Here is a 230,686-nt window from a genome sequence, read left to right on the forward strand (position 1 = left end):
CCGGTCGCCGTGCGCGCGGACGGTCGCGCCATCCACAACATGTACATCCTGAAAGTGAAGGATCCGAAGGCGTCGAAGAGCAAGTGGGACCTTCTGGAGAATGTCGGCGTCCTCAGCGGTCCGGAAGCGTTCCGGCCGATCGAGCAGGGCGGATGCGCGATGGTCGAACAGGCCAAGGGCAATTGACGCGCGCTTCGGCTCCAGTCGTATCACGATCGAACGAAAAAAATGGACGCAACCATGTTGGACAAGATCGAAGCGGACTTTCCTGAGCATACGCCGCGGCCGGCTCATGCGCCCAAGGCGCTCGAGGGAATAAGAGTCGTCGATTTCTCGCACTTCATCGCGGGACCATTCGCGACGATGATCCTCGCGGATATGGGCGCCGAAATCATCAAGATCGAGGCGCCGGGCCGGGGCGACGACCTTCGCCGTTATCCGCCGGTACATCCCGAGCTCGGGCATGGCGCACCGTTCCTCTGGACCAACCGCAACAAGCAGAGCGTCGCGCTCGATCTCAAGTCGCAGGAAGGCGTCGATGTCGCCCGCGAGCTCATCGCGACGGCGGACGTTGTCGTCGAGAATTTTTCGACCGGCGTGATGGAGCGCTTCGGGCTCGATTACGAGTCCTGCCGCAAGATCAGGCCCGAGATCATCTACTGCTCGGTGTCGGCCTATGGACGCGAGGGCAATTTTGCCGACCGGCTCGGTTTCGATCCGATCGCACAGGTCGAGAGCGGCTTCGTGTCGATGAATGGCTATGCCGACCGTGAGGGCGTTCGCGCCCTGTCGCCCGTGATGGACATCAGCACGGCGATGATGGCCTGCAACGCCATCCTCGGTGCGCTCGTTGCCCGCGAGCGCAGCGGCCTCGGCCAGGCCGTCGAGGTGTCGCTGTTCGACAACGCCGTGCTGATGACGGGATACGCGACCATGCAGCATCTGTTCAGCGGCGCGACCCCTCAGCGGCACGGAAACACCAGCCCGGACACGTGCCCGTCGGGAGTGTTTCAGGCGAAGAATTGCGCCTTCTACATCAACTGCGGCAATGACAAGATCTTTCAGCGATTGATGTCGCAAGTGATCGATCGCGCCGATCTGGCGTCGGCCGAGATCTACGCGACCGGGACCGATCGCATCCGGCGACGCGACGAGCTGTTCGCGATCCTTGGTGAAGCATTTGCGCGACAGCCTTGGTCGCACTGGCAGTCCCGCATGCGGGCAGCAGGCGTTCCCTGCGGACAGGTGCGGACCGTCGGGGAGGCGATCCGGTCGCCCGAAGCGATGGAACGCGGGCTGGTCACCCGCATCCCGCACGACAAGTTGGGCTGGATTCCGAACGTCAGCCTGCCGATCCGCTATTCGCATACGCCCATCGTGGACCCCGTGGCGGCACCTGCTGTTGGACAGCACACCGGGACCGTATTGCGGGAGCTGCTCGGCTACGACCATGCCCGTCTTGCGCGGCTCGCGGAGGCGGGTGCATTCGGCGCCAACGTGGCGAGACCGGCGGAAGAGGCGGAGACATGAGCGCGGCAGCGCGGGCCGAACGCACGCTCAGAGGCCGCGTCGCTGTTGTCGGTATCGGCGAGACGGATTACTACCGGCATGGCGCATCGCCTGATCCGGAGTTCAAGCTGGCGCTGAAGGCAATTCTGGCGGCATGCAGCGATGCGGGGATCGATCCGCGCGACATCGATGGTTTCGCCTCCTATAGCGAGGAGCGGAGCGACGCATCCCGATTGGCCGCCGCACTGGGTACGCACAGGCTGCGCGCGGCTACCATGCAGTGGGGGGGAGGCGGGGGTGGGTGTTGTGCGGCGGTCGCTAATGCGGCAGCCTCTATCGTCGCGGGCCTTGCAGATTGCGTGGTCGTGTTCCGCTCGTTGGCTCAAGGCCAATATGGTCGCTTCGGGCAGGCCTCTGGCGTCGAGACGATCTCGGGGGAGAAAGCCTACCTGATGCCCTACGGCGTGCTGGCCCCGCCGCAGCGCTTTGCCATGCGGGTGCGTCGCTACATGTATGAGCACGGCGTGCGGCAAGAGGCACTCCGCGCGATTGCGCTCGCGTCCTACCATCATGCGCAGTCCAATCCTCGCGCCGTTATGCATGGCAAGACGCTCGATGCGGACAAGTACGATGCATCGCGCTGGATTGCGGAGCCGTTTCATCTCTACGATTGTTGCATGGAAAATGACGGTGCCGCCGCGCTCGTGCTCGTACCTGCCGAACGCGCCACGGAATTCCGCAACAAACCGGTCTATATTCTCGGCGCGGCCTCCGGTTCGGGATATCGCACGGGGGCCATCCCGCACAACTCGCCACACTATGCCAGCGCCAGCTTCGATACGGTTGCCCCTGACCTTTACCGGATGGCGGGCCTCGGCCCTCGCGATGTCGGCGTGGTTCAATGTTACGAGAACTTCACCGGCGGCGTCGTGATGGCTCTGGCGGAGCACGGCTTCTTCCCGCCAGAAGAGGCCAATGACTTTTTGACTGTTGAAAACCTGACCGCGCCATCCGGACGGCTTCCGCTCAACACCAGCGGCGGAAACTTGGCCGAATGCTACATGCATGGCTTTGAGCTCGTGCTAGAGGCCGTGCGCCAGGTGCGCGGTACGTCCACGAGCCAGGTGCAAAAGAACGATGCTGCTATGGTCATCGGCGGTCCAATGGTCACGCCAGCGAGCAATCTTCTACTCGGCTCGGAGGCGATCCTATGACCGGCAAGACACACTCGACCTATCTTCCGTCTGGCCTGCCAATTCCGGTAGCCGAGGCAGACGGCTTGTCAGCGCCATATTGGGAGGGATTACGCCAAAACCGCCTCTTGGTGCAGCGTTGCAGCAATTGCAACACTTGGCAGTTTGGGCCGGAATGGATCTGCCATCGTTGTCATGCCCTTGATCCCGAATGGACCGAGATCGAGCCGCGAGGTCGAATTTTCAGCTGGGAGCGCGCCTGGCACCCCTCCCACGCGGCGTTGAGGCAGCAGGGACCGTATCTCGCGGTGCTCGTGGAGATCCCGCATGCCGGCGGCGTGAGGATGGTGGGTAATCTGCTAGGCGACCCAATGCAGCCAATCATGATCGGAGCAGAAGTCGACGGTGTATTTGAACAACACTCTGATGCAGTTCCTCCGTACTCTTTGCTACATTGGCAACTTGGCTAACGGTTCGGCTATTTATGGCCGTCCGACGCACCCTGACGCGTGTTTGCTCCGAGCGGTAGGCTAAGGCGGAAACGGCCCGGAGATAGGCCGACATTGCGGGCGAAAAACCGATTGAAATAGGCCGGATCGCTATAACCGAGCGCGGCGCCAATCTCGTTCACGGTCATGTCGGAATACAACAGATTGCGTTTGGCCTCGGTGATCAGCCGTTCATTGATCAACGCTAAAGACGACTTGCCGGTGGTAACACGGCTGCTGGCATTAAGCCGCGCGGTCGTAACGCCGAGCTTGCGCGCGTAAAAATCTAGCGGTGGGTGGCTACGATAGTGTTTTTCGACCATTTCGCGAAATCGCATCACAGTGTCCGCATCGCGAGTTGTCGAGATCGGGCGTGCGCGCTCCTGGTCGAGCAGTCGCCGGACGGCTACCGCGAGGAGCTGGAGATAGGCTTTAATTGCGGTGCGGCGGCCGGGCGCTGACCACACGAATTCGTGCTCGAGGGATGCGAACAGCGCAGTCAGATCGATGTCGTCGCCAATCTGCTTCGACAGAAAGCGGGTCGGAATGCGAAAGCTGTCCACAAGGTCTGGATCGTCATCAAGCGCGGATTGGAGGAACGGCGGCGCTATGGTGATGACATAGCCATCGGTGCCAGGCCTGAAGCGAATGGCGTGAATGGTTAGTGCCGGAATGATTACCAAAGCAGGCGGCGACACTTCCCAAGTCACGCCCTCGATATCGATCGCACCTCCGCCTTTGCTGATCACCAAGATCTGGTGATGATCCGGGTGAGTGTGGGTTCGGATTGTCCAATTGTGTCGACCACTACGGATGGGTATCGGCTCGATATGAAGGAACGAAGGTTCAACTCTTTGAGCCTTCTCTTCGTATAAAAAATAGTGCGGAATCACGGCTGTCGCTCCCTGGCTTCGTCTGCAGCCATCGGCGTCTGCTGCGTTGCGGTTATGAAAAGTACAATACAAAGGGTCTTTCGTCCATTGGCGGCTGGCGCGACTGCGCCTATCGGGAGACAAGCGCCTTGACGCGCTAACAAAGCAACAGCGCGACAAGGCTGTGGAGGGAACGAGAATGCCAGGACACGAGCGTGATCTGTCGTGCGATGTGCTGGTCGTAGGCTCGGGCGCCGGCGGATTGTCCACCGCGATCACCGCCCGGAAATCCGGGCTCGACGTGATCATCATCGAAAAAGATCAGTATTTCGGGGGTACCACCGCTTTCTCTGGCGGCGTGCTTTGGGTTCCCGGCAACAGACACGCGCGCGACGCGGGTGTTGCGGACAGCCGCGAGGCGGCGCGCACGTATCTCAAGCACGAGACCGGCAATCACTTCGACGATGCGGCGATCGATGCCTTTCTCGATGTCGGCCCGCGCATGCTCGATTTCTTCGAGAAGGAGACCGAGGCGAAATTCGTTCTCTCCGCCTATCCCGACTATCATCCCGGGGTCGAGGGTGGCGCGAGGACAGGGCGCTCGGTCACTGCGGCCCCATACGACGCCCGCGCGCTGGGTGAGCAAATCCGGCGCCTTCGGCCGCCGCTTGAGACCATCACATTCATCGGCATGATGTTCAACTCGTCCAATGACGAATTGAAGCACTTCTTCCGCGTGACTAGCTCGATCACCTCGGCGATCTATGTCGCCAAGCGGCTCGCCAACCATCTCAAGGATCTCGCGCTTTACCGGCGCGGCGTCAAGATCACGAGCGGCAACGCGCTCGCAGCGCGGCTTGCAAAGACCGTCTTCGACCTCGGGATTCCCCTGCTCACGGGAACACCCGCGCAACGGCTGATCAGCGAGAACGGTGCCATCGCGGGCGCGGTTGTGCGCGACGATAATGGCGAGTACCGGATCACGGCGCGCCGCGCTGTCGTTCTGGCAAGCGGTGGATTCCCGCATGACAAGGCGCGCGTCGCCCGTGCCTATCCGCATCTTGCGCGGGGTGGCGAGCACCTATCGCCGACGCCCGTGGCGAATACGGGCGATGGCATTCGCATGGCGGAAGAACTCGGCGGAAGCTGCGATATCCGCTTTGCCAGCGCGGCGGCGTGGATGCCCGTCTCGCGCGTCCCCCTGGGCAATCGCACCGGCGTATTTCCCCATCTCGTCGACCGCTACAAGCCTGGCGTGATCGCGGTCAACCGGCAGGGGCACCGCTTCACCAACGAATCGAACTCTTATCACGATGTCGGCGCTGCGATGATCGCCGAAGGTGCTGCCAGCAAGGAGACTGCGGCCTGGCTGATCTGCGATCATGCGACGATCCGCAAATACGGTCTCGGCTATGCCAAGCCGGCGCCGGTCCCGGTCGGGATCTTCGTTCGAAACGGCTATCTGCAACGTGGCGCAACCTTGCGCGAGCTTGCGGGAGCGACGGGGATCGATGCCGATGGCCTGGAAAGAGCGGTGAATGAATACAATGAAGGCGCCGTTCGCGGCGTCGATCGGGAATTCGGACGCGGTACAACAGCCTTCAACCGCTATCTGGGCGATGCCGAGCACAAGCCCAATCCAAACGTCGCTCCGATTGGGAGCGGGCCGTACTACGCGCTCAAGATCATCATGGGCGACCTCGGCACATTCGACGGATTGAGCACCGACGTGGTCGGTCGGGTGGTGCGTCGCGACGGCAATGCCATCATCGGGCTCTATGCCGTCGGCAATGATCGGGCCTCGATCATGGGCGGCAACTATCCAGGCGCCGGTATAACGCTCGGGCCGATCATGACCTTCGGCTACATCACCGGCCGTCACCTGGCCGGCCAACAGGCCTGACCCACATCGTCCAAACGCATCAAGAACAGCCCGCACCCGGCAAGGTGGGGCAGGTGAGGGAGAACCCACATGAACATCACACGCCGCGGCTTCGTCGGTGCCGGTCTCGCAGCCACGCTGGCGCCGCGCCTGGCATGGGCGCAGCCTGACAGCACCATCCGCATCGGCGTCATCACCGATATGTCCGGCATCTATCGCGACGTGTCGGGTCCAACCACGGTGGCGTGTGCGCAGCAAGCAGCCGCCGAATTCATGGCCGCAAATCCCTCTATCAAGGTGGAGATTCTGGTCGCCGACCACCAGAACAAGGCAGACGTCGGCCTTGCGATCATCCGCAAATGGTTCGACCAGGACGGTGTCGACGTGATCGAGAACGTCGGCAACAGCTCGATCGCCCTCGGCGCCAAATACCTGATCGAGGACAAGAACAAGGTTGCGCTGATCACCACGGCCGGATCGTCCGACCTGACCGGCAAGAGCTGCAGCGCGAACCTCGTGCACTGGTCCTGGGATTCCTGGTGCCTTGCCCATTCGACGGCAACCTCGCTGGTGCGCACCGGCGGCTCGAAATGGTTCTTCCTGACGGCTGACTATGCCTTCGGCCACGCCGCCGAGGCCGACGCGGCGAAATTCGTCAAGGCGGCCGGGGGCACCGTGCTGGGCTCCGTGCGCTATCCCTTCGGCTCGACCTCGGACTTCTCGTCCTTCCTGCTCCAGGCCCAGTCCAGTGGAGCGAACGTGATCGCCTTCGCCAATTCGGGTAACGAGCTGATCAACTGCCTGAAGCAGGCCCAGGAGTTCGGTCTGGACCACGGCGGCACGCGGATGGCGGCCCTGGTCGGCTACGTGACCGACGTCGCTGGCATGGGCCTGTCGACGGCCAAGGGCTTGTCACTCACCGAGACCTTCTACTGGGATCTCAATGACCGCACGCGGGCCTTCATGAGCCGTGTGAAGCCGCGTCTTGCCGCCAATGTCTATCCCAACATGAGCCAGGCCGGGGACTATGCCAGCGTGCTGCACTACCTCAAGGCGGTGAAGGAGCTTGGGGTGGAGCGCGCCAAGCGCAGCGGCCGCGATGTGGTCGACTTGATGAAGAAGATGCCGACCGACGACGATTGCTTCGGTCAGGGGTCGATCCGTGCTGACGGCCGCAAGATCCATCCCGCCTATCTGTTCGAGGTGAAGAAACCGGAGGAGAGCAAGTCGCCCGGCGATGTCTACAAGCTGGTCTCGACGTTGAGCGCAGCCGAATCGTTCCGGCCTCTTGAGGAGGGCAATTGCGCTCTCGTGCGGAGCTAACGGTGACTGCTGAGTGAGGACCACTTGATGAGCGAGCATGCAATCGTCGACTTGCGCGTCTACACTATTCGCCTACGAAAGATGGCGGAGTTCATCGGGGTGTTCGATCGGCTGGCGATGCCGGTCCAGCTCAAATATCTCGGTCGACCGCTGGGCATGTTCACGAGCGCGGTCGGGCCGCTGAACCAGCTCGTGCACCTCTGGGGCTTCCCCGACATGGGCGAGTTCGAGCGCCGGCACGCCGCGCGGGACCGGGATCCGGACTGGCCAGCATATTTGAAGGCCTCCGAACATCTCATTGCGGCCCAGGAAAATCGCTTGATCCGCAGGGTTGAGCTGCCGTCGCTCGCGGGCCTTGCGACTTGACGCGTTCGTCATTCCTATCTCGGCCCTCGGAGGCCAACATGGCGTGGATCGATCTTTCGGCGAAGGTCGCCGTGGTCACAGGCGGCGGCGCAGGTATCGGGCGTGCCATCGCGTTCGCTCTTGCGGCGGTCGGAGCCGATGTGGTCGTGCTCGATCGCAACGAGGCCGGCTCGGCTGTCGCGGCGGAGATTCGCGAACAGGGCGGTCGGGCGAAGTTCTTCGTCTGCGACGTCACCAGCGATGAGAGCGTTGCGCGGGTCGCCGGACAAGTGACGGCGGAGGTTGGATCTCCCGCGATCCTCGTCAATAACGCTGGCACGATGCTACCGGGTGGCCTCGATGCGACGAGCCTTTCGGACTGGGACAAGATCCTGTCGCTCAATCTCACTGCCTATCTGCGGTGCGCGCGCGTGTTCGGTGCACCAATGCTCGAGCAGCGAGCCGGCGCCATCGTCCATGTCGCTTCGATCGCGGCATCGTTTCCGCAGAGCTACAGCGGCGCCTACAGCGTGAGCAAGGCGGGCATCGTCATGCTGTCCCGTCAGCTCGCCGTGGAGTGGGGGCCGCGCGGCGTGCGTAGCAACGTGGTCAGCCCGGGTATGATCCGGACGCCGTTGACGGAAGGCATCTATCAGGCACCGGGTGTTCACGAGGCGCGGCGCGCATTGGTGCCGGCGCAGCGGATCGGGCGGCCAGAGGATATCGCCGATGCGGTGGTGTTCCTTGCTAGCGAACGCACGAGCTATATCACTGGTGAGGAGATCGTCGTCGATGGCGGCTTTACCCGAACCATTATGGGCGTCATCCCGCGCCCGGGCTTCGAGAAGAGCTGAGCGCTGAGGCAACAGGCACAACACGGGGTTGGGAGCGGGTCGATGCTGCTGAAGGGAAAGGTCGCCGTCGTCACGGGGGCGGGCTCGGGGATCGGTGAGGCGATTGCGCGCCTCTTCGCCAGCGAGGGCGCGAAAATTGTGCTCGGCGATCTTGCCCAGAGTGCCGGTGTACTTGCCGAGGAACTCGCCGCGGCCGGCTCTACCGCGGTATTCCAGCGAGCGGATGTGGTCGACGAGGTCAGCGTTGCGGCGCTGATGGAGGCGGCCGTGAGGCGTTTTGGCCGGCTCGACATCCTGGTCGCCAATGCCGGCATCCCCGAGCGTAAGTCGCCGATCCATGAGCTCGATCTCGCCGAATGGCGGCGGGTGATTGACGTCGATCTTACCGGCGTTGCGATCTGTAACAAATTTGCCGCCGGCGCGATGCTGAAGACGGGCGGTGGAGCGATCGTCAACATGGCGTCGATTCTCGCCCACGTCGGTCAAGAGAACAGCAACGCCTACTCCGCCGCAAAGGCCGCGGTGGTCAATCTCACGCGCTCGGTTGCGCTGACCTACGCGCGGCAAGGCATTCGGGCGAACTGTGTTTCGCCGGGCTACGTCGACACGCCGCTGTTGGCGAAGCTTCCCGAGGCAACCCGGCAGATGATGCTGGTACGCCAGCCGATCGGACGACTGGCCCGGCCCGAAGAGATCGCAGAGGTGGTGGCCTTTCTCGCCAGCGACCGAGCGTCGATCATCACCGGCGCCTGCATCAACGCTGACGGAGGCTATACCGCAATCTAGCCTTCAATCCCGGCATAGGTGAACGCCTCTGCCAGCCTCGACGCACGACAGGTCTTAGAGTGTTGCGATCTCAACATAGCAGCCTTCCATTGAATTTTGCGCATGATCGTCATCTCGTTTTTTATGTTGCGATCTCAACATACGCTGTATATATGCGCTTACAAGCGGTGAGGGCCGAGCAGAGAAGCTAACGGAGGATTACCCGAAATGACTGTCGGAGTTGACGTGATCGTGGTGGGGGCTGGATTTGGTGGCCTGTATGCGCTGCACCGGCTGCGTCAGGACGGCTATTCGGTCAAAGTGCTCGAGGCCGCCGACTCGATCGGAGGGACCTGGTACTGGAATCGCTACCCGGGCGCGCGGTGCGATGTCGAAAGCATGCAGTACTCCTATTCCTTCTCGAATGAGATACAGCAGGAATGGAAGTGGTCCGAAGTGTACGCGCCGCAGCCGGAGATTCTCGCCTATATCAATTTCGTTGCCGACCGCCTCGACCTGAAGCGCGACGTGCAACTCAATACGCGGGTCGTATCGGCGCGTTTCGACGAGAATAGCTGCGCCTGGGAAGTCAGGACCGAAGCCGGCGAAGTCTTCGTTGCTCCTTACTGCATCATGGCTACCGGATGCCTGTCGATTCCGATGGTGCCGGATTTCGCAGGTCTCAAGGACTTCAATGGGCCGATCTACCGGACCTCGGACTGGCCACATGAGGGTGTGGACCTCAGGGGCAAGCGGGTCGGTTTGATCGGCACCGGCTCTTCAGGCATCCAGGCGACGCCGAAGTTGGCCGAGCAGGCAGCGCATCTCCATGTCTTCCAGCGCACGCCGAACTATTCGATTCCGGCGTTGAACGGGCCGATGAGTGCGGAGTATGAGCGTTCCTGGAAGGACAACTACCCCGAGCGCCGCGTTGCCGCGCGAAAGACGCGCAACAATACGCTCAACATGGCCGGCACCAAGCCGGGGCGCGACGTCAGTAGGGAAGAGCGCGAGGCCGAGTTTGAGCGGCGCTGGACCCAGCTCGGCGGGATCAGTTTCATGTATGCCTATCCGGACATGACCAGTGACCCCGAGGTCAACGCTCATGCGTCCGAATTCGTGCGAGGCAAGATCGGTGCGCTGGTGCATGACTCGGAGGTGGCCAAGAAATTGATGCCAACGGACTACGGCATCGGTGGCAAGCGGATCTGCGTCGATACTGCGTATTTCGAGACGTTCAACCGCAGCAACGTGACGCTGGTCGACGTGCGGTCCGATCCGATCGAGCGTCTGACGTCGACAGGTCTGAACACAAAGTCTCAGTCGTTCGACTTGGATGTCGTCATCATGGCCACAGGGTTCGATGCCATGACCGGCGCGCTCAAGCGAATTGACATTGCTGGGCGGGGCGGCGTGAGGCTGGCGGATCGCTGGGCAGAAGGGCCCAAGACCTACATTGGCATGACTGTTGCTGGCTTCCCGAACATGTTCCTGATCACCGGGCCGCAGAGTCCATCCGTGTTCACCAACATGGTGACTTCCGTCGAGCAGCACGTCGACTGGATCGCGGATTGTATCGCGCATCTGAAGAAGGCCGGACGAAGGGCGATCGAGGCGACCGCCGAAGCGGAAGCAAGGTGGGTCGCGCACTCCAACGATCTCGCCAGTAAAACGATGATGCCCAACGCCAACTCCTGGTATGTCGGCGCGAACATTCCGGGCAAGCCGCGGATTTTTATGCCGTATCTCGGTGGTGCGGCAGTTTATCTCGAGTATATCGCGGACGTGGCGCGGAAGAACTATGAAGGGTTCGGTCTCGCGTAGCGTCGTTGCGCGATAACGTACGCTTGGCGACTGTTCGCTGGGAGAGTTGGGTCCGGTCGAGCTGTGCGGATCGTGATTTTAAGTGAACGTAAAATGAGGTTTGAAGTCGACGCGGCGTCGTGACGCGGCGAGGGCGCCATGCACAGGCCAGTGCAATGTTGCGATCTCAACAATATCGAATAACAGGCGTAACTGAGTGGGAGGAGATTGATCGATGCGCGTGACTTGCGTCGCTTTTGCTGGCGTCGCTTCCTCATGACCGTGTGGGGGCGAGATCCGTTGGGACCGGTGACGGGTGTCTTCGACGCTCCGACGTATCGTCGCACCGCAGTACCCGCAGCGTTTGCGAGGGGGCGGTCGCATAGGGCCCCGGCAGGATGTCGCGGCAATGCTTGAAGCACTCGTTTCGCAGCTCGCCAACGGTCTCGTGCTCGGGGTCCTCTACATCCTGATTGCGATTGGACTTTCGATCATCTTCGGCTTGCTCGGCATCATCAATTTTGCCCACGGCGCGTTCTTCGCGCTCGGTGCTTACATTGCGGTGATGATCATCGGAATGGTCGGGTGGCCCGGTGTCATTCTTGCACCTTTTGGTGTCGCGATCGTTGGCGTGCTCTGCGAGAAGCTCGTCGTCAGGCGTCTCTACAGCGAGGGTCCGCTGCTGAGCCTCGTCGTGACGTTTGCGCTCGCGCTGTTCGTCGAGGCAATAATCCGCTCGGTGTGGGGAACGATAGCGCTGCCGATGAGCCCGCCGTCCTCGCTTGCGGGCATCGTCGAGATCGGGCCGATTCTGCTAACGACTTACCGCTTGGCCGTGCTCGCCGTTACGGTCGTCATTCTCTGCCTCCTTTGGGCGTTTTTCGCGTTGACGCCCTACGGCAGGATTTTGCGCGCGGGCAGCCGCGATCCCGAAATGCTCGGCTGGATAGGAATCGACTTCCCGAGAGTGCGCACCGGTGCGTTCGCATTGGGTTGCTTCCTCGCAGGTGCGGGCGGCGTGCTCGCCGGGCCGCTTTGGACCGTGACGCCGGCGATGTCGTCGGCTGCAAGCATGCCCGCTTTCGTGATCGTGACCATCGGTGGGCTCGGATCGTATCCAGGTGCGATCGTGGCTGGGCTCCTAGTCGGCATCGTGACAGCCCTTTCGGTGCAGTTCGCGCCGGAACTGTCTGGCATTGCAATGTACATCCTGATGGCCGTCGTGCTGCTGCTGCGGCCGCGCGGATTGTTTGGAACGGCGTGGGAGCGTTTCGAATGATCCGGGCCGTCCTCAAGAACCCGATTTTCGCGCTGCTGGTCGTATTGGGCGGGCTGACCGCCTACGCGTTCGTCACGAATGCCCATCTATCGATCGTCACCGAGATCGTGATCTACGTCCTCTACGCAGCCGGCCTCAACATCATGTTGGGTTACACCGGTCTCGTGCCCTTCGGTGCATCGGTCTTCTTTGGCGTCGCGACCTACGTCGCGGCGATCGCAGCGCTGCGGTATGTCGGCAATGAACTCCAGGCGCTCGCGCTTGCCGTGGTGCTCACGGCGTTTGTCGCAATTGTTCTGGGCGCCTTGGTGCTCCTGAGGCGGGGCCTGTATTTCTCGCTCCTGACGTTGGCCTGCTCCCAGATTGCGTTCGAGATCGCCTTTAAATGGACTGAGGTCACCGGTGGCGAGAACGGACTCCAGGACGTTCCGCGTGTCCTGATCAAGGACCCGAAGGCCTTTCATTTGTTGTGCCTGGGCATCGCGGTGTGCGTGCTCTGGGGAATCTGGCGGTTCGGCCATTCGCCGCTTGGTCGTACATTCCAGGCGCTCCGGGAGAACGAGAACCGTGCGAGGAGCCTCGGTTACAACGTGTATGGCCTCAAGCTCTGTTCCTTTGTCATGTCGGGCGCTGTGATCGGGCTGGCGGGGGGGGCTGCTCGCGTTCCTGGTCCAGGGGGCGTATGCCAATAATCTGAACTGGCAGCATGCCGGCGACGCGTTGCTTGCGAATGTGCTGGGCGGCGTTCATCATTTCCTGGGGCCGTTGTGGGGCGTCATCACGTTCCTGTTGCTGCAGGATGTGTTGAGCTCGTTCATCGAGAACTGGTGGCTGTTCTTCGCGCCGATCGTGATGGTGCTGGCGCTGTTCTCGCCGCATGGGTTGCACGGGCTCTATCAGCGGTTTTTCCGTCGACCGCGGTATACGCTGGTGAGCGACGGCATTCCGTCGCGGCCCACGTCGATCAGGCGCTACGATCCAGGTAGTTTCGATAAAGTGAAGATCGGGCCCATCCTCGAGGTGAGGAAGCTGTCGCGGAATTTCGGAGCGGTGGTGACCGCCAACGAGATCGATCTGCAGATAAATTCGCGTGGCCTGCACAGCCTCATCGGTCCCAATGGTGCAGGCAAGACGACGTTCTTTAACATGCTTTCCGGCGTGCTCTCGCCGAGCGCGGGCCGCGTATATTTCGAGGGACGCGACATCACGCGGACCTCGGTTCATCAACGAGCCCGAATGGGAATCGGACGATCATTCCAGATCGTTCGCATATTCCCCCGCTTGTCGGCGTTCGAAAACGTGAGGATTGCGGTACAGGTGGGTACGTCCGGCAGGTTCGTCTTCTGGAAGGATGCCTACGGGATCGAAGAGCTCAATCAGCGCACATGGACGCTGCTTGATACGGTCGGGCTGGCAGACCGGGCCGAGACGCTGTGCGAGAACCTCGCCCACGGTGAGCAGCGTCTGCTCGAAATCGCGGTGACGCTGGCGATCAAATCCAAGGTGCTGTTGCTGGATGAACCGCTTGCAGGCCTCGCCGAGCACGACCGTCAGATCATCACGGATCTGATCGTACGCCTCAGCAAGGAGCATGCAGTGTTCCTTGTCGAGCACGACATCGACCGTGTCTTGGCGATTTCCGATCGGATCACGGTTCTGCACAATGGCCGTCTCATTGCTGACGGCGCGCCGGCGGAAATAGCGCGGAATCCCGAAGTGATCGCGGCGTATCTGGGCAAGCAGCACAGTTTTGGCCGTCCGGGCGCAGCCGCAGGTCGAGTCGCCGCGGAGGAGGCCGGTGCGTCTTCAGCGCCGCTTCTCGACTTGTCCGGGCTGAGCGGCGGTTACGCGGGCAGCCGGATTCTCAACGGTATCAATCTGGAGGTAAGGGCGGGCGAGGTCGTCGCGATCCTCGGACGCAACGGTGTCGGCAAGACGACGACGCTACGCGCCATTCTCGGGTCCTGCGATGTAAGCTCCGGGGACATCCGTTTCGACGGGCAGTCGCTGGTTGGCATGCCGTCCCACGAGATAAATCGCAAGGGTGTTTCGATTGTCCCGGAGGGGCGCCGGCTGTTTCCGAATCTCACGGTCGCAGAAAATCTCCGGCTCGCTATGCGTCCGGGAGGGGAGCCGGTCGAAGAGGTCTACAAGCTATTCCCGAAGCTGCGCGAGCGGCGCGACGTGAAGGCGCAGTACCTGTCCGGCGGCGAGCGGCAGATGGTTGCGATCGGACGGGTGCTCATGGCTCCGAGCCGGCTCATCCTGCTCGACGAACCCTTCGAGGGACTGGCTCCCGCCGTGGTTGACGACATCATGGCGGCGATCATCAAACTCCGCTCGCGAGCCAGCCTCGTGCTCGTCGAGCATGATGCGTCGGCGATCCTCGACGTGGCGGATCGCGCCTACGTCCTGGTCAACGGCGGCGTCGTGTTCCAGGGCGCGGCCGCCGTGCTGGCCGCCGACCAAGCGTTGCAGGCCAAGTATCTCGGAATTGCGCATGAGGAGGTCGAACCAGCTCAAGGCCGGGTTCGCAAATTGTAACAACACAAGCAGAGGAAACGACATGGAAGATCAGGGGCGGAAATCAACACTGAATGGTGGCCGAATCTCACGCCGCACCTTGCTCGGAGCAGCGGCCGCGTCGGGCGGCGCCCTGACGTTTGGAGCACCATTCATCAGCAGGGCGCTCGCCGAGGAACCCGTGCGGATAGGCGTTGTCATCGCAAAGCAGGGCGCGTTCGTGCAGCAGGGCGCGGATCTCGCGGCCGGCCTCCAGCTGGCGTTGAGGGACTCGAACAACACCGTCATGGGCCGGAACATCGAGCTGACCTGGCTCGACGAGTCCGACCCGCAGAGCGCGACGCAGAACATCACCAAATTGATTCAGGACACCAAGGTCTCGATCGTGCTGGGTGGGACATCGAGCGCGAACACGCTCGCGATGGGTGCCGTCGCAAAACGAAGCCGCGTCCCGTTTATCGGGCTGAACGCGGCGGCGCGGGAAGTTACCGGCAAGGCATGTAACCGATTTATGTTCCGCGCTCCGGCATCAGTGCCGGTCTACGCGCGCGCGATGGCGCCGGAACTTCTTGCGGTCGGCAAGAAGTGGTATTTCCTGATCGCAAATTTCGCGTTCGGCGACGACGTGTTGTCGACCTACGGCGATATTCTGAAAGCGGCCGGCGGAACGATCGCGGGCGTCGACCGGGTGCCCGTCGAGACTACCGACATCAGCTCGTTCATCCTCAAGGTGAGGCAGGCCAAGCCCGACGTCCTCGTCAGCGGCCTTGCAAATGTCGGCCCGATCCTGAAGCAGCTGAAAGAATTCAACATGACTGGACAGGTAGCCGTTGCGGGCCCCGCCGTGAGCGACACCGATCTCTGGAGCGTGCCGCGCGAGGCGTTGACGGGTATCTATGGCAAGACCTGGTATTTCAACGATCCGTCGAATCCGCCCGAAGACAACCAGCTGGTCGAGTCCTACCGCAAGGTCAACAACAAGCCACCGACGGATCGTGTCTGGCTCGGCTGGTTCATGACCCGCTTTGCCTTGGCGGCAATGGAGCAGGCGAAGTCGACCGATGCCAACAAGCTCGTCGAGTCGCTCGAGAGCCTGAAGTTCAAGGTTGGGTCTTCGACGGTCTCGTTCAGGGAGTGGGATCACCAACTGATCCGCCGGCCCGTGATCGGTACCGCCCAGGCTAATCCCTCCGACCAGTGGGATACGCTCAAGATGAAGACACAGGCCGTCGTCAGCGCAGCCGAGCTGGATCAGCTGTTCGGTCCGAAGGACGAGATCGGCTGCGCAATGGAGACTCTCTGAGCTGGCGGACGGCCCCCGCAGGTCATCTGCGGGGCCGTTCTGACGGGAGATTGCCGAATGGGCCGCTTCGACAACAAGATAGTGCTGATCACCGGCGCTGCGCGCGGGCAGGGTGCCGAGGAGGCGCGCCTGCTCGTCGCGGAGGGAGCGCAGGTGGTGCTGGCCGACGTGCGTGAAGAGGAGGGGAGTGGCCTTGCTGCGAGTCTCGGATCACGTGCGGTGTTTCAACGTCTGGACGTGTCCGACGAGGCGAGCTGGCAGTCAGCGATCGATCGTTGCGAGAAATTGGGAGGTCTCAATGGTCTCGTCAACAATGCCGGCATTTACCGACCGGCCACGATCCAGGAGACAGGCGCCGCATTGATGCAGGCGCATTTCCGAGTGAACCAGCTCGGGGTCTTCCTTGGCATGAAGGCGGCGGCGTCGCTTTTGAAACGCTGCAACGGCGGATCGATCGTCAACATCTCATCGACGGCGGGACTGCAGGGAATCCCTAACGCCATTGCCTATGTCGGCACGAAGTGGGCCGTGCGACGGATGACAAAGGCCGCCGCGATTGAGCTCGCATCGTCCGACATCCGGGTTAACTCCGTACATCCCGGCCTGATCGATACCGAGATGCTGGGCGCACGGTCTCGCGAGGATCTGGAACGGAGGGCCGGGCTCATTCCGTTGAATAGAATGGGGACGGCAGCGGATGTCGCGCATCTCGTGCTGTTTCTGCTTTCCGATGAGAGCGCCTACATGTCTGGCGCCGAAATCTCGATGGACGGTGCGCTATCTCTCTAGGGCGGACCAACACTCAGGCGCGGGCGCACGGGGAGTCGACTTCAGTACTTGGTGGCGTCGATCGCTTCGACAGCCGGAAGATTGCGCAGCAGGACATTGAGGTATGCGACGAGGTCATCGACTTGGCTCTTGCTCAACCCTGTCAGCAGCGCGTCCTGTCGGGCGAGCGCCAGGCGAACGATCCGATCGTGCATGGCCATGCCCCTCGCCGTCAGCATGAACTCGAGATTTCGTCCGACTCCTTGCTGGCTCTTGATCAGTTTCTTGTCTTGAAGAACAGCCGCGCCCCGGCTGACACCAGCCTTGTCGGATCCCATCAACTGGCTCATCTGCGCGCCCGTTCCAGTCTCGTAAACAGCAAGGTAGGACAGTATCCGCCATTCGACGATATTGATGCCGAACTGTTTCCGATAAACTTGGGAGGCACTCCCCGCCAATTTATTCGAAAGCCAGAGCAACAAGCCAGGCACGTACTTCTCGAGATAGAGATGGTTATGCTTGCTGCTTGTCGTCCTGGTGGTCATGCACAGAGGTCTCTGGTTGCCAACGATCGGGTTGTCGATTTGAGCAACTATTGGCCGGTTAATTCGTCGACGGCAAGTGATCATTGGACGGTCGGCGAGCAAGTCGCGTCGATAGTCATCCAGGCGTGGACGAGCGAAGCAGCAGAAGCCGACAAACGGGCCACCGATGATGTGCTTCTTGAATCAGGAAGGGCGTGAAATCGGATTGTTCATCAAGATCTGCAACAGTGAATCCCAAGAGGAATAGAAGCCATGTCGTTCGACCCGGATTGTGCCGCGCTCGTCGCGCGTCTCCGCGAACTAAATCTCCCGCGTTACGAAACGATGACCCCGGTGCAGGCTCGCGAGGCAATGGCGGCAACGAGGAGGGCGGCTGCAATAGTCCCGCCAGCAATCGCGGAGGCCCGTGACATCGTTGCAGAGACGTCGGAAGGAAGCATACGCGCGCGACTGTATCGCCCGGGCAGCGACGCGGAACCGCGGCCCACACTGGTGTTTTTTCACGGCGGAGGATGGGTATTAGGCGATCTGGATTCACACGATATCTTGTGCCGTAAGCTATCGATCGCAGGCAAGGCCAACGTTATCGCATTTGATTATCGGCTTGCACCTGAGAGCCGGTTTCCAGCAGCCGTCAATGACGCAATTGCGGCGACAAAATGGGTGTTTGAAAATGCGTCAGCCCTGCGGCTTGATCTTCGCAGAATCGGAATCGGGGGCGACAGCGCGGGAGCTAACCTTGCGGCTACTACCGCTCATCAGCGTCGAGATGAAGGATTTCGGGACATTGCGTTCCAGTTGCTAATCTACCCGGCTGTCGAAATGAGCTTCAGCTTTCCATCGCATGGGCTGAATGCGCCCGGGCTTCCTGTACTGGGAAGCACAATGTTATGGTTTCGAGACTTCTATCTTAGTTCCGCGGAGGAGCAGAAGGACTGGCGCGCATCGCCTTTGCTTGCGAAGAGCTTTGTCGGTCTTCCCCCATCCTATGTAGTGACGGCAGGATTTGATCCGTTGGGAGACGAGGGGGCGGCCTATGTGACAAAGCTTTCCGATTCAGCTGTGCCCGTGTTTCATCGTCATTTTCCAGGACAGATCCATGGATTTATGACCATGGGCCCTCAGTTTCCCACGACCGAGGGCGCGCTCTTCGACATCGGAAGGTGGCTCCAGAGCTTTTAGTACCGCTCAAGTTCTTGAGGTCAACGTCGATGCCGGGTTTTACCCGTCGCGTGAGCCCGCTGGTCGGCACATTGCGGCCAAGGCGCCTGGGTCATTTCTGTTGGTCACATCACTTCACGCAGGCACGCCGCGCGATCTGCCGCATGATCCTCGCGACCGCTTTTCGACCGAAGCCCCTCGAAGTGCGGCAGGGTCAGACAACAGCCCGTCTTTGCGTATTGCCTCCGAGCACCAATGCTCGAGCCAGGCAGTCCAACGGTTCATCATCTCACGCTTCCGCGCGATTGCAGGATCGTTGCAGTAGAAATGGCCGGTCACATCATCCGGTTCTAGTCCTTCCGAATGATCAAGGATAAGTCGTGCTTCTGACCGCGCGAAACTTAGATCGCGCGGTCCGTACGTCGCGAAGGCGTAACGCCCGCCATGGGTGGAGCACGAAATGCCCGGCAACCGTTCGATCCAGCGATTTAGCAAGTTAACGCCGGCGGGAGCGTCGATCGTTCGATCTCGGTGGGGCAGGAGCCACGGCCGTCCGTCGGCCTTGGCCAACTCCGCAAGCCGATCGTGGGCTATCGCGCCGAACCCCACGAGAGGCACTAAGTGGCTTCGCGATCCCTTTTTGCGAGTTTTTCTGAAGAACGGCGGCACGAACCAGGCCCGTTCGTCCGGGGCCTCTTCAAACGTAAAGATGCGGCGGCGATCTGCCCCGATGGTCTGACGCCGACGCTGCACGGATGCGAGCAGCAGCTGAAATCCCAGGCTGACGGGCTCAGGCAAGACGCCTGACCTGGATATCGCCAAGAGCCGACCGATTTCGATTTCCGGCGGGGCCTTTCCGCGGAGCTCGCTTTGGGGGTCGAAGGCTATCCCCGGAGCACCGAATTCGGAGCGCGGGCGGGGAGGGGGTCTGAGGTCCGCGATTGACACGGTAACGCCCGTCTCTCGGACCCGGGCTGGGTCCCTCAACCATCCGTAAAATGACTTGAGCGAGCGCAGGCTGCCACAGCCCATGTCATAGGCTCGTTTGCAGGTCGTGTTGACGGCTTCCGCTATTTCCTCTCGTGTGATCGCCGCGACCGGCCGGCCACGGAAGCGGTTCAATTCGAGCGTCTGGAGTTTGGAGGCATAGTCCTTTCTGGTGGCCGGCCGATGGGTCGCCGCTTCGGGCTTTTTGGGATCGTAGAGGACGTCCAAGAAGCTCGCCACCGCGGCCTCCCACCTCATCTCGGGTCGTCGGGGCCGGGCCGACGAAGCCGAAGGCGCGGTCCGTCCTGTGAGACGGTCCAGGAAGGGCTCAGGGAATATGCCTCTCCGGGCTTGCTCCTTCGCCTCCAACGCCCAGTTTCTGGCGGTCTGAAGGACAATTCCCTCGTGGTCGCGTTCGGCCACGGCACCCAGATCCCAGCGGCGTTGCTGGTTTCCCCAACGCAGCCTCAAGGACCATCGGCAGCCCGATTTTCCTACCCGAAGTGCCAGCCCGCGCACCGCGGCATCGAGCAGATCGTATCTGCTTTTGCCAGCACGGTGATCACGCAGCGCCTTGCGGACGTGCTCGACGGTTAGAACAACGGCCATCACCAAAATCTCCGTGGGTCACTTCGGCATTCTGTGGGTCACTTTGGGTCACTTGAAGCGGAACGCGCTCACGTTCGGATTTCCAGAGTGGAATCCGCTGCTTGTAGCTCTTCGTTTCCTGGAACGCAAATCCGGGAGGGCAGTGAATCGGAATTAACTGCTCTATTTTGTTAATGAATTGGCTGCTGTGAGTGCTATTAAAGAGGTCTGGGGAGCGTCCGGATGCCCGCCAGCAGTGCCTCGCTTGCCCGCGTCATCAAGGCCTCTCCGGTACAAAGGGAGCTGACTGTAAATCAGCCGCCTCATGGCTTCGCAGGTTCGAGTCCTGCCTCCCCCACCATCTTGATTTTGCTAAAGCGGGATGGGGTTAGGTTGAATCGATTTGGGATTCCCAAATCAGGCTGTTTCTGATTCACCATGCTGGCTGGGCGGAGGCCAGCATGGATGGGCAAGCCTTATTCTCTGGATCTTCGCAAGCGTGTCGTGGCCGCGATCGAGGGCGGGATGTCCCGCAATCAGGCAGCCAAGCAGTTTGGGGTCGCGATCAGCACGGCAATTGGCTGGATGAAGCGGGTCGATGAGACCGGCAGCGTTGCTCCGGGCCAGATGGGCGGTCACAAGCCGAAGGCGGTTTCGGGAGACCACGCGGTCTGGCTGTCGCAACGGATCAAGGACGGCGATTTCACCATACGCGGGCTCGTTGCCGAGCTTGCCGGACGCGGTCTGAAGATCGACTACCACTCGGTGTGGGACTTCGTGCATGCCGAGAAGCTCAGCTTCAAAAAAAAGCGTGGCGGCTGGCGAACGCGATCGTCCCGAGGTCGCGCGGCGGCGAGCCCAGTGGGCAAAGTATCAAGGTCGCGTCGAAGCTGAGCGGCTGGTCTTTATCGACGAGACCTGGACCAGGACCGACATGGCTCCGCTGCGGGGATGGGCCCCACGCGGGCACAGACTTCCGGCCAAGGTTCCTCACGGACGCTGGAAGACCATGACCTTCCTGGCCGCCTTGCGCCATGACCGGATCGATGCGCCATGGTTCATCGAGGGACCAATCGATGGCGTAAGCTTTCGGACTTATGTCGAGAAGGTTCTTCTGCCGACCCTTCGCCCTGGCGATATCGTGGTCATGGACAATCTCGGCAGCCACAAAAGCAAGCTCGTGCGCCAGCTCATTCGTAAGCGTCGTTCTCAGGCCACGGCTTTGAGGGCTTGAGCGCGGTAGGCCCAGGGCAGTAGCTGGTCGATGTCGCGGTTTGGATGCCCGTTGACGATCCTGGTCAGGACATCGGTGAGATAGGCGAGCGGATCGACGTCGTTGATCTTGCAGGTCTCGACCAGGGACGCGACGACAGCCCAGTGCTCGGCACCACCGTCGGATCCAGCAAATAGTGCGTTTTTGCGACTGAGCTTGATGCCACGGATTGATCGTTCGACGGTATTGTTGTCGAGTTCGATGCGGCCGTCATCGATGAAGCGAGTTAAGCCTTGCCAGCGCGAGAGGGCGTAGCGGATGGCGTCGGCGAGCTTGATCTTCTGGCTGATGAGAGCCAGCTTGGCGCGCAGCCATACCTCGAAGGCATCAGCCAGTGGTCGGCTCTTCTGCTGCCGCACGAGGCGACGTTCCTCCGCGCTGCGGCCGCGGATCTCCTTCTCGATCCCATAGAATGCGGCGATGTGCTTCAGCGCGTCGCTCGCGATCGGAGCGGGGCCGGCTGTCGCGAGTTCGTAGAAGTTGCGCCGCATGTGCGCCCAGCAGAAGGCGAGCTCGACCTCGCCACGTTCGGCAAGCTTTGGGTAGGCGTTGTAGCCATCGACCTGCAGGACGCCCTTGAAGCCGGCAAGATGGCTGAACAGCCGCTCGGCTTTGCGGTCGGGTGCATAGACATAGGCGATGCCTGGCGGATCGAGACCGCCCCAGGGCCTGTCGTCGGCGGCATAGGCCCAGAGCTGGCCGGTTTTGGTGCGGCCCCGGCCTGGATCGAGCACCGGCACCGTCGTCTCGTCGGCGAACAGCTTGGACCTCGCGCGAAGCACCGTGAGAAGGCGCTCATGCAGCGGGCGCAGATGGAAGGCGGCATGCCCCACCCAGTCCGCCAGTGTCGATCGATCGAGAGCGATGCCCTGGCGGGCATAGATCTGGGCCTGCCGGTAGAGCGGCAGATGATCGGCATATTTGGACACCAGAACCTGGGCGACGGTTGCCTCCGTCGGCAGTCCGCCCTCGATCAAGCGGGCCGGAGCCTCGGCCTGCATGACGCCATCTTCGCAGGCTCGGCAGGCGTATTTGGGACGTCGGGTGACGACAACGCGGAACTGCGCCGGCACCATGTCCAGCCGCTCGCTCTTGTCTTCGCCGATCTGGTGCAGGTCGCCCTTGCAGCAGGGGCAGGTCTTGGCGTCGAGGTCGACCACGACCTCGATCCGCGGCAGATGCGCCGGTAGTGCTCCGCGATTGTTGCGGCGCTTGCGTGCGCGCTCCGCTCGCCCTTCCGGTGCTGTCTCGTCCTGGCTGGCTTCCGTATAGGCCGCAACCTGTTGGACGTCCTCGAGACCGAGCAGCATCTGCTCCTCGGGAAGCGACTCTGCCTTCCGGCCAAAGCGATGACGCTGCAGCTCTTTGATGATCTGGCGCAGCCGCTCGCTCTCGTGCCGCTCGGCCAGCAGCATCGCCTTCAGCGTCTCGGGATCATCAGGAAGGTTATCGCTCACAGGCAAATCAGAGCATATTCGCGCTCGCCTGACGACGTGCTCGATGCCCCTGATTCACTTCGCCGCAGCGCGGCCCACAACTATCCGGCTTGCGTCGGGACGACCGTCTCCCGTGCCGCGTGGACACGCCGCCAATCGAGCCCTTCGAGCAGCGCCGACAATTCCACCGCCGACAAACGCATCACGCCATCCTCGATCTTCGGCCAGCGGAAGACGCCTTCCTCGAGCCGCTTGGCGAACAGGCACAAACCCGTACCGTCCCAGAAGATCAGCTTGATCCGGTCCGCCCGCTTGGCACGGAACACATAAACAGCACCCGAGAACGGATCGGCCTTCATGTGCTCGCGTACAAGCATCGCAAGCCCCTCCATTCCCTTGCGGAAGTCGACCGGCTTGGTTGCCACCATTACCCGGACAGTTCCGGACGGGCCGATCACCGGCTTGCCTTCAGCGCATGGACGATGGCCGCAATCATCGCCACGTCCGCACCGCGGCCGACCCGGATAGTGACGCCTTCGGCTTCGATCTCGATGCCCCCGGCATCGCAAGGGCGAGCCCGGACATCCGGCTTGGCCTTGCGTCGCGCTGTCTTGCGCTCATGGCCAACAGCCACGGCCGGTACCATGGCGTCTACCACCGCCGGTACAAACGGCGGATCGTCAGCCATCGGCGTCGGCAACCGGCGTGCTTGCCGGCGCCAGGTGAACACTTGTTGTGGGGTCAGCCCGTGTCGTCGGGCAATCTCGGAAACGACCGCGCCTGGTACCAGCGTCTCCTCGACGATCCGGGCCTTGTCGTCCTTCGAGAACCAACGACGGCGTCCCGTCTCCGTGATCACTTCCAGCCGGCGCGCCGTCACGTCCGACTTAAGCGTATGGTCAAGCATAGACACAGGCCGATCCCTTTAAAGAGATCGTGAAACTCGCCTATCCCATGTGCCGCGAGAAGGTGGGAGCGGAACGACGCTTACGCTCATTCGCTCATTCGCTCCGCCGGCGCCAAACTGTTCTTCCTGCCAAAATACTCGCCCGACCTGAACCCGATCGAACAGGTCTTTGCCAAGCTCAAACATCTGCTCCGAAAGGCCGCCGCCCGAACCGTCGATACGGTCTGCGCCGCCATCGGTGAAGTTCTGACGGCATTCACCCCTGGAGAATGCGCGAACTACCTCGAAAATTCAGGCTATCGAACCTAATGCCATCACGCTTTAGTAAATTTGCGAATCAAACGAGCTTCGGCGAGCGACCACCCTCCGATCAGGTGTAACGCTGGTGGTAACAGTCCCCGTTCGTACGGTTGAAACCATCGCCGTGGTCCGCGAGGTATCGTGGCGTCATGCCGCCTCCAAACGCTGCAATGGACGCTATTTCATCGTCGCGTGCACAGTGATTACCGACGTGCCAGAAGCCGTCGGCCCCTGACCCGTTGCTTTGATGGCAAAACTATCGCTCCCCTTATATTTGGCCTTCGCCTTGTATTCGAACGTAGACGGGTTGAGCCTTTTCAGCTTGCCGTGTGACGGCTTTTGAGAGATGTCCGAGCCACTTACCGTGCCGCGCATTCTGATTGGAAATTGGCAACTTCCCCCGGACGTGAGGTCAATGTCGGCGGTCGAATTCTCGCCCCAATCCGTCAGTGTCCCGGAAACTGAACATTCAGGAGCGGCCTGCGCCGAAGACACGGACAGTATGCTTAGACAGTCAACGATAAGCGCTAAAGCGGCGACCTTAGACAACTGCATGGTAGGCTTCTCCGCAGCGTTGTCAGATTACGGGCGTCACCCCTCCGGTATCCCGGCTAGGCGCATACCCTCACAGATGCGCTCCCGCCCAGTAAGGTAAGTTGGATTGTCGCTTAGCCGGGTTGCAGTGATGCGCCGAATAGTAAAGTCTGGGTCGAGCGCAAGTCCTGCTCTCACGGCGGCTCGCGCTTCATCGAGGGCACCAAGCAAGCTTAGCGTAGCAGCGAGCAAAAAATGCCCGAAAGCAAAATTGCGATTGGCTTCAACGGTTCGTCGTAGCCAGACTGCGGCTTCGGCGTCTAGACCGAGTTGTAACTTGGCTATCGCCACAGAACTCGTCCACAAGTAGACAGTTTTGTCGCGGGGAGATAGGCGGAGGGCTTCAAGCATATGGCCTTCTGTCTCGGCGGCCCGACCCATATAGTATTTGGCCAAACCAATAAAACCATGAGCACAGGCGGCGTTGTGATCGAGCCGCAACGCCTCTTCGCATTCGGAAACCCCTTGCGTAACACGGTCCGTATAGATGTAGACGCCACCCAGCACCCAATGAGCCGTTGCATGGTTAGGATAAATCGACAAGGCGTCGTTCGCCATTTCTTCGGCGGCTAAGAACCGTGCGATCCGGTCCTCGCTCAGCAAGCCAGCCGCAGTTAGAAGATCGACCATTGCCATTCCGACCAGCGCCGAGACACTTCGGGTATCGACTGCCAAAGCACGTTTGAAAAAGTGGCGCGCTGTGCTCATGTTCTTGGCGGTAATCCCCTTGTAAATGTAGGCTTGGCCTTGAAAATTCAGGTCCATTGCATCGGGGTGTATCGAGCGCTGTGACCTCCGCGCCTCTACCGCAATTAGTTCGCCTTTCAGTGTGTTCGCAAGCCGCGATACAATCTCGTCCTGCATGTCGAATAGATCGCCAATAGGTTTGTCAAAACGATCGGCCCAAAGATGCGTGCCCGTTTCCGTGTCTACCAACTGGACATTTACGCGCAGTCGACTGTCGCCACGCTGCACAGAGCCTTCTAGAGCGTAGCGGACATTCAATTCGTGACCGATCTGTTTAAGATCAACCGATTTGCCCTTGTATGTAAAAGCGGTGTGTCGACCGATCACAAATGAGCGTGCGATGCGTGACAGGTCCGTAGTAAGGCTCTCCGTCACACCATCGACGAAGTAGTCTTGCTCGGGATCGCCACTGACGTTGGCGAAGGGCAGCACAACAATTGAAAGACGAGGTGGCGGAAGCGGGCCCGGCCTGATGCCGTCAACCTGTGTCGTCGGGCTGCGCCCATCCAGGACCGCTGCATAGGCGCGGATCGGGCGGGTTATATTTTTGAGATTCTGCTCACCCAGATCAACAAACTCAGCGCTGATCTTGCCTCGGATATGGTCGTAAGCAGAGGACGAGATGCAAATGCCTCCGGGTTCTGCGATGCTTTCAAGCCGCGCCGCAATATTTACATCGTCGCCAAAAACGTCGTGCGGCTCGATAATCACGTCGCCAACATTGATGCCGACACGGAAAGCTATCCGCCTGTCTTCCGCATCGGCGGTTGTAAGTTCTCCGATGCGGCTTTGGAATTGGACAGCGGCGCGAACGGCCTCGACCGCGCTTGGAAACTCCGCCAAGAACCCGTCACCCGTATTCTTCACGATGCGACCGCCGTGTGCGGAGATTGCGGGTATGACACCGTCCGCGAGGAGCGTTGTCAGTTTGGCATGCGTGGCTTCTTCGTCATGATGCATTAGCCGCGAATAGCCCGCCACGTCAGCGGCCAATATCGCCGCCAACCGACGTTCAACTCGGATGGGCGGCTCTTGCACCATGGCATGCAATCCAACCCAGGGCTCACTCTACGGCGGATCAGAGGGGAGTGCCAAACTTGCCACTCGCGCAGCCATCATGCCGATCCGTAGGAAGAGGTCAAAAAAATATTGGTCTCAAATCGAAATTTTTTCCCCGTCAAGATCAGAGTCCGGCGGCGGTCGTCCTGGCAATATCCTGTTCCGGGTGTCCAGCCGGGGCGCGGACGCAATTGCTTGCGGACGCGGCCGGCACAACAAAGCCGATCCCGCATGAGATCGCCAAGTTGACCTCAAGCCAGGTGGGGACGCACAGGGGCGGCTATTTCAGCTTCCAGCCGCTCTGGGACTGGATCACCGAAGCGGAGCCGGATCTGTTCAACTGACACCTGTTCCCTCCGCGCGTCGGTCCAGATGCGCGGCCAGCTCCGCGCACTGGGATGTCGGTCGCAGACCCTGTCGGGCGTCCGAGCGCGACGCCATCATACGACGCAATCATGGATGGCGCGGGCCGAGGGTCATCCTCGCGGAGTAGCGGCCGGAGCGTACGCCTCGGCGAGGAACTGACTGACGGCATCGAAGGCCTGCAGGCGGTTCTTTTCGAGGAGCACCATGTGCGTGCCTTCGCCGATTTCCACCCATCGCCGATATGGCGCCCGCTTGAGCGAGAGGAAGAAGTCCTGGGTTGAAGCCATGGTCACGTCCCGGTCCCATTCCGCGTGGACGAGGAGCACTGGGACGCGAATATCGCTCGCGTCATAGAACGCTTTGCCGGCAGCCCAGTAGTCGCGGATATCCTGGATGGGACCGTTCACCGCGCGCATCACGCGGGGGCGTTCGGCATTACCCTGCGCATCCGTTGCGAGTGAGGCCTCCGCCCAGCGCTCGAACCAGCCTTCCGGGACAAGGCTCTCACGCGCGGCCTCCGGCGCAGCCGCAAGCCAGCGCTCCCTGAAATCCAGCACAGGGACCTTGCGATAGGCGCCGAGGGCACCTCCAGAATCGATCGGAGCAGGGGTTTTCAGCAGCCACAGCGGCGCAATCAGCGCGAGCTTCAGGACCTTGCCGTTGTTGCTAGCGGTGTAGGCACCGGCCACCGAGCCGCCCCAGGACATGGCGACGAGATTGAGGCGCGGGATGCCGCGGCGCTTGAGGATGTGCTCGACCGCACTGGTGAGGTCGCGCACGGCGACATCGGTGCGAACAAGGGGCTCGGAGTCCTGCGCCGGTGCGTTCATCTCCGGCGGCCGGGTCGATCCGCCATAACCGCGTACGTCGAGTGCAAAGACGTCGTAGCCCTGCACGGCGAGATGATCCATGAAGGAGCGGCCGCCAAGCGAAAGGCCGTCCCCAGCCCTTGCTTATTCTTCAGCGCCAGGGATGCTTTCTTGTCCACAGTGTGAATTGCGACACAGCGCATCATTGGGAATCGCCGTACGCTTTGGGTGCGCCTTCATGGCGTCTTACTCTCCCTTAGCCTTGAGCCCGTCGCCAATGGCGGGCTTTCTTTAGTGCCAGTGTCCGATTGGAATGCATGGGGCTTGCAAAGCTCGCTTAGCAGGGGGATAGAAAATGTCGGGCCTAAGCACGGATGTGCAATGACCCATTACCGTCTCCACATTCTGGATGAACGCGGCAACCTGGTCGGTGCGGTAGAGTTTGAATGCGCCAACGACGCTACGGCAAAACGGAAGGCCCAAACGGTGTCGGCTGGCACCCCGTGGGAGCTTTGGCGGCGCATTAACGGCGGTCTAGAGACTAAAACTGGAGCGGGCACACATAGCGCTAACGACTAACGAAGAGGCGATCGGATCTATTTGACACGATGATGGCTTGCGGCCCAAGGCCGGCGGCTAGCGACCGCTGGACGCGCTCGGCCTGGTCTTTCGTCAGATTGACCGCTGGAGCTAGATTAGCCCCGACTAATGCGGGCCCTTTACGTTGTCGATCGTAGACCATCCAGCCCTGAGAGGCCTGCCGCACCATAAATCTCGGCGCAGACGGTAGGTTATCGCTCATGTTCTTGCCCTTTTGTTCTTACCTTGCGCATGTGTGCGTGCGCCATGGAGCAACAAGAAATCAGGCTGCCGGGCTCGAAATGCCACGGGTCCCCGCAGCGATCTAATCTCCAACTGGGCACTGAAATCCCAGTTGGGTTTAATATGCAACGGTCATGCCACGGTCTTGTGACAGTGTCGGGAGTTGCGAAGGCCCGCCGGTTCACGCTGGCGGGCCTGATTTCCGTTCTTTCAGCTGAGGCTTACAGGTCAGAACCCACAGGCTGCATATTGGGTTCTGACCAGCCGAAAGTGTGAGCCAACTTGTACGAAGTCCACATCGAGACACTGATTGCCTCGTCGGAAGCCATCACGGAGACCGTCGCACCGAAGGTATTCAAGATTGATGCGCCAGCGGTGTTCGCTCGGTAGGTAGGTCGCGAAGTCGTGCTGGGCTTGAGGCGGCCCGTTGCAGATCTCTGCGATGTATTGGCGAACGTCGGCAGGCAAGACGTCTATGTGCTCGTGATTCCAAGGAGGGTCTGAATTAGAGCCACTTCCTTTGGCAAGCGCCGGGCAGGCGCTCAACGGCAAAATGCAAAGAGCCATTAACAGGGGTCTGACTGCCATCCGACCCTCCGGCTAAGGAAGCGGGTGATCTTATGGTGACAAACTGACGTGGGCCTTACGGAGCCGGGGGCTTCGGGGGTATCCGGATCCGAAAAAGGCCCGCCTTTTCTTTCGCATCCTCCGGCCAAAGCCTTCCATCATTGATATGCAGGTGCGCTTCAGCGACGATGAGGTCGAGCTACTTCGCGCCGTTCAGACGGTCATTCTCCGCTCTTCGGTTCGGACTTGTCGAGAAAATGCAAGGCAGTATTGATCTGCTCAAGCTGACCTTCGATTTTTTCTCGCTCGTCAACGGCGCTAGTCTTTCCAAGCTGATCAACAAGCGCCTGCTTCCGTGAAAGCAAATTCTTTATGACTGTTGTCACCATTCCCCGCTTTCATGAATGTAGTTGAAAAGGCCGCAGGCCTACCCCTTCCTGCGGCCATCCGGGAAAATTGACCGTCGATAAATTGCGACTTCCAGCCCCGGCTAACGAGGATGATTCCAGAAGTCGGCGGTGTCGTTGAGTCTGGAAAGTCTGTTCCCGGGCGGAACATCGTGAGTGTGGCGTCGACGCGACAGCGCAAAGCGGGAAGTCATTGGAACCGGGAAAGCTAGGGCGGCCAATATCCGCCTCGAGTCCAAAATAAAAGGACCCTTTAGCTCCGAGTGGGTCTCAAGATCGACTTAAGGATTTTCAGAGATACCAGCCAGCCGGGCAAGATTTGTTTGCGGGGGACTCGGGGTGGTCATCGAATTGAGACAACTGCTGTTGCGCGGAGCAATTAGCCTCACGGTATGCGTGTTGGTCGCGGCCTTCGTTGCTGGCTTGTTGTCAGTGCTGGCCGACTATCTCGGGCCGAGTGCACAAGCCACCGAGGCATGCAAGCCGAGCCATTGCGTACCGAAGGCTAAGGGTGGTGCTCCGAACCTAACCCCATCGAGATCGCGGACGACCCATTAGACCAGCTGACAGATCATAGCGGCCATGGAGCGCACTCAAATACCTGCACTGACTGCAATCGCGCAATCAAGTACGCATCGCGTCAATCACGTGGGCAACGAGAACCGCCACGCTTAAGGCAACGACAAGAGCGAAGATCCAGGCGAGCAAAACATCCACCTCCTCACGGGAGTGAACGCGCTCATTCCTGCACAGTCAAAAACATCCTCAAGGAACCGTCGTTTCCGCGTTCGGTTGAGGACTAGTGGCAACAAATGTGTCCGCTGTCGGCCTTATCGGCAGAATGCCAAAAAGAGAAGCATAGCGACCAGGCAGGCGGCGAGGGATAACAAATAAACGCCCACAGCTAACCCCCGACTCATCATGCAGAGATTAGATGGCATTTTTGGCTTTCAAATGCCTTTTGCCAGTTTTTCCCAGGGAATGCGGCAATGGCTGGGAACACCGCGTCCGCGTCAGCCAATCGCTTGTCCCTTCGGGCATTCAATGGAGTGGCAGTAGAGAGGGAACGGCCCCAGCGCGCGAGGCGAAGCTTTTTCGCAGGGCGAAGGCGGGCGCAGGCCAAGCCATCTCGCGCTCACTCATCCCTCCATCTCCTCCAGCGCGCGCCGCAGGACCTCGACCAGATCGAGCGCCACCGGCGAGGGGCTGCGCTGGGCAGGAAAGACGGCGGAGAATTCGAAGTCGATGCGTGGCAGGAAGCGGCGCACGATGACGCCGCGGGTCGAGAACTCCTGCGCCGTGAAGGGATCGCAGATCGCAACTCCAAGTCCCGACGACACCATTCCGCACATGATCTCCGAAAGCGTGGTCTCGACGCGCAGCACGCGGCGGACGTCGTTGCGGTGGAAGACCTGGTCGACGAGATGCCGGCTCGCAGATCCCGCCGAGAGCGATATGAACGTCTCGCCCTCGAAATCGCGCGGCTCCAGCACTTCCTTTTCTGCGAGACGATGCCCGGCCGGCAGCACCGCGACGCGCGCCAGCGGCGGCAGCCGCAGACTTGGCAGGCCGGAATGGGCAATCGGCACCTCGGCAAAACCGATGTCGCACTGATTGTTCAGCACCCAGTCGACCACGATCGGCGAGATCACGCCGAAGAAGGCGAGGTTGAGGTTGGGCCGCTCTTTCAGGAAATGCCCGGCGAGCCGCGGCAGGTAACCGTTCGCGAGCGCCGGCAACGCGGCAATCCGCAATGAGCCGGTGCGGCGGCCGCGGATTTCCTCGGCGGAGGCAGTGATACGTTCGAGGCCGACGAAGGACCGCTCCACTTCGGTATAGAGCGCCGTTGCGGCTGCGGTCGGCACGAGCCCCGTGCCGCGCCGCTCGAACAGCTCCATCTTCAAGAGCGCCTGGAAGTCGCGGAGTAGCCGGCTGACCGCCGGCTGCGTCACGACCATCAACTTCGCGGCCTCGGTCACGCTGCCGGTCAGCATCATCGCGCGGAAGGCTTCCACCTGCCGCGAATTGATCCGCGCCATTCCGTATGCTCTTCATAACATTTCGGCATGCAGAGGGTGCCATTATTCATTGGACGATGGAAGTATAGCTCTGCGATCTTTTTCATCAGCGCTGGAGACAGCCCGCTTTTTCGGCAGATCGGGGCCTAAAAGCCTGCCGATCGCATCAAAACCCGTGAGCAGGGGCCGGAGCCCTGGTCGGAGCGGGATTTGCGCCGAGGGGAACGCGGGTGCGCTTCGGCCGTCTGATCGTCGACACGTCACCTCATCCCGGTATTGGAGATTGGTCCTTATGAAGACTCTCAGCCTTCTGACAGCGGTCAGCATCGCGGCGCTCGCCGCGGCTCCGTCGGTCGTCTCGGCACAGCAGAAGACGCTTTATGTCGCCGGCTATGGCGGCTCGTTCGAGAAGACGATCCGCGACGAGGTGATCCCGAATTTCGAGAAGGAGAACGGCGTCAAGGTCGAATACGTCGCCGGCAACTCGACCGATACACTGGCAAAACTCCAGGCGCAGAAGGGCAATCAGCAGATCGACGTCGCGATCGTCGACGACGGCCCGATGTATCAGGCGATCCAGCTCGGCTTCTGCGGCAAGCTCGACGGCTTGCCCGCCGACCTCTACGACGCAGCGCGCTTCAAGGACGATCGTGCTGTCGCGATCGGTCTGGTCGCGACGGGGTTGATGTACAACACCAAGGTGTTCGCCGAGAAAGGCTGGGCGCCGCCGACCTCGTGGAACGATCTGAAGGATCCGAAATACGCAAAGCAGCTCGTGATCCCGCCGATCAACAACACCTACGGCCTGGAGGCGCTGGTGATGCTCGCCAAGATGAACGGCGGCGGCGAGGCCAATGTCGATGTGGGTTTCAAGATCTTCAAGAACGACATCAATCCGAACGTGCTCGCCTATGAGCCGTCGCCGGGCAAGATGACCGAGCTGTTCCAGTCCGGCCAGGCCGTCATCGCGGTGTGGGGCACGGGGCGCGTGCAGAGCTTTGCCAACACCGGCTTCCCCGTCGACTTCGTCTATCCGAAGGAAGGCGCGGCGACCCTTCTGACCACCGCCTGTCCGATCGCCAAGTCCACTGCTTCGCCGCTCGCGGCGAGCTTCATCAAGATGCTGCTCGATCCAAAAATCCAGCTCGTGATGCTGAAGGATTATGGCTACGGTCCGGTGCTGAAATCGCTCGTCGTGCCGCCGGAGCTCGGCAAGATGGCGCCGATCGGCGAGCGTGCGGCAAAACTCTATAACCCCGACTGGACCGTCATCAACGAGAAGCGCGAGGAGTGGACCAAGCGGTGGAACCGCGAAGTCGAGCGCTAGAGCGATGGCCTTCCTCGAGCTCGATCGCGTCGGCAAGCAGTTCGGCTCGCAAACCGTCGTCGAGGATTTCAGCCTCGCGGTGGAGAGGGGCGAGTTCATCTCGTTCCTCGGTCCCTCCGGCTGCGGCAAGACCACGACGCTCCAGATGATCGCGGGATTCCTCGAGCCGTCGCGCGGCGCGATCCGGCTCGATGGGCGCGACCTGACCAAGGTGCATCCGGCAAAGCGCGGCCTCGGCATCGTGTTCCAGAGCTACGCGCTGTTTCCGCACATGACCGCTGCCGAAAACGTCGCCTTCGGTCTGGAGATGCGCGGCGTGAAGCGGGAAGACCGTGCCAAGCGCGTGAGCGCGGCACTCGTGATGGTCGGGCTTGCGGGTTTTGAGGAGCGTTATCCGCGGCGCATGTCGGGCGGCCAGCAGCAGCGCGTGGCGCTGGCGCGGGCGCTGGTAATCCAGCCGAGCGTCCTGCTGCTCGACGAGCCCTTGTCGAATCTCGATGCCAAGCTGCGCGAGGACATGCAGATCGAGCTGCGCCAGATCCAGCGCACCATCGGGACCACCACGATCCTCGTCACCCACGACCAGAACGAGGCGATGTCGCTGTCCGACCGCATCGTGGTGATGAGCCAGGGCAAGATCGAGCAGATCGGCACGCCGCAGCAGACCTATGAGCGGCCGGCTTCCGCCTTCGTCTCGCAGTTCCTCGGCAAAACCAACGATTTCGCCGCGACCATCGATCGGACGGCTCAGCCGGCCCGGCTGGTCGCGGGCTCCTGGCACGCGCCCGCGCCGGCGGGCGTGAGCGGTGCGGTGACGATCAGCCTCCGCCCGGAGCGGATCAGCTTCGCCGACGCTGGGCTTGCCGCGAAAATCATTACGCGAATTTTCCAGGGCAATCACTGGTTGTTCCAGTGCGAGACCGAATGCGGGCCGGCGATCGTGATCCGGCAGAATGACGGCACGCCGCAGCCGGCTGAAGGCGAGGCGGTCCGTCTCGCCTGGCGCGTGGAGGACATGAGCCTGCGCACGAGCGGAGGCGCCGCATGACCGCCGCCACCGACGCCTCGACGCAAGCCGCGTCCTCCGAGACGCGTGCGCCCTGGGCGCTGACGCTGCCCGCGCTGATGCTGTTCGTCGGCGTGCTGGTGATCCCGCTTCTCATGACTGTGATGCTCTCGTTCCACGACTGGGGCCAGTACAAGGGCATCGAGCCGGTCTTCATCCTCAAGAACTGGCAGGAGATCGCGAGCGATCCCTACTACGCCGAGATGTTCTGGCGGACCTTCCGAATAGCGCTCCTTGCGACCTTGATTACCGCTGTGCTCGGTGCGCCCGAGGCCTACATCCTCAACCGCATGAGCGGACGCTGGAAGGGCATCTTCCTGCTCCTGATTTTAGGTCCGCTCCTGATCTCGGTGGTGGCGCGCACGCTCGGCTGGGCGCTGCTGTTCGGCGGCAACAACGGTCTCGTCAACAAGCTGTTCATGTCGCTCGGCCTGATCCGCGCGCCCTTGCCCTTCATGTTCACCGAGACCGGCATGGTCGTTGCGCTCGCGCATGTGATGATGCCGTTCATGGTGTTGTCGGTCTGGGCCGCGCTGCAGCGCGTCGATCCCCAGATCGAGAATGCCGCGATGTCGCTTGGCGCCGGCGCCTTCACCATCATTCGCCGCATCATCCTGCCGCAGATTATACCCGGAGTGCTCTCGGGCGCGATCATCGTGTTCTCGCTGTCGGCGAGCGCATTTGCGACGCCGGCGATCATCGGCGGCCGCAGGCTCAAGGTCGCGGCGACGCTCGCCTATGACGAGTTTCTCAACACGCTGAACTGGCCGCTGGGTGCAGCCGTCGCGGTGCTGCTGCTGCTCGCGCTGGTGCTGATCGTCGTCGGCAGCAACGCGCTGATCGAGCGCCGCTATGCCGAGGTGTTCCGATGAGGACGAACGGCCCGCTCGCGCTCATTTTCCACGCGCTCTTCGTCGTCTTCATGCTGGCGCCGATCGTGGTGGTTTGCCTCGTCGCCTTTACGCCCGAGGGCTTTCTTTCGCTGCCGGTCAACGGCTTCTCGCTGCGCTGGTTCAGGACGATCGCGAGCTATCCGGAGTTCGTGCACGCGTTCTGGGTCAGCCTCGGGCTCGGCATGGTGTCCTCCTTCGTCGCATTGCTGTTTGCCGTGCCGGCGGCGCTTGCGATTGCGCGCTACAGATTTCCAGGCCGCGATGCGCTGGCAGCGCTGTTCCTGTCGCCGCTGATGATCCCGCATGTCGTGCTCGGCATCGCCTTCCTGCGCTTTTTCACCTCACTCGGGCTCGGCGGCACGTTTGCGGCGCTGCTGATCGCCCATGTCATCGTCGTGTTTCCCTTTGCGCTGCGCCTGACGCTGGCGGCCGCGACCGGCATGGACCGCTCGGTCGAGATGGCCGCGGTCTCGCTCGGCGCCGGCGGCTTCACGCTGTTTCGCCGCGTGACCCTGCCGCTGATCCTGCCCGGCGTGATCAGCGGCTGGGCGCTCGCCTTCATCCAGTCCTTCGACGATTTGACGATGACCGTCTTCCTGGCCGCACCCGGCACCGAAACGTTGCCGGTCAGGATGTTCCTCTATATCCAGGACAACATCGACCCGCTCGTGACATCCGTCTCGGCGAGCGTCATCGCAATCACCATGACTGCCCTCATCCTGCTCGACCGCTTCTACGGGCTCGACCGCGTGCTCGCGGGCAAGAGCGATCCCGGGCGATAGGAGAACGCATGCACAGGGACTATGACGTCGCCGTCGTCGGCGGCGGACTGCTCGGCTCCGCCATTGCCTGGGGGCTCGGACGGCTCGGCAAGAGCGTTGCCGTGCTCGACGAGGGCGACATCGCCAAGCGCGCCTCGCGCGCGAACTTTGCGCTGGTGTGGGTGCAGAGCAAGGGGCTCGGCATGCCGGCCTACACGGGCTGGACGGTGCGGGCATCGCAGGCCTGGCCAAGCCTCGCCGCCGAACTGAAGGACCAGACCGGCCTCGACGTCTGCCTCCAGCAGAACGGCGGCTTTCACCTCACGCTCGGCGAGGACGAGTACGAGCAGCGCACCCAGCTCGTCACGCGCATGCATAACCAGGTTGGCGCGGCCGACTACAGGATGGAGATGCTGAGTGCATCCGAGGTGAAGAAGATGCTGCCGCTGATCGGCCCGGAGGTGTCCGGCGGCAGCTTCTGTCCGTTCGACGGCCACGTCAATTCGCTGCGCACTTTTCGCGCGTTTCATACCGGCTTCAAGGCATTCGGCGTCGACTATTTCCCGGAGCGGCCGGTCTCGGCGATCACGAAGAGCAGCGGCGAATTCAGCCTGACGACGCCGCAGGGCGAAATCCGTGCCCACAAGATCGTGCTTGCCGCAGGCAATGCCAACCAGACGCTCGCGCCGATGGTCGGCCTCTTTGCGCCCATGGGGCCGACCCGTGGCCAGATCGTGGTGACTGAACGCACCATGCCATTCCTGCCGCATCCGCTGACCACGATCCGCCAGACCGACGAGGGCACGGTGATGATCGGCGACAGCAAGGAGGACGAGCTCGACGATCGCGCGCTGAAGCATTCGATCAGCGCCGTGATGGCGGATCGCGCGCAGCGCATGTTTCCGCATCTGTCGCGGCTCAACGTGGTCAGGAGCTGGGCCGGCATCCGCGTCATGCCGCAGGACGGCTTTCCGATCTATGACCAGTCGGAGACGCATCCCGGCGCCTTCGTCGCCTGCTGCCATTCCGGCGTGACGCTCGCCTCCAATCACGCCTTCGAGATTGCGCGCATGGTCACTGCCGGCGCGCTCGAGCCGGAGCTGGTCGGCGCGTTCTCGGCGCGCCGCTTCGGCGGCGAGGGCGCAGCGAACAACAGCGGCTACTAGCGACACCAGAGAAGGGGCCAAGAGGCATCCAATGTTCAGACGATCCGACCAGGACAGGCGTCCATCGTTGCAGATCTTCGTCGATGGCGTTGCCGTCGAGGCGCGCGAAGGCGACACCGTATCCGCCGCGCTGCTTGCCTCGGGGCGCGACGTGCGACGCGAGACCGCAGTGAGCGGCGCGCCGCGGCTGCCCTATTGCATGATGGGTGTGTGCTTCGACTGCCTCGTCACCATCGATGGTGTCGGCAATCGCCAGGGCTGCCTGGTGCCGGTTGCTGCGGGCATGCAGATCGAAATCCAGAAAGGCAAGAGGGAGATCGGCCGATGAACGCGGCTCCTCAGCGTGACGCCTACGACGTCGTCGTGATCGGGGCCGGGCCCGCGGGTCTTGCCGCAACGGCCACCGCGTCAGCAGCCGGCCTGTCGACCCTGCTGCTCGACGAGAACCCGGGCCCCGGCGGCCAGGTCTGGCGCGCGATCGCATCGACGCCCGTGACGGCGCGCGACCAGCTCGGCGCCGACTATTGGGCGGGCGCCGAGCTCGTCGGCGAGGTGCGCTCGAGCAAGGCCGAGATCATCCATCGCGCGACCGTCTGGAGTCTCGATCGTCATCTCGAGATCGGGATTTCCGTCGGCGGGGCATCCGCGTTCGTCAAGGCGCGGCGCGTGATCCTTGCGACCGGCGCGCTGGAGCGGCCGTTCCCGATTCCCGGCTGGACGCTGCCGGGCGTGATGACCGCGGGCGCCGCGCAGACCATGCTGAAATCATCGGCGCTGGTGCCTGACAGCCGCACGGTGATTGCCGGCCAGGGACCTCTGCTGTGGCTGCTCGCGGCGCAGATCCTGCGCCTCGGCGGCCGGATCGATCGCATTCTCGATACGACCGAACGCAAAAACTATCTTGCCGCACTGCCTCATGCCTTCGCCTTCGTGACGTCGGCTTACTTTACGAAGGGCCTTGCGATGATGCGCGAGGTAAAGGCCAAGGTGGAGGTGACGACCGGCGTCACCGAGCTTGCTGCGGCCGGCGAGGGGCGGCTCGCCAGCGTGAGCTATGTCGCGGGCAACCATCGCGAGACGATCCCTGCCGACCTTCTTCTCTTGCACCAGGGCGTCGTGCCCAACGTCAATCTCGCGATGGCGGCGGGCGTCGAGCATCGCTGGGATAACCTGCAACTCTGCTGGTCGCCGGTACTCGATGGCAATGGCGGCACGTCGGTTGAAGGAATTGCTATCGCAGGTGACGGCGCCGGCATCAGTGGCGCGAACGCCGCGGTGGTTCGCGGCCGCATTGCGGCGCGAGGCGCGGTCGAGGCGCTTGCGCCCGCGGCTGCCGCGAAGCTCTCGCCGATGGCGGCGCTGCATGCCGATCTCGCCAAGGCGGAGCGCGGCCGAGCCTTCCTCGATACGCTGTTCCGCCCTGCGCGCCAGTTTCGCATTCCCGCAGGCGACACCATCGTCTGCCGCTGCGAGGAGGTGACGGCCAGGGACATCGTCGATGCCGTCGCGATCGGCGCGACGGGGCCGAACCAGCTCAAGGCCTATCGCCGCACCGGCATGGGCCCGTGCCAGGGGCGTCTGTGCGGCCTCACCGTCACCGAGCTGATGGCCGAGGCGCGCGGCAAGACGGCGCAGGAGATCGGCTACTACCGGCTGCGCGCACCGGTGAAGCCGATCACGCTTGCCGAGCTCGCGGCGATGCCGAAGACGGAAGATGACATCAAGGCGGTGGTGAGGGGATGACCAAGCTTGCGGATGCCATCATCGTGGGTGGTGGCATCCACGGATGCTCGACGGCGCTGCACCTGACGCTCGCTGGCATGAAGCCGGTGCTGATCGAGAAGGACTACGCTGGCCGCCACGCCTCCGGCGTCAATGCCGGCGGCGTGCGCCAGCTCGCGCGGCACGTCGCCGAAATCCCGCTCTCGATCCGCTCGATGGGAATCTGGGAGCGGATAAACGAGCTGCTCGACGATGATTGCAGCTTTGAGAGTCACGGCCAGGTTCTGGTCGCGGAGAACGAGTCCGAGCTTGCGGCATGCCGCGCGCGCGTCGCCGAGCTGAACGCGCTCGGCTTCACCCATGAGGAGCTGATCGACGGAGCCGAGCTGCGGCGGCTGGTGCCTGCGGTCGCCGACACCTGTCCCGGCGGCGTGGTTTCGCGGCGTGATGGCGCGGCCAATCCTGCGCAGACGACGACGGCATTTCGCCGCAAGGCGGAGCAGCTCGGCGCCACCGTGCGCGAGGGCGTGGCCGCAAGCAATGTCCGCCGCGAGGAAGGGCTCTGGCGCGTCGATGTCGGCAGTGAGACCTATGCCGCACCCGTGCTGGTCAACGCCGCCGGCGCCTGGGCAGGGCGCATCGCCGCCGCGCTCGGCGAGCCGGTGCCGGTCGAGACCGTGGCGCCGATGCTGATGATCACCTCGCGCGTGCCGCATTTCATCGACCCCGTGGTGATCCTGCGTGGCCGCAAGCTGTCCTTCAAGCAGTTCAAGAACGGCACCGTGTTGATCGGCGGCGGCCATCTGGCGACGCCGGACCAGGACCGCAACGAGACGGTGCTGGACTGGCCGAGCCTCGCCATCAGCGCCCGCACCGTGTTCGAGCTGTTTCCGGTGATGCACGATGCCACCATCTTGCGCGCCTGGGCCGGCATCGAGGCGAAGACAAAGGACGATCTGCCCGTGCTGGGCCCGAGCGCGCACCACGCCGGGCTCTACCATCAGTTCGGCTTCTCGCTGCACGGCTTCCAGCTCGGCCCCGGCGCCGGCGCCGTCATGGCGGAGTTGATCGTGAACGGCGGCACCCAGACCCGGATCGGCGATCTCAGCATCGACCGCTTTCGTCCATCCAACTCCTGAGCAACACAAGAAGAGGATTTCATGACCATCATCCGCAGCATCCGCACGCCGATCATGCACCGCACCGTCGAGGCCAATGGCTTCGTCTTCGTCGGCGGCACGATCGCAGACGACACCAGCGTGTCGATGGGCGAGCAAACCCGCAACATCCTCGGCAAGATCGCCGGCTATCTGAAGGAAGCGGGCAGCGATGCCTCGCGCATCGTCAGCGCCTCGATCTTCGTGACCGACCTGTCGAAGAAGAAGGAGATGGACGCTGTCTGGACCGAGTTCTTCGGCGACAATCTGCCGGCGCGCGCGACCGTCGGCGTCGCCGATCTCGGCGGCAGCGCCCTCATCGAGGTCGTTGTCACCGCGCTCAAGGGCTGAGACTAAACCTCAGCCCATCATCTCCTTGACCATCGGGATCACCTTGCCGCCATAGAGTTCGATGCTGCGCATCAGCTTCTCATGGGGCAGGGGCCCGGCGGAGTATTTGAGCTGGAAGCGCGAGATGTCGAGCGCCTTCGCGGTCGCGGCGATCTTGCGCGCGACCGTCTCGGGCGAGCCGACATAGAGCGAGCCGTGATCGGCCTCCTGCACGAACTCGTCGCGGCCCATCGGCGGCCAGCCGCGCTCCTTGCCGATGCGGTCGCGCATGGTCTTGTAGTCGGCCCAGAGCTCCTCGCGCGCCTGCGCGTCGGTCTCGGCGACATAGCCGGGCGAGTGCACGCCGATCGGCTTCACCGCGCGGCCGAATTCCTTGTAGGCGCGGTGATAGAGCTCGACATAGGGTGCAAAGCGCTTGGGATCGCCGCCGATGATAGCGAGCATCAAGGGCAGATCGTAATGCGCGGCGCGCACCACCGATTCCGGGCTGCCGCCGACGCCGATCCAGGTCTTGAGCTGGCCGTGCTCGACCGACGGATAGACGAGCTGGTTCTTCAGCGGCGGACGCAGCTTGCCGTCCCAGGTCACCGGCTTCTGGGACAGAAGTGCGGCGAACAGGTCGAGTTTTTCCTCGAACAGTTCCTCGTAACGGCGCAGGTCGAAGCCGAACAGCGGGAAAGATTCCGTGAACGAGCCGCGCCCCAGGATCACCTCGGCGCGTCCGTTCGAGAGCGCATCCAGCGTCGCAAACCGCTGAAACACACGGATGGGGTCGTCCGAGGAGAGCACCGTCACGGCAGAGCCGAGATGGATGCGTTTGGTGCGGGCCGCGATCGCGGCGAGCACGATTTCCGGCGAGGAGATCGCAAAATCAGCCCGATGATGCTCGCCAAGGCCGATGAAGTCGATGCCGAGCTCATCCGCCAGCACCGCTTCCTCGACGACGTTCCGGATCACCTGCGCATGCGGCAGCGGCGTGCCGGAGGCGTCCTTGGTGACGTCGCCAAAGGTATCCAGTCCGAATTCGAGCGGTGCGGTCATTGATCAGGTCTCTGGGGAAGGCATCGCTGATTTAGACGGTGGTCCACGCTTCACAAGCTGCCTTTGGGAAAAGCTCGGTTTCCATTCTTGCATCCGAACGGCCGCCGAGGCTTTGCCTCACTCCGACTTCGCGAACATCCCGACCAGGGTCTCGCGCAGCCAGCGCTGCGCGGGCACGGTGTCGTTGCGCTGGTGCCAGAACAGGCTGACGATGCGCGGCGGCGCCTGGAGCGGAAGCGGTACGGCGTGCAGGAACGGCGCGTGCCGCGACTGTGAGCGCAGATCGCTCGGCAGCACGGCGATCAGGTTGGATTGGCGCACGATCTCGTAGGCGGCGCTGTAGTGATTGACGGTCGCAACCAGGTTGCGCGACAGGCCACGCGAGGCGAGGAAGAAATCGTAGGACGGCAGGGTCTTGCCGGCCAAACTCACATCGACATGCCCCGCGTTCAGGAAAGTGCGGGTGCTCAGCCGCTTCATGGCCGCAAGCGGATGACCGCGCCGCATGAAGCAGGCGTAGTCGACGGTCCACAGCGAGCGCGAGCGAATGGCGGCCGGCTGCTGCGCTTCGTTGACGTAGACGCTCAGCACGCAATCGACCCGGTTGTCCTCGAGTTGATCGGCGATCTCCAGGACGGTGTTGGGGACGGTGTGGACGCGCGCCTTGGGCGCGACCTCGCCGAGATGGTTCAAGAGGTTCGGCATGACGAGGGACGCGACGTAGTCCGACATCGACAGGGTGAACTCGGTCTGCGCGCGGCGCGGATCGAACACCTGCTCGTCGAGCGCGCCGCGCACGCTTTCCAGGGCTTCGCCGATCGGCTCCCACAGCACCACCGCGCGCTGGGTGGGACGGATGCCAGTGCCTGACCTCACGAACAGGGGATCGCCAAGTGCATCGCGCAGGCGCGCAAGCGCATTGCTCACCGCCGGCTGCGTCATCGTCAGCGCGTTCGCGGCGCGCGTGACGCTGCCCTCGGTCATCAAGGCCTCGAAGACTTTCAGGAGGTTGAGGTCGAGCGCGCGAAACGACACGGGAATACATTCACGATGGTGATATATCAGATCATGATTATAAATTATGACGATAATATCTCTTTGTCTATGATTTCTCCCAAGGGATAGGCGGAGCGCCGGGCCGCCCGACAGAGGGGGACTTTCATGTCAATGATATCGGCACGCATCGAGCGCCTTCCGTTCGCGCGCTTCCACACGCATCTCCTGCTGATGGGCGGGCTCGGCTACATGTTCGACGCGATGGACGCAGCCGTGCTGGCCTTCATCCTGCCGGTGCTGCGCACGGCCTGGAATCTGTCGAGCGTCGAGATCGGCGTGCTCGGCAGCAGCACCTATATCGGCTTCCTGTTCGGTGCCCTCTGTGCCGGCACGCTGGGCGACCTGATCGGCCGCCGCGCCGTGATGATGTCGGCGTTGGCGCTCTACTGTGCCGCATCGCTCGTCAGTGCGGCGGTGGATAGCTGGCCGTCCTTCTTCGCCGCCCGCATCGTTGCGGGCATGGGCACCGGTGCGGAGAGCGCGATCATCGCGCCTTACCTCGCCGAGTTCGTGGCGCGGCGCTTTCGCGGCAGCTTTACCGGCTCGCTGGCCGGCTTCTTCTCCTTCGGCTTCGTGGCGGCAGCCTTGCTCGGCTACTTCATCGTTCCGTCCTACGACAATGGCTGGCGCATCGTGCTTGTCATTACGGCCCTGCCGGTCGTCATGCTCTTGTGGTGGCGCCGGGCGCTGCCGGAATCGCCGCGCTGGCTCGAAAGCCAGGGCTGGGAGAAGGAAGCCGAAGCTGTCCTCGACAGGATCGAGGCTAGTTTCGTGCGCGAGGGCTACGTCCTGCCGCAGCCGGTGGTCGAAGCCGCCGCACCCGCGATAACGACGGGGACGCTGCTCGCCAATTTCGCAGCTCTGCTCGCAGGCCGCCAGGCGCGCATCACCATCATGACCTGGATCATGTGGCTCGCGATCACCTTCAGCTATTACTCATTCTTCGTCTGGATTCCGGGCCTCCTGGTCCAGAACGGCATGAGCATCACCAAGAGCTTCTCCTACTCGCTGGCGATCTATTGCGCGCAGGTGCCCGGCTATTTCAGCGCCGCCTGGTTCAACGAGCGGATCGGCCGGCAGGCGACGATCGCGTCTTACATGCTGCTTGGCGGCGCCAGCGCGCTCGGGCTCGCCTTCGCGCAGAGCGAGCAGCAGATCATGCTCGCCGGCATCTTCCTGTCCTTCTTCATGAACGGAACCTATGCCGGCGTCTATGCCTATACGGCCGAGGTGTTCCCGACGCCGGTCAGGACCACGGGCGCCGGGCTTGCCTCCGCGATCGGCCGCATCGGCGCGATCATCTCGCCGATTCTGGTCGGCTATCTCTATCCCAATTTCGGTTTCGCCGGCGTGTTCGGCATCACCACCATCGTGCTGCTGATCGGTGCCGTCACGGTCGTGCTGATGGGCGTGCCGACGCGCGGCCGTTCGCTGGAAGACATTGCGACGGGTGAAGTCGCATGACGCGGACCAAACGCCGTGCCGATCCGCTGCTCTGCACTGTCGCGGCTGCGCAGGGCAGGGCGGATCAGCCGGATGCACTGTTCGTGGCGTTGGACGGAGCCCTGAAGTCGGCGATCGGGCACAAGCTGTTCACGATCCTGACCTATGACGACGACACCGGGGAAGCGGCGCGGGTTTATTCCAATCTGCCGGGCCCATACCCCACGGGCGGACGCAAGCGCCTCGCGCCGGGGCCGTGGACTGAGGCGGTGCTCGACCGCGGCGAGGCCTATATCGGCCGCACCCAGGACGATCTGCGCACCGTGTTCTCCGACCATGAGCTGATTGCTTCGCTCGGCTGCGCGAGCGTGCTCAACATGCCCGTGCGCTGGCGCGGGCGCACGCTCGGCTCGCTCAACCTGCTGCACAAGGCGTGCTGGTACGGCGAGGACGACGTGGACGCCTGTCTCCCGTTTGCCCAGCTCGCATTGCCCGCGTTGCTCACACCGTCCTGACCAGACAGGAAATCGACATGTTCAGCATCCTCCTCAAGAACGCCGCTCTGCTCGATCCGCTCAAGCCGGACTTGCTGGAGGGGTATCACGTGCTGGTCGAGGACAGCCTGATCAAGGAGGTCTCGGACCGGCCGCTATCGGCCTCCGCGGACCGGACCATCGATCTGAAGGGCAAGACGCTGATGCCCGGCCTCATCGACCTGCACGTGCACGCGATCGCCGTCGAGCTCAACCTGGCGCAGCAGGTCCACATGCCGAACGTGCTGGTGACGCTGCGCTCGACGCTGCTGCTGCGCGGCATGCTGCGGCGGGGCTTTACGACGGTGCGCGATGCCGGCGGCGCCGGCCACGCGCTGAAGCAGGCGATCGAGACTGGGCTAACCGACGGACCGCGTCTGTTCGTCTCCGGCCGCGCCCTCAGCCAGACCGGCGGGCACGGGGACATGCGGGCGCGCTCGGATTATCTCGCCAGTGACGCACCCTGTCCCTGCTGCGTGCGCGTCGGCGCGCTGGCACGTGTCGCCGATGGTGTCGACGGCGTGCGCAAGGCGGCGCGCGAGGAGCTCCAGATGGGTGCCGACCAGATCAAGATCATGGCGTCCGGCGGCGTGGCCTCGCCGACCGATCCGGTCGGCGCCTTCGGCTATTCCGAGGACGAGATCCGCGCCATCGTCGAGGAGGCGCGGGGGAGGCAGACCTATGTGCTCGCGCACGCCTATACTGCCGCGGCAATCGAGCGGGCCGTTCGTTGCGGTGTGCGCACCATCGAGCACGGCAATCTCGTGGATGAGCCGACCGCGCGACTGATGGCCGAGAAGGGCGCCTATGTCGTTCCGACGCTCGTCACCTACGAGGCGCTGGCGAATGAGGGGGCGCAGTATGGCCTCCCGGCCGAGAGCGTCGCCAAGATCGCCGACGTGCGCGATGCCGGTCTGCGTTCGCTCGAGATCTATCGCAAGGCCGGTGTGAAGATGGGCTTTGGCAGCGATCTGCTTGGACCGTCGCAGCGCCTCCAGAGCGACGAATTCCGCATCCGAGCCGAAATTCTCGGCCCGCGCGAGGTGATCGCCAGCGCGACCGTGATCGGCGCCGAGGTGCTCGGCATGGAGGGCAAGCTCGGCCGGGTCACGCCTGAGGCTTTCGCGGACCTGCTGGTGGTCGAGGGCAATCCCTTGCGCGATGTTGCCTGCCTGCTCGGCCAGGGCGAGCACATTCCGCTGGTGATGAAGGCGGGCAAGATCCAGATCGACAGGCTGGGCGCGTAGCTGCGGCTAGCGCCGCTGTCGCTCGCATCAAGGCACGAATTTTTCTGCCATCGCCTCGGGGGCGCGCGCCTGGAGAACGCGGCGCTTCAACTGCTTGAGCTCCTTGATTTCGGCGACGATGGCCTCGACCGCGCGTTTCTGTTGCTGGCGCAGGGTGCGCTGGTCCTTGACGGGGAGGGGCCTCTTGCCCTTCGACGTCTGGATCACCTCGCGTGCGAGCTTCCGCAGCGTGTCGAGCTCCGCCTTGATCGCGTTCTTTCCTGCTATCGTCATCTCCATGCTCCCTTGGAATTCGTGAGGCGTCGTGCGCGCGGCCGGCGCTAGCGCCACATGCCCCGCATCCTGGCTCCGATATCGATCTTCGGCCCCTGCGCCGCGGTCCGCGCCGTGCCGGCTTGCGCCTTCGGCCAGGTCGTCCGCTCGAACAGCGGCACCAGTGCTTCCGGAATGAAGCGGGTGCGCGAGGCGTAGACGTGGCGATCGCCCGAGGCGGCCTGACCGTGGGTGAAGAAACGCTGCGGCACGATCAAATGCAAGTCGTCCTTGGCACGGGTCATCGCGACGTAGAGCAGGCGGCGCTCCTCCTCCAGCTCGGCACTGGTGCCGGCGCCGAGATCGGACGGCATGCAGCCGTCGACGACGTTGAGCAGGAACACCGACTTCCACTCCTGGCCCTTGGCGGAGTGGATGGTGGAAAGGATCAGATAGTCCTCGTCGAGCAGGGGAACGCCAGCCTGATCGGACGTCGCGTCGGGGGGATCGAGCGTGATCTCGGTGAGGAATTTTTCGCGCGAGATATAGCCGCTCGCGATCTGCTCGAGCTGCATCAGATCGGCGCGGCGCGTCTCGGCGTCTTGATGGATGCGGTCGAGATGCGGCTCGTACCAGAGGCGCGCGCGCTCGAGATCGGCCGGCCATTCGGAATAGCTGAGATTCTCGACCGTGCGGATGAAGGCGGCCCAGTCGTCGCCGGTGCGCGGCGGTGCCGGAAGTTTGCAGAGCGCGGCAAGCGGCGAGGGGCTCTCTGCCATGTGGTCGAGCACCCGCTGCGCGGTTGCAGGTCCGACACCCGGCAGCAGATGCAGGATGCGAAAGCCAGCGACGCGGTCGCGCGGGTTCTCGATGAAGCGCAGCAGCGCCAGCATGTCCTTGACATGCGCGGCGTCGAGGAATTTCAGACCACCGAACTTGACAAAGGGGATGTTGCGGCGGGTCAACTCGATTTCCAGCGGGCCCGCGTGTGAGGAGGTGCGGAACAGCACCGCCTGGTGCTTGAGCAGCGAGCCCTGCTCGCGATTGGCCAGGACCTGCTCGACGATGTAGCGCGCCTGTTCGGCCTCGTCGCGCACGGCTACCAGCTGCGGCTTGTGCGAGGAGGTGCGGTCGGTCCAGAGATTCTTTGTGAAGCGCTCGCGTGCGAGGCCGATCACGCCATTGGCGGCCGCCAGCACTGCTTGCGTCGAGCGGTAGTTGCGGTCGAGCGTAATGATCTCGGCCCGCGGCGAAAAGCTTTGCGGGAACTCGAGGATGTTGCGCACGGTGGCGGCGCGGAACGAATAGATCGACTGCGCATCGTCGCCGACCACGGTGAGGCCGCGGCCCTCCGGCTTCAGCGCCAGCAGGATGGTGGATTGCAACCGGTTGGTGTCCTGATATTCGTCGACCAGCACGTGATCGAAGCGGCCGCCGATCTCCCCGGCGATGCCCGCGTCGCTCATCATCTGCGCCCAGTAGAGCAGGAGGTCGTCATAGTCGAGCACGTGCTGCGCCTGTTTGGCCTCGACGTAGGCCGCAAACAGCCGCTTCAGCTCCGAAGCCCAGCCCGCGCACCACGGATAATGCTGGCCGAGCACCTTCTCGATCTCCATCTCCGCGTTCACACAGCGGGAGTAGATCGACAGGCAGGTACCCTTGGCTGGAAAGCGGCTTTCGGTCCGCGACAATCCGCAGTCGTGCCGCACGAGGTTCATCAGGTCGGCGGAATCCTCGCGGTCGTGGATGGTGAAGGCGGGATCGACGCCGATCCGCTCGGCATATTCGCGCAGGAGCCGCGCGCCGATGCCGTGGAAGGTGCCGGCCCAGGTGAGAGCGTCGCGCATGATCGCGGCGTTGTTCTCGCCCAGCACTTTTCTGGCGATCCGCTCCACGCGGGCCCCCATCTCGGCGGCCGCGCGGCGCGAAAAGGTCATCAGCAGGATCCGGCGCGGGTCGGCGCCGGCGACGATCAAATGCGCGACCCGGTGGGCAAGCGTGTTGGTCTTGCCGGAACCGGCTCCGGCAATGACGAGGAGGGGACCGCCGACAGTGCTGCCGTTAGCCACGCCATGCTCGACGGCGCGGCGCTGCTCGGCATTCAGCGTGTCCAGATATGTCGCAGCCGCCACGAATCGCCCCGATGAAAGCTGCAGATTCCGCGATCCCGCCGCGATCCGCAATGCGGCTGGACGGGACACGCTTTAGGATTTAGGGGACAGGACGGGGCTTAAGGTTCCAGCCCCGAGAGGGTGCGCAGATGACCGACGTCACGACCGACCTCGAGAACGACCTGTTCGAGATGCGCCGGCTGGAATCGCTCAGCAACACCATTTTCGGTGTGGCCATGACCTTGCTCGCCTATAGCCTGCCCAAGGCCGACGAGCTTAAGACGGCGCCGACCTGGAGCGATCTCGACCATCTCTATTCCGGACGCGTGGCGGGCCTGATCCTGACCTTCGTCGTCGCCGGCGTGTTCTGGATCAGTCATCATCGGCGGCTTGCGCGCCAGCCCGAGGCTGGCCGAGGCGTGGTGCTGCTCAATCTGTTTTTCCTGCTCTCGATCATCCTGCTGCCAGTCACCAACGGACTCTATGGCAGTTACCGGCTAAGCAGTGCCGTCGCGGTGCTCTATGGCCTGCATCTGACCGCGATTGCGGGCCTCAATGCCTGGCTCTGGTGGCTCGCGGCCCGTGCCAGCCGTCTTCACGAGATCCTTCCTGCGATCTTTCCAGTGCTGGTGTTCTTGCCGGGCACGCTGGTGGCCGCGGTTGCGCCGGAATATGCGCAATTCGTCTGGTTTCTCGCCTTCGGCGCGTTGTTGATGCACCGGTTCGTCAAGGGGAATCCGGCCAGAGACACCTGAGGGTCATCTCACGTCTGCTGTCGCGCCAAACCCATCGGCCGGCAGGAAGAGCTTGATCGGGCGGATTTCGTAGACCGCGCCCGGATTGGCCTTGCGTAGCTCCCGCGCGGCGGCGACCGCGCCGGCCTCGTCCGAAAACTCCATGATGTAGAAGCCGAGAAGCTGCTCCTTGGTTTCGGCAAAGGGCCCATCGAGCACCATGCCGGCGCCGGGACCGCGCAGCGTGCGCGCCCTCCTGGTCTCGTCGAGCCGCGCTGCCGGCCCGAAATGTCCCTTGGCTTTCAAGGGTTCTTGGACCTTGCGAAGGCCTGTCATGACGGCGGCGTCCTCCTCCTTCGTCCAGGACATGACCTCGCTTTCCACGTGATAGGCCAGGATGGCGTAGAGCATCGTCACCTCGCTACTTTTGCACCTTTGCAAGGACGTATGACGGCCGACGAGTCCGACAATCACCGGTCAGGAAATATTGCGTGATCGCGCGGGCAACGAAACCGTCCTGAAACCCGATTGTCCGGCTTCGTCTTGAACGCGGGTTCCCGCGATCGCGACTGATGGCGGCGAAGAACACGACAGGCAGCGGCGGAGGCTTCAATGTCAGCTCGGACCATCAAGATCATCAGCGATGCGCGGCGCGCGACGCCATCAGAACCGGCCGATCTTCACGACGGTGCCGGCCACCATCGCTACTACGGCAGCTCGATCCTGAACGGCGGTGAGCCGATCGTCGAAAGCCGCCGGGGAAAACGGCCGCGCAATGTCTGCGGATTCTAGGGAGTGCGGCCCGTGAGCATGTCCGTGCACGAACGGCATCGCGTGCTCTGATCGGCCAGACGGTCAGGACTCGTTCAGCACCTGCCTGACGAGCTGCTCGCGCAATCTGGCGAGCTCGCCGCTTGCGGTCATCTCCTCGATCACTTTTCCGACCTTCGGCACGAGGTCGCGGTGGCGCTCGTGCAGATAGTGGTAGATGTCGATACGCTCGAGCGGCGGCGAGAGCGGATAGATCCGTGCCTGGAGGTTGAGCTTGCGAACCGCGACGAGGCCGCTGAAGAGGTCGGTGACCATCAGGTCGAAACGGTCGGCGTCCAGCATCTGGATCAGGCTCTCAAGGTTCGTGGTCGCCGTGACGCGGCTCATTCCGCGCGTTCCGTTTTCCGAGGAGCCGACGCCGCGCACGATCCCGATGCTGTAGTCCTTGATCGAGTCCCAGCCGGCGACGTCAAAACGAAGCTTCGTCGCGAAGGCAGAAGGCTGGATATAGTTGATCGCGGGCGTGACCCGGACCAGCGTCGGGTAGTCCTTGGACAGCGTGCCGATCCGCTGGATCTCGCCGTCGAGCTCGCCTGCACTCGAAAGCGCGAGCGCACGCTTGCCAGGCACATCCTCGAATTCGAGCTTGATGTTCAGCTGCGCATAGACCACGCGCAGCATCTCGCCGCCGACATACTGGTCGGGGATGTTGGCGATCCGCGCCAGCCGGATGACCGACTGTGCCTGTGAGGGGTGGGCGAACAGCAGCAACGCGCCGAAAAGACATATCCGCCACATCACCCGTCTCCCACTCGTCCTTGCTACCACTGGATTGATGATTCGGTGGGATCTACCGCGGATGGTGATTGGCCCCGCGAATCACAGCGACCATCCGCCACCCGCGATGCGGGGTCTACTCCGCACTTTCACCGATGACATTTTAGCACGCATGGTGCTAGTTTGCGCAGGCTTCCTGCGGCTGGGCGCAAAGATTGCCCCCCAACAGACGAATATTCGTCCAGGATCTAGCAGGGAGGCTGCCCGAACGGGTCGGGTCTTCCAGGGGAGCCGAACTGTCGAACCGCGGCAGGCCGTAACGGGCCGACGCAGGATCGTCGCCATCTCGGGGGAGTGGTGCATGGGCAACGCAGGTGAGCACGATCCCAATCGCGGCCGCGCCATCGCGCCGGCGGCCGCGAATGAGGATCTGGCCCGAATCGGGGGCCCGATCGGTTCCCTGCTGCCGCGCGTGTTCGCCTGGTTTCGCAGCGGCATCGGCCTGCGCCTGCTCGCCGCCGTGCTTCTCTTCTCCTCGATCGTGACGCTGACGCTGACCGCGCTTCAGCTCTATCTGGAATATCAGCGCGAGGTCGGCATCATCGAGACGCGGCTCGACGAGATCGGCCGGAGCTATCTCGGCAGCCTCGGCGAAAGCCTGTGGAGTCTCGACAGGAACCAGCTCGAGCTCCAGCTCAACGGCATCCTTCGGCTGCCGGACATTCAGGCGGTCGAGATTCGCGAATTCGCCGATCGTCCCAACCCGATTCGGGTGGCGGTCGGCGACAGGGGTGGCCGCTCGGTGGTGGTCCGCGACTATCCGATCGACTACGTCACACAAGGCGAGAAGCACAGGATCGGCACGCTGCATGTCGAGGCGACGCTGACCGACGTCTACAGGCAATTGCTGAATCGAGCCCTGATCATCCTGGCGAGCCAGGCGGCCAAGACGTTCCTCGTCTCGCTCTTCATCATCTACATGTTCCATCTGCTGGTGACCCGGCACCTCGTCGCCATCGCCGAGTTCGTCAGCAAATACACGCTGACGCGACCGCAGCCGCCGCTGCACCTGGAGCGCGGGCCGTCGCACGAGACCGACGAGCTAGACAAGGTGATCGACGCATTCAACGCCATGTGCGCGAGCCTGCAGCGCGCCTACGGCGATCTGCGGCTCGCCAACACCAATCTGGAGCGCGATCTCCAGGTCCGGCGGCGTGCCGAGGGTGATGCGCGCCGCAGCGAGCAGCGCTTCCGCGACTACGCGGAAACCGCGTCCGACTGGTTCTGGGAGACCGGCCCGGATCACGTGTTCACTTACATCTCGGATCGCGCGGGTTCCTTCGGGATGATGCGCAATCGCGTGGTCGGCAGGCGGCGTCCCGACGGCGCAATCGATCTGGAAACCGAGCCGCAGAAATGGCGCGACCACATGGCGGCGCTGGAGCGCCACGAGCCGTTCCGCAAGTTCGAGTATCGCGGCCGCGATGCGGCCGGACGCATCAGGCATTTCAGCGTCAACGGCCGGCCGGTGTTCGATGCCGACGGCCGCTTCCTGGGCTATCGCGGCTCGACCACCGACCTCACCGACCAGCACGAGACCGAGGAGCGGCTGCGGCAATCGCAGAAGATGGATGCGATCGGCCAGCTCACCGGCGGCGTCGCCCATGATTTCAACAACGTGCTGACGGTGATCACCGGGACCATCGAGATCCTTCAGGAGGGTCTTGCGGACAAGCCGCAGCTTGCAGCGATCGCGCAGTTGATCGACGACGCGGCGACGCGCGGCGCCGAGATCACCTCTCAACTTCTTACCTTCGCGCGGCGGCAGCCGCTCGATTCGCGGGAGATCGACGTCAACTGCCTCGTGGTCGAGACCGCGCGGCTGCTCAAGCCGATCCTCGGCGAGCACATCGAGATCGACGCCCAGCTCGCCGAAGATGCGTGGTTCGCGATGGCCGATCCGTCACAGCTTTCCTCGGCGATCGTCAATCTCGCCGTCAACGCGCGCGACGCCATGCCGGGCGGCGGCAAGCTCACACTTCAGACGGCCAATCGCGTGCTCGACGGCGCGGGCGAGCCCGGCGATCGCGAGATGGAGCCGGGTGAGTTCGTGATGATCGCGGTCTCTGATACCGGCCATGGCATCCCTGCCGACATCCGCGACCGCGTGTTCGAGCCGTTCTTCACCACCAAGGGCATCGGCCGCGGCACCGGGCTCGGGCTCAGCATGGTCTACGGCTTCGCCAAGCAGACCGGCGGCACGGTCGCGATCGACAGCGAGGAAGGCCGCGGCACGGTGGTGAAGCTGTTTCTGCCGCGCTCTATCGGCCGGATGGCGAGCCAGGCCGGGCCCGTGGCCGCGCCCAGCGTGCCACGCGGGCACGAGACGATCCTGGTGGTCGAGGACGATCCGCTGGTGCAGGGCTATGTGATCGCCCAGCTCGGCAGTCTCGGCTACCGGACGCTGGTTGCCGGCGATGGCGCGGCCGCGCTCGCGCTGGTGGGGCAGGGCATCAAGTTCGATCTCCTGTTCACCGACATCATCATGCCCGGCGGCATGAACGGACGGGAATTGGCCGAAGCGATCCGAGAGCGCCGTCCCGATGTGAGGGTGCTCTACACGTCAGGCTATACCGACGACGCCATCGTGCATGAGGGCCACCTCGATCCCGGTATCGCGCTGCTGAGAAAACCGTACCGGAAGTCGGAGCTGTCGCAGAAGATCCGCGAAGTGCTGACTGGCAGCTTGCCGTATTGATCCTGCGGGTAGCGCGAAAAAAGACCAGCATGTGCGCGAAAAAGAAAAGGCGCGGCGGGGAAGACCCCGTCGCGCCCGATTTGTTGTCTCGCTGGTCCAGGGCTGAGAGCGCCCCGCTGCCAGGCTTCACGTCGAGCCTAGCGGGCGATCCCAGCGAGGTGACAGCGCTTGAGATAAGACACTGGATCACCTCCTTTCGTTGGTTTCGGGACACTCAATATAGGTCGAGATCGCGCGGAAGTTAAGGGGCGGAATTGTTGCCGCCGGGCTGGAATAAATCTCCGCCTCTTGTGATTTCGTCGAGCGCGTTCAGTTGTCGCCGTCATCCACGGCAGCGAGAGCCGCGCCGTCCGTCTCGGCAAATCCGGCCTGCAAAACCTCCTCGCGCTTGTGGCGCAGATGAGCGCGCAGGATGTGGGAAAGGCCTGTGCCGTCGCGTCGTTGCAAGGCATTGAGGATCGCTTCGTGTTCCCTGACGGCGAGCGCCCAGCGCTGCTGCGTCATCGGCGTGACGTAGCGTGCGCGGCGAATGCGCGCCGTCACCGAATTGTAGAGGCTTGCGAGCACGGGATTGCCGGCGGCGGTAACGATCGCTTCGTGGATGGCGCGATTGCAGCGGTAATACTGGATCAGATCGCCATCGCGGTAATGCTGCGCCATCGCCGTTTGCGCGGCGGCAATCTCGTCGATCTCGTCCTCCGTGATGCGCTCGCAGGCGAGCTCGCCGGCGAGCGCCTCGAGGCCCTGGCAGACCTCGAAGAGATCGCGCATGTCCTTGTCGGTCAGCTTTGCCGCGCGCGAGCCGCGATGGGGCAACAATTGCACGAGGCCCTCGGCGGCGAGCACCTTGAGCGCCTCGCGCAGCGGCGTGCGCGAGATCTGGAGCCGCTCGCACAGCTCGCGCTCGGGAATCCGCGCGCCCGGCGGGATTTCGCCGTCGAGCAGGATGTCGCGGATGCGGCTGACGACGTCCTCATGAAGCATCGGACAAATTTCTATTTTGCATGCAAAAATGAGTTTATCGACGAAAGTTTAGAAGTTCCAGCTTGAAAATTCAGAATTTTGCATTCAAAACTGCAAAAAACAAGACGGATACGGGGAAATGGACCTGGCAGTCGCGGAGGCGGAAAACCTCGTTTTCGAGCGTGAGGACGGCATCGGGCGGATTACTTTCAACCGCCCGCAGGCCCGCAACGCCTTGACCTTCGGCATGTATGAGCGGCTCGCCGCGATTTGCGAAGAGGCGAGCAGCGATCATTCCATCAAGGTGCTGGTGCTGCGCGGTGCAGGCGAAAAGGCCTTTGCCTCGGGCACGGACATCAATCAATTCCGTGAATTCAGGACGCCACAGGACGCGCTCGACTACGAGAACCGGATCGACCGCGTGCTCACCACGCTCGAGCAATGCCGGGTGCCGACGATTGCCGCGATCAACGGCTTCTGCACCGGCGGAGGGGCGGGGATCGCAGCGGCCTGCGATCTGCGCATCGGCACGAAGAGTGCGCGTATCGGATTCCCCATCGCGCGAACGCTCGGCAATTGCCTGTCGATGTCCAATGTCAGCCGTCTCACCGCGCTCATAGGGGCTGCACGCGTCAAGGATCTGATCTTCACTGCGCGTCTTGTTGATGCCACGGAAGCCGCAAGCGTCGGCCTGCTCAGCGAAATCGTCGAGGATGGCGCGGCACTCGACAAGCGTGCCGACGAGGTCGCTCGCCTCGTCGCGAGCCACGCGCCGCTGACGCTGAATGCGACCAAGCAGGCGGTGGCCCGCTTGCAAAAGCGGCTGACGCGGGAGGAGGGCGAAGACCTCATCCTGATGTGCTACACGAGCCAGGATTTTCGCGAAGGGCTCGATGCGTTCCTCAACAAGCGCGCCCCGCAATGGCGCGGCCAATAGGACGAGCCGATGAAAAAGGATCAATCGCACGCCACCGCTCGCCCCACGGGACCGCTGGCCGGCCTCAAGGTCATCGATCTCACCCATGTCATGGCCGGGCCGACCTGCACCTTGATGCTCGCCGACATGGGCGCCGACGTCATCAAGATCGAGAAATGGCCGAACGGCGATGACACCCGCCATTCGGTGCCGCCGAAGATTGGCGACGAGGCCGCCTCCTTCCTGATGATGAACCGTAACAAGCGCGGCATCGTGCTGGATCTGAAGACCTCCGGCGGCAAGGAGGTGCTGCGGAGGCTGATAGCGAGTGCCGACGTGCTGGTCGAGAATTTTGCCCCGGGCGCCATGGAGCGCCTCGGCTTCGGCTACGAGGACCTGCACAGGGAGTTTCCGTCGCTGATCTATTGCTCGCTGTCGGGCTTTGGCCGCACCGGTCCCTACAAGCACCGTCGTGGCTTCGATCTCGTCGCGCAGGCGATGAGCGGCATCATGAGTTTTACCGGCGAGCGCCCCGATGGTCCGCCGGTGAAATGCGGCCCGCCGCTGTCCGATATCACCGCCGGCCTGCTCGCGAGCATGGGCATCCTCGCGGCCTACACGCATCGCCTGAAGACCGGCGAAGGGCAGTGGGTCGAGACTTCGCTCTATGAAGCAGCCCTGGTGCAGACCTATTGGCAATCGACGATTGCGCTGGCCGCGGGCACCGCGCCGCGCGCAATGGGGTCGGCGCATCCGCTCAATGCGCCGTATCAGGCCTTTGAAGCCTCCGACGGCTGGCTGGTGGTGGGCGGCGCCAACAAGAAGCATTGGCTGTTGATGCTGGAAGCGCTCGGCGCGAGCGAGCTCGCCGCCGATCCGCGCTTCGCCACCGGTGCCGACCGCATGGCGCATCTGAAGGAGCTCGAGAAGGTTTTGAGCGAGCGCTTCCGCACCAGGACGCGGGCGCATTGGCTCGCGGCGCTGGATGAGAAGGGCGTGCCGTGCGGACCCGTGCACGACATGCTGGAAGCCTTGAGTGATCCGCAGACGCTGGCGCGCGAGATGGTCGTCGAGGTCGAGCATTCGAGGCTCGGTCCGGTGAAGACCATCGGGCTTCCCGTCAAATTCTCGGAGACGCCTGGCAAGGTCCGTTCCGGTGCCCCCGTCTATGGCGAGCATACGCACGAGGTGCTGGCGGAATACGGGTTCGATGAGGAGCAGATCGAAGCGCTCGAAAAACAGGGCGCAATCGTTTCGGCGTCCACACAGCGCGAGGAACGAGTCGCCTGACCGGACGTCGATACGACGGACCAGAACAACCGATAAAAACAAAAGATCAGCCGGAGGAAACCATGCGTAGCACGTCAGCACTTCTGCTTTCCGCAGCCGCGGTCGTCCTCGCCGGCACGATGCCGGCGTCTGCGGCCTGGCAACCGCAGAAGCCGATCGAGTTCGTTGCCACGGCTGGGCCGGGTGGCGGCACCGACAACCTTGCGCGCGCGGTGCAGAACATCATCACCAAGTACAAGCTGACCGAGCAGCCGATCATCGTCGTCAACAAGGGCGGTGGCAGCGGTGCCGAAGGCTATGTCTACGGCAAGGTCTCTGCGGGCGATCCCTACAAGGTGATCTTCGGCACGTCGAATGCATGGCAGCAGGCGCTCGTCTCCAAGGTCGCCTTCAACTACACCGACCTCACCCCGATCGCAGCGATGGCGCAGGACGAGTTCTTGCTCTGGGTCAAGCAGGACGCGCCCTACAAGACCGCGGGCGACTATCTGAAGGCGGCGGCATCGAGCGAATTCAAGATGGGCGGCGCGCAGTCAAAGGACACCGACGAGGTGCTGACCCGCATGATCGAGAAGACCGGTCATGTCAAACTGACCTACATCCCCTTCAAAAGCGGCGCCGAGGCCGCCGTGCAACTCGCCGGCGGGCACATCGATTCCCACGTCAACAATCCGAGCGAAAGCCTGGGACAATGGCGCGGCGGAACGCAGCGTCCGCTCTGCGCCTTCAGCCCGAAGCGGCTGCCGCCGGGGCCGAAGATCACCGCGACGGAAGGCTGGAGCGACGTTCCGACCTGCGTCGAGCAGGGCCTCGACATCAAGCAGTACGAGCAGCCGCGCACGGTGTGGCTGCCTGGCAAGGTCACGCCGGACCAGGCCGCGTTCTATGTCGACCTCATGAAGAAGGTGCAGGCGACGCCGGAATGGAAGGACTACATCGAGAAGACCTCCCAGGTCGACACGTTCCTGACCGGCGGCGACTTCGACAAGTTCATCAAGGAGGATCTCGAGCACCTCAAGCAGGTGGCGAGCGAGCAGGGCTGGCTCATCAAGTGAAATGGCGAGGCACCGCGCCATGATGTCCTGTTGTCAGTCGCCCTCCAGGAGCCCTCGATGATATCGCGCCGCGCTCTTGAACTGTCGACCGCCATCCTCACCGGCAGCTTCGGCGCCGCGGTGGTCGTCTCCAGCCTCGACAACGGGATCGGGTGGTCGAGCGCGGGCGTGGACGCCGGCACATTCCCGTTCCTGACCGGCGTCATCATCGTTCTCGGCAGCCTGTACAATCTCGGGCGCGGCGCATTGCCGGCCGCGACGCTCGCGAGCGTTCCCGTGGCGATCACGCCGACCGAGCTGCGCCGGCTCGCAAGCCTGTTCGTGCCGGCCGCAATTTTCGTTGCGGCGATTCCGCTGCTCGGGATGTATCTCGCCTCGGCCATCTATATCTTCGCGGTGCTCGCGATCCCCAGACATCAGTCCATGCCGCGCGCGCTCGCCATGGCGGCGGCGACAGCGCTCGCGCTCTACGTCGTGTTCGAGCGCATGTTCCAGGTGACGCTGCCACACGGCGCGCTTGCCGCCGCGTTCGGGTTCTGACGGAGACGTCGATGGATAATCTCCAGGAACTCCTGCACGGCTTCACGATCGCGGTCACGGTGCCGCATCTGGTGCTGATGGTGATCGGAGTGCTGCTCGGCATTCTCGTCGGCGTGCTGCCGGGGCTCGGCGCGCCGAACGGCGTGTCGCTGCTGCTGCCGCTGACCTTCGGCATGCAGCCGGTATCGGCGATCATCCTGCTCTCCAGCATGTATTGGGGTGCGCTGTTCGGCGGCTCCGTCACTTCGATCCTGTTCAACATTCCCGGCGAGCCATCGTCGGTGGCGACCACCTTCGACGGCTATCCGATGGCGCGCGACGGCCGGCCCACGACCGCGCTCGCTACCGCCTTCGGCTCGGCTGCGTTCGGCGCGCTGGTCGGCGTCATCCTGATCACCTTCCTGGCGTCATGGGTGGCGCAGGTCGCGCTCGCTTTCGGGCCGCCGGAATATTTTGCGGTCTATTTCCTTGCCTTTGCGAGCTTCGTCGGTATGGGCGGCGCGGCGCCGATCAAGACCGTCGTGGCGCTCGCGATCGGTTTTGCGATCGCTGCGATCGGCATCGACACGGTCTCCGGGAGCGTCCGCCTCACGATGGGCGTCGACGAGCTCGTGAAGGGCGTGAGCTTCGTCGTCGCGGTGATGGGCCTGTTCGGTATCGGCGAGCTCCTGGTCGCTGTCGAGGAGGAGGTTCACGCCCGCGCGGTCTCCTCGAAGATCGACTGGGGCGAGGTGTTTCGCGCGGTGGCGCGCCTGCCGCGGCATGGCGTTGCGCTGCTGCGCAGTGCGGCGATCGGATGCTGGATGGGAATCACGCCGGGCGGTCCGACCGCGGCGTCCTTCATGAGCTACGGCATCGCCCGGCGCTTCTCGCGCCGTGGCCGCCACTTCGGCACCGGCGAGGTCGAAGGCATCATCTCGCCGGAGACGGCCGATCATGCCGCCGGCACCAGCGCGCTGTTGCCGATGCTCTCGCTCGGCATTCCCGGCTCGGCCACCGCGGCCGTGATGATGGGCGGGCTGATGATCTGGGGGCTCAATCCCGGGCCGATGCTATTCGTCGACCAGAAGGACTTTGTGTGGGGTCTGATCGCCTCGATGTATGTTGGCAACATCGTCGCCGTCGCGCTGGTGCTGCTCACGGTACCGGTGTTTGCCGCCCTGATGCGGATTCCCTTCGTGATTATCGCGCCGCTGATCGTGATTATCTGCGTCGTCGGCGCCTATTCGGTGTCGAATTCCTATCTCGACGTGGTCATGATGCTCGGCTTCGGGATCGTCGGCTATCTCTTCAAGAAGCTGTTCTATCCGCTGGCGCCGCTGGTGCTCGCGATCGTCATCGGCGACAAGGCGGAGGACGCGTTCCGGCAGTCGATGCTGATGTCCAAGGGCTCGCTCGGAATCTTCTTTGCCAACCGGCTGGTGACCTGCCTGGTGGTCGCCGGCATCGCGCTGTTGTTGCTTCCGCTGGTGTTGCAGCTCACGCGCATCTGGCGCAAGCCAACGTCGCCCGCACACGAGACGACAAGCCAGGAGAAGGTGATCATATGACCGCAAAGCCGCTCGTTGCTCTCGCAATGGGAGACCCCGCCGGCATCAGCCCGGAGCTGACGGCGAAGCTCGTGGCGCTCGACGACATCCGCGCCCGTGCCCGACTGGTCGTGATCGGTGACCGCCGTATCTTCGATGAAGGCGCGCGCGTTGCCGGCGTTACGCCGGAGCTGAAGACGGTGGAGCAGGGCGCCGATCTCCGCGCGGCGGAGGGCGACGCGTTGTTCGTCGATCTTGGCCATCTCGATCCGGCGGAGGTCGAACGCGGCGTTGCGAGCCTTGCCGGCGGCGGGTTCGCGCTGGCCAATTACCGGCACGCGCTCGAGCTTGGCCGCGACGGCCGCGTCGATGCGGTCTGCTTCACCCCCTTCAACAAGCAAGCGATGCGGCTTACCCGCGCCGACTATGACGACGAGATCGCGTTCTCGGCGGAAATCGCCGGGCTCAAGACCGCGGCGAGCGAGTTCAACCTGCTGGGCGAACTCTGGAACGCGCGGGTCACCTCGCACATCCCGCTGAAGGACGTCGCTGCGCGATTGTCCGCTGAGCGCATCCATCGCGCGCTGAAGCTGACCGACAGCTGCATGCGCAAGGCCGGCTTTGCGCGGCCGCGCATTGCAGTCGCCGGGCTCAATCCGCACGCCGGCGACGGCGGCAATTTCGGCCGCGAGGAGATCGACATCATCGCCCCCGCGGTCGAAGCCGGCCAGCGCGATGGCATTGTCGCTGAGGGACCGTTCCCGGCCGACACGGTGTTTCTGCGCGCGAAGAACGGCGCCTTCGATGCGGTGCTGACGATGTATCACGACCAGGGACAGATCGCGATGAAGCTGATGGGCTTCGATCGCGGCGTGACTCTGCTCGGCGGCTTTCCGTTTCCGATCTGCACGCCCGCGCACGGCACCGCCTACGACATCGCAGGCAAGGGGATAGCATCCACCGGCGCTAGCCGTGCCGCGCTCCTGCTCGCTGCCGAGATGGCCGACCGTCGCGAAGGAGGTGCGGGCCGCGGCGTCCTGAGCCTGTTCGCAACGCCCAAAAGGCGGGGTCTGGACGGTTGAGGCGCCCGGCGCGCCGTGTTAGGGGATGCCCAGATGCGGGTGTAGCTCAATGGTAGAGCAGCAGCCTTCCAAGCTGAATACGAGGGTTCGATTCCCTTCACCCGCTCCATCCCCCTAAGATTATCCCCAGCAAACGCAGCTATTTATTGAAATTTCGGGCGAAATCCGTATTTTCGCCTGAAAGAACGTCCAACATTTCGTCCAACAAAACGTCCAACACGCCCGCGCTCCTATGCCCGACTTTTTGACGAGACGAAACGGCACCTGGCATTTCGCGCGTCGCGTCCCGACCGAGTTTGCGCATCTCGACCGTCGCGGCGTTGTGAGGCATTCAACCAAGATTCGAATTGCTTCAGACCGCGCCGCGGTTCGTGCATCACGGGTGGCTGAAAAGTTCAACAGCAGCCTCGAGCAACACTGGCGGGCGCTCGCGGACAGCGACTCAAAAGAGAGCGTGGATAGTTACAACGCAGCGAGAGGGCGAGCGCGCCAACTCGGCTTCGATTACATCGAGAACGCGCAACTCGTCGCCGCACCAGCAGCCGAACGGTTAGAGCGTCTTGATACGCTCGTCGCCAAGGATCTCGTGAATGACGGGGGCGCCAGAGAGGCAGTTCTCGGCTTGAAAAAGAAGCCAGTGTTTAAAGTCTCGAAGATCTTCGAAGAGTATGAGGCGGAGACCAGAGACCAGGTTCTAGATCTCTCGCCCGATCAACTCAGGATTTGGGGCAACGCCCGAAAACGAGTGGTCAAGAGCTTCGAGAGTGTCGTTGGGGACAAGCTCATAACGGAGCTTACAGTTGATGACGCTATCGACTTCCGCAACTTTTGGCGGGATCGCGTCGTGCAGGAAGGAGTAGCTGCAAAAAGCGCCAATCGAGAGATTGGGCAACTGAGTGGCATGATCAAGGAATTGAATATTCTGCGCCGCTTAGGCCTACCTGATCTGTTCAAAGGCCTGCGCCTGAAGGGTGAGGTCAACAAGGAGCCGACTCCTTACGAGACCAAATTCATCCAAAATCGTCTTTTGGCCGACGGCGCGCTGGATGGGCTGAACGAGGACGCGCGCTACATCATTTATGTTATCGCGGATACGGGGCTCCGGCCGTCCGAGGTTGTGAACCTCAACAGCAAGACGATCAACCTAAAGGCTACGATCCCATACGTGAGCGTGCTCCCTGATGGTCGACGACTTAAGACAGACGACAGCTTGCGCGAAGTTCCGCTCGTTGGTGCGGCGCTGGCGGCCCTGAAAGCGAAGCCAGAGGGCTTCCCCCGATATCGTGATAATTCCTCTACGTTCTCTGCGACTGCCAACAAATTTCTGCTCGAAAACGGATTGCGTCCAACGGAGGACCATACCGTCTACTCGCTCAGGCACAGCTTCAAGGACCGGCTTATTGCAGCCGAAGCCCAGGACAGTTTAATCGATAGTCTGATGGGGCACGACACTCACAAGCCGAAATACGGCAAGGGACCTTCTCTCGAGTTGAAGCGTAAGTACCTTCAGCGAATTGCTTTCAAGCCACCACCTTCGTTGAGGTAGCACTCCAAACGCTTCCGCGCCCGACATTTGATAGCTTCTTTTGTTTTCAATTCGGCGAGTTCGGCCTCGAATTTCACGTACATCGGCACGTGCACGTCGCCATCCAGCTCGATGAAATAAGCAAGTAGCACAAGCGCTCTTTCCAGCCGCTCGATTGTGACCGGGAGCCGGTCCGCCGGGTTCGCCATCGCCGCTGCAGTTTTGTGGTCAAATCTAAGACCGCCAAACAATCCGTTCGGGCGATGAAGTTCATTTTCGTTGCGAGTTGAAGGTCTCAAAAGATGACGTCGAAGAATTGGATAGAATGTCGCAAGCTGGACATATTATTGCCGTGTCCAGCCAGCAGAGCGGCCAGCTCCAACTGTAATGATCGACTGCCAGCAGACAGTTCGGGCCCCGCAAAACTCGAACCTGCAACCAAACCGTTATGAGCGGCAGACTCGCGCTCGTTGCGGTTCGTTCACGCTGTTACTGGTGCGGTTATAGGCTGCTATCTCCGAAATATTTTCAGGATGATCATCGAGCGGATCGACTTGGCCCTCTCAAGGCTGAAACAGGGGTTCGATTCCCCTAGGGAGCGCCAGCGATTTCAACAGGTTAGATCATTTTCAGACTTATTCTCTCAGCCCTTCTCCAACTTTTCTCCAACGGCGTTTTCACCAATCGAGATCCGACCTCGCAAAGCGCGAGTTAGTGGCTTGGTCCAATTCTTCCAACGCACGCAGTGCAGCCCTCGTCGAAGAGCAACAAGGCGTTGCGCCGTGTGCGCCGCGCCTTGCATGCACGCAGCGCAGTTCTGGAGCGAGCGTGTCGAGATGATGCAGGCTTGGGCCGACTACCTCGATCAGCTTCGGTACGGTTCGCCAGTCGAAGGGCGCATCAAGCCGTTCGTGGTCTCTCAAGGCTAGCCTCGCTCGCCTCGAGGCCAGCACTTCGCGCGCCTGGGCACAGGGGGCTTTTTTGTCGGAGGCCCAGCGGACCGGCCCACCTCGCTGAACGCCCCAGGTAGATGGGGGGACCCCTTTTCTAATCTGAAAGCATGCTTTTGCACGGGTGGCGCTGTCGCGGGAATTGTAGAAATCGAAAGACAGGGGCTGGTTATAGAAAAAATCGAGCCATGCTCCGCCTTGGCCTGCTTGTGCTTCGAAAGCCAATTACAGCGGCATTCGCGTCCGAAGGACTTGCGTCATCGTGCCCGCAAAGGAGGCGAGGGCGGCAACTATCAGAATTTCGTATCCGCATTTTTGTTTCTAGCGCGCGGAAGCGATCCGAATTCGAGCGCCGCGCGGCTGTTTTTTTCGACCCCGCGGGAGGCGGTGGTTCGGCGTACGCTTACACGAAACTTACAAGCTTGTAAGTTTGGTCATTGCGTGTAGCGGGATTGGCGCAGGGGCAGCACAGCCTTTGACGTAGATCAACAAATGGCAATTCTCTTTATCTACTTGGACTCCGTCGAGGACATAACGACGTAATGCAGATGCATTCGTTCCCGGGAACCGGGAGAGTCCCTTTGGGTGAGCCCACATCCATTTTGCGGGCTTTGGAATCCGCTCGATCCGTGCAGAGCATTAAGGCTCGACATGTCCACGGTCGATCCGTCCATTCACCCGATGCTGCACGGAGGAAAAATCATGAGAATATTGGCACTGATGCTCTCCGCTGTCATGTCGGCCATGCTCACGATTGCGCCGACGTTGGCGCAACAAACCACCGGCACGCCGGGCTCGCCCGATGCAACGACGACGATTGATGGCAAGTACCTTCCACCGCCGCCGCAGAAGTTTGGCGGGCAAATCGGCCTGCAGGCCAGCCAGTCAAAGCCATATTGGCCCGCGCGCGTTGTTCCACCGCAAGGCGCACCCAACATTCTGCTGATCATGACCGACGATCAGGGCTATGGGGTCTCGGGCACATTCAAGCTCGCGCCGGTGCAGCTCAACATCGGGTCATCCGGCACGCCCGGGCCGACGCGAATAACTAACTCTCAAAAGAGCCCCGCAGACCCACGGCTTCGGGGCTCTCGCAACCGCGATGAGGACCAGAATGATGGTTCAATGACGCGCGGACGGTGGAGCAACGCACAGTAAGCACAGGAGGACGTAATGCCCAGCCGTCAGCCTTTGCTGCGAAAGACCCATATCACGACTGAGCGCCCGCCGTTCGAGCGGATCGCATTGGTGCTGCAAGGCGGCGGTGCCCTTGGGGCCTATCAGGGCGGCGTTTATCAGGCCCTGGCGGAGGCCAATCTGCATCCGGACTGGGTAGCGGGCATTTCGATCGGAGCTATTAACTCGGCGCTTATTGCCGGCAATCCGCCGGAGAAGCGTGTCGAGAGGTTACGGGAATTCTGGGAGACCGTCAGCAACTCTCCTGTGGGAATACCTTATTTGCATGAGCTTAAGCTCGAAGACGAGTTCGCCCACAGAATCGTCAACCAGCTCCGCTCATTCTCCATCCTGCTCTTCGGCGCGCCCGGTTTCTTCAAACTCCGTCAGCCGCCGCCCTACGTTTATCCGTCCATGAGCCCCGCGGCTATGAGCTATTACGATATTGCTCCACTCAAAGCTACGCTCGAGCGCCTGGTGGATTTCGACCTGATAAATGCCGGAGCAACTCGCTTCAGTGTAGGCACTGTGAACGTCCGCAACGGCAACTTCGTCTACTTCGATAACGCCACCGACCAGATTGGCCCACAACATGTGATGGCCAGCGGCTCTTTGCCTGCCGGCTTTCCGGCCACGGAAATCGAGGGAGAATTCTACTGGGACGGCGGCCTCGTCTCAAACACGCCGTTGCAATGGTTGCTCGACAGCAACCCCAGGCAAGACACCCTCGTTTTTCAGCTCGATCTGTGGAGCGCGCGCGGCGAACTACCGCGCAACTTGACCGAGGTTGAATTGCGTCAGAAGGACATCCGCTTCTCCAGCCGCACACGCAGCGCGACCGATCAATTCAAGAAAATGCAGATGGCTCGCCGGACAGCCGCAAAACTGCTCAAGAAGCTACCCAAGGACCTGCTGCAGTCGCCGGAGGCCGAAAGGCTGGCGGAGCTTGCAGATGAGAAAGTCTACAATCTTATACAGCTGATCTACCGCGCCAAGAATTATGAAGGTAGCTCCAAGGATTATGAGTTCTCCCGCCGCACGATGGAGGAACACTGGAAGACCGGCTACAACGATGCGGTTCGGACGCTACGTCATCCTGAGGTGTTGCAACGCCCAGACGACGCGGATGGCGTGTTTACCTTCGATCTCGCCAAACAAGGTCGCGGAGCGGTTGGATGATTGGATCCAACACATTTCGGCAACAGTCAGGAGTCCGATTTATGAAGCTCGCCGATGTTCGTGCCAAGGCTTTCGCCATGCCACTCAACGACCCCGCCTATCCCAAGGGGCCGTACAAATTCTACAATCGCGAATTTGTTGTCATCAGCTACCGTACCGATGTGGATGCGCTGCGGGAAGTCGTGCCGGAACCACTGGAAGTGACCAGTGACACGGTCTCATACGAGTTCATCCGCATGCCGGACTCCACCGGTTTTGGCGACTACACTGAAACCGGTCAAGTCATTCCTGTGCGGTTTCGTGCCGCTGACGGGGTGGTGCAGGAGGGCGGCTATGTGCACGCCATGTATCTCGACGATCATGCGCCGATCGCCGGCGGACGCGAGATCTGGGGTTTCCCAAAAAAGCTTGCTGCTCCGAAAATCACGCATGAGAGCGAAACTCTGGTGTGCACCCTGCACTATGGCTCAGTGCTCTGCGTCTCCGCCACCATGGGCTACAAGCATCATGAGCTCGATCCAGAGCCTTTGCTGAGAAACCTCGCTCGGCCCAATTTCATGATCAAGATCATCCCGCACGTGGATTGCACGCCGCGGATCTGCGAGCTTGTGCGCTATTACTGCGAGGACGTCACGCTGAAGGGCGCCTGGTCTGGCCCTGCCGCTATTGAGCTTTTCGAGCATGTATCGTGCGACGTTTCCCGTTTGCCGGTGCGCGGCGTCGTTTCCGGCAGCCATTACATCACTGATCTGACGCTGGGGTTGGGACAGGTCGTGTTCGACTATTTGGCCTGATTATAAACGAGGGAAGAAAGGAGCCAACATGGGCTTGACGGACAAAGTTGCCGTACCGGCTGCACTAGGCACCGCTCGCTTCGCCATCGGAAGTGTCGCAACGGCCAGACGAAGTGAATGGCGTGTTTACCTTCGATCTCGCCAAACAAGATCGCGGAGCGGTTGGATGATTGGATCCAACACATTTCGGCTGGAGCGGTCAGGAGTCCGAAAGGAAGCGAAACCAAGGATCTCATCGGCTCGAACGCGCGTACCAAGGTTTTCTGCGCGAAAGGAGTTTCCACATGAACAAGGCGATGAAGATTGGTCTCGGAACCATAGCCGTCGTCGGTGTTGCGGTCGCAGGCACGATCTATATGTATTGGAACGCGTTCGTTCCAATCGCCGCCATGGGGATCAATTATGTGCGCTATCTCAACGCGCCCAAAGGCGAACTGACGGTCGAGACCGCGCCAGGTTTCGATGGCGCGCCGGCGGCAAGCGCCTCACGATCAGCGACCAAGGATGCAGGCGACTGGCCGAGCTACAACAAAACGCTCACTTCCGACCGCTTCTCGGCTTTAGACGAAATCAACCGGGAGAACGCGGATCGGCTCAAGGTGCTCTGCAGCTACGATACAGGCATTTATACCGGCTTTAACACGGGGATCCTCGCCGTAAACGGTGCGCTGCTGTTCTCGACACAATACGACACTTTCTCCATCGACCCGGCCACTTGCCGCGAGAACTGGCGCAAGCATGAGAGCTACACGCCAGCGACGCCGCAGGCCGTCAACCGCGGCGTCGCTTATCTCGACGGCCGGATCTTCCGCGGGACACAGGATGGCCGCGTGCTCGCGTATGACTTCAAGACCGGTGATCGCCTGTGGGAGACCGCAATCGCTGATCCGAAGAAAAGTGAGAGCGCGCCTGCGGCCCCGATTGCCTGGAACGGATTGGTTTTCATCGGCAATGCTGGCGGCGATTTCAAGGGCGTGAAGGGGCGCATGTATGCGCTCGACGCCCAGACCGGACGGATCGTTTGGGAATTCTATCTCGTGCCGAAGCAGCCGGGCGATCCTACCCGAGGCCCAGAAGGTGCTTCGCCACTCAACACGTCAAGTTGGGACATGGCGCGCGGCCAGCCGATCTCGGGGGGCGCTACTTGGACCTCCTATTCGCTCGATCCCGATACGGGACTGCTCTATGTCCCGGGTGGCAATCCATCGCCCGACTTCGCCGCCCCGGTACGGGCCGGCGGCAATCTCTACACCGACTCAGTCATTGTCCTCGATGCGCGCACCGGCGCTTACAAGGAGCATTTCAAGATCGTTCCCAAGGATTGGCACGATTGGGACGTATCCGGTGCGCCCGCAATTGTGACGACCGCCGCCGGCAAGCGGGTTATGCTTGTTGCACCCAAGGACGGCCATCTCTACGGCTTCGACCTTGACACGAAGGAGATGCTCTATCGGCTTCCGGTCACGGCGATCGAGAACGTCGACGTACCTTTCTCGCCACAAAAGAGCGTGCATTTCTGCCCCGGCTCTATCGGCGGTGCCGAATGGAACGGGCCGGCATACAACCCGCAGAACAATCTCGTCATGATCGGTGAGGTTCAATGGTGCACAACCGTCAGGGTCGATCCCGTCAAGGTAGCCGAACAAACGCCGAAATACACGCCTTGGTCGGCGGAGGATTCAATCAATCCGTATAACATGTGGGGTAAGGCGGATCCCGCGTTCGATTGGGCGGGATGGCTCTACGCCGTCAACGCGGACAGCGGAAAATGGCGTTGGCGCGCGAAGACCAATTATCCCGTTCAGAGCGGCGTTGTACCTACAGCCGGCGGCGTTGTCTTCTTTGGCGATATGGGCGGCAATTTCTATGCGCTCGACGCAGATACGGGCCGCAAGCTCTGGGGCAATAAGATCGGTGGCGCGGTCGGCGGCGGAGTTATCACCTTTCAGACCCCGCAGGGCCAGCGCGTCGCTACCGCGACCGGGCTGACGGAGGTGCTTTGGCCAACGGAGATCACAACCGCCAAGGTATCAATACTTGGATTGAAGTAGGCGGTCGCCAATCGCCTCACCGCCCGATCCGTGATGCCATCTTCGACCAGGGCATAGAGGCGCCGGAGCTTTTCCTCAGCGGCCGTTGCCTGCCGTGACAGTTGGTCGATGCGGTAAGCTATCTTTTGTTGCTTTCGTTTGTCGGCCGTTCCCAATTTCCTTCCAGCTTCTGCTCAAAAACTTAAGCAGCGACCCCGTGTCGAGCGCTTGCAAAGTTATCGAGCGACAACGAAGCAATGAAGGTAACGACATTGGAATTGACCATTTCAAGAGAAAGCATTTTGCCGGTGTCGAGCTCGCGTAGGAATGTCGGTTCGGGAACGGTTGCCGCCACACATCCGTTCGCCAAGCAAATCGTGTAAGGAACGAGCATCGAGGCGCCCTTGTCTACAGTGAGCTGCCGGTCACGTCGGGATCACTTCTGACAGCCGACATCGAGCAAGTTTCGTGGGCGGTCGAGAAGGGCCAAACGCGCAAATAGCCAACTGAAGCGTGCCTTGACCAAATTAGTGGCTATGAGTGAGATTATCGAAGACGCGGGTACCGGATTGGAGCGATGTCATGGTGCGGGCAACTCGATTGGCTGTGGGTAGCAGCTTAATCTTGCTGACAACGATGGTGAGGCCCAGCGGTGCAGCAGAGCAACAGTTCTCTTGCAAAGGGCAGGTCGTTCAAGAAATGACTAATCCGGCCGTTCGACCAAAACCAATCGATCTGAATGTGACGTTGGGCGACAAGAACAAGCTGTCCATAACGAGCGGCAACGGGAAAATGCTTACTCCCCGCGTTACCAGCAACAACAAGGTCCAACTCAAGTTTGTGACGAAGGAGTTTGTTGGAGAATATTTCCACTATACCGGCGATCTATTTCTTATCTACAACTCCGGGCCACTCGCGCGGCTCAATTGCTCGCGCTCCTGACCCAATCGATGGGCCATATGAACGAATGTCCGCGATTGCGCATTGACGGCTTCCGGGATGGTCCGGTCGTGCTCCGGCCCTGCCAGCACGAGAAACTGGCAAGGGGTGCTCAAGACAAGGAGCGCGCCATGTCTCCGCCGTCGAGTTTTGATCTGTCTCAAGTCCGGAAGGTCCAATGATGTACGCTTTGACCACGACCACGAAATTCACTTCCGTGGCGATCTTCGCGACGATGCTGCCGTTGTCGGCCGCGTTGGCTCAGTAGGCGACGGAAATCCAAATCAGCTACTCAAACGGACAGTTTCAGCCGAACGCCGGGGGGACAAGCCGATTGTCTTCCGGATCAGGAATCTCGATGGCAAAGCTATGGAGTTCGAAAGTACCACGCTCAGAGTGGAAAAGGTCGTCGCTGCCAAGGGTGAATTAAAGTTGGACGGCCTCCCTTAAGGCCGCTGAAAGCGGTTCTTGACGGCGGCAACAAATCCGCGCCCTTCCGCGACCCAATCGCAAAGGCGAAAGTCGTTAAGGCGCATCGTGTAGATGTCGTAAGTGTCGAAGACGCCAGCGGTCCTGTCATTATAGACGAAGCACCAATAGCCGCCGGCATCGATGAGCTGCAGATGCGGCTCGCCGATGGCTTTGAGGACTTGTTTGGTTGTGAAGCGCTTCAACGAATGGAACTACCGCCGACGTCGCATCTTCGGTCAGCTAATGTCGCTGCCGAGCGTCCGCACTTGTTACGCACACGGAACATTTTCGGCTTGTTTGAATAGGCCATTTTTTTGTGCTTTGCCGCCTCGCTGCCCCAACTCAGCCAGGCGTCTGTACGCGATGCGGATTGGAGGGACTGCGGGTTCAACATCGATCATCGGATGCAATGGTAGGAGCATATCAACATACAAGGCAGGGTTGCCGTTTCTACAGCAAGCCACGCTGGTGCAAGGTGATGATGATGACGCGGATGATGCAGTCCGAGATTGACTCGCCGTGCAGCCGCACCTTCTGCAGCCGCCTCCACGTTTCCGCATCTACCGGCATCTGCCAGTTGCCGTTTGGCAAGCGCCGCCCGATCTGCTCGAAAGGGAATTCGGCTGCAATTAAGGCGCGGCACTCCTCGGTGATTTCTATATCCGTCATCACTTTCTGTGGAAGTCGTCGCGGCTGGTGTTTGCCGCGCGCAGCCATCGCGCGCCGCGTGCAGCTATCGCCTGATCCGGCACAATCAGCCAGTTAAATCGCCGTAATCTCATTCGAGGTGGTGACAACGAAACCCGCCCCGCAGCGCGGCGGCAGTTTCCGTAAATGCATGGGCGACGATCGGGTAGGACGCCACATTGCGCAACAAGGCCAACAGTGGGCATCGATCTTCGCGAGGTGGATCACGCTTCTGTTCTTTGCTGATGCGCAGATCGGCGCGGTCTCCCCGTCAGCGCCAGCACGGCTCCGCCGCTGGTGCAGGCAAAGGCGACCACGTGCGGCCGCAGCGTCGCAAGGTCGGTGACCGCGATCGGTACATGATCGTAGATCATGCGCCGTTCAGCTTCGGGCTGTGGTCTCGGCGAGGTAAATACGGGCTGCATGAACGGTTACGCCGGCCGGCAGCGCGCGCACGAAGTCAGTCTCGACAGCGCTGTTTGATGACGGAACGATTGGCCAGACGCAACGCCAATTCGTCCGATCGTCGCCCATCTGCCCTCCACAGAAAAGAACGGTGATGCCAGAAAATCACTAGGCCCAGAAGGCCACATTGGCGGTGCCGGCGACAACAAAGCAACCAAACGAAGGCACTTCAGACGGCGAAAGCGTCATAACCCATTTTAGAAAGCCTTAAGGGCTCTCGTTCATATCGCGGGCTCGATGGTGCCGTCGGCACGACGATGCCCGGTACCGTCTGGATGCTATCCAACGCTCTCGAATGGAGCACCTCTAACAAAGCCAGCGCGACTAACTGAAGACCTTTCGGGGGCTTGCCTCATGGGGCGAAGACGCGCGTCGACTTACCAAATCCAACGCCAACTGCTGATTACTCGCGAATGGCGTCGCTGGCTTCAATCTCATTCGATCGATCGCGGGGCAGCCTCCGCCCGCGATTACGTTGAGGTTCCTTTGCGAATTAGAAGATAAGCGCTCGCCGCTCCCGAAATTCCACGCAAGGGGGCGAGACAAGTGGGAAATCGTCAACGGTTGGTTGCTGGCTTGCGACCAGCACGGGGACGGAAAATGCCCGCGGAGACATTGATCACAAGCGTTACGGCGATCCAAAGCTCCAGGCTGACAATCGCGCGCAAACGAGGGAGCGCGACATCTCGACGCGGGCACTGTGGGATGAAGCGAAGCGGAGGCTGCCAGATGACGCTGATGATCGTGATGCGCGGGGCAGACAAAGAAGATCAGTCAGTGACTTAGCCTCTTGCCCTGATCGTCGCGATGCGACGGAGCCTCGACTCCGCCGAGGCTCAGACATTACCGATACTTCACAACGTTGACGCGATTTAACAAGGCTTCAGCCGTCAGCGCGGATAAATCGCGTGCGTCATCCAAGTCGAGATGACGCCATGAAGTTTGACGAGCGGGAACGTACTGCGCTGACGGATGCAGGCTTCGCCGTGGCCGACGATAACAAGGCAGCCTACGTCGAAGCTCTCGTCGCGATCGCCGCACACGATGACGAAACCCGTTGGCTGACGTTCCCCTTGCCGAATGATACGCGGATCGTGTGCGTCACTTCGCGCGACCAGATCGCCTCCGCAATTATGGATGGCTACGCGGCGAAAAGGAGCCAACTTCAGTGAAGCTGATGTTTCCTTACACGAGACTGAAGGCACTGTGGAACGAAGCCGTGCAGCAATGGCCGGTTTCGGTGCGCACCATGAACGGTCAGAGCTTGCCCGGTTTCTGGCTTGTCGGTGGCCAGGGCATCTATCTCAAGCATAACGGCGCGAGGCCCAAGGGCAGTGCTACCGTGGCCTATGCGAACGAGTGCGACCCGCTTAAGGATCCATTCGAGAATTGGTTGGTCGTCAAACGGGCTATATTCGGCGACAGCGACGGCATGGAATTCGTCGAGGCGGTAATGATCGGCACTGCCGTCGATGGTGGCTGCGACATCGAGGTTATGTTCGACCACGACACGATGACGGTGACGGTCGTAGAAAAAGGGAAGGCTAGCCTGCGATGGCAATCGTTGCGAACTCGGCACGCACAAGAGCGATACGATTGAAGAAACGAGATACGAATGGCTGAGTGCAGCAAGAGCCGGCATCTGCGCGCCAAGTGAGTACGCCCTGAAAGCAACGACCCCGACGCCTATCAGACGCCGAGGCGCCCGTTAGGCTGCCTACGTCCTTGATCGTGCTCGGCTGTCGCCAGCGCATCACGAGAGCGCATCCATAATTCGGTAAATGGCTGGATGCTTCCGGTTCTTCACCTTGATCCAATGCTTTGATCGCCCCGCCTGGTAAGGTCGGTCGCGATGCTTCGAGACAAGGCCCTCCAGCCCCATGCCGGAGGCGGCGCGGAACAACTTGCCAGCAACGGCAGCGATAATGCGTGCGAGCGTAGAAATTCAAGGATCGTCATTGGCGTGCCACCGTATGAGCCGAAAAATGAACCCTTTCGGCAGATCTGACACAAAGCCAAATCGACAACCCGGTGAAACCGCCTTGCTCGAACTCGCCAAGCTCAAATGCCAAGGGAGATGAACCCGGCGCGTTACTGTCCAACCAGCGGCTACTTTCCTGCTGCACGTGTCAGGATGGCCGTCATCAATTGGGCCGTCGTCTGCCTGGAGCCAACAGCCTGTCTCTTGAGCTCCCGATAGACGTCGGGAGGGAGAGGAACATTGGCAATGATCAGCGTTCCTGCCGGCATCATGTTCGCGGCGATCTGCCGTTCGAGAACATCGTCGAACTGGCGCATGCGGCTCCATTTCTCGGCGTCGGCGAGTCCGGGCTTGCGGGAGACGACACGACAATAGGCAGCGACCAGGACGTTCTGCGCATCGCTCCATGAGATATTGGGGTCAGCGATTTGGAGTTTATTGATTGACTCATTGATCTCGTTGGCGAGGTCAACCCGGTTCTCGGTTGTGAACAAGCCGCCACCTGAAGCGTCGCCGCTGAGATCGGGAACCGACCCCGAGGCGATTTCGGGACATTCGAGAGTATCGGCGCCGTAGCTTTGCCCAGTCGCGCAACAGAGGAGCATGAAAAGCACGAGTAAACATCCGATGCGCCGGAACTTCGATAAAGCTGCAGTAAGCAAATGGGGCTTTGCGATTGCTTCCACGGTCGACTCCTATTTGCTGGACGGTGTCAGGCCGCGCGGCCGGCCATTGCCCGCGGACCGGGTGTGTGGTCGACGCAGCCACAGGCAATCGCGGTCATCACCAGCGCCGGGCCGGCCAGGAACAGATTGATGCCAACGAGCAGGCCGAGCGCCGAGGCCACACTACCCGGCCAGCCGCCTATGATGATCACGGCGAACATCCCATCGGCGACGCCGCTCGCCAGCGTCCACGGCCACGCCTGCGGGAACAACGCCCGATGCACGATCGCTTGCGCCGGCACGCCTGCGCTCGCCCGGTCCCTGTTCGCCTCGGTAATCCAACCATGAGCCATTTCAGTGCTGCCCGCGACCGGCCTGCTCGGTTACACTTTCCCGAATGCAGCGGAGCGCTCCAGCCGATTGGGTTCAGCGTCTTTCAGTTTATCGTCGGTGGCCCACATGACTATACGAATTCGGCCGATAGCAACTTCCTGAGTGATGCGCCGGCTAAATCGGCCGAGCCTTGGTCGCCGCCAGAAATCGCATCTGCTGAACCCGACGTCCGGTTCTGTGCTCCGGCTGTGTGACCCTTCGATAATCTCGGCTTCAGAGACAGAGCCGACTAGATTTGCTCACCGCAAGTATTGCGGCTCGTGACCCCATTTGAGACATGGAAGCTCTTAGATTTCTGCCGTGAAACTTAACCTCTGAGACCCATTCCGCCGGCCACAAATTCCTGCTGTAATCTTGTAGGGCGACGTTCGCCGCTGCCAATAGCCTTTGGGGGAGGGCCCCGCGACGGAGGTGATAAGACCGCGTCGCGTTTCACGAAGGGGAGTGAGCTATGTCTAAGTCAACAACGGCAATTGTCGCGCTGGCTGCAATTACAGTTTCGTCTTTCGCACCAATCCAATCGGCAGAGGCGCGTCGTCATAGCGCGTATTGCGGGTATTATGGATACCTACCGCCGTACCCTTTGGGTGGCAACCATAGTCCTCGTGTCAATTTTGTTCCCGTCGTAGCTTACTGTACTGCTCACCCTTACGTCGTCTGGAAACACTGCAACGTTGATCGCTGCTGGTAAATCCTACAACGATGGAGCTCTACCGCTCGGTGATCTAGGCGCGCGACAAGAATGTTTTTGGTCCTTTCATAAATTGTACCAGATCAGTGCAGATGAGGACCTGACGCCTCCGCGACCTGCAATTCAAGATACGCATCCGCAACAAACGGCAGCGCGAGAAATACGCTACCGACAAGAGGAAGAAGCGCGCCACGATTGATGGAGGTCGAGCTTCATGCTGACAAACTAATGCCGCATCTCGTTGGTTGCCTGGCTGTGCCAGGAAGTAGCGCTGCAGCTTGCCTACCGCTGGTTCTGCAAGCTGAATCTCGACGACAGGTTCCGCACCATTGGACGTTCTCGGCGAACAGGGAAGGGCGCCAGAGCGAGATCCTGCGCCACATTTTCCAACGCGTGGTTGCAGCCTGCATGGCAGCAGGCCTTGTCAAGGGCGAGGGGGGCGCGGTGGTACAGGCGGCAAGAGCGCCCCACATTGTTCTGAACAAGCTCATGGTTTCCTGCCGAGGTTCGGGCCGCAGCCTTCGCCCAACTCCACCCACCAAGCGATTTTGCCTATCCAGGCAGGATCATGTTTCTCGGCAGAAGTTGGTCGAAACGCTCTAGACGCGCTATGCAGTTCCGGCGGATCGTACTTTTACCGATCGCTTTCCAGCGTAACGGAAGGTGACTCACCAAAGGTGGTGCGATACGTCACCGCAAAGCGACCGAGCTCCAGAAATTGGTGATTTCGGGCGACCTCCGCGACGGTAACGATCGAGGGATCGGCACGCTGGAGCGCAGCACGAACTTTGTTCAATCGTCGCAACGTGACGTAACGTGTGGGGCTTACGCCGAGAAATTCGGCGCAGCACAGCCGCAGCGTTCGCTCGGGTACACCGATCTCTGTACAGAGCCTAGGCATGTTGAGCTTTTGATCAATACGTTTGCTTAGTGCTTCTTCGAAACGCACCATGACAGCGGCATGATGGTGTCTCGCCCTGGCATGGTCGTCTGCCTCGTTGACGGCCAGGCAATGGATGATGGCGTGAAGCAATTCCTGCTCCAGTGCTCTAGCAATCTCGGGGCGATGGATCAATTTTCTCTTTGCTTCCGTAACGTGGCAGGCCTGCCTCAAAAGGCCGCGCAATCTCGATGATTCCTCGCGCGCAGGGCGGAGCATTCTGCTTGAGTGCGGCAAGGGGATTTCACGTCCGGTCAATGCCTTGGCGCAACTCGCAAGTTCCCCGACCGATAACGATATCAACCCCCATTGGCAGGCACCGTTGGATTGTTGATGCATGCGTTGCTCACGACCGTGCAAAACGAAGTCGCGGTGCTGCAAAGCAATTCCCTCGCAATTGAGAGATGCCGTACCAACTGCAAAAGACAGAAACACCCGTTCGGGGGGCAGGACGATGTAGGCGATACGCGGCAGGTCCTCCCAGCACCAATAAAGTTCAAGTGTTTTCAAGCTCAGACGTATCAGTCGTGCCTTGAAATCTCCGGCACCTGTTATCGTGAGGTTGACACGTATGTCGCCAAATGCGGCTGCGTAAGCATCCGGATCACTGAAAGTGAGTGTGCCGCCTTCTGTCATTTTGCGATGCCCCGTCGAACCGGCGGAACAGCTCCTGCCAGCACTTGAAGCTTCTGGACCTCACCGAAGATGGCAGGATCAAGTGATTAGTCGCTGTCGACTATGCGATTTCGGAACATTGCAGGTAAATTATCAGGTCCGATGCCTATGCGTGTCCGGCAGACGGGGAGGACGATCTCGTCGTGCTGCGATCAATTGAAAAACCGCGGGAGGCGATCTTTCAACACAGCAGACGACCGGCATTTAGGGCCGAATACCCATTTTGTAACAGCAGGAACGATAGGCGCCCATGCCAGCAGCATTCCTCATGGCAGTAGCACCGGAACTCATATCACCGGCGGCGGTTGCCGCTTGGTTCGACTTGGCCGCTTGTACCGATAGCGAAGTTGAAGGAGCGCAACGACTAACGCGCCAGCAGCAACAGGACGATTGTGGTCGCAACCGCGAAAGTCGCAATCCAGAAAATGATCGGCCGGGTGGTACTCATGCGAATGACGCGGACGTTGGAGATCATGATAGCAAGTCAATTCTCGAGCAATCCCGCGGGGGAAAGACCATGCTCACCCCGAGTGGGCTGCCGCAATGTCTCCGATGGAGACTCTCCAAACAGCGCGCGGTACGCAACTGAGAAGCGCCCGAGCTCCCAAAAGCCATGGTCGGTGACTATCTGGGTGACGGTTGCCTTGGACCGATCCGAATGCAGGAGCGCCCGCCGCACCAGGTGCATTCGACGCAATGTGAGATAGCGGATCGGCCCCATGCCGAGATGCTCTTCGCAGCAGGAGCGAATTGTTCGCTCTGCGACGCCGATGGCGGCGCAAATTTCGCATAGATAGATTGGCCGGTCGGGATTTGCCTCCAGGAATTCTACGAACCGGCTTACCAGGGTGTCGTGACGGCGGCCGACTACGGTTTGCTCTAGGGAGTGGCCTTCGGCGAGGCATCTTACTAGGGCGTGAGTAAGCCCAGTCTCTAGCGCTCGGGTCACTTCTGGATGCTCCAGAATGTCCGGCACGTCATGAGCTAGTTGCCCGATGATCTTGTGCAAGTTCAGCAGTCGGCACATCAATGTAGAAGGTGGGCGGGTAATGCAGTTGTAAGATGTTGCCGGCAACTCACGACCGACGATCGCCTCGGCGGCAGCGGCTAGAACATCAGATGGGAGCGACACCGCGCCATAGTGAAAGTCCGCGTCAGATCGTTGATGTACGACGTCAGATCTGTTCATTACGATGTCGCCGGGCTGAACTTCCAGGCCGCAGTTGGTAAACGATGATGAATTGCATTCGGTGAGAAAGCCAATTGAGGTGCGGCCAGGCTTGACTGCAACGGTATTGATCTCAGGCAGCGAAATGTGGATCCGATGGATCCAAATAGCATTCATGGCGACTTGCGCGATGCCAGCATGGAATTTCCCCTTCGCTGAGGGAAACAGCTCGACATCGGCGGTAGGAAAAGCCGCCCGACAAGCTGACGGATCGTGAAGACTGAAAACTCTACTGGATGCCATTCTGTTCTCCTCCCGAAAACAGAAAGCAATGACTGGGGCTCGTTCCAAAAAGAAACGACGACCGTCAGGAGGACCTTGCTTCGCAAAAGCCCAATGCGATTTTGGCGACCTTCATTTCGCGGCATATCCTAGCTGCGCCGTAACGTCTGATCAACGTCGGCTTGTTTGACTTAAATCAATGTACGGATTGTGACACGGCAAATGGCTGCGGAGCCCACGTGTTGCGCGTCCGTCTGCGTAACGCGCAACAAGCTCGGCATGCGCGTGATGAACTCAGGAGCGCAGTTGGTTTCAGCGTCGCAGATGGAATCGAAAATAGGCTGAAACAGGCAGGGGCGATCAGCGATGCCGAATTTGCAAGACTGCGCGCTCGGCTTGTGCAGTAGTTCCGCTCGCTGAAACCCTTGCTGTGTTACGCATTCAGGCTATGCGGCATGCGAAGCCGAAGCTGATAAGGGAGATGGGGATGACGGCACATCAATGTGCCGTCGGTAGACATGCGCGTGCGCTGAAAAGACATTCCGGTGCGACGCCAAAAGCTCAGTGTTGACAGCGAGTCTAGGGATCCGAACTCACCACCATCGTCAGCTCTGAGGGCTAGCTCGCTCAGTCGGACGGCGGCTGTTCAATCCAATGGCGCGCGACCCTCTTGATGGGGCCCCTTAGAACAACGTACGGAACGAAAGCGAGAAAAATTGCGATCACCGCGGCCTCGGCTGGATGGAACGTATCGAAAAAAAACCACTGATATGCGACGTCCATCACAACGCCGAGGATCAGGATCCTGGCGGTCGATACGATGCCTTCCCAAAGCAGACTGCCTCGCTCCCGGGAGTCGCGAATGATCGTGGCGGCATAGGGCAATCGCCCGAGGCGCGCGTCGCCGATGCCGTCGCGCAGGGCCACGATGGCGGCCATTGTTGGCTGCAGCATGAACCGGAAGGTCATCGGGCCGCCCGGCCGCGCGATGATGTTTCGCCAGAGGCGAGCCAGCTCTTCAGCAGAGATCCCGTACCAGGCGATGCCTGCGACGACGAGCCCGAACAGCAACGTGACGGCTACTCGCGCCAACTGCGATGGCCAGTCGGTCATTTCCCACTCGGAGCGGCTCGGCGCAACTAAATCAGTTCCAGCAAAGCCATTAGTCCTAAGGCGCTCCGCCTTTCGCACTTGGACCAAGCTGGCGGACAGCATCTTCAACGGATTTGAATATGCATCCAGGTTCGAGGATTGCGAGCAAGCCCGTCTGCTCTGCTTCGACCGTGGCTCGTTCGTCAGCCAAGCGGGCGATCGCGACGTCGATAGAGTCGGATTTGAGCCGAGCAATAGTCTGCTGCAGAATTTGCGAGCCGGTATAGTCGATGGCGATCATGCCGCTGGCCTCGATCACCAAGAGCCTTGGCGGTGCCGGCGACCGTGCAAGCGCGGCCATGATCTGGTCGCTGATGTATTGCGCGTTGGTGAAAGTGAGCGGTGCCCCAGCCGCGAAAACGACGACGCCAGGTTCGTGCTCGCTCTGCTCGCCCCGCCCGGGCGGCCACCAAACCGTGCTCCCTGGAACCCGCGATAGTTCCGCGCAATAGGGTCGGGCAACCGCGTAAAGGCTGCTGACGAAGGACAGCGCAATAGCGAGCAGCATGCCGGTTTCGATCGGCAGCGCTACGACCAGCGCGGCGCTCGCGGCGACCACCAGAATTTCCCACCCGCCCTGGCGGTAGATCCGGATCATCTCGCCGAGGCGGAAAATCTTGAGCGCGATATAGACAAGAATACCGGAGAGCGCGGCATGAGGTAGAAAGGCCGTCAGCCTTGCCGCTAAGACGACGAGCGCGATCATAAGCGCGACAGCCGTCATCGAGGCGATTTGCGAACGTCCGCCGGATTCGACGACAATGGCCGTGCTCGGCGGACTCGCATCGACGGCGAACGATCCGATCAGCCCGGTCATGATGCTACCGGCGCCGACGCCGGCAAAATCTCGGCTGACATCGTCCGGCCTGCCTTTTTCGGATGGAAAGGTGCTTGCCACTGCCGAGGTCTGCATAATGCAAACCATGGCGACCACGAGTGCGAGCGGTACAAGATGGCCGATTTCGTTGCTGTCAGGCATAGGTGGAAGTGCTAGGTGCGGAAGCGCGACCGACAATGGCCCCAAGACGCTGACACCTCGGCTCTGGAGGTTGAACAGCGCCACTGCGACCCCGGCGCCGAGCAAGCCGAAAAACGCGCCTGGAATTTTAGAACTGATGCTCGCGGCGCCGAGAGTCACAATCAGGACACCAGCCCCCAGCGCGAGCGCATAGAGATTGGCGTCGCCCAGATGGCCCAGGATGTGAATCAAGCGCGAGAGAATATGGCCCCCTGGCGCGGGGATACCGAGTAACGTCGGCAACTCTCCTATGATTATGTGGATGGAAATGCCCGCCAGGAAACCTGTCGTCACCGGGGTGGACAATAGCGTCGCGAGCCAGCCAGCCCGGAACAGGCCGATCGCGAGCAATATGGCGCCGACCATCAGGGCGAGTAGCGGCGCCAATTCGAAATAGCGTTCAGTGCCGGAGGCAGTCAGGGATGCCAACCCACCGGCGAAAATTGGAGCAATGGTAGAATCGGCGGCGACCGACATGAAGCGGTTCGCCCCAAAGGCGGCAAAAGCAAGCGATCCGGCGGCAAAAGCGTAAAGACCAGTCTCGGGCGGCATTCCCGCCAGCCGCGCGGTCGCTAACTGTCCCGGAATGGCGATGGCAGCCAACATAAGGCCCGCGATCAGGTCGCGCGGCAGCCACGCGATCCGATAGCCTTGCAGAGACACGAAGAACCATGCGGGCATGGACCTGGTCCTGCTGGTAATCGACTTCTTTTTCGACCGGTGTTGGGCCTATAGTTTGCCTGCTGGCGGATCCCGTTGCTATGTGATTCCGGCAGGCGAGGGCCCCGACCAGGTGTCGCGATCAACAAGGTTGCCTCCTCGTACCGATTGTGACCCCAGGAGATTGCGCTGCTCCAACATGTCAGAGCCAAACGGACTCGCGGCGCGTCGCCTTGGAGTTCCGCTGTTGGACCCGCAGCCGATATGGGTCGGAGCGACACGGATAGAATCCTGCGCCGTGAATTTATTAATGCAGCACCACCCGTGAAACGCGTTTAGGTCCGCCGAAAGTGCATAGCGCATCCGGGACCGTCCGCCTAAACCTCCCTCCACGAATGGCGTTCTGCCTGACCCCGGGTCACCGGCCTTTTCGCTCTACATCCGCGCCAACTAGGCGGACGAGACGGTGCTCGATAGGCAGTGGAAGCCGCCCGTCGTTGCGCGTCTGCAGTGACGCAGCTTTAGCGCGCGTGATGATCGGGCGGAAACCGTCGGAGGGTCGTCATGGAAGCGTTGCTGGGGTTTCACATCGGCTTCTGGGACTACATTACTTTTCTAGCGATCTTGGTCATTCTCATCGCTCTTCGTGCCGCTATCATCATCATTCTGGGCCTTCCGGGCCGCATCGCCGTCGCACACAATCACCCGCAAGCAGATGCAGTCACTGCATTGGGTTGGCTCGGCTTCTTGGGAGTCGTGCCCTGGGTCTATGCGCTGATCTGGGCACTTAAGCCCACCGATGTGATCGACATCCGCTACATGCCCGAGGAAGAACGACGTGCGACGGATGCAATGATCGCACGCTTGGCCGGCAAGGAGCCATCCCCACCAGCGCCACCCAGGGAGCCCCCTGATAGGGGCGCAGCGCCATGACCGCGGCAATTCTAGTCCTCGTTGCCGAAGCTACGGTGTTTTGGCTGGTCTTCTTCAGGCTCAAGCTACTACGGCTCACCCCCACCTGGGTTGTCATCTTCATCTTCATCATGGCTCCCGTCTTTGTGGTGTTCCTCATCGGCCTGCGATTCGTTACGCCCGTTTCTGCGAATGCCACGATCGTTCAGCACACCATCCAGCTCATTCCGAGGTTGCCTGATCCGACTCCCGTCACAGCTGTGCTGGTCGAAGAAAATACCTGGTGAAAAAGGATCAGCCGCTATTCCAGTTCGACCGCCGTCCATACGAATACCAGGTCCGGCAGACCGAAGCGCAGCTCGCCGCGGCCAAGCAAAACGTCAAGGTGTTGCGGAACAACGTAGAAATCTCGACCAAAAATGCGCTCAAAGCGAAACTCGAGCACGATTTCATCGCTTATCAGAAGGGCCTATTCGACAAACTTGCACAGGAGGGTGCGCACGCGAGGAGGACGTCATACAGTGGCAGACGCGCGCGGCCACCGCGGAAGCAACCATGGACGAGATGGCGGGAGAGCTCGAGCGCGCCCGGCTCCAGTATCAATCCGAAATTGATGGCGTCAACACGTCAGTCGCCAATTTGGAGGCGCAACTCCAGCAAGCGCTGTACTACTTGGACAACACGACGCTTACCGCTCCGGAGGATGGCCGCATCGTAAACCTGCAGGTTCGCTCTGGCATGGTATCCGGCACCCGGCGCGCCGGAGGAATCGCGGCCCTGATTGCAGAAGCCGACCGTTATTTGCTGGCGACCTTCTACCAGGAGAATCTGAAATACGTGCAGCCAGGTCAATCCGTCGAGGTCGCGCTTGACCTCTATCCTGGTCAGATATTCGCCGGAAAAGTCCACAGCATCTGGCGCGCCAACGGCGTGGGACAATATTTGCCGAGCGACGAGATTCCTAAATTCGGGCCATCGCCTGCAAATGCCCCGCAAGGGCAGTACGCTGTAAAGATCCTGTTGGACGATTCCGACCAGTCCAAGTTTCCCATCGGGGCGCAAGGCAGCGCAGCGATCTACACAAGCGGTGAACATGGCGCGTGGGCCGCGCTGCGTAAGATCTCGATCCGCGCGCACTCCTGGTTCAACTGGCTCTATCCGATCAACTTCTGATCAGTTCCGGAGGCTCCAGCCGCGCATTCTTTTTGCTGCGATTGCTCACAGCCGGTTATGGCCCGTCACGACAACCTAGCAGGTCTCGCTGACGTCTCCTTTCGGAGGCAGAGGAGCTGGCCTAAATGCTCACCGCAATTATCACGCCTCGTGACCCAAGTCGGAAGTTAAACCCATTCCAACCGCTGCCCGATATGCTTTGATGCAGGCGGTTTGCACTATCAATGTGGCGCATTCTTTGAGCGGCGAGTCGCCAGTGCCGACGAGGTGGACGGAATGAAGCCAGCTCCGAGCGACCCATCACTCTCCGATCTTCTGGGTCGGCATCGCGTTGTGTTTAGCGGCGATCGCGATCTACATTTGGTCCGACGACCTTTCGTGGCGGCCGACCTCAAGCTCCAGACAAAGCGGAATCAACTGAGACTACGACGGGCTGCTCCCACTTGCTTTCTAGCTTCTGCTCGAAAAATTGAGCAGGGCGCCCTAGTTGGCTTTGGCGCGTTGTCGAGGGGTAGCGAAGCCGCGTTCAGTGCCCACGCCTTTGAGTGGTGAAGCAGGCGGCAGGTTACCGCCTGCCGCCCGAAGCATTACCACTCAGCTGTCGCCGGCTGCTCCTGATAGGGATGACCAGAGCAATGTCTACGACGGCGAGCAGTTCATCGTTGATGCCGTCGAGTGATACGGCAGTGAAATCTTCTCAGTCCCTAGCTGGTACGAGCCTCTTTTGCGTTTTGAGTTTCCTCGCTTGTACGATTGAGCATCGCTATGAGTTCTTCTTCGAGCGACCGCGGCGAAATTCCGAGTTGGCCAAATCCAGGCCGGCTCTCCGAGGCCGTCGTGTCGATCTGCATAAGCTCAACCTGATTGCGCGTGAGCGGCGGGTGCGGCAGGAACTCGGCGAAGCCGGCGACGGCGTCCCAGAGAGCAAAGGGTATTCGCACTAGTACCGGCCGCAATCCTGCGGTTCGCGCAATGGTCCGCAACAATTCCTCGTATGAGTAAACGCGCGGACCGGCCAGTTCGTAGATGGGATACGGCCTTTGTGTTTGCCGCAGGACTTGTGCGATCGCCGCGGCGACATCGCCCACGTACACCGGCTGAAGCCTTGTCCTGCCGTCGCCGAATAGCGGATAAGCCGGCAGGGTCCGAAGCAGTCGAAGAAGTGTCGTGAGAAAGGCGTCGTCGGCACCGAACATTACCGCCGGGCGGATAACAACTGCGCCAGGGAATGCGGCTTGCACGGCCGCCTCGCCTTCACCGCGATTGCGAATATAGGGTGAAGGCGAGGCGGCGGCAGCGCCTATTCCTGATAGGTGCACGAACCGTTTGGTCCCGGCCCGTCGCGCCACTCTAGCGATCCTTGCGGCCGCTTCGACGTGCACCGAATGAAATGTGTCGCCTCCATGCTCGACGTATAGGCTAATTGCGTTGACGACACCGTCGGCACCCACAACGGCGGCTTCCACGGCGCGCTCGTCATGTGCATCGGCGACGATCTGTTCCACGTTGTCGCCAACGGCCCGCGCAGGGTGCCGTGAAGCTATGCGTACCGTAGCGCCGGAGTCGCTCAAATAGCGCACGACGCGACGACCAATAAAACCAGTCCCCCCAAACACGGTGACGTGGTTCATTCCCTGGTTCATCCCGCGATCCTGTACGACGTTGTTTATTGACCCGCCGAGCGTCGCGCGCACTGCCTCGGCGGCCTCCGCCGGCGAACGGCCTTGGTTGAGATGATGTGACATCACATCAATCAAGATTTGCACTACTGGTCCGACGGTTTGCCACTCTTTCCTGGCTTGATCGATCAGTGGCTCCGCTTCAGCATTGAGCGTTTGCGCCTGTTCGATGATCGGATGAGCCTTAACGAGAAGATCGATCAGCGCCTTGGTCGCCGGCAATGACTGCTCAATTTGTTCCAGTTGCGTATTGCTGAGACCGGAAACGTGACCGATGACTTCATTGAGCAAGTGTTTCAGCATAGCGCAACCTTGCTGGCAGCGACGCACTAACTCGGGCAACCAACCCAAAGTGAGGCATGGGCGCCGTCAAGTCGATGCCATCTCCCTGGCCGCGATGTCATCGCGAGCCGCCTGTATCGAACACGATCTGATCGTAATCCCATAGCCGCTCGATGAACCTGCGAGCTCGCTCGGTTCCATCCGATCCCGCAGCGCTCCATAGTATCTCCTCTATGGTGCGCTTGCCGTCGATGGCGGCGAAGATGCGCGCTTCGGCCGAATTGATCGGGAGTGCGAGGTCGGGATAGGCATGCGCCCGATTGATCAGAACGGCGGCGGCGCCGGCGGGTAGCCGCTCACGGATGCATAGCGTCCACGGTAGGCACAAGGGAACGTAGGCTCGCCAAGCCTCGCCATCGAACGCAACCGGGTGGCTCTCGCCGGCTCGATCGTCGCGATAGGCGATGAAGTTGTGCCAGATCATGGTCCCGCGCAAAAGTTCCACCGCGGCGTGCTGGGACGGCGGCGGCAGCGAGAGGAGACGCGCGGCGTGCGGCATGCCCGCGATCGCCCCGCATTGCGGCAAATAGGGCGCCTGCTCGTACCACCGCCCGAACTTGAGCCCGCATCTCTCGAGCCAGGCGTAGAGCTGCGGTACCGTATAGGCGCGATCAAGTGGGTGCAACAGCGCGTCGGCGAGCGCGTTCGCCCGTCGGAAATCCTTCGCCCGCCTCGCTACTTCAGCGATCGGGTGATCGTCGGAGAGTGCGCCGATCAGGTCGCCGAGGCTTCGCAGCTCCTCGTCCGTAGCGAGGACCCCGAGCAGGCGACAATAGTCCTGCATCATATAGATTCCCGCGCGCCCGTAGGTCGCGTAGACCATCACATGCAGAGCGCCGCCGAGTGCAAGGACGCCGCGCAGCGCGCGAAGGCCGACATCGGGGTCGGACAGGTGGTGAAGCACGCCCGTGCAGACGACCTCGTCGAACGCCTGGCCCAGTTCACCAACGTCTTCGACGGCGAGTCGATGGAGATCGAGGTTTCGGAGGTCGTATTTTCGCTGAAGGTCGCGCGTGTGGCGGAGGCTCGCCTCGCTGATGTCGATGCCTGTTACGTGCGCATCGGGTTCGCGCATCGCGTAGGCTGCGGCCTGCGAGGTCCCACAACCGGCGACCAGAATTTCCCGCCTTGTTCGCTGAGCTTGCGTCGGCCACAGCAGAAAAGAGAGCGCGCGCCGTCGGTCCGGGTTCCGATAGAGCTCGCGATGCTTGTCGAGGCTGCGGAGCGGCGCCGGATACGGATGGCTCTCGTAGAACGCGCGCACTTCCTCGGCGCGATCGGGGGCCGCCGAATTTGTCACATCTTCGAGATCCATAAGAGGCGCTCTTTTGTTGCGATGGCTCGGCCCTGCGCGTCAGGCGGGGCGCAGCATACGGCTAAAAAGACGGACAGGCCGAATATGGGAAGTGCCTCCGATCGCAAGAACCGGCGAAATTCATCGGCTTCTCTGATCGTGGTTGTCGCATGCGTTAGCGCAGCATGCCTACCGCTCCACCCCGTTTCTGTGCCCACGCCTTCGGCTGATCTTGGTGAGGTGGGCGGCGAGCCCGAGCTCGCCGCCTGTCGCAAAGATATCGGCGCTAGTGCATACCGGATGCTGCTTCGTGCATCTTCTTCAGCGCCTCATCGAGCGTGAAGGTGTTGGGCGCCTGGATGGGCGGGAAGTCCTTGAAGGTCGCCGCCCACTGCGCCGCGAGCGCCTGTGCGCCGTACAGAATGTAGATGTGGTCGATGAACCATTCGTAGTAGCTGTTGGATGTCTGGTCGGCGCGCTCATATGGGTCGGTGCGAAGATTGAAGAATTTTGGCACCCTGAGCCGGGTGAACGGCTCCGCCCAAACCTGCAGCGTGCCATGGCAGCGCTGCTCCATGAACACGACCTTCCAATTGTCGTAGCGCATGCCCAACACGTCCCCGTCGTCGCTCAGATACATAAAGAACTTGCGCGGACTCTCTTTGGCTTGACCGGTCAGGTAGGGCACGAGATTGTAGCCGTCGATGTGGTTCTTGTAAGTGCGGCCGATCGCCTTATAGCCGGTCTTGAGCTTGTCGACGACGTCGGGATCGCCAGCCATCGCGAGGAAGGTCGGGAACCAGTCGTGGTGCTGCACGATCTCGTTCGAGATCTGGCCCGGGGCGATCTTGCCAGGCCAGCGCGCAACTAGCGGCACGCGGAACGCGCCTTCCCAGTTGGTGTTCTTCTCGCTGCGGAACGGTGTCATGGCGCCGTCCGGCCACGAGTTCATATGCGGGCCGTTGTCGGTCGAATACATGACGAAGGTATTGTCGGCGATCCCGAGCTCATCGAGATAGTCGAGCGCCTGGCCAACATTCTTGTCGTGATCGATCATGGTGTCGTGGTAGGGCGACTGCCAGCGTCCCGCCTGTCCAACGCTCTCGGGCTTGGGGTGGGTCTTGAGATGCATATGAGTGAAGTTGAGCCAGACGAAAAACGGCTTGCCTGCGTCGTTGGCCTTCTTCATGAACTCCTTGGCCGCCGCCACGAATTCATCGTCGCACGTCTCCATCCGCTTCTTGGTAAGCGGACCAGTGTCGGTCACCTTCTGCTTGCCGACCTTGCCCCAACGCGTCTCCTCGGTCGGGTCGTCCCGGTCGGTCGCCCAGGAGTGCATTACCCCGCGCGGCCCGAATCGTTTGCGGAAGTTCGGGAAGTCCGTTTCGCTCGGGTAGTCGGGCAGCTCCGGCTCTTCCTCGGCGTTGAGGTGATAGAGATTGCCGAAGAACTCATCGAAGCCGTGGTTGGTCGGCAGCATGCGGTTCAAGTCGCCGAGATGGTTCTTGCCGAACTGTCCGGTCGCATAGCCCTGGTTCTTGAGGGCCGCGGCGACGGTGACGATGTGCTCCTCCATTCCGATCGGCGCGCCGGGGATGCCAACCTTGGACAGGCCGGTGCGATAGACGCTCTGTCCTGTGATAAAGGACGAGCGCCCCGCCGTGCAGGACTGTTCGCCGTAAGAGTCGGTGAACATCATGCCTTCCTTGGCGATGCGGTCGATGTTGGGCGTCTTGTAGCCCATAACTCCATGCGAATAGCAGCTTAGGTTCGAGATGCCGATATCGTCGCCCCAGATGACAAGGATGTTCGGCTTGCCTGGTTTAGCCATATTCGTCTCCTTTCACTAATCTGGTGTTTTTCAGTCACCCGCGAACTTGAGCTTCTCTGACTACGTGAGACGCAGGAGTACGGCGAAGAAGGCGAATACGCCTACGCAGATGAGAACGATTGCGATCGCCAGGACGGGTGAGTGTTTCCCCTCCTTCCCCTCCCTTGTCATTCCGGCAATCGGCTCGAACATGCCGCTCCACAGATAACGAACCGTGAACTCGTACTGCCAAATAGCGACGACAAGGGCGCCGACGCCGCATGAAATCAGGCCAAGCCCCAGGTACTCCGGCGCGGTCGGCAGGTACGCGGGACGGGCCCCAGGTAGCTGTTGCAAATGATTGAAGTACTGAACGATTGCGAAGCCGAAGCCGATCAAAGCAGTCGCCGTGCGTAGCCACGACATCATAGTTCGTTCAACGCTCAATCGGGTGCGGAGCCAGCCGAAATGGCTGTCAGATGTCACCTTGACGGTGAACCGATCTGCATCGGCAGTGGGGACTGTATCGGCCATGCTCCGACATCCTTCTATCAATGGTTTGTGCGACGCCACTTACCTGGACGGTTGACCACGCAAGATGCGTGCAGTCACACCGCGGATGATCAAATAAGGTACAAACGCCAGCACCAACGCCACGACGAGGGCCTGATCCGGATAGAACGTCTTGAACACGATGGCCTGATAGATCACGTCCATTACGAGCCCAAGAGCGATGATCCTGGCGGTCGCGTTCATTCCCTCCCGCAACCGTCCAATGCGCTGCTGCGGATCACCCAGCACGGTTGCGAAATATGGCGAGCGACCGGATCGAGCGTCCTCAAGACCGTCGCGGATCGCGACGATCGTGGCCATCAGTGGCTGCAGGACAAAACGAAATCGCATCGGTCCGTCCGGCCGCTCGACCAGGTCGTGCCAAAACTGTTCAAGGGCTTTGAATGTGAGGCCATGCCACAACACGCCCGAGACGAATAGCACGACGGCAACCACGATCACCGCTTTGGCCAGCAGCCCCAGTTCCTCGTGATCGGCAGCGGTCATCGCCTGCACTCACACTGCCCTTCCAATCCGTTGGCGACTGCGTGCGGACACCGTCCTACACGAACCAGTTCCGATGGACTTTGCGAGCTCGCCCAGGACCCTGTCAGAGTCGCATTTGTTGGTCGGGCGGACTATGCGAATTCGGCGCGTCGGCAAACCGCGTCGCGGCTTCCCGTGATCGATTGGGATCCCGCTCTGAAAATTTTGGGAGCTCTGAGTTCAAAGTGGTGTCTCGGTAGCGCCCGACGACAAGTTTGTAGTGAAAGCGACAATTGGTTGAAGGAGTTTTGCGGGTTCCGCCGTCCGGACCGCGGTTTCGAGCCCTGTATAAGCGTCGGAGGCCACTCCACAGAGGCCACCGATTTTGGAAATTAGCCGAACTTGCATAGCGCCGATTGGATGCTTCTTCGATGCTGGGGTGCATCGTGAGGCGAGGGGTGAATCAGGCCTTCGGCTTGGTGAAAAGAGCCGAACTGAGATTGGAGGATAGACGCGACGAAGCTGCGCACGAACGGCAAAAAATTGTGCAGTGGAGTGATGCACCCGGCCTAGCGGTCGAGGATTGTGATTCAAGATCGTACCAGGCCGCCTCGATAGCGTCTCCGTGAGACGAGGAGCCTAGTCATGGAGCTTGATCCGGTTCTGCTGTCGCGGCTGCAGTTCGCGTTTGTCATCAGCTTCCATATCATTTTTCCGGCCTTCACCATTGGGCTCGCCGCTTGGCTCACAACCCTCGAAGGCGTGCGGCTGCTGACTGGCAATCACCTCTACCGGCGCATCTTCGACTTCTGGCTCAAGATATTTGCCTTATCGTTCGGCATGGGCGTGGTCAGCGGCATTGTCATGGCTTTCCAGTTCGGCACGAACTGGAGCGTATTGGCGGAGCGCACCGGATCGATCCAGGGGCCGTTGCTCGGCTACGAGGCCTTCACCGCTTTTCTGCTCGAAGCAACATTTTTTGGCGTCGTGCTCCTCGGCCGAGACAGTGTGCCGGCCTGGTTCTATTTTCTCTCCTGTTGCATGGTCTCCCTCGGGACGATGCTGTCTTCGTTCTGGATACTGGCCAACAACAGTTGGATGCAGGTTCCTCTGGGCCATATCATTGTCGACGGCAGAATTGTGCCGGGCGACTGGTGGGCGATCATTACAGGGCCCATCATGCGGATTCGATGGCCGCACATGCTGCTGGCTGCGTTTCTGACGACCGGCATGTGCGTGGCGGCCACAGGCGCCTGGTACCTTCTACGCGGAAAGGATGTGCAGGAAGCGGGCGCCATGCTGCGCTGGGGGCTCGGGTTCGTTGCAGTCGTAATCCCCGTCCAAATGGTGTTCGGTCATCTGACAGGCATCTACGTTCTCAACTATCAACCGGCCAAGTTCGCCGCGATTGAAGCGCGTTGGAAAACTCAGCAGCCGGCAAGCGAGGTGCTGATCGCTATTCCCGATCCACGCCAGGAGCGCAATCTCTTTGCGCTCGAGATACCTAAACTTGGCAGCTTCATCGCCTCCGGCAACTGGGATGCCCGCGAGGGGGGGCTCGATGCGTTCCCACCGGAAGACCGTCCGCCGGTAATCATTCCTTTCTTCGCGTTTCGCGTCATGGTCGGCATGGGCCTGATCATGGTGGCAGTGTCCTGGTTCGGAGCCTTTCTCCGCTGGCGCGGCACATTGGAGAGCTCGCGTTGGTTCTTGTGGGCGACGTTCCTGTCCTTCCCTAGCGGCTTCATCGCGGTGCTGGCCGGGTGGTTTACTGCCGAAGTCGGTCGTCAACCCTGGGTGGTTTACGGCCTTCTGCGTACGAAGGATGCTGTGACGCCGTCTCTAAAGACGGGCGATGTGCTTCTGTCGCTCGCATGCTACGTCGTAGTCTACTCCATCATTTATGCTTTTGGGTTGTACTACATCTATCGCCTCTTGCGCGACGGTCCTGCGCAAGATGTGTCCGATCGGACGAAAATGAGTCCGGCTCGGCCGCTGGCCGTTGCGGTGCAAGCCACGAAAGAAGCGCCTCAATGAGTGCTGTGGAGCCCTCAGAATTGGCCCTGTTCTGGGTAGCTGTGATCGGCGTGGCGATTCTTGCCTACGTTATCCTGGATGGCTTCGATCTGGGCGTCGGCATCCTTTTTGGCGCCACAAACGACGCAAGATTGCGAAGCGAAATGATCGCTTCAATTTCTCCATTTTGGGATGGCAACGAGACTTGGCTGATCGTGGTAGGCGCGTCGCTGTTCGCCGCATTCCCGGTGGTCTACGCAGTGTTTTTGGCAGCCTTCTACATCCCTGTGCTGCTGCTTCTGCTGGCATTGATATTCCGGGGCGTCGCGTTCGAGTTCCGCGCTCGTGCCGCTCGCGGGCTGTGGGATCGAGGCTTCGTTCTCGGTTCTGTCGTGGCCGCCTTTGTCCAGGGCGCTGCCGTCGGGGCTATGATCCGCGGGATACCTGTCGTGAACGGCCAATATGCCGGAGGCACCTTCGACTGGGTTGCAGCGCTTTCGATCGTTTGTGGAATCGGTCTCGTGCTCGGCTATGCGCTGCTGGGCGCCGGCTGGCTGGTCCTCAAATCCGAGGACGTGCAGCTGCGCGACTGGGCACGCAACCGCATACCGCTGCTGGCCACTTCGGTCGTCGGGATCTTGGTCTTTGCAGCTGTCACTGCGTTCGTTGATCGGGCCCGCATGACCGGAAGCCTTTTCATGCACCGCCCCTGGGGCTTTGTCTTTCCGCTGATCGGCCTCGTCGCGATCGTTGGAATTTTTGTTGGAGCGCGTCGGCGCCTCGACTCATGGCCGTTCACGATGACGGTCGTGCTCTTTGTGGCCGCGTTTCTCTCGCTAGCGACGATGTTCTGGCCTTACATGATACCTTACAGCGTGACTGTGGCCTCGGCGGCGGCGCCCCAGGCTTCGCTTTCGTTTCTGTTTTGGGGCGCCGGCCTATTCGTGTTGCCGGTGATAGGTCTCTACACGTTTGTCGTTTACTGGATGTTTCGGGGCAGACAGCGTGCAGGCTACGCCGCGACAAGCGGACCGTCATCTGCAGCGAAGGGAGAACCCAAAGTTTAGCAATGCTGGCCGCTGAATATTCCCTGCCCGGGGCAGCGCGGATGTGAGGTAAATCGACACGAAGACAAGGAGACGAAGATGAATCGCAGACTCGGACTCGTCAGCATCGTGTTCTTTGCAGTAGTCGTGGACGGAGGGATCACCTCCTCGCTTGCGGACGTGGCCGGACTCGAGGTGGGCGTCGGCGAGTTGCGCGGAGAAATTCTGTCGCTCTTAGCGCCTAGGGGCGCCGTCGCGACGGAAACGAACGCAAATTACAAGAGCGCTCCGGCGCCCGCGCCTGCGGCTCCTCCGTCGCCTGCCGCCGCGGACTGGCCGAGCTACAACAAAACGCTGACTTCCGAGCGCTTCTCCGACCTCAGCCAGATCAACACGAAGAACGTCGCCAAGCTCAAGGTCTTATGTACCTACGACACCTGGCGATTGACGAGCTTCGAGACGGGCCTGATCATGGTGGAGGGCGCGCTCATCGGTACCACCGAATTCGATATTTTCTCGATCGACCCCTCGACCTGCGCCGAGAACTGGCGCACGCATGAGGAATATCCCGCCTACATTCTGCCGACGAATCGAGGTGCGGCCTACCTCGACGGCAGGTTGTTCCGTGGCACCCAGGATGGGCGCGTGCTGGCCTATGAATTCAAAACCGGCAAGCGGCTCTGGGAGGCGACGATCGGGGACTCGAAAAAGGGCGAAGACGTGCCGGCGGCACCGATCGCCTGGGAAGGCCTCGTCTTCGTCGGCAACGCCGGCGGAGACTTCAAGGGCGGCAAAGGTCACATGTACGCGCTCGACGCCAAGACCGGCAAGATTGTGTGGCAATTCTTCCTCGTGCCCAAGACCGAGGGCGATACTGTTCGCGGGCCCGAGGGCACCTCGCCGCTCGACACTTCGACCTGGAAGAACATCCCGGGTGCTCCGATCAGCGGTGGCGGAGCCTGGACTTCTACGACCTTGGACCCGGCTTCTGGGCGCTTGTATGTGCCCGTTGGCAATCCTGCGCCCGACTACGCTAATGGCGTCCGCCAGGGGGACAATCTCTTCACCGGCTCCGTCGTTGTCCTCGACGCCAAGACCGGCGCTTACAAGAACCATTTCCAGCTTGTGCCCAGGGATTGGCACGACTGGGACGTCTCCAACCCGCCGGCTGTGATCAAGACGATGGGCGGCAAGAGGCTCATGGCAGTGGCGCCGAAGGACGGACACCTTTACGGCTTTGATCTTGCCGACAACAAGCTCTTGTACCGGACGCCGGTGACGAGGATCGAGAATGTGGAAGAGCCCTTCGCTGTCGACAAAGACGTCCATTTTTGTCCGGGCGCCGCGGGCGGGGAGGAATGGAACAGCCCGGCCTACGACTCTCTGACCAATCTCATCCTCACCGGCGAGGTCGAGTGGTGTACGACGGTGAGGATGCAGACCGGGGAAGAAATTGCGGCTGCCCCGCTCGGGCAGCCGTGGACGGGAGAGAAGTCCCTCAATCCGTTCAACGAGTTCGGAAGGTTCTCGCGCTCCGACGGCGTCTGGGCGGGATGGCTTCACGCCACCGACGCCGACACAGGGGTGTGGAAGTGGAGGCTGAAGTCCAATTATCCGATCATGGGCGCCGTGACGCCGACCGCCGGGGGCCTTGTGTTCTTCGGCGACATGGGCGGCAATTTCTATGCGCTTGACGCGGCGACCGGGCAGAAGCTGTGGGGCCAGAAGATCGGCGGCGCGATCGGCGGCGGGGTGATCACATACGCGGTGAACGGCAGCCAAAAAGTCGCGGTGGCGACCGGTTACGTATCTCCCGCCTTTCCTGGCGAAATCAGGAGAGCGAAGATCTCGATCCTGGGCGTCGAAGGCGACGGCAATCGCCAATGACCGACAGTTGTTCGAAGCAGGCCGACAGGCTTCCAACCGCCACATGGCGCGCCGGGGTCGACTGCAGTCTCGCGATGGCGACGTTCCGTGCTTGTGCCTTGAGATGTGACCCGTCGCAAATTCCCAACTCTGGCTTCTCCCAATTTGGAATCCAATTTGGCCTCTGACGAGAAACCTGTAAGCGATCAAGACGGCGAGCATGGCAGCCTCCTCATGCTCGCCATGTTGGCACTCATCGTCGGCGCGGCTTCAGGGTTCGTCGGCGCGCTCTTCCTGCTCTCGCTTGAGTGGGCGGACAGATTTCGCGATGTCATCATAGGCTGGTCGCATTCGAAATCTTTCGCGGGATTATTGGTTGTCGGCATCGTTTGTGCCGCCGCAGCGGCGATAGCGGTCTGGCTGGTAGGCCGCTTTGCGCCCCACGCATCAGGGAGTGGCATCCCCCACGTCGAGGCGGTCCTGAACGGGCAACTGCCGCAAGCACCGTTTCGAATCATACCAGTGAAGTTTGTTGGTGGCCTTCTGGCGATCGGCGCAGGACTGGCGCTAGGCCGCGAGGGCCCAACCGTTCAGATGGCGGCGACGATCGGGCATCTGGTCGGCAAGGTATTTCGATGCAACTGGCCCGACTGTCGGGTGCTGCTTGCCGCCGGTGCAGGGGCAGGCCTCGCTACTGCGTTCAACGCGCCGATCGCAGGTGCCATTTTCGTCCTGGAGGAATTGGTGCGCCGATTCGAGCTACGCGTTGCAATTGCGGCGCTAGGTGCGTCGGCGACCGCCATCTCGATCTCCCGTTTGCTTCTTGGTGATGCGGCAGACTTTCATGTTGAGGAGTTGACCTATGCGGGCGCGGCGACACGCCCGCTCTACTTTATCCTGGGAGCGGCCGCTGGCTTTGCAGCGATTGTCTACAATCGCTTGCTGCTCGGAACGATTGCCGCGATTGGTCGACTCAACCGGTGGCTGGGCGGGCTGCGCGCGGCGCTTATTGGAGCAGCGGTCGGAGTGCTGGCTTGGTTCGTGCCCGACCTTGTAAGCGGAGGCGATGCGATTACGCAACGCGTTCTAGCGGGGAGAGAAATCTTTGCCCTACTTCCAATTGTTTTCCTATTCCGACTTGGCCTCGGCGCCATATCATATGCGGCCGGAACGCCCGGGGGGCTGTTTGCACCGATGCTTGTACTGGGGGCACAACTCGGACTGTTCCTTGGACGGCTCTGCCAACTGGTGTTTCCCGATCTGAACATTCAACCCGAAGGATTCGCTGTTGTCGGGATGGCGGCCTTTTTTGTCGGCGTTGTACGCGCGCCGCTAACAGGCATCGTCCTGGTCGTCGAGATGACGGCAAACGTCACAATGCTGTTGCCGATGCTCGGGGCCTGCTTTACGGCCATGTTGATACCAACGCTGATGCGCGATCCGCCAATCTACGATTCATTGCGGGAGCAAACTCTGGAGCGTGAACGGATGCGCCCCGGGCAGCGGGAACACGCTTGACCCACGGGCAAGCTGATATAGGTCAATCGACTTCGAGCGACCTTGCTTAGCTACGCTGCGGTTGCGCGATAAAGTGCGTCTCTTCGGGAAGCGTTTTCGCGACTGTTCGTGGCAGGCCTAAATTGGTAGCCAACACATCGGGCGGATTCGAGGCTAGCCATGCGTTGAGGTCGTGGGCATGATAGTGCCCGTTGTTGAATCCGAGCAGCAAGCGCAGGATTCCGCTACCGGTGTTGCGGATGTAGTGCCCGGCCCCCATCGGCACGTAACCGACGTCACCCGTCTCGAATTGTTCGGTTACCGTGTGAGCCCTCCCCAAATAAACAGCCATCTCAGCCGCACCCTCAAGATAGTATTGCCACTCGTCGGCGTGGGGGTGCCAGTGAAGCTCACGCATGGCTCCCGGCTCGAGCTCCAGCACGGCGGCGGACAATGTGGTCGAGATCGGAAACTCATTCGCGGTAACCGTCCACTGCGCGCCGCCGCCCGGCGCGCGCCGCGGCTGCTGGGCGCCCAATGGATAGCGATGCGTTGTCAAAGGTGCCGGCTTCGCCTGCGGCGCAGCACGTGCGATGGTGTCATCAGGAACGGGCCCCGCTGCGAAGTAAGCCTCTCCCTTCGGAAGCTTTGCCACCCACTCCAAACCGAGGCCAAGGCTCTGTGAGATGACTGCAGGCGACGTATGCGCCAACCAGTCGGTGATACTCAGTGTATGCTCCTCGGCAAAGGCGCCGTTGTCGAATATCAGAATGAAATGACACTCGCCTGGCCCGATCCCCAGTATCGAATGACCCCAGCCGCGGGGGAAATACCAAACGTCGCCCGGTCCGAATGTATCGGTCGCCGCTCCGTCGGGGCTCAATACTGTGGTGCGGCAATTGCCAGACACAACGTAACCCAATTCGGCAGCATTCGTGTGCCAATGGAGTTCGCGCAGACAACCGGGTTGTAGGCGCATAGAAGCACCAGCAATGCCCTGGCTAACTGGGAACTGCCGAACAGATGCACACCGTACAAGTCCGCCACAGTCAGTACGCGGCGGTTGCTGTCCCAAGCGGTAGCGGAACGACGGCAGAGTTGGGTCGCTCATTTCTGACCTCCTGGCCGTTACATTGGTAGTCGCTGGAGTTCGCGCAGTTGAAGCGCCTGATTGGCGAGAATGTCATTTCAATGGTCGGAGCGCGAGCCGCCGATATTCTTCTACGTTCCCTTCTGGTCATCGGAGTCGCTGGCAAGCACCGTCGGTGCTTGGTCTCTTTCCGGCCATCGATGTGTACCCGACTGCTCGATTCCCGTAGTTTGGGATACTTAATTTATCTTGCCAATCCTTGCTGCTCGAGACTTTCTCCGTGGCGAACGATGCACCGAAACCCGACATGGCTCATTGACGTGTCGATCGGTTGCGCATGGCGAGCTGCCGGACGATAGCGACGGCAATAGTTCGGTGCGCACAGATGAGAGCCGCCCTTCACAACCTTGCGCGGAATGTTGATTTGTGGCTGACACGGATCGTAGCTTGCAGTCTCGCTTCCCCCGCGGGGATTTTCCGGAATACAGCAGGATTTTAGCGCATCGGCCTGATGCTTCGGCGAGTACCAGTCGGCGGTCCATTCCCAGACGTTGCCGATCATGTCATGGACCCCGTAGCCGTTGGGTGGAAAGGCGGTTACTGGCGATGTGCGTTCAAAGCCGTCCTCAGCGGAATTCTGCCGGGGAAATTGCCCCTGCCAGGTGTTGGCCATATGCCGCCCACGGGGGGTAAATTCATCGCCCCAGGCGAACTCAGCCCCGTCGAGACCGCCGCGAGCAGCAAACTCCCACTCCGCTTCCGTCGGCAGTTCTTTGCCCGCCCAGGCGGCATACGCTTCCGCATCACGATAAGCGACGTGAACGACAGGGTGATCATCGAGACCGCTGATCGAGCTGCGCGGACCGTACGGTCGGCGCCAGTTGGCGCCGAACTTGAACCTCCACCACTGGCTCCAGTCCCGGAGATCGACTTGATGTTTCGGCGGCGTGAACACGAGCGAAGCGGCCTTCAGCATGTGCGGCAGCGCACCAGGATAGTCGCTCGGGTCAGGTCTGATCTCGGCGCAGGTGATGTAGCCGGTCGCTTGCACGAACTTACGGAAGGCGCGGTTGGTGACGGGAGTTGCATCGATCCAAAAGCCAGCCACGGTCACACGATGGACCGGTGACTCCTCCGGATAGTGGTTATCGGAACCCATACGAAAGATCCCGCCCGGTATACGAACCATGCCGCGAAGCACATCAGATACTGAGGCTTGTGGTCGTCGACCAGTTTGGTCCAACATCGCGGGTACTCCTCGTGATGGGCACCGCCATGACATCCGCTGAACGTCCTGCCAGAAGGTTGAGCTTTGGATGGTTGGCGCGCTATGCACTTTCGGCACAGGCGTTGCGGTGCGATGGTCCTGGCAGGCCAGAAACTCGGTATGGTCGATCCGCGTCTTGTGGCGCGGAGTAAGGTGCTTGGTGTTGGCCGTTACATATACATGGCACATTAGGCTCACCGCTCGGCCCGCACTTGCGAAGGCGCGCGGCTGCTGATTGGCAACTACCTCTTCGCAGGGTTCGTTACCCAAAATCGCCTCTGTCGAGTTGGCGAGTCAATCAGGCGGCGCTCAAGCTGGGCTCAAAGCGCGACCTCACGGGGAGGGCGGCTGTTGGCGCGAAGCGGACATTCGTTCCCTTCGTTGGGTGCAGGAGGCGCCACGTGAATGGCTGAAGGCCCAAGCGTAACGCGATCGGAAAAATGAACCAGGATGATTGTGGTTTTAGCTTTCGGCAATGCGCCATAGACCCCGCGGATCGAGCAGAACGGCTGATCCGTAAGTGCGCCTGATCAAACCCTCGCGTTCGAATTCGGCCAAGTAGCCGTTCACGGTCTTCCGAGTTAGGCCCACCATTTCGGCGAGCGCCTCCTGGCTGAGCGATAGCACGTATTTTCCGGCTTGCTCCTCTGCCTGCGCGAGGCGCGTGATCCGGGCGGCGAGCCGCTGGCGCGGGGGCAACGCAATCACCTCTGCAGCGAGCTGGAGCAGATCGCGCACCTGCAAATAAAGCAGCGCCGCGACAGCTTGCCAAATTTGCGGCCGTTTCATCGCGATCTGAGTCAGGGCACGGTCGGACGCGAGCAGGATCAGACTGTCATTCATGCATTGGACCGTAACCAATCGCGGGCCTCCGCCAAACCGCGTCGTCTGACCAATCGCGCCTGTCCCTGTCGGAAACCCTAATCGAGCTGGTACGTGAGGTCGAATCGCGCAATGCTTTTGTCTCATGAGAGAAGCATACAGCCTGGTCTGGTCGGTGCTGGTCCTATTGTTCCGGTCGCGGGTCTCGTTGGAAGCTGAGATCCTGATCCTTCGTCATCAACTTAACATCCAGCGACGGCATGTGCCGAAGAGGGTGCCCTTCAGTGCCATGGATCGCCTGATCTTTGTTGGTCTGTATCGTTTGGTGCCAAATACCATCAAGGCGTTCACGATTGTGACGCCGGATACCGTCATCCGTTGGCACCGTGCCGGTTTCAGATCGTATTGGCGCTGGAAATCGCGGCACCGCTGCGGCCGACCAACTGTACCGTTGGAAATTCGCCGGCTGATCCGCGAGATGAGCATCGCCAACCCATTGTGGGGAGCGCCGAGAATCCATGGAGAGCTTCTCAAGCTCGGCATCGAGATCGGACAGACCAGCGTCGCCAAGTATATGGCACGGAGGAGGGGCCCTCCCTCGCAGGGATGGAAGACGCTCCTTCGCAACCATGCGGATGGCATTGTCGCAATGGACCTCTTCGTCGTGCCGAAGATCTCGTTCCGACTGCTCTATGGTTTGCTGATCATAGGCCATGGCCGGCGGCAGATCCTGTGGTTTGGGGTGACCGCGCACCCGACGGCCGAATGGCTCGCCAATCAGCTCACTGAAGCCTGTGGCTGGGAGCAAATCCCTCGTTACTTAATCAGGGACCGCGATCGAGTTTATGGCGAGATCTTTGTCCGCAGGGTTCGTCGATCGGCATTCGAGACCGCCCGACGTCTTTCCGCTCACCCTGGCAAAACGCCTACGCAGAACGGTTGATCGGTTCAATCCGGAGGGAATGCATTGATCATGTCGTAGTCTTCGGCGAACGACATCTGCGCCACGTTCTGCTATCGTACAAAGATTACTACAACGCCACGCGCACTCATTTGTCATTGAACAAGGATGCCCCGGTTCCTCGCGGTGTTGAGCGAGTCGGGAATATCGTATGCCGACCGATCCTAGGCGGACTGCACCATCAATATGGCCGGATGTGATTTACGGTAGGCACAGGCGATGAATTAGATCGACGGTCATAGCTCACGCTCCATCGCTGGATGGCCGCGGTTCTTCACCTTGTATGGGGCTTTCCTTGTCAAGGGTAAACTTCCTCACACGCTGCTCTCTATCCACTTGTCGAGTCCCTCCGGTTGCTTGGGTGTCAGCAAGGCGCTTCCTTCCATTCTCGGCATGAAGGGCCCCCCTTTGCTTGGCCGCGCTGAGCGGTCAATCCCCGCAGCCCGCAAGGGGCACGCCTTTTGGCGCGCGGGATTGACGGCGAAAGCGCGTGCCGAGCGATAATGCGCCATTCCAAGAATGGCCTGGCGGCGAAGTTCACGATCTTCATCTTCACACGCCGTTGGCGTCGTCTTACCCGTAAGCATGACGTCACGTGTACAGCGGCATTGGCACCGGCGACAAAATCCGAGGCGAGCTCGTTATCAGGCGCTGATCGCGCCGCAGCCTTGTATTCGGTCGACCCTTCGAGGATCGCACCATGATGCAATCATGCGCATCGGCGGCGAGCTCCGGGGCGGCGGGTCCATCCTTGATCGCGGCTTGAAAGCCATTGTGAAAAGCGAATCACCACCGCCTCGGATCGTCATCGGCAGACCACACCTCCACGGCCCGCCAAAACTGTCGTGCTGTTATCTGATCTCCTTTCCCCTTCGAAGTTATCGGTTATGACGCAGGACGCAGGACAATGCCGTCCGACATTTCGCCTGTTGTAACGAGACGCCAGAGTGCAATGAGCAGCTTGCGCGCCAACGCAACGATCATGGTCTTGCGCGTGTTACCGCGCCCGTCGGCCGTTCGGGTTTGAAACCATTGAGCCAGGGCGCTGCCCTCTTGGAACCTCAGACAACGCCACGCCAATCGAATCATACCGGTGCGGACGCGAGCGTTACCGGCGCGGGCAAGACCCTTCTCACGCCGGCGTTTGCCGCTCTCGTCCGGGGAGCCGGTAAGACCGGCGTAGCGAGCGACCGCCTTACGGTCGCGGAACTGGCGCGAGAAGACCTCGTTAACCAGCATGTCTGCGGTCTCAACGCCGATGCCGACGACCCGTGCGATAAGATGGACCATTGCGTGTGGGCTTTTCTTTTTATCGCGGTCAGCTTCGAGCTTCTGCAGGCGTGCTTTCTCGATCGCTCGGATTTGCTCACGCACCATGTGCAGACGTGCGAGGTGACGAAACAGCTCTGCACGGGTGTTTTCCGGCAAAAGTGATCCTTCCGCCGAGTGCAGCTCTTTGAGTTGTTGCTCGGCTTTGCGCAATTTCAGCCGAAACCTACGAATGCCAAAGCGGGTGAGGATCGCCTTGATTTGGTTTCCGATCCGCGTCTGCTCAGTGACGAGGCTGTCTCGCTCACGGTTCGGCCGTTTGGCATCCTCCTCTTCGATCGTTGGGATCGCGACCATGCTGCAGTGACGCTTCTCTCCGCGCAGCCATCCAAGTAAGGCGCGCAGCAGCAGTTCCGTATCGAGGCGATCTGTCTTTGCGCGTCGATGTTCGCGTGGCACCGCAATGTGATCTTCCCCCGAAAAAATGGACAGGGTTAAGCTGCTTTTAGCTCCATCTCGATCGGGCTGAGATATCCGATGGCCGAGTGGCGACGTGTTCGATTGTAGAAGCCCTCGATGTAAGCAAAGATATCACGTGTGGCTTCCTCACGTGTTGCATAATGCTGGTGATGGACGAGTTCGGTTTTGAGCGTGTGGAAGAAACTCTCCATCGGAGCGTTGTCATAGCAATCGGCCCTGCGGCTCATCGAGGCTCGGAAGCCGGCGGACTGCATCATCTTGCGATACTCCGCGGAGGCGTATTGAACGCCGCGATCTGAATGGTGGATCAGGCCGGCGCCAGGCCGCTGTGTCGCAATGGCCATCGCTAAGGCCGCCAATGGCAGTTCGGCGCGCAAATGATCCGCCATCGCCCAGCCGACGATCTTGCGGCTGTAGAGGTCCATGACCGTGGCCAGATAAAGCCAGCCCTGATCAGTCTCGACGTACGTGATGTCGGCGAGCCAGATCCGGTTCGGCGCTGCGGCGATGAAGTTGCGCTCGAGCAGATTCGCGGCGATCGGGAAGTCGTGACGGCTGTCGGTGGTGCGCACCCGTCGTGGCCGCGCCATGATGGCCCTGATACCGTGGCGGCGCATCAATCGCTCGATGCGACCGCGGCTCGCCCCGCGGCCCTGAGCCCTCAACTCGGCATGGATGCGCGGGCTGCCATAGCGGCCATTGGTGTCGCGGTGAACCCGCTTGATATCGCCGACGAGCTCACGATTGGCGGCGGCTCGCGCGCTCTCCGGGCGCGCCCGCCAGGCATAATAGCCAGCAGGCGAGACGCCGAGCACGTCGCACATGATCATCACCGGATAGTCGGCACGGCGATCTTCAATGAAGCGGAATCTCATTTCTGAACTCCAGCAAAGATCGCGATCGATTTTTTTAAAATGTCGCGCTCCATGCGCAGCCGCTCGTTCTCTCGCTGCAAACGGGCGATCTCCGCCGCGTGGTCCGCCGACGGCAGCGCCGCCTGCGTCGTGGGGCGCCGCGACGCCGCCGTCGGCTCCCGCCTGGCCCCACGTTGCTCTACCCACCGCCGCAACACGGAATCGCGCAGGCCAAGTTCCTTGGCCACCGATCCGATCGAGCGGCCACTCGATGCGACCAGATCAATCGCTTGCCGCTTGTAGTCGTCCGTAAACGACCGACGTTGACGTCCTTCCATCCGACACCTCCTGGCTCTTCGAGCCTACTACAGGTGTCCATCAGTTCGGAGGAGGTTCAATGCTATTAGGGTGGATCACATGAGCCTCAACACTGCGGATGCGCAGCCAGCGGGCCAGCCAAAAGCCATCGCGTCCGGCCTCATAGGCGACAACGACGCGCCTTATCGGATGCCCGGCCTGGTCAGCCTCCTTGCGCCAACGATGCAAGAGCTTCAACAGCGACTCCGCATCCGCATCGAGCCTTTTGAGCGGCTGGCGTTTGATGCCAGGAACAACCGCGGCTGCCAACCACTTCGATTGAGCCATCTCGATTACGGCGATGATCGTGCTATCCTGCTCGAGGGCGGTGAGGGATCTGCTCGCCTCAAAAGGTTGCGACATGTGGCGCTCCTTTGGTGTCTTTGGACAGAGCGCCGAGCGTGCCACAAACCCTCGCCGTCCGCCCCGCCCCATAGCATCTTGATCCAAAACTTTTGGCGTCCTCCGCGGTACGGCCGATCGCGGTGCTTCGAGACGAGACCCTCAAGGCCCATGCGGCAGGCTGCCCGGAAGAGATCCGGCCCGATCTCCCCGCGCTCGAAAGGCGCCACGGTGATGCCGTCGGGCCGGCGCGCCAATAGTCGCTCCAGGTTCGTCTTGCGCAAACGAAGCGGCAGATCCCGCAAATCGTCTCCAAACGGTCAGAGCCAGCGCGCCTGCGAGGCGGATGTGAAGACTTTGAGGAGGATCCAAGGCGTGAGCAGAAAAAAAAGGAGCATCGCGCTACCTCGCTTTACCGGCCATGTTCATCACCCATACCTGAGTCGCGAGGTTAGAAGGGACGAGGCCAAAAAAGAGAGGCAAGTGGTGCCCGAAAGGCACAATTTTTCCGCAAGGCAGGGTCGCCCAGCTCGATCAATTCAAGGCCAAGGGATCATAGAAGCAATCGCTGGCGGCGCATGCAATGATCACCCCCAAGGATACATTTGCAGAGACGCATCGCCCTTCTCCCTTGAGACAAGGCTAGGCACCCCTTCAGGTTTCGACCCGGCAAGTTTGCAAGCCAAGGGAGTTTCTCACAAACAGGCAGGCGTGCGGCAATAGAGCCGAATTGCGGGTCTCAGAACTCCCGCAGCGGCAGCAACAATTGCACGCCAATCGGCCGGCCGGTGAAGCGCTCGATGAACTCCCGCACCGGATCGGTGACCTCGTGCCCTTCGGCGACCCACCGCTCCAGCTCCCGGGCTACATCCTCGGTGGCATCGCGCGACCAGCCCTCCAGCGGATTGAAGGCGACGACACGTAAGGGGTGGTCATACTGGCCATTAAGGAGGTCATTGATCAGGATCAGGTAGTCGGTCCGGTCTTCGTCCGTCTCCCGCCACGCTGGGCCGCCGCTGAAATCCTCCAGCACCAGGTACATGTCCCGGTCGAGCCGATCGGTTGGGATGATCGAGGGAGCCTTACGCATACGCCACTCCACTGCCGTTGAGAGCTCATCGTGGGTTTACTTCCGCCTCTAAGAATGACCCCCGGCATTGCCGACGGCTGAAGCGGTAACAACAAAGGCCCTCCGGTCACGCTGGCGGGCCTTCATTACGGCAGTTGCGGTTGCCGTCCGCGCCGAAGCGTCGAGTCGAGCACGCATTCCGCCATTTTGATCCTTTCACTGTGGGCCTGTCGGCATTCTTCCCGAATTTGTTTGATCTGGTTGTGGTCGTGGCGCAAATCAACGGCCGCGTAGACAACCACGAGACAAAGAACCACGAATGCCGCGATAGCAATCTTCCTCATGGCAGGCCCTCACTCCAGAACCTCATACTCGAACGCTACACCTTCAGGGTCGTTCTCCTCGAACCATTTTTCTGCGGCGTCGATGTTGGCGAAGACCTTGATGTGGTCGGCATCGCCTACCGCTTGGCCGTGTTGACATAGATGAAGACGGTCATTGATCCCTCTTCAGTTTGCGCCGGCCCCAATGCGGTTCTTTTCTCTTCGGATTGAACGCGTAATGCCGGTTCAAGGCGCGCATGATGCCGATCCGGGCGAGCATCGTCGGGCCGCCTTGCTCTGCCACCAGGATCAGCGCTTCCATGGCAGCCTGCCACGCCGGCGCGTCGTGCACGGCCTTGGGCAGCGCGGCGAAGTACTTGCCGGCATCGCGCAGCGTGACCAGCTTGCGCCTGCCAACTTCTATCGGATCATCGAAAGGCCGCCCCCAGCCTCGATCGGTCATTGGCTATGCTTCATTGGCCGCCTTCCTTCAGCAGCCGCACATAGGTGCCGTTCTCGTGCAGCTTGTTTCCAACCTCAGTGTCAGAATCTGTCGCCTTTGTCATGCGAACGCCCCGGATGATCTAGGCCCCCCGAGTGTTGGTGTTTCTTGCAAGGCAAGCCGAGCAAGAACGAAGAACCAGGAGATCACAAATGATCAGGCCCGTGATCAATTTCGTGGTGCTAGGCGTGTTTCTAACGGCGCTGCTGCTCATTCTGCTCGTACTCGCTCAGGTCTTTGCCCAGGGCATGGGTGGTGGAGGCATGGGTGGTGGTGCGGGAACTGGTGCCGGCAGTGCTGGTGGTGGCATCGGTGGCGGTGCAGGTTCGGGTGGCGGCTTTGGCGGGGGATATTATGATTCGCCTGGTCCAGGCGGTACAGGAGCTATCGCTGGTCATCGTTCGGGCTGGGGTTTTTCAAACCAACAGCCAGGCTCGTCTTACGCGAGGAGCTTGGGTGCGAAAGCGACCAAAAAGCACAGGAAGGCTATGTAACTCTACTCGGCCGTCCGGCAATTCTATCGGATCGTCAAACTTGCCGCGCCAGCCGGTTTCGCGCTTTGCCATTTCCGCCGCCCCAGAGCATCGAATGCGGCGGACCACCCCATCAGCGCGACAGCAGGGCTTCGCCGCCCTTGAGGAGCCTCACATATGTCCCGGATTCATGCAGCTCGAGCCAGCCACGCTCGACCGCTAGCTTGATGCCGGCGCCGAACTCCTCGCCGCTGGCCTTCAGGCTGTAGAGAAATGGCGCGTTGATCTTCTCGATATGGATACGGCCGTCCTGGACGGCTTCGATGCTGGAGGCGAGCTCGACCAGCTTGCGCGCTGCGATATCGGGATTGGAGAAGGGTCGGGCCGGGACGAATTTCATTTTGAAGTTGTCCCCTTTTCCGGAAGCCAAAGATGCAAAGCCAGCGATGCTAGACCGCCGACCAGTCCTCCAAGGATCGGCCACGGAAAGGAGTCCACTGGATAAGTGATCCAGTAGTAAAAACCCAGGCTCACGCCAACAAGGCCCGAGTGCAGAAAACCGAACACTAGACCTATTACCGCCCCCAACAAGGTTGTCACGACGATCGCCATTAGTCGTTTCAGGCTCATCGCTGTTCCTCAACCTCCATGTGCGCCGCCAGCACGTGCCGCTCCGGCGCGGACAGAGCCTCATCGGTAACCCATCGCAGAGATCGTTGGCTTGTTCCAATTGAAAGTCCGGGCGGATGTCCGCACCGCGGCGCCCGCAGACGCTGCAGGTAAAGCGCGGTTCGACATCGGACAGGCGCACCTCGTCGGGCCAGCGATCGGCGCTCAAGGCCACGTTGTGGCTGCAACGATAGTCGGCGCAATAAACCAGGACGCCGCGCACGCCCATGTCGCGCATGTCGCCGAAGGTAATCTTGATCGGGCGGTGACCGGGCGGTGTGCAGTTCTCACGTCGGACAGGCTTGCGCATTCCGCCATCAAAACGCCGACGTAAGCACCTCGCAAATTATCGATTCCTCTTGGCTCAGATCGGCCGCGAGCTACTGCACATCGTGGCCCTTGCCGGCTCTGTCTGGGTCGCCTTGGCGAGAGGTACCAGACCTAGCACAGCGAAACGGACTTGTCGGCGATCCCGGCAGGAAAGTAGGACTCCTACCCATCAACGGCTCGCAGTCCCAAAAAGGAAACCTTCCCGCCCGCCCGGAAGCATTCCCGGCCCGCCCCCTGAAGGCTCAAAAAAAGCAAATCATTGGCAGACAACAACAAGACTTTCTGCCTAGTGCCTCCTTAAGTTGCAATGTTGGCCCGCAACCGGGTGATGGTGTTGGGATCTTGCATCTCGCGCGCAAATCAAACGAATAGCTTTTGTCACCGACCCGCGCTGCAGTTCACGTGCTTGGACACAGCCAACGAAGCGGCGCAACTGGTCCGGGGTCGCGTTGCCCACTACGTCGATTGGTTTCCCGCGCGCGCGAAGTTTCAGGACTCGTAACTCAAACATAAACAGGAAAATGGCTAACTCTGTAAAGTTCATTCGCCGCCTGGCGAAGAATATCGACAGGACTCCCAAGGACAAAGGGCTAGAACTGACGATCAAGGTTGTGATGTATGACAACGGCATGGTTTCGGTGAATGGCGCGGGCTTCCGCGATGGAAGGCTCTACGTCAACCCCATGCTTGGAGCGAGTCGCCAGATTTTGCAGTTGCTCGAAGAGCTCGCGCTGCAGGCTGCAAAGCGCACCGGCAAACGCGCCGCTATCACACGCCGACGCAATCGAAACTATCCGGCTAACAGCCGACGCGCTAGCAAAGCGGCACGGACTCGTGCCACCGCGTGAAGTGGCAGGACTCATAACATGAAGAGTGGACATATCGGTGGACTGTGTGTGCTTGGCCTGTTGGCCTACGGCGGATTTAAAGACGGCGGGCACACCATACCAACACCAAAGCAAATCAGCACTGCGGCCACGCCTGATTGGCGAGCTGATCATTGGCGAGTCGATGCCGAGAAGGCAGAACGCGAAGCCAAGGAGGGCGAAGCTATTGGCATCAAGAGGCCCGATGAAGCCGGTCGAGAAGCCCGCCACTCCAGAGCCGACGTGCAAGCGCGGCAATTGGCGCGCATGCGAAGACAACGCCGCCGTGATTGCGTCATGGAAGGGCGACGATCTCGGCAACGGTTGTCGCGCTGCCTATGAGGCGCAACCCGCGACGTTCTCAATCCTTGGCCGATGGCAGCGCGTGCCGTTCCCCATCTTCGGGCACGAAACGACCACGGCTTTGCACTCGGCACCGACCGGCGTCATCGTCACAGACTACTTTGCCGACTACTCGTCGAAGATGGCACCCATTGGCGTCGATTTCGAAGTCGACACCACCATGCACATCATCTGCACTTACGATCTCGAAAAGGATCGAGTTGCGGATTTAAAAGTCACCGTTAGCAAGCGGTGACATCGGTTGAAGCTGTCAACCGTGTGGCGCATGTGGCCACACAATGAAGTCTCAAGGGGCACAACAGGGAACTAAATTGAAAAAGCTACTTACAATCGCTGGCCTCGTGCTCGCAATGACGGCGTCGGCTCATGCCGATCCACTTGACTTCCACGATAACCGACTCGCTCCGGGCAAGTGGCTCACGATTCATACCCGAACCAATCCGGACAACCGTGATCTTTATGGCTGCTACGAATGTAAGAACGCGGTCGAGGCCGAGAGCCTTCGCGGGTACAACTATTGGGATGGCAGAGACGAAGTTGCCGAGTACGTTCGGCAGCACGATCTCGACCATACCATCCATGATGATCGGGATTACTGGAAGGATACCTGCATGAGTCTTGCTTCATACCCTGTTGGCGGTGACATAAAATACAAAATCGCCGACGTTAAATTCTATCGCAACATCCAGTTCATCTGCCTTGAGCCTGAGATCCACAACATTGACGTTGGAAGTCCCAACGACAAAAGACGAGAGCCCGAGAAGAACGCCAGCCCTGATCGGCCAATCTGCTTCTGGACGACTTAATGAGCATTCAAATGAAAAATTGTGTGACGGTGAACGCATACGGAAGGCAACTAGATCAGCTACGCGGAGAGGCATCCCGCATTTCAAGAGGTAACAAGGCGGACTGGTGGATCGAGCGTGGTGACAAAGGAACGCATTTTTGCTTCGAGGACGCCGAGACAACAAAGGTGTTCGCCTCGATCTGCGAAAACCTCGCTATTCCGTATAGGGAAGCCTGATGGTCCGCTGTCACAGTTCGGGGCTCTTTGATCCAACCGCGCGAGGACACTGCCACCGCGGCCGAGTATGGTCCTGGGTGTGAAAAGCGTTGCGAGGTTGCGCTGCGTCGGCTGCGGTCAGCGGCTCTAGTAAGCGCGCGGAATGAAAGAGGCCGCCAACTGAGGCGACCTTTCTTATTCAGCGAGCGTCACAAAAAGCAGCCAGCCGATCACCACCATCATCCACGCTAGCGCAAAGATAAAATAGAAGCTATCGCGCCTCACGGTCGTGCCCGCCAGCCAGCTACACACCAAGTTCTTCTGGAGGGTAGGGCGTCACGCTGACGCTGTCCTGACAACCGCTGATCAATCTCAAGTGAACCGGACGGACAATGAACAAGCGAATTAGGACACTGCCGGATTCAACTTAGGCCACTAGGGGTTAAAACAGGCCAGTGTCCTGTGAGGGTGCCGCCGGAATCCCCCGGCGGCTCATTGCTCGTTGTCATCCTCCCGACCGCGGCGCCAACCATGGTCCCAACGTGGACCGCAATAGCCATAGCTATGGCGGTACCGATAACGCTCTCGCCACTCGTCGCCATCATCATAGCGTCAGGGCGGTGAAAGGGGGGGGAACGCAAAATCCCTGCCTTGATGGCCAGATTGGCCAAAAAAGGTTAGATATCATGGGATTAGACCTGCGCGCAAACGAGCCGATTCGCTTCAAAAGCCGCGATTGAGAGCGGTGCGCTGAGCGTGTCGCCAAAACGACAAAGGCCCGCCGGTGCGGGCCTTTCGGGGCACCGAAGAGCACCAAGCTTACTCAACTGGAAACGGGCGCCCACGACGACTTTGTCGGTCTTCTGAGCAATCATTTCATTAATCCGAATTACTGAAAATCGTTGGTTCCAAAAGCCAGCGGATAATACCTTCAATCGTAATCATCCGCAACTTACGGTGCATATGACCGAAAATGCGCGCGTTCCGAGAATGGAACTCGCCGAACGTCTGCGCTTCCAAAGCGTTTTAGGGTGGAGCGAATTTCATGACGGGAGGAGATCGTGAAACGCCTTCGGTTCAAACCGGACAAAGCGCTGGGAGAACGTCTGATCAAGGAAGCCCGGCTAGCAAGAGAAAAGGCAAAGCAACTACCACCGGGCAAGGAACGTGAAGGCCTATTGAGGAAAGCCCACGAGGCCGACATCGTCGCCCGTATTGATGAATGGTTAAATTCGCCAGGTCTTAAACCACCCATCTAGAGATCGAGGCCCGCCGGTTCACACTGGCGGGCCTTCATTCTTGCCGGAGTGCCGCGGCGCGGCTCTTGAAGTATTCGAGGACGAAGATGCGTATCGCGGACGATAGATTATCTTGCCGGCGGTTGCGGTCGATCTCAGCAACCAGATCCGACAGCGTCATGTCGCGCCGGCTGGCGATCTCCTTTAGGCTCGTCCAGAATGCCTCTTCCAGGCTGACACTGGTCTTGTGGCCGCCGATGACAATGGATCGCTTCACGACGGGGGATTTCACGCTTCCTCGCGACCTATGGGTACTCCCGCCCGGGTCAGTCCGATCCTGCAAACGAGAACGGCTCCGGCGCGCGAGGCTGGAGACACACCAGAGCCGTCCCTCCCTATGCGCACCGCCGCGCGCAAATCCATCGTACCGTCAAAGAGCGGCAAAGGGATGCGCGCACTCGGAGTAGCCCAGAAGCTCCGTCGGTACTTGACGCCGAGACTCGCTGGCGGCCCTATCTCACGAGCCTGTACCTCCTCGCCGGCTTCCGTCGCGGTCCCGTGCCGGACTGGGCCGGCCTCGGTTCAAGGCTCGCATAATGCCAATGCGAGCGAGCATCGACGGTCCACCTTTCTCCGCTACCAGGATCAGCGCTTCCGTCGCGGCTTGCCACTCCGGCGCGTCGTGCACGGCCTTGGGGAGCTTCGCGATGTACTGACCGGCATCGCGCGGGGTGACCAGCTTGCGGCCGTCCACCTTGATTGGGTCGTCGAAAGGCCGTCCCCAGCTTCGATCGGTCATTTCAGCCCAGCCCCCAGAGTTGTCACCTGAGCGTAGAATTCACCTAGTTGAATGCGCCCCCGGCTCGCTTAGGACATTATTCCCCCATGCAAGCCGTAGAGATGCGAGCGAGAGCCATAAAGTGCGCGGAACTGGCCAAGAAGGCCAACCCGATCACTCGGTACTTCTACATCCAAGCCGCTCAGCAATGGCACCACATGGCCGCGCAACTGGAACTGTTGGAGCGCGAGCGGGTGTATCGGATCATTCGGGACCGTCCGGAATAATTTAGCAGTCTCCATTCGAGGAACCAGAATTTTGAACGTGCATTAATTGCTCGTCGGACGCGGGATAAGCCCATGACTGACAGGCAAAAAGAACGGATTGAACACCAGGTCGGCTCGATGCTTGAACGGCTGTCTCGGGGGAACGATTACACGCGTGAACTGGTGGAGCACTCAAAGGAACAAATCAGGCGCTCCCTGAAACTTCTCAAGCGCTCCGAGGACCCCAAAGACGAGTAGGGCCGCCTTCCGCGCTCCATTGGTCGAAAGCGGTCCGCGCCGTGCCAGACACTGCGCAACTTCACGAGACGGTCTATGATCGGCTCGCGATGAAATCGGTGCGCAACTACACGAGTTTCGGTCCGTACAGGCCCGCCGCTTTGCCAAATCATCGAAAGGCGAAAGCGTTCTTCGAACCGTTCTCGACGGAGAAGGGTCCCCGCACCGGCGAAAGCTCTCAAGATCAAACGCAAACGTCTGGGCCAACTGCGACTTGAGCAAACAACAGCTAGGCCCAGGTGCCCGAGTCGGTGAATCACGAGTTAATTTTCCGGCAAATTTCGGCGCTTGCCGATCCCCCGACTCAGTCTATGACGCCTTCGTCGCACGAAAAAAGCGGGTGCACAGATGCAAAATTCGAACGACGTCGCGAGCAACGGGATACTTCGGGAGCCAGGCGGACGACCGCCGCCGCTCGATTTCGCCGGATCAGGCGGGTCAACTCGGCTCAGTTCGATTTTCACTCGGCGGGTAGAAGCAAAGTCGGCTCTTGCTTTGGCCACCATGCGGAAACCAGCCCCTCCAGCTCGAGGCGAACGCGAGCCACGACGCTGGCCCAGTCGCCTCTCTTTGGCTGCCTGAAGAGCCTCATTGACTGATACCACGGGCTGTCGTCGCGGTTGAGCATCCAGCGCCAATCCGGGCTGAATGGCACCATCGTCCAGACGGGAATGCCCAGCGCGCCGGTGAGGTGAATGACGCTGGTGTCGACCGAGATCACCAGATCGAGACAGGAAACCAGCGCCGCTGTGTCGGTGAAATCCTTGATCTGGTCCGTCAGGTCGATGATGTCAGGACGTTCGCTTAGGAAGGCCCGGTCCTGATCCCGGATGCCTTTTTGCAGGCTGACGAACTGGACGTCGCAATCCAGCAGAGGAGCAAGCGTGCGCAGTGCCATCGATCGGTTGTGATCGTTCTTGTGATCCGGATTCCCTGACCAGACAAGACCGACGCGGAAGCGATTGCGGGGGCCAAGTCGGTCTTCAAGTCGGTCTTCCCACGTCTTGACGCGCGCCGCTGGGGACGCAGGAAGGTACCGCTCCGCGAACGGGATCGTATCGAGCCGCGTCCTGAACGCCAGCGGCAGGCTTCCAAGAGCACAGTGCAGGTCGAACTCAAGCCACGTTCCGGACAGGTCGGCGACACAGGTTGCGATTCCGGGGATACCACTCAAGAGCTTCTGGATTGGAGGCTGGACCGCCAGGATGACTCGAGCCCCGAGCGCGGCCACCATGGGCACATAGCGCGCGAACTGGATTGAGTCGCCCAATCCCTCGTCGCAATAAAGTAGTATACTCTTGCCTTCGATCGGCTGGTCACCAAGCCAGGCGGGGCTGGAAAAACCGCGCGTGATGGCGCCAAGAGACGCACGGGCCTCGCGTCCCGGCCAGCCCCGCTCCAAATCTCCGGTCAGCAGCTGAAGCAGCGCGAAATTGAAAATCGTCAGCGCACGGTCTGGTTCGATCGCCAGGGATCTGTCGAGGGTCGCGAAGGCTTCATCCAGCAATTGCAGTTCCAACAATATCCATGCCTTGTTGGAAAGCGCTTCGGTAAAATCCGGCCGAAGTTCGAGCGCGCGATCGATGCTCGCTAGTGCCTGCTCCGTCCGGCCCAATTTCGACTGGAGTGTGCCAAGGTTGCTGTGCGTTTCCGCCAGGCCGGGGTCGAGCGCAATGGACTTCTTGTAGTCGGCCTCCGCTTCCTCGAGCCGGTTCGCCTCCTGGAGGCACATGCCGCGTGTTTGATACAGAGCCGCGGAATTTGGATTCAGTTTCTCGGCCGCGTTGAAGCATTCCAGGGCTTCCACATACCGGCCGAGTTCGAGCAGCAGCCTGCCGCAGTTAATCGCTGCCTCCAGATATTGCGGATAGAGCTTCAGCGCCCGCTGGAAATGCAGCACAGCCTCGTCCATGCGCCCGAGTTGCCAGTGCTGATAGCCGAGGGAATTCGAGAGGAGCGCGTCCTGTGGTATGGAGGACAACGCCTTGCTCTGGTGCTGCCGTGCGTCCGGCCGCCATGCGGAAACCAGTTCCTCCAGTTCGCGGCGAACGCAGTCCACGACGCTGGCCCAGTCGCCTCGCTTTGGCTGCCTGAAGAGCCTCATTGATCGATACCACGGACTGTCGTCGCGGTTGAGCAGCCAGCGCCAATCCGGGTTGAAAGGCAACATCGTCCAGACAGGAGCGCCCATCGCGCCGGCAAGGTGAACGACGCTGGTGTCGACCGAGATCACCAGATCGAGGCAGCAAACCAGCGCCGCCGTATCGCTGAAATCCGCGAGCTGTTCCGTCAGGTCGACGATATCAGGACGTTCGCCGAGGAAGGCCCGGTCCTGATCCCGAACGCCTTTTTGCAGGCTGACGAACTGGACGTCGCAATCCAGCAGAGGAGCAAGCGCGTGCAGTGCCATCGATCGATTGTGATCGTTCTTGTGATCCGGATTCCCCGACCAGACGAGACCGACGCGGAAGCGATTGCGGGGGCCAAGCCGGTCTTCAAGCCGGTCTTCCCACGTCTTGACGCACCCCGCCGGAGGCGCAGGAAGGTACGGCTCAGCGAATGGGATCGTATCGAGCCGCGTCCCGAACGCCAGCGGCAGGCTTCCAAGAGGACAGTGCAGGTCGAACGCCAGCGACGTTGTAGACGATCGGACGGTACACGTTGCGACGCCGGGCACCCCAGCCAGGAGCCGCTGGATCGGAGGCTGGACCTCCAGGATGACTTGAGCCCCGAGCGCGGCCACCATGGGCACGTAGCGCGCAAACTGAACCGAGTCGCCCAATCCCTCGTCAGCATGAAGCAATATGGTCTTGCCTTCGATCGGCTGGTCACCAAGCCAAAGGGGGCGGGAAAAACTGTGACCGGCGAGGCCCAGAGACGACGCTTTCCAACGAGCTTCGCGTCCCAACCAGCCCCGCTCAAAGTCTCCGGTCAGCAGCTGAAGCAGCGCGAAATTGAAAATCGTCGGCGCACGGTCTGGTTCGATCGTCAGGGATCTGTGAAACGTCGCGAAGGCTTCATCCAGCAATTGCAGATCCAGCAATATCCATGCCTTGTTGGAAAGCGCTGCGGCAAAATCCGGACGAAGTTCGAGCGCGCGATCGATGCTCGCCAGTGCCTGCTCCGTCCGGCCAAGTCTCGAGTGAAGCAAGCCGAGGTTGTTGTGCGTTTCCGCCAGGCTGGAGTCCAGTGCGATGGACTTCTCGTAGTCGGCCTGCGCTTCCTCGATCCGGTTCGCGTCCTGGAGGCAAACGCCGCGCATTTGATACAGAACTGCGGAATTTGGATTCAGTTTCTCGGCTGCGTTGAAGCATTCCAGGGCTTCCGCATGCCGGCCGAGATCAAGCAGCAGCTTGCCGCAATTGTTCGCTGCCTCCAGAGATTGCGGATAGAGTTTCAGCGCCCGCTGGAAATGCAGCACAGCCTCGTCCATGCGCCCGAGTTGCCGGTGTTGATAGCCGAGGGCATTCGAGAGGACCGCATCCTCTGGTTTGGGCGACAACGCCTTGCTCTGGTGTTGCCGTGCTTCCGACCGCCGTGCGGAAACCAGGCCCTCCAGCTCAAGGCGACCGCGATCCACGACGCTGGCCCAGTCACCTCTCTTTGGTTGCCTGAACAGCTTCATGGACGAATACCACGGACTGTCGTCGCGGTTGAGCAGCCAGCGCCAATCCGGGTTGAAAGGCAACATCGTCCAGACGGGGACGCCCAGCGCGCCGGCAAGGTGAACGACGCTGGTGTCGACCGAGATCACCAGATCGAGACAGGAAACCAGCGCCGCTGTGTCGGTGAAATCCTTGATCTGGTCCGTCAGGTCGACGATGTCAGGACGTTCGCCGAGGACGGCCTGATCCTGATCCCGGACGCCTTTTTGCAGGCTGACGAACTGGACGTCGCAATCCAGGAGAGGCGCAAGCGTGCGCAGTGCCATCGATCGATTGTGATCGTTCTTGTGATCCGGATTCCCCGACCAGACGAGACCGACGCGGAAGCGATTGCGGGGGCCAAGCCGGTCTTCCCAGGCCTTCACGCGCGCCGCCGGAGGCGCAGGAAGGTACGGATCCGCGAACGGGATTGTATCGAGCCGCGTCCCGAACGCCAGCGGCAGGCTTCCAAGAGGACAGTGCAGGTCGAACGACAGCGACGTCGAAGACGTTCGGTCGATACATGTTGCGACTCCAGTGATGCCACCCAAGAGCTTCTGGATCGGAGGCTGGACCTCCAGGATGACTTGAGCCCCGAGCGCGGCCACGATGGGCACATAGCGCGCAAACTGGATTGCATCGCCCAATCCCTCGTCGGCATGAAGCAATATGGTCTTGCCTTCGAGCGGCTGATCACGAAGCCAAAGGGGTTGGGGAAAGCCGCGACCGGCGAGGCCGAGAGACGATGCTTTCCAACGGGCCTCGCGTCCCAACCAGCCCCGCTCAAAGTCTCCGGTCAGCAGCTGAAGCAGCGCGAGATTCCAGATCGTGTCCGCATTGTGCGGGTCGACCGCCAGCGATTTGCGAAAGGCTGCAAAAGCTTCATCCAGCAATTGCAGGCTCCACAACGCCCGTGCCTTTTCGTTCAGCGCTGCGGAAAAATTCGGACGAAGTTCGAGCGCGCGATCGATGCTCGCTAATGCCTGCTCCATCCGGCCAAATCTCGAATGAAGCGTGCTGAGGTTCTTGTGGGTCTCAGCCTCGCAAGGGTTCAGCGCAATGGACCTCTCGAAGTCGGCCTGCGCTTCCTCGAACCGGCCCAACCGTTGGAGGCAAAGGCCGCGCGTTTGATACAGAGGTGCGATATTTGGATTGAGCCTATCGAATTCGTTGAAGCATTCCAGGGCTTCGGCATACCGGCCGAGATCAAACAGCAATTTGCCCTGTTTCGCGGCCTCCAAACTTCGTTTCGCGGCCTCCAAATTTTGCGGAGCGACCTTTTGGGATTGTTTGGCCGTGGCCCGGCGCTCTTGACGATTCATAAGCTTACCTGAAAAAGGTGGACAACGTCAGATTGCTCGCCGACTCTCTGTCATGCGGGAAGGGGGCGTCCGTCGCACTTGCCTTCTCGTTTCGTCAGTTCGCGTTCAGCTAATGCTGGTGGAGTCCACCGAGCGCGACCGTAGCATCCCATCGAGATCGTTTATGGTGCGAAGCTGGCGCGAAGCTGGCGCGGCCCGCCGCGCTTCTGGCGGGAGATGAAGACGGGCCGCGGGTCGTCCTATCAATGGGCTCCAGCTGATCGAGCTATGCGTTGCTGCTCCTCGAACAATGCCCGTGGCCGCATGCGATGGTCCTCTATGGATTGCGATGATGCGCGATTTGAACTGTTACCGTGTTCGGAAGTTCAATCCTTCGAATGAGCACCACTGGAAGCGGAGGAAGCTCAAGAGGGGAACCTGAGCCCAGTTGAGAAGGACGGGTTTCATGACCCATATTCAAACAGGCAATCAGATCGTTACCCAGATCACCGTAGTCGAAGCCGATCCGGGAAAGCAGGATGAGGCACTCTCGCTGATGACCGATCGAGCACGATTCATGGCGCGCCAGCCGGGCTTTGTCTCAATCAGCTTACATCGAAGCCTCGACGGCCGGCGCATCGTCAACTACATCCAATGGCAAAACCGCCAACTCCTGCAGTCCGCACACCAATCACCGGACTTTCGCAAGGCGTGGGGTAAGTTTGATGACCTGACCGACGAAATCGATCCCCATCTGTATGAAGTCGTTCAAGTTCTGGATGCCCGCTGAGTTTTTTGCATTGGCATCGAGATCCTGCATGGAAGCTTGACGATTGCTTTCGAGCGTAGGGACGGTTCACAGGCCCAAGTTTGCACCCTAGGCAAATCGGCATTTGTTGAAGTAGTGCGGGCAGCGGTTTGACCCGACGCTGAGACGAAGCCTCGTCATCGGCGTGCTCTTTCACGTTCTGCCTTGGAAGCGTATCGTTGCGATCGAGCGAGGTCGCCTTGAGCGGCCCCGTGGTTCAGAAGTTTCTCTTCGATCTCAGAAACTCTCGAAAAGAACCGGGAGGACCCCTCATGGATGACGCAAGGCTGAAATATTACGGGTGGGGCCGCGAAGGAGAAGGCATGAGCGCAGAGGAGCGAAAGTTTGTTCTCGGCCGCTATCATGCGAAGTTTGGAACTGGCGAGTTCGATACGATCGCAGTCCCGCGCCTTGAAGACCTCTCCCTGCGGGAGCCGCGCGTGCTGCCGCCTGCTTCGCTGTCCCCCTTCTGCACGGCGGAACGCTACGATCGCGCCGCGCACACCTATGGCAAGTCATATCCGGATTATGTCAGAGCGATGCTCGGCAACTACGATTGTGCGCCCGACGTCGTGGCCTATCCACGTAATGAGGCGGAGATTGCGGCCGTGATGGACTGGGCAGGTTCTGTCGGCGCTTCGCTGACGCCTTTCGGGGGCGGATCCAGTGTCTGCGGCGGAGTCGAGCCGCGCGTTGACGGCATCAAGCATAAAGCTGCCGTTACCCTCGACCTGCGCAATCTCGCTAAAGTCGTCGAAGTGGATCCGGTATCTCGCGCGGCATTGATTGAAGCCGGCACCTATGGCCCATCTTTGGAAAAGCAGCTCAAGCCCAACGGCTTCACGTTGCGGCACTTCCCGCAAAGCTTTGAATATTCGACTCTCGGCGGCTGGATTGCGACACGATCGGGCGGCCATTTCGCCAGCCTTCACACTCACATCGACGATTTCGTCGAAAGCCTGCGCGTCGTGACGCCAGCTGGTGTGGTCGAAACGCGCCGGCTTCCCGGGTCGGGTGCGGGTCCCAGTCCCGACCGCATGTTCATTGGCTCGGAAGGAATTTTGGGTGTGATTTCGCGCGCCTGGATGCGATTGCAGCCCCGTCCCAAATTCCGCGCCGGCGCATCCGTTCGTTTTCCGTCGTTCTTCGATGCCGCGCGCGCCGTGCGTGCAGTCGCGCAAGCGGGCCTCTATCCATCAAATTGCCGGATCCTGGACCCGCAGGAGGCCTTCAACACCGGTGCAGCCGATGGGAGCGTTGCCATCATGGTGCTCGCGTTCGAATCGGGCGATCATCCGATGGACGCCTGGATGGCGCGCGCACTGGAATGCTGCACCGACCATCGGGGAACGCCGGAGCCGGCAAAGGCGAGCGGCGCGCATCTGGAAGGTGCGGCGGGCATCTGGCGCAACGCGTTCATTCGGATGCCCTATGCGCGCGAATTTCTAGCGCCCGCAGGCCTTATCAACGATACGTTCGAGACTGCCATCACCTGGGATCAGTTCGAAGGCTTTCACGACAACGTCAAAGGGGCGACCGAGCGCGCCATTCTTGAAGCAACTGGCGTCAAGGGTGAAGTCACTTGCCGTTTCACCCACCTCTACCCGGACGGGCCTGCACCCTATTTCACTTTCCATGCTCTTGGTCGCCACGGCGGACTTCTCGAGCAGTGGCAGGCCATCAAGAACGCGGCAAGCGACGCGCTGATCGCGGCAGGTGGCACAATCACCCATCATCATGCCGTCGGCCGCGATCACAGGCCGTGGTACGACCGGCAACGGCCGGAACTTTTCGCAGCCGCATTGCGGGCAGCCAAGCGGGAACTGGATCCGCAGTGCATACTCAACCCGGGCGTCCTGATTGATCCGTAGTCGCTATTGGCGGAAGCACAAAGTCGGCGGCCCATCGAACCACCGCGAGAGCTCATGACGTTCCCTTTGATTGGCACGTCTTGTGCTGCGGCACGGCGTCGCAATGAGAGCGACAGGAGCGAAATGGTGACGCGCAACGGTCAGTCCATGACGAGATCCAGAGCGTTGCTGCGTCTAGGAAAGCATGGCCGCTGACGCGAGTCGACCTTCCAAAGTTTCAACAACGCTGATTTGGAATCTTCCAAAGCAGCTTTGGAAGTTTTCCAAACATGGTGACGACTCGAGTCGTCGATGATCGAGACATTCTAAGTCGCTGCGCGCGCATTTGCGTTGCGGTCACGATAACGTCTCTCTAAAGAGGCGATGCAGACGCAGCAATCGGACGTTGCAGATCGATGGAAGGCAACCAAGTCCGGAGTTCGAGTCTGCGGATGAGTTGATTCACGAGCTACATGTATCGGCCGGGCACGGACGCGGAGAGCGGATCTTCGGTCCATGGTCGGTGCTGGCCGAGCGCGGCGTCAGCTCGCGTGGCGACGTGCTGCTAATGAGGGACTTTCTGGAAATGCGACGTGCAGGTGAAGTTCGGGTGGCAGTTCGCTTCGGTGCGAAACTGCTAAGTGGGGTGGCGTTGCTAGGCTGGTTGGAATCGCCCGCTCGATCTCAAACAGCGCAGGACGCCAACTCCCTTCCACCCGTTACGGTCGACGCTCCGACGCAGCAGTCGGTCCGTCGCGCACCAGCCAAGCGAAGTGCTGTCCGGGTCCAGTCAACGTCACGCCGCGCTGCGGTGGCTGGTGCTCCGCACCCCGAGGGGCAACCGAAGCCATCGCAATCCGGTGTGGTGCCCGCCTTTGCAGGCGGCCAGGTCGCTCAAGGCGGGCGGCTCGGACTGCTCGGCAACACCGACACGATGAAGGCGCCGTTCAACGTGACGAGCTACACGGACAAGTTCATCCGTGATCAACAGGCAACGACGGCTGCGGGTGCCTTGATCCTGGATCCTTCCGTGCGAAGTACCCATCCAACAGGTGGCCTGCTCGATTCCTTCTACATTCGTGGCTTCCCGGTCAACGAAGGCAACAACGGTGAGTTCGCCTTCGAGGGGCTCTACGGGATCGCGCCGAGCTACCGCATCTTCACGGACTACGTCGAGCGCATTGAGGTGCTCAAGGGTCCCTCAGCCGCGCTGTCGGGCATTGCGCCCAATGGCGGCGTCGGCGGCGTCATCAACGTTGTGCCAAAGCGCGCAGGAGAGGATTTGACTCGCTTCGCCGTGGACTATGGCTCGGCCTCACGGTTCGGTGGTCACTGGGATGTTGCCAGGCGATACGGCGACAGCAAGGAATGGGGCGTGCGGGCCAGCGGCAGCCTGCGCGACGGCGATACGCCCATTGATCGGCAATCTGAAGCGACGGGCGTCGGATCGCTGGCCCTCGACTATAAGGGCGAACGGTTCAGATCTTGGCTCTACCTCATCGCCCAGACCGATCGCTTCGACGCTCCGTCACGTCCCTTTCTCATGGCTTCCGGCCTGCAAGTGCCAAAGGCGCCGGATGGTCGACTGAACGTGACGCAGCCCTGGGAATGGTCGCGCATCAACGATCAATCTGCCCTGCTGCGAAACGAATACGATCTAAGCGATCAAGTGACGCTGTTCGCCGACGTCGGCGGATCGCGAACCAACGTCGAGCGATTCTTTGGTCTCCCGACGATCGTCAACACGAGCGGTGACACGACCTCGATGCCCCAATTCTTCGGTCTCAGCATTGATCGAACCACATATGACGGCGGCGTCCGCGCCCGCTTCGATACCGGCTTCATCCATCATGCCGTCGCCTTCCAGGCCTCGGTCTATCATGATGCACTGTACCGGCGGTTGACCAATGGCACTCTGGTCGCCTCGAATATCTATAATCCGACAGTGGCGCCTACTCAGTTCGCAAACGAGGTCAGCGGGCGCCCTCGGCTTTCGGACAGTGAACTCACGGGGCTCTCGATTGCTGACACCCTGTCCGTGCTCGATGAACGCGTCCTGTTGACTTTGGGTGTGCGGCGCCAGGGCATCGAGGCGAACAACTATCTCTCCAATGTCGGAACTCTCACGTCGTCGTACGACAAGAGCGCGACCACGCCTGTGGTCGGTCTCGTCATCCGGCCGCGGGACAACGTCTCTCTGTACGCGAACTACATTGAAGGTCTAAGTCGGGGTGACGTTGCGCCCCAGACCGCTTCCAATTTCGGCGAAGTGCTTGCACCGTACATCGCCAAGCAGTACGAGGCCGGCATCAAGGTGGACTTCGGCCGGTTCGCAACCACCTTCAGCGCATTCGAGATATCGAAGGCGAGCGGTGAGTTGTCCGCCGGGCGTTTCGCGGCGACCGCCGAACAGCAAGTCCGAGGGCTCGAGTTCAACGTATATGGCGAACTCATGCCTGATGTTCGGCTCCTCGGGGGCGTTTCGTTGCTGGATGGCACCCTTACGAAGACAGCCGTTGCGGCAAATGTTGGCAACACGCCAATCGGGGTTCCCAACGTACAGGCCAATGTTGGAGCCGAATGGGATCTCCCGTGGATGAGGGGGCTCACTTTGAATGGCGCAGTCATTTACACGGGCAAGCAGTTCATCGATAGCGCGAACAAGCAGTCGATCCCGGATTGGACGCGGCTCGATCTCGGCGCCCGCTACACGACGGCGATCAACGGCAGGAAGACGGTTTTCCGCGCGAACGTTCAGAATGTGACCGGCGCGACCTATTGGTCCGGCGTGGCTTCATTCGGAACATTTTTCCTGGGAGCACCGCGCACGTATCTCCTCTCAATGACCGTCGACATGTAATCGCCGCTCCTGCCGCTGGGTAGGGCGCTTTATGAACCGATCCTGCTGACAAGGATCAGGCTGGTCGATATGCAAGTTTGCCTCCTTTCGCCAACATGCTTAATCCCGACCGAAGAGGTCGATCTCGACAGAGTAGCGGAGCTGCAGGCGCAGATCCTCAGCGCAGGTTGCTGGACTGTTCCGATCACGGCGGAAAGGGATGTCCTCTGCGTGATGGACGGTCATCACCGGCTAACGGTCGCGCACCGTCTGCAGCTGCCGTTCGTGCCGGTGGTTCTCTTGGGTTACGGCGCAGTACGAGTCGAGAGCTGGCGGCCGGGGCTGACGATCACGCCAGCGAGCATCCTCGCAATGGCGCGCAGTGGTCGAAAATTTCCCTGCAAGACGACGCGACATATTTTTGATCAGAGCCTTCCGAGCTGCAACCTGTCGTTGGAGAGCTTGCGCCACCTGGCTCCGACAGAACGCGTTGTCGCCCATGCCGAAAGGGCGAGGTCGTGACCTTGCATGGCCATAAGCCCGGTGGGGGCCTCTTGCCGATTCTACGGCCAGGCACGGCGGAGCTCTTGGTGGGCAACGGCCCGCTGCTGATCGATTGGGTTACCCGACATGGGTCTCCGGTCAATCTGATTTGGCCCGATGAGCTGCGGACGAATCTCGCAGCACTCAAAAATGTCTTGCGCGAGAGCGGTGTCGCACACGCGATCTATTACGGAGCGAAAGTCAACAAATCTCCCAGGCTGTTGTCTGCAGCGTTGCGCGCAGGGGCGGGCATCGACGTCTCAAGCCTTTATGAGTTTCGAGATGCCAGGCAGCTTGGTGCCGACGGCACACAACTTGTGGCGACTGGCCCGGCGAAGACGGCTCTGTTCCACAAAGAGCTTATTGACTGCAATGCTCTCATATCGGTGGATTCACCGGAAGAGCTCGAGGATCTGATCCGCTGCCTTCCGTTAGCGGGCCCGGTTCAGGCGGTGCTGCTGCGATTGCGTCCCACCAACCATGCGCAGAACCGGTTTGGCATGCCGGCGGCGGCCATCCAGCAGTGTCTGGCGCGCATTGCTGGTGAAAACCGGTTGCGCTTTGACGGGCTGCACTTCCATCTGAGTGGCTATGGCTGGGAATCTCGTGCGCAAGCGATTGGAGAAGCAGCCGGCCTGATCGACGAATCCCGCGCACAAGGTTTTGCGCCGCGCATGATCGACATTGGCGGCGGACTGCCGATCCAATATGTCGATCGATGTGCCTATCAAGCGCATCTTGAGTCGCAGATGCCTGAGGACTACCGCACGGGGAAGGTGCCGGGCTCCTTCTATCCTTACGGTGGAGCGCTTTCTGCAGCCGACTGGCTACGGAGCCTACTGCGCGCACCGATGGCCGATGGCCGCAGCATCGCGAATTATCTCGTTCAAGAGGGGCTGGTACTGGGGATGGAGCCCGGTCGAGCACTGGCCGACCAGGCCGCGATCTCCGTCTTCCGGGTGTTGCGCGTGAAAGCGATTGGCTGTGATGCTCACGTCATCTTCGTCGAAGGCAGCAGCTTCAGCGCTTGCGAAACCTGGTTCGGCTCCGAATTCCTCGTCGACCCAATCCTGGTGCCAGCCATAACGCCGCCGGTCGCCACAAAACCGATCCGAGGTTATCTGGCGGGCCATAGCTGCCTGGACGAGGACGTCCTTAGCAATCGATGGCTCACCTTTCCGATCGCTCCGCGAGCGGGAGATCTTCTGGTTTATGCCAACACCGGCGGTTACCAGATGGACCTGCTTGAGAACGAATTCCACCGCCACCCGATGCCGAGCCGTCTTTGCGTGGTTCAGGACACAGAAGGGCAGCTAACGCTCGTTCCCGACACGATAGGAGAGGCACAATGCTTTGCACGACCGTAAGCCAGTTTATCGGCCAGACGCCGGTGATGCCGATTGCCGTACCCAACAGCGGCGCCACGCTTGTGCTGAAGCTTGAAAAGAACAATCCGGGCGGCTCCATGAAAGACCGCATGGCGCGCAGCATGGTGCTTGCGGCACTCGAGGACGGACGGCTCGTACCGGGTGGTACGATCGTCGAATCGTCGTCTGGCAACACCGGGATCGGACTGGCGATAGCCGCCTTGGAATTGGGCCTGCGCTTCATTGCCGTTGTCGATCATCACGCCGCGCCGGACAAGATCCGCACGATGCGTGCGCTGGGTGCGGAAATTCGTTACGTCGAAGGCGACTATCGAGAGGACGAGGTTGCGGTGGTGGAGCGGCAACGGCTGGCCGCCCAACTCGGTGCTCAGCTTCCCGATGCGTTGTTCATGAACCAGTCCGACAATCCGGCAAACCCGGACGGCTACGCCGGTTTCGTCGACGAACTCCTGACACAGCTTCCAGACGGCATCGACGCCTTTGTCGGCTGTGTCGGCACTGGCGGTTCAATGACCGGTATCGCCCAGCGTCTGAAGCGGGCTAACCCTGCTGTCCGGACCATCGCTGTGGAGCCAGCCGGCTCGATCGTGTTCGGCAAACCCGGCCATCCCTACTATCAGTCGGGCACAGGAACGCCCGCCGGCGATGAAGTCGGCAAGGTGCTCGACTATGGATGCATCGATGAAGGGGTGCAGGTCACCGACACCCAAGCCTTCGAAACGGCACGTTTTATCGCGCGGCGCCACGGGCTTCTGGTCGGGGGCTCGACCGGGGGCACCATCTACAAGGCGCTGGAATTCATTGCGGCCGGCAAACTGTCCGGCACGGTCGTCACGCCCGTTGCCGATGGCGGCGAGAAATATCTCGGTTCGGTTTTCGACGATGAATGGATGGCCAAGCGCGGCTTGTTGGATCCGACAATCGGCACACAACTCGATGCCTGGCTGACGGGAAGGGCGCGCGCAGCATGAAGGTGACGATCTGCGGTGCAGGGCGCACGGGGCATTTGAATGCCGTGCTCTTCAAGCAGCGTCCAGGCATCACCGTCTCTGTGCTGACGGGAGCGGCTGCCGTTGCCGAACGGTGGACGAGCGGAGACGGCGTTTGGCAGGCCCAGGCGCCGGACGGCCACGTCTTGAGCGGGCGGCCCGACTTTGTCGGCACCGATCCGAGCGAGGCACTCATCAACACGGACATGGTGATCATAACGCAGCCGGCTCAAGCGCGGCCTGCGCTTCTACACTCCTTCGCGGGGCATCTCCCCCGGGACAAGCGTGTCTATGTCGGCGCAATTCCCGGCTTTTGCGGCTTCAACTGGCTCGCAGCCAAAATCCTTTCCGGTGCGGACAATGTGGTGATCTGGGGCATGAAGGACGTGCCCCATACCGCCTTTGACCTGGTCCCGGGCGAGCGGGTGCGCACGGGAGGCGCCAAGGCCCAGCTCTTCGCGGCGCTTCATCGCCGCGAGACTTCAGCGAGCCGTACCAAGCTGCAGGCGATGCTGAATCGCCTTTATGAAGCCCCCGTCACCCTGCTGCAGGACTTTCTGGAAATCACGCTGACGCCGGGCAATGCATTGATGCATCCCGCGGTGCTCTATGCCTTGATCGGCCCCGGCGCTCCCTGGGAAAACAAGCCCTTTGATCGTCCCCTTTGCTGGTGGAGCGATTGCCCGCGCGCCGGTGCCGAACTGCTGGAGGCCTGCGATGCGGAAAACCAGGCAATCCGGCATGCGGTCGAGTCACGCCTGGACATTGATCTCAGTTCGGTGAAGCCGCTCCGACAGGAATTGATCGAGGCGTACGGTAGCCAGATCGGGGACAACCGGACTATGCACACGCTGTTGCGAACCAACCGTGCTTATGCGGGCATTCACGCTCCACTCGTTACAAACCCGGAGGGGCCCGGCCTTGTCATCGATCGCGCAAGCCGCGCTTTCCACGAAGACATTGCCTTCGGGCAGGCTCTGCTCGTGGAACTGGCCGCGCGGCTTGAAGTGCCAACTCCCGCTATCACGAAAACCTACAACTGGGCGCTCAACTACCACGGCGGGTTCACCGAAGGCGCACCGGCCTGTTTGCCTGCCAATTGGCCGGAGGAAGCGTAATGGCCCAGAGGATGTCTTCTTCCGCAGATGCGGAAGCTCAGGCGCGTGCTGCGCAGCTTTGGCTGGCGGCATCGCGCAATGCGCTCAACCGGTTGGTCCGCTGCCTGTTCGCCGAGCGTCTTCTTGTACCGGACGCATTATTGTGGTCGCGCGACGGCAACCAGGCATGGCTCCCGCTTTGGCAGTCACGGCGGGTCCTGCATTTCGCCGATCTGCGTCGTGCGCCTGCCGGAACATTGCAAAATCGTGGTTCTGTCGAAGTACTGGACGAGACCGGCGCTCGATTCCGGATCGATGATCCCGCCGATCTCATCCGGGAGGTCGCGCCCGCCTTGGCGATCCCGCCTGCGTCGGACGGCGTCCAGCACCTGATACGCGACGTCGAGGACAGCATGCGCAACGACGTTCTGGCGCGTCGTCACCGGGAGCAATGGAGCGAGGAACTGCGAGGGAAGGTCGTCGCGGCAGGCGCGCGAGGATTCCTCGCATATCTGGCAAAGAGCCTGCCGCCGCATCTGGCGGCCATGACTCTCGATCAATGGGGCGCGTTGGAAGGTCACCCCTTCTATCCGACGTGGAAGGCCAAACCCGACCTGTCGCCTGAGGACGTCACGGCCTTGTCGCCTGAGTTCGGTGCTCGCGTGCGCGTTCGAATCGCAGCGCTACGCAGAGAATGGTCCTATGTGGAGAAGATGCCGCATGTTGGCAGCTATTCGGAATGGTTCGCTCAAAATTTCCCCGAGTTCTGGCGCGACTGGGCCGAAGGATTGAACAAACGTGGAAAGTCTCCCGAGGACTGGCTGCCCCTGCCTGTCCATATCTGGCACCTCGACAATTTCCTGCGCCGTGAATTCGCGGCTGAAATTTCTTCCGGAGTTTTCGACCCTGATGGCCCAGAGGTCGTGACGCTGCCGTCAATGTCGTTCCGCACAATGCTGCCGGATACACAGGAACCGAGACCCTTTATCAAACTGCCGGTGGCGATCTGGATGACCAGTGAACAGCGCACGCTGCAGGCCAAATCGATTCACATGGGGCCGCGTCTCAGCACCCTGATCTCCGATATTCTGTCGAAAGAGAGAGATATTTCTGACAGGTTGGAGATCTTTACCGAAGAGCTGGGTGCAATCCTGCACCATCCCGTAACGGGCGACGAGCATCCGGGCCGCTTTCTTTCGGTCGTCTACCGCAACTCGGACGCTCTCGCGCGAAATGATGGGCTGTTGCCGGTCACCGTCGCGTCACTCTTGACGGCAAGCCCCATCGACGGCCGCCCGCTCATTTGCGAATTGATCGCGCGAGGCGGCGATGAAAGCGAAGCAGCGGTATCTGCGTTCTTCCGTGCCTATGTGGCGACTGTCCTCCGGCCGACGCTCGCCATGTATCTGCTTTATGGAATTGCCTTTGAGGCGCATCAGCAAAACAGCACGATCCTGTTCGATGAAACCGGCTGCCCGCGAAAGCTGCTGATCCGCGATTTCGGCGATGGCCGCAGTTTTACGCCGCTGCTCAGGGAGCGAGGGCATCACCTCAAGCCCTTCACTCGCACGGGGATCTTACCGACCACATTTGATGACGATATCAGTCTCGTGCGTTCGTTCGTCATCGACGCCTGCTTCGTTTGCCATCTTCATGAAGTCGCACTGTGCCTCGACGAACATTATGCACTGCCGGGCACAAACCTTTGGCGCATCTTGCGGGAGGAGACCGAGGTGGTTTTCGATGCACTCAGGTCGCGCACGTTGTCGGACGCGTTCTGGCAGGCGGAACGCAAGGCCTTTCTCGAGAGACCCTGGCCGAGCCGCTCGGTGCTACGGATGCATCTGGAGCGCTATCGCGACTATCGCGTCGAGCACGAGCTGCCCAATCCAATGGCGGGAGCGGAATGACCAATGTTTCCGTCGCGGTTCGCGGTTTCGGACCCGTTTTTGTTTTGCTGTTCGGCCTGCAATTCATATCCATGGGGGCAATGGAAATGAGTGGCCCGTTCTGGCCGATCCAAATCAAAGTGTTGAGCTCCTCCGATAACGTCTTCGGATTGGCAAGCGTTGGTGTCTATGTTGGCCCGATGATCGGCATGTCACTGACCAGCGCCCTTTGGGGGAAAATCGGCGATCGTTACGGCAATCGGCTCATGATGGTTCGCGCTCTTGGCGGTCTGGCGGTCACGCAACTGCTTGTTGCTGCTGCGCAGGATGTCTGGACGATCGTGGCGCTACGTTTTTTGCAGGGCGCCTGCGCCGGCTATATCGCCCCGGCACAGGCCTATGGCGTGCAGATCACCGGCGGGAAGGATCGCGCGAGCCTCTTCGCCTGGCTTCAGATTGCCACCAATGTGGGCTCGCTGGGCGGAGCTTTCCTGGGCGGGCTCATTCTCGACCGTTTTCCCTTTGCCGCGGTAAATCTGACGGCCGGCGCAGTTTGTGCGCTGTGCGCTGTCGTTGCCTGGTCGAGCTTGCCTGTACCGGCGCTGGGAACTGTTGCCAGCAATCCCGGCGGCGCAGCTATCGCAAAACCTGCAGCGTCGACCCGTGTTCCGATCGCAGCTCTTCTTGGCTTAATGGGGATGCTCCTCGCGAGCCGCATGGTTCTGCAGGTTCCTTTCTCACTGTACATGACCGAGGCATTTGGCGCCCGGCATTGGGTCGCCGGCCTCACTTATGGGCTGCTGGCATGCGGCTTTGTCGTGGCCGCGCCCTTATGGGCGCGACTCTTCGAGAATCGCGCGCCATCCTATGTGCTGGGTGGGAACGTGCTCATTTCGGCCGCGTGTGCTTTGGTTACGCAACTGGCAGGCAGCACGGGCTCCGCTGCCGTATTCGCACTCCTGTATTTTATCTGGGGCGCGCTTCTTGGGGGAACGACGCCGGTCCTTCTCGCGCTCATTTCGGTAGCCGTGTCGAATGATCGGCAAGGTTCGGTTCTGGGCCTGGCGCAAGCTTCCCAGCAGATTGCTTCTGTGAGCGGCATCATCGCCGGCGTCGGCGTCACGCAGCTCTTTGGTCTTGAAGCCGCGTTCCCGCTCGTCGCCACGCTTTACGCCTTGTCGTTCTTGTCGGCTCTCGGCATCTGGCTCAACACTGCGAACGCCGAAGGAAGCCGACCATGACGGAACATCGATCGCTGCTTCAAGCCGCGGCAAGGGTTCTTGTCCTGCTTGCTTTGCTTCCAACGGTGGCATTTGCCGGCGAGCCTGGTCAGACGCAGACACAGGCGCCGCTTACCCTGACTGATATCGCGGGCCGAGAGGTAACGATCAACGCGCCGGTCAAGCGCATGCTTCTGGGCGAAGGCCGGCAGCTTTATCTCATCGCCTCGCTGGAGCCGAACAATCCCTTGGCTCACGTGATTGCCTGGCGCAGCGATCTGATTGCGGCCGATCCGGCCACTTACGCGCAGTATCTCGAAGTGTTTCCCGAGTTGGCGAAGCTACCTTCCTTCAAGGGGCAGGAGGACAGCCTGATCGACATCGAAGCGGCGATCATTCAGAAGCCTGATGTCGTGCTGCTTAACCTTGAAGCCATGGAGGCCAACAAGGACGCCAACTACATCGAGAAGCTCGCGGCCTTGAACATACCGGTCCTTTATATCGATTTTCGCCATCGTCCCCTGGAAAATACCGAGCCGACCATTCGGCTCCTGGGCAGAATCATGGGGCGCGAGGCGCGTGCGGAGGAGATCATCGCGTTCCGCCACCAGGCCATGGCCGCGGTTGCCAACGTCCTCGCCATCAAACAACCGAAACGCCCCAATGTGTTCGTCGAACGGATCGGTGGCTACTCGCAGGATTGCTGCCTGTCTTTCGGCGCGGAGAATTTCGGCAAATATGTCGAACTCGCCGGCGCCCACAATATCGGCAGCGATATCATTCCGTCGACCTTCGGGCAGATCAGTCCCGAACAGGTCATCGTCGCAGATCCCGAACATGTGGTGGTTACCAGTGCCGACTGGAAAGCCTATGTGCCCGGCGGCCACTGGATTCCGTTGGGACCAGGGGCAGATCCTCGCGTAATCCGCAAGAAGCTCGAATGGTTCGTTGCTCGCGACGCCTATACCGGTATCGCGGCGAAGAAGACGCGAAATTTTCACGGCATTTGGCACCAGTTCTACAATAGCCCATATGAATTTGTCGCCGTCCAACAATTGGCGAAGTGGTTCCACCCCGACCTGTTTGCCGATCTGGACCCCAATACGACATTTGCTGAATACCATCGCCGCTTCCTGCCCATAGGCTTCCGCCCCGGCTATAGCGTCAGCCTTTCGGACAGCCAGTGATGACAGATGTCCACACCGAAGCCCCGTCTTTAGCCGGACGCGACGCCTATCAAGCGCTCGGCGCCAGACGGTGGATCGTTCTCCTCATGCTGGTGGCCGGGGTTTGCATCGCATTGGTCGGCGACCTCTCGACGGGACCTGCAAGCTATGGGCTTGGAGAGGTTGTGCGTGCCCTCGTTCTGCCAGCAGAGGCGGATGCGCAGACGCGCGTCATTGTTTGGTCGATCCGCATGCCGGCGGCCCTCATGGGCGTCGTGGTCGGCGTGGCGCTTGCCATCGGCGGCGCTCAGATGCAGACCATCCTGAACAATCCGCTGGCGAGCCCATTCACGCTGGGCATTTCCGCCGGTGCAAGCTTCGGCGCTGCCCTGGCGCTTGCCTTCGGCGTCGCGCTGGTTCCTATGGCGGGCGACTACATCGTTGCGGCCAATGCTTTCGTCGTGGCCATGGCAACCGCCTTCCTGATCCATCTGGCCAGCCTGCGGCGTGGAGCCTCGATCCAGATGATCGTGCTTTTGGGCATAGCGCTGGTTTTCAGTTTCAATACGGCGCTCGCTATCACCCAGTATTTCGCGGCCGAGCAGGCAGTCGGGGCCATCGTCTTCTGGACCATGGGCAGCCTCACCAAGGCGACATGGCCCAAGCTTGTCATCACCGCGCTCGTCGTGGGTCTGACCTTGCCGGTCTTTCTTCGCCGCAGGTGGCAATTGACCGCCTTGCGTCTTGGCGAGGCGCGCGCGGCGAGCTTCGGCATTCCGGTGCGGCGACTTCGGCTCGAAACTCTGATCCTTGTTTCCCTCTTGTCGGCAATCCCCGTCGCGTTTGTCGGCACGATCGGTTTTATCGGTCTCGTAGGTCCGCACATCGCCCGCATGATGGTCGGTGAAGACCAGCGCTTCCTGCTGCCCGCGAGCGCACTGACTGGCGCGCTGATCATGTCGGTCAGCTCCATCCTGGCCAAGATCGCGGTGCCCGGCGCCGTCCTGCCGATCGGCATCGTCACCTCAGCGATCGGGTTGCCAATCTTCCTCTATCTGATCCTGAAAAGCGGAAAAGACATATGGTAGTGCTGAGCACGCACCGCCTCGGCGCACGCTTCGGATCACGCCAGGTCCTGCGTGATGTGACGCTTCCACCCTGCTACGGCGGCGAGGTGGTAGCCGTCATCGGACCGAATGCTGCGGGCAAGTCGACGCTGTTCCGGCGCCTGGCAACCATTCTTCCGGGGCCCGGCGAGTGCCGGTTGGAAGGCGTGCGCGATGCAGATCGCGCCATCGCCTACATGCCTCAGGATCAATCGGCGAGCGCAGTGCTGACTGTATTCGAATCCGTCCTTCTTGCGCGCAAGCAGGTTAGCGGCTGGCGTCTGGAGAGGTCTGATCTGGCGGCGGTGGACCAGGCGCTGGCAGCACTCGATATCGGCGATCTTGCCAATGAGATCCTTTCCGAGCTGAGCGGTGGACAGCGCCAGCTCGTCGGGCTTGCCCAATGTCTCGTGCGCGAACCGCAGGTGCTGCTCTTGGACGAGCCGACCAGCGCACTGGACATGCACCGCCAGCTGGAAGCGATGCGGCAGGTGCGCAGCCTTGCGCATGACGGCGGTATGCTCGTGCTGATCGCGCTGCACCATCTCGACCTGGCACTGAAATTCGCCGACAAGGTCGCTATCCTCTCTGATGGAACGTTGCACGATTTCGGCACGGCGGCCGGCGTCCTGACGCCGGAAAACCTTGCCGCAACCTTTCGCATTAGGGCCCGTGTCGAATCCTGCTCGCAGGGCAAGCCACATTTGATCGTCGACGACGCGATCTGACGCTCCGCGTGTCAGGGGCCGGCCAGGAGTCCATCTTTGCCAAGCTAGCGAAAGGCGCTTGGGCGGGCGGCACTGGCTTCGAAGTTTACTCGGACGACCTCTGCTTGGCTCCAGCTAGCTCAAACTGGCCCATGATGGATTGAACCGGGATATCTCGAAAAGGCAGCCGTAGCACTAGTGATGCGACGCTGAATGTCCCTTCCCAACACATAGGTTGTCCCGTGTCGGCCTCAGGCCGCAAACACAACGACCATGACCGAGCCCCACGTCGTGAGCAGGATGTTCGCGATAGGATAGGCCGGCGTATAGCCGAGTACGGGCACCGGGCTTCCCGATCGCTCCTGGAGGGCGGCCATTGCCGCCGTTACCGTTTGCGCCCCGGTCAACCCGCCGAGCAGAAGGATTGGGTTCATGCGCAAGACGAAATGACCGAAGCAGAATCCGACGATCTGCGGCAGCAGGGTCACGACCATGCCGCCGAGCAGCAGGCCGATGCCCGATTCCCGCAAGGCGGAGAGGAAGATCGGCCCCGCATGGATCCCCGTGAGCCCGACAAACGCGGCCAGTCCGAGTGACGTCATCAGACTGATGGCGCCGTCCGGAATCCGGCCGAAGCGCGGATTGAGCGTGCGGAGGTAGCCGACCAGAAGCCCGGCAAGCAGCGTTCCGACGCTCGTGCTCAGCGCGATCTTGATGCTGCCGACAGGAAAACTCACGAGAACGCCAAAGATGCCGCCGAAGAAGATAGCGAGCCCTAGCACCACGAAATCGATGCTTGTGCTGGGGGCTACGATGACGCCGATATTCTTCGCCGCGTTCTCCACGACTGGCTCGGGGCCGACGATGCGCAGCAGGTCGCCACGCTGCAGGATGATGCCGGAAGCAATCGGAAGCTCCTGGCCGCCCCGGCTCAACGAGCGCAAATAGAGGCCGCGAGTCCAGTCCTGCTGCGAGGCCTCCTGCAGGTTCATGCCCGCGAGCTTGGCATCGATCAGGAAGGCGTCAGCGGAGATCAAGGGAATGTCGAGCAGCCCTCTGTCCTCGACCTCCTCGGCGCGGGAGCCGATCAGTTCCACGATGATCTGGCGCGGCGCCGATATCGTGATGACGTCGCCTGGCGCGAGGATGGTGCCGGGCTCCGCCTGGAGAATGCGTTCTCCACGGCGGATCCGATGGATGAACGCGCGGTACTCGGGCAGGCGGGCTTCGGCGGCCGCGACGGTCAATCCGGCGAGGGGAGAGTGCTCGTCCAGCCGATAGGCACGCAGCTCGAATTTTCGCCACGCGGATGCCAGACCCGGCTTGGTGCGGGTCATTCCCAGCGACTGCTCGAGCTTGAGCGCCTCTTTCCGCAGGTCGATCTTCAGGAGCGCCGGCGCGATCACCGTGCAGAACGTGATCACGCCCGCATAGCCGAAGATGTAGCAGACCGCGTCAGCGACCGCGATGTGCGAGACATACAGGGCCCGCTGCGCCTCCGGCGCCGAAAGTCCGTTGACCGCGTCGGTCGCCGTTCCCATCGCAGCGCTTTGACTGAGCGCCCCCGACATCAGCCCTGCCGCAAGGCCGGGATCGAGCCCGAGTATCCTCCCCACGACAATTGCGGCCGCAAGGCCGGTGAGACACACGACGACGGCGAGCAGCATCGGCTTCAGCCCGTCGCGCTTCATCGCCTGCACGAATTGCGGACCGACGGAATAGCCGACCCCGAACAGAAACAGCAGAAACAGGAAGGATTTGGTCATGCTGGAAACGGGCACATGCGCGAAGTCGCCGACCACCAGGCCGGCGAACAACGAACCCGTGACCGGGCCGAGACTGAAGGCGCCGATCTTGAAGCTTCCGATCCAGTAGCCTGCGGCGATCACCAGGAACAGCGCGAGCTCCGGATAACGGACGAGAAACTGCTCCAGCCAGGTCAGCATCTCCAGCAGCCGATTTCTAGGTCATCAGCATGACGAGCACCATGCCCCAGATCGTCAGCAGCGTGTTTCCAACCGCGTACGTGACGGTATAGCCAAGACCCGGAATCTGGCTTTTGGCGCGATCATTGACCATGCCGAGCGAGGCAGTCGTGGTCCGCGCGCCGGAACAGCATCCGAGCACGATGGCGTCATGGAATTTGAACAGGTATTTGCCGACATACATTGCGAGGATCAGCGGCACGGTCGTTACCACGACGCCCCAGAGGAACAGGCCGATGCCAAGCGCCTTCAGGCCGGCTACGAAGCCCGGTCCCGACGAGATACCGACTATGGCAATGAAAACGTTCAGGCCGACGGAGTTCATGAACCAGACGGTAGGTGAGGGGATTCGGCCAAAGGTCGGCCGCACGGAACGCAGCCAGCCGAAGAACAGGCCTGAGATCAGCGCTCCGCCGGAGGTGGACAGCGTGAGGGGCACGCTGCCAATCTTGTAGACGATCGCGCCAACCAGCGCGCCGATGGCAATGGCGGCGCCGATGAAGGCAACGTCGGCAACGTCGGTTGCCCGATCCGGCCGGCCAAGCATCTTTGTCGCGGCCGCGACATCGGGCGTGCGTCCAACGATGGTGACGATGTCGCCCCGGTTCAGCTTGGTGTTGGGAAGAATGGGGATCTCGACCGCGATCGCGCCCCTCGTGATCTTGCGCAGGAATACGCCGCGCGATGCCGGGCGCTTCGCCAGTTCCTCCAGGGTCTTGCCGTCGACGTCCTTGCTGGTCACGTAGACATCGACACCTTCGATCGGCATCGCCAGCAGCTCGCGATCGTCGACTTCCTCCGCCTGTTCGCCGATCAGCTGGACGAGCACGTCGCGCCGGCCTGCCACGGCCACGACATCTCCCGCATGAATCACGGCATCGGCCATGGCATCGATGATCTTCCCGTCCTGCCGCAGCCGCAGAATGAACACCCGCTGATCGGGGACCAGCGCTTCGGCCTCCTGCACCGTCTTTCCGACCGCCGGGCCGCGCTCGCGAACGCGGAATGCACGGACCTCGAACTGGTGCCACGCGGTGCCGGGGCCGCCCAACTGCTTCTTGCCGCCGTGCTCCTCCTCATACTTCTTGCACGCCGCTTCGAGATCGATTCCGAGCAGGGCCGGGCCAAGCAGAGCGAGGACGATCGCGGATCCGACAGTGCCGAAGATGTAGGTGACTGCATAGGCGACAGGCATGCCGTCGAGGATCTTCTTGGTTTCTTCCGGCGACAGCCCGAGCCGGTTGATGGCATCGGTCGCCAGGCCCATGGACGCCGAGATCGTCTGCGAACCGGCGTAAAGTCCGGCGGACGAACCGACATCGTAGCCGGCAATCTTCGCCCCAACATACGCGGCGAGAAGGCAGAACACGCACACGACGGCGGCGAAAATCGCTTGGGGAACACCATCCTGCGCGATGCCGCGCACGAATTGCGGCCCGACGCCGTAGCCGATGGCAAACAGGAACATCAGGAAGAAAAACGGCTTGAGCGGGCCTGTAATCGTGATCCCGATCTGGCCGATGATAACAGCGGCAATCAGTGTCGCGGTGACAGCCCCCAGTCCCAGGCCCTTGTAGGTGAAGGAGCCAAAATAGTAGCCCAGGGCCAGGGACAGGAAGATCGCGATTTCCGGATAGGTCTTGAGCGTCTGAAAGAACCAGTCGATCATGATGTCACCCCGTTCATGCCGTCGGCGTGCGCCCCCTTTGCTCCCGCTCCACTTCGTGAATCGAAGATCCGACGACGAGAGCTGAAGCCGTATCGATCAACAAGAAGAGACGGTTCGAAGAGGGAACGTTGATTTATGTCAATGGCAATTGCCGAGCCTCGCGGCATCTGCGAACCCGCCGACGAAATCGTTTCCTGCATTGCAGCAATTGCGTCGATCCGGAGCGTTATCGCCGCCTGGGCCTTGAGGTAGATCAAGGGACGTCACTGACCGCTCATCATCCTGAGCGCGATTGCGCAGGCGAAGTTGCACAGCTCGACAGCTCGGGAGTGTCACATGGCCGATATCTTGACCCTGAAAAAATTCGAGGCGCTGAGCCCGTTCGAGATCAAGGACGAGCTGATCAATCTCGCCAAGGCGACGTCAAAGCGGACGCAATCCGCGTTTCTGAATGCCGGCCGCGGCAATCCGAACTGGGTGGCCACCACGCCGCGCGAAGGTTTCTTCCTGCTGGGGCAGTTCGCGATCACCGAAAGCAAGCGAACTATGGAGCACCCGGCGGGGATTGGCGGCATGCCTCAGGCGAAAGGCATTGCCCCACGGTTTGAAGCTTGGCTCGCCAAGCATTCCGACATGCCGGGCGCGAGCTTCCTTTCGGAGATGCTGCCTTTTGCGGTCAAGAAATTCGGCTTCGACCCCGACGCCTTCGTCCATGAGCTCGTCGATTCCATCATCGGCGACAATTATCCGGTGCCGGACCGCATGCTGGTGCACAACGAAAAGATCGTGCACGAATATCTGATGTGGTCCGTTTGCGGTGAGCCGCGGCCGGCCGGCAAGTTCGACATCTATGCGGTCGAGGGCGGCACGGCGGCGATGTGCTACCTCTTCAAGTCGCTGAAGGCCAATCGCCTTTTGCTTCCCGGCGACACCATCGCGCTGGGAACGCCGATCTTCACACCCTACATCGAGATGACGCATCTGGAGGATTATGACCTCAAGGTCGTCCAGATCAGGGCGCCGCAGGAAAACAAATTCCAGTTCACCGACGATGAAATCAAGAAGCTGGAGGATCCGAAGATCAAGGCCTTCTTCATCGTCAATCCCGCCAATCCCTCTGGCATGGGGGTGAGCCCGGAGACGATCGCCAAGCTGGGCAACCTGGTCAAGACCAAGCGCCCCGACCTCATGCTGCTCACCGACGACGTCTATGGCACCTTCGTCCACAGTTTCCGCTCGCTGCTGGGTGAGCTCCCGCACAACACCATCGGCGTCTATTCCTATTCGAAATACTTCGGCTGCACGGGATGGCGGCTCGGCGCCATCGCCATTCACGAAGACAACATCTTCGACAAGATGATCGCGAAGCTGCCCGACGACGCCGTGAAGGCGCTCGACAAGCGCTACGGGCCGCTGACGCTGGAGCCGCGCAAGCTGAAATTCATCGATCGCATCGTTGCCGACAGTCGCGACGTCGCGCTCAATCACACTGCCGGCCTGTCGCTGCCGCAGCAGGTAATGATGAGCCTTTTCTCGCTCGCGGAAATGATGGACGCGAAGAAGGCCTACCAGGCTGCCTGCATGGAAATCGTCAACAAGCGGCTGTGGGCGATGCTCGATGGCCTTGGACTCGCCGACAAGCTGTCGCCCAATCCAAACTACGACGCCTATTATGCCCTGATCGATTTCGAGTTCTGGGCCCGGAAGAACATCGGGGATGAAGCCGTTGACTATCTGAAGAAGCACATTCATCCGCTCGACCTTGCATTCCGCTTGGCGGAAGCCCACGGGATCGTGCTGCTGAACGGTGGCGGCTTCGATGCTCCCGAATGGTCGCTCCGTGTCTCCCTGGCGAACCTGCCGGACGACGTCTACGACGATATCGGACGGGGCGTTCGAACGATTGCCAGGGGATACCGGGACACATACGAAGCGGCTAAGCGAGGCTAACGGAAACGCGGCTACGGCGACGCCCTGATAGGGCGTCGCCCGTGGATCAAGATCCTCGACCAATAGCAATCATAGGAGTGCGATTATGCCAATCCAGCTCGTGATGGACCGCAACGGGGATAGCCGTTATTCCTTCAACTCCGGCGACGCAGAGGAACTGGCCGAGGCGGAACAGCGCTTTTACGAATTGACCAGGATTGGCTTTACCGCGGCGGTCCGGACCAGTCCAGATCAGGTATCGAAAGTCTGGTCGTTCGACCCCTCGGCGGAAGAAACACTCTTCTTTCCGAGATTAGTTGGTGGGTAGTCACCTAGTCATGTTCGGGGTTCGATCAATTCTCTTGAGTCGTCGCATGAGAGCGACGAGAGCCCTCTTCATAAGGCACGGCGCCGAGGCCACGCCCGAGGGACGGTCGCTGCGGATGCTGCGAGAATGGCTATCGCAGGCGCAGCGAGAGCAGTTCGCAAGCAAGGGCTACTTCGACGTCGTTGGAGGAAACACCGGAAATCAGTACAGGATCTATACTGGCACCTCGGTCAATGTATGCGAGATTGACAAAACAGGTCGCCTCCGCGAGGGGCTATGTTTCGTGCCGGTTGGTGATCTGCCAATCGGTGATGTGATGCTTGCCCAGAAGATCGCACTGGAAACATGCGAAGACGAGGTGCGCGCCCTAGCCAGGTGGTTCACTCCCCAAACTCACTATTTTCGGCAAATCCAACTTCGTAGCTAACCGCGCAAATCGTTGTTGTCTCCCGCCGGTCCGACGTCCATTGATGTCGTCTCCGAGGGCCGTCGACAAATCGCAAGCCGCGCAGTCTCATTCTGACAAATTTTCGTTTGGCTTTGGCTTGCGACGTGCGACCCTGTCCGAAGACAAAGGACCAGGCCGTCGCGATTCGGATTCATTCGCTAGTGATGCGAGGCAAGCGCCATGGCTGAGCACATCATCGTCACCGACGACGGCGCCACGCGCACGATCACGATGCGCCGTCCCGAGAAGAAGAACACGCTCACGCAGGACATGTACCTGGCGATGAGCGATGCCATCAACGCCGCGCAATCCAATCCAGCGATCCGCTGCCTGATCCTGACGGGGCGTTCGGGTGTCTTCACTGCCGGCAACGACATCGGCGATTTCCTCAAGGCCGCGACCGCGGCCGACGATGGCGCGCGGCCGCGCAATTCCGTGATTTTCCTGCAGGCGCTGGTCAACAACACCAAGCCGATCATCGCTGCGGTCGACGGCATCGCGATTGGCATCGGCATGACGATGGTCGTGCACTGCGACTACGTGATCGCGAGCACGACCACGACGTTCTCTTCGCCCTATATCCACTACGGCCTCGTGCCCGATGGCGCCACCAGCCTGCTCGTGCCGCAGATGGTCGGGCATCAGCGCGCGTTTGCGACGCTGGTCATGGGCCGCGAGATGAGCGCGGAGGATGCGAGGGAGGCCGGCCTCGTCAACCAGATCGTGGCGCCCGGGCACGCCGTGGTCGAGGCCCAGAAGGTGGCGCGCGAGATCTGTGCGCTGCCGGCCGACGCCGTCGCGATCGCGCGCAAGCTCCTGAAGCTCCCGACGGAAGAGATCGAGCGGCGGATCGGACAGGAGAACCATTTCTTCGCAGAGCGCATGCGCTCGCCCGAGGCGCTCGCTGCGTTCCAGAACTTCTTTGCGCGCAAGGCCAGGTAGGCCGGCGCAAGTGATCCATCCAGATGCTGCGATGATGGCATCATGCCGGTGATTTGCCCGAAGTGTCAAGCAAGTTCGCAAAATCCGTATTTCGCCTAAGTTCGGGATTGCTTGCTACTTTGCATGGGGTTGTTTTCGATATTTTTGCGGAGGCCTCTTCACCGCCGTGCTCGGCCGGCGATCTGCAAAGAGAGCAACTCGGGCCGCGCGGAATTCCCGGCGGGTCGGATCCCGCGCGGATGACGCCCCAGCGTGACAGGCTGAGTTCGACGGCCATACCGCTTGACCAGGAAGCAGCCTCCGGTGACGGCTGTGGAACTGGCGGGATTCTGGCGGGAACAGCTAAAATCGCAGCGCCGCAACTCCTTGCGGCTCGGCCTTGGTGCACCTCTGCGGACATAAGTAGCAGCGGTCGATTCACATATCCTAATGCGCAACACCTCCCAGCCCATCAGACTGATCGGGCTGGAAAGGGGCTGCCATGGCGATGGATCGCGTGGAACAGGCCTTTGTCGCAACCGCCATTACGGGTTTTCTCGTGATGACGGGCGCAATTGTCTGGATGATGCTGAGCTGACGGGGCGGGAGGTCATCTTGCGCGTTGCGCTGCCTTATTTCGCCGCTGCGTTGTGCTTGGCGGTGACCGCCTGGCTGGCCCTCGCGCATCTGTTCTAGCCGTCAACTTGCCGTGAGCGGGACGCTAGTTACGCCCGGCCGCTGACGTTCACTGCGCGGCAGTTCTTGACGTCCCAGCTCCTCACGCAGGCGCAGCGCACTGACGAGATGATCGCTGCCGCGCAGCAGCGCGAGCGCCTCGCGAACCAGCTCGCGCGAATTCGCCAGGACTTTTGTATCCAGCGCGGGATTGGGTGTGTAGATCATCGCGTGTCCCTCTATCTTTGCGATGAGCGGCGCGAGCACCACGCGCCGTTGTGTGTCAGATCCCTGGAGCGTCGATGAGCCTCGTCAGCTTCCGGGCCATCGCTGCGAGATCGAGCGGCTTTTCAAGGAGCACGATGTCCTGGAACTCGGGAATGATGGTGATTTTGTCGTAACCAGTCGTGAACACGAAGGGCACGTGGCGCGCCCTGAGCTCGCGGGCTACGGGGAAGATCATGTCGCTGCGAATGTTCACGTCGAGCACTGCGGCGTTCAGGACGCCGCCATCGTGCAGAATCTCGACCGCGTCCTCGATGTGACCGGCCGGTCCGGCGATCTCGGCGCCGAGCGCGCGAAGTGTCCTGCCGATGTCATCAGCGAGGAAATATTCGTCCTCGACCACCAGAATGCGCCGGCCCGCCAGCGGCATGCGTTGACGGGACAATGTGGGCGATGCCGACATGGTGCCTCCAAGGATCAAGCAAGTCTCCTCCAAGTCTTTAGGAACATAAGACCGGAAGCCGCCTTGGTCCAAACGATGCAATCGAAGGCCGGTTCCATGAGCAACCGCGACATCATCGTCATCGGGGGCTCGGCGGGGGCGACGGCACCCTTGAAGCAGATTTTGGGCCGCCTCCCGGCAGACCTGCCGGCGGCCGTATTCATCGTGTTGCACATACCGGCGCAAGGCATTGGCATTCTCTCCACGGTCGCAAGCAGCGCCGGCAAGCTGCCGGTCCGGCAGGCCGAAAACGGCATGAAAATCGAACCCGGCCGCGTCTATCTGGCCGCACCCGATCACCATTTGCTGCTGTCCGAGGACCGTGTGCTGCTCGGCCGCGGTCCGCGCGAGAACATGGTGCGGCCGGCGATCGATGCGCTGTTTCGCTCGGCCGCGCTGCATCACGGTTCGCGCGTGATCGGCGTTCTCCTGAGCGGGCTGTTGTCCGATGGCGCGGCCGGTCTCAACGCCATCAAGCGTTGCGGCGGGACGACGGTGGTGCAGGATCCGTCCGATGCCATCGCCGACGAAATGCCAAGGCGCGCTATCGAGGCGACCACCATCGATCTCTGTGTGCCCGGCGCCAGTATGGGCGACGTCCTGTCCGAGCTCGTCAGAGAGCCTCCAGGGGCGGTGTTGCCGATTCCGCCGGAGATCAGGCTCGAAGTCGAGATTGCGGCTGGTGACCGCATCGGCAGTGACATCCTCACTTCGCTTGCCGATCCCGTCGCGCTGACCTGTCCGGCCTGTGGCGGCGTGCTCTCCGAGGTCAAAGAATCGCGCCCGATGCGTTTCCGCTGTCAGGTCGGTCACGCCTACACGGCCGATGCGCTGGCCAAGGAGCAGGAGGGACGCGTCGATGAAGCCTTGCGCGTCGCACTGCGCATCATCGAGGAGCGGGCGGAACTGGTGCAACGTATGGCTTCCGACGGCCGGCGCAGCGGCCGGCCCGCGGTCGCCGAAATGTACGCCTCGCGGGCTGCCGAATACCGCGAATATGCCGACATGATCCGGCGGGTCGTGCTACACTCGCTTGATCCCCGGGTTCGCAAGCAGGAAGCTTGAGGCACTGCCATGGCCCATTCCCTCGCCGAGCGTACCGAGGAGCTCCATTCCGAGCAGCGGCTTCTCGTCAAGGCCGATCAGGATATCGAGCAAGGCTGGCAGCGGATCCGCGACCAGGAAGATCGGGTGCGCGACCTCATGGCCGGCGGCCATGATACGCGCCAGGCCGAACGGCTCGTCGATCTCCTCAAGCAGACCCTGATCGAGTGGGAGCGCCATCGCACGTTGATCGAGCAGCGGGTGATCTATCTTCAGAGGCAGGTTGATCCAGGAGCGTAGGGGCCGACCGACGGACGGCCTTCTGAATTCCGTGCCGAGCTCGAATATTTAGTCGAACGCTGCGGCGCCCCCGGCACGCCGGATCAGGGCCACTCTTCGGATATTTGCATCGTGGGTTCCAGCGCCACCGGGCGGGTATGACCCGCCTCATGGCGCCTGACAACGCTTGCGCTGCGGGATCGAACGGCGCAGACGGCGTTTCTGCCTTTGAGCTGTTGGGGTAAGATCGATTTCTGCTAATTGCAGGGGCCGGACGCCCGTTGCTCCCGGCCAGCCAAAGAGAGCTACCAGAGCCATGAAAGAAGTCGGCGACCAGCCGGTCGAGGGAGAGCGTCAGGTCAAGGCCCCGCTGATCATCGGCGTGGGCGCATCGCCCGGCGCCCTGGAGAGCATCCAGCGTTTCTTTGCCAAGCTGACCGTGGCGGACGACCAGGCCATCGTGCTGGCGCTTCAGCATCACGAGGCCTTCGACGAGGACCGGCTGCGCGAGGCCATGCGCGGCTCCAACGGCGCCAAGGTCGCCGACATCGGTGACGCCGGGACGATCGAGGGAGGTACGATCTACCTGTGCCCGCCGGCGATGATCACCACCATCCAGGGCGACCGTTTCGCGATCCGCAAGGCCGAGCAGGCACCGGGCGAGCGCGCCACGATCGACAGTTTCCTGGTGTCGCTCGCCGAAGAGCGCGCCGAGCAGTCGATCGGCGTGATTCTTGCCGGCACCGGCGGTGACGGCACGCTCGGCACCGCCACGCTCAAGGACCACGGCGGTCTGGCCATTGCGGAAAAGATAGCGAGCCCCGAATCCGAGCATCTGCTCGACGGCAACACGCCCGCGGCCATCGCCGACTACGTGCTGCCGCCGGAGGATATCCCCGAGCACATCCAGGTCTATGCCCGGCACCTGCGGCGCCTCGAGGAGAAGCAGGGCTTCGACGAAGTGCTGGCGGCAGCCGCGACCTCGCTCTCGCGCATCGCCGACATCCTGCGCAACAAGACCGGCAATGATTTCCACGGCTACAAGCAGAACACCTTCCTTCGTCGCGTGCAGCGGCGCATGCAGGTGGTCCAGATCGACGAGATTCCGGGCTACGTCGATTTCCTGCGAAACGACAAGGACGAGGCGCAGCACCTCTTCAACGATCTTCTGATCGGCGTCACCGAGTTCTTCCGCGACAAGCGCGAATTCGAGGTGCTGGAGACGCAGATCGTGCCAAAGATCTTCGAAGGCAAGGGCGCGGGCCAGCAGGTTCGGATCTGGGTGCTCGGCTGCGCCACCGGCGAGGAGGCCTATTCGATCGGCATCCTCCTGCGCGAGCACATGGCGCGGCTCGATTCCGCACCGCAGGTCCAGATCTTCGCAACCGACATCGACGGGCGGGCGCTCGCCACCGCGCGGGTCGGCCGCTACCGCACCAGTATCGAGGCGGATATGACCAACGAACGCCTCGCGCGCTGGTTCGTGCGCGAAGGCGATACCTATTGTGTGGTGAAGGAATTGCGCGAGATGTGCATCTTCTCGCAGCACAACGTCATCAAGGACGCCCCGTTCTCCAAGCTTGATCTCGTCTCCTGCCGCAACCTCCTCATCTATCTCAATGCCGAACTGCAGAACCGGGTGATCCCGCTGTTCCATTTCGCGCTGTTGCCGGACCGCTACCTCTTTCTCGGTAATTCCGAGAACGTGACGCGGCATCCCAAGCTGTTCGCGCCGGTCGACCGCCGCGCCCGCATCTTCAAGAAGCTCGAGACCGGAACGCGGCTGCCGCCGGAATTTCCGATCACGACGACGGCGGGCAGGGCGCCGGTCGAGGTGCCGCCGGTGCGTTCGTTCGGCCCGGATGTGGGTCTGGAGCGCCGCGCACAGCGGATCGCCGAGCGCTACGCGCCGGCCTATGTCATCACCGACGACAATTTCCAGATCCTGCACTTCTCGGGGCGCACCGGCCGCTACATCGAGCCGACCGCGGGCGCCGCCACGCTCGACCTGCTGCAACTCGTGCATCGCGATCTCAGGCTCGAACTGCGCACAGCGCTCGGCCGCGCGGCGGAGACCAACGAGCCCGCCCATGCCGAGCAGGTGCTACTCGGGCTGAACGGCCACCGCGTTCTGGTCGACATCACGGTCGAGCCGATCCAGGAGGGCACCGGCGGTCACCGCAATTTCGTGGTGCTGTTCAAAGACGGTCCTGTCCGCGCGATCGAGGCCGACCAGGGCAATCCCAATGCGCTGGTGCGCACGGAGCACGTCGAGCGGCTGGAAAGCGAGCTGCGGGCGACGCGGGAGCGACTGCAGGCGACCATCGAGGAGCTCGAGAGCACCAACGAGGAGCTGAAATCCTCCAACGAGGAATACCAGTCTCTGAACGAAGAGCTGCAATCGGCCAATGAAGAGCTCGAGACCTCGCGCGAGGAATTGCAGTCGGTCAACGAGGAGCTGACCACGGTCAATGGCGAGCTGGCGCACCGCGTGCAGGAACTGACGCGCGCCACCAGCGATCTGAAGAATTTCCTCGAGAGCACGCAGATCGCAACCGTGTTCCTCGACAATGATTTGCGGGTGATGAATTTCACGCCCGCGATTACGCAGGTCCTGCACCTGGTGGAAACCGACGTCGGCCGCCCGATCGCCCACATCAAGGCGCGCATCCCCATCGAGGAGCTCTATGATGACGTCCGCCGCGTGCTGCGGACGCTGGCGAGCGCCGAGCGCGAGCTGACCGCGCCGGACAGCGGTACCCGCTATATCGTGCGCATCCTGCCTTATCGCAGCATCGACAATTTCATCGCCGGCGTCGTCATCACCTTCATCGATGTCACCGCGATCACTCGCGCCGAGGAGCGGCAGCGCCTGCTGCTCGCCGAGCTCCAGCATCGTGTCCGCAACACGCTCGGCGTCGTGCGCTCGATCGCCCGCCGCTCCGCGGAATCGAGCTCTACGGTAGAGGAATACGCCTCCCATCTCGACGGCCGCTTGAACGCCTTCGCGCGCACCCAGGCGCTGGTGACCCGCGATCCCGAGGGCGGCGTCGATCTCGAATATCTCGTCGTCGAGGAGCTCCTGGCCTATAATGCTCGCGAGGGTGAGCAGGTGCGGGTTTCCGGCCCCAAGGTACGTCTCCAGCCTAAGGCCGCGGAGACTTTCGCGCTCGCCATCCACGAGCTCGCGACCAACGCGCTGAAATATGGCGCCTTGAGCCGGCCCACGGGGCGGATCGAAATCTCCTGGCGCTTCGATGAGGCCACCGATCCGCCGGAACTGGTCTTCGAATGGCGCGAGCGGGGCGGACCACAGGTTACACCGCCGCCGCGAAAGGGTTTTGGCACCGAACTTCTGGAGCGCACGCTGGCGTTCGAGTTCAAGGGCCAGACGACAGTAGCGTTCAGCACTTCAGGGCTGCAATGTACGATCACGATTCCCTTGAGCAAGCGCACGTTCCATACGCCGGGGGGGGTAACTAATGCCCGTGTCGACCCTCGATCGAAGCGTTACTGATCCGGTCATTCGCCGGCTGAATGCGCTGCGGCCGTTGTCGGCGGGCGCCTCTGCTTCGCTCGAGCACGCCGTCCTCGAAGGGATGCAACGCGCGGGTTCTGGCGAGGACCTGATCTCCGAGGGCGATCCCGTCGACAGCGTCCGCATCGTGCTGTCGGGATGGCTCTGCCGTTACAAGACACTGGAGGACGGGCGCCGCCAGATCGTCAATTTCATCTTCCCCGGCGAGACCTGCGACGCGCATGCGTTCCTGCTGGCGGTGATGGATCACTCCATCGCGACGCTGACGCCGGTCGTTTATACCGAAATCAAGCGCGCGCGTTTCGAGAGTCTGATCGCGAGCGACCGTTCGCTGGCGGAGGCGTTCTGGTGCGAGACGCTCGTGAGCTGCGCCATCCAGCGCGAATGGGCCATCAATCTCGGCCGCCGTGTCGCTCTGGAACGGGTGGCGCATCTGTTCTGCGAGATTTTCGAGCGGCTGCGCCCGGTCGGAATGATCGACGGCAATTCCTGTATCATGCCGGTAACCCAGATGGATCTGGCCGACGCCACCGGCCTGTCGGTGGTCCATCTCAATCGCACCGTGCAGGAATTGCGCGCCGCCGGCCTGATCGTACTGCGCGAGCGCACCTTGACCGTCAACGATGTCGAAGCACTCAAGGACGCCGCGCTGTACTCGCCGAGCTATCTGCAACTCTACCGCAGCAAGTAGCCGGTCTTTCATATCGTTGGGCAGCAAGCTCCATTCGCCTGACCGCATCGCAGTGCAGCGCCAGACCTGGCGGCGAGCAACAATCGCTCCGCTTAACCTATGGAAATGCCGGAACCCGGTTCCGCCCCGAAGCTACGAAGGCTGTCCGCCCGGGCCGCCTCCTGGTGCGGCAGGCGATCGGCCCCGGCGCTCTGAGCCTCCGGCTGGGGCCGATTCCCTTCCATCCAGATCGTTCGTGAATGCAGAAGATGACCACCAAACGCAACCGTACCAAACAGACGCATTCGCTTCAGGAGCGTTTGCAGATCTCAGCCGAACTGGCGCGCCAACATGCCCGCCGTCTTCCGGCCGGCAAGGAGCGAGAGATGTTGCTGCGCCGTGCGAAGCAGGACGAAGTGGCTTCCAATCTGACCGATTGGTTGACCGCCCCGGCTGTCCGCAAGCGCTGGCAAGGAGAAGGCAGATCATGAAGCACTACCGGGCATTCCAGATCGATCCTGACGGCCATGTCTTCGGCTGCATCAATCTCGTCTGCGACGGCGAGGAGGAAGCCAAGCGCCAGGCCCAGGCGCTGGTGAGCTTCTATCCCATCGAACTGTGGCGTCTGGACCAGCGCATCGCCAAGTTCGAACCCGTCTCGCAAATGCCTGATCGTGTGACGCAGCTTCGCGATCAGGCCCCGAGCGCCAGTCAGAATCCGAACGGATAGGTGTCCGCAGCGCCACGCGACGAGCCGACGGCTAGCGGCGTGACTGCGCTCGTCTCTTCAAACCAGACCAAGGCGTCGTACTGCTCAGGCAGCACGGCCTCGAAAATAGTGGCTCAAGAATTCCGTCTCGGGCCGATACACCACGCCGATCGCGCGCTCCAGCCGCGGATCGGTGCGACTCGCGCGCAAGTCTTTTCGTGCCGGATTGTCAGCCTTAGGCCGATCGAGACAGCAGCCGTTTCAACTGCAGCGCATCGTGCGACGAACGGATCAGGAGATGAGACCTTGTTACGCCTCGCCGTGCGGCATGATCCGCTCCGCGTGGCCCCTGCCGTGCCAGACGTGGTCGAGTAGCTCGACGATCGGTTGGCCAAAATCCTCGTATTTCACCTCGATCGATCGCAGCCACGGCGCAATCCAGCGGTTGAGTGGGTTGCCATCGATGCCGACGAGCCTGCAGCGCTCCGGAACCAGGATGCCGCTCTCGCGAGCAAGGCGATAGGCGCCGTAGGCGATCTGGTCGCTGACGCACATCAGTCCCTCGAGCCAGCCATCTCGCGCGGCGAGCTGCCGGGCGGCCTCATAGCCGATCTCGAGGTGAGAACGGCCGGCCGCCTCGGCCTTCGGGATTTCTGTGACGCCGAGCGCGCGCATGCGGTTGCAGAACCCCTTGAGGCGATCCCGCGTAACGGATGATCCCTGGGCGGGCGCCAGCACGCCGCAGCGCCGCAGTCCCGCGGACCACAGCATGTCGGCGGCCTCAGCGCCCGCCTTGATGTTGTCGATGCCAACGAAGGCACCGCGCCCGAACGGCGGGCGGCGGTTGACGAAGACCATTGGCGCGCCATCAGCAACGAAATCCTTCAGCACTGCGCTCGGCACACTGGCGACCATGATGTAGCCGCGCACCACCTGCGAACGCATGGCGTTGAGATATTCGTCCTGCAGATCGGGCCGATCGTGCGTGTCGCAGAGGATCATCACATAACCGGCGGCGCGCAAGGCGGCTTCGGTCGAAGCAGCGATGGCGGCCATCACGGGATTGTCCAGGTTGGGGGCGAGCATCGCGACGAGGCGGCTTTCGCGCCGCCGCAACGTTCGGCCAGCGTGGTTGGGGTGGTAGCCCACGACGGCGATGGCCTTGCGGACGCGCTCGATGGTCTCGGCCGAGGCCCGGCGCGTTTCGCCGTTGACGATGCGCGAGACGGTGGCGATCGAAACCCCGGCAGCCGCGGCGACTGTCGCGAGTGAGGCGGGGGCGGAGCGTTGCTTGCTCGTCATTGTTCGGCTCGGGTGTGATCCGCTGAACAGAGAGAATACAGCGATTGACAGCTTAGGCAAACGTTTGCCAAACTGCCTCTAACAATCAAAGTATCGCCGGAGGACGCAAATGAGGACAATGACCCGACGCGCTATCAGCACCTCCGTGCTGGCGGCCTGCCTCCTGGCGGGCGGTTCGGGCGTTCGCCCCGCCGAGGCCCAGACAGTCCTTCGGATGACCTGGTACTCGGACGGCAACGAAGGCGAGGTAATGGCCGATCTCCTCCGCCGCTTCGAGGACAAGAACCGGGACATTCACGTCGTTCTGGACCAGGTGCCGTTCAAGGCCATCAACGAGAATCTGCCGGTGCAACTGGCTTCGGGGCAGGGACCTGACATCGCCCGCGTGGGCGACATGGGCGGTCTTGCCCGCTATATGCTCGACCTGCGCCCCTACTTGAAGAACGCCGATTACTGGGAGGCGAACTACGGTCCCTTCCTGCAGTGGATGCGGGTGCCGGGCGACACGTCTTCAATCCCGGGCTTCATGACCCAACTGACCGTGACCGGTCCTTTCGTCAACAAGACGCTGTTCGAGCAGGCGGGCGTCGCAATGCCGGGTCCGAAAGCGTCCTGGGAGGACTGGGGCAAGGCGACAAAGGAGGTGGCGGACAAGGTCCAGGCGCCGTTTCCGATCGCGTTCGACCGTTCCGGCCACCGCTTTTTCGGATTGGCGATTTCGGAAGGCGCCGCCGTGTTCGATGGCAATGGTCAGCCGGCGGTCGTTGACGACGGGTTCAAGCGCGCGGCCAAGCTGATCTACGACTGGCACAACACTGGCGTGATGTCGAAGGAGCTATGGGGCTCGGTTGCGGGGGCGACCTACCGTGGCGCCAACGAGGAATTCAAGAACGCCCAGGTCGTCATGTACGAATCGGGCTCCTGGCAGATCAGCCAGTTCGACAAGACGATCGGAACAGCGTTTGACTGGGTTGCGGTGCCGACGCCATGTGGGCCGGCGAACTGCTCCGGTATGCCGGGCGGCGCGGCGCTGGTCGGCATCAAGTCGACCAAGCACCCCGAAGAAGTGGCGCGCGTGCTCGATTACCTCGCGAGCGAGGAGGTCGTCGCCGAGTTCTATGCCCGCTCCCTGTTCGTGCCGGGCCATCTCGGTCTCGCCCGCAAAGGCCTCGACTACAAGGATGCGTCGCCGGTTGCGAATGCGGCGCTCAAGGTCTTCAGCGACAGCGTCAACCAGCTCGCGCCAGCGGCCAACCGGCTGCAGGGTTATCCGGCGAGCCGCGTCATCCTCAATGCGGTGATCAGCCGGCTTGGCCAGGCCGTCGCCGGCGAGGTTACTCTCGATGAGGCCTACAAGCGCATCTCGGGCGACATCGAGCAGCAGCTCGCCGAGCGCAACAAGAAATAGGCGCCGGACGCATCACGGCATGACTGATTTGCCAACCGGCATTGAACCGCAGGCCGCGCCGACCGTCCCGCTGCTGGCGCGTTTGCGGCGCGCGGGCGAGACAGCGCTCGGTGCAGTGCTTGGGACCCTGCTGCGCCTCGTTGACCGTCCGATGCGCCTGTTGCAGCGGCTCATCGGCGAGCGGCGGATGGCCTATGTCTTTCTGCTGCCGAACCTCGTTTTCTTCTCGCTGTTCGTGTTCGTCCCGCTTGCGATCGATCTGGTGTTTTCGTTCACCGGTGGGGAGTCGCTGTTTCCTTCGCAGCGACCCTATGTCGGAACCGATCAGTACGCCTATCTGTTCGATTGCGGCTCCTTCCTCGATCCAGCTTCGTGCCGGGTCGATCATTTCTGGCGCGGCGTTGCCAATACGCTGCGTTTCACCATGTTCCAGCTCGTATCCATGGTGGCGTTTTCGCTCGTCACCGCGCTGGTCCTGAACATGCGGATCCGCGGCCGCGGCTTCTTTCGCGCGGTATATTTCTTTCCGGTGCTGCTGTCGCCGGTCGTGGTTGCGCTGGTCTGGAAATGGATCCTGCAGCGCGACGGCCTGCTGAACGCCGGGCTCACCACGATCGGCGGGCAGAAGATCCTGTTCTTCGTCGACCCGGGCTGGGCGATGTTCTGGTCAGTGTTCGTCTCGGTCTGGGCGCATATGGGCTTTTACACCCTCATCCTGCTTGCGGGGTTGCAGGCCATTCCAGCCGATCTCTACGAAGCGGCCCAGATGGACGCGACGCCGCGTTGGCGCGTGTTCTGGCGGATCACGCTGCCGCTGCTCTGGCCGAACCTCATCGTGGTGATCGTGCTGGCGCTGATCCGCGGCGTGCAGACGTTCGATGAGGTGTTCGTGCTGACCGGCGGCGGACCGGGTACCGCAACCCTGATGATCGTGCAGTACATCTACGAGACGGCATTTGCGAGCCAGGTGCAGAATTTCGGCCTCGCCGCGGCGGCGTCGATCGTGCTCGGCGTGGTGCTGTTTCTGCTCACGCTGGCGCAGCTGTCTCGCACCCGGAGCGCCTCATGAAGCCAATTCAGCTCCTGCGCGCCCGCCGTCGGAGCGGGCGCTGGCATTGGACCGACATCGCCGCTTACGCCTATCTCGGGCTTGGCGTCGTGCTAATGTTCGGACCTGTCGTATGGCTGGTCCTGTCCTCGTTCAAGACCCAGGCAAGCCTCCTGGAATTTCCGCCCTCGCTGCTGCCGCTGTCCCAGCAGGAGGTCAGGGTGCAGGGCTTTCCGCAGCCGCTGCCGCTTTTTGCAGCCACCCTCGACAATGGCGAGCGTCGCGAGCTAGCGCAAGTTCGGCGCATCGGGCTGATCGCCCAGATGATCGATCCGGCCGATCCTAAACAGCAATATCGCGTGCCAACCGCCAAGCTCGCGCCGGTTCGGCACTTGAGTTTCGTGACCGCGAATTACACCGAGCCGCTCCAGAAATTCGCCTTCACGCGCTATCTGTGGAACTCGGTGTTCGTCACGACGATCGCAACTCTGATCACACTGCTTATCAATTCGATGGCAGCCTATGCTCTCTCCATCTACGAATTCAGAGGCAAGACCGTTGCCATGCTGATGGTGATCGGCACGCTCATGATCCCGATCACCATCATTCTCGTGCCGGTCTATCTCGTCGTCACGAAACTCGGTCTCGTCAATTCGCTCTGGGCGGTCATTCTTCCGGGCGCCGCGACGCCCACAGGCGTCTTTCTGTTACGGCAATACATGCTGACGCTGCCGCGCGACCTCATCGAGGCGGCCCGCATGGACAAGGCAAGCGAGTGGCAAATCTACTGGCGGATCGTCATGCCGCTGGCGGCGCCGGCTCTGGCAGTGCTCGCCATCTTCTCCATCATGTGGCGATGGAATGAGTTTCTGTGGCCGCTCGCGGTGCTCACCAAGTCCGAATCCTTCACGCTGCAGATCGGTCTCAACGCCTTCCAGGGCGAGCTGCAGACCCAGTGGAATTATCTCCTGGCGATGACTGTGGTGTCGCTGATCCCGGTGGCTCTTGTCTTCGTGTTTCTGCAACGCTTCATCGCCACCGGAATAGCCAATACGGGGATGAAATGATGGCGGGGATGTCTTCATGGCTGGCCTGACTCTCAAGGGCGTCCGCAAGGCCTACGGGACGATCGCCGTGATCCACGGCGTCGATCTTGCGATCGCGGACGGCGAATTCATCGTCTTCGTCGGCCCGTCCGGCTGCGGAAAGTCGACCTTGCTGCGCATCATCGCCGGGCTCGAGGAGGTGACCGACGGCGAGATTGCGATCGATGGCCTCGACGTCACGCGCGTGCCAGCGTCCGACCGGGGGCTCGCTATGGTATTCCAGTCCTATGCGCTCTATCCGCACATGAGCGTCTACAAGAACATGGCCTTCGCGCTCGAGAACATGGGTCTTGCGCGTAGCGAGATCGACGCCCGGGTTCGGCGCGCGGCCGCGATGCTGCGCCTCACCGAGTATGTCGAGCGCAAGCCGAAGGCGCTGTCGGGCGGCCAGCGGCAGCGCGTGGCGATCGGTCGCGCGATCGTCCGCGATCCCAAGATATTCCTGCTCGACGAGCCGTTGTCCAACCTTGATGCCGAACTGCGCGTTGCCACCCGCAAGGAGCTCGCGGCGCTGCATGCGGAGATCGGCGGCACCATGATCTACGTCACCCATGATCAGGTCGAGGCGATGACCATGGCAGACCGCATCGTCGTGCTGCGCGGCGGCCGCATCGAGCAGGTTGGTACGCCGCTCGACCTGTACAATCGGCCGGACAATCTCTTTGTCGCGGGCTTCATCGGCTCGCCGCGCATGAATCTGTTGCCGGTGCAGGTGGTGTCGCCGGGGCTGGTACGCCTCAGTGAGGCCAGTGAACCGATCAAGGTAACGACGGGCTCACTCGCCGCGGGCGCATCGGCGACGCTCGGCGTACGTCCCGAGCATATCGCGCTTGCCGCGGAGGGCGCCGATCTCGCACTCACCATCGACCTCGTCGAACAGCTCGGCGGCGACACGTATTTCTATGGCAGCGCGCCCGGCTTGCCGCAGATCACGGTGCGCCAGAACGGTCAGGCGCTGCGGGGGCGCGGCGAGGCTCTCCCGGTTCGTTTCGAGCCGGCCCACCTTCACCTGTTCGACGCCGAAGGGGCTGCCGTGCGGCCCGGCCGCTGAATCCTGAGGGCAGGCGACGATAGAGCAATGTCAATGATGGAGTGCTGAGATATGAAAGCCCTGGTTGAGGGCCGCTATCGCGGTTGCGAGGGCGGAGCCGCAATGTTCGACGTCGGGCAGGGGGCCACCGTCGCGGTGCGCATCCTTGAGCGCGATCTCGGCCGGGTGACGCTTCGGCGTGCTGGCGGCTTTCGGTTTGATCGTGGCTGGTCGCTGGCACCTGGCGGCATCGAGCCGCCGTATGGCGGGCGCGACCGCGACGATCTGTCGGGCTTCATCAATCCCGCGGTGACGGTCTCAATGGGCGAGGGCACCGTCACCATTGCCGCTGAGGGGCTGACGGCCGAGGTCACGCTTCGCCCGTTCGGCGTTGCCTGGCGGCGAGACGGCGAGGTCGAGCCATTTCTGCGCGACCGGCCGACGCAGGCCTATTTCGTCTCCAACAAAACGCCGGCCATCGCGCACATGATGGCGCGTCATCCGGACGAGCGCCATTACGGCCTCGGCGACAAAGCCGGACCGCTCGATCGCACAGGACGGCGCTTTGCCATCGACGCCGTAGACCCTTGCGGGTTCGATGCCGAGCTGAGCGATCCCCTCTACAAGATGCTGCCGTTCGTCATCGTCGACGGGCCGCAAGGCGCTCACGGCATTTTCTACGACAATCTCGCCACCGGATCTGTCGATCTCGGCTGCACGATCGATAACTATCACGGCACGTTCCGGTCTTATCGCGCCGATGATGGCGACCTCGACTTCTACGTGCTCTCGGGGCCCGGTGTGCGCGAGGTCGTGCGTCGTTTCTCCTGGCTCACGGGGGGCCAGGCCTTTGCGCCGCGCTGGTCGCTCGGGTTCGGTGTCACGTCGATGGCGATCGCGGATGCGCCCGACGCCGACCGGCGGGTCATGGACTTCATCGCCGACTGCAGCCGCCACGCCATCCGTTGCGACAGCTTCCATTTCGGCTCCGGCTATACCTCGATCGGCGGGCGGCGCTACGTATTCAATTGGAATCACGACAAGTTTCCCGATCCATCGGCGACCATGGCGCGGCTGGTCGAAGCCGGCATGCAGCCGGTGACCAACATCAAGCCGTGTCTGCTCGACGATCATCCGCGGCTCACCGAGGCCATCGACGCCGGCATTCTGGTGAAGGACGGGGCGACGAAAGCCCCGGCCGTCGCGCAGTTTTGGGACGGCGTCGGCTTTCACGTCGACTTCACCAATCCCGACGGACGCCGGTGGTGGCGCGCGGGCATCGAGCATGCGCTGCTCGATCATGGCGTCGTTTCCATGTGGAACGACAACAATGAGTTCGAGATCTGGGATGAGGACGCGGTCTGTGCCGGCGATGGTCGCCCCTTCGCCCAGGTGCTGGCGCGTCCGGCACAGGCGTTGCTGATGACGAAGCTATCCTTCGAGGCACAGGCGGATCGATCCTCCTCGCGGCGGCCCTATGTCATCACCCGCGGCGGGCCGGCGGGACTTGCGCGCTATGGCCAGACCTGGTCGGGAGACAACGAGACCGCCTGGAAGACGCTGCGCTTCAATCTCACCCAGGGCCTCAACATGAGTCTGTCCGGGCTTTTCAACATCGGCCACGATGTCGGCGGCTTTCATGGCCCGAGGCCAAGCCCGGAGTTGCTGTGCCGCTTCGTCGAGTTCTGCGCATTCTGGCCGCGCATGATCATGAACTCGTGGAACGACGACGGTTCGGTCACTCTGCCCTGGATGCACGCATCCGTGCTGCCGCAGGTGCGAGCGGTGATCGGGATGCGGCACCGGCTGCTGCCCTACCTTTACACGCAGATGTGGCGCGCCAGCCGCGACCATGAGCCCGTGGTGCGCCCGCTGTTCTGGGATTTCCCTGATGATGCGGCGGTGAGGGAAGTCGAGGACGCCTTCATGGTCGGCCCCGATCTGCTCGTCGCGCCCGTGCTCGAGGAGGGCGCTTCCGATCGCCGCGTCCAGCTACCTGCCCATGAAGGTGGCTGGTACGACTGGCACGATGGCCGGCATTTCTCAGATGGTGAGACTGTGCAGGTCGCCGCGCCCCTTGGACGCCTGCCTGTGTTCGTCCGTGCTGGAGCCATGATTCCGGTCGTTGATATCGATTTGGCCGGCAATCCGGGCGAGCGGTCGCTCATGGTCTTCGGCTCACCGGCGTCGCATGCCACTGCCGATCTCTATGAGGACGACGGCGACATGGCGGCCTGGCGCACAGATGCTCTGCTTCTGTCCTTCCAATTGTGCCGGAAGGCTGCCGGCCTGGAATTGACGGCAAGGGCGCAAGGCGGCTTCCGCCCGGCATTCAACCGTTTGCATGTGAGGCCGGTCGGAGTGGCGGGGCCCCTGACCTTCGGCACGATCGAAGGACCTGTCACACTTGAGCTCGGGGCGACTGGATAGCGCGCAGCAGACGCGAAAGCTTACATGACGCGTCACGCATGGTCGCGTGACGGCATGCACCAATGCGGTTGCCGCCACCTGAGAGGGGGCTGCGCCAGGCCGCGTCGGCTTGCCCGCCGATGCCGGCCACAAAGGGAATGCGGAGTTCAGCAAGCTTTTCCCGTAAGAATACCGCCTGCTCTTGCAAGAAAAGCCCGAGATGGGCATGCAGTTCCTTGGGGCCACGTTGGAGAATGCCGAAGGGTTGATGCAGTCCTGGATGAAGCTTGTGTCGCCACGATTCATGGCGGGGCTTTGGTCCAGGCTTCGGAAACCAAATGAAACGATCACACAATCTTGGTCATCGTTGCCTGCATTTATGTTCGCCGACAAGGGTTGACCGAGCTGATCAAAAATCTAATCTTCGTTAAGTCGTATTCCCGACAATCGTGATTGCGCGTCTTGCCGGCGTCTCGTGCAGGCAAGTTCGCCTGCTCGCGATATGGACAAGGGACGCGTTGAGGGGACGGTCGGGCGAAAACCAAGGAGGGGTGCCTATGGGAGTTGGAGAGCAGGCCTTCGGAGGGGGACATGGACGGCGATTGGTGGCCGCAGGCATCTATGACGAACGCCAGCGCCAACCTTGCAGATGTGCGGCACGCTGCAGCGGCATTTCTTGACAATTTGTTGGTTGCGGCTCCTGGAGATCGCGACCGCTGGATTCACAACTGGATGACGGTTGGTGATCGCTATCGGGATTCGGCTGAGTTCGCCATCAGGAAAAAGTTGCAAACGTCATCCAGTGAATCCTGGTTTTGCGCCCTGACAGCTTTTGAGGTGGCAAGAGAGCTCGCTGATCCAGGGAGTTCATCGAGCATCGCGCTTGAGGACCGGATGGAGGCTAGTCTCAGGAGTTTCGAGGCCTGTGAGCCTCGTCGCGTGGAGCGGGTAGAGATTGAGCCTTTTGATCAAGTGCGGCTTGCCGGGTGCTTTCTGCCCCCCGCGTGTCGCGCACGGCCTGCGCCCGTGGTCATTTGCATTAGCGACGAAGAATCGTCCGTCGATACGAGCTTGAGCCGGCTTCTGCCTGCGGCTGAGGGGCGCAATTTGTCGATCTTGGTTGTTCGAGGAGACGATGCATCAAGGCATCGTCTGTTCGGGCCTGAAGCCTTCTTGGCGAGTTGGGTGAACTATTTGGAAAGTCGATCGGATGTCGATGCCGACCGAATTGCTGTCAGCGGTGAGAGAATGGCCGCCAGTCATGCGTCGCGCATCGCTGCAACCGACCGCAGGATAGTTGCGGCTGTTTGTGACGGCGGACTTTGGACAGCGGTCCGACATCGAGCGAACGTGGGCTGGATGACTGGAATCTGGGACCCGGCCACCGACCGCGCGCGGACGTCTAGTCTACAACTGGTGCAGCGAATGCGCTGTCCGGTCCTGATTGTAGCCGGTGGTCGGGCGATGGTCGACCAGCAGGATGCTCTTGAACTGCAAGCCGACTGCAAGCTTGCCGGAGTGGATTGCTCCATTGCAATATCTCGGGGCTCGGGGGAGCTTGAAAATTTCGTCACGAAGGACGATTTCGTTCTCGATTGGCTTGAGCGAAAACTCGGACCGCATCGGCAATTTGAACCGATAAATTACTTGTAGCAGGCTGCCAGCGGCAAGCAGATCAAGTCCAAAGATGTCCGCTCTGTGGCTCGTTCGAGTTTGGGGCCCTTACCTATGCGCCAGTCAACAAGCTGCTGAAGGTTCAGGAGATATCTATCGCCAGCAGGCGGGATGCCAGCCGCGCATTCTTCGCAATCGTCGCCAGCGCGGCGTTGATGTCTGCCAAGGTTTTCTCGTCGAACTCGTTGAACATTGTCGAGTTTAGAGCAAGTTTCCTCTTGGCGAGCTTCGCAATTTCCGCTTGTGCCTTGGCTGTAAGAGACATCAAGACATAACGCGCGTCGTCCGCACGAGTCACTCGCGACAACAATCCGCTCTTCTCGAGACTCTTCGTCTGATTGGTGACGAATGCCGGGTGAATCCGCAACTTGCCCGCAACATCGATTCCAGCCACGCCTTGCCCCTCATCCAACTCTTCAATGGCCATCAGAATCAGCCATTGCGGTTCTGTGATGCCGAGGAGCTCGGCCCAGCTCTTATGGATCTCCTCCAATTGGGAGTGGATCTCGACCACATTCCAAATGAAATCCTTGATTGCTCGGTCGAGGTTTTTCTCGATCATTTTTGAGTTCCGGCGAGGTTGAAGGCACCAGGGGCCTTTTAGCTACTTTACGGTTATCTCAAATGATTTTGCTCTCAGATATTCGTTATCCACCGAGGCAATATACTCAACTTTTGCAACCAAACGGCGGCAAGCATCGGCTCAAATATGGGCTTGCAAATATCAATTAATTAAAATAATCATCTCTAGTGTTTAGGAGCAGCTCAAACTCTTTCAACAAAGGGTTCTGAAACGCCACTCGCTAAACCTCCAAGGAAACCCTCGGGATGCCCCCCGAGGGTTTTTTGCTGTTATTCGACGCGAAATGTGACCAAAACCCCTCGAATTTGGTGGTGTTGCGCTCATGCAACAGGTCGTCGCGAACCATCGATTGATTAAAACAATCAATTGAGATGATTGTTTTGTTAAATTATATCGAACCTAGCGACGGAGGGGGGCACCTTGAAGTCGTTTCCGCAGCCGGAACCCGGGTGCGGACGAATGGGGAATTGAGGGCCGGAGGCCGCGATCGTCGATCGCGTCCAAGTCGCCCAACACCAACTTGGAGGTTAATCAAATGAAATTGACGAAGAGCCTTATGCTTGGCTCGGCGGCGGCTCTGATCGCCGTTGGCGGAGCACAGGCAGCCGATCTCCCCGTGAAGGCCAAGGCGGTCGAATACGTGAAGATCTGCTCGCTGTACGGCGCAGGCTTCTACTACATGCCGGGCACTGATACCTGCATCAAGTTCGGCGGCTACGTCCGTGCGGATACCTCGGTTGGCGCAGGCGACTATTCCTTCCAGCAAGGCGCGAACCAGGGTTCGAACAACCGTCTGACCAACTACTGGTACAGCCGCGCTCGTATGGACCTGACCGTCGATACCCGCACGGCGACCGAGTATGGCGTGGTTCGCACCTACGCCGATATGGTCTTCACCTGGACCAGCAACACCGTGAGCGGCAGCAACGGCTCGGCGCAGGGCGCCGCGGACGGTTCGGCCTCGCTCGGCCTCTACCACGCGTTCATCCAGTTCGCTGGCTTCACCTTCGGCCGCACGGTCTCGGTGTTCGACGCTCCGTGGCAGAGCTATCCGGCTGGCGGTCCCGACACCATTCCGGGCGGTTCCAACCACGTCACCGGCGTGAACCAGGTCGCTTACACGGCTGACTTCGGCCAGGGCATCACCGGCTCGATCGCGTTGCAGGACATCACCACGTCGGCAGGCGGCAATTCGAACCTCTGGAATCTGTCGGGTGCGACGGCTGCCAACATGGTTCAGGGCATCTATGGCACCAACGATTGGGGTGGAACGCGTTCTCCCGACATCGTTGGTGCGATCCGTGTCGACCAGGCCTGGGGTCTGGCCCAGATCTCGGTTGCCGCTCATGACATGCATCCCGCCTACTACGGCGCCACGGAACTCACCGGTCACCCGGCTGACAAGTGGGGCTGGGCGATCCAGGGTGCGTTGTCGATCAAGAACATCCCGACCGGACCTGGCGACAGCATCAACCTGCAGGCCGTCTACACGGATGGCGCGTCTCGCTACAACTTCCAGAGCCTGTTCCCGCAGACCTTCTTCATGTACAGCGGCAGCGGCATCGGCGCGTACCAGAGCGTCGGAATCGCCGGCATTGCTGATGGTGTCTTCACCACCGGCTCGTCGATCGAGTCTGTGAAGACCTGGGGCTTCCGCGGTGGTTATACCCACAACTGGACCCCGAACGTGGCGAGCGGCATCTACGGTGGCTACGGCTCCGTGCGGTACGGTGACGGTGGCAAGACCGCGATCTGCGCCAACGCTGTTACGTTGCTCGGCCTCGTCGGTACCTGCAACCCCGACTTCAACTTCGCTGTGATCGGTGTCAACACCGTGTGGACCCCGGTCAAGAACCTGGCCTTCACGGCGGACGTCAACTGGTCGCATCTGGACCAGAAGTACTCGGGCACCATCGCGAGCCCGGGCGTTGCTGCCGCTGCCAAGCCGGCAGGCGTGTATGAGCTGAAGGACCAAAGCTCGGTCAGCATGCTCCTCCGCGCTCAGCGCAACTTCTAAGATCGATCTTTCGACCGATCAGAGAACCCCGGCGGGCAACCGCCGGGGTTTTTCTTTGCGGACGTTGCGGCGTAGCGATGGCGTTTGCACACACAGGTCAAAGCCGTCCCGCTTCGTTGGCCGCGAGAGGACATCGACGAGCTCACTACGGGTGTTCAATGCTCTGATCGTGTCCTGCTCCCTGCCGGGCCAGGCATTGCGTGCCACGAGTGCATCCGAAAATCAGTCGCTACAGGTGTACGACTTCGCCGCTTCGAACGCTGGCGTCGGCGGCAAAGACGATGCTCAGCGAGTTGATCGCGGCCTCGTGATGCTCGGACAGATCGATCTCGCCGCGGATCGCCTTCAGAAACAGCTGCTGCTCGCGCTCGCAGAGCTCCTGATGACCGGGTTCGTCTTCGGTGGAGAGGAGTTCATCGGGCTTCGCGAAGTCGCGTTCCGAGTTCAGGGCCGCGTGATGGATGCGAATCGCGTTGGTGCGCGTATGGGTGTCATGGTCCGCCGAACGCGCAGTCGCGTCCGTGCTTTCCTTTGCAACGATCGACACGCTGCCGTTCGGCCCGATGATGTCCTTCACGAAATGAGCGGTCTCGCTCATCATCGGTCCCCAGCCAACCTCGTACCAGCCAACCGATCCGTCTTCGAACATGATATGAAGATGGCCGTAGTTGTACATGCCAGGCGCGATCTCGTCCGTGAGTCGCGCCCCGACTGCGTGCACCGCGACCGGCCGCGAGCGCGCCACCTGGCACATGATGTCGACATAATGCACGCCGCAATCGACGATCGGCGAGGTCGACAGCATGAGCTTCTTGTGAACCTCCCAGAACGAGCCGGCCGATTGCTGGTTGAGATTCATGCGCATCACGAGTGGCTTTCCGAGCGTCCGGCCGATCTCGACGAAGCGCGACCACGACGGATGGACGCGCAGGATATAGCCGATCAGGAGGGCCTTTGCGCTCGCGCGCGCCGCGTCGACGACGCGCTTTGCGTCTTCCAGCGTGTCGGCCAGCGGCTTTTCGCAGAACACGTGCGCGCCTGCCGCGAATGCCCTTAGCGCCATGGCGGCGTGATGCTCGGTGTAGGTGCAAATCGCGACGGCGTCAGGACGCAGCGTCGCGAGTGCCTCGTCGTATCGTTCGAAACGCGGCAGGCCGGGAAACTCGGCCTCGAGGTCTTGGCGATCGGCCGCGCGAGACGTGCAGAGGCCAGCGAGTTCGAAGCCTTCGATCGCCCGGTAGGCGCGGGCGTGGCTGGTTCCCATGGTGCCGAGGCCAACCACGAGAACGCGGAGGGGCTGCGCTGTCGACGAAGATGAAGAAGACATGGCTCAATCGCGTCCTTCAATCGAAACAACGCCCGCCAGATCTGCACTAGGCGCCGTTGGCAGTCGGTCGGCCCTCGATCCAGGTTTCGTGCACGCGCAAATCGTCGTCGAGATGCACGAGGCTCGCCAGATATCCGGGCGCGATGCGCCCGAGCTCGGTCTCGCGCCGCAGAAACGTCGCCGGGACGCGCGAGGCCATCGTGAGTGCATCGGCGAGATCGAGCCTCAGGACGTTGACGGCATAACGCACTGCCTCGTCCATGGTCAGCACCGAGCCGGCGAGCGTGTCATCGTCGAGCCGCAGGCAACCATCAACGTTTGTCACGCGGCGGCCCAGCAGATCGAATTGATCGGGACCACCGGCCGCCGGCGGCATCGCGTCGGTAATGAGCATGAAACGATCGCGACGCTTGGCGGCAAGCGCGATGCGCAGGTTCGCCTCATGCACGTGATGGCCGTCGGCGATGATGCCGACGAACGGCTCGTCAAGATCGAGCGCGGCACCGACCATGCCCGCCTCGCGAACGGCCGGCGCACTCATCGCATTGAACAGATGGGTGAACGCGCGCGCGCCGGCTTCGACCGCGGCGCGCGCCTCTTTGTAGGTCGCATCGGAGTGGCCGAGCGAGACGAGCACGCCATGACGGGCAAGTTCGGCGATGCTATCCACCCCGACCCGATTGGGCGCGAGCGTCAGCATGACCGAGCCGCAATTCGCTCCGACGATCGTCGCGACGTCGTCGGGCCCGAGGTTGCGGATGTACCTCAGCTCATGCGCGCCCTTGCGGCGCGGATCCAGGAACGGCCCTTCCAGATGGATGCCGAGCGACGCCGGCGTCAGACGCCACGCCTCGCACGCGGCGGCAATGGCGGTGGTCGTCACTTGCGGCGCGTCGGTTATCAGCGTCGGCAGCAGCCCGACGGTCCCGTGGTTGCGATGCGCGTCGGCGATACGGGCGATGCCCTCGGGCGTTGGATCCTCGTTGAAAAGAACGCCCCCACCGCCATTGACCTGCACATCGATATAGCCGGGCGCGAGCAGGCCGCCGCCGAGATCGTGCGCGGCGCCGTGAGGTCTCTCGGAGTGAGGGACGATTGCCGCGATGCGCCCGCCTTCGACGACGACAGCGTGGTCGTCGAGAAAACGCTCGCCATCAAAAATTCGCGCGCCGGATAGTATGGTCATCAAACAGTCTCCGTCACCTTGCGCAGGTTGCGCGGGCGGTCGGGATCACGCCCGAGCCGGAGCGCAAGCGCCTCGGCAAGGCGGTAGAAGCGGTGGATCATGACGATGGGCTCCAGCAGCGTCGCCTCGACTTTTGCCGTCGCGAGACGATCGGCCTCGTCAGCGCCGCCCGCCTCGATCGTGATCACCGTCGCGCCGGCATTGGTCAGGGCCGTGAGTGTCGGCAGCATGCCTTCGCGCGCCGCGTCGGACGGCAGGAAGGCAATGACGGGAAAGCCCGAGGCCACAAGTTCGGCCGGGCCGTGCAGTACCTCCGCCGCGGAGTAGGCCTCGGCGTGAATCGCGCAGGTCTCCTTGAGCTTCAGCGCCGCCTCCGCGGCGATCGCAAGCGTCGCGCCACGGCCGAGCACGAAGCCGCTGCGGGCATTTGCGAGTCTCTCCAGCATCGTCGCGGGCGGCGGCGCCGCTTGCCCGCGCAGGACGTCCGGCAGGCCGGTGAGGGCGTCTGCGAGCTGCCGATCCTCGCGCCAGGCCGCGACGAGGCTCGCGCCCGCGACGAGACCTGCAACCATCGATTTGGTCGCAGCGACGGAACGTTCCGTGCCGGCACACAGCGGCAGAAGCACTTCGGCCTCTCGCGCGAGCGGTGAGGTCACGTCGTTGACCAGTGCGACCGCCAGTGCACCGCCACGCCGAGTGGCGCGCTGCATTTCGACGATGTCCGGGCTGCGTCCCGATTGCGAGATCGCGACGGAAACGCCGCCTTCGAGCCGCATCGGCGTACGATAAAGCGTCGCGATGGAGGGGCCGATAGAGGCACAAGGCACCCCCGAAACAATCTCGACGAGGTATTTCAGATAGAGCGCGCAGCAATCCGATGAGCCGCGGGCGATGGTTGCGACGAGTGGCGGATCGAGGGCGCGCAGGCGCGCCCCAAGTTCAGCGAGCCGCTCCGCATTCTGGCCAAGCTGGCGCGCGACCGCTTCGCCTGCCTCGCCGATCTCCTGAAGCATGTGGGTCGTCATCGGTGCGCCTTTCGGGTCGGTGGCGACAGCGTGAGTTCGGAGACGAAATCATAGGCGTCGGCGCGGTACCAGGATTTCGTGAACTCGACGCAGGATCCGTCGGCAAGGTAGGCGATGCGCTGGATATAGAGCGCCGGGCTGTCCGCTGCGACGCCAAGCAGTTCCGCATCCACATGATCGACGAGGGTCGCACGCAAGCGCTGCAGGCCCCGGGTGGGCCTGAAGCCTCGCGCGGAGAGCGCCTCGTAGAGCGAGCCGCCGACCGAATCCTGTTCAGGCAGATAGCGTATCGGCACGGCGGCGCGTTCGATCGCCATGGGCGAACCGTCGGCCAGGCGCAGGCGGCCGAGCCGGAACACGCGTTCGTTCGGCCGTACGCCAAGCATCATGGCCTCTTCCGGCGTCGGCAGGAACACGCCGCGCTCAAGCTCGCGCGAACTCGCCTCCAATCCGCGCAGCCGCATGTCTTCCGTGAAACTCGTCAGGCGCGACGAGGGCTGTTCGACGCGCGGTGTTGCGCGATGGATGAAGGTCCCGGCGCCATGGCGATGAAACAGCACGCCTTCGGCGATCAGATCGGCAATCGCCTTGCGCAGCGTGGTGCGCGATACGTCGAGCAGTTCGCACAATACGCGCTCGGCCGGAAGCAATTGCGTCTCCGCGAAGCGTCCGGTCTCAATCTCGCGCCGAAGCGCGTCGACCACGGCACGATAGAGCTTCTGACCCGGTGCGGTTTCGACCGTCATGGACATGCTGCGTCCTCCGCGAGCGTTCCGCCGGCGAGCAGGATTGCGCCGTCGACCGCATCGCGCCGCGGCGGGGCGAGGCGCTTGGCCACGTCAGGCGGCAGGAAGGGACGCAAGGGCTCACCGAAGCCGCCAGCGAGCGCTATGCGCTCGGCGCCAAGCGCATTCAGCGCGTTCGCAAGCGCGGCGATCGCGCTGGCTGCTTCGCCGACAATTTCGCGCGCGCGCATATCTCCGGACCTGGCGACGTCCAGGATCTGGGGTGCGAAGGCGCCGTAGTCTCTGGGCCTCGCGTCCGCTGCCCAGCGGCTCATCCGCAATGGATCGTAATCGAAATGGCGCCCGAGCGCCTGCGAGAGTCCGCTCATCGGCTCGAGGCCATCGATCGCACGCAGCGTCGCGCGCAACGCCGACTCGCCGAGGCGTGCGGCAGATCCGTCGTCGCCGAGCCAGAAACCGCGCCCGCCGATGATGGTCGTTCGAGCTCCCACGCGAGCGATGCCTGCCGAGCCCGTGCCCGCGATGATCAGGCCGCCGTCGCCGAGGCCATTGGCACCGACGCAGGCGGCGACAGCATCATTGACTGCGACGATGCGCGCAAAGCCGGGCAGGGCAGCGGAGACACGCTCCGCTTCCTTGTCGTCCGAAAGCCCCGCAAGGCTAAGGCCGACTGCGATTTCCTGCCTTGGCGCGCCGTCGGCGATCGCGGACTCGATCGTTTCACGAACGACCCGCATGGCCTCGTCGAAATCGAGATAGATGTTCGAAGCCGGCCCGAGGCCGCGCCCGAGCTCGCGGCCAGACGAATCCCGCAGTCTCGCGCGGCAACGCGTCGCGCCGCCGTCCACACCGAGGAAGAACTGGGCCGTCGCCAAGGAGCCTCCTAAAAAATTTCTTAACGCCTCTAGACAAGTGGTATGTCATATGGCTAAAACAAATACAAGAGGTATCTACCATTGGTATTCACGATGTCGGTACTGCCGAACTTGGAGACGGACGGGGAGAGGTGGCGCGGCACGGACGGTGTCGTGATTGTCAATGAGGCGATGTTTGCGGAGGCGATGCTCGCATCGTATCGCCGAGCGATTGCTTCAGTCGCAGCTGCCTCCGCCGACATCCGCGCCGCCGCGCTTCGCCTTGCTGCGATCTGGCGAGCAGGCGGGCGCCTGGTCTACGCGGGCGCAGGCTCCTCCGGTCTTGCAGCGGCCGAAGATGCAGCCGAGCTTCCTGGCACGTTCGGCCTCGATGAAAGCCGCATCGCAATTGTCCTGCCCGGCGGGACAACCGAGCCGTTCCGCATCGATGGGGCCGCGGAGGACGATGCCGCAGCCGGCGAGCGGGCTATGACCGGGCTCGGTGACCTCTCTCGTGATGCCGTGATCGTCGTATCGGCGAGCGGCTCGACGCCGTTCACGGTCGCGGCCGCCGCAGAGGCGCGCCGTCGCGGCGCTTTCGTGATTGGCATTGCGCATCGTCAAGGTTCGCCCTTGCTCGTCGGTGCCGACGCGTCGATCCTGCTCGAGAGCGGGGAGGAGGCGCTGCGCGGCTCGACCCGGCTCGCGGCCGGAGCTGCGCAAAAGGCCGCGCTCGGCATGCTCTCATCATTGATGGGATTCGAGCTTGGTCACATCCATCAGGGCCTGATGGTCAATCTGAAGGCCGATAATGCGAAATTGCGCGAGCGGGCGCGCGGGATCGTCGCAACAATCGCCGGCGTCAGCGATGCCAAAGCGGAAGCGGCGCTGCGCGAGGCCGGCGGTGAGGTCAAGCCGGCAATCCTGGTTGCCTGCGGTATCGTCAGCATGAGCGAAGCGGTCACGTGGCTGGCTGCTGCGGAAGGCCGGATAGACGACGCGTTGCGCCGCGCAAGCGTCAACGGGATCACGGGCGAAGGCCCGAACAAGGGAGCGTAGCATGAGACGGACATTCAAGGCTGCAATGGGAGCTGAGGTTGCCGCGTTGGCGTTGCTTGCGGGGCTTGCGTCGGCCCAGGCAGGCTCGTTGAAGATCGAGAGCTGGCGCAATGACGACGCCGACATCTGGAATTCGAAGATCATTCCCGCCTTCAACAAGCATTATCCCGACATCAAGGTCGAATTCGCGCCCTCGGCGCCCAAGGAATACAACGCCGCCCTCAACGCGCGGCTCGATGGTGGTACTGCCGGCGACCTCATTACGTGCCGTCCGTTCGATGCCTCGCTCGCGCTTTATCAGAAGCATCAGCTCGACGCGGTGGACGGCCTCAAGGGCATGGACAATTTCTCTGATGTCGCAAAGGCCGCATGGCAAACCGACGACGGCAAAACCACCTTCTGCGTCCCAATCGCTTCCGTCATCGCCGGGTTCATCTACAACAAGGAAGCTTTCGCCAAGGTCGGCGTGTCCGAGCCGAAGACGCTCGAGGAATTCCACGCCGTACTTGAGAAATTCAAGAAGGACGGGACCTACGTCCCGTTGGTGATGGGCACGGCTGACCAGTGGGAGGCCGCGACCATGGGCTTCCAGAACATCGGCCCCGACTATTGGAAAGGCGAGACCGGTCGCGCCAATCTGATTGCCGGCAAAGAGAAGCTCACCGACCCGCAATACGTCGCAGCGTTCAAGGAAATCGCCAGCTGGGCGCCGTATCTCGGATCGGGTTTCCAGGCGCAGACCTACGCAGACAGTCAGAACCTGTTCTCGCTCGGCAAGGGCGCGATCTATGCGGCTGGCTCGTGGGATATCTCGACGTTCCGCGGCCAGGCGAAATTTGCCATGGGTGCGTTCCCGCCGCCGCAGCCGGCTGGCACGGCGGATTGCTATATCTCCGATCACACCGACATCGCGATGGGCGTCAACGCTGCGTCGAAGAACAAGGAAGATGCCAAGAAGTTTCTGGAATGGCTGACGACGCCGGAATTCGCGACGATCTACGCCAACTCCCTTCCCGGCTTCTTCTCCCTCGCCAAGACGCCAGTGAAGGTCGAGGACGACGTCGCGGCGACGATGGTCGGATGGCGCCAGAACTGCAAGTCGACGATCCGCAACTCGTACCAGATCCTGTCGCGCGGTACGCCGAATCTCGAAAACGAGCTTTGGAACGTGTCGGCGCAGGTCGTCAACGGCAAGCTGACGCCTGATGCCGCCGGCAAGCAACTGCAGGACGGCCTCGACAAGTGGTACAAGCCCGCTAAATGACGCCAGTCCCTCTCCCCGCTCTCGCGGGGAGAGGGACTTCCTTGTTTTATTCGATAGTTGCTGCACACTCCGCTAACCCATGGCGCGAGCCTCAAGCGCGGAGAGGGACGATAACTCACTTTAGGTTTGATCTCTTTCCGTCATGCCCGAATCGGTCTCGAACATCACCGCCCAGATGCCTCGCGCAAAACTCGCGGGCCTTCTGCTGTTCTTTCTCGGACCGGCGGTCGCGATCTACACCCTGTTCTCGATCTATCCGCTCGTCGCGACGATGGCGCTCTCGACCTACACGAGCGATCCATCGGGAGCGCGGTATTTCGTCGGGCTCGCCAACTTCGAAACGCTGCTCGGCGACGCGCTGTGGTCGAAGCCGTTCTGGAATGCCTTCGGCAACAATCTGATCTTCTTTGCCGTGCACATGTGCGTGCAGAATCCGATCGGTATTGCGCTCGCAGGATTGCTGAGCCTGCCGGGCTTGAGGCTCAAGGGCTTTTACCGCACCGTCATGTTTCTGCCGACGATGCTTTCGGTTGTCATCGTCGGATTCTCCTGGAATCTGATCCTTTCCCCGCTCTGGGGCGTTGCTTCCGGCGCCTTGAAGGCCGTCGGGTTGGGCTCACTGTTCGCTCCCTGGCTGGGTCTCGAATCGAGCGCGCTCGTAACCCTGTCCCTCATTTCCGTTTGGCAATTCGTCGGCATCCCGATGATGCTGATCTATGCCGCGCTGCTCAACATCCCCGAAGAACTCATCGACGCGGCGCGCGTCGACGGGCTCGGGCATTTCCGCATCTTCTTCCACATCAAGCTTCCGCTCGTCCTGCCGACGATTAGCCTGGTCTCGGTCCTGACCTTCGTCGCCAACTTCAACGCTTTCGATCTGATCTATTCGGTCAAGGGCGCGCTTGCGGGGCCGAATTTCGCGACCGACATTCTCGGCACGTTTTTCTACCGCACCTTCTTCGGCAATCAGCTCCAACTCGGAAATCCGACGATGGGCTCTGCGGTCGCGACCGTGATGTTCTTCATCATCCTCCTCGGCCTCTGTCTCTATCTCTTCCTCGTGCAGCGGCGCGTCCGCCGTTACGCTTTCTGAGGGGCGGGCATGACGGCGGAGCAGCGCGCGAAAAGCCTCAGTGTCCATCTCGTCCTGATCGCCTACAGCGTGCTGGCGGTAGGTCCGATCCTGCTCGTCGTGATGAATTCGTTCAAGGTGCGCAGCGCCATCTTCGGCAGCCCGCTCGCGCTGCCGGATGCCACAACCTTCAGCCTCGTCGGCTATGAGAAGGTTTTTCGCTCCTCCCATATCCTGACCTACTATTCGAATTCGCTGATCGTGACCCTCGTCAGCATGGCGCTCGTGCTGCTGTTTGGCGCGATGGCGGCCTGGGCGCTGACCGAATACCGCTTTCGTGGTTCGACGGCGCTCGCACTGTTTCTGTCGATCGGCATCATGGTGCCGATCCGGCTTGGCTCCGTCGCGATCCTCAACATGATGCGCTCGGCTGGCCTCAACGACACGCTGACGGCCCTGGTTCTCGTCTACGTCGCGCAAGGCCTGCCGATGTCGATCTTCATATTGAGCGAGTTCATCCAGCAGATCCCCAAAGACCTGCGCGATGCCGCGCGCTGCGACGGTGTGCCGGAAACCCGCATCTTCTTCGAGGTGGTCGCGCCGCTGCTGCGCCCGGCGATCGCGACCGTCGCTGTCTTCACCATCGTGCCGATCTGGAACGATCTCTGGTTTCCATTGATCCTGACGTCGAGCGATTCGACGCATACGGTCACGCTCGGCGTGCAGCAGTTTCTTGGCCAGTACATCACCGACTGGAATTCCGTGCTCGCCGCGCTGTCGATGGCGATCCTGCCGGTCGTCTTGATCTACGTGATCCTCTCGCGCCAACTCATCGCAGGCCTCACCTCCGGCGCAGTCAAATAGGTTGTCAGAATGGCCAATCTGCGCATCGAGCACCTCAACAAGCGTTATGGCGCGACGACCGTGCTCAACGACGTCAACCTGGACATCGAGGACGGCGAATTCGTCGTTCTCGTCGGGCCGTCAGGGTGCGGCAAGTCGACGCTTCTGCGGATGATTGCCGGGCTCGACGGTGCGTCGGGTGGCGACATTCAAATCGCCGGCAAGCTTGTCAACACGCTCGCGCCCGCCGAGCGCGGCATCGCGATGGTGTTCCAGTCCTACGCGCTCTATCCGCATATGAACGTGCGCAAGAACATGACGTTCGGGTTGAAATTCACGGGGGTGCCGCCGGCCGAGCGCGACCGGCGCGTCGCGGAGGCTGCCCGCATGCTGCGGCTCGACGAATTGCTCGAGCGCTATCCGCGCGATCTCTCCGGCGGTCAGCGTCAGCGCGTTGCGATTGGTCGTGCGATCGTGCGCGAGCCTGCCGTTTTCCTGTTTGACGAGCCGCTCTCCAATCTCGATGCGGCCTTGCGCGTCTCGACACGCGTCGAGATCGCGAATCTGCATCGAATGCTGAAGTCGACGATCGTCTATGTCACGCACGACCAGGTCGAGGCGATGACACTGGCCGACCGGATCGTCGTGATGAACAAGGGCTGCATTGAGCAGGTCGGCAGGCCGCTCGATCTCTACTACGCGCCGGCCAATCTGTTCGTTGCCGGCTTCATCGGCTCGCCTGCGATGAATTTTTTCGAAGCGAAGGTTGGCAGCGTCGAGGGCGGATGCGCACGCATCTCGGGACCCGGCTTTCGCAGCTTCGATCTACCGGCGACATCATTGAAGGTCGGCGACTCGCTGACGGTCGGTGTCCGTCCGGAGCATCTCGGCCGAGGGGAAGACGGTCCCTTCGCCGTGGAAGGCGTCGTCGAACTGGTCGAACGGCTCGGCGAAGCTTCCTTTGCCTATGTGCGCCGTGCCGACGACAGGCTGTTCGTTGCCGAGGTGCGCGGCAGGCAGACCCCGATACCCGGCGAGCGGGCTACGCTCATCGCCGCAGCTCGGGACGTGCACGTTTTCGATGCCGTGGGCCTGCGGGTCACGACGCAGAATGATGCCTAGCTCATGACGAGCCTCGTACGCTATCTCACCCATCCCCAGGTGGACATTGATCCGGCGATCCCGGTCCCGTCCTGGCGCCTGAGTGAGATCGGGAGGGCTCGCACCCACGCAGTCGCGGGCACGCGGCAGCTCTCGCGCACCACGCAGATCATCTCCAGTGGCGAGCGGAAGGCGATCGAGACGGCCGAGATCATCGCCGCGAAGCTGAGCCTCGAGGTAGAGGTGCGGGAAGCGATGCATGAGAATGATCGATCCGCAACCGGATTCCTGATGCCTGACGAATTTCAGGGGGTGGCCGATCAGTTTTTTGCGCAGCCCCAAATCAGCGTTCGGGGCTGGGAGCGCGCGGTTGATGCCCAGTTGCGCATCGTACGCGAGGTCGAACACGTCTTGGCTCGGGAAAAACCGGGCGATGTGCTCTTTGTCGGGCACGGTGGTGTCGGCACTCTGCTGTATTGCCATTATTCGGGCTTTGCGATTGATCGAACGCATGACCAGCCCGGCGGCGGCGGCGGTTACTATTTTGCGTTCAGCAGAGAGGCTCGCCGTGTGCGACATTCCTGGCGTCGCCTCGAAGACCTCTGATCTCGCCGTGGGGCGGATCTCGATCGCAAGTGGCCGTTTTTGGACGCCCCGAAGCGCCCCTTGTACGACAATATCAAGCGTCTCCCGGTGAACTTGGACGGGATCACGGAAGGTTCGATTATCCACGCGGGATCGTGACGATTGGACAGCGGTGTGGCATCCTTTGACGTCACGCGGTGACCGGGAAGGCTGCCAGACAGAAGCGGCCCGGAGCAGGAAACGAACAACGCACTATATTTCGTTCGAGTGAGGGTGATATGAACCGGCCGTTCAACATGCCTGACGAGTTCGTTGATGCCTTCGTGAAGGCGGGCGCGAGCTTCTGGCGGTCTCTTGCGTCCACGTCGGCCACCGGCGGCCATACGGAGGCCGGTTCGGTGATGGATTCGACGGGACGTCTTGTCGAACTCCAGGCGGACCATCTGAGGCGCCTCTATGCGCTCGCGGAACATGCGCTCAAGACGAGCGCGGGCGCGCAGGCTGAACCAGCGGTCGAGCCTGCGCGCGGGGACCGGAGGTTCAATGGTACGGAATGGCGCGACAATTCACACTATAGCCTGCTGAAGCAATGCTATCTGCTGAACGCGCGCTATTGCGTCGACTTCGTGGAAGCTCTCGATCTGGAGGAGAAGGAGAAGCATCGCCTGCGCTTCTTCACGCGCCAGCTCGTCGAGGCAATGAGCCCGACCAATTTTGTCGCCACCAATCCCGACGCCATCAAGATCGCGACAGAAACGGAAGGTCAGAGCCTGAAGGCCGGCCTGGACAATCTGGTGGCCGATCTCGGCAAGGGAAACCTCACGATCACGGACGAAGGCGCATTCGAAGTCGGAAAGGACGTCGCGACATCCAGGGGCGCGGTCGTGTTCGAGAATGAGCTCTTTCAGCTGATCCAGTATGAACCGACAACCCAGCAGGTGGCTGCCCGGCCGTTGCTGATCGTCCCGCCCTGCATCAACAAGTTCTATATCCTCGATCTTCAGCCGGCGAACTCGTTCGTTCGCTTTGCGATCGAGCGCGGCCAGACCGTCTTCATGGTCTCCTGGCGCAATCCCGATGCGTCATGCGGGCATCTTGGGTGGGACGACTATATCGAGCACGGCGCAATACGCGCGATCGAAGTCGCCCGATCGATTTCGGGCGTCGACAAGATCAACGTTGTCGGCTGGTGCGTCGGGGGCACTATCCTGTCCTCAGCGCTCGCGCTCCTGCGCAGCCGAGGCGACGAATCGGTCGCGAGCGTGACGTTGCTGACGACGATGCTCGACTTTCGTGAGCCCGGCGACCTTGGCGTATTCGTGGACGAGCAGAGTGTGTGTCTGCGCGAGCAGACGATCGGGAGGGGCGGTATCTATCGGGGCGCCGAGCTCGGGTTCGTGTTCCAGACGCTGCGTTCGAAGGAGCTCATCTGGCCGAATGTGGTCAATCACTATCTCAAGGGAAAGCCGCCCGAACGCTTCGATCTCCTGTTCTGGAATGCGGACGTCACCAATCTGCCCGGCCCGATGTACTGCTGGTACATCAGGAACATGTACCTGGAGAACAACCTCCGGGAGCCGAACAGGCTGACGATGTGCGACACGCCCATCGATCTGGGCCGGGTCGATCTGCCTGCCTACGTCCTCGCGACGATGGAAGATCACATCGTGCCATGGCGATCCGCATATCGAACCACAGGCCTGTTCAGCGGCGACATTCGTTTTGTCCTTGGCGCGAGCGGGCATATTGCCGGGGTGATCAATCCCGCATCGAAGAACAAGCGAAGCTATTGGGTGTCAGCCAGTCGGGATGAAGATCCAGCAGCGTGGCTCGCCGGTGCGGAGGAGAAGCCCGGCAGCTGGTGGAATGACTGGATCGCCTGGCTGGAGCCATGGACGGAAGACAAGCTGGCAGCGCGCACGCAACTCGGCAGCAACCTCTATCCTCCGGGTGAAGCTGCGCCGGGACGGTACGTGAAAGAGAAAGCACGCTGACGGAACAATCACTTGGAAGGCAGCTTCCGGCGCAAAGCGGACGTGAAACGTGCCGCGCGTCCACGCGCTTGGCTTCGTATCAATCCAAGCTGTAGTGACTCATTCAGCCTGGGCAGCACGGCCGACGCAGACACGCCAGACATCCGGGCCTTTCTCGACATAATCCCACGTGAAGGCGCCTGGGTACCTGACATCGAACAGGTAGTGCAACGGCCGCGGGTCGTGGTCACTCACGACACAGAAGTACTCTCCTAAGTCCAATTGATCAAACGTATCGAAGATCAACGGATGGCGCGTCGGCCGGGGGATCGCGCGGACATCAATCGTCATTTCTTCAGACCGGTGATCGACGATGTTCTGTTGTTCCATAATCCCAGCATCGGACGGGATTGCGATCATGTCTTTGTCGGAGCGCAAACGTCGAAGACGTTGGCGATCCATCATCCAGTGTGAGATGCGATGGTCCGAAGGTCTGCCAGCCGAGCGATGGACCGGGCCGCGAGCTGCTGAGCCAGTTCCAGCCGGGACTGGTCGACGGCTTTGTCGGCCTCATCCAGATAGATCGAAGACAATTGCTCCGCGCGTCGAAGCGCGCGACGCTTGACCTCGTCGAGTGCTTCAGGGTGCGGCAGCGTGTCGTTTGTCTCGGGGACCGGACCTTGTGAACCGTCTCCGATGAGGGACAGGAGGTGCCGTCGTTGCGCCGCGGGCGCTTCCTGCGACCATCGGAAGATGTCTTTGAAAAGAAGGCTTTCAAGTAGCGCTGCCGAGGACAGCTCGGTGGCTGCGGGCGCGTCTCCCGCATGGGCCTCACTTCGCTCGGCCCGCCAGGCCAATCGGCGTTCACGGCGTAGAAGATTACCATCGTGCAGCGCCTCGCAGGCCATTCTCTCAGCGGCCGCACGTACGATTGCGAGTTCAGCGCGTGCGGCAACATAAGTCCAAAATATGAAAGCGCGTTCGCGGTGCCGGACGGCGAGAGCCCATGCGCCATAGGCGGTCGAGAGAAGGGAATTTTTGAGATCGGACAGCTCTTCCGTGGGAACCAGGTCCATCGGCATCCAGCGGAGATCGGCCTGAGCCGGCGCGCGTCCGATAGCCGCGATGCAGGCTGCTTCGATTGCTTCAGCGCGCTGCCGCTCCCGCTCGCTCAATGCTTCAAACACGCAGCGGACGGGCTCGAAGGTCTCGTCGCCGGCTGCCGCAAGCTTGCCATATCGCAGCGCGGCCCGTTGGGCCTGCGTGGATGCAATCGCATAGAGTTCGCCGACGTTGCGGACGGGAGCGGTCGGCTCTGCTGCCAACAGGGGTTCGCTGCGCATCTTGGGTTCCAATCAGTTTGCGGAGCTTGGCCTGATCCGCATCGCATTAGTTTGAGATAGCGCAAAGGCAAGCCTGGTCGCGCTGTTACAAGGAGCGGGATTCAGAACAACGGCGTTCTGCTAACTGAAAGCGGCGCCCTTGCGAAAACTCTTCGGCATCCGTCTGTACCTGGGGTTGGTTCTGGCCATTCTCGGCTGGGTGGGCTCCGGCTGTCCGATCTATGCGGCTGGCAGATTGAGCGAGTATCTGCCGAAGGCGGAGCCGGGCGAACTGGTTCCGGGTGCAAACAGGTTCGGATCGCTGCAAGGCGATCCGGCGATTGCACCTGCATATAAGGATGACCAGCTTCTCGGGTTCGTCTATCTGAATTCGGACTTCGCCAACGCAACCGGCTACTCCGGCAAGCCGATTCAGCTTTTGATCGGAATCAGTACGAAGGGCGTACTCACCGGCCTCAGGCTGGTCGAACATAAGGAGCCCATCGTTCTGGTGGGTATTCCGGAAAAACGCATCCTTGAAGCCGTCAATAGGCTGATTGGTACTGACATGGACCCCGTTGTGCGCGGAGTGGCACCCGCGCCGCAGGTCGATATTGTCAGTGGCGCGACGGTCACCGTTCTGGTGATGGGAGACAGCGTCGTCAGGTCCGCGACCAAGCTCATCAAGAGCGGTCGTCTCGGTGCCCAGGGCAATGCGCCGACCGGAGCCGCGCCTCAAGCTACCAAAGAGATTGATCCCGGCAAGAGCGCGATCCGCGATTGGCAAAGCCTGGTTGGTGACGGCTCCGTTCGCCGCCTGACCATCTCCCTTGCCGAAGTCAATCAGGCATTCGAGAAATCAGGCAACGCGGCTGCAGCGGCCCGCCCGGAAGAGGGGGAGCCCGGCGACACCTTCATCGATCTGTATGTGGCCGACGTCGCGGTGCCGACCATCGGCCGCAGCTTGCTCGGCAACGACGGATACGATCGCCTGACTGCGCGGCTCAAGCCTGGCCAGCAGGCTATCGTCGTTGCAGGTTCGGGCCGCTATTCCTTCAAGGGAGCAGCTTACGTTCGCGGCGGGATCTTCGATCGGATCGAGTTGATCCAGGAGACCAACAGCATCCGCTTTCGCGATCGCGACCACACCCGGTTGGGGAGCCTCGAAGCCGAAGGCGCACCCGACTTTCCTGAGATTGCCCTGTTCGTCGTACCGGCCGAGTTCAATTTCGAGCCGACCGAACCGTGGACGCTGCAACTGCTCGTGCAGCGCGTCGTGGGCGCGCGCGAAAAGGCATGGGTGACCTTCGAGCTGGAATATAGGCTGCCTGATGTCTACGTGAAGCGCGAGCCGGTGGCGCAACTGCCGGCCGCTGCGCCGGCAAAAACGCCCGACAAAACGGCTGCATCGATGGCAGAACGGCGCGATGCTGCGCCACCGCTCGCAGGCGAAGACGAGCCACTGTGGCTGAAGATCTGGCGGGGCAACATCGTCAAGATCGGCACCACGGTCCTCGCGCTTGGCGCGCTCACCTTGATCTTCTTTTTTCAGAACCAACTGGTGCGCCGCCCGCAGGTCTACACCTGGGTGCGACGCGCCTACCTCGCGTTCATCCTGGTGTGGCTCGGCTGGTACGCGAATGCCCAGTTGTCGGTCGTCAACGTGCTGACGTTCGCCAATTCACTATTGACCGGGTTCAGCTGGGAATACTTCCTCTCCGCGCCGCTGATCTTCCTGCTGTGGTGCTCGATCGCCGCCGGGCTTCTGTTCTGGGGACGCGGTCCGTTCTGTGGCTGGCTCTGCCCGTTCGGCGCGTTGCAGGAACTGCTCAACAACGTGGCGCAGGCGGTGAAGATTCCGCAATATCGATTGCCATGGGGGCTTCATGAGCGGCTGTGGCCGCTCAAATATATCATCTTCCTCGGTCTGTTCGGGATGTCGTTGTACTCGACGGCATTTGCCGAGCAGCTTGCGGAAGTCGAGCCCTTCAAGACGGCGATCATTCTGAAGTTCGCGCGCGAATGGCCGTTCGTCATCTACGCGCTAACACTTCTATCGGCGGGATTGTTCGTCGAGCGTTTTTTCTGCCGCTACATGTGCCCACTTGGCGCGGCACTAGCGATTCCAGGCCGCATCCGCATGTTCGAATGGCTGCGCCGCTGGCCTGAATGCGGCTCGCCCTGCCAGCGCTGCGCCATCGAATGCCCCGTGCAGGCAATTCATCCCGAAGGGCACATCAATGTCAATGAATGCATCTATTGCATGCATTGCCAGGAGCTCTACTTCGACGACCACCGCTGCCCGCACATGATCCAGGTGCGGCTGAAGCGCGAGAAACGTGAAGCGATGTCGTCTCCGTCAATGCGCAGCGGCGGCAAAGGCCCGAGCACGATCATTACCGCGGGCGGCAAACCGGTTGCGCTGCCGCGCGCGGAAGCCGTCACCCCGCCACCAACTTGAAAACCAGGAGGCTAGCATGAGTGAGAACGAAACTGGAAAATCCGTCAGTCGACGCACTTTGTTGGGGACCTCGGCTGCGGCCGCCGGCGTAGGTATCGCGGGCGGCGTCGGCCTGTCGAGTGACGGCCGCGGCCTCGTTGCACCTGCCGACGCGCAGACCACTGCGGCACCAAAGGCGCCGGCGGCGCGCCCGGCCGTGCAGAAGACCGAGGTGGCGCCGGGCGAGCTCGACGAATACTACGTGTTCTTCTCCAGCGGCCAGTCCGGCGAAATGCGCATCATCGGTCTGCCCTCGATGCGCGAGCTGATGCGCGTTCCCGTCTTCAACCGCTGCAGCGCCACGGGATGGGGACAGACCAATGAAAGCCTGAAGGTGTTGACCGAAGGGATGCAGCCGGCCACGCGCGAACTGCTCAAAAACCGCGGCGGCACGTTCATGAACGGCGACCTGCATCACCCGCACATCACGTTCACCGACGGCACCTATGACGGCCGATATGCGTTCATGAACGACAAGGCCAATAGCCGGGTCGCGCGCGTCCGCCTCGACGTCATGAAGTGCGACAAGATCATCGAGTTGCCCAACCAGCATACGGTCCACGGTCTGCGACTGCAAAAATATCCCCGCACCGGATACGTGTTCTGCAACGGCGAGGATGGCGTGCCGCTGCCGAACGACGGCAAGGTGCTCGATAAGCCGAAGGAATATCACTCGATCTTCACAGCGCTGGACAGCGATACTATGAAGGTGGCGTGGCAGGTGATCGTCGACGGCAATCTCGACAACGTCGATGCCGACTACCAGGGCAAATACGCGGTCTCGACCTGCTACAATTCGGAAGAGGGCGTCACCCTCGCCGAGATGACGGCCAACGAGCAGGATTGGGTCGTGATCTTCAACCTCAAGCGGATCGAAGAGGGCGTCAAGAAGGGCGACTTCAAGGAGATGAACGGCGTGCCGGTACTCGACGGCCGCAAGGGCTCGCCCTACACGCGCTATGTCCCGGTCTCGAACAATCCGCATGGCTTGAACACCGCGCCGGACGGCATCCATATCGTCGCAGCCGGAAAGCTGGCGCCGACCGTCACGGTGATGGATGTCCGGCTGTTCGACCAGTTGTTCGACGACAAGATCAAGCCGCGCGACGTGGTCGTGGCCGAACCCGAACTCGGCCTCGGGCCGCTGCATACGGCCTATGACGGCAGGGGCAACGCCTACACGACGCTGTTCCTCGACAGCCAGGTCTGCAAGTGGAACATCGAGCTCGCAAAGCGCGCCTTCAAGGGCGAGAAGGTCGATCCCATCATCCAGAAGCTCGACGTTCACTATCAACCCGGTCACAACCACTCTTCCATGGGCCAGACCAAGGAGGCCGACGGAAAGTGGCTGATTTCACTGAACAAGTTCTCCAAGGACCGCTTCCTCAATGTCGGTCCGCTGAAGCCGGAGAACGATCAGCTGATCGACATATCGGGCGACAAGATGGTTCTCGTCCACGACGGTCCGAGCTTCGCCGAGCCGCACGATGCAACGATCGTCCATCGTTCCAAGATCAATCCCATCTCGATCTGGGACAGGGCCGACCCGATGTTCGCCGACGCGGTGAAGCAGGCGAAGGCCGACGGGATCAATCTCGAAGCCGACTCCAAGGTCATCCGCGACGGCAACAAGGTTCGCGTCTACATGACGTCGACCGCGCCGGCGTTCGGCCTGGAGACATTCCAGGTCAAACAGGGCGACGAGGTGACCGTGTACGTCACCAACATCGACGCGGTGGAGGATCTGACCCACGGCTTCTGCATCGTGAACTACGGTATCCAGATGGAGGTTGCGCCGATGGCGACGGCCTCGGTGACGTTCGCGGCGGATAAGCCCGGCGTCTACTGGTACTATTGCTCATGGTTCTGTCATGCCATGCACATGGAGATGAAGGGCCGCATGTTCGTCGAGCCGAAGATGGTCTGAAGCGAGGACATCACGTGAGTCTCCTTCGACGAATTATTCCGGCGGCGATTCTCGCCGCCGGGGTCTTTGGTTCCGCTGCTGCGGCGGAGCTGAGAGCTGTCGCGGATGAGCCGCTTCAGGTGGTGCTGGACCGTGCGCAGGAAGGCGACGTCGTCAAGTTGGCGCCCGGCGTCTACAAAGGCGGGATCAGGATTGACCGTCGCCTCGTTTTGACCGGGGGACCCGGTGCCGTGCTCAGTGGCGGCGGGTCCGGCAATGTCGTTACCGTGGTAGCGCCAGAGGTCACGATCCGCGGCATCACGATCAGGGAATCCGGCCGCGATCTCCAGGCCATGAATTCAGGGATCTTTCTCGAGAAGACCGCCGAGCGTGCAGTGATCGAGGGCAACCGCCTGGAAGGAAATCTGTTCGGCATCTACGTTCATGGTGCAGCGGGCTCCCGCGTCGAACGCAACGTTATCGAAGGATTGCGCGAGGGACGCCGCAGCGAGAGCGGAAACGGCGTGTCGCTCTGGAACGCGCCCGACGTCACCATTGCGGAAAATACCTTCCGATATGGCCGAGACGGCATCTTCACGATCAGCAGCCGCAAGGACCGCTTCATCAACAACCGTTTCGAACAGGTGCGCTTCGCAGTCCACTACATGTACACCAACGACAGCGAGGTCAGCGGCAACCGTTCCGTGCGCAATACTGTCGGCTATGCCATCATGTATTCGAACCGGCTGCTGATCCGCAACAACATCTCCGATCGCGACCGGGACTACGGGATACTGTTCAATTACGCCAATTACGCCGAGATCGACGGCAACCGGGTCGTTGGCGGATCGCTCGACGAGGTCGCGGTCAGCCGCCAAGGGGCGGACGACGAGAAGGAGATGGTGCCCGACATACGGCCAACGCGGGACGTCCGCAGCGGGCCGGAAAAATGCGTTTTCATCTACAACACCAACCACAACAAGTTTCGCAACAACTGGTTCGAACGTTGCGGTATCGGCGTTCACTTCACCGCCGGCTCGGAAGGCAACGAAATTTCCGGCAACGCATTCGTCGGCAACCGCAACCAGGTAAAATATGTCGGCACCCGCGATCTCGACTGGTCGAAAGGTGGCCGCGGCAATTACTGGAGCGACAACCCGGCGTTCGACCTGAACGGTGACGGCATTGCCGACACCGCTTATCGGCCCAACGATCTGGTCGACCGCGTGCTGTGGACGGCGCCGTCCGCCAAGGTCTTGATCAACAGTCCGGCGGTACAGGTCTTGCGCTGGGCGCAGGCGCAGTTTCCGGCGCTCTATCCTGGCGGTGTCGTCGACAGCCATCCGCTGGTCGCGCCGCCGCCGAAGCCCTCGCCCGACTGGAGTCCCAGATGACCGCGACCGTGTCCGTCACCGGTGTCGACAAGAACTATCGCGCCGTGCGCGCGCTGCGCGACGTCTCGTTCTCTCTTGTGCCCGGCCGGCTGAGCGCACTGGTCGGCCACAACGGCGCCGGCAAGACCACGCTTATCAAATTGATGCTGGGGTTGATCCACGCAAACCGCGGCGAAATTCGCGTGATGGGGCAGGACCCGGCGGCGGGCGAATTCTCGGCACGCCGACTGCTCGGCTATCTGCCCGAGAATGTCGCATTCAACGCGGCGCTTACGGGGCGCGAGACGCTGACGTTCTATGCGCGCCTGAAGCGGATCAAGCCGGTCTCGGCATGGGCGCTGCTCGACCGCGTCGGATTGAGCGATGCTGCCGATCGCCGCGTCGGGACCTATTCCAAGGGCATGCGGCAGCGATTGGGTCTGGCCCAGGCGTTGCTCGGGCAACCACGCGTGCTGTTGCTGGACGAGCCGACCACGGGGCTCGATCCGGCGCTGCGGCAGACATTTTACGAGATTCTGAACGAATTGCGTGACGGGGGCGCCACCGTCCTGATCTCGTCCCACGCGCTAAACGAACTCGAAGATCGCGCGGAGCACGTCCTGATCATGAATCGGGGCCGGCTGGTCGCACAAGGCACGTTGGCGGAGTTGCGCTCGCTCTCGCAGTTGCCGATCCGGGTCTCGCTCGATCTGGTGGCCGGCGCCGATGACGCGATTGCCGCCCCGATCGCGGACGAAACCTTTTCGGCCGCAGGCCGCAGGACCATTCTGGTGGCTGACGAGAAAGGGAAAATGGATCTGTTGCGCGCGGCTGCGAGCGATCCCCGTGTCAAGAATATCGAAATTGCGGCGCCGACCCTCGACGATCTCTACGCACACTTCCTCAACACGCAGGAGAAGGCCGCGTGAGGACAGTCGCAATCATCGCCTTCAAGGAGATCCAGGAAGGCCTGCGGAACCGTTGGGTGTTGGCGACGACGCTACTGCTGGCCGCTCTTGCCTTGTCACTGACATTCCTCGGCAGCGCTCCCACGGGCAATGTGGGTGCCGGCGCCCTCGATGTGGTGGTTGTCAGCCTGTCCAGTCTGACGATCTTTCTGTTGCCGCTGATCGCACTTCTGATCTCGCACGATGCAGTGGTCGGTGAAATGGAGCGGGGCACGATGATCCTGCTGCTAAGCTACCCGGTAGGTCGCAGCCAGGTCATCTTCGGCAAATTCTGCGGTCATGTCCTGATCCTCGCCTTCGCGACGATTCTCGGTTATGGCGCGGCCGCCGCTGCGCTCGCGATCACCGGCGCCTCTGTACTGGCGGCGAGCTGGTACGCTTTCGCTTCCATGCTTGGGACGTCGATCATGCTTGGGGCTGTATTCGTGGCGGTCGGATTCCTGATCAGCAGTCTGGTCCGCGATCGCGGCACCGCGGCAGGCCTGTCGGTTGGAATCTGGCTTTTGATGGTGTTGGTGTTCGATATGGCGTTGCTTGGGATCTTGGTGATCGACCAGGGACAGATCATCTCGGCAACGGTCCTCGAATGGCTCCTGTTTCTCAATCCCACTGATCTTTACCGTCTGGCGAATCTCACCGGCTTCAACGTGAGCCAGTTTTCCGGCATGGCCGGGCTGTCGGGAACGGCGACCACAGGCATTGCTGCGCTATTGCTCGGGCTGTTGGTCTGGATCGTGGCGCCGCTCGGGCTTGCGACGACCTTCTTCGCACGGAGGGAACTATGACCCCAAGATCCGTCGGTGCGATCATCATCGCGGCGTTGCTTCTCGTTGGCTGTAATCCGGACACGGGCAACACCAACATGCCGCCGCCGTTGCCGCTGACCCGCGATGCGATGGGCGTCTTTTGCGGCATGAACTTGACGGAGCATCCCGGACCCAAAGGGCAGATCATCACGGCGAGCCGGATCGATCCATTTTGGTTCACCTCTGTCCGGGATACCGTGGCATTCACATTGATGCCGGATCAGCCGCGGGACATCCGGGCGATCTACGTCTCGGACATGGCCCGCGCCACGAGTTGGGAGGATCCCGGCGCCACCAACTGGATCGACGCACGGAAGGCATTTTTCGTGATCGAAAGCCGGAAGCAGGGCGGCATGGGTGCCGCGGAAGCGGTCCCGTTCAGCAATCGGGCTGCGGCCGATGGGTTTGCGGCCGATAATGGCGGGCGAGTGGTGACACTTGCGGAAATTCCAGGCGCCTATGTGCTAGGTGGTGATACGGCAAGCGGGGCTGCCGAACACGATCGTGGCGATGTCAGGCTCAACTGAGGAGCTCGATGATGCGCAATCCAACTCTCTCGCGGCGACGGATGATTGCAATCACCGCGACGGCGCTCGGTTCAGCTCTCGCGGGCGGCTCACATATCGCTCGGGCGCAGGAGGCTGTGCGCTGGCATGGTTCGGCGCTCGGCGCGCAGGTCTCGATGGAGATATATCATCCCGACCGCGCCGAGGCCGAGCGATTGATCGGCAGTTGTCTTCTCGACGTGCGCAGGCTGGAGCAGCAATTCAGCTTGTACCGCCTGGACTCCGCGATCTGCACGCTCAACCGCACGGGAATTCTCGTTGCTCCGGACCCGGACATGGTGGCTCTGCTGGAGGCCTCGCTCGCCTTTGCCGACCTGACCGGCGGGGCATTCGATCCGACCGTTCAGCCATTGTGGCGACTCTATGCCGACCATTTCTCAGCGGAGCGTCCCGATCCGAATGGCCCGCCGCAGGAGAAGCTCGCCGAAGTTCTGACCAGGGTCGGTTGCCGCGGACTGCTGGTGAGGCCGGATCGCATTGCCCTGACACATCGTGGCGCAGCGGTTACTCTGAACGGCATTGCGCAGGGGTTCGCGACCGACAAGGTCGTCGACAAGCTGCGAAAGGCGGGCTTCTCGACGACGCTGGTCAACATGGGAGAGATACGCGCAATCGGGGCGCGACCCGAGGGCGCGCCGTGGCGTGTCGGTCTTGCGGATCCGGACAGGCCAGGCGCGCTCACTGAGACGATCGATCTCGTCGACCGCGCCGTCGCGACAACGGCCGGCGCTGGATTCCGTTTCGACGCCGCCGGTCGCTTTACGCACCTCTTCGATCCAAAAACGGGCTGCAGTCCATCCCTCTATCAAACGGTCAGCGTGGTCGCGCCGAGCGCAACCGAAGCAGACGCTCTCTCGACCGCGTTTAGCCTGATGGCCATTCCTCGAATTCTGGATATCGTCGCCAGCCGTCCGAACGTCCAGGCGCGTCTGATCGATGCGGACGGTCGTCTGACCGTATGTGGCGCGTGAGATATCGTTTCAGGTAGCGGTCGGAGCCCTTTTGACGCATCCGCGCTGTACTGGCACATCGGTGAAATGACGATACGGGCTATCGAGATGGAGTCGGAGCCCTCCGATCCGTCAACGGCCAAATAGCGCGCTCATCCTGGCGTTCCCTGCTTCCCACGATGTAGCCCGCGCCATGATGGCGCAGGGATCACTCTGAGCGAAGACGATGCGATCGTCGCCCCGCGCATTTTCAAGGATGTGAAATTCGCCTTTGCGCGGATCGTTTCGTTTGACAGTGCGCACCTCCACCAAGAAATGTCCGGGAGAGGACGGCAAGATCAAACAAAGGCCGCCCGCAGCTGGGGTTACGGAGGAAGCTCGGTGCTCGGATTGATGCAGGACCGGTCGTTACTGATCTCGAGTCTGATCGAGCATGCGGCGCGTTTCCATCCCAGGGCGGAGATCGTCAGCAAGACCTGCGAGGGGACGATCCATCGCAGCAATTATGCTGCCTTGCGGTCGCGCGCGGCAAAGCTCGCAAAGGCGCTGATCAAACTGGGCGTCGGGCCGGGCGATCGCGTCGCGACGCTCGCCTGGAACACCCATCGTCACATGGAGCTCTACTTCGCTGTATCCGGCATCGGCGCGGTGCTGCACACCGTCAATCCGCGCCTGTTTCCCGAGCAGATCGACTACATCATCAACCACGCCGAAAATCGGGTGCTGCTGTTCGACATCACCTTCGCCGATCTCGTTCAGAAGCTGCGGCCGAATCTTGCCACCGTCGAGCATCTGGTGGCGATGACGGACAGCGCACACCTCCCGGCCCAGCTTCCCGGCTGTCTCTGCTATGAGACGCTCGTCGAGGCGGAAGACGACATCCTGATCTGGCCGGTGTTTGACGAGCGAACGGCGTCGTCGCTCTGCTATACATCCGGCACGACCGGCAACCCCAAGGGGGTGCTTTACAGTCACCGCTCGACCATCCTGCATTCGTTTGTCGCCTGCGCGAATGATGGTCTCAAGTTGTCCAGCGGTGACAGCGTTCTTCTCGTTGTCCCGCTGTTTCACGTGAATGCTTGGGGGATTCCCTACGCGGCAGCGATGTGTGGGGCCAAGGTCGTGCTGCCCGGTCCTGCCCTGGACGGCAAGAGCATCTTCGAACTGGCGGCACAGGAAAGCTGTAACTTCTCGCTCGGCGTACCGACCGTTTGGCTCGGCCTCTTCAAGTACATCGAGGAAAATCCCGCGCTCAATCTCTCGGCGATCAAGCTCGACCGCGTGGTCGTCGGCGGATCCGCTGCGCCACGCAGCATTATCGAGAAATTCCGCAGTATCTTCGGCGCCTTCGTCATCCATGCCTGGGGCATGAGCGAAACGAGCCCGCTCGGCTCCATCGGGAATCTTCTGCCGGTCCATCGTGATCTGCCGGTTGCCGACCAGGTGTCTGTTCAATGCAAGCAGGGGCGCGCGATCTATGGCGTCGAGCCTAGGATTGTGGGCGAAGATGGAACACCGCTGCCGCATGACGGCACAAGCGCCGGAAACCTGATGGTGCGGGGGCCCTGGGTCGCCTCAGGCTATTTCAAGGGAGAGGGCGGGGCGGTGCTGGATGCGGAGGGCTGGTTTGCGACGGGAGACGTCGCCGCCATCGACACCGACGGTTACATCCAGATCACGGATCGCTCTAAAGATGTGATCAAATCCGGCGGCGAGTGGATATCTTCGATCGACCTCGAGAATGTCGCGGTCGCCCATCCGGCCGTGCAGGAGGCGGCGGTCATCGGATTGCCGCATCCGAAGTGGCAGGAGCGGCCGCTTCTGGTCGTGGTCCGCAAACCTGACACCGATCCTGCACGCGAGGATATCCTGGACTACATGTCCGGCCGGGTCGCGAAATGGTGGTTGCCCGACGATGTCGTCTTCGTGAACGAGTTGCCGCACACCGCGACCGGAAAGCTGCAGAAGACCAGGCTGCGCGAACTATTCAAAGATCATGCATTGCCGACCTGACGTCGGCGCTGGCGTCACCGAAAAGCAGAGACCATGCCCGAACTGATGCTGGACGATCCCGACGGTACTCTCGTGATGCTTCGTGATAGCGTCACCGGCTTTGCTGCGCGTTTTCCAGGTGCAAAGGCCATGCGCGAGAGACGCGGGCGCGGCGGGACCATGGATCCGCTGATCTGGTCCGCAATGGCGGAAGCCGGCTGGATCGGGCTGTTGCTGCCGGAAGAATGCGGCGGCGTGGGTCTCGGATTGCGCGAGCAGGCTGTCCTCAGTGAGGCGCTGGGCCGCGCGTTGATCGCCGAGCCGACCGGCACGGCCTCGGTCTTTGCCGCGACGCTGCTTGGCGGTGCTTCGCCGGGCGCCGAGCGGAGCCGCCTGGCAGCCGGAGTGGCCAGCGGCGAGATGGTCGCAGTGCCGGCCTGGACGTCTGGTGCGAAGCCGGTTGTCGCACGCAGCGTCAATGGCAGCAGCGCGCTTTCAGGCGAAACACGCTTCGTCGATGCGGCACGTGCAGCAACGGATTTCCTTGTGGTTGCCCAGGATGCCGACGGTGTCGTGCTCCTGAGCGTCGCCGCCGATGCGGATGGGGTGACGATATCGGAACGGGTCGGGGTTGACGGAAGTGCGCTTGCGACCATCTCATTTTCCGATTGCGCAGTGCCGGCGGATCGCGTGCTGTCGCGCGCGAACCGCTCCGAGGAGCTGCTCCGCCAGGCGATCCTGCATACGCGACTGGCGCTCGCGGCCGAGCTGACCGGCCTCGCCTCGAAAGCGCTCGAGCTCACGATCGCCTATACAAGCGACCGGGTGCAGTTCGGCAAGCCGATCGGCAGCTTCCAGGCCATCCAGCACCGCCTGGTCGACATGTGGATCGAAGCGGAGTTTGCCGCGGCCGCCGTGGTCAACGCGGTCGATTCGCTGCAAGCGGACGATGTCGATACGGCGGAGCTAGCCGTGTTGGCGGCCAAAGCGCGGGCGGGCGAAGCAGCATTCTCGATCTGCCGTCGCGCGGTGCATCTTCATGGCGCCATGGGTTACACCGACGAATGCGACATCGGCCTCTACCTGAAGCGCGCCATCAATCTCAATGCCATGCTGGGACAGCCTGAACAACTGCGCCTGGAGTTTGTCGAACGCGAAAGCGGCTATCGCCGCGGGAGGACCTAATGGATAACAATCTGATCAAGACCGAGATCAAGGATCACATTGCGGTCGTGACGATGGATGCGCCGCCGGTTAACGCGCAATCCAAGGAGTTCGTCGAGGAGTTCATCGCGGTCTTCGACGAATTGAACGAGACCCCGACGATACGGGTGATAGTATTGACCGGCGCCGGAAAGATCTTTTCGGCCGGCGCCGACATCAAGTCGCGCGGCAAGGTCGGGGCTGTTCCGGGCGACACCTATCGCCATCTGCGGCGGGCACGCGAGGTTGGGTTCTGCATCATCGAATCCAACAAGCCGGTGATCGCCGCGGTAAACGGTCCCGCGCTGGGCGCTGGCCTCGGCCTCGCGCTCTGTTCGGACATCATCCTGGCGTCCGAGAACGCGGTGTTCGGCCTGCCGGAAATCGACGTCGGCTTGATGGGCGGGGTGCGGCATACGATGCGCATCATTCCGCATACGCTGGCGCGCCGCATGGTACTGACCGGCTACCGGGTGCCAGCGGCCGAGCTCTATCGTCGCGGCATCATCGAGGACTGCCTGCCTCGGGAAGAGCTGATGCCCGCCGCCCTCAAGATGGCCGCCGAGATCGCAAAGAAGAGCCCGATGGCGCTGAAGCTCGCCAAGCGCGCGATCAATACGGTCGAAACGATGGGCCTGAAGGACGGCTATCGTTTCGAGCAGAACCTCACGGTGGAGATGACGCAGCACGAGGATTCCAAGGAGGCGATGCGGGCCTTCATGGAGAAGCGCACGCCCGTCTTCAAGGACGTGCTTTGATGGCGTCGGACTGGAACGACATTCCCGACGAGGAGTTCAGGTCGATCTTTCGCACGTGGGTCGACCAGAACTGCCCGAGCCATCTGCGCTACATGCGCAAGCAGCGTCCGCTCTTCAACGAAGTCGCCGTGTGGTATCATGCGCTGGCCGCCAAGGGCTGGCTGGCGCCTACCTGGCCGCGGCAGTACGGCGGCATGGGTCTCTCTGCGGCCAAGCACATGATCTATGTCGAGGAATGGGGTCGCCTCGGCTGTCCGCGCATTCCGGACCATGGCATCGGGCTAGTCGGTCCACTCCTCATCGAGTACGGCTCCGAAGAGCAGAAGGCTCATTATCTGCCGCGGATCCTGTCCGGCGAGCACGTCTGGTGTCAGGGCTATTCGGAACCCAATGCGGGATCCGATCTCGCAAGCCTGCAGACATCAGCAGTGCTGGATGGCGACGAGTTCGTGGTCAACGGACAAAAGATATGGACGACGCTGGCCCATTGCGCCAACTGGATCTTCGTCCTCGTTCGTACCGAACGTGACGCCAAGGTGCGCCAGAAGGGTATCACCGTCCTGTTGCTCGACCTGACCTCGCCCGGCGTTCGGGTCCGGCCGATTGCAAACTTGCGTGGCGAGGCCGACTTTTGCGAGGTCTTCTTCGACAATGTGCGTGTGCCGCTGAAGAACCTGGTCGGCAAGATCAATGAAGGCTGGACCGTCGCAAAGTCGGTACTTGGCCACGAACGCATCTTTCTGGGGGCGCCGACGCGCCCGGAATATGCACTCGAGCGCCTGCGACGGCTTGCGGATGCACGTGGTGCGTTCGAAGATCCCGCGTTCATGTCGCGCTTCGCCCGCCTGCGGCTCGATCTCTACGATCTCGGATCCGCCTTCGAGCGCTATGCGAAGGTCCTGCGCGCCGGCGGCGAACTCGGTGCCGGTGTCTCTGCTCTCAAGATCTTCACGACCGAGCTCTACCAGCGGATCACCGAGGAAATGCTCGCGGTCGCCGGCGAAGAGGCGCGGCTTGCTGACGATCTCGCCGCGGGGGATGTCGAGATCGATGCGATGAATCTCTTTCTCGACTCGCGTTCGCCCGCGATTTTCGGCGGCTCCAACGAGATTCAACGCAACATCCTCGCCAAGGCCGTGCTGCGGCTTCCCGGTTGAGTGCTGCGTCAGAACTCGATGTCGATCTGCTTGTCGAGATGATCGTCCATCTTGACCGACTTCGCCGCCCGCTGCAGGACCGCGAGGTAGCGATTGAAATTCTGACGGATCCGTTCGGCGGCGCCGCCGAGGCCGATGACCATGGGCTGATTCTGGATCGTCACGGGCAGCAGGACGCAGATCGTGGCGCCGCCCTGAATGGGAATGTTCTCGGCAGAGCAATACCCCTTGCCGCGGATCTGTCGAATGCGAGTCATCATGTCGGGCAGCTTCACGCGATCCGACGCGTTCGGCGTGGCGATGTTCGCGCGGCGAATGATGTTGTCGACCTTCTCGTCCGACATCGTTGACATCAGGAGCCAGCCCAGGGCCGATTGAGTCAGTGGGCGCAGCGTCCCCTCGTCGACGTGGAAGCGAAGCGGGTGGATCGATTGCACGATCTTGACGTATTGCAGGTAGACATCGTTCGTCGTGCCGATCGAAACGGTTTCGCCGGTGGCCGCGTGGACGTCATGCATGGCTTCGAGCGTCCGGCTGTTGCCGAACAAAGCTCGTGGAATCCAATCGCCGAGCGATGTCACCTTGGGCGTCGGGAAGTAGACGCGCATGCGCCGGTCGTAATTCAGGTAGCCCATGCTGACGAGTGTCTTGAGCAAAACGGTCGTGCTCGACGGCGGATAGCCGAGCGCAAGCCCGATCTCGGACATCGCGCGCGGTTGTCGAACGTTCATGAAGAACTGAAGGATCTCCAGCGCGCGTAGCGCCGACTTCACGGTGGATGGTCCACCCGGTATCGCCGCGGATTTCGTTACCGCCGCCTGCATGTTTCGCGTCCCCGTCGCCGCTAAAAATTCACGGATGTGAAAGTCGGCTTCACAAATGAATTATATTTTGTTTGACCCAACTGCGCATGACAAGGTGCCTCCAGTCAAGGCCAAGGGTGCGAAAGACTGGCCGAGGTGGAGAGGACGTCGTGGGAAGCGGCAGGTTGCAGGGGCGCGTGGCGCTCGTCACTGGCGGAGGGCGGGGCATCGGCCGCGCTATCGCGGAAGCGTTCGCGCGCGAGGGCGCGGCGGTCGGGGTGCTCGACCTGAAGGTGGACGTGGCCGAAGCCGCGGCGCGCGCAATCGTCGCAGACGGCGGCAAGGCCATTGCGATCGTCGGCAATGCAGGCCTGCGGGCCCATGTCTTTGCGGCGGTTGATCGTCTTGTCGAGGCGTTTGGTCCGCCGACCATCCTGGTCAACAACGCGATGTGGAATCGCTACGGCCCGCTGGAGCAGCAGAGCGAGGAGATGGTCGGCCGGATGATTGATGTCGGCCTGAAGGGCGTGATCTGGGGCTATCAGGCGGTGCTGGCGCCAATGACCGCAGCCGGCGGCGGCGCCATCGTGAATATCGGATCCCCGTCTGCTGTGCTCGCGATGGCGAATGGCGTGATGTACAGCGCGGTGAAGGCTGCGGTGGCGGGCGCAACGCGCTCTGCCGCGGCCGAATTTGGGCCGCGCGGAATCCGAGTCAACGCGATAGCGCCGGGGCCGACGCCGACCGATGGTGCCAATCTCGTCGTTAGCGAGGAGGCGTGGGAGCGGCGCCGCGCGCGTGTGCCGATCGGGCGTCTCGGTGAGCCTCGCGACGTTGCGAATGCGGCAGTGTTTCTTGCAAGCGACGAGGCAAGCTTCATCACCGGCGACATGTTGTTCGTCGATGGAGGGATTACCTACGCGTTCTCTTGAGCGTACATCAAATGATCTTTGGCCGCCCGCAACAACAAGAAGATCCGGGGCGGATCCGCGAGTTATAGGGAGGAAGAAATGAGACTGTCGGCTGCTTACCTCGCCGCCATGGCGATCCTATCGGGTGCAATAGCGTTTGCCGCGTCACCGGTCTTGGCGCAGGGAATTTCCGGGGACGTCATCAAGATTGGCGTCATGAACGACCAGACGGGTCCTTACTCCGACAATTGCGGGCCGGGTTCGGTTGTCGCAGCACGAATGGCGATCAGCGACTTTGGCGGCGCCGTCAACGGCAAGAAGATCGAGCTCGTCGTGGCCGACGATCAGAACAAGCCGGACATCGGCGTTTCCATTGCGTTGCGCTGGCTGGACAATGAGGGGGTGGATGCGATCGTCGGCTGCTCGGCGTCCTCGATTGCGCTTGGCGTGCAAGACGTCATGAAGAGCCGGAAGAAGCCCTATCTCCTGGCAGGAACGGCGGCCTCGGTGTTCACCAACGAAAAATGCTCGCCGATGACGACGCAATGGGCGATGGACACCTATGCGCTGCCGAAGGCGACGGTGAAATCGCTGGTGGCGAGGGGGCTGGACACCTGGTTCTTTGTCACCGTCGACTACTCCTTCGGCAAGGCCTGGCAGGCTGACACCACGAACTTCATCAAGGCCGGTGGCGGCGAGGTCGTGGGTTCCGTCTTGCATCCACTCAATTCTTCGGACTTCTCCTCGTTCCTGCTGACGGCACAATCGAGCGGTGCAAAGGTCATCGCGCTGGCGAATTCGGGCTCGGACTTTGCCAATGCGATGAAGCAGGCGCAGGAATTCGGGCTGACGCAGAAGCAGCAGCTTGCTCCACTGGGGCTGATGATCAATCAGACGCACAGCATTGGACTCCAGCCGCTGCAAAATGTGCGCCTGACGACTCCCTTTTACTGGGACATGACGGATGAGACGCGCGCCTTCGCAAAGCGCTATCAGGCGGCGTTCAACGGCCGGGTCCCCAACGAGGCGCAGGCGAGCACCTACAGCGCCGTCACGCACTACCTTAAGGCGATTGCTGCGACACAGACCGACGACGGCGAGGCGGTGATGCGTCAGATGAAGACGACGCCTATCGATGATTTCGAGATGAAGAGCGTCAGCATCCGCGCCGACGGACAAGTGATGCGGCCGCTGTATGGTGCCCGCATCAAGACGTCAGCCGAGTCGAAATATCCTTATGACTACTACGAGATTACTGACACGATTCCAGCCGAGGATGCCTGGCGCCCGGCATCGGAAAGCACCTGCGATCTCCTGAAGACGCAGTAGGCGCAGCGGCGGGCCGGAGTGACCGGCCCGCCATCCTCTCGCACACCCCAACTTCGCGAGACGAAAGTTAGCCGGAATTCCTCTGATGGCGCTGCAAGTGAGCAGGATATCGACGACGGCCGCACAGCTTGGCGAAAGTCCGGTCTGGGATGTCACGCGACAGCGGCTCTACTGGGTCGATGGTGTCTCGCGCCGGATCCATGCCTATGAACCCGAGCGCGGTATCGCGCGGCACTGGGACGTGCCGTCCACGGTTGGCTCGGTCGGGCTCGGCCAGGGCGACACCCTCGTCGCAGGGCTCGCGGATGGCATCTACCGGCTCGATCTCGGTTCAGGCGAACTGACACCGCTGTTCCGGCCAGATCCATGCGATCCGCGCGTGCGCTTCAATGACGGCAAGGTCGATCGCTGGGGGCGGTTTCTCTGCGGCACCATGGGCGTCCACGCCGAGCCGCTGGGGCAGCTCTCTCGCATCGATGCCGGTGGTGCACACGCGGTGCTCGCCCACGGCATTCGCATTTCGAATGCGCTCTGCTTCAGCCCTGACGGCCGTACCATGTATTTCGCCGATAGCCTCGATCGCGCGATCCGCGCCTATAGCTACGGGTCCGGCGACGCGTTCGATCCGGAACCGCGGGTTGTCATCGACACCGGGCCATATCAGTCGGGGCCTGACGGGGCGACGGTCGATTGCGACGGCTGCCTCTGGGTTGCGCTCGTGCAGGTGGGCAAGATTGCGCGCTTCACCCCGCAAGGGCGGCTCGATCGTCTCATCGACGCGCCGACCGACTTGCCCTCGTCGGTCGCCTTCGGCGGTCCCGATCTGTCGACGCTCTATGTGACCTCGATCAAGGATTCAGGATCGGGGCGCGCCGTCTCGCGGCATCCGGACGGCGGCTTTCTGTTCGCGATCGACGGCCTCGGCGTGACCGGTTTGCCGGAAGCGCAATTCGGACTCCATCCAGTCCCTCCCAGTTGAGAGCATGCCTTGATACGCCACCATCGAGCCTCGCTCGATCCTCTCTTCAAGCCGCGATCCATCGCGCTGATCGGTGCATCTGATGATGTTACGCGCATTGGCGGGCGTCCCTTGCGCTATCTGTGCGAGGGCGGTTTCAAGGGCGCGGTCTATCCGGTCAATCCGAAGCGGGACACCGTCCAGGGCATCAGGTCCTACGACTCGGTCGCAGCGCTTCCGGAGGTGCCGGACGTGGCCATCCTGGCAGTGCCGGCTCAGGGCACGGTCCAGGCGCTGAGAGACTGCGCGGATCGCAAGGTCAAGGCGGCTGTGGTGTTCTCGGCCGGCTTTGCTGAGGCAGGCGAGCAGGGACGTCTCGCCCAGGACCAGATCGCCGGCATTGCCCGCGAGAGCGGTATGCGCGTGCTCGGCCCGAATTGTCTTGGACTGTTCAACGCCGGCATCGGCTACTACGGAACATTCTCGGCGATCCTCGATGCCGCGTTCGTTGAGCCCGGTCCGATCGCCGTCGTCTCGCAAAGCGGAGCTTATGGCTCCCACATTGCCCACTTGGCGCGCCAGCGTGGCCTTGGCATCGGACAATGGATCACCACCGGAAACGAGTGCGATATCGACGTCGCAGAAGCGCTGCGTTGGGTCATTGACCAGCCCGACGTCAAGGTCGTGATGGCCTACGCGGAGGGCATTCGCGATCGCGATACGTTCATCGAGGCACTGGAGGTTGCGCGGGCGAAGGAAAAGGCCATCGTCTTCCTGAAGGTCGGTCGCTCCGATGTCGGCGCCCAGGCGGTGAGCTCGCACACCGCGGCGTTGGCGGGGTCGGATGCCGTGTTCGATGCGGTGTTGCGGCAATATGGTGCCTATCGCGCGCGGACCACCGCCGAGCACCTGGACGTAACCTATGCCTGCGCGCGGGGGCTTTATCCCGCCGGCAACAGGTTCGGTATCTTCACGCTGTCGGGCGGCTTCGGCATTCAGATGGCCGACGACGCATCGGCGTGCGGGCTCGACGTCGCGCCAATGCCCGAGGCGGCGCAGGACGAGTTGAAGGCGATGCTGCCCTACGCATCGCCGCGCAATCCGGTCGACGCGACGGCGCAGGCGCTCACGGACCTCCCGCTGATGACGAGCTACATTGCCGCGATGCTGGAGAAGGGCGGCTATCACCTCTTCGCCGGCATTTTTGGCAGTGGACCGGCGAGCCCCACGTTTTCGGCCTCGTTGCGCCGGGTGCTGCGGACTGCGACGGCCGGACATCAAGGGCGGATCCTGGCGCTGTCGATGTCCGCGCCGCCGGAGATCGTCCGCGCCTATGAGGACGACGGCTTCCTGATCTTCGAGGATGGCTCGGCGCTGGTGAACGCGCTGGCTGCGCTGGTCTGGTTTCGCCGCAGCTTCGACGCCGCGAAGCAGGCGAGCACGGCTCCGACCGCCGGCTCGCGCATCGCGCCGCCGGATGGCGCGCTCAGCGAGTACCAAGCGAAATCACTGTTGCAGGCGGCCGGTATTGCCTTTCCGAAGGAGGTGCTGGTGCGACCGGATGAGGATGCCGGCGCGGCCGCCGCGGCGATCGGCTTTCCGGTGGTGGTGAAGATCTCTTCGCCGGACATCGCGCACAAGACCGAGATCGGTGGAGTGATCGTCGGTCCGCGCGACGAGGCGCAGGCCCGCGAAGCCGCCCGCACCGTCCTGTCCCGTGCCAGTGCCAAGCGGCCTGACGCGCGGATCGAGGGCGTCATCGTCTCACCGATGATCAGGGGAGGTGTGGAGACCATTGTCGGCGTGGTGCGGGATCCGTCCTTCGGTCCCGTGGTGATGTTCGGGCTCGGCGGCGTCCTCGTCGAGGTGCTCAAGGACGTGACCTTCCGCGTCGCGCCGTTCGATGTCGCCGAGGCGCAGCGGATGATCCGCGAGATTCGAGGCTTTGCCGTGCTGGAAGGCGTGCGCGGTGCCCCGCCGGCTGACGTCGATGCACTGGCGGCGATGCTGTCGCGGCTTTCGCAATTCGCAGCCGACAATGCCGACGTGATCGAAAGCATCGATCTCAACCCGGTTCTGGTGATGCCGCGCGGCGAGGGTGTCGTGCCGCTCGACGCGTTGCTGGTGCCATGCGGCGCCGCGTCTCGCGATTGATGGCAGGTTGTTAAGAAGAGGGAAATATGGCCGACCAAGCAAAGCTGACCGAGTTCCTGGACCGGGAGGCGATCCGCGATTGCATCTACCGGTACTGTCGGGGCATCGACCGGGCCGACGAAGCCACGCTGCGTAGCTCCTATTGGCCCGACGCGACCGATCGGCACGGCGTCTATTCGGGGCCGGTCGAGGGCTTCTTTCTCTGGGCTCGCGAGGTGTTCAAGAGCGGCGCACGCAACGTCCATCAGGTCGGCAACATCTTGATTGAACTCGTCGGGCCGACGCGTGCCGCGGTCGAGACCTATTTTCTTGCCTTGCAGCGTGGTCCAGGCAAGGACGGAGTCGTGCGGCAGTTTCTCATAGCCGGGCGCTATTGCGATCTCTTCGAAAAGCGCGGCAGTGAGTGGCGCGTCGCGCGCCGCATCGTGGCGTTCGATTGGCTCGAGGAGCAGGCAGTGCCCACCGAGAGCGAGGAGGTCCGTTTTGGCCCGCGTATGCCGATTGGCGCGCCGCACCCGAACGATCCCATTCATGAAATTCTGGCCGAGGCGCGCGGTACGTAAGACTACGCCGTCGCGGCGAGGGGAAGGGCAACGATGAAAAAGCGGAGGCGCGTCGTCGTCATCACGGGAGCGGCCGGGGGCGTCGGCCGTGCGCTGCTCGAAGCCTTCCACCGGGACGGCGATATCATCGCGGCCGTCGATTTGCCGTGCACCGATGTCGTCGACGTCACGGCGTCGCTTGGCGACGGGCATGCGGCGTTCCACTGCGATGTGGCTTCCGAAGATGAAGTCGTGGGCCTCGTCGCCGCGATCGAGCGGCGATTCGGACGGATCGACGTTCTCGTCAACAACGCAGCACTCGGACCAACCATGGCGGCGACCGTCGACACGGACGTCGCCTCGTTTCGCAAGGCGTTGAGCGTGAACCTGCGCGGCCCCTTCGTTATCGCGCGCGAGGTGGCGAGGCGCATGATGGGGCTCGGCGGCGTCATCGTGAACGTTGCGTCGCTGGCGGGCGTGCTCGGCAACCCGAAGCGTAACGCCTATGCGGCGTCCAAGGCAGGATTGATCTCGGCAACGCGGTCGCTTGCCTGCGAATGGGCGAAGCATGGCATTCGCGTCGTGGCGATTGCGCCGGGCTATGTCCGCACCCCCATGGTCGCGGAGCTTGAACGCTCGGGCAAGGCGAATCTCGATCTGGTTCGGCGGCGCATTCCGCTCGGGCGCATGGGGCGGCCGGATGAGATCGCTGCTGTGGCGCGCTTCCTCGCCTCGCCGGCGGCGGACTATGTAACCGGGGCGGTTCTCGTCGTCGACGGCGGCTGGCAATCCTTCAATCAGCCAGGCGATGCGCACCCACCGGTCGCCGGGACGCCGGACGCCGAACTGGCGAGGCCCGAACGGTATTCGCGGGAGCGTATCGTTGTGGTGACGGGTGGCGCCAACGGCATCGGCGAGGCGATCGCTCGGCAATTTGCCTCCGGAGGCGACACCGTGGTCGTCGCGGATAAGGATGGCGATCGCGCCGCCGACCTGGTGCGCGCGCTCGGCACGAAACACATGGCCGTCGCACTGGACGTTTCGTCAGAGCAGGACGTGCTGGCGCTGTTTGCCGCGATCAGGCAGCGCTTTGGTCGCATAGACGTGTTGGTCAACGATGCGGCGGTGGCCGATAGTTTCGTGCCGGCGCTCGATCAGTCTGCGGCGGATCTCGACAAGGTGTTGGAGGTGAATGTCGTCGGTGCATTTCTCTGCGCCCGCGAGGCGATCAGGCTGATGAGTGGCGGCGGCGTCATTCTTAATCTCGGCTCGATCAACACGTTCCTGCCGTTCGCGCCGCGCCACGCCTATGGCGCCTCGAAGGCGGCCATCGACATTCTGACGCGATGTATGGCGGCTGAGCTTGGTCCTACAGGGTTGCGCACCGCCACTATTGCGCCGGGCTATATCAACACTCCGGGCGTGGCCGCATTGCAGGCGGCGGGCCGCATTGACAGCGGGCGGATCCGGCGCCGCGTTCCGCTCGGCCGCTTCGGCGAGCCGGCGGAGATCGCCAAGGCTGCCTATTTCCTGGCCTCGCCGGAGGCATCCTACATCAACGGGTCGATCCTCTATGTCGACGGCGGCTGGACAGCGTTCGGCGACGCCGGCGATGCGAGCACCACGAGCGATTGATGACCAGCCAGTGTGCAGTGATTGCTGATGCATTTCGGCAGGGCGTGACCTTTGACGCCCGTACAGGTCTCGCGACGCGCTCGTTCTCTTTCATAGATGTGAAACTCAACCCACACGCCGTCAAAGCGGTAGTGGCGCTGCAGAACTCATGAGATGGTTTTCAAGACGATGCTGTGGCCAAGCGTATGCGGTTTCGCAAGCGGCACATCGTCAATCGCCGCTCCAACTAAAGCCAACGATGCAAGCGAGGAAATGCCCGAGATGAGCAACTCTGAGATGGGTGCACAACGCCTGGACATCGTCGTCGTGGGCGCCGGTTTCGGCGGCTTGTACGCCGTCTACAAATTCCGGGAAATGGGCCTCAAGCTCGCGGCATTCGAGGCGGGCGGCAATGTCGGAGGCGTGTGGTATTGGAATCGCTATCCGGGCGCGCGGGTCGACCTCCCGAGCGTTGACTACAGCTATTCGTTCTCTCCCGAGATCGAGCAGGAATGGACGTGGTCGGAGGAATTCGCGTCCCAGCCCGAGCTTCTCGCCTATTTCAACTTCGTGGCCGACCGGCTCGATCTGCGCAAGCACTATCAATTCAACACCCGCGTCACCAGCGCCGCCTGGGACGAGACGCGCAAGCTCTGGAAGGTCACGACTGATCGCGGCGAGACGGTCGAGGCAACCTACTGCGTGATGGCGACCGGACCGCTGTCGGTCCCCATGGATCCACAGATCCCGGGCATCGGGCGCTACAAGGGCGAGTTACTGCGTGCAGGCAAGTGGCCGCATCATCCAGTGAGCTTCGCCGGCAAGCGCGTCGGCGTGATCGGCACGGGATCGAGCGGTATCCAGATCGTCCAGGAAGTCGGCCGGAAGGCCGGCGAGCTCTTCGTCTTCCAGCGCACGCCAAGTTTCACCATGCCGATGCGCAACCAGAAGCTTGAGCCGGACTACGTCGCCGAGGTCAAGCGCAATTACGCCGGGCTTCGCGAGGCTGCCCGCAACAGCCCGAACGGCGGCGTGCGGCCGTGGACCACCCGAGCCTTCTTCAGCGTGACGCCGGTGCGACGTCGCGAGCTCATGGAAGACGCCTGGAAGGCCGGCGGCCTTGCTATGCTCGGGACTTTTACGGATCTGCTGAGCAACGAAGAGGCCAACGACCATGTCGCCGAATTCGTGCGGGGCAAGGTCGGCGACGTCGTCACGGATCCCCTCACAGCGGAAAAGCTCAAGCCGCGCGGCTATCCCATCTTCGCCCGCCGGCCATGCCTCGACACCGAATACTACGAGACGTTCAATCTGCCCCATGTCCACTTGATGGACTGCATCGCCGATCCCATTCTCGAAATCACCGAGAAGGGCGTGCGGACCGAGACAGGCGAAACCGAGCTCGACATGCTGATCCTCGCGACCGGGTATGACGGGCTCACCGGCGCGCTGACGGCCTTCGATGTCGTCGGTCGCGGCGGCGGCAAGGTCAACGACAAATGGAAGCACGGTGCGAGGTCCTATCTCGGCCTGATGATGGAAGGTTTCCCGAACCTGTTCATGACCACGGGGCCGAACGGCCCGGCTGCGCTGGCCAACATCGTCAGGATCAGCGAGAACGACGTCGACTGGATTGCGAACCTGATCACGCACATGGCCGATCACGGTCTTGCCACCGTCGAGCCGACGAAAGCGGCGGAAGATGGATGGATGGAGCTCGTGGTCAGGATCGCGCAGCGCTCGCTGCTCAACAAGGCGAAGACCTGGTATCTCGGCGCCAACGTCAAGGACAAGCCGCTCGGGCTCACGCTCTTCACGGGCGGATTTCCGAAGTATCGGGAGTATTGCGCCGCCGTTGCACAGGCGGGGTATCGTGACTTCGTCTTCGAGCGCGGACGAACCCCGGCGGCGGCCTGACGGTCGCTCCGCGATCTCATTGCAATACGATTGTCAAACGAGGAATGCTCAAGGAACGTCCTTCCACGCTTCAGCACGACTTGAAGCGTGAATGGTCTCGACGAGCGTTTGGATACGCAGGCCAGCGCGGAAGTTGAATGGCTCCGGCCGGCGTCCAGCGATAGCGTCAAGGTACCCCGCGGCTTCGATCGCCTTCAGGTCGTTGAAACCAAGCTGGTGGCCTGGCGCGACGCAGAAGAGGCCGTACGGCCGGTGATCCGGGCCAGCCTCGATCCGGCGGAATCCCTGGCGGCCAGGGCGGTCATCGGTCGAGAAGAAGTGCAACTCGTTGAATCGTTCCTGGCTGAAGGCGAGGGCGCCTCTGCTTCCATAGACCTCGAAGTCGTGTTGCATCTTCCGCCCCGTCGCAATCCAATTCGCCTCGATCGATCCGGAGGCGCCGCTCGCGAAACGAAGGAAAGCTCTGCCGACATCGTCGACTTCGACGCGCCTCCGACCGCCTTTGCCATCTGGACGCTCCTTGATCATCGTGACGCAATCGCCCATGACGCGGATGATCGGTCCGGCGACTGGACCCAACAGGAATTCGGCGGTGGCTAGTGCGTGGCTGCCAATGTCGGCCAGCGCGCCGCCGCCCGCCGGGTCATGCCGGAAGGTGAACGGCCCGGCGTTATCGGCCATGTAGTCTTCGGCGTGCACCCCGCGGTAGCCGCGTATCTCGCCGAGTTCTCCCGCCGCGATCATGTCGCGTGCGAGGCCCAGCATGGGGTTGCAAAGATAGTTGAAACCGACTTGCGTCTTTACTCCGGCCGCTTCGGCGGCGTCGGCCATTTCGCGGGAGTCGGTCGCGAGCGGCGCCAGCGGCTTTTCGCAATATACATGTTTGCCCCCGGCAATCGCAGCCAAGGCCATTTCCTTGTGGAGCGCGTTGGGCGTGGTGATGTTGACGACGTCGATAGCTGGGTCCGCCACGAGCGAGTGCCAGTCCGAGGTCGAGCGCGCGAAGCCCAGGGCGGAGGCTGCTTTCGCGGCCGTCTCGTCGCTAATGTCCGCGATCGTATGTAGTTCCAGCTCGAAGGGGAGGTCGAAGACACGCGCGGCGATGGAGTAACCGAAAGCGTGGGTCTTACCCATGAATCCGCTACCGATGAGGCCGATGCGAAGCTTCGGTTTGGTCATGTCCGAAATCCCTGTTCACGATAGGTCGGAGTTGAAGCGACCTACGAAAAAATCGAGCAAGTTCTGATCGGAAGACATTGATAGCAATAATTGTTGCGAAAAAACAATATTGTCAATATTCAATGCAAGGAGTTATGTTCCTCACAAACCGTCACGGGAGGAGACCGCATGACCGGCGCCACGATCCGCCTCACCATGGCCCAGGCCCTGGTGCGATGGCTGACCCAACAGTTCACTGAAATCGACGGTGTTCGCGTGCCCCTGTTCGCCGGCGTCTTCGGCATTTTTGGTCATGGGAACGTGACCTGCCTGTCCGAGGCCCTGGAGGCGGTGCAGGATCGTCTGCCCACCTGGCGCGGACAGAACGAGCAGTCGATGGCGTTGGCGGCTATCGGTTTCGCCAAGGCCAAGCTTCGGCGGCAAATCATGGTAGCGACGTCGTCCATTGGACCCGGAGCTCTGAACATGGTGACGGCGGCGGGAACAGCTCACGCAAATCGTTTGCCTCTCCTGCTCATTGCTGGCGATACGTTCACCAACCGGCTGCCGGATCCGGTTCTCCAGCAGGTCGAGCATTTTGGCGACCCGACCGTCACTGTGAACGACGCTTTCAAGGCGGTCACGCGCTACTGGGACAGGATCACTCATCCCGCGCAGATCATCTCTTCGCTGCCGCAGGCCGTGGCCGCCATGCTCGATCCGGCTGACTGCGGCCCGGCCTTTCTCGCGCTGCCCCAGGACACCCAGGAGGTAGCCTTTGACTACCCCGGGCTCTTCTTCGAGTCTCGGACCTGGACCATCCCGCGTCCGCGTCCCGATCGTCGGAAACTCGCGGAAGCGGCCGCACTGCTCAAGACCGCGAATAAACCGATCCTTATCTCCGGCGGCGGCGTGCGCTACTCGCTGGCGGGGAGCGTCGTCGCAGATTTTGCGGTGAAGCGCGGAATTCCTATTGTGGAGACGATCGCCGGCAAGGGCGCGGTGACCCACTATCACCCGGCCCATGCGGGGCCGATCGGAATTATCGGCTCAACCTCAGCAAATACGCTTGCAGCCGAAGCCGACGTTATCCTTGCGGTGGGGACGCGCCTTCAGGATTTTACGACGGGATCATGGACCGCCTTCAGCGCGGACGCGCGTTTCATCTCGATCAACGCGGCCAGGTTCGATGCGGTGAAGCATCGTGCGCTGGCGGTGGTGGGCGACGCGCGGGAGACGATTGAAGAACTCGATGCGGCGCTCGGCGCGTGGCGCGTCGACCCCGCCCACATGGCGCGTGCTCAGTTGCTCTTCAGGGAATGGGACGCGCTGCTCGAGTCACTGCAGGCCCCCAGTAACGCTCCGGTGCCGACTTACGCGCAGATAGTCCAGGCAGTGAATGCGTCCGCCGGGGAGAGAGATATCTTGATTTCAGCCGCCGGCGGCTTGCCTGGCGAAGTGGCAAAGGGCTGGCGCGTCAAGGCGCCGAACACCTTCGACCTCGAGTTCGGCTTCTCTTGCATGGGCTACGAGGTCGCGGCGGGTTGGGGCCATGCGATGGCCAGTTCCGGACCCGGAGGACTCGGCGGCACGCCGATCGTGATGGTGGGCGACGGCACCTATTTGATGATGAACTCGGACATCTATTCGACAGTTCTGAGCGGTCACAAGATGATCGTTGTGGTCTGTGACAATGGCGGGTTCGCGGTGATCAACCGGTTGCAACAATTCAAAGGCGTGCCAGGCTTCAACAACTTGTTGACCGATTGTCGAGTTCAGAATCGCGACAATCCTCCTCACGTTGATTTTGCCAAGCACGCCGAGTCCATGGGGGCAGCTGCGCGGCGTTGCGAGAGCCTTGCCGATCTTGTTGCCGCGCTCGAATGGGCCAAAGGCAACGATCGCACGACTGTGCTTTCGATCGCCTCGGATGCGTATTCGTGGGTTCCCGGCGACGCGGATTGGGACGTGGGCGTGCCCCAAGTATCTTCGCGCGAGACGGTTCGAAGCGCGCGCAAGCAGCAAGACGAGATCCGCGCGAAGCAGCGCATCGGAGTGTGATGAGCCATGAAAGCGAAACTCGGAATTGCTCCCATCGCGTGGTGGAACGACGATCTTGCGGAGCTGTCCGATGACGTCAGTCTGGAGGAGTGCTTGCGCCAGGCGAGTGTTGCCGGTTTTACGGGAATGGAGACCGGACGGCGCTTCCCCATGAATATGGAGGAACTCGGGCCGATCCTCGCCCGGTTTGGCATCTCCATCTGCGGCGGCTGGTTCTCTGGTCTCCTGCTCGACGGTGACATCGAGCGGGAAAAGGACCGCGTTCGCGCCCAGATGGATTTCTTCATTGCAGCGAAGGCGCCTTGCATTGTCTACGGGGAGACCGCGCGTTCAATCCAGGGCATTCGCTCCGCGCCGCTCGATACCAAACCAAGGCTTTCGGACGAGGAGATGAAGGCCTATGGACGCAAGATGACGGTTTTCGCCGAGTGGTGTGCCGGGCAGGGAATGCCGATCGCTTACCATCACCACATGGCTGCGGCGATCGAGACCGAAGCTGAACTCGATCTGCTCATGGCGAATTCTGGTGAGGCGTTACCGCTGTTGTTCGACGCTGGCCACATGGCTTTTGCCGGCGGCAATGTTTTGCGTGTCATCGACAAACATCATTCCCGCATCAGCCATGTTCATACCAAGGACGTCCGCAGCAGCGTCATCGACAAGCTCGACCGGAAACGGGAGAGTTTCCTCGACGCGGTGGCGAAAGGGGCGTTCACCGTGCCGGGCGACGGCTCGCTCGACTTCGCTGCGATCATCGCCCGCCTCGCGTCCTACGGCTACGAGGGCTGGTTCGTCGTCGAGGCGGAGCAAGATCCGAAGATCAGTCCCCCGCTCGAAATGGCCAAGAAGGGCCACGCGGAACTGATGAGCTTGATGGCCTCTGCTGGATACGAGGTCGTACAATGAACCGTACCGATCGGATGTCGCCGTACTCGAAGAAGCGCGCGGGTCTCGCCCTGTCCCGGTGGGTCATCCCGGCGCGAAGTCGGGAGGGAAGATGAAATGAGCATCGGGATAGGAGTCATCGGGACAGGTGTAATGGGCGCCGAGCATGCTCGGATACTCCGACACGAGACCCCCGGTGCACATCTTGCCGGGATTTGTGATGCCGACGCGGCTCGGGCGCAGGCAGTGGCCGCTGGAGCAACCGTCTTTTCGGATCCTCAATCGTTGATCGCGTCGGATCAGATCGACGCCATAGTGATTGCATCTCCCGACGCCACACATGCGGCGCTGACGCTAGCCTGCATTAGGGCGGGGAAGCCTGTTCTCTGTGAAAAGCCCTTGGCGTCCTCAGCAGCGGATGCCCTAGAAGTGGTGCGGGCCGAAGTCGCTTTGGGTCACAGACTCATCCAGGTCGGATACATGCGCCGGTTCGACCCCGGCTATCGGGAGATCAAGCGCGTCAAAGACACCGGTGAATTGGGCGGACCCGCGTTGTTGCACAACGTGCACCGAAACGTTCGCGCGCCTGAGTGGTTCGATGGTTCGATGGCGATCACGAATTCGTTCGTCCACGAGATCGACATCAGCCGTTGGCTTTTGGGGTCGGAGATGGTTTCTGCGCGCGTGGAGGCGGGGCCCGGCGGCGAACCCCTCATGATCACGATGAAGACCGACAAAGACGAGATTGTTTCGACCGAAGTTTTCGTGAACGCCAGCTACGGCTATCACGTCCATGTCGAGTTAGTGGCTCGGCAAGGCACGATATCGCTGGCTCCGGCATCGCTCACGCTGTTGAACAGAGACAGAGCCGGAGGTCTTGCGTATCCGGACAATTGGGTGCCGCGGTTCGAGGAGGCGTACTGCAGGCAGATGGCCGAATGGGTCAGCGCCGTGAAAGCCGGCACTTCGGTCGGAGCGAGCGCGTGGGATGGCTATGTCGCCTCAGCCATCGCTGAGCAAGTCGCTGAGGCACTTGCTGGAAATGGTGTGGCAACCCTGAAATATGGACCACGTCCCCCGCTGTATGACTGACAGATGGCAAGCGAGCGAGACTGCAGGGAGTTCGACCAGCCTATCACGCAATCCAACACGATCCCGGGAGAGGAAATGATGATCAGGTATGCAGTCGTCGGCGCGGGCTGGATTTCGCAGCAAGCGTTCTTGCCGGGGGTCGGACAGTCCGCAAACTCAAAGGTTACCGCGATCGTGACCGGCGATCGGGACAAGGCCGCCCGGTTGGCGGATTTCCATGGTGTTGGCCAGATCGTCGACTACGACGGATACGATGCCCTTTTGAAAGGCTCTGACGTCGATGCGGTGTATATTGCTCTGCCCAACCATTTGCATGCGGACTACGCTATTCGCGCGGCTCGTTCCGGCAAACACGTCCTGGTCGAGAAGCCATTGGCGACAAGCGAACAAGATGCTCTCGCCATGATCGCTGCTGCACGGGAAGCCGGCGTGTTTCTGATGACCGCGTATAGGCTCCACAACGAACCCGGAACTGTCGCGGTTCTCGAACACATCCGTAACGACGCGATCGGCAGGCCGCTTTTCTTTCAATCGGTTTTCAGTTTCCAGGCGGCGGCAGGGAACCACAGACTGAAAGCTACGAGTTGGGGTGGACCGCTCCAGGACATCGGTGTCTATTGCGTGAATGCGGCTCGTCATATCTTTGCTGAGGAGCCGATCGAGGCGATGGCCATGGCGCACCGACCGAACGATGACCCGCGTTTTGGCGAGGTGGAGGCGTCGGTCGCAGCCTTGCTGCGTTTCCCTTCGGGCGGTTTGGCGCAATTCGTCGCCAGCTTCGGGGCGGCTGCCGTCGACGCTTATCGGGTCGTCGGAACGGCGGGCGATCTCGAACTCGATCCCGGTTTCAGGTTCGAGACTGCAACAAAATTGCGCCTGCGCCGCGACGGCGACGTCAGCGAAACCCAGTTTCCGCAAATCGACCATTTTGGCGCGCAGGTGGAATATTTTTCAGATTGCATCAAGGCTGGAACGCCGCCCGAGTCTGATGGCGAGGAGGGGTTGGCGGACTTGCGCACGCTGTTCGCAATTGAGACGGCTACCCTGACCGGACAACCGCAAATCATAACGTCCCGTCCACGAGCCCGCCATCCAACGCCCGACATGGTGCGAGTCACCCCCGTAACCGATCGACGACTGGTTTTCTGAGGCGCTACTTGCCTCGGCGCGTCATTGACCTCGATTCATTCTACTTACCGGTAACCGTTGGTATCCGCGGATTGACGTCGTTTTTCTGCAGTCTCGCGGCCAGCGCTACCGTCAAAGCCTGTGCAAGGCACATCGGAGCGGCGAGGGAACGCGAGAACGTGTACTCATGCTCTGGAACCGCGAACAGAACGCGAGCGCTCTTGGCCAGCGGCGACAGCGTGCTATCCGACATCGCAATGATGGGAACGCCATTGCGCCCGGCTTCCTCCACAACGTTGACAACCTCGTTTGCGTAGAAGCGGAACGACACCGCAACGAGTACGTCCTTCTTGCGGATCGTACGCGCGATGTGCGTAGCAAGTCCGCCGCCTGCGTCGAGCAACACGCAACGTTTGCCCAGCATGGTCAATATGTAGCGAAGGAATTCAACTACGGGCGCTGAACGTAGTTGCCCGATCAGAAAAACCGAGTCGGCTCTCTCAAGGAGGCTCACCGCTTCCGAGAGAGCTTTTGGAGAAATGTCCGCGAGCATGTCCTGAAGGGAGGCAATGTCACGGACGACCAGGTCGCGCAGGAAACCGACTTCGCTACGATCGGCGCGGGCGCCCAACTCGATTTCCAGAGCTTTAATGCGCGCCTCGAAACCCGGGGCTGCGGTTGACAAGCGCCGTTGAAACAACGCCTGAAGCTCTTTGAAACCTTCATAGCCAAGTGACTGGGCGAAGCGCACGAAGCTCGAAGCATGGATGCCGCAGCGATCGGCGATGGCATTCACCGACAGGACCGCGACATCATTCGGGTTCTGGGTCAGATAGACGGCTATCTTTTGGTAGGACTTGCTCATGCCATCGTAGCGATCGTGGATGACACGGATCAATTCCTCATAGTCTTCCGGTGTCTTCACGTCCTGCATTTAAGGTGCTCTCAACATTGGTTTCATCGTGTGCTGGTGGCACAGCAGAATCATTGACGGCGTCAGCGAACAATTATTGACACTTTCGCATATTCGCAATAACCCTTGCAAGCAATTCGAGCACTCGTCGGTGGGAGGAAATGGTGGCGATCAAATTCGCATTGCTCGGCTGCGGGCGCATTGGCGTCTTGCATGCCCGGAATCTTGCCAAGGCGGACGGAGCGAGCCTGGAGACGGTATTCGATCCGAACACAACTGCCGCCGAAGCGGTCGCCAGAGCGCATGGTTGCGGGATATCGACAAGTGCGGAAGACTCGATTGGTAAGGCCGACGCAGTCCTGATTGCGACGTCGACGGCCATGCATGCCGATCTGATCGAGCTCGCGGCAAAGGCCGGCAAGGCGATTTTGTGCGAGAAGCCGATTGACCTCAGTCTCGATCGGGTGCGAGCATGCCGCAAGGCCATTGATGGCTGCAACGTACCAATCCAGATTGGCTTCAATCGCCGCTTCGACCCCGGGCACAGAGCTGCGCGCGACGCCTGTATCGCCGGCAAGATCGGAAAACTTGAGCAGGTCGTTATCACGTCGCGTGATCCCGGGATGCCACCCCGAGGTTACACCGCGGTCTCGGGTGGAATCTTCCGTGACATGACGATCCACGATTTTGACGTGGCGCGTTTCATGTTGAACGACGAGCCGACCGAGGTCTTCGCGACCGGCAGCGCGCTTGTTGATCCCACCATTGGATCGGAGTTCGGTGACTTCGATTCCATAATGGTGATCATGCGTACCGCTGACGGAAAGCTGTGCCATATTAATAACTCTCGACGTGCAAGCTTCGGCTACGATCAGCGGATCGAGCTGTTTGGCAGCGAGGGGATGGTCATCTCGGACAACAAGAAGGCACACGAGCTGAAGTGTTACGGCGCGACCACGACTGAAGCGGCCGAACCCTACCTCAACTTCTTTATCGAGCGCTACGCCGAGGCCTACGAAGCCGAGATCGCCGCATTCATTGCCGCTATTCGTGATGGTCGGCCAACCCAGGCGACTTTCGACGACGGTTACCGCGCGCTCATGCTCGCGGAGGCTGCCGTCGAGTCGGCCAGAACCGGCAAGAAGGTCGAGGTCCGCGATATCGCATGACGTCGACTGGGACGTGCTTGCGGACGTCGAGCAGCAGTAGGGCAAGCCAGACAGCACTCCACCAACTCTTGGAGGACTTGCATGACATCGATGCGTGGAAAGATCGCGATCGTCACGGGCGGTACGCAGGGGCTCGGTGCCGCCATCGCCAAACTCTTCGCCGAGCGTGGTGCCAAAGGCATCGTAACGTGCGGTCGTGACGAGACGAAGGGGCGGGCAAGGGCCGATGCAATCGCCACAGCCACAGGCGCAGCAGTCGTGTTTGTGCGCGCTGACCTCACGAAGATCGAGGATTGCGCCAGAGTCGTGGCTGAGGCGGACAAGGCCTTCGGGCGCGTCGACGCGCTTGTGAACGCCGCCGGTGACACAAGCCGCGGCACTATCATCGATACAAGCCCCGAACTGTTTGACAAGATCTTCGCCGTCAATACGCGTGCGCCCTTTTTCTTGATGCAAAATACGATCAAGCTCATGCGCCGTGACAGAGTGCAGGGCACAATCGTCAATATCTCTTCAATGTCGGCGATGGGCGGCCAATCCTTCATTGCTGCTTATTGCGCATCGAAGGGCGCGCTCGACACGCTGACGCGCAATACGGCCCATGCGCTGCTGCGCAACCGCATCCGCGTGAATGGTCTCAATATTGGCTGGATGGCCTCGGAAGGCGAATTCAACACGCAGCAGGTCTACCATGGCCGGTCGGCGAACTGGCTCGAAGAAGTCGCCGCGCGGCAGCCCTTCGGCCGATTGCTCGATCCCATCGAGGTTGCGCGCGCTGTTGCATTCCTGTCCTGCGATGAGTCCGGAATGATGACGGGAGCCACGATCAACTTCGATCAAAGTATCTGGGGCGCCTACGATACGTCGCCGCACCCGGAAGCACCGCTCTGAGACGTTCGAGGCGAAGGGCTCCGTAAGGTTGCGGGCGCGGGTACGGCATCGCGCCGAGCAAGCCACACTCCCGATTTCCGCGCTTTCTGGTCGAGCCGCAATAATGTCCACTGCAAGGGCACCGCCCGCCACATGAAATAGACGTTGCGAGACTGCGTTTTGTGCAATATTAATTGCGCAGATCGGGGAGGTGAAGTGGCCGGATAGAGCTGCCACCGCACGATGGAGGGAACGTGTGGCTTTACTTGATGTGCGAAGCATCTCGAAGAGCTTTGGTGCCATTCGTGCACTGCACGACGTCAGCTTTTCGGTCGATCCAGGGGAGGTGGTCGGGCTGATGGGCGACAACGGCGCCGGCAAATCGACCATGGTGAAACTGATTGCCGGAAACTTCCCGCCGACCGAGGGCGCCATTGTCGTTGATGGCAAGGCATGCCATTTCCACAGGCCGATCGAAGCCCGGGCTGAGGGCATCGAAGTTGTCTATCAGGAACTCGCGCTGGCCGACAACCTTACGGCCACGGAGAACGTCTTCCTCGGCCGCGAAATCAAGAAAGGATTTGGGCCGTTCCGCATCCTCGACAAGCAGTCGATGATCAGGCGTGCCGGCGAGCTCTTCGCCGAGCTCAAATCGGAAACGCGGCCCCGGGATCTCGTGAAGAAGATGTCAGGGGGACAGCGGCAGGCTGTTGCGATTGCCCGAGCCCGATTGTCCAATGCCAAGCTAGTCCTGATGGACGAGCCGACCGCGGCCATTTCTGTGCGACAGGTCGCCGAGGTGCTCGAGCTCATCCGCCGGCTGAAATCTCGCGGAGTATCGGTGATGCTGATCAGCCACCGCATGCCCGACGTTTTTACCGTCTGCGATCGCATCATTGTGCTCCGGCGCGGCTCAAAAGTGGCCGACAAGGAAACTGCAGCGACCTCGCCGGAGCAGATCACCGGCCTGATTACGGGGGCGATCCGTGAAGCCTAGTTCCGCCAAAGCGATAGAAGAAACGCACGCCGCAATCAGTGACGTCGTCAGCATTCGCGAGCAGACGACCTTCCAGCGAATGATGACCAGTCAGGCATTCTGGGTCGCGGCCGCACTCCTGGCTCTGGTGATCTTCATGACCTGGCTGGAGCCGAGCTTCGGAACAGCCGACAACGTAACGAACATTACGCGCAACTTCGCTCCGCTTGCGATCATGAGCCTCGGCATGACCGTGGTCATCATCACGGGCGGCATCGATCTGTCCGTCGGCTCGGTGATGGGGCTCGTTGCCATTGTCACAGGGTTGCTGCTGACCGGGCATCATTCCTGGTACGTCGCCTTTGCAGCCGGGCTCTTGGCGGGATTGGCGTGCGGAGCCTTCAACGGCTTCTTCGTTGCCTATATTGGCATGCCGTCCTTCGTCGTGACGCTCGGCATGTTGTCGATCGCCCGCTCGCTTGCCGTCGTGCTCTCCGGCAACCAGATGCTGTATCAGTTTGGTCCGGACGCGCCCATCGTCAGGGCGATCGGCCAGGCGAAATGGCCGCTCCATGCGCCAGCCGGCTGGGCGCCACGCTGGTTTCCGGAGCTCTCCTCCCATTTCTGGGTGATGGTGATCCTTGCCCTCATCCTCGGCGCCATCTTCATCTTTACGGCGTGGGCGCGTCACCTCTATGCGATTGGCTCCAACGAGAACGCCGCGCGCCTGACCGGCGTGTCGGTCGACTGGATAAAATTCCAGGCGTACGTGTTTTCGTCATTCACGGCCTCGATCGCCTCGCTGCTGCTCCTCGGCTACAGCGGCTCGGCCATCAACGCGATGGGGACGGGCTACGAGCTTCGAGTCATCGCCGGCACCGTCATCGGCGGTGCCAACCTGATGGGCGGCTACGGAACCGCATTCGGTGCAGTGATAGGCTCGGCCTTCCTCGAGGTGATCCGCAACGCGCTTCTGATGGCCGGCATCGACTCGAACTGGCAGGGCGCCTTCGTTGGCATGTTCATCGTCATTGCCGTGCTTCTCGGCATGCAGACGAGCGGAACGTCGCTTGTTGCGACGATCCGCGAGTGGGTCGCGTGGAAGCGTAGTTAGGAATCCGATGGTAGTTCGGAGACTTGGAATCAACAAAGAGGGAGGAGAAACGTGCATAAACATCTATTGATGGCCGCCGTGGCGTTTTCAGCGCTCATGGGAGGACAGGCCTGCGCGCAGCAGAAGTTCACCTTTGCGCTCGTTCCCAAGAATATGAACAACCCGTTCTTCGATCAGGCGCGGGACGGCTGCAAGAAGGCGGAAGCCGAGTCCAAGGGCGCCTTCCAGTGCATGTATATCGGCCCCGGAGAGCATGGCGGCGGCGAGGAGCAGGTGCAGATCGTGCAGGACCTCGTGGCCAAGAAGGTGGACGGAATTGCCGTGGCACCGGCCAACGCGGCAGCGATGGCCGTTGCGCTGCAGGCCGCCAAGGGCGCCGGCATTCCCGTGTTGACCTGGGACTCCGACGTTCTCCCTGAGAATAAGGAGCTCCGTCTTGCCTATATTGGCACCCACAACTACGAGATTGGCGTCAACATCGCCAAGATCGTTCAGACCATCAAGCCGAAGGGCGGCACGATCTGTATCCAGTCCGGCGGCGCAGCTGCAGCAAACCACAACGAGCGCATGAAGGGTATCCGTGACACGCTTGCCGGCAAGGAGTCTGCCCAATCGCCCGGGGAACGGCTGACTGGACAGAATGGCTGGAAGGAGATCGACGGCTGCCCGCTCTACACCAACGACGATTTCCCTCTGTCGGTGCAACAATTCCAGGACATCATGGCAAAGAACCCGACTTTGGACGCATTCACGCCGACGGGCGGCTTCCCGCAATTCGTGCCGGACGCCAACCGCGCTGCGGTCGCGCCCTTCAAGGACAAGATCGCCAAGAAGGACCTGGCGTTGGTGGTTGCCGACACGCTGCCGGTTCAGATCGACCAGATGAAGGAGGGGCTGTCGCTCGGCCAGGTTGGGCAGCGTCCGTTCGAAATGGGCTACAAAACCATGTTCGCCTTGAAGGACGTCAAGGAAGGCAAGGCTCCGCCTAAAGATCCGACATTTACCGGCCTCGACGTCTGCACAATCAAGACCGTCGATACCTGTATCGCCAAGTAGTTCGTGTGTGACGGCAGCGGGCTAGAAAGCCTAGCCCGCTGACCTTCCACAACGATGCGGCCGCGAGCCGTTTGGGGGGCAGTCGTACCTGATCTTCTGCCCGCTTTTTGGCGAGCGCCGCAGGCAACGTCAGCATGTCACCTGCAGTCAAAGCCGTTCAGCAAATGGTTGGCAGTAGCCGCCGAACCTCTTCCAGCAATTCGGGAATCGCGCCGTCGTCCTTCGATAAAAACTTGAGCAGAGCATTCTGAAACAGCCCGTCGAACAGCGCGTAGAGCACACCGGCCGAGACCGCTGGGCGCTTGCCGCCTAGTTCCGCATAGCGCGAGGCGATCCGCCAGACCATGTTTTCGAGGCTCTTGTCGATTTCGACGACGTCCTTGCGGAAGGCGTCCTCGAACAGCGCCTGGGCGCGCAGATCGTACCAGAGGCGGTGCATGCGCGCCTCTTTGCGGAGGGTTTCGGCGAGTTTGGCGAGAAAGCCCTCCATCAGCTCCTCGCGGCTTTGCGCACCGGCGGTGACCTGATCGTAGCGGGTCACGCACTTGGCCTTGTAGTGGCTGACGCAGCAGCAGATCAGATCCGTCTTGTCACGGAAGTAGTAGTGAAAGACCCCATGCGTAAACGCTGAATTCTGTGCGATTTCACGCAAGGAGGTGCGGGCGTAGCCTAGCTCGCCAAGCGTCTCGAGCGCGGCTTCGGCGAGTTCGAGCCGGCGCGCATTGAATTTCTCTTCCTTGAGCGCCTCGGTCGCGTCCAAAACGCGCTTCCTTGCACTCGCCACCTGCTGCGCCATCGACGTCAATTCCTCGTCTTGCTCTGTCGCCCCGGGAAGCGAAGACGATTCGCGCCTCCTTCAGACGGGCCGACTCTAGCTGCACCAAGAATTTTGACAACCGTCAAGGAATTTCTTGACAATCGTCAAAGCAAGACTAAACAATTGTCAAAATCGGTTTTGACAGCTGTAAAAGAATGCCCAAGAGGGAAAAAGGGGGAGAAGAAGCGCAAGCAGGCCGCCTCATTGATCATCTGCTGCACCGGAACCGGCGCGGCAGAGAGAGCGTCGTCCAGAGCCTCGCGGCGATCCGCCGCCTTCAATCAAAACAAGCAACGGAGGAGACGTCATGAGTGGGAAGACACTTGCGGGCAAAAAAGCCCTGGTAACCGGAGGCGCGCGGGGTATCGGCGCCGCGATTGCACAAGCCCTGGCGAATGCGGGTGCGGCAATCATGATCGCCGATATCCTTGAGGACGTCGGCAAGGACACTGCCGGGACGATCGCGAAATCGGACGTGAGGACCGGATTTGTGAAGCTGGACGTCACCGATGATCAGCAATGGGAAAGGGCGGTGGCGGCCACAGTTTCCACACTCGGCGGCTACGACATCCTCATCAACAATGCCGGGATCGAGATCACCTCGCTTATCATCGATGTGCGGGCCGAGGACCTGCGTCGCATGTGCGACGTGAACATCGTCGGGGTCGGGCTCGGCATGAAACACGCGTTCCGCGCGATGCGTCCCGGCGGCGCGGCCGGGGCAGGCGGGGCGATCGTCAACATTGCGTCCGTCGCAGCCACCATCGCGTTTCCGGCCATCGCAGGGTACTCGGGCACGAAGTCTGCAGTCGACCGCATGACGCGGGTTGCGGCCATGGAGGCCGGCAAGCTTGGCTACGGCGTGAGGGTCAACTGTCTCTATCCAGGGCTGGTGCCGACCGACATGGGCATGCAGCTTGCCGGCGACATCGTGAAGGTGGGGCTCGCTCCGGATCCCAATGCCGCCGTCGCCTCGGTCGTTGAGCAGACGCCGCTCGGCCGGCTCGGCGAGGTCGGCGACATTGCCGACGCGGCCGTGTTCCTCTGCTCCAATGAGGCCCGCTTCATCACGGGAGCCGGGCTGCCGGTCGACGGCGGCATGGGCATGTAGTGCCGCTCGTTTCGACCTGACCTACGTCGCCGGGGAGCAATCGCCTTTCGGAACGGAGACGCATGGCCAGGTCGCGGCCGGCTCAACTGCGATCCAAATCAAAACGCAAAATCATCTGGAGGATTCAACATGAGTGAAAAGCGCCCCGTCGTCGTCTATGGCGTGTCCGGTTATACCGGGCGGCTGGTCTGCGAATATCTGCGGGAGTACAACATTCCCTTCATCGCCGCGGGCCGCGATGCCGCGAAGGTAAAGGCCGTCGTCGAGAAGATCCCCGGCATCGAGACCGCCGACTACGAGGTCGTCGGGGTCGAGCACAGCGTCGAAGCGCTGACCAAGCTGTTCAGAGGCGCGAAAGTGGTGAGCAATATGGTCGGCCCATTCATCAAATACGGCAATGAAGTCGTCGAGGCCTGCCTCAACGCCGGCTGCCACTACAGCGATACGACCGGCGAACAGGACTGGGTGCTGAAGTGTCAGGAGACATGGGGCGATAAATACGCGGCAAGAAACCTGTTGCTCGCACCGAACATCGCGCAGATGTATACGACCGGCGAAATCGCCGCCAACATCTGTCTCGAACACCCCGGCCTCGACACGCTTGACATCCTGGTGTTCTGGAAGGGCCTTCCGACCTACGCCTCGACCCAGACAATCTTCACGATCCTGAAGGCGAACTGGTACTATCTCGAACAAAACAAGTTCGTCGAATGGGACGTCACCGCTCGCGCCGACGTCGTGGTCCCGGGCCAGCACGAAACCGCCATTGCTGTGCCATGGGGCGGCACCGCGCATCCGGTCTGGTTCAAGAACGATCCGCGTGTCTCCAATTGCCGTGTGCTTGGCGGCGTTCTCGCGCGTCCCGTCATGGAGGGGGTGGTTCAGACCACTCAGATGGTGAAGGAGAAAATCAAACCGCTGCCGCCTGATCAGCAGGAGAAGGCTCTCGCCGACATCGCCGCGACCATTCAGGCGGCAATGCCGCCACGGGAGAATCCGCGCATCAACACCTCGATCGACTCGGTCTACGCCTCCGGGCCGCTTGGTCGCGCGCACTGTGTGATCCACGGCAACTGCAACTACAAGCAGACTGGAATGCTGCAGGCTTATGCCGCGTTCTCGCTGCTGCAGACCGCGCCGAAGAAGGTCGGCTTCGCGTCGGGTTGCCAGGCGTTCGGACATCGCGAATTGCTCGGCCAGCTGCGTAGCTTCGGCCTGGTGATGAACCCGATCCTGACCATCCACAATTGATGGTTTGGCCGGCGCGGCATGGTCCGCGCCGACCTCTCTTCGCGCGGAGGCGGCCATGCGGCTGATCGACTATCTCGACAAGGGTGCCTCGCTGGGTGCGGACGCGCCATGCCTGACCATGGACGGCCGCGACCTAAGCTACGCCGACGTGCAGCGGCTGAGCTACCGGATCGCTCGCAGCTTTGAGCGGTCCGGTATCGTCGCCGGCGACAAGGTCGCCGTCCTATCGGGCAACGATCCGCTCGCGTTTGCTTGCGTGTTCGGCATTTCCCGCGCGGGTACGGTCTGGTGTCCGGTCAATCCGCGCAACGAGGCGGCGGAGAACCAGTTCATCCTCGATGACTTCGACTGCAGCCTGCTGCTGTTTCATTCCAGTTTCGCCGGGATGGTGGAGAAGATCCGCCCGAAGCTGCCGAAGCTGCGGGCGTTGGTGTGTCTTGACGCTGCATTGCCGTTCGCCGAATCGTTCGACGCCTGGCTGTCCGATGACATCGGCTATTTTCAGCGCGAACCGGTCGGCGACCTCGTCATGTTGCCCGGCACCGGCGGCACCACCGGGAAACCCAAGGGGGTGATGCTGTCGGATCGAAACATCGAGACGATGACCGCGCTGACGTTGATGAGCTACCCGTTCAAGGGGCGTCCGACCTACCTCGCGCTGGCGCCGCTGACGCATGCCGCGGGCGTGTTGTGCTTTCCCGTGATGGCGCTCGGCGGACGGATTGTCATCATGCATCACCCCGATATCGGCGAATTCCTCGCCCTGATCGAGAGTTATCGCGTCACTCACACGTTTTTGCCGCCGACCGTGATCTACATGCTGCTCGATCATCCCCGGCTCGACAGCGCCGACCTCGGCTCGCTGCAGTGCTTCTGGTACGGCGCGGCGCCGATCTCGGCCTCACGGTTGGCGGAAGCGTTGCAGCGCATCGGGCCGATGGCGCAATTGTTCGGGCAGACGGAAGCACCGATGATGATCTCGACCATGGCGCCGGACGAGCATTTCAATGCAGATGGTTCGATCGCCGTCGAGCGGCTGTCGTCAGCAGGCCGGGTAACCCCGCTCGTCCAGGTCGGCATCATGGATGGCGACGGCAATCTCCTGCCGAGCGGGCAGCGCGGCGAAATCGTGGTGCGGGGTTCGCTGGTGATGGCTGGATACTACAAGAATCCCGAGGCCACCGCAGAGGCCTCGGCCCATGGCTGGCATCATACCGGCGATGTCGGCTATCTCGATGCCGACAACTTCCTCTATATCGTCGATCGCGCCAAGGACATGATCATTACCGGCGGCTTCAATGTCTATTCCGTCGAGGTCGAAAACGCGCTGCGGGCGATCGGGACTATCCAGGACTGTGCCGTCGTGGGTCTACCCGACTCCAAGTGGGGCGAGCGCGTGGTTGCGGTGGTTCAGCCGCGACCAGGCCAAAGTGTCGATGCGGCTGCCGTTACCGCCTTCGTCAAGGCCCGCATTGGCAGCGTCAAGACGCCAAAGCAGATCGAGGTCTGGAACGACCTGCCACGCTCGAAGGTTGGCAAGGTGCTGAAGGCCGATGTCCGCGCCAAGCTGCTGCAAGGCTCGGGATGAGCTGCGCTCGCTCAAACCGTACCAATACCTGCGTGTAGACCTTCTCGTTTGGTACCACGAATCTCGTGGCGCGCAATTTTGCGCTTCCATTTGACTGTTTCTCCGGGATATATCGTCGCCGGAGAGCATCACAATGTTTCGAAGGCGGAAGAAAAGCTCGCGCGCGCATGATGCGCGGTTGGTGCAGCAACGAAACGACCGAGACGATAGTTCCGGCAAGGATATCCAGGCGCGCATTGCTCAATTGAGAAACGTGCCGCGGGAGAAGCTCGCCGATGCGGTCTTTATGCTCTCGATGGCGGCAAAACAGCAAAGTGGGCTGATACGACAATCGATCAATGAACGCGCGAAGTGCGACTTCGATTTCGATCCGCCACCCAGTGGAGATCTGGCCGCCTACCTCGCAGAGGACACGGTTTCCACCTTGCGACATCACGTAGCGGACGTGCCGAATCTCTTGGCTCTCCTTTCTGGGCGATCGCCTGCCGTTCACTTCACCGTCCATCAGGGAGACGCCGTTTCAATGCTTGCCGCGTTGATCCGGGAGCAGCGGCTGGAAGGCATTTTGGAAGGCCTCCGGCTTGCTGGCCTTCTGAACGAGTCCTCTAAAGATCGTCATGCAGGATTCAGTTCGTAACGTCGAACAAATCCGAGGGGCCTCTGCGCCCGACGAATGCTCGCTTTGCGCCTGTCGTGGGAGCATCCTCAGAGCCTGCCGTCGACATCAGTGCGCGACGGGCCGATCGGGGAAATGTGGGCAAGTGACGGAACTTGTGTATCGAGGCGGGCGTAAAGCAATCTGCGAGCACACGGGCTGGATCGATCGAAAAAATCATGGCCATGAGCTTAAGCTGATGGCGAGTCAACGACGGGATCAACGTGGGTCGTTCCAGTAAGGCGCGTGTCGCCAACCGTGCAAAGAAGCGAAAAAGTCCTGCGCCGCGGACTGCGATTTCTTCTTCGTCTCCGCTCGGCATGTTGGCTCTCCATCTGCTGGCGCAATGGAGGAAGTCTGGGCGCAAGGGTCTCGTCTTTCTCGCTGAGAACGAGAACAGGGCCGAGCGGCTGGGGGCTACTATTCATGCACTCGATCCCTCGTGCGACGTGCTTGTCTTTCCGCGTCTGAATACGCTGCCGTTCGATCAGTTGGAGCCATCGCACGAGATCGCAGGTCGACGCAGTTCGGTCTTGAGGCGCCTTGCGAAGCCCGAGAAGCCGATCCTGCTGGTGTCCACGGCAGAGGCCGTGATGGAGCGCCTGCCGACGCCGACGAGTTGGTCCCGCCTAATTGAGCGTCTAAAGGTGGGCACCACCTTCTCCGAACAGCACCTCAAGTCGCGATTTGAGGCACTCGGCTACGACCTCGATGACGAGGCGGACTACCCCGGCGGCGCGTTGTTTCACGGGAAGACATTCGAGATATTTCCCGCCGGGGCACTTAGTCCATTCCGGGTGGAGCATTCCGGCCACGTGATACGCCGGATTTCGGCGTTCAATCCGGTAGAGCAGGAGGTTCTATTCGAAGCGAAGGAGCTCATCATCGATCCCATGTCGGAGCGCCTTGCGTATGGGAACAAGCGCAGCAAACGCTGCAATCTGTTCGACTATTGCGGGCAAGCCAAGTGGATTGCGGATACTATGGTTCCAGGGCACGCCGACGGCTGGTTGAGCACGATCGAGGAGGCGGCCGGTCGCACGGACCGAGAGCGCGAATACCTTGGGCGGCGCGATTGGAAGGCAGCGACCAAGCGGATGCATGTGCTGCCCCAAAAGGCACCCTTCACTCCCACGCCGGAGTTTTCGAAGGTCGCTTCGCCAAGGAAAGCTCTGCGTACATTCGTCGACGAGACGCGACGCGCCGGTTCGCAGCTGATGTTTGTTGCTGCGCTGGATGAAGATCTGCGCACCCTGGAACGGATGAGCGGGGTCAAAGCCGAGCGCTTTTCCGACTGGAGCAAGGCGACGGCCGGATGCAATCGCGCTGCGGCGCTATTGGCCGACTTCGATACTGGATTTGTCGAATCTGGCCGGAAACCTCTTGTCGTCGTGACGGCGTCGGACGTGCTCGGCAGCCGGGCCCATCATCCACAACCCATGGCCAGAGTCTGGAATGCTGCCTTCGACCACGCTGATGTGCCGGAGGTGGGCTCAGTGGTGGTCCATCTGCAGCGAGGACTGGCTTTGCTCGAGGGCTTGCAGACGGTAGCAACCGGGGGTGTATCGTCGCGCGAGATGATCAGGCTCGCATTCGCAGGAGATGATGCCGCTCTCGTTCCGCCGGCCGACCTGACCCTGATCTGGCCGTATGCGTCGGAACTCGGGGGGGTGACTCTGGACAGGGCCGACGGAAGTACATGGTGGGCGCGGCGCACCGAGGCGGAGCGCGAGCTTCAGCTTGCCGGCAAGCAGCTTGCGAAACACATCAGCCAGCGACGCCGCCGGCGAGCCGCGAAACTCGTACCGCCGGGTTCAATCTACGAGAGGTTCGTAGCGCGTTTTCCCTATTTCACGACGGTCGACCAGTCGAAAGCTATTCGGAACGTCCTGGATGATCTTGCCTCAGGTCACCCTATGGACCGAGTGATTTGCGGTGACGTCGGATTCGGCAAGACCGAGGTGGCTTTGCGAGCGGCGGCTGCCGTCGTGCTGTCCGGCAAGCAGGTGGCGATGGCTGTACCGACGACCGTCTTGGCAAGACAGCATGTCGCGACCTTCCGCAAGCGTTTTGCCCCGTTCGGTATCGAGGTCGGAAACCTGTCTCGAGGCGCGTCGACGTCCGAGGCAAGGGCGGCGAAGGAAGATCTCAAGAGCGGAAGACTGAAAATCGTGGTCGGAACGCAGGCTCTCGCCTCGAAGGATGTGAAGTTTGCCGACCTTGGCCTGGTTATTATCGACGAGGAACAGCATTTTGGCGCAGCAGAGAAGGCGAAGCTTTCAGCGCTGACCAAGGGCATCCATGCCCTTTGGATGAGCGCCACGCCGATACCGCGGACGCTCGCGGCGGGTTTGGCTGGCTTCAGAGATCTCAGCGTTATTGCCTCTCCGCCTGTTCATCGGCTTCCGGTCGTCACGAAGATCGCTCCGCTTTCCGACGCTGCAATTGTCGCGGCGCTATTGCGCGAACAGAGGCGCCATGGGCAAAGCTTCCTGATCTGTCCGCGTATCCAGGATCTTGATCCGATGCTGGCGCGAGTACATTCGATGGCTCCCGATCTCCGCATAGTCTGCCTTCATGGCAAGTTGTCCGCCGACCAGATGGACGACCGTATGATGAGCTTCGTCGAGGGCGCCGCTGACGTTTTGCTGGCGACCAACATTGTCGAAAGCGGTCTCGATATCCCGCGGGCCAACACGATTGTGGTCTGCTGGCCTGAGAGGTTCGGTCTCGCGCAACTCCATCAGCTCAGAGGAAGGGTTGGGCGCAGCGGGATACGTGCGTTTGCGCATTTGCTGACAGATTCAGACGCGGAGCGATCCGAGAAGCGGCTGGCCGTTCTCGAGGAATTCAGCAGACCTGGGGCGGGCTTTGCAATCAGCGCCCGCGATCTCGACCTGAGAGGGGCGGGAGACCTGCTTTCGGAGCGGCAGTCGGGCCATTTGCAGGTGTTCGGACCGGTGCTCTACAGCCACCTTCTCAAATTAGCCTCGGAGAAAGCCGACGATAGGGCTGCCGATCTGTGGGTACCTGACCTAAATCTTCCAGTCGTCGACATGTTGCCGCCAGGCTACATACAATCGGAGGCGGTTCGTCTGGAAATCTACGCTCGTGCGGCCAGGTGCCGAAGTGCCGACGAACTAGATGATCTGGAGGAGGAAACCCTGCTTCGTTTCGGCAAACTGCCGCCGGCAGCCCGCGATTTCTTTGCCGCTGCAAAGCTCAGGATCGACTGCAGGCGACGGGGTATCGTAAGGCTGGACGTCGGAGTGGAGGCGGTAGCTGCGACGTTCCTGCCGGGACGACTGCGGAAGTCCAGGGCGAGATCGCTGCAGCGCGACGGCGATCGGGTTGTCTATACCAGCAAGGATCGCGAGGGGGCGTTGAGAAAGGTCGAAGAGTTTCTCGACGCTCTGGATGACTGATCGCGGCGTCGGGCCGGCCGCCGCAACGCATGTACGAACTGCGAGCCTCTTGCCAAGATCATTCCTACGCGTTGCCCTGGGGAGTTTTGTGAGGGCGCACAAGATTGTCCGACCACGTCTCGGCAATGTGGGGAAGGTCTAGGTCGCGCTTCCGATCGAGCAGAAGTTCGAGGACGCGCGGCGGCGTCAATGGCAGCTCTTGGACGCGCTTTCCTGTGGCGTTTGCAACAGCGCATGCGACGGCCGCTCCGACATTGAGAATTGGTACCTCGCCGGCACCTTTGGTCCCGAGCGGTCCCATCGAGGGCGCGCCCTCGTAAAGACTGATCTCGACGGGCACGACATCGAGCGCCAGTGGCACGCGGTAGGTTTCGAAGCCGGTTTGGCAGACCCGACCATTGCTGCCGATGGTTGCTTCTTCATGCAAGGCATAGCCCAGCCCTTGCACGACGCCGCCCTGAATCTGTCCGTGGATCGCACGCGGGTTCAGTGCGCGGCCGACGTCCTGAACCACACGATAGTTCAGTACTTCGACATGCCCGGTCTCCGGATCGACCGCGACCTCGCAGTCGTGGACGGCGAAGACGGGGATGTCGATCGCGTCGATGAAATGGCCGGCGACGCATCCGGGCATCGCCGGCACGCCGGCGCCCGTGAAAGCACCCGTGCCGGAGATCGGGCCGCCGAGCGCCTGGGCCCGCGTCGCAACCTCGGTCACGGTGCGGCCCGAGCCGGGCGCGCCGGCGATCTCGATCCGACCCTCGCGCATCACAAGGTCTTCGGGAGCGGCCTCGATCATGTCGGAGGCGACCTTCAATAGCTTCGTGCGCACCTCCTGTGCCGCCGACAGGCTCGCCGCGCCGAGCGAGACGGTCGTGCGGCCGCCGCCGACGCCGACATCATAGCCGGCAGCATCCGTATCGGCGGCGCGCACGATGACGCTCTCTGGCGCAATGCCGAGCGTGCTCGCGACGATCTGGGGCAAAGCCTGCATCATCGAGCCGGATCCGATCTCGACACCGGATGTCACCAACGTCGCCGTGCCATCGGCATTCATGTTCACGGTCGCAGCCGACGGACCCACAAAGACGAACCAGGTGCCAACCGTGGTCGCACGACCATAGAGCCGCCCGTCGGAACGACCGGGTGGCATCGTGGCCGCGTCGCGCAGCGTGTCCATCCGGTCGAGCATCGGACCGAGCACGTCCGCTTGGAACACTTGGCCTGTAGCGCCAAGATCCTTGTCGCCGAGCACGTTGCGGCGGCGGAAGAGAAGCGGATCCATGCCGATCCTGGCCGCGATCTCGTCGGTATGCCGCTCGAGCGCAAAGGTGTTGTAGACGCCGTTGCAGCAGCGGAAGGCGCCGTTCGGCGTGGTGTTGGTGTAGACCGCGCGTGAGACCAGCCGCACACTGCCCAGCCTGTAATTTCCGCCGAGCGTGTGCGCGGTCATGGTAGTCAGGAAGATCTGCTCGCCGCCATAGGCGCCGCAATCCATCAGCACGACCGCTTCGCGGCCGACGATCTCGCCCTCGCGCGTAACTGCCGAGCGAATCCGGATATCGGCATTCTCGCGGAACAGGCAGGTCAGCATTTCCTCCTCGCGCGAATTGACAAGCCGGACCGGTCGGCCACTGGCGCGGGCGAGGAGGGCGGCGAAGGGTTCGACCCCCAGATCAAACTTCAGGCCGAAGCCACCGCCGACCGGCGGCACCGTGACGCGAACTTGCGATGCCGGCACGCCCAGAAGGCGCGCGGTGGCGTTGCGGATGCCCCAAGGGGCCTGCGTCGATGTCTCAATATGGAAGCGCCCGTCCTCGTAGCTCGCGACTACCGCGCGCGGTTCGAGCGCGACGTGGTTCTGGCGGCCGACCCGGAACGAGCTTTCGACGATTTCGACGTCCGGCCGGGCAAAGGCGGCATCGACATCGCCGCGGACGACGGTTGCCTCCCAGGCGACGTTGCCTTCGCGCGCACCGCCTTCAAACAGGACCTCATAGTCGCGCCAGTTGGGATGGACCAGCGGCGCATCAGGCGCCAGCGCGTCAGCCATCGTGAGCGCAGCGGGCAGGGGCTCGATCTCCACCTCGATCGCCGCGAGCGCCGCTTGCGCCTGCGCCAATGTGGTGGCCGCAATCGCAGCCAGCGGTTCGCCATCATAGTGAATGAGATCGCGCGCGAAGAGCGGATGATCGGCGATGCCGATCCCCATCATACCGGGTGCGTCTGCGTCCGTCACGATCGCACGCACGCCTGGCATGCGGGCGGCTCTGGAGGTATCGAGGCGGACGATCCGGCCCGACGGCACGCTGGCGCGCAGCACCGCGGCGTGCAGCATGCCCGGTAGATAACGATCGGCGGTGTAGCGGGTGCGCCCGCGGAGCTTGTCGGCAGCGTCGCGCCGGCGGAGATCCATGGTCGCGGAAACATCGGACATGTCAGCGTCTCCCGATTATTTCGTGGCCAATGCGAGCAGCGTCGCATCGATGATGCGCTCGTAGCCGGTGCAGCGACAGATGTTCCCGGTCAGCGCCGCACGAATGTCCTCGCGCGTGGCGTCGGGTCTGGTCGTCAGGAGATGCGTCAGACTGACCACCATGCCGGGAAAGCACATGCCGCACTGAACGGCATCGCTGGCGTCGAGCGCGGCCTGGATGCGATTCAACTGGCCGTGTGTCGCAAGGCCCTCGACCGTCTGGATCTCGCAGCCATCGGCGAGCGCGGCCGGCGTCAGGCAGGAGGGCGTCGGCTTGCCGTCGATGAGCACCATGCAGGCGCCGCAAAAGCCCTCGCGGCAGACCGGTTTTGCGCCGGTCAGATGAAGTTCTTCACGTAGGATATCGACGAGCGGGGTGGCAGGATCGGCGGTGGAGGCGAGCCGGTCGCCGTTGACGGTCAGGCTGAGAGCCATATGCATCCCCGATGGTTTAGGCGCCAAGCGCGGTAGCCGCCGCGCGGCGAACTAGGCCCGGCAACACGCTGACGCGATACCAGGCTGGCGCGTCAATGCCGTCGCGGCCGACGAACTCGTCCGCCAGTTCAGCGGCGGTCCGCGCCGCTTCCTCGGCGTCGAGCGAACGTCCAATCAGGGCGGTCTCGAGCCGCTCCCATCGCCGCGCGACCGGTTCGACAGAACCGACCGCAATCCGTGCAGCCTGCACCTGACCTGCCGCATCGACGCTGACCGAGAGGCTGACGATGGCGACCGGATAATCCCCGGCTTTGCGCAATGGAAGGCGGGCGTGAGCAGTCTTGCGCTCGCTGCGCGGCACGACGACCTGCGTGACGAGTCGGTCGGGCGCCAAGGTCGATCGGATCTTGAGGAAGTGCTCCAGCTTCATCCGTTCGCGACCGTCCCGGCCTGCGACCTCGATCTCGGCTTCGAGGCAGAGCAAGGCCGGTACGCAATCGGCCGCGGCGAAGCCTGGCGTTGCAAGATTGCCGCCGATCGTCGCCATCGCGCGGATCGCCGGGTTCGCGGAGCGGCCGGCGGCGGCCGCAAGGACATCGAATTCGGGGAGATCGGCCAAAGCGGCAGCGAGTGCCGCGTGCGTCACCGCGGCGCCGATCTCGACCACATCGGTCCCGATCCGGACGGCTCCGAGTTCGGCGATCCTGCCTATCGCGACATAGCGTGCTCGCAACGGTTCGTGCCGGATCGGTGATCGCATGATCCACGTGCCACCGGCGAAGACGGCGCCGGCTGCGCCGCATTCGCTGAGCGCATCGAGAGCACTCGCGAGCGAAGGCGCGACATAGATTGACGACGCCGCATTATGCGCCTCGGCAGGGGTGCTTTGCACGGAAGAGCCGGTGATCATTGGCCACGCTCCAGTCGCAGGCGATCGAGCAGCACGCCGACAATGACGATCGCGCCCAGCACGACCATCTGGACGTATCCGTCGATGCGGGTGAGGTTCATGCCGTTGGACAGGATCGTGATGAACAGCGCGCCGAGCACGGCAGTGCCGACCCCGCCGCGGCCGCCTGCCAGGCTCGTTCCGCCGACCACGGCACCGGCGATCGCTTGCAGCGATAACGCACCGCCGAGGTTCGGCTCGCCCGATCCGGTCCGCGCCGTCAACATGATCGCGCCGAGCGCGGCAAGGCCCGAGCACAGCACGTAGGTCGCAACGAGGATGCGTTTCACCGGCAGGCCGGCGACCGCGGCCGCGCGTGGATTGGTGCCGATGATATAGAGCGATCGCCCGAACACGGTGCACGACAGGATCAGGTGGAGCGCGATTCCGATGACGACGGTGATGACGATGGCCGCTGGTACGCCGAAGACGCTGCCGCCATAGAAAATTTGCGAGAATAGCTTCGGCACACCTTGCACGGGCCGGCCGGAGGAGAGCGTGGTCGCAATTCCGATCGCGATGTTGTAGCTGCCGAGCGTTGCGACGAAGGGATTGACGCCGAGCAGCGCGATGACCACGCCGTTGAAAAGACCGCAGGCGATGCCGAGGCCGAAGCCGGCGCCGAGCCCGGCGAACAGCACCACGCTGGTGTCGTGACCCGTCGCCGTGGCACCGGCCATGGCGAGCGCGGTGCCCACGCTGACCATCGACACCGTTGGGCCCAGCGCAAGGTCGAAGCCGCGCGTCAGGATGACCACGGTCTGGGCCATCGCGAACAGAGCCAGGTAGCTGGTCTGCTGGGCAATATTGAGCAGGTTGGCCGGCGAGAGCACGCCATGGTCGAACGCGGCGAAGCCGAGCAGCAGCGCCACCAGCGCAGCCGGCAGCACCGCATTCCAGACCCAGCGGCCCGACAGCGGCTTGGCACGATCCGTGTCCTTGGCCATGACGGACAATTCGAGGTCAGACACGGGCTTTCCTCCGTCGGCTGAGTTCGTCGAGCGCCACCGCCGCCACCATGATCACGCCGAGGAAGACCGGCTGAAGCCGGGAGTCGACGTGCAGCAGGTTGAGCGCATTGCCGAGAATGGTCAGGAACAGCGCGCTGATGGCGACGATCTCGACCCGCCCGACGCCACCACGCAAGCTGACCCCGCCGATGACGGCAGCCGCAATCGATTGCAGCATCATCCGGTCGCCGCCGAAGCTTGCCTGGCCGGAGCCGACCTGCGCGGTGAGCAGGATACCGGCCAGCGCTGCAAGCACACTCGATACGACATAAGTGCCCACGATGTGGCGCTGGATCGACACGCCCGACACCACGGCCGCATCGACGTTTCCGCCGATCGCGTAGACGTAGCGGCCGAACAGCGTGCGTCGCTGCGCGAATACCATTACTAGGATCACGATCAGCGCGACATGAACGGCGGTCGGCAGGCCGAACGCTTGCGCGCGCCCAAAGCCCTTCACGAAGATGTCGGGCATGCCATAAACGGGGATGCCATTCGTGATCATGAGGCCGACGCCTGCGGTCGCCGACATCGTGCCCAAGGTCACCACGAAGCCGGAGACCTTGAGTTTTGCCACGCAGAATCCGTTGACGAGCCCGACCACGATCCCGCAGCCGAGCCCGGCCGCGACGCCGCTTGCAATGATGAGGGCGGTGTTGCCGGGAAACGCGGTAGCGGTGGTGGCCATCGTCTTGGCGGTCACGACGCTCGCGAGTGCGACGACTGCGCCGACCGAAAGATCGAAGCCGCCAGCGACGATGACCAGCGCCTGGCCGCAGGCAACGATCGCCAGCAGGGAGGCGTTACGCAGGATGTTGAGGATGTTGATGATGCCGTAGAACTGGGGATCGGTCGCGGACATGGCGGCGACGAGCAGCAGCAGAAGTGCCGGCAGAAACCCGATTCGGCCGGCGATCGATCGGAGGCCGATCGAGCTCTGCGGCCCTGCGGTGACCAGCGCCGTGCTCATGCAACCTCCGCCGTGAGATGATCCCGGAAGAAGCTCGAAAGCACGTTCTGCTCGGTCTTCTCGTCACCGGTCAATTCCGCGGCGATGCGGCCGTGATGCATGACATAGAGCCGGTTCGACAGCGCCAGCACCTCCGGCAATTCCGAGGACACCACGATCACCGCGGCGCCTGCCTCGACCAGGCGCTTCATGAACTCGTAGACTTCGAGCTTGGCGCCGACGTCGATGCCGACGCTCGGCTCGTCGAACAGGAACACGGTGAGCTCGCGCGTTAGCGCGCGGCCGAGCATCACCTTCTGGCGGTTGCCGCCGGACAACGCGCCGGCGGTGCGCTCGATATTGGGTGGCCTGAGCTGCAACTGCGCCATGATTCCGCCGATCCTGGCGCGCTCCGCGGCCTGCCTCAGTAGGCCGAAGCGGGCGAAGGCGGGCAGGTCGAGCACCGTCATCGAGGCGTTCTCACGGATCGGCCGGGACAGTGCGAGCCCTTCAGCGATGCGGTTGGCGGGGAAATAGGCGATGCCGCGCTTCAGGCTGCGTCGCGCGGCAGGGAATTCATAAGGCGCACCGTCGATCCGGATCACGCCGGACGTCGCCGGCTCGATGCCATAGATGGCCCGGATCAGCTCCGACTTGCCGCAGCCGACAAGGCCGGCGATGCCCGTGATCTCGCCGGCCCGGGCATAGAGGTTCACATCGCGAACGCTGCCGTCGGCGAGCGTCAGGTTTTCGACGTCGACCATCACCTTGTCCGGCTTGTGCGCGATGGTCGGAAACAGCAGATCGATCTTGCGGCCGGTCATCAGCTCCACCAGCTCTCCGTCGGTCGATGTCGCAGCATCGAGGGTGCGGATGTGGCGGCCGTCGCGGAGCACCGTCACGCGGTCGGCCAGCGCGCGGATCTCGCGCATGCGGTGCGACACGTAGATCAGCCCGACATTCTGGCTCTTGAGCCGGGCGATCAGCTCGAACAGCCGCCCGGTCTCGCGCTCCGTGAGCGAAGCGGTCGGCTCGTCGAGGATCAAAAGGCGCACGCGGCCGAGCAGGGCCTTGGCAATCTCCGCCATCTGCTGGTGCGCGCGCGACAGATCGTCAACCCGCAGCGCAGGATTGAGATCGAAACCGAGCTCGTCGATCAGCGCGGTTGCGCGCTTGCGCATCTCTCGGGCCCGCAACACGCCGCCTTGCGAGACTTCGCGGCCGAGGAACAGGTTCTCTTCGACGGTGAGACTCGGAACGAGGGAGAATTCCTGGAACACCGGGCTGATGCCGATCGCGCGCGCCCGTTGTGGCGTGAGATGACGGATCTCTTCACTCTCGAAATGGAAAGTGCCTTCGTCGGGCGGAAATGTGCCCGACACCACGTTGATCAGGGTCGATTTGCCGGCGCCGTTCTCGCCGAACAGGACGTGCAGCTCGCCGGCACGGACGTCGAGATCGACCCGATCGAGCGCACGGACGCCCGTGAAATGCTTCGAGATGCCTCGCAGTCGAAGCAGAGGTTCGGCCGGCTTCGGGTCGTCGTCGACATCCATCTGCTGCTCCGCAGGCCGTTGGGACGAGAGGCGGGAGACGCATCTCCCGCCTCAAGAATTAATCGCAGGCTTACTTGGCCTTGACCGAGTAGACCGGGGTCCACTTTGCCGGCGCCAGCACGAGATCCATCTGCAGTTTCGGCACGGTGGTCTTGTCGACCGCGGAGGCCAGCGGCTGGGCGAGGCTCATCACTGGCTTCTTCTCGATCAGGCGCACCGCCTGGTCGACCGAGATGGCGCCTTCGCCGACCGGGTACTGCGTTGCAAAGGCCAGGATGTCGCCTCGGTTCAGCGCATCCAGCATGGCCTGGTTCTCGTAGGACGACATGATCTTCAGGTCGCTACGGCCGGCTTCTGCCACCGCGCCGATCGCAGCCTCGGCGGTGGGCGCGGTGCCCCAGATCACGTTCATGTTGGGATAGGCCTGCAGCGCGTCCTGGATCAACTGCAGCTGGACCGCGACACCGGAGTCGCCGAACTTCTCGGCGAGCACCTTGGCGTTCGGATTCTTCGCCACCGCCTTCTTGAAGCCTTCGTTGAAGGATTCCGCCCAGCCGGAGCCGGCCGGTCCCGGGAAGGTCACGATGTTGAGCTTGTCGCCGGGCTTGGACTGCGCCAGCAGGCCCTCGCCGGTGACCTCACCCATGGCGACGAAGTCGACATAATTGGCGGCGGGCAGGGCATTGGGCGGCAGCGGATTGGCGACGCCGACGACCGGAACGCCCTTGGTCTTCGCTTCTTCGAATTTCTTGCTGAGGCCTGCGCCGGAGATCGCGCCGACGATGATTGCATCCGCGCCGCTCGCCATGCAATCGTCGAACTGCGAGAGCTGCTTGGGCAGGTTCTCGTAGCCGCCGGCTTCATAGAGCGTCATGTTGACGTTCAAGGCCTCGGCCTGCTTCACGACGCCGTAGGCGACCGCCACCCAGAAACTGTCCTTCATGTGCGGAAACAGCACACAGAGCTTGTAGGGCTTCTCGGCCTTCTCCAGCGCCGTATATTCCGCCGGTTTTGGCGTGCCGGACGAGGCGTCGTAAACCTTCATCGGAAACCATGGCGTTTCGGCCGAGGCCGCGGTCATTGCGCAAACAGCGAGGCTCGCGGCGACGCCGAGCGTCGTGCAGATCGGCTGAAGCCGGTTGATGGGAAGGCGCGTCGTGCAGGTCATGGCTCAATCCTCTTGGTTCGAATGATGGGGTGAGGACCGCCGGCGTCGGGTCCTCCTTGCATGCGCGTGCCGCGCCGCCCGTGGGCGACGCGATTGCCAACGGGGATCAGCCCGCGGCCCATTTTGCGACCGAGCGCCGCTCGAAGACCTCGCGGAACTGACGCGTGGATTCGGGGAGGAGCCTGCCGTTCCCCCAGTCGAGGATCACGGCATGCTGGCGGATGACGTCGAGCGCATCGATCTCGCCGCTGCGATAGCGCGCGGCTACGATTTCCGGATCGAGCCTTGCATTGGCGACGCGCTCGGCCCTGAGCTTGGTGCGAAGCAAATCGGTCGCGGTCTTGTCGATCTCGTACTCGCACAGTTCGGCATCGATGATCTGCACCACCACGCCGTAGTCCTTGGCGGCGCGTGCGACCGACACATAGTCGTCCTTGATATCCTCGATCACAAGGCGCGGGTCCCGCTCCAGCGGATCGCCGAATCCGCCGCCGCCGGCTGTCGGACGCGAGAACACGTCGCCTTCGCCGATCGGAACGTCCGAGAAGATCGAGCCGAGGCGCTCCTCGGAATCTGCACCCGCGCGCTTCAACGACAGGCCGTGCGGCATTGACGGTAGGCCGCCCTCGATGCCCCATACCACGGCACGCTCGCGGTCGCAGATGTAGGAGATCACGGTCTTCTCCGCCTGCAGCATGCGCGAGGTCTTCATCACGCCGGCGCCGCCGCGCCATTTCCCGGGACCGGGCGAGTCGGTCAGGATCTCGCACTTTGTGGTCAGGATCGGATTGGCGCGCTCCTGGCCTTCGACCGGCTGCGACATCAGGCCGGTGCCGAAGCAGGCGGTGGTGACGTTGCTGCCGTCCTTGCCATTGCGGCCGCCCCAGCCGCCCGGCAGCCAGTCGTAGAACATGAAGATCGGCTTGTCGGCGCTGCGGCCATCGAAGCCGCCGGTGAGCAGATATTCGAGATTGAAGGCGCAGGCGAGCGCGCGCTCGGGCATCAGCTTCGACCACATCTCGTAGATCGAGTTCATGATCTTCTCGAAGGGCATCAGGAAGCCGGTGACCGCAATCGGCCACTTCGCGTCGACGATCGAGCCTTCGGGCGCGATGATGTCGAAGCAGCGATAGAATCCGGAATTGAGCGGCAGGTCGGGGAAAAACGTCTTCATCCCGGCCGCCACCGCCGAGAAGGTCGCGCCGAAGGCCGAATTGTAGATCGAGCCGATGGTCGGATGGCTGCCGGTGAAATCGTAGATCGCGCGATCGCCCTTGATCGTCATCTTGATCTTGATCGGAATCATGCCTTCGCCGCCGGCCGGGTCACGATCGATGAAATCGACCGTCTCCCATTCGCCGTCGGGCAAGGCTGCGATGCGCTGGCGCGCGGAACGCTCGACATAGTCCTGGACCGCAGCGAGCCCGGTCTCGACGGTGTCGCGGCCGTATTTGCTGACGAGGCGCAGGATCTCGCGCTCGCACACCTGCGTCGCCTGCGCCTGCGCCTGGATGTCGCCGATGATCGAGGCGGGGTCACGGGTGTTGGAGGCGAGAAGATGCGCGACGTCCTTACGCAAGCCACGTTTGTCGAACAGGCGCACGGGAGTGATGCGCAGGCCTTCGCGGAACATCTCGCGGGCGGCGACGTCGAACGATCCCGGCACGCTGCCGCCGACGTCGGACCAGTGGCCATTCGACTGGCTGAAGGCGATGATCTTGCCGTCGGCGAAGATCGGCCGGATCAGCCGCACGTCGGAGAAATGCGTGCCGCCGGCATAGGGATCGTTGATTGCATAGACGTCCCCTTCATGCATGTCGCCCTCGAAGTGCCGCATGACGTCCTGGCAGGTGAAGTGCAACGTGCCGACATGGACCGCGATGTCCTGATTGCCCTGTGCAGCGCATTCGCCCTTGGCGTCGTGCAGCGCACTTGAGAAGTCGCGGTTGTAGATCACGAAGGAATAGCAGGTCCGAAGCACCTGCTCGCCCATCTGGTCGACGCTGGTGATGAAGGAGTTCTTGAGAACCTCGAAGGTCACGGGGTCGAGCGGGAGATCTGCGGCCATCGGCTCACTCCTTCACGCGGATGATGATGTTGAGATATTTGTCGACCTCGGCGCTAGCGCCGGGGGGCACGACGGTGGTCGCATCGACCTGCTCGATGATCGCAGGGCCCTGAAAGGAGAAGCCGCAAGGCAGGTCGTCGCGCGCGTAGACGGGCGTGTCGAGCCCGTTGCCGTCGAACCAGACCCTGCGGCTGCTGACCGGCTCAGGGATCACGCCGGTCGGCTTGTGGATGGCGAACTCGGCCTTGGGCACGACACCAATCGCCTTCAGATTGAGGCGGAAGAGGCTGACGGGCGAGTCGTCGCGGCGGAAATTGTATTCGCGCTGGTGCTCGGCATGGAAACTCTGCACGAGGTCGGCGACCTTGCCGATCGGGCGCGGCGCTGTGACGGCCAGCGAGCGCCATTGACCGCGATACATCATGTCGATCGAGCGCTGCAGCACGATGTCCTGCCGCGCTACGCCTTCATGGGTCAGTCGCGCCAGCGCCTCCTTCTCCAGCGCGGCGAACTGAGTCTCGATATCGGCGGCATCGGCCTCGTCGGCGCCGACCATGCAGCTTTGCGAGAAATCGTGCTGCATGTCGACCAGGAGGCAGCCGAGCGCAGACGTCACGCCTGGATTGGGCGGCACGATCACAACGGGGATCGCCAGCTCCCGTGCGACGTCGACGCCGTGCAGCGCGCCGGCGCCGCCGAAGGCGACGAGGGCGAAATCGCGTGGATCGTAGCCGCGGCTGATCGAGATCAGCCGCACGGCGTCCGACATGTTGGCGTTGGCGACCTTCAGGATGGCGTCGGCCGCCTCGTGCAGGCCGAGGCCGAACGGTTTTGCGACGCCATCCTCGACAGCCTTGCGGGCGAGCTCGGGGTCGAGCATGACCTTGCCGCCGGCCAGGCTCGTGCCGAGCCGGCCCATCGTGACGTTGGCGTCTGTGTTGGTCGGCTGGGTGTTGCCGTTGCCGTAGCAGGCCGGGCCCGGATAGGCGCCCGCCGACTGCGGGCCGTTGCGCAAGGAGCCGGCCGGATCGGTCCAGGCGAGCGAGCCGCCGCCCGCGCCGATGGTGAGCACCTCGATGGAAGCGAAGCGGATCGGATAACCGAACTCGATGTGCCAGTCCTTGGTGATGCGCGACTGGCCCTCATAAGCCAGCGACACGTCGGTGGAGGTGCCACCCATGTCGAGACCGATCGAGTGCGGGAAGCCGCAGAGGCCAGCGATGTAGCGGCTGGCGATGGCGCCCGCGGCGATGCCGGAGCCGGCGAGGCGGGCGGCGAAATCCTTTACGCTCGCCGGCGTCATGACGCCGCCCCCGGTGTGCAGCAGCAACAGGTCGCGCGTATAGCCTTCGTCGGCGAGACGATCGCCGAGGCGGCTCGTGTAACTCACGACGACGGGACTGACGACGGCGTTGGCGACCGTGGTCGAGAACCGCTCGTGCTCGAAGATTTCGGGGAGCACCTGCGAGGAGATCGAGACCGGGATGTCCGGCATCTCCTGCAGCAAGATCTCGCGCATGGCGCGCTCGTTTTCGCCGTTGAGATAGGCGTTCATGAAGCAGACCGCGATCGCGGCGACACCCCTTCGCTTCAGGATGCGCGCGACGTTGCGTGCGGCGTCGAGGTCAAGGGGCTGGATCACCTTGCCGGCGGCATCGACTCGCTCCGTCACCGTCAGCCGGTCGCGCCGCGGCACGTAGGGCCGGACGACGTCCTTGTAGGTGTCCCAGAGGTCTTCCTTGTTGGCGCGCCGGATCTCAATGACGTCGCGAAAGCCCTCCGTGCTGACGACGGCGGTGCGGGGCAGGCGGCGCGTGATCAGCGCGTTG

The 230,686-nt window shown here is 61.7% G+C and carries 205 protein-coding genes, 2 tRNA genes and 7 pseudogenes (2 of these 214 only partly in view); 137 read left to right on the top strand and 77 right to left on the bottom strand.

Annotation, left to right across the window (positions count from 1 at the left end):
- The 4 genes in view from NLN62_RS35630 to NLN62_RS35645 are tightly spaced (at most 54 nt apart) and all read left to right on the top strand, a layout consistent with a single transcriptional unit that may run on beyond the window.
- On the top strand, positions 1-186 hold the end of the coding sequence (locus NLN62_RS35630; RefSeq protein ID WP_254111900.1) for an ABC transporter substrate-binding protein. It extends 1,038 nt beyond the left edge of the window; only the last 186 of its 1,224 coding nucleotides appear in the window; the start codon falls outside the window, past its left edge; it ends in the stop codon at positions 184-186.
- 54 nt (positions 187-240) lie between these two features.
- Positions 241-1,530, top strand: coding sequence for a CaiB/BaiF CoA-transferase family protein (locus NLN62_RS35635; RefSeq protein ID WP_254111901.1), 1,290 nt, complete (start codon positions 241-243; stop codon positions 1,528-1,530).
- Positions 1,527-2,723: an acetyl-CoA acetyltransferase gene (locus NLN62_RS35640; RefSeq protein ID WP_254111902.1), complete on the top strand. Its 1,197-nt coding sequence runs from the start codon at positions 1,527-1,529 to the stop codon at positions 2,721-2,723. Before NLN62_RS35635 ends, NLN62_RS35640 begins: the two co-directional genes overlap by 4 nt.
- Positions 2,720-3,172, top strand: coding sequence for a Zn-ribbon domain-containing OB-fold protein (locus NLN62_RS35645; RefSeq protein WP_254111903.1), 453 nt, complete (start codon positions 2,720-2,722; stop codon positions 3,170-3,172). The genes NLN62_RS35640 and NLN62_RS35645 overlap by 4 nt, the downstream gene beginning before the upstream one ends.
- Before the next feature lie 8 nt (positions 3,173-3,180).
- Here the strand turns inward: NLN62_RS35645 and NLN62_RS35650 are convergent, their stop codons facing one another.
- On the bottom strand, positions 3,181-4,083 hold the full coding sequence (locus NLN62_RS35650) for a helix-turn-helix domain-containing protein (protein WP_254111904.1): 903 nt from the start codon (positions 4,081-4,083) through the stop codon (positions 3,181-3,183).
- 178 nt (positions 4,084-4,261) lie between these two features.
- On the opposite strand from NLN62_RS35650, the gene NLN62_RS35655 reads away from it, so the two are divergent.
- The 11 genes from NLN62_RS35655 to NLN62_RS35705 all read left to right on the top strand — a co-directional run bounded on the left by NLN62_RS35655 (position 4,262) and on the right by NLN62_RS35705 (position 16,928).
- Complete coding sequence (locus NLN62_RS35655) at positions 4,262-5,965, top strand: FAD-dependent oxidoreductase (protein ID WP_254111905.1); 1,704 nt, start codon at positions 4,262-4,264, stop codon at positions 5,963-5,965.
- Positions 5,966-6,034: 69 nt separating this feature from the next.
- Positions 6,035-7,267 carry an ABC transporter substrate-binding protein gene (locus tag NLN62_RS35660; RefSeq protein ID WP_254111906.1) on the top strand — a complete coding sequence of 411 codons (1,233 nt, stop codon included), beginning with the start codon at positions 6,035-6,037 and terminating at the stop codon, positions 7,265-7,267.
- Positions 7,268-7,294: 27 nt separating this feature from the next.
- Positions 7,295-7,633 (top strand): NIPSNAP family protein, encoded by a 339-nt coding sequence (locus tag NLN62_RS35665; RefSeq protein ID WP_254111907.1) that lies wholly within the window; start codon positions 7,295-7,297, stop codon positions 7,631-7,633.
- Positions 7,634-7,671: 38 nt separating this feature from the next.
- Positions 7,672-8,466, top strand: coding sequence for an SDR family NAD(P)-dependent oxidoreductase (locus tag NLN62_RS35670; protein ID WP_254111908.1), 795 nt, complete (start codon positions 7,672-7,674; stop codon positions 8,464-8,466).
- A 42-nt stretch (positions 8,467-8,508) separates the two neighbouring features.
- On the top strand, positions 8,509-9,252 hold the full coding sequence (locus NLN62_RS35675; RefSeq protein WP_254111909.1) for an SDR family NAD(P)-dependent oxidoreductase: 744 nt from the start codon (positions 8,509-8,511) through the stop codon (positions 9,250-9,252).
- Positions 9,253-9,459: 207 nt separating this feature from the next.
- Entirely contained in the window at positions 9,460-11,055 is a 1,596-nt protein-coding gene (locus NLN62_RS35680; protein ID WP_254111910.1) for an NAD(P)/FAD-dependent oxidoreductase, read from the top strand.
- Between the two features lie 388 nt (positions 11,056-11,443).
- Positions 11,444-12,313, top strand: a complete 870-nt coding sequence (locus NLN62_RS35685) for a branched-chain amino acid ABC transporter permease (protein WP_254111911.1) — start codon at positions 11,444-11,446, stop codon at positions 12,311-12,313.
- Complete coding sequence (locus NLN62_RS35690; protein WP_254111912.1) at positions 12,310-13,005, top strand: branched-chain amino acid ABC transporter permease; 696 nt, start codon at positions 12,310-12,312, stop codon at positions 13,003-13,005. The genes NLN62_RS35685 and NLN62_RS35690 overlap by 4 nt, the downstream gene beginning before the upstream one ends.
- A gap of 28 nt (positions 13,006-13,033) precedes the next feature.
- On the top strand, positions 13,034-14,857 hold the full coding sequence (locus NLN62_RS35695; RefSeq protein WP_254111913.1) for an ATP-binding cassette domain-containing protein: 1,824 nt from the start codon (positions 13,034-13,036) through the stop codon (positions 14,855-14,857).
- 160 nt (positions 14,858-15,017) lie between these two features.
- On the top strand, positions 15,018-16,139 hold the full coding sequence (locus NLN62_RS35700; protein WP_254111914.1) for an ABC transporter substrate-binding protein: 1,122 nt from the start codon (positions 15,018-15,020) through the stop codon (positions 16,137-16,139).
- Positions 16,140-16,196: 57 nt separating this feature from the next.
- The gene (locus tag NLN62_RS35705; RefSeq protein ID WP_254111915.1) at positions 16,197-16,928 is read left to right on the top strand and encodes an SDR family NAD(P)-dependent oxidoreductase; all 732 of its coding nucleotides are present in this window, start codon (positions 16,197-16,199) and stop codon (positions 16,926-16,928) included.
- 41 nt (positions 16,929-16,969) lie between these two features.
- On the opposite strand, the gene NLN62_RS35710 is transcribed toward NLN62_RS35705, so the two are convergent.
- Positions 16,970-17,452 carry a MarR family winged helix-turn-helix transcriptional regulator gene (locus tag NLN62_RS35710; protein WP_254111916.1) on the bottom strand — a complete coding sequence of 161 codons (483 nt, stop codon included), beginning with the start codon at positions 17,450-17,452 and terminating at the stop codon, positions 16,970-16,972.
- Between the two features lie 252 nt (positions 17,453-17,704).
- Here NLN62_RS35710 and NLN62_RS35715 point away from each other — a divergent pair, with 252 nt between their 5' ends.
- Complete coding sequence (locus tag NLN62_RS35715; RefSeq protein ID WP_254111917.1) at positions 17,705-18,634, top strand: alpha/beta hydrolase; 930 nt, start codon at positions 17,705-17,707, stop codon at positions 18,632-18,634.
- Between the two features lie 114 nt (positions 18,635-18,748).
- Here the strand turns inward: NLN62_RS35715 and NLN62_RS35725 are convergent, their stop codons facing one another.
- A complete protein-coding gene (locus tag NLN62_RS35725; protein WP_254111918.1) occupies positions 18,749-20,209 on the bottom strand; it encodes an integrase family protein in 1,461 nt (486 codons plus the stop codon).
- Between the two features lie 444 nt (positions 20,210-20,653).
- On the opposite strand from NLN62_RS35725, the pseudogene NLN62_RS35730 reads away from it, so the two are divergent.
- Positions 20,654-21,389: pseudogene (locus tag NLN62_RS35730) on the top strand (IS630 family transposase); the annotation flags it as partial.
- Between the two features lie 8 nt (positions 21,390-21,397).
- Here NLN62_RS35730 and NLN62_RS35735 read toward each other — a convergent pair.
- The 3 genes from NLN62_RS35735 to NLN62_RS35745 form a co-directional block, all read right to left on the bottom strand.
- Complete coding sequence (locus NLN62_RS35735) at positions 21,398-22,876, bottom strand: IS66 family transposase (protein WP_254113322.1); 1,479 nt, start codon at positions 22,874-22,876, stop codon at positions 21,398-21,400.
- Positions 22,877-22,998: 122 nt separating this feature from the next.
- A complete protein-coding gene (gene tnpB, locus NLN62_RS35740) occupies positions 22,999-23,355 on the bottom strand; it encodes an IS66 family insertion sequence element accessory protein TnpB (protein WP_254107233.1) in 357 nt (118 codons plus the stop codon).
- Entirely contained in the window at positions 23,352-23,804 is a 453-nt protein-coding gene (locus NLN62_RS35745) for a transposase (protein ID WP_254113323.1), read from the bottom strand. The genes tnpB and NLN62_RS35745 overlap by 4 nt, the downstream gene beginning before the upstream one ends.
- Positions 23,805-23,900: 96 nt before the next feature.
- Between NLN62_RS35745 and NLN62_RS35750 the strand changes: the two are divergent.
- Positions 23,901-24,113 (top strand): annotated as a pseudogene (locus NLN62_RS35750) (transposase); the annotation flags it as partial.
- A 168-nt stretch (positions 24,114-24,281) separates the two neighbouring features.
- On the opposite strand, the gene NLN62_RS35755 reads toward NLN62_RS35750, so the two are convergent.
- Positions 24,282-24,659, bottom strand: coding sequence for a hypothetical protein (locus NLN62_RS35755; protein WP_254111919.1), 378 nt, complete (start codon positions 24,657-24,659; stop codon positions 24,282-24,284).
- Between the two features lie 36 nt (positions 24,660-24,695).
- The gene (locus NLN62_RS35760; RefSeq protein ID WP_254111920.1) at positions 24,696-26,486 is read right to left on the bottom strand and encodes an adenylate/guanylate cyclase domain-containing protein; all 1,791 of its coding nucleotides are present in this window, start codon (positions 26,484-26,486) and stop codon (positions 24,696-24,698) included.
- A 209-nt stretch (positions 26,487-26,695) separates the two neighbouring features.
- Here NLN62_RS35760 and NLN62_RS35765 point away from each other — a divergent pair, with 209 nt between their 5' ends.
- Complete coding sequence (locus tag NLN62_RS35765) at positions 26,696-26,848, top strand: hypothetical protein (RefSeq protein ID WP_254111921.1); 153 nt, start codon at positions 26,696-26,698, stop codon at positions 26,846-26,848.
- A 132-nt stretch (positions 26,849-26,980) separates the two neighbouring features.
- Here the strand turns inward: NLN62_RS35765 and NLN62_RS35770 are convergent, their stop codons facing one another.
- The 3 genes from NLN62_RS35770 to NLN62_RS35780 all read right to left on the bottom strand — a co-directional run bounded on the left by NLN62_RS35770 (position 26,981) and on the right by NLN62_RS35780 (position 31,514).
- A complete protein-coding gene (locus NLN62_RS35770; RefSeq protein WP_254111922.1) occupies positions 26,981-27,781 on the bottom strand; it encodes an alpha/beta hydrolase in 801 nt (266 codons plus the stop codon).
- 1,508 nt (positions 27,782-29,289) lie between these two features.
- Positions 29,290-29,457, bottom strand: a complete 168-nt coding sequence (locus tag NLN62_RS35775; RefSeq protein ID WP_254111923.1) for a hypothetical protein — start codon at positions 29,455-29,457, stop codon at positions 29,290-29,292.
- 1,157 nt (positions 29,458-30,614) lie between these two features.
- Positions 30,615-31,514 carry a LysR substrate-binding domain-containing protein gene (locus NLN62_RS35780; protein ID WP_254111924.1) on the bottom strand — a complete coding sequence of 300 codons (900 nt, stop codon included), beginning with the start codon at positions 31,512-31,514 and terminating at the stop codon, positions 30,615-30,617.
- Positions 31,515-31,785: 271 nt separating this feature from the next.
- Between NLN62_RS35780 and NLN62_RS35785 the strand changes: the two genes are divergently transcribed.
- Genes NLN62_RS35785 through NLN62_RS35825 form a run of 9 tightly spaced genes read left to right on the top strand, consistent with a single transcriptional unit; the run spans position 31,786 to position 39,936 of the window.
- Positions 31,786-32,820 carry an ABC transporter substrate-binding protein gene (locus tag NLN62_RS35785; protein WP_254111925.1) on the top strand — a complete coding sequence of 345 codons (1,035 nt, stop codon included), beginning with the start codon at positions 31,786-31,788 and terminating at the stop codon, positions 32,818-32,820.
- 4 nt (positions 32,821-32,824) lie between these two features.
- Positions 32,825-33,868, top strand: coding sequence for an ABC transporter ATP-binding protein (locus NLN62_RS35790; RefSeq protein WP_254111926.1), 1,044 nt, complete (start codon positions 32,825-32,827; stop codon positions 33,866-33,868).
- Entirely contained in the window at positions 33,865-34,758 is an 894-nt protein-coding gene (locus NLN62_RS35795) for an ABC transporter permease (RefSeq protein ID WP_254111927.1), read from the top strand. The genes NLN62_RS35790 and NLN62_RS35795 overlap by 4 nt, the downstream gene beginning before the upstream one ends.
- Positions 34,755-35,561, top strand: coding sequence for an ABC transporter permease (locus NLN62_RS35800; protein WP_254111928.1), 807 nt, complete (start codon positions 34,755-34,757; stop codon positions 35,559-35,561). Before NLN62_RS35795 ends, NLN62_RS35800 begins: the two co-directional genes overlap by 4 nt.
- An 8-nt stretch (positions 35,562-35,569) precedes the next feature.
- Positions 35,570-36,706 (top strand): FAD-binding oxidoreductase, encoded by a 1,137-nt coding sequence (locus tag NLN62_RS35805; protein ID WP_254111929.1) that lies wholly within the window; start codon positions 35,570-35,572, stop codon positions 36,704-36,706.
- A gap of 31 nt (positions 36,707-36,737) precedes the next feature.
- A complete protein-coding gene (locus tag NLN62_RS35810; RefSeq protein ID WP_254111930.1) occupies positions 36,738-37,034 on the top strand; it encodes a (2Fe-2S)-binding protein in 297 nt (98 codons plus the stop codon).
- The gene (locus NLN62_RS35815; protein ID WP_254111931.1) at positions 37,031-38,449 is read left to right on the top strand and encodes an NAD(P)/FAD-dependent oxidoreductase; all 1,419 of its coding nucleotides are present in this window, start codon (positions 37,031-37,033) and stop codon (positions 38,447-38,449) included. The genes NLN62_RS35810 and NLN62_RS35815 overlap by 4 nt, the downstream gene beginning before the upstream one ends.
- Positions 38,446-39,567 (top strand): FAD-binding oxidoreductase, encoded by a 1,122-nt coding sequence (locus NLN62_RS35820; RefSeq protein ID WP_254111932.1) that lies wholly within the window; start codon positions 38,446-38,448, stop codon positions 39,565-39,567. The genes NLN62_RS35815 and NLN62_RS35820 overlap by 4 nt, the downstream gene beginning before the upstream one ends.
- A gap of 21 nt (positions 39,568-39,588) precedes the next feature.
- Positions 39,589-39,936, top strand: coding sequence for a RidA family protein (locus tag NLN62_RS35825; RefSeq protein WP_027525595.1), 348 nt, complete (start codon positions 39,589-39,591; stop codon positions 39,934-39,936).
- A 9-nt stretch (positions 39,937-39,945) separates the two neighbouring features.
- Here the strand turns inward: NLN62_RS35825 and NLN62_RS35830 are convergent, their stop codons facing one another.
- Together NLN62_RS35830 and NLN62_RS35835 are read right to left on the bottom strand one after the other, a co-directional pair.
- A complete protein-coding gene (locus NLN62_RS35830) occupies positions 39,946-40,977 on the bottom strand; it encodes an LLM class flavin-dependent oxidoreductase (RefSeq protein ID WP_254111933.1) in 1,032 nt (343 codons plus the stop codon).
- Between the two features lie 117 nt (positions 40,978-41,094).
- Entirely contained in the window at positions 41,095-42,018 is a 924-nt protein-coding gene (locus NLN62_RS35835) for a LysR family transcriptional regulator (RefSeq protein ID WP_027525593.1), read from the bottom strand.
- 120 nt (positions 42,019-42,138) lie between these two features.
- Between NLN62_RS35835 and NLN62_RS35840 the strand changes: the two genes are divergently transcribed.
- The 3 genes from NLN62_RS35840 to NLN62_RS35850 are packed head-to-tail and all read left to right on the top strand — an operon-like array spanning position 42,139 to position 45,256.
- Positions 42,139-43,497: an MFS transporter gene (locus NLN62_RS35840; RefSeq protein WP_254111934.1), complete on the top strand. Its 1,359-nt coding sequence runs from the start codon at positions 42,139-42,141 to the stop codon at positions 43,495-43,497.
- Complete coding sequence (locus NLN62_RS35845; RefSeq protein ID WP_254111935.1) at positions 43,494-43,991, top strand: GAF domain-containing protein; 498 nt, start codon at positions 43,494-43,496, stop codon at positions 43,989-43,991. The genes NLN62_RS35840 and NLN62_RS35845 overlap by 4 nt, the downstream gene beginning before the upstream one ends.
- 17 nt (positions 43,992-44,008) lie before the next feature.
- Positions 44,009-45,256 (top strand): amidohydrolase family protein, encoded by a 1,248-nt coding sequence (locus NLN62_RS35850; protein ID WP_254111936.1) that lies wholly within the window; start codon positions 44,009-44,011, stop codon positions 45,254-45,256.
- A 27-nt stretch (positions 45,257-45,283) separates the two neighbouring features.
- Here NLN62_RS35850 and NLN62_RS35855 read toward each other — a convergent pair whose 3' ends face one another.
- Positions 45,284-45,529 carry a hypothetical protein gene (locus NLN62_RS35855; RefSeq protein WP_156944567.1) on the bottom strand — a complete coding sequence of 82 codons (246 nt, stop codon included), beginning with the start codon at positions 45,527-45,529 and terminating at the stop codon, positions 45,284-45,286.
- Between the two features lie 47 nt (positions 45,530-45,576).
- Positions 45,577-47,640 (bottom strand): ATP-dependent helicase, encoded by a 2,064-nt coding sequence (locus NLN62_RS35860; protein WP_254111937.1) that lies wholly within the window; start codon positions 47,638-47,640, stop codon positions 45,577-45,579.
- A gap of 128 nt (positions 47,641-47,768) precedes the next feature.
- On the opposite strand from NLN62_RS35860, the gene NLN62_RS35865 reads away from it, so the two are divergent.
- Positions 47,769-48,374, top strand: a complete 606-nt coding sequence (locus tag NLN62_RS35865; protein WP_027525587.1) for a TMEM175 family protein — start codon at positions 47,769-47,771, stop codon at positions 48,372-48,374.
- A 3-nt stretch (positions 48,375-48,377) separates the two neighbouring features.
- Here NLN62_RS35865 and NLN62_RS35870 read toward each other — a convergent pair whose 3' ends face one another.
- Positions 48,378-48,764 (bottom strand): YciI family protein, encoded by a 387-nt coding sequence (locus NLN62_RS35870; RefSeq protein ID WP_254111938.1) that lies wholly within the window; start codon positions 48,762-48,764, stop codon positions 48,378-48,380.
- A 201-nt stretch (positions 48,765-48,965) separates the two neighbouring features.
- Between NLN62_RS35870 and NLN62_RS35875 the strand changes: the two genes are divergently transcribed.
- Positions 48,966-49,145, top strand: coding sequence for a hypothetical protein (locus NLN62_RS35875; protein WP_027525585.1), 180 nt, complete (start codon positions 48,966-48,968; stop codon positions 49,143-49,145).
- 63 nt (positions 49,146-49,208) lie between these two features.
- On the opposite strand, the gene NLN62_RS35880 is transcribed toward NLN62_RS35875, so the two are convergent.
- Positions 49,209-49,922 carry an ABC transporter substrate-binding protein gene (locus NLN62_RS35880; protein WP_027525584.1) on the bottom strand — a complete coding sequence of 238 codons (714 nt, stop codon included), beginning with the start codon at positions 49,920-49,922 and terminating at the stop codon, positions 49,209-49,211.
- Between the two features lie 340 nt (positions 49,923-50,262).
- On the opposite strand from NLN62_RS35880, the gene NLN62_RS35885 reads away from it, so the two are divergent.
- A complete protein-coding gene (locus tag NLN62_RS35885; protein WP_254111939.1) occupies positions 50,263-52,659 on the top strand; it encodes an ATP-binding protein in 2,397 nt (798 codons plus the stop codon).
- A gap of 309 nt (positions 52,660-52,968) precedes the next feature.
- On the opposite strand, the gene NLN62_RS35890 is transcribed toward NLN62_RS35885, so the two are convergent.
- Positions 52,969-53,643: a GntR family transcriptional regulator gene (locus NLN62_RS35890; protein WP_198031847.1), complete on the bottom strand. Its 675-nt coding sequence runs from the start codon at positions 53,641-53,643 to the stop codon at positions 52,969-52,971.
- Between the two features lie 118 nt (positions 53,644-53,761).
- Here NLN62_RS35890 and NLN62_RS35895 point away from each other — a divergent pair, with 118 nt between their 5' ends.
- The 8 genes from NLN62_RS35895 to NLN62_RS35930 all read left to right on the top strand — a co-directional run bounded on the left by NLN62_RS35895 (position 53,762) and on the right by NLN62_RS35930 (position 61,580).
- On the top strand, positions 53,762-54,559 hold the full coding sequence (locus NLN62_RS35895; RefSeq protein ID WP_254111940.1) for an enoyl-CoA hydratase/isomerase family protein: 798 nt from the start codon (positions 53,762-53,764) through the stop codon (positions 54,557-54,559).
- A 9-nt stretch (positions 54,560-54,568) separates the two neighbouring features.
- The gene (locus NLN62_RS35900; RefSeq protein WP_027525580.1) at positions 54,569-55,828 is read left to right on the top strand and encodes a CaiB/BaiF CoA-transferase family protein; all 1,260 of its coding nucleotides are present in this window, start codon (positions 54,569-54,571) and stop codon (positions 55,826-55,828) included.
- Between the two features lie 62 nt (positions 55,829-55,890).
- On the top strand, positions 55,891-56,883 hold the full coding sequence (locus tag NLN62_RS35905; RefSeq protein ID WP_254111941.1) for a tripartite tricarboxylate transporter substrate binding protein: 993 nt from the start codon (positions 55,891-55,893) through the stop codon (positions 56,881-56,883).
- A 57-nt stretch (positions 56,884-56,940) separates the two neighbouring features.
- A complete protein-coding gene (locus NLN62_RS35910) occupies positions 56,941-57,423 on the top strand; it encodes a tripartite tricarboxylate transporter TctB family protein (RefSeq protein WP_254111942.1) in 483 nt (160 codons plus the stop codon).
- An 11-nt stretch (positions 57,424-57,434) separates the two neighbouring features.
- A complete protein-coding gene (locus NLN62_RS35915; RefSeq protein WP_027525577.1) occupies positions 57,435-58,973 on the top strand; it encodes a tripartite tricarboxylate transporter permease in 1,539 nt (512 codons plus the stop codon).
- Positions 58,970-60,034 (top strand): 4-hydroxythreonine-4-phosphate dehydrogenase PdxA, encoded by a 1,065-nt coding sequence (locus NLN62_RS35920; protein ID WP_254111943.1) that lies wholly within the window; start codon positions 58,970-58,972, stop codon positions 60,032-60,034. The genes NLN62_RS35915 and NLN62_RS35920 overlap by 4 nt, the downstream gene beginning before the upstream one ends.
- 35 nt (positions 60,035-60,069) lie before the next feature.
- A tRNA-Gly gene (locus tag NLN62_RS35925) sits at positions 60,070-60,143 on the top strand.
- A 123-nt stretch (positions 60,144-60,266) separates the two neighbouring features.
- Positions 60,267-61,580 carry a tyrosine-type recombinase/integrase gene (locus NLN62_RS35930; RefSeq protein ID WP_254111944.1) on the top strand — a complete coding sequence of 438 codons (1,314 nt, stop codon included), beginning with the start codon at positions 60,267-60,269 and terminating at the stop codon, positions 61,578-61,580.
- Here NLN62_RS35930 and NLN62_RS35935 read toward each other — a convergent pair.
- Entirely contained in the window at positions 61,541-61,858 is a 318-nt protein-coding gene (locus tag NLN62_RS35935; protein WP_156944916.1) for a hypothetical protein, read from the bottom strand. The genes NLN62_RS35930 and NLN62_RS35935 overlap by 40 nt on opposite strands.
- Positions 61,859-62,098: 240 nt before the next feature.
- On the opposite strand from NLN62_RS35935, the gene NLN62_RS35940 reads away from it, so the two are divergent.
- The 6 genes and pseudogenes from NLN62_RS35940 (at position 62,099) to NLN62_RS35960 (ending at position 67,709) form a co-directional block, all read left to right on the top strand.
- Positions 62,099-62,163: transfer RNA gene (locus NLN62_RS35940), tRNA-Glu, on the top strand.
- A 196-nt stretch (positions 62,164-62,359) separates the two neighbouring features.
- Complete coding sequence (locus tag NLN62_RS53060; protein ID WP_256375345.1) at positions 62,360-62,488, top strand: hypothetical protein; 129 nt, start codon at positions 62,360-62,362, stop codon at positions 62,486-62,488.
- Between the two features lie 741 nt (positions 62,489-63,229).
- A pseudogene (locus NLN62_RS35945) lies at positions 63,230-63,496 on the top strand (arylsulfatase); the annotation flags it as partial.
- Positions 63,497-63,682: 186 nt separating this feature from the next.
- Positions 63,683-64,864: a patatin-like phospholipase family protein gene (locus tag NLN62_RS35950; RefSeq protein ID WP_254111945.1), complete on the top strand. Its 1,182-nt coding sequence runs from the start codon at positions 63,683-63,685 to the stop codon at positions 64,862-64,864.
- Positions 64,865-64,905: 41 nt separating this feature from the next.
- Positions 64,906-65,658, top strand: a complete 753-nt coding sequence (locus NLN62_RS35955) for an acetoacetate decarboxylase (protein WP_254111946.1) — start codon at positions 64,906-64,908, stop codon at positions 65,656-65,658.
- A 284-nt stretch (positions 65,659-65,942) separates the two neighbouring features.
- Positions 65,943-67,709 carry a PQQ-binding-like beta-propeller repeat protein gene (locus NLN62_RS35960; RefSeq protein ID WP_254111947.1) on the top strand — a complete coding sequence of 589 codons (1,767 nt, stop codon included), beginning with the start codon at positions 65,943-65,945 and terminating at the stop codon, positions 67,707-67,709.
- Positions 67,710-67,890: 181 nt separating this feature from the next.
- Here NLN62_RS35960 and NLN62_RS53695 read toward each other — a convergent pair.
- Positions 67,891-68,097: pseudogene (locus NLN62_RS53695) on the bottom strand (invasion associated locus B family protein); the annotation flags it as partial.
- Positions 68,098-68,270: 173 nt separating this feature from the next.
- Between NLN62_RS53695 and NLN62_RS35965 the strand changes: the two are divergent.
- Positions 68,271-68,630 (top strand): hypothetical protein, encoded by a 360-nt coding sequence (locus tag NLN62_RS35965; protein WP_254111948.1) that lies wholly within the window; start codon positions 68,271-68,273, stop codon positions 68,628-68,630.
- Positions 68,631-69,073: 443 nt separating this feature from the next.
- Here the strand turns inward: NLN62_RS35965 and NLN62_RS35970 are convergent, their stop codons facing one another.
- From NLN62_RS35970 to NLN62_RS35980, 3 genes are all read right to left on the bottom strand, one after another.
- Positions 69,074-69,301: a hypothetical protein gene (locus NLN62_RS35970; RefSeq protein WP_027528032.1), complete on the bottom strand. Its 228-nt coding sequence runs from the start codon at positions 69,299-69,301 to the stop codon at positions 69,074-69,076.
- Positions 69,302-69,548: 247 nt separating this feature from the next.
- Positions 69,549-69,815 carry a hypothetical protein gene (locus NLN62_RS35975; protein ID WP_027528031.1) on the bottom strand — a complete coding sequence of 89 codons (267 nt, stop codon included), beginning with the start codon at positions 69,813-69,815 and terminating at the stop codon, positions 69,549-69,551.
- 194 nt (positions 69,816-70,009) lie between these two features.
- A complete protein-coding gene (locus NLN62_RS35980) occupies positions 70,010-70,159 on the bottom strand; it encodes a hypothetical protein (RefSeq protein ID WP_254111949.1) in 150 nt (49 codons plus the stop codon).
- A gap of 1,026 nt (positions 70,160-71,185) precedes the next feature.
- On the opposite strand from NLN62_RS35980, the gene NLN62_RS35985 reads away from it, so the two are divergent.
- Both NLN62_RS35985 and NLN62_RS35990 read left to right on the top strand, forming a co-directional pair.
- A complete protein-coding gene (locus NLN62_RS35985) occupies positions 71,186-71,422 on the top strand; it encodes a hypothetical protein (RefSeq protein ID WP_027528030.1) in 237 nt (78 codons plus the stop codon).
- A 5-nt stretch (positions 71,423-71,427) separates the two neighbouring features.
- Positions 71,428-71,850, top strand: coding sequence for a DUF3085 domain-containing protein (locus NLN62_RS35990; RefSeq protein WP_245288323.1), 423 nt, complete (start codon positions 71,428-71,430; stop codon positions 71,848-71,850).
- A gap of 153 nt (positions 71,851-72,003) precedes the next feature.
- Here the strand turns inward: NLN62_RS35990 and NLN62_RS53700 are convergent, their stop codons facing one another.
- The 3 genes from NLN62_RS53700 to NLN62_RS36000 form a co-directional block, all read right to left on the bottom strand.
- Complete coding sequence (locus tag NLN62_RS53700) at positions 72,004-72,153, bottom strand: hypothetical protein (protein ID WP_371933061.1); 150 nt, start codon at positions 72,151-72,153, stop codon at positions 72,004-72,006.
- A gap of 206 nt (positions 72,154-72,359) precedes the next feature.
- A complete protein-coding gene (locus NLN62_RS35995; protein ID WP_254111950.1) occupies positions 72,360-72,917 on the bottom strand; it encodes a hypothetical protein in 558 nt (185 codons plus the stop codon).
- Positions 72,918-72,943: 26 nt separating this feature from the next.
- Positions 72,944-73,249: a hypothetical protein gene (locus NLN62_RS36000; RefSeq protein ID WP_254111951.1), complete on the bottom strand. Its 306-nt coding sequence runs from the start codon at positions 73,247-73,249 to the stop codon at positions 72,944-72,946.
- 984 nt (positions 73,250-74,233) lie between these two features.
- On the opposite strand from NLN62_RS36000, the pseudogene NLN62_RS36005 reads away from it, so the two are divergent.
- Positions 74,234-74,427: pseudogene (locus tag NLN62_RS36005) on the top strand (transposase); the annotation flags it as partial.
- Positions 74,428-74,614: 187 nt separating this feature from the next.
- Here NLN62_RS36005 and NLN62_RS36010 read toward each other — a convergent pair.
- From NLN62_RS36010 to NLN62_RS36025, 4 genes are all read right to left on the bottom strand, one after another.
- Positions 74,615-75,556 (bottom strand): helix-turn-helix domain-containing protein, encoded by a 942-nt coding sequence (locus NLN62_RS36010; RefSeq protein ID WP_254111952.1) that lies wholly within the window; start codon positions 75,554-75,556, stop codon positions 74,615-74,617.
- A 523-nt stretch (positions 75,557-76,079) separates the two neighbouring features.
- Positions 76,080-77,066, bottom strand: a complete 987-nt coding sequence (locus tag NLN62_RS36015) for a helix-turn-helix domain-containing protein (RefSeq protein WP_254111953.1) — start codon at positions 77,064-77,066, stop codon at positions 76,080-76,082.
- Positions 77,067-77,672: 606 nt separating this feature from the next.
- Positions 77,673-78,158 carry a hypothetical protein gene (locus tag NLN62_RS36020; protein ID WP_254111954.1) on the bottom strand — a complete coding sequence of 162 codons (486 nt, stop codon included), beginning with the start codon at positions 78,156-78,158 and terminating at the stop codon, positions 77,673-77,675.
- Positions 78,159-78,213: 55 nt separating this feature from the next.
- The gene (locus NLN62_RS36025; RefSeq protein WP_256576021.1) at positions 78,214-79,896 is read right to left on the bottom strand and encodes a SulP family inorganic anion transporter; all 1,683 of its coding nucleotides are present in this window, start codon (positions 79,894-79,896) and stop codon (positions 78,214-78,216) included.
- A gap of 543 nt (positions 79,897-80,439) precedes the next feature.
- On the opposite strand from NLN62_RS36025, the gene NLN62_RS36030 reads away from it, so the two are divergent.
- The gene (locus tag NLN62_RS36030) at positions 80,440-80,808 is read left to right on the top strand and encodes a DUF3302 domain-containing protein (protein WP_254111955.1); all 369 of its coding nucleotides are present in this window, start codon (positions 80,440-80,442) and stop codon (positions 80,806-80,808) included.
- On the top strand, positions 80,805-81,074 hold the full coding sequence (locus tag NLN62_RS36035; RefSeq protein WP_254111956.1) for a hypothetical protein: 270 nt from the start codon (positions 80,805-80,807) through the stop codon (positions 81,072-81,074). The genes NLN62_RS36030 and NLN62_RS36035 overlap by 4 nt, the downstream gene beginning before the upstream one ends.
- A 14-nt stretch (positions 81,075-81,088) precedes the next feature.
- Here NLN62_RS36035 and NLN62_RS36040 read toward each other — a convergent pair whose 3' ends face one another.
- The gene (locus NLN62_RS36040; RefSeq protein WP_254111957.1) at positions 81,089-81,232 is read right to left on the bottom strand and encodes a hypothetical protein; all 144 of its coding nucleotides are present in this window, start codon (positions 81,230-81,232) and stop codon (positions 81,089-81,091) included.
- 110 nt (positions 81,233-81,342) lie between these two features.
- On the opposite strand from NLN62_RS36040, the gene NLN62_RS36045 reads away from it, so the two are divergent.
- Entirely contained in the window at positions 81,343-81,960 is a 618-nt protein-coding gene (locus NLN62_RS36045; RefSeq protein WP_254111958.1) for an HlyD family secretion protein, read from the top strand.
- Between the two features lie 704 nt (positions 81,961-82,664).
- Here the strand turns inward: NLN62_RS36045 and NLN62_RS36050 are convergent.
- The 5 genes from NLN62_RS36050 to NLN62_RS36070 all read right to left on the bottom strand — a co-directional run bounded on the left by NLN62_RS36050 (position 82,665) and on the right by NLN62_RS36070 (position 88,144).
- Complete coding sequence (locus tag NLN62_RS36050) at positions 82,665-83,942, bottom strand: complex I NDUFA9 subunit family protein (RefSeq protein ID WP_254111959.1); 1,278 nt, start codon at positions 83,940-83,942, stop codon at positions 82,665-82,667.
- 97 nt (positions 83,943-84,039) lie between these two features.
- On the bottom strand, positions 84,040-85,296 hold the full coding sequence (locus NLN62_RS36055) for a bifunctional 2-polyprenyl-6-hydroxyphenol methylase/3-demethylubiquinol 3-O-methyltransferase UbiG (protein WP_254111960.1): 1,257 nt from the start codon (positions 85,294-85,296) through the stop codon (positions 84,040-84,042).
- Positions 85,297-85,561: 265 nt separating this feature from the next.
- Positions 85,562-87,106 carry an arylsulfatase gene (locus tag NLN62_RS36060; RefSeq protein ID WP_027527601.1) on the bottom strand — a complete coding sequence of 515 codons (1,545 nt, stop codon included), beginning with the start codon at positions 87,104-87,106 and terminating at the stop codon, positions 85,562-85,564.
- Between the two features lie 60 nt (positions 87,107-87,166).
- Positions 87,167-87,619, bottom strand: coding sequence for a YidH family protein (locus tag NLN62_RS36065; RefSeq protein ID WP_027527600.1), 453 nt, complete (start codon positions 87,617-87,619; stop codon positions 87,167-87,169).
- A gap of 39 nt (positions 87,620-87,658) precedes the next feature.
- Positions 87,659-88,144, bottom strand: coding sequence for a hypothetical protein (locus tag NLN62_RS36070; RefSeq protein ID WP_027527599.1), 486 nt, complete (start codon positions 88,142-88,144; stop codon positions 87,659-87,661).
- 624 nt (positions 88,145-88,768) lie between these two features.
- Here NLN62_RS36070 and NLN62_RS36075 point away from each other — a divergent pair.
- The 4 genes from NLN62_RS36075 (at position 88,769) to clcA (ending at position 94,569) form a co-directional block, all read left to right on the top strand.
- Positions 88,769-90,160: a cytochrome ubiquinol oxidase subunit I gene (locus NLN62_RS36075; protein WP_254111961.1), complete on the top strand. Its 1,392-nt coding sequence runs from the start codon at positions 88,769-88,771 to the stop codon at positions 90,158-90,160.
- A 20-nt stretch (positions 90,161-90,180) separates the two neighbouring features.
- The gene (gene cydB, locus NLN62_RS36080) at positions 90,181-91,206 is read left to right on the top strand and encodes a cytochrome d ubiquinol oxidase subunit II (protein WP_254111962.1); all 1,026 of its coding nucleotides are present in this window, start codon (positions 90,181-90,183) and stop codon (positions 91,204-91,206) included.
- A 78-nt stretch (positions 91,207-91,284) separates the two neighbouring features.
- Positions 91,285-93,072, top strand: a complete 1,788-nt coding sequence (locus NLN62_RS36085; protein ID WP_254111963.1) for a PQQ-binding-like beta-propeller repeat protein — start codon at positions 91,285-91,287, stop codon at positions 93,070-93,072.
- Between the two features lie 156 nt (positions 93,073-93,228).
- On the top strand, positions 93,229-94,569 hold the full coding sequence (gene clcA, locus NLN62_RS36090; protein ID WP_254111964.1) for a H(+)/Cl(-) exchange transporter ClcA: 1,341 nt from the start codon (positions 93,229-93,231) through the stop codon (positions 94,567-94,569).
- 46 nt (positions 94,570-94,615) lie between these two features.
- Here clcA and NLN62_RS36095 read toward each other — a convergent pair whose 3' ends face one another.
- From NLN62_RS36095 to NLN62_RS36105, 3 genes are all read right to left on the bottom strand, one after another.
- Positions 94,616-95,659: a cupin domain-containing protein gene (locus NLN62_RS36095; protein ID WP_254111965.1), complete on the bottom strand. Its 1,044-nt coding sequence runs from the start codon at positions 95,657-95,659 to the stop codon at positions 94,616-94,618.
- 223 nt (positions 95,660-95,882) lie between these two features.
- Positions 95,883-96,884, bottom strand: a complete 1,002-nt coding sequence (locus NLN62_RS36100) for a formylglycine-generating enzyme family protein (protein ID WP_254111966.1) — start codon at positions 96,882-96,884, stop codon at positions 95,883-95,885.
- 483 nt (positions 96,885-97,367) lie between these two features.
- Positions 97,368-97,748, bottom strand: coding sequence for a Crp/Fnr family transcriptional regulator (locus NLN62_RS36105; protein WP_254111967.1), 381 nt, complete (start codon positions 97,746-97,748; stop codon positions 97,368-97,370).
- Between the two features lie 187 nt (positions 97,749-97,935).
- Here NLN62_RS36105 and NLN62_RS36110 point away from each other — a divergent pair, with 187 nt between their 5' ends.
- Entirely contained in the window at positions 97,936-98,670 is a 735-nt protein-coding gene (locus tag NLN62_RS36110; protein WP_254111968.1) for a hypothetical protein, read from the top strand.
- Positions 98,667-98,888 carry a hypothetical protein gene (locus tag NLN62_RS53705; protein WP_371932902.1) on the top strand — a complete coding sequence of 74 codons (222 nt, stop codon included), beginning with the start codon at positions 98,667-98,669 and terminating at the stop codon, positions 98,886-98,888. The genes NLN62_RS36110 and NLN62_RS53705 overlap by 4 nt, the downstream gene beginning before the upstream one ends.
- 685 nt (positions 98,889-99,573) lie before the next feature.
- Here NLN62_RS53705 and NLN62_RS36115 read toward each other — a convergent pair.
- From NLN62_RS36115 to NLN62_RS36135, 5 genes and pseudogenes are all read right to left on the bottom strand, one after another.
- A complete protein-coding gene (locus tag NLN62_RS36115; RefSeq protein ID WP_254111969.1) occupies positions 99,574-100,416 on the bottom strand; it encodes an IS110 family transposase in 843 nt (280 codons plus the stop codon).
- A gap of 35 nt (positions 100,417-100,451) precedes the next feature.
- A protein-coding gene (locus tag NLN62_RS36120; RefSeq protein ID WP_254107522.1) for an IS3 family transposase occupies positions 100,452-101,629 on the bottom strand; the annotation gives its coding sequence in 2 pieces (ribosomal slippage) (positions 100,452-101,332 and positions 101,332-101,629; 1,179 coding nt in all).
- A 40-nt stretch (positions 101,630-101,669) separates the two neighbouring features.
- Complete coding sequence (locus NLN62_RS36125; RefSeq protein WP_254111970.1) at positions 101,670-102,056, bottom strand: hypothetical protein; 387 nt, start codon at positions 102,054-102,056, stop codon at positions 101,670-101,672.
- Positions 101,942-102,304 (bottom strand): annotated as a pseudogene (locus tag NLN62_RS36130) (hypothetical protein); the annotation flags it as partial. The gene NLN62_RS36125 and the pseudogene NLN62_RS36130, both read right to left, overlap by 115 nt.
- 425 nt (positions 102,305-102,729) lie before the next feature.
- Positions 102,730-103,080, bottom strand: coding sequence for a hypothetical protein (locus tag NLN62_RS36135; protein WP_254111971.1), 351 nt, complete (start codon positions 103,078-103,080; stop codon positions 102,730-102,732).
- A gap of 140 nt (positions 103,081-103,220) precedes the next feature.
- Between NLN62_RS36135 and NLN62_RS36140 the strand changes: the two genes are divergently transcribed.
- Entirely contained in the window at positions 103,221-103,544 is a 324-nt protein-coding gene (locus NLN62_RS36140) for a hypothetical protein (RefSeq protein ID WP_156944415.1), read from the top strand.
- A gap of 10 nt (positions 103,545-103,554) precedes the next feature.
- Here the strand turns inward: NLN62_RS36140 and NLN62_RS36145 are convergent, their stop codons facing one another.
- On the bottom strand, positions 103,555-103,845 hold the full coding sequence (locus tag NLN62_RS36145) for a hypothetical protein (protein WP_027524101.1): 291 nt from the start codon (positions 103,843-103,845) through the stop codon (positions 103,555-103,557).
- 191 nt (positions 103,846-104,036) lie between these two features.
- On the opposite strand from NLN62_RS36145, the gene NLN62_RS36150 reads away from it, so the two are divergent.
- A complete protein-coding gene (locus tag NLN62_RS36150; RefSeq protein WP_156944416.1) occupies positions 104,037-104,378 on the top strand; it encodes a hypothetical protein in 342 nt (113 codons plus the stop codon).
- Positions 104,379-104,490: 112 nt separating this feature from the next.
- On the opposite strand, the gene NLN62_RS36155 is transcribed toward NLN62_RS36150, so the two are convergent.
- Together NLN62_RS36155 and NLN62_RS36160 are read right to left on the bottom strand one after the other, a co-directional pair.
- A complete protein-coding gene (locus NLN62_RS36155) occupies positions 104,491-104,757 on the bottom strand; it encodes a hypothetical protein (protein WP_027524102.1) in 267 nt (88 codons plus the stop codon).
- Positions 104,754-104,987 carry a hypothetical protein gene (locus NLN62_RS36160; protein ID WP_156944417.1) on the bottom strand — a complete coding sequence of 78 codons (234 nt, stop codon included), beginning with the start codon at positions 104,985-104,987 and terminating at the stop codon, positions 104,754-104,756. The genes NLN62_RS36155 and NLN62_RS36160 overlap by 4 nt, the downstream gene beginning before the upstream one ends.
- A gap of 890 nt (positions 104,988-105,877) precedes the next feature.
- On the opposite strand from NLN62_RS36160, the gene NLN62_RS36165 reads away from it, so the two are divergent.
- The 5 genes from NLN62_RS36165 to NLN62_RS36185 all read left to right on the top strand — a co-directional run bounded on the left by NLN62_RS36165 (position 105,878) and on the right by NLN62_RS36185 (position 108,847).
- Positions 105,878-106,204, top strand: a complete 327-nt coding sequence (locus tag NLN62_RS36165; RefSeq protein ID WP_027524104.1) for a hypothetical protein — start codon at positions 105,878-105,880, stop codon at positions 106,202-106,204.
- A gap of 223 nt (positions 106,205-106,427) precedes the next feature.
- On the top strand, positions 106,428-106,820 hold the full coding sequence (locus NLN62_RS36170; protein ID WP_254111972.1) for a hypothetical protein: 393 nt from the start codon (positions 106,428-106,430) through the stop codon (positions 106,818-106,820).
- A 76-nt stretch (positions 106,821-106,896) separates the two neighbouring features.
- On the top strand, positions 106,897-107,391 hold the full coding sequence (locus NLN62_RS36175) for a hypothetical protein (RefSeq protein WP_156944419.1): 495 nt from the start codon (positions 106,897-106,899) through the stop codon (positions 107,389-107,391).
- Positions 107,391-107,609, top strand: a complete 219-nt coding sequence (locus NLN62_RS36180) for a hypothetical protein (protein WP_035662897.1) — start codon at positions 107,391-107,393, stop codon at positions 107,607-107,609. Before NLN62_RS36175 ends, NLN62_RS36180 begins: the two co-directional genes overlap by 1 nt.
- Positions 107,610-108,649: 1,040 nt before the next feature.
- A complete protein-coding gene (locus tag NLN62_RS36185; protein ID WP_254111973.1) occupies positions 108,650-108,847 on the top strand; it encodes a hypothetical protein in 198 nt (65 codons plus the stop codon).
- Between the two features lie 34 nt (positions 108,848-108,881).
- On the opposite strand, the gene NLN62_RS36190 is transcribed toward NLN62_RS36185, so the two are convergent.
- Positions 108,882-109,118: a ribbon-helix-helix domain-containing protein gene (locus NLN62_RS36190; RefSeq protein WP_027524110.1), complete on the bottom strand. Its 237-nt coding sequence runs from the start codon at positions 109,116-109,118 to the stop codon at positions 108,882-108,884.
- A gap of 845 nt (positions 109,119-109,963) precedes the next feature.
- On the opposite strand from NLN62_RS36190, the gene NLN62_RS36200 reads away from it, so the two are divergent.
- Positions 109,964-110,128 (top strand): hypothetical protein, encoded by a 165-nt coding sequence (locus NLN62_RS36200; protein WP_156944420.1) that lies wholly within the window; start codon positions 109,964-109,966, stop codon positions 110,126-110,128.
- A gap of 499 nt (positions 110,129-110,627) precedes the next feature.
- On the opposite strand, the gene NLN62_RS36205 is transcribed toward NLN62_RS36200, so the two are convergent.
- The gene (locus NLN62_RS36205) at positions 110,628-114,098 is read right to left on the bottom strand and encodes a tetratricopeptide repeat protein (protein ID WP_254111974.1); all 3,471 of its coding nucleotides are present in this window, start codon (positions 114,096-114,098) and stop codon (positions 110,628-110,630) included.
- 609 nt (positions 114,099-114,707) lie between these two features.
- Positions 114,708-114,914 (bottom strand): annotated as a pseudogene (locus tag NLN62_RS53710) (tetratricopeptide repeat protein); the annotation flags it as partial.
- On the opposite strand from NLN62_RS53710, the gene NLN62_RS36210 reads away from it, so the two are divergent.
- The 13 genes from NLN62_RS36210 (at position 114,819) to NLN62_RS36270 (ending at position 130,735) form a co-directional block, all read left to right on the top strand.
- Positions 114,819-115,145: a hypothetical protein gene (locus tag NLN62_RS36210; RefSeq protein ID WP_027524112.1), complete on the top strand. Its 327-nt coding sequence runs from the start codon at positions 114,819-114,821 to the stop codon at positions 115,143-115,145. The pseudogene NLN62_RS53710 and the gene NLN62_RS36210 overlap by 96 nt on opposite strands.
- A gap of 433 nt (positions 115,146-115,578) precedes the next feature.
- Positions 115,579-115,902, top strand: coding sequence for an antibiotic biosynthesis monooxygenase (locus NLN62_RS36215; RefSeq protein WP_051389817.1), 324 nt, complete (start codon positions 115,579-115,581; stop codon positions 115,900-115,902).
- Positions 115,903-116,192: 290 nt separating this feature from the next.
- A complete protein-coding gene (locus NLN62_RS36220) occupies positions 116,193-117,791 on the top strand; it encodes an FAD-binding oxidoreductase (protein WP_027524113.1) in 1,599 nt (532 codons plus the stop codon).
- A gap of 565 nt (positions 117,792-118,356) precedes the next feature.
- Entirely contained in the window at positions 118,357-120,630 is a 2,274-nt protein-coding gene (locus NLN62_RS36225) for a TonB-dependent receptor (protein WP_371260496.1), read from the top strand.
- Positions 120,631-120,699: 69 nt separating this feature from the next.
- Positions 120,700-121,131 carry a ParB N-terminal domain-containing protein gene (locus NLN62_RS36230; RefSeq protein ID WP_035662900.1) on the top strand — a complete coding sequence of 144 codons (432 nt, stop codon included), beginning with the start codon at positions 120,700-120,702 and terminating at the stop codon, positions 121,129-121,131.
- Positions 121,128-122,519 (top strand): Y4yA family PLP-dependent enzyme, encoded by a 1,392-nt coding sequence (locus NLN62_RS36235; RefSeq protein WP_027524115.1) that lies wholly within the window; start codon positions 121,128-121,130, stop codon positions 122,517-122,519. The genes NLN62_RS36230 and NLN62_RS36235 overlap by 4 nt, the downstream gene beginning before the upstream one ends.
- Complete coding sequence (locus NLN62_RS36240; RefSeq protein ID WP_027524116.1) at positions 122,501-123,511, top strand: PLP-dependent cysteine synthase family protein; 1,011 nt, start codon at positions 122,501-122,503, stop codon at positions 123,509-123,511. Before NLN62_RS36235 ends, NLN62_RS36240 begins: the two co-directional genes overlap by 19 nt.
- Positions 123,508-124,647, top strand: coding sequence for an NAD/NADP octopine/nopaline dehydrogenase family protein (locus NLN62_RS36245; RefSeq protein ID WP_027524117.1), 1,140 nt, complete (start codon positions 123,508-123,510; stop codon positions 124,645-124,647). Before NLN62_RS36240 ends, NLN62_RS36245 begins: the two co-directional genes overlap by 4 nt.
- Positions 124,647-126,536, top strand: a complete 1,890-nt coding sequence (locus tag NLN62_RS36250; protein ID WP_027524118.1) for an IucA/IucC family siderophore biosynthesis protein — start codon at positions 124,647-124,649, stop codon at positions 126,534-126,536. Before NLN62_RS36245 ends, NLN62_RS36250 begins: the two co-directional genes overlap by 1 nt.
- On the top strand, positions 126,533-127,756 hold the full coding sequence (locus tag NLN62_RS36255; protein WP_254111975.1) for an MFS transporter: 1,224 nt from the start codon (positions 126,533-126,535) through the stop codon (positions 127,754-127,756). Before NLN62_RS36250 ends, NLN62_RS36255 begins: the two co-directional genes overlap by 4 nt.
- Positions 127,753-128,922, top strand: a complete 1,170-nt coding sequence (locus tag NLN62_RS36260; protein ID WP_254111976.1) for an ABC transporter substrate-binding protein — start codon at positions 127,753-127,755, stop codon at positions 128,920-128,922. Before NLN62_RS36255 ends, NLN62_RS36260 begins: the two co-directional genes overlap by 4 nt.
- Positions 128,922-129,989 (top strand): iron ABC transporter permease, encoded by a 1,068-nt coding sequence (locus NLN62_RS36265; protein ID WP_254111977.1) that lies wholly within the window; start codon positions 128,922-128,924, stop codon positions 129,987-129,989. Before NLN62_RS36260 ends, NLN62_RS36265 begins: the two co-directional genes overlap by 1 nt.
- Positions 129,983-130,735: an ABC transporter ATP-binding protein gene (locus tag NLN62_RS36270; protein WP_027524122.1), complete on the top strand. Its 753-nt coding sequence runs from the start codon at positions 129,983-129,985 to the stop codon at positions 130,733-130,735. Before NLN62_RS36265 ends, NLN62_RS36270 begins: the two co-directional genes overlap by 7 nt.
- Before the next feature lie 230 nt (positions 130,736-130,965).
- On the opposite strand, the gene aspT (NLN62_RS36275) is transcribed toward NLN62_RS36270, so the two are convergent.
- Genes aspT (NLN62_RS36275) through NLN62_RS36285 form a run of 3 tightly spaced genes read right to left on the bottom strand, consistent with a single transcriptional unit; the run spans position 130,966 to position 134,625 of the window.
- A complete protein-coding gene (gene aspT, locus NLN62_RS36275) occupies positions 130,966-132,660 on the bottom strand; it encodes an aspartate-alanine antiporter (RefSeq protein WP_254111978.1) in 1,695 nt (564 codons plus the stop codon).
- Positions 132,661-132,676: 16 nt separating this feature from the next.
- Positions 132,677-134,368: an aspartate-alanine antiporter gene (gene aspT / locus NLN62_RS36280; protein WP_254111979.1), complete on the bottom strand. Its 1,692-nt coding sequence runs from the start codon at positions 134,366-134,368 to the stop codon at positions 132,677-132,679.
- On the bottom strand, positions 134,365-134,625 hold the full coding sequence (locus NLN62_RS36285) for a hypothetical protein (RefSeq protein ID WP_254111980.1): 261 nt from the start codon (positions 134,623-134,625) through the stop codon (positions 134,365-134,367). Before NLN62_RS36285 ends, aspT (NLN62_RS36280) begins: the two co-directional genes overlap by 4 nt.
- 79 nt (positions 134,626-134,704) lie before the next feature.
- On the opposite strand from NLN62_RS36285, the gene aspD reads away from it, so the two are divergent.
- The 3 genes from aspD (at position 134,705) to NLN62_RS36305 (ending at position 138,015) form a co-directional block, all read left to right on the top strand.
- On the top strand, positions 134,705-136,318 hold the full coding sequence (aspD, locus tag NLN62_RS36290; protein WP_254111981.1) for an aspartate 4-decarboxylase: 1,614 nt from the start codon (positions 134,705-134,707) through the stop codon (positions 136,316-136,318).
- Between the two features lie 85 nt (positions 136,319-136,403).
- A complete protein-coding gene (locus NLN62_RS36295) occupies positions 136,404-136,625 on the top strand; it encodes a hypothetical protein (RefSeq protein WP_027524126.1) in 222 nt (73 codons plus the stop codon).
- Positions 136,626-137,253: 628 nt separating this feature from the next.
- Complete coding sequence (locus NLN62_RS36305) at positions 137,254-138,015, top strand: enoyl-CoA hydratase-related protein (protein ID WP_254111982.1); 762 nt, start codon at positions 137,254-137,256, stop codon at positions 138,013-138,015.
- Between the two features lie 678 nt (positions 138,016-138,693).
- Here NLN62_RS36305 and NLN62_RS36310 read toward each other — a convergent pair.
- Both NLN62_RS36310 and NLN62_RS36315 read right to left on the bottom strand, forming a co-directional pair.
- Entirely contained in the window at positions 138,694-138,897 is a 204-nt protein-coding gene (locus NLN62_RS36310; RefSeq protein WP_156944423.1) for a hypothetical protein, read from the bottom strand.
- A 55-nt stretch (positions 138,898-138,952) separates the two neighbouring features.
- A complete protein-coding gene (locus tag NLN62_RS36315) occupies positions 138,953-139,357 on the bottom strand; it encodes a response regulator (RefSeq protein ID WP_027524130.1) in 405 nt (134 codons plus the stop codon).
- A gap of 96 nt (positions 139,358-139,453) precedes the next feature.
- Between NLN62_RS36315 and NLN62_RS36320 the strand changes: the two genes are divergently transcribed.
- The 6 genes from NLN62_RS36320 (at position 139,454) to NLN62_RS36345 (ending at position 145,657) form a co-directional block, all read left to right on the top strand.
- Positions 139,454-140,461, top strand: coding sequence for a chemotaxis protein CheB (locus tag NLN62_RS36320; RefSeq protein WP_027524131.1), 1,008 nt, complete (start codon positions 139,454-139,456; stop codon positions 140,459-140,461).
- A gap of 9 nt (positions 140,462-140,470) precedes the next feature.
- Positions 140,471-140,740: a hypothetical protein gene (locus NLN62_RS36325; protein WP_027524132.1), complete on the top strand. Its 270-nt coding sequence runs from the start codon at positions 140,471-140,473 to the stop codon at positions 140,738-140,740.
- A 295-nt stretch (positions 140,741-141,035) separates the two neighbouring features.
- A complete protein-coding gene (locus tag NLN62_RS36330; protein WP_254111983.1) occupies positions 141,036-144,236 on the top strand; it encodes a CheR family methyltransferase in 3,201 nt (1,066 codons plus the stop codon).
- Entirely contained in the window at positions 144,202-144,948 is a 747-nt protein-coding gene (locus NLN62_RS36335) for a Crp/Fnr family transcriptional regulator (protein WP_027524134.1), read from the top strand. The genes NLN62_RS36330 and NLN62_RS36335 overlap by 35 nt, the downstream gene beginning before the upstream one ends.
- A 239-nt stretch (positions 144,949-145,187) precedes the next feature.
- Positions 145,188-145,418: a hypothetical protein gene (locus NLN62_RS36340; RefSeq protein ID WP_371933062.1), complete on the top strand. Its 231-nt coding sequence runs from the start codon at positions 145,188-145,190 to the stop codon at positions 145,416-145,418.
- Positions 145,415-145,657, top strand: coding sequence for a hypothetical protein (locus NLN62_RS36345; protein WP_035662904.1), 243 nt, complete (start codon positions 145,415-145,417; stop codon positions 145,655-145,657). Before NLN62_RS36340 ends, NLN62_RS36345 begins: the two co-directional genes overlap by 4 nt.
- 288 nt (positions 145,658-145,945) lie before the next feature.
- On the opposite strand, the gene NLN62_RS36350 is transcribed toward NLN62_RS36345, so the two are convergent.
- A complete protein-coding gene (locus NLN62_RS36350) occupies positions 145,946-146,938 on the bottom strand; it encodes a LacI family DNA-binding transcriptional regulator (protein WP_035662906.1) in 993 nt (330 codons plus the stop codon).
- Positions 146,939-147,047: 109 nt separating this feature from the next.
- Here NLN62_RS36350 and NLN62_RS36355 point away from each other — a divergent pair, with 109 nt between their 5' ends.
- The 6 genes from NLN62_RS36355 to NLN62_RS36380 all read left to right on the top strand — a co-directional run bounded on the left by NLN62_RS36355 (position 147,048) and on the right by NLN62_RS36380 (position 155,592).
- Positions 147,048-148,346 (top strand): ABC transporter substrate-binding protein, encoded by a 1,299-nt coding sequence (locus tag NLN62_RS36355; protein WP_027524137.1) that lies wholly within the window; start codon positions 147,048-147,050, stop codon positions 148,344-148,346.
- A 19-nt stretch (positions 148,347-148,365) separates the two neighbouring features.
- Positions 148,366-149,415 (top strand): carbohydrate ABC transporter permease, encoded by a 1,050-nt coding sequence (locus NLN62_RS36360; RefSeq protein ID WP_371933063.1) that lies wholly within the window; start codon positions 148,366-148,368, stop codon positions 149,413-149,415.
- On the top strand, positions 149,412-150,461 hold the full coding sequence (locus NLN62_RS36365) for a carbohydrate ABC transporter permease (protein ID WP_027524139.1): 1,050 nt from the start codon (positions 149,412-149,414) through the stop codon (positions 150,459-150,461). The genes NLN62_RS36360 and NLN62_RS36365 overlap by 4 nt, the downstream gene beginning before the upstream one ends.
- Before the next feature lie 16 nt (positions 150,462-150,477).
- Positions 150,478-151,551 (top strand): ABC transporter ATP-binding protein, encoded by a 1,074-nt coding sequence (locus NLN62_RS36370; protein WP_027524140.1) that lies wholly within the window; start codon positions 150,478-150,480, stop codon positions 151,549-151,551.
- 51 nt (positions 151,552-151,602) lie between these two features.
- A complete protein-coding gene (locus NLN62_RS36375) occupies positions 151,603-153,960 on the top strand; it encodes a TIM-barrel domain-containing protein (RefSeq protein ID WP_254111984.1) in 2,358 nt (785 codons plus the stop codon).
- A 570-nt stretch (positions 153,961-154,530) separates the two neighbouring features.
- On the top strand, positions 154,531-155,592 hold the full coding sequence (locus tag NLN62_RS36380) for a S9 family peptidase (protein ID WP_254111985.1): 1,062 nt from the start codon (positions 154,531-154,533) through the stop codon (positions 155,590-155,592).
- A 103-nt stretch (positions 155,593-155,695) separates the two neighbouring features.
- On the opposite strand, the gene NLN62_RS36385 is transcribed toward NLN62_RS36380, so the two are convergent.
- A complete protein-coding gene (locus NLN62_RS36385) occupies positions 155,696-156,175 on the bottom strand; it encodes a MarR family winged helix-turn-helix transcriptional regulator (protein WP_027524144.1) in 480 nt (159 codons plus the stop codon).
- Between the two features lie 556 nt (positions 156,176-156,731).
- On the opposite strand from NLN62_RS36385, the gene NLN62_RS36390 reads away from it, so the two are divergent.
- Entirely contained in the window at positions 156,732-158,213 is a 1,482-nt protein-coding gene (locus NLN62_RS36390) for a porin (RefSeq protein WP_027524145.1), read from the top strand.
- Positions 158,214-158,442: 229 nt separating this feature from the next.
- Here the strand turns inward: NLN62_RS36390 and NLN62_RS36395 are convergent, their stop codons facing one another.
- Genes NLN62_RS36395 through NLN62_RS36415 form a run of 5 tightly spaced genes read right to left on the bottom strand, consistent with a single transcriptional unit; the run spans position 158,443 to position 163,372 of the window.
- Positions 158,443-159,540, bottom strand: coding sequence for a Gfo/Idh/MocA family protein (locus NLN62_RS36395; RefSeq protein ID WP_254111986.1), 1,098 nt, complete (start codon positions 159,538-159,540; stop codon positions 158,443-158,445).
- A gap of 46 nt (positions 159,541-159,586) precedes the next feature.
- A complete protein-coding gene (gene nagA, locus NLN62_RS36400; RefSeq protein WP_254111987.1) occupies positions 159,587-160,726 on the bottom strand; it encodes an N-acetylglucosamine-6-phosphate deacetylase in 1,140 nt (379 codons plus the stop codon).
- The gene (locus NLN62_RS36405) at positions 160,726-161,751 is read right to left on the bottom strand and encodes an SIS domain-containing protein (RefSeq protein WP_254111988.1); all 1,026 of its coding nucleotides are present in this window, start codon (positions 161,749-161,751) and stop codon (positions 160,726-160,728) included. Before NLN62_RS36405 ends, nagA begins: the two co-directional genes overlap by 1 nt.
- Positions 161,748-162,503: a GntR family transcriptional regulator gene (locus NLN62_RS36410; protein ID WP_254111989.1), complete on the bottom strand. Its 756-nt coding sequence runs from the start codon at positions 162,501-162,503 to the stop codon at positions 161,748-161,750. The genes NLN62_RS36405 and NLN62_RS36410 overlap by 4 nt, the downstream gene beginning before the upstream one ends.
- Positions 162,494-163,372: a BadF/BadG/BcrA/BcrD ATPase family protein gene (locus NLN62_RS36415; protein ID WP_254111990.1), complete on the bottom strand. Its 879-nt coding sequence runs from the start codon at positions 163,370-163,372 to the stop codon at positions 162,494-162,496. Before NLN62_RS36415 ends, NLN62_RS36410 begins: the two co-directional genes overlap by 10 nt.
- A gap of 153 nt (positions 163,373-163,525) precedes the next feature.
- Between NLN62_RS36415 and NLN62_RS36420 the strand changes: the two genes are divergently transcribed.
- From NLN62_RS36420 to phaC, 7 genes are all read left to right on the top strand, one after another.
- Complete coding sequence (locus NLN62_RS36420) at positions 163,526-164,410, top strand: N-acetylmuramic acid 6-phosphate etherase (RefSeq protein ID WP_254111991.1); 885 nt, start codon at positions 163,526-163,528, stop codon at positions 164,408-164,410.
- A 1-nt stretch (position 164,411) separates the two neighbouring features.
- The gene (locus NLN62_RS36425) at positions 164,412-165,674 is read left to right on the top strand and encodes an ABC transporter substrate-binding protein (protein ID WP_254111992.1); all 1,263 of its coding nucleotides are present in this window, start codon (positions 164,412-164,414) and stop codon (positions 165,672-165,674) included.
- A 175-nt stretch (positions 165,675-165,849) separates the two neighbouring features.
- Positions 165,850-166,767: a carbohydrate ABC transporter permease gene (locus NLN62_RS36430; RefSeq protein ID WP_027524152.1), complete on the top strand. Its 918-nt coding sequence runs from the start codon at positions 165,850-165,852 to the stop codon at positions 166,765-166,767.
- 9 nt (positions 166,768-166,776) lie between these two features.
- Positions 166,777-167,610 carry a carbohydrate ABC transporter permease gene (locus tag NLN62_RS36435; protein WP_027524153.1) on the top strand — a complete coding sequence of 278 codons (834 nt, stop codon included), beginning with the start codon at positions 166,777-166,779 and terminating at the stop codon, positions 167,608-167,610.
- A 9-nt stretch (positions 167,611-167,619) separates the two neighbouring features.
- A complete protein-coding gene (locus tag NLN62_RS36440; RefSeq protein ID WP_254111993.1) occupies positions 167,620-168,711 on the top strand; it encodes an ABC transporter ATP-binding protein in 1,092 nt (363 codons plus the stop codon).
- A gap of 3 nt (positions 168,712-168,714) precedes the next feature.
- Positions 168,715-169,296: a histidine phosphatase family protein gene (locus tag NLN62_RS36445; RefSeq protein WP_254111994.1), complete on the top strand. Its 582-nt coding sequence runs from the start codon at positions 168,715-168,717 to the stop codon at positions 169,294-169,296.
- A 257-nt stretch (positions 169,297-169,553) separates the two neighbouring features.
- Positions 169,554-171,269 carry a class I poly(R)-hydroxyalkanoic acid synthase gene (phaC, locus tag NLN62_RS36450; protein ID WP_027524156.1) on the top strand — a complete coding sequence of 572 codons (1,716 nt, stop codon included), beginning with the start codon at positions 169,554-169,556 and terminating at the stop codon, positions 171,267-171,269.
- A 99-nt stretch (positions 171,270-171,368) separates the two neighbouring features.
- Here the strand turns inward: phaC and NLN62_RS36455 are convergent, their stop codons facing one another.
- Complete coding sequence (locus NLN62_RS36455) at positions 171,369-171,668, bottom strand: DUF2249 domain-containing protein (protein ID WP_371933064.1); 300 nt, start codon at positions 171,666-171,668, stop codon at positions 171,369-171,371.
- A 41-nt stretch (positions 171,669-171,709) separates the two neighbouring features.
- Positions 171,710-172,591, bottom strand: a complete 882-nt coding sequence (locus tag NLN62_RS36460) for a hypothetical protein (RefSeq protein ID WP_254111995.1) — start codon at positions 172,589-172,591, stop codon at positions 171,710-171,712.
- Between the two features lie 139 nt (positions 172,592-172,730).
- Here NLN62_RS36460 and NLN62_RS36465 point away from each other — a divergent pair, with 139 nt between their 5' ends.
- From NLN62_RS36465 to NLN62_RS36515, 11 genes are all read left to right on the top strand, one after another.
- Entirely contained in the window at positions 172,731-175,031 is a 2,301-nt protein-coding gene (locus NLN62_RS36465; protein ID WP_371933065.1) for a 4Fe-4S binding protein, read from the top strand.
- 16 nt (positions 175,032-175,047) lie between these two features.
- Positions 175,048-176,997: a TAT-dependent nitrous-oxide reductase gene (gene nosZ / locus NLN62_RS36470; RefSeq protein WP_254111996.1), complete on the top strand. Its 1,950-nt coding sequence runs from the start codon at positions 175,048-175,050 to the stop codon at positions 176,995-176,997.
- A gap of 14 nt (positions 176,998-177,011) precedes the next feature.
- Positions 177,012-178,370, top strand: a complete 1,359-nt coding sequence (locus NLN62_RS36475; RefSeq protein WP_254111997.1) for a nitrous oxide reductase family maturation protein NosD — start codon at positions 177,012-177,014, stop codon at positions 178,368-178,370.
- Positions 178,367-179,278, top strand: coding sequence for an ABC transporter ATP-binding protein (locus NLN62_RS36480; RefSeq protein WP_254111998.1), 912 nt, complete (start codon positions 178,367-178,369; stop codon positions 179,276-179,278). Before NLN62_RS36475 ends, NLN62_RS36480 begins: the two co-directional genes overlap by 4 nt.
- Entirely contained in the window at positions 179,275-180,102 is an 828-nt protein-coding gene (locus NLN62_RS36485) for an ABC transporter permease subunit (RefSeq protein ID WP_254111999.1), read from the top strand. The genes NLN62_RS36480 and NLN62_RS36485 overlap by 4 nt, the downstream gene beginning before the upstream one ends.
- Positions 180,099-180,650 (top strand): nitrous oxide reductase accessory protein NosL, encoded by a 552-nt coding sequence (locus NLN62_RS36490; RefSeq protein ID WP_254112000.1) that lies wholly within the window; start codon positions 180,099-180,101, stop codon positions 180,648-180,650. The genes NLN62_RS36485 and NLN62_RS36490 overlap by 4 nt, the downstream gene beginning before the upstream one ends.
- A gap of 11 nt (positions 180,651-180,661) precedes the next feature.
- The gene (locus NLN62_RS36495) at positions 180,662-181,660 is read left to right on the top strand and encodes an FAD:protein FMN transferase (RefSeq protein ID WP_027524165.1); all 999 of its coding nucleotides are present in this window, start codon (positions 180,662-180,664) and stop codon (positions 181,658-181,660) included.
- A 360-nt stretch (positions 181,661-182,020) separates the two neighbouring features.
- Positions 182,021-183,652, top strand: a complete 1,632-nt coding sequence (locus NLN62_RS36500; protein WP_254112001.1) for a 3-(methylthio)propionyl-CoA ligase — start codon at positions 182,021-182,023, stop codon at positions 183,650-183,652.
- A 33-nt stretch (positions 183,653-183,685) separates the two neighbouring features.
- On the top strand, positions 183,686-184,816 hold the full coding sequence (locus tag NLN62_RS36505) for an acyl-CoA dehydrogenase family protein (protein ID WP_254112002.1): 1,131 nt from the start codon (positions 183,686-183,688) through the stop codon (positions 184,814-184,816).
- Complete coding sequence (locus NLN62_RS36510; protein ID WP_254112003.1) at positions 184,816-185,592, top strand: enoyl-CoA hydratase/isomerase family protein; 777 nt, start codon at positions 184,816-184,818, stop codon at positions 185,590-185,592. Before NLN62_RS36505 ends, NLN62_RS36510 begins: the two co-directional genes overlap by 1 nt.
- Entirely contained in the window at positions 185,592-186,749 is a 1,158-nt protein-coding gene (locus NLN62_RS36515; protein WP_254112004.1) for an acyl-CoA dehydrogenase family protein, read from the top strand. The genes NLN62_RS36510 and NLN62_RS36515 overlap by 1 nt, the downstream gene beginning before the upstream one ends.
- A gap of 8 nt (positions 186,750-186,757) precedes the next feature.
- On the opposite strand, the gene NLN62_RS36520 is transcribed toward NLN62_RS36515, so the two are convergent.
- Positions 186,758-187,573, bottom strand: coding sequence for an IclR family transcriptional regulator (locus NLN62_RS36520; RefSeq protein WP_254112005.1), 816 nt, complete (start codon positions 187,571-187,573; stop codon positions 186,758-186,760).
- Between the two features lie 149 nt (positions 187,574-187,722).
- Here NLN62_RS36520 and NLN62_RS36525 point away from each other — a divergent pair, with 149 nt between their 5' ends.
- From NLN62_RS36525 to NLN62_RS36555, 7 genes are all read left to right on the top strand, one after another.
- On the top strand, positions 187,723-188,484 hold the full coding sequence (locus NLN62_RS36525; RefSeq protein WP_027524171.1) for an SDR family NAD(P)-dependent oxidoreductase: 762 nt from the start codon (positions 187,723-187,725) through the stop codon (positions 188,482-188,484).
- A 78-nt stretch (positions 188,485-188,562) separates the two neighbouring features.
- Positions 188,563-189,792: an ABC transporter substrate-binding protein gene (locus NLN62_RS36530; protein ID WP_254112006.1), complete on the top strand. Its 1,230-nt coding sequence runs from the start codon at positions 188,563-188,565 to the stop codon at positions 189,790-189,792.
- 85 nt (positions 189,793-189,877) lie between these two features.
- Positions 189,878-190,771, top strand: a complete 894-nt coding sequence (locus tag NLN62_RS36535; protein ID WP_254112007.1) for an SMP-30/gluconolactonase/LRE family protein — start codon at positions 189,878-189,880, stop codon at positions 190,769-190,771.
- Positions 190,772-190,780: 9 nt separating this feature from the next.
- Positions 190,781-192,904 (top strand): acetate--CoA ligase family protein, encoded by a 2,124-nt coding sequence (locus NLN62_RS36540; protein WP_254112008.1) that lies wholly within the window; start codon positions 190,781-190,783, stop codon positions 192,902-192,904.
- Positions 192,905-192,930: 26 nt separating this feature from the next.
- Positions 192,931-193,467, top strand: coding sequence for a nuclear transport factor 2 family protein (locus NLN62_RS36545; protein WP_254112009.1), 537 nt, complete (start codon positions 192,931-192,933; stop codon positions 193,465-193,467).
- 33 nt (positions 193,468-193,500) lie between these two features.
- Complete coding sequence (locus NLN62_RS36550) at positions 193,501-195,081, top strand: glucose 1-dehydrogenase (RefSeq protein ID WP_254112010.1); 1,581 nt, start codon at positions 193,501-193,503, stop codon at positions 195,079-195,081.
- 261 nt (positions 195,082-195,342) lie between these two features.
- Positions 195,343-196,977: an NAD(P)/FAD-dependent oxidoreductase gene (locus NLN62_RS36555; protein WP_027524177.1), complete on the top strand. Its 1,635-nt coding sequence runs from the start codon at positions 195,343-195,345 to the stop codon at positions 196,975-196,977.
- Between the two features lie 48 nt (positions 196,978-197,025).
- Here the strand turns inward: NLN62_RS36555 and NLN62_RS36560 are convergent, their stop codons facing one another.
- Positions 197,026-198,156 carry a Gfo/Idh/MocA family protein gene (locus tag NLN62_RS36560; protein ID WP_027524178.1) on the bottom strand — a complete coding sequence of 377 codons (1,131 nt, stop codon included), beginning with the start codon at positions 198,154-198,156 and terminating at the stop codon, positions 197,026-197,028.
- A gap of 168 nt (positions 198,157-198,324) precedes the next feature.
- Between NLN62_RS36560 and iolD the strand changes: the two genes are divergently transcribed.
- The 4 genes from iolD (at position 198,325) to NLN62_RS36580 (ending at position 203,322) form a co-directional block, all read left to right on the top strand.
- Positions 198,325-200,196, top strand: coding sequence for a 3D-(3,5/4)-trihydroxycyclohexane-1,2-dione acylhydrolase (decyclizing) (gene iolD, locus NLN62_RS36565; protein WP_027524179.1), 1,872 nt, complete (start codon positions 198,325-198,327; stop codon positions 200,194-200,196).
- Between the two features lie 6 nt (positions 200,197-200,202).
- A complete protein-coding gene (gene iolE, locus NLN62_RS36570) occupies positions 200,203-201,102 on the top strand; it encodes a myo-inosose-2 dehydratase (RefSeq protein ID WP_027524180.1) in 900 nt (299 codons plus the stop codon).
- Positions 201,103-201,198: 96 nt separating this feature from the next.
- Entirely contained in the window at positions 201,199-202,173 is a 975-nt protein-coding gene (locus NLN62_RS36575; protein WP_027524181.1) for a Gfo/Idh/MocA family oxidoreductase, read from the top strand.
- A 75-nt stretch (positions 202,174-202,248) separates the two neighbouring features.
- On the top strand, positions 202,249-203,322 hold the full coding sequence (locus tag NLN62_RS36580) for a Gfo/Idh/MocA family protein (protein ID WP_051389835.1): 1,074 nt from the start codon (positions 202,249-202,251) through the stop codon (positions 203,320-203,322).
- Between the two features lie 40 nt (positions 203,323-203,362).
- On the opposite strand, the gene NLN62_RS36585 is transcribed toward NLN62_RS36580, so the two are convergent.
- A complete protein-coding gene (locus NLN62_RS36585) occupies positions 203,363-204,235 on the bottom strand; it encodes a MurR/RpiR family transcriptional regulator (protein ID WP_027524183.1) in 873 nt (290 codons plus the stop codon).
- 140 nt (positions 204,236-204,375) lie between these two features.
- On the opposite strand from NLN62_RS36585, the gene iolG reads away from it, so the two are divergent.
- From iolG to NLN62_RS36610, 5 genes are all read left to right on the top strand, one after another.
- Positions 204,376-205,383, top strand: coding sequence for an inositol 2-dehydrogenase (gene iolG / locus NLN62_RS36590; RefSeq protein ID WP_027524184.1), 1,008 nt, complete (start codon positions 204,376-204,378; stop codon positions 205,381-205,383).
- A gap of 81 nt (positions 205,384-205,464) precedes the next feature.
- Complete coding sequence (locus tag NLN62_RS36595; RefSeq protein ID WP_027524185.1) at positions 205,465-206,274, top strand: SDR family oxidoreductase; 810 nt, start codon at positions 205,465-205,467, stop codon at positions 206,272-206,274.
- A 235-nt stretch (positions 206,275-206,509) separates the two neighbouring features.
- Positions 206,510-207,250: an ATP-binding cassette domain-containing protein gene (locus NLN62_RS36600; protein ID WP_027524186.1), complete on the top strand. Its 741-nt coding sequence runs from the start codon at positions 206,510-206,512 to the stop codon at positions 207,248-207,250.
- The gene (locus NLN62_RS36605; RefSeq protein ID WP_084801496.1) at positions 207,240-208,343 is read left to right on the top strand and encodes an ABC transporter permease; all 1,104 of its coding nucleotides are present in this window, start codon (positions 207,240-207,242) and stop codon (positions 208,341-208,343) included. The genes NLN62_RS36600 and NLN62_RS36605 overlap by 11 nt, the downstream gene beginning before the upstream one ends.
- Before the next feature lie 51 nt (positions 208,344-208,394).
- On the top strand, positions 208,395-209,399 hold the full coding sequence (locus NLN62_RS36610) for a substrate-binding domain-containing protein (RefSeq protein ID WP_027524187.1): 1,005 nt from the start codon (positions 208,395-208,397) through the stop codon (positions 209,397-209,399).
- 157 nt (positions 209,400-209,556) lie between these two features.
- On the opposite strand, the gene NLN62_RS36615 is transcribed toward NLN62_RS36610, so the two are convergent.
- Positions 209,557-210,195: a TetR/AcrR family transcriptional regulator gene (locus NLN62_RS36615; RefSeq protein ID WP_254112011.1), complete on the bottom strand. Its 639-nt coding sequence runs from the start codon at positions 210,193-210,195 to the stop codon at positions 209,557-209,559.
- A gap of 328 nt (positions 210,196-210,523) precedes the next feature.
- Between NLN62_RS36615 and NLN62_RS36620 the strand changes: the two genes are divergently transcribed.
- From NLN62_RS36620 to NLN62_RS36640, 5 genes are all read left to right on the top strand, one after another.
- The gene (locus NLN62_RS36620; protein ID WP_254112012.1) at positions 210,524-211,327 is read left to right on the top strand and encodes an SDR family NAD(P)-dependent oxidoreductase; all 804 of its coding nucleotides are present in this window, start codon (positions 210,524-210,526) and stop codon (positions 211,325-211,327) included.
- A 129-nt stretch (positions 211,328-211,456) separates the two neighbouring features.
- Entirely contained in the window at positions 211,457-212,578 is a 1,122-nt protein-coding gene (locus NLN62_RS36625) for a DUF5938 domain-containing protein (protein ID WP_254112013.1), read from the top strand.
- Between the two features lie 55 nt (positions 212,579-212,633).
- Positions 212,634-214,166 (top strand): AMP-binding protein, encoded by a 1,533-nt coding sequence (locus NLN62_RS36630; protein WP_027524191.1) that lies wholly within the window; start codon positions 212,634-212,636, stop codon positions 214,164-214,166.
- A 133-nt stretch (positions 214,167-214,299) separates the two neighbouring features.
- Complete coding sequence (locus NLN62_RS36635; protein WP_027524192.1) at positions 214,300-214,803, top strand: hypothetical protein; 504 nt, start codon at positions 214,300-214,302, stop codon at positions 214,801-214,803.
- 338 nt (positions 214,804-215,141) lie between these two features.
- Entirely contained in the window at positions 215,142-218,246 is a 3,105-nt protein-coding gene (locus NLN62_RS36640) for a DEAD/DEAH box helicase (protein ID WP_027524193.1), read from the top strand.
- Positions 218,247-218,310: 64 nt separating this feature from the next.
- Here the strand turns inward: NLN62_RS36640 and NLN62_RS36645 are convergent, their stop codons facing one another.
- The 9 genes from NLN62_RS36645 to NLN62_RS36685 form a co-directional block, all read right to left on the bottom strand.
- The gene (locus NLN62_RS36645; protein WP_027524194.1) at positions 218,311-220,683 is read right to left on the bottom strand and encodes a xanthine dehydrogenase family protein molybdopterin-binding subunit; all 2,373 of its coding nucleotides are present in this window, start codon (positions 220,681-220,683) and stop codon (positions 218,311-218,313) included.
- 15 nt (positions 220,684-220,698) lie between these two features.
- Positions 220,699-221,157: a (2Fe-2S)-binding protein gene (locus NLN62_RS36650; protein ID WP_035662919.1), complete on the bottom strand. Its 459-nt coding sequence runs from the start codon at positions 221,155-221,157 to the stop codon at positions 220,699-220,701.
- Positions 221,158-221,173: 16 nt separating this feature from the next.
- Positions 221,174-222,067: a xanthine dehydrogenase family protein subunit M gene (locus tag NLN62_RS36655; protein ID WP_051389825.1), complete on the bottom strand. Its 894-nt coding sequence runs from the start codon at positions 222,065-222,067 to the stop codon at positions 221,174-221,176.
- On the bottom strand, positions 222,064-223,077 hold the full coding sequence (locus NLN62_RS36660; protein WP_254112014.1) for an ABC transporter permease: 1,014 nt from the start codon (positions 223,075-223,077) through the stop codon (positions 222,064-222,066). The genes NLN62_RS36655 and NLN62_RS36660 overlap by 4 nt, the downstream gene beginning before the upstream one ends.
- Positions 223,070-224,086, bottom strand: a complete 1,017-nt coding sequence (locus NLN62_RS36665) for an ABC transporter permease (RefSeq protein ID WP_254112015.1) — start codon at positions 224,084-224,086, stop codon at positions 223,070-223,072. The genes NLN62_RS36660 and NLN62_RS36665 overlap by 8 nt, the downstream gene beginning before the upstream one ends.
- On the bottom strand, positions 224,083-225,621 hold the full coding sequence (locus tag NLN62_RS36670; protein WP_254112016.1) for a sugar ABC transporter ATP-binding protein: 1,539 nt from the start codon (positions 225,619-225,621) through the stop codon (positions 224,083-224,085). Before NLN62_RS36670 ends, NLN62_RS36665 begins: the two co-directional genes overlap by 4 nt.
- Positions 225,622-225,691: 70 nt before the next feature.
- Positions 225,692-226,789 (bottom strand): TMAO reductase system periplasmic protein TorT, encoded by a 1,098-nt coding sequence (gene torT / locus NLN62_RS36675; protein ID WP_027524200.1) that lies wholly within the window; start codon positions 226,787-226,789, stop codon positions 225,692-225,694.
- Between the two features lie 106 nt (positions 226,790-226,895).
- Positions 226,896-228,857 (bottom strand): hydantoinase B/oxoprolinase family protein, encoded by a 1,962-nt coding sequence (locus NLN62_RS36680; protein WP_254112017.1) that lies wholly within the window; start codon positions 228,855-228,857, stop codon positions 226,896-226,898.
- 4 nt (positions 228,858-228,861) lie between these two features.
- Positions 228,862-230,686 carry the 3' portion of a hydantoinase/oxoprolinase family protein gene (locus NLN62_RS36685; RefSeq protein ID WP_027524202.1) on the bottom strand. It continues 200 nt past the right edge of the window, so the window shows 1,825 of its 2,025 coding nt (coding positions 201-2,025); its start codon lies beyond the right edge, outside the window — the gene reads right to left on this strand; its stop codon occupies positions 228,862-228,864.

Source organism: Bradyrhizobium sp. CCGUVB23 (assembly GCF_024199885.1).
GTDB lineage: Bacteria > Pseudomonadota > Alphaproteobacteria > Rhizobiales > Xanthobacteraceae > Bradyrhizobium.

Bases quoted from the DNA above. Each gene is read 5' to 3' on its own strand.
- NLN62_RS35635 (WP_254111901.1), top strand. From the start codon at position 241: ATGTTGGACAAGATCGAAGCGGACTTTCCTGAGCATACGCCGCGGCCG.
- NLN62_RS35640 (WP_254111902.1), top strand. From the start codon at position 1,527: ATGAGCGCGGCAGCGCGGGCCGAACGCACGCTCAGAGGCCGCGTCGCT.
- NLN62_RS35645 (WP_254111903.1), top strand. From the start codon at position 2,720: ATGACCGGCAAGACACACTCGACCTATCTTCCGTCTGGCCTGCCAATT.
- NLN62_RS35655 (WP_254111905.1), top strand. From the start codon at position 4,262: ATGCCAGGACACGAGCGTGATCTGTCGTGCGATGTGCTGGTCGTAGGC.
- NLN62_RS35660 (WP_254111906.1), top strand. From the start codon at position 6,035: ATGAACATCACACGCCGCGGCTTCGTCGGTGCCGGTCTCGCAGCCACG.
- NLN62_RS35665 (WP_254111907.1), top strand. From the start codon at position 7,295: ATGAGCGAGCATGCAATCGTCGACTTGCGCGTCTACACTATTCGCCTA.
- NLN62_RS35670 (WP_254111908.1), top strand. From the start codon at position 7,672: ATGGCGTGGATCGATCTTTCGGCGAAGGTCGCCGTGGTCACAGGCGGC.
- NLN62_RS35675 (WP_254111909.1), top strand. From the start codon at position 8,509: ATGCTGCTGAAGGGAAAGGTCGCCGTCGTCACGGGGGCGGGCTCGGGG.
- NLN62_RS35680 (WP_254111910.1), top strand. From the start codon at position 9,460: ATGACTGTCGGAGTTGACGTGATCGTGGTGGGGGCTGGATTTGGTGGC.
- NLN62_RS35685 (WP_254111911.1), top strand. From the start codon at position 11,444: ATGCTTGAAGCACTCGTTTCGCAGCTCGCCAACGGTCTCGTGCTCGGG.
- NLN62_RS35690 (WP_254111912.1), top strand. From the start codon at position 12,310: ATGATCCGGGCCGTCCTCAAGAACCCGATTTTCGCGCTGCTGGTCGTA.
- NLN62_RS35705 (WP_254111915.1), top strand. From the start codon at position 16,197: ATGGGCCGCTTCGACAACAAGATAGTGCTGATCACCGGCGCTGCGCGC.
- NLN62_RS35710 (WP_254111916.1), bottom strand. From the start codon at position 17,452: ATGACCACCAGGACGACAAGCAGCAAGCATAACCATCTCTATCTCGAG.
- NLN62_RS35715 (WP_254111917.1), top strand. From the start codon at position 17,705: ATGTCGTTCGACCCGGATTGTGCCGCGCTCGTCGCGCGTCTCCGCGAA.
- NLN62_RS35725 (WP_254111918.1), bottom strand. From the start codon at position 20,209: ATGGCCGTTGTTCTAACCGTCGAGCACGTCCGCAAGGCGCTGCGTGAT.
- NLN62_RS35735 (WP_254113322.1), bottom strand. From the start codon at position 22,876: ATGCTGCTGGCCGAGCGGCACGAGAGCGAGCGGCTGCGCCAGATCATC.
- NLN62_RS35745 (WP_254113323.1), bottom strand. From the start codon at position 23,804: ATGCTTGACCATACGCTTAAGTCGGACGTGACGGCGCGCCGGCTGGAA.
- NLN62_RS35755 (WP_254111919.1), bottom strand. From the start codon at position 24,659: ATGCAGTTGTCTAAGGTCGCCGCTTTAGCGCTTATCGTTGACTGTCTA.
- NLN62_RS35760 (WP_254111920.1), bottom strand. From the start codon at position 26,486: ATGGTGCAAGAGCCGCCCATCCGAGTTGAACGTCGGTTGGCGGCGATA.
- NLN62_RS35770 (WP_254111922.1), bottom strand. From the start codon at position 27,781: ATGGATCATCTCGCCGTGCAGGGCTACGACGTCTTTGCACTCGACGTA.
- NLN62_RS35775 (WP_254111923.1), bottom strand. From the start codon at position 29,457: ATGGTGACAACAGTCATAAAGAATTTGCTTTCACGGAAGCAGGCGCTT.
- NLN62_RS35780 (WP_254111924.1), bottom strand. From the start codon at position 31,514: ATGGCGCGGATCAATTCGCGGCAGGTGGAAGCCTTCCGCGCGATGATG.
- NLN62_RS35785 (WP_254111925.1), top strand. From the start codon at position 31,786: ATGAAGACTCTCAGCCTTCTGACAGCGGTCAGCATCGCGGCGCTCGCC.
- NLN62_RS35790 (WP_254111926.1), top strand. From the start codon at position 32,825: ATGGCCTTCCTCGAGCTCGATCGCGTCGGCAAGCAGTTCGGCTCGCAA.
- NLN62_RS35795 (WP_254111927.1), top strand. From the start codon at position 33,865: ATGACCGCCGCCACCGACGCCTCGACGCAAGCCGCGTCCTCCGAGACG.
- NLN62_RS35800 (WP_254111928.1), top strand. From the start codon at position 34,755: ATGAGGACGAACGGCCCGCTCGCGCTCATTTTCCACGCGCTCTTCGTC.
- NLN62_RS35805 (WP_254111929.1), top strand. From the start codon at position 35,570: ATGCACAGGGACTATGACGTCGCCGTCGTCGGCGGCGGACTGCTCGGC.
- NLN62_RS35810 (WP_254111930.1), top strand. From the start codon at position 36,738: ATGTTCAGACGATCCGACCAGGACAGGCGTCCATCGTTGCAGATCTTC.
- NLN62_RS35815 (WP_254111931.1), top strand. From the start codon at position 37,031: ATGAACGCGGCTCCTCAGCGTGACGCCTACGACGTCGTCGTGATCGGG.
- NLN62_RS35820 (WP_254111932.1), top strand. From the start codon at position 38,446: ATGACCAAGCTTGCGGATGCCATCATCGTGGGTGGTGGCATCCACGGA.
- NLN62_RS35825 (WP_027525595.1), top strand. From the start codon at position 39,589: ATGACCATCATCCGCAGCATCCGCACGCCGATCATGCACCGCACCGTC.
- NLN62_RS35830 (WP_254111933.1), bottom strand. From the start codon at position 40,977: ATGACCGCACCGCTCGAATTCGGACTGGATACCTTTGGCGACGTCACC.
- NLN62_RS35840 (WP_254111934.1), top strand. From the start codon at position 42,139: ATGTCAATGATATCGGCACGCATCGAGCGCCTTCCGTTCGCGCGCTTC.
- NLN62_RS35845 (WP_254111935.1), top strand. From the start codon at position 43,494: ATGACGCGGACCAAACGCCGTGCCGATCCGCTGCTCTGCACTGTCGCG.
- NLN62_RS35850 (WP_254111936.1), top strand. From the start codon at position 44,009: ATGTTCAGCATCCTCCTCAAGAACGCCGCTCTGCTCGATCCGCTCAAG.
- NLN62_RS35855 (WP_156944567.1), bottom strand. From the start codon at position 45,529: ATGACGATAGCAGGAAAGAACGCGATCAAGGCGGAGCTCGACACGCTG.
- NLN62_RS35865 (WP_027525587.1), top strand. From the start codon at position 47,769: ATGACCGACGTCACGACCGACCTCGAGAACGACCTGTTCGAGATGCGC.
- NLN62_RS35870 (WP_254111938.1), bottom strand. From the start codon at position 48,764: ATGCTCTACGCCATCCTGGCCTATCACGTGGAAAGCGAGGTCATGTCC.
- NLN62_RS35875 (WP_027525585.1), top strand. From the start codon at position 48,966: ATGTCAGCTCGGACCATCAAGATCATCAGCGATGCGCGGCGCGCGACG.
- NLN62_RS35880 (WP_027525584.1), bottom strand. From the start codon at position 49,922: ATGTGGCGGATATGTCTTTTCGGCGCGTTGCTGCTGTTCGCCCACCCC.
- NLN62_RS35885 (WP_254111939.1), top strand. From the start codon at position 50,263: ATGGGCAACGCAGGTGAGCACGATCCCAATCGCGGCCGCGCCATCGCG.
- NLN62_RS35890 (WP_198031847.1), bottom strand. From the start codon at position 53,643: ATGCTTCATGAGGACGTCGTCAGCCGCATCCGCGACATCCTGCTCGAC.
- NLN62_RS35895 (WP_254111940.1), top strand. From the start codon at position 53,762: ATGGACCTGGCAGTCGCGGAGGCGGAAAACCTCGTTTTCGAGCGTGAG.
- NLN62_RS35900 (WP_027525580.1), top strand. From the start codon at position 54,569: ATGAAAAAGGATCAATCGCACGCCACCGCTCGCCCCACGGGACCGCTG.
- NLN62_RS35905 (WP_254111941.1), top strand. From the start codon at position 55,891: ATGCGTAGCACGTCAGCACTTCTGCTTTCCGCAGCCGCGGTCGTCCTC.
- NLN62_RS35910 (WP_254111942.1), top strand. From the start codon at position 56,941: ATGATATCGCGCCGCGCTCTTGAACTGTCGACCGCCATCCTCACCGGC.
- NLN62_RS35915 (WP_027525577.1), top strand. From the start codon at position 57,435: ATGGATAATCTCCAGGAACTCCTGCACGGCTTCACGATCGCGGTCACG.
- NLN62_RS35920 (WP_254111943.1), top strand. From the start codon at position 58,970: ATGACCGCAAAGCCGCTCGTTGCTCTCGCAATGGGAGACCCCGCCGGC.
- NLN62_RS35930 (WP_254111944.1), top strand. From the start codon at position 60,267: ATGCCCGACTTTTTGACGAGACGAAACGGCACCTGGCATTTCGCGCGT.
- NLN62_RS53060 (WP_256375345.1), top strand. From the start codon at position 62,360: ATGCACGCAGCGCAGTTCTGGAGCGAGCGTGTCGAGATGATGCAGGCT.
- NLN62_RS35950 (WP_254111945.1), top strand. From the start codon at position 63,683: ATGCCCAGCCGTCAGCCTTTGCTGCGAAAGACCCATATCACGACTGAG.
- NLN62_RS35955 (WP_254111946.1), top strand. From the start codon at position 64,906: ATGAAGCTCGCCGATGTTCGTGCCAAGGCTTTCGCCATGCCACTCAAC.
- NLN62_RS35960 (WP_254111947.1), top strand. From the start codon at position 65,943: ATGAACAAGGCGATGAAGATTGGTCTCGGAACCATAGCCGTCGTCGGT.
- NLN62_RS35965 (WP_254111948.1), top strand. From the start codon at position 68,271: ATGGTGCGGGCAACTCGATTGGCTGTGGGTAGCAGCTTAATCTTGCTG.
- NLN62_RS35975 (WP_027528031.1), bottom strand. From the start codon at position 69,815: ATGGCTGCGCGCGGCAAACACCAGCCGCGACGACTTCCACAGAAAGTG.
- NLN62_RS35980 (WP_254111949.1), bottom strand. From the start codon at position 70,159: ATGATCTACGATCATGTACCGATCGCGGTCACCGACCTTGCGACGCTG.
- NLN62_RS35985 (WP_027528030.1), top strand. From the start codon at position 71,186: ATGAAGTTTGACGAGCGGGAACGTACTGCGCTGACGGATGCAGGCTTC.
- NLN62_RS35990 (WP_245288323.1), top strand. From the start codon at position 71,428: ATGTTTCCTTACACGAGACTGAAGGCACTGTGGAACGAAGCCGTGCAG.
- NLN62_RS36000 (WP_254111951.1), bottom strand. From the start codon at position 73,249: ATGGCTCATGGTTGGATTACCGAGGCGAACAGGGACCGGGCGAGCGCA.
- NLN62_RS36010 (WP_254111952.1), bottom strand. From the start codon at position 75,556: ATGACAGAAGGCGGCACACTCACTTTCAGTGATCCGGATGCTTACGCA.
- NLN62_RS36015 (WP_254111953.1), bottom strand. From the start codon at position 77,066: ATGGCATCCAGTAGAGTTTTCAGTCTTCACGATCCGTCAGCTTGTCGG.
- NLN62_RS36020 (WP_254111954.1), bottom strand. From the start codon at position 78,158: ATGACCGACTGGCCATCGCAGTTGGCGCGAGTAGCCGTCACGTTGCTG.
- NLN62_RS36025 (WP_256576021.1), bottom strand. From the start codon at position 79,896: ATGCCCGCATGGTTCTTCGTGTCTCTGCAAGGCTATCGGATCGCGTGG.
- NLN62_RS36030 (WP_254111955.1), top strand. From the start codon at position 80,440: ATGGAAGCGTTGCTGGGGTTTCACATCGGCTTCTGGGACTACATTACT.
- NLN62_RS36035 (WP_254111956.1), top strand. From the start codon at position 80,805: ATGACCGCGGCAATTCTAGTCCTCGTTGCCGAAGCTACGGTGTTTTGG.
- NLN62_RS36045 (WP_254111958.1), top strand. From the start codon at position 81,343: ATGGACGAGATGGCGGGAGAGCTCGAGCGCGCCCGGCTCCAGTATCAA.
- NLN62_RS36050 (WP_254111959.1), bottom strand. From the start codon at position 83,942: ATGCTGAAACACTTGCTCAATGAAGTCATCGGTCACGTTTCCGGTCTC.
- NLN62_RS36055 (WP_254111960.1), bottom strand. From the start codon at position 85,296: ATGGATCTCGAAGATGTGACAAATTCGGCGGCCCCCGATCGCGCCGAG.
- NLN62_RS36060 (WP_027527601.1), bottom strand. From the start codon at position 87,106: ATGGCTAAACCAGGCAAGCCGAACATCCTTGTCATCTGGGGCGACGAT.
- NLN62_RS36065 (WP_027527600.1), bottom strand. From the start codon at position 87,619: ATGGCCGATACAGTCCCCACTGCCGATGCAGATCGGTTCACCGTCAAG.
- NLN62_RS36070 (WP_027527599.1), bottom strand. From the start codon at position 88,144: ATGACCGCTGCCGATCACGAGGAACTGGGGCTGCTGGCCAAAGCGGTG.
- NLN62_RS36075 (WP_254111961.1), top strand. From the start codon at position 88,769: ATGGAGCTTGATCCGGTTCTGCTGTCGCGGCTGCAGTTCGCGTTTGTC.
- NLN62_RS36085 (WP_254111963.1), top strand. From the start codon at position 91,285: ATGAATCGCAGACTCGGACTCGTCAGCATCGTGTTCTTTGCAGTAGTC.
- NLN62_RS36095 (WP_254111965.1), bottom strand. From the start codon at position 95,659: ATGAGCGACCCAACTCTGCCGTCGTTCCGCTACCGCTTGGGACAGCAA.
- NLN62_RS36100 (WP_254111966.1), bottom strand. From the start codon at position 96,884: ATGTTGGACCAAACTGGTCGACGACCACAAGCCTCAGTATCTGATGTG.
- NLN62_RS36105 (WP_254111967.1), bottom strand. From the start codon at position 97,748: ATGAATGACAGTCTGATCCTGCTCGCGTCCGACCGTGCCCTGACTCAG.
- NLN62_RS36135 (WP_254111971.1), bottom strand. From the start codon at position 103,080: ATGCGTAAGGCTCCCTCGATCATCCCAACCGATCGGCTCGACCGGGAC.
- NLN62_RS36145 (WP_027524101.1), bottom strand. From the start codon at position 103,845: ATGACCGATCGAGGCTGGGGGCGGCCTTTCGATGATCCGATAGAAGTT.
- NLN62_RS36150 (WP_156944416.1), top strand. From the start codon at position 104,037: ATGATCAGGCCCGTGATCAATTTCGTGGTGCTAGGCGTGTTTCTAACG.
- NLN62_RS36155 (WP_027524102.1), bottom strand. From the start codon at position 104,757: ATGAAATTCGTCCCGGCCCGACCCTTCTCCAATCCCGATATCGCAGCG.
- NLN62_RS36160 (WP_156944417.1), bottom strand. From the start codon at position 104,987: ATGAGCCTGAAACGACTAATGGCGATCGTCGTGACAACCTTGTTGGGG.
- NLN62_RS36165 (WP_027524104.1), top strand. From the start codon at position 105,878: ATGGCTAACTCTGTAAAGTTCATTCGCCGCCTGGCGAAGAATATCGAC.
- NLN62_RS36170 (WP_254111972.1), top strand. From the start codon at position 106,428: ATGAAGCCGGTCGAGAAGCCCGCCACTCCAGAGCCGACGTGCAAGCGC.
- NLN62_RS36180 (WP_035662897.1), top strand. From the start codon at position 107,391: ATGAGCATTCAAATGAAAAATTGTGTGACGGTGAACGCATACGGAAGG.
- NLN62_RS36200 (WP_156944420.1), top strand. From the start codon at position 109,964: ATGACTGACAGGCAAAAAGAACGGATTGAACACCAGGTCGGCTCGATG.
- NLN62_RS36205 (WP_254111974.1), bottom strand. From the start codon at position 114,098: ATGGCACTGCGCACGCTTGCGCCTCTCCTGGATTGCGACGTCCAGTTC.
- NLN62_RS36210 (WP_027524112.1), top strand. From the start codon at position 114,819: ATGAAGCGTGCTGAGGTTCTTGTGGGTCTCAGCCTCGCAAGGGTTCAG.
- NLN62_RS36215 (WP_051389817.1), top strand. From the start codon at position 115,579: ATGACCCATATTCAAACAGGCAATCAGATCGTTACCCAGATCACCGTA.
- NLN62_RS36220 (WP_027524113.1), top strand. From the start codon at position 116,193: ATGGATGACGCAAGGCTGAAATATTACGGGTGGGGCCGCGAAGGAGAA.
- NLN62_RS36225 (WP_371260496.1), top strand. From the start codon at position 118,357: ATGCGACGTGCAGGTGAAGTTCGGGTGGCAGTTCGCTTCGGTGCGAAA.
- NLN62_RS36230 (WP_035662900.1), top strand. From the start codon at position 120,700: ATGCAAGTTTGCCTCCTTTCGCCAACATGCTTAATCCCGACCGAAGAG.
- NLN62_RS36240 (WP_027524116.1), top strand. From the start codon at position 122,501: ATGCTTTGCACGACCGTAAGCCAGTTTATCGGCCAGACGCCGGTGATG.
- NLN62_RS36245 (WP_027524117.1), top strand. From the start codon at position 123,508: ATGAAGGTGACGATCTGCGGTGCAGGGCGCACGGGGCATTTGAATGCC.
- NLN62_RS36250 (WP_027524118.1), top strand. From the start codon at position 124,647: ATGGCCCAGAGGATGTCTTCTTCCGCAGATGCGGAAGCTCAGGCGCGT.
- NLN62_RS36255 (WP_254111975.1), top strand. From the start codon at position 126,533: ATGACCAATGTTTCCGTCGCGGTTCGCGGTTTCGGACCCGTTTTTGTT.
- NLN62_RS36260 (WP_254111976.1), top strand. From the start codon at position 127,753: ATGACGGAACATCGATCGCTGCTTCAAGCCGCGGCAAGGGTTCTTGTC.
- NLN62_RS36265 (WP_254111977.1), top strand. From the start codon at position 128,922: ATGACAGATGTCCACACCGAAGCCCCGTCTTTAGCCGGACGCGACGCC.
- NLN62_RS36270 (WP_027524122.1), top strand. From the start codon at position 129,983: ATGGTAGTGCTGAGCACGCACCGCCTCGGCGCACGCTTCGGATCACGC.
- aspT (WP_254111978.1), bottom strand. From the start codon at position 132,660: ATGCTGACCTGGCTGGAGCAGTTTCTCGTCCGTTATCCGGAGCTCGCG.
- aspT (WP_254111979.1), bottom strand. From the start codon at position 134,368: ATGATCGACTGGTTCTTTCAGACGCTCAAGACCTATCCGGAAATCGCG.
- aspD (WP_254111981.1), top strand. From the start codon at position 134,705: ATGGCCGATATCTTGACCCTGAAAAAATTCGAGGCGCTGAGCCCGTTC.
- NLN62_RS36295 (WP_027524126.1), top strand. From the start codon at position 136,404: ATGCCAATCCAGCTCGTGATGGACCGCAACGGGGATAGCCGTTATTCC.
- NLN62_RS36305 (WP_254111982.1), top strand. From the start codon at position 137,254: ATGGCTGAGCACATCATCGTCACCGACGACGGCGCCACGCGCACGATC.
- NLN62_RS36310 (WP_156944423.1), bottom strand. From the start codon at position 138,897: ATGATCTACACACCCAATCCCGCGCTGGATACAAAAGTCCTGGCGAAT.
- NLN62_RS36315 (WP_027524130.1), bottom strand. From the start codon at position 139,357: ATGTCGGCATCGCCCACATTGTCCCGTCAACGCATGCCGCTGGCGGGC.
- NLN62_RS36320 (WP_027524131.1), top strand. From the start codon at position 139,454: ATGAGCAACCGCGACATCATCGTCATCGGGGGCTCGGCGGGGGCGACG.
- NLN62_RS36325 (WP_027524132.1), top strand. From the start codon at position 140,471: ATGGCCCATTCCCTCGCCGAGCGTACCGAGGAGCTCCATTCCGAGCAG.
- NLN62_RS36330 (WP_254111983.1), top strand. From the start codon at position 141,036: ATGAAAGAAGTCGGCGACCAGCCGGTCGAGGGAGAGCGTCAGGTCAAG.
- NLN62_RS36335 (WP_027524134.1), top strand. From the start codon at position 144,202: ATGCCCGTGTCGACCCTCGATCGAAGCGTTACTGATCCGGTCATTCGC.
- NLN62_RS36340 (WP_371933062.1), top strand. From the start codon at position 145,188: ATGCAGAAGATGACCACCAAACGCAACCGTACCAAACAGACGCATTCG.
- NLN62_RS36345 (WP_035662904.1), top strand. From the start codon at position 145,415: ATGAAGCACTACCGGGCATTCCAGATCGATCCTGACGGCCATGTCTTC.
- NLN62_RS36350 (WP_035662906.1), bottom strand. From the start codon at position 146,938: ATGACGAGCAAGCAACGCTCCGCCCCCGCCTCACTCGCGACAGTCGCC.
- NLN62_RS36355 (WP_027524137.1), top strand. From the start codon at position 147,048: ATGAGGACAATGACCCGACGCGCTATCAGCACCTCCGTGCTGGCGGCC.
- NLN62_RS36360 (WP_371933063.1), top strand. From the start codon at position 148,366: ATGACTGATTTGCCAACCGGCATTGAACCGCAGGCCGCGCCGACCGTC.
- NLN62_RS36365 (WP_027524139.1), top strand. From the start codon at position 149,412: ATGAAGCCAATTCAGCTCCTGCGCGCCCGCCGTCGGAGCGGGCGCTGG.
- NLN62_RS36370 (WP_027524140.1), top strand. From the start codon at position 150,478: ATGGCTGGCCTGACTCTCAAGGGCGTCCGCAAGGCCTACGGGACGATC.
- NLN62_RS36375 (WP_254111984.1), top strand. From the start codon at position 151,603: ATGAAAGCCCTGGTTGAGGGCCGCTATCGCGGTTGCGAGGGCGGAGCC.
- NLN62_RS36380 (WP_254111985.1), top strand. From the start codon at position 154,531: ATGGACGGCGATTGGTGGCCGCAGGCATCTATGACGAACGCCAGCGCC.
- NLN62_RS36385 (WP_027524144.1), bottom strand. From the start codon at position 156,175: ATGATCGAGAAAAACCTCGACCGAGCAATCAAGGATTTCATTTGGAAT.
- NLN62_RS36390 (WP_027524145.1), top strand. From the start codon at position 156,732: ATGAAATTGACGAAGAGCCTTATGCTTGGCTCGGCGGCGGCTCTGATC.
- NLN62_RS36395 (WP_254111986.1), bottom strand. From the start codon at position 159,540: ATGTCTTCTTCATCTTCGTCGACAGCGCAGCCCCTCCGCGTTCTCGTG.
- nagA (WP_254111987.1), bottom strand. From the start codon at position 160,726: ATGACCATACTATCCGGCGCGCGAATTTTTGATGGCGAGCGTTTTCTC.
- NLN62_RS36405 (WP_254111988.1), bottom strand. From the start codon at position 161,751: ATGACGACCCACATGCTTCAGGAGATCGGCGAGGCAGGCGAAGCGGTC.
- NLN62_RS36410 (WP_254111989.1), bottom strand. From the start codon at position 162,503: ATGTCCATGACGGTCGAAACCGCACCGGGTCAGAAGCTCTATCGTGCC.
- NLN62_RS36425 (WP_254111992.1), top strand. From the start codon at position 164,412: ATGAGACGGACATTCAAGGCTGCAATGGGAGCTGAGGTTGCCGCGTTG.
- NLN62_RS36430 (WP_027524152.1), top strand. From the start codon at position 165,850: ATGCCTCGCGCAAAACTCGCGGGCCTTCTGCTGTTCTTTCTCGGACCG.
- NLN62_RS36435 (WP_027524153.1), top strand. From the start codon at position 166,777: ATGACGGCGGAGCAGCGCGCGAAAAGCCTCAGTGTCCATCTCGTCCTG.
- NLN62_RS36440 (WP_254111993.1), top strand. From the start codon at position 167,620: ATGGCCAATCTGCGCATCGAGCACCTCAACAAGCGTTATGGCGCGACG.
- NLN62_RS36445 (WP_254111994.1), top strand. From the start codon at position 168,715: ATGACGAGCCTCGTACGCTATCTCACCCATCCCCAGGTGGACATTGAT.
- phaC (WP_027524156.1), top strand. From the start codon at position 169,554: ATGAACCGGCCGTTCAACATGCCTGACGAGTTCGTTGATGCCTTCGTG.
- NLN62_RS36455 (WP_371933064.1), bottom strand. From the start codon at position 171,668: ATGATCGCAATCCCGTCCGATGCTGGGATTATGGAACAACAGAACATC.
- NLN62_RS36460 (WP_254111995.1), bottom strand. From the start codon at position 172,591: ATGCGCAGCGAACCCCTGTTGGCAGCAGAGCCGACCGCTCCCGTCCGC.
- nosZ (WP_254111996.1), top strand. From the start codon at position 175,048: ATGAGTGAGAACGAAACTGGAAAATCCGTCAGTCGACGCACTTTGTTG.
- NLN62_RS36480 (WP_254111998.1), top strand. From the start codon at position 178,367: ATGACCGCGACCGTGTCCGTCACCGGTGTCGACAAGAACTATCGCGCC.
- NLN62_RS36490 (WP_254112000.1), top strand. From the start codon at position 180,099: ATGACCCCAAGATCCGTCGGTGCGATCATCATCGCGGCGTTGCTTCTC.
- NLN62_RS36495 (WP_027524165.1), top strand. From the start codon at position 180,662: ATGCGCAATCCAACTCTCTCGCGGCGACGGATGATTGCAATCACCGCG.
- NLN62_RS36505 (WP_254112002.1), top strand. From the start codon at position 183,686: ATGCCCGAACTGATGCTGGACGATCCCGACGGTACTCTCGTGATGCTT.
- NLN62_RS36510 (WP_254112003.1), top strand. From the start codon at position 184,816: ATGGATAACAATCTGATCAAGACCGAGATCAAGGATCACATTGCGGTC.
- NLN62_RS36515 (WP_254112004.1), top strand. From the start codon at position 185,592: ATGGCGTCGGACTGGAACGACATTCCCGACGAGGAGTTCAGGTCGATC.
- NLN62_RS36520 (WP_254112005.1), bottom strand. From the start codon at position 187,573: ATGCAGGCGGCGGTAACGAAATCCGCGGCGATACCGGGTGGACCATCC.
- NLN62_RS36530 (WP_254112006.1), top strand. From the start codon at position 188,563: ATGAGACTGTCGGCTGCTTACCTCGCCGCCATGGCGATCCTATCGGGT.
- NLN62_RS36535 (WP_254112007.1), top strand. From the start codon at position 189,878: ATGGCGCTGCAAGTGAGCAGGATATCGACGACGGCCGCACAGCTTGGC.
- NLN62_RS36545 (WP_254112009.1), top strand. From the start codon at position 192,931: ATGGCCGACCAAGCAAAGCTGACCGAGTTCCTGGACCGGGAGGCGATC.
- NLN62_RS36550 (WP_254112010.1), top strand. From the start codon at position 193,501: ATGAAAAAGCGGAGGCGCGTCGTCGTCATCACGGGAGCGGCCGGGGGC.
- NLN62_RS36555 (WP_027524177.1), top strand. From the start codon at position 195,343: ATGAGCAACTCTGAGATGGGTGCACAACGCCTGGACATCGTCGTCGTG.
- NLN62_RS36560 (WP_027524178.1), bottom strand. From the start codon at position 198,156: ATGACCAAACCGAAGCTTCGCATCGGCCTCATCGGTAGCGGATTCATG.
- iolD (WP_027524179.1), top strand. From the start codon at position 198,325: ATGACCGGCGCCACGATCCGCCTCACCATGGCCCAGGCCCTGGTGCGA.
- iolE (WP_027524180.1), top strand. From the start codon at position 200,203: ATGAAAGCGAAACTCGGAATTGCTCCCATCGCGTGGTGGAACGACGAT.
- NLN62_RS36575 (WP_027524181.1), top strand. From the start codon at position 201,199: ATGAGCATCGGGATAGGAGTCATCGGGACAGGTGTAATGGGCGCCGAG.
- NLN62_RS36580 (WP_051389835.1), top strand. From the start codon at position 202,249: ATGATGATCAGGTATGCAGTCGTCGGCGCGGGCTGGATTTCGCAGCAA.
- NLN62_RS36585 (WP_027524183.1), bottom strand. From the start codon at position 204,235: ATGCAGGACGTGAAGACACCGGAAGACTATGAGGAATTGATCCGTGTC.
- iolG (WP_027524184.1), top strand. From the start codon at position 204,376: ATGGTGGCGATCAAATTCGCATTGCTCGGCTGCGGGCGCATTGGCGTC.
- NLN62_RS36595 (WP_027524185.1), top strand. From the start codon at position 205,465: ATGACATCGATGCGTGGAAAGATCGCGATCGTCACGGGCGGTACGCAG.
- NLN62_RS36615 (WP_254112011.1), bottom strand. From the start codon at position 210,195: ATGGCGCAGCAGGTGGCGAGTGCAAGGAAGCGCGTTTTGGACGCGACC.
- NLN62_RS36620 (WP_254112012.1), top strand. From the start codon at position 210,524: ATGAGTGGGAAGACACTTGCGGGCAAAAAAGCCCTGGTAACCGGAGGC.
- NLN62_RS36625 (WP_254112013.1), top strand. From the start codon at position 211,457: ATGAGTGAAAAGCGCCCCGTCGTCGTCTATGGCGTGTCCGGTTATACC.
- NLN62_RS36630 (WP_027524191.1), top strand. From the start codon at position 212,634: ATGCGGCTGATCGACTATCTCGACAAGGGTGCCTCGCTGGGTGCGGAC.
- NLN62_RS36635 (WP_027524192.1), top strand. From the start codon at position 214,300: ATGTTTCGAAGGCGGAAGAAAAGCTCGCGCGCGCATGATGCGCGGTTG.
- NLN62_RS36640 (WP_027524193.1), top strand. From the start codon at position 215,142: ATGTTGGCTCTCCATCTGCTGGCGCAATGGAGGAAGTCTGGGCGCAAG.
- NLN62_RS36645 (WP_027524194.1), bottom strand. From the start codon at position 220,683: ATGTCCGATGTTTCCGCGACCATGGATCTCCGCCGGCGCGACGCTGCC.
- NLN62_RS36650 (WP_035662919.1), bottom strand. From the start codon at position 221,157: ATGGCTCTCAGCCTGACCGTCAACGGCGACCGGCTCGCCTCCACCGCC.
- NLN62_RS36655 (WP_051389825.1), bottom strand. From the start codon at position 222,067: ATGATCACCGGCTCTTCCGTGCAAAGCACCCCTGCCGAGGCGCATAAT.
- NLN62_RS36665 (WP_254112015.1), bottom strand. From the start codon at position 224,086: ATGAGCACGGCGCTGGTCACCGCAGGGCCGCAGAGCTCGATCGGCCTC.
- NLN62_RS36670 (WP_254112016.1), bottom strand. From the start codon at position 225,621: ATGGATGTCGACGACGACCCGAAGCCGGCCGAACCTCTGCTTCGACTG.
- torT (WP_027524200.1), bottom strand. From the start codon at position 226,789: ATGACCTGCACGACGCGCCTTCCCATCAACCGGCTTCAGCCGATCTGC.
- NLN62_RS36680 (WP_254112017.1), bottom strand. From the start codon at position 228,857: ATGGCCGCAGATCTCCCGCTCGACCCCGTGACCTTCGAGGTTCTCAAG.